The organism is Pararhodobacter sp. (genome assembly GCF_036802785.1).
Classification (GTDB): Bacteria; Pseudomonadota; Alphaproteobacteria; order Rhodobacterales; family Rhodobacteraceae; genus Pararhodobacter.
Window position 1 is genome coordinate 1 of the sequence record NZ_DAIRVN010000001.1, and the last position, 221,207, is coordinate 221,207.

Consider the following 221,207-nt stretch of genomic DNA (forward strand, 5'->3'; position numbering starts at 1 on the left):
AAGTGCCGCCCCCGCCCCCATCTCTGCAAGCGCCTGCCAGAGCTTGCGCCCGTCGCTGCCTTCGCCGCGCTCCAGTGTGCGGCGCAGGCTGTCCTGCAGCATCCGGTGTTCATTGCTCAGGTTGAAATCCATGGCCCTCTCAGAATCCAAGCTGCGACCGGGCGATGATCCCGCGTTGAATCTCGTTTGATCCGCCATAGATCGACAGTTTGCGGTTGTTGAGATACTGGCGCAGCCCTGCTGCGGCCTCGGGCGGGCCGGGGGGGTGCTGGTCATTCGCGCCCTCCACCGCTTCAGAAGGAAAGGCCAGTGCAAGAGGGCCAACCGCCCGGCGCATCAGATCGTTGATCGCCTGTCGCACCTGCGAGCCCTTCACCTTCAGGATCGAGCTTTGAATGCCCGGTGCCTGCCCTGCCGCCGCCGCGGAAAGCATCCGCAGGTTGGTCGTCGCAAGCGCCATGAGCGCAATTTCTGTCTGGGCGAGACGCAGCGCGAAGGCGGGGTTTTCCAGCAAGGGCCGCCGGTTGGCGACCTGTCCGGCCGCGATCCGGCGCACCGCTTCAAGCCCGGCCGTGGCAAACCCGACGCCGGTAATGTTGGTACGCTCATGCGTCAGAAGGTATTTGGCGCAGGTCCAGCCTTGGTTCTCTGCGCCCACAAGATTTTCGACAGGAACTTTCACATTGTCGAAAAACACCTCATTCACCTCGGACGAGCCGTCCAGCAGTACGATCGGACGCACGCTAACGCCGGGGCTTGTCATATCGATCAGCAGAAACGAGATGCCCGCCTGCGGCTTGGCGGCGGCAGGGTCGGTGCGCACAAGGCAGAAGATACGGTTTGCGTAATGGGCCAGCGTGGTCCAGGTCTTCTGGCCGTTGACGATATAGTGCTCGCCCTCGCGCCGGGCCGAGCAGCGCAACGATGCCAGATCCGACCCCGCGCCGGGCTCGGAATAGCCCTGGCACCACCAGTCGGTGCCATCAAGAATACGCGGCAGATAATGGCGTTGTTGCGCGGGCGTGCCGAACTTCTGCAGCACGGGGCCGAGCATGGTGATGCCGAAGGGCAGCACCCGCGGCGCATGGGCAAGGGCGCATTCCTCATCGAAAATGTGCCGCTCCAGCGCGCCCCATCCGGCGCCGCCAAAGGTGCGCGGCCAAGGGCCTGCAAGCCAGCCGCGTTCGTTCAGCAGCTGGTGCCAAAGCGCGTAGTCCTCGCGCGCAAGGGTGCGTCCCAGCCGCACCTTTTCGGTAAGGCGACGGGGCAGGGTGTGCAGAAAGGCGCGCAGCTCGTCACGGAAGGCGGCGTGGTCCGGGTTGAGCGTGCTGATCATACTCTGGCGTGCCCCTCAAATCTTGCCCACGCGGGCCGTTCCGCGTTCGCTTTGTGATAGCTGCGGTACGCGCTTTTGCCCGAAAGTAATTCCTATGCGGATAATAAGCAAGTGAATAAATAACGCGTCGCATGGTTGCGTGTCTGGCCAGACTCAGTCGTTGCAGGCTTTCGCCAGATTGATCCGTGTCCGGCGCAGCAGGTCCACCAACTGATCCAGTTCGGCGTCGCTGAACCCTTCGAAGGCGATGTCATTGAGATAGGTAAACCCCTCGATAAGCACCTGTTCCTTCGCAATTCCCGCTTCTGTCAGCCAGACCCGGTTCGAGCGGCGATCCTTGCTGTCAGGCTTGCGCACGACCCAGCCGTCCCGTTCCATACGGTCAAGCAATGTACTGACAGCCACCGTGCCGATGCCGAGAATTCGCGCCAGTTCCACCTGGCTCAGGCCCTGACGGCGCAGCAGCAGGTTCATCACCCGCACCTGTGCGGCGGTCAGGTTGTGCGGCGTCATCAGCTTGTCGAAGAATCTGTTGCGCAGCCGGGCGATGTGCTGGAAGTTCAGACCGATTCCATAATTCCTCTCGCGCCATGTGCGTTCGCCCTTCTCCTGCCCGGTCGCTGCGTCTGCGCTGTGATCTTCCACCAGTTGGCTCCTCTCGATTCCGTCATTCGCGGATCATACGCCGGTGAACAGATTGACACAACGCGCCCTTGGTGGCGTCCCCTCCCGAAGACACGCGCCGGGGATCTACTGATAACCCAGTTCGCGGGCGATAATCTGCATCATCACCTCATTGGCTCCACCGCCAATGGCGACGATGCGGCTGTCACGCAAGATCCGGGAGGCCCGCGATTCCCAGAGGTAACCGGCACCGCCCCAGAACTGCAGGCACTGATCCGGCACGAGGCGCACCAGTTTTCCTGCTTTCAGCTTGGCCTGCGCGGTGCGCAACCGGACATCCTCCCCGCGCACATAACCATCGACGCAGCTATGCACCAGCGATCGCAGGCAGGCGATCTCGGTTGCCAGATCGGCCAGCGTGTAATTGATCCACTGGTTGTCAAGCAGCGGCTTGCCGAAGGCGATGCGCTCGCGCAGGTAGTCAGCGGTATCGTCCAACAGTTCCTGCATCTGCACGACGGTGCGGCTTGCGCCGAACAGCCGTTCCTCGGTGAACTGCTGCATCTGGTAAATGAAGCCCATGCCCTCTTCGCCGATGCGATAGCTCTGGGGTACGCGCACGTCATCGAAAAACACCTGTGCCGTGTCGGAAGACCAGAAACCCAGTTTGCGCAGCTTGGTACTGCGGTCGATGCCCTTGGTGTCCATAGGCACGATAATCAGCGACTTGTTCTTGTGGGGCCCGTTTTCAGCGTCGGTATTGGCGAGCAGACAGATGAAGTCTGCGCGGTTGCCGTTCGTTGTCCACATTTTGCCGCCGTTGATGATGTAATCACTGCCATCCTTGCGCGCTGTGGTTTTGATGCTGGAGACATCCGAGCCGGCACCAACCTCGGACACCCCGAGCGAGGCAACCATGTCGCCTGCGATGGCGGGGGCAAGAAACTGGCGCCGCAGCGCATCGCTTCCGTGGCGTGCCAAAGCCGGCGTTGCCATGTCTGTCTGCACCCCCAGCGCACTGGCGATGCCGCCCGCATGGATATGGCCCAGTTCCTCGGCCCAGACGGCATTGTAGCTATAATCAAGGCCCGAACCGCCGTATTCCACAGGCTTGGTAATCCCGAGAAAACCTGCGTCGCCGGCCTTCTTGAACAATGCCGTGGGAAATTCTTCGCGGTCCTCCCATTCCGACACATAAGGGTTGATCTCGCGGTCAATGAACGCGCGGATAGAGGCGCGCAGAGCCGTGTGTTCGTCGGTTCTGTCCATCGGGTTTTCTCCATTGCCGGTCAATATTGGTTGCGCTTTCTGCTGCGCCCGCCGACATTTTCTCAGCCTGCCGACGGCGCAGGCCGTGTCGGGGCTGTCAGTAGGACTTGGGTAAGCCCAGAGCGCGCTCGGCCAGAAAGCATAAGGCGAGTTGCTGGCTGACAGGCGCGAGATAGGGAATCATCACTTCGCGGAACAACCGTTCGACATGGTATTCGCGCGCGTAACCCATGCCGCCATGCGTCGCCATCGACTGACGGCACATGTCTTGCGCAGCTTCGGCAGCAAGATATTTTGCCGCATTTGCCTCCACCCCGCAGGGCTGACCCGCATCATAGAGCGCCGCCGCCTTGCAGATCATCATCCGCGCCGCCTCAAGGTTCGCCCAACCCGCTGCGAGCGGGTGCTGGATGCTTTGATTCATGCCGATCGGCCGCCCGAATACCACACGATCGCGGGCGTATTGCGTCGCTCGGCGCAGTGCATCAAGGCCAAGACCCACAGCCTCTGCCGCGATTAGAATACGTTCAGGATTCAGGGAATGCAGCAGATAATCGAAGCCCTTACCTTCCTCACCCACCAGATCGTCGGCGGGAATCTCAAAATTGTCGATGAACAACTCGTTGGAGTCGATGGCTTTGCGGCCCATCTTGTCGATCTGACGCACGTCGATGGCCCTGCGGTCCATATCGGCGAAAAACAGGCTGAGACCGGCGGTGGGATTGGCCTCATCGCGTTCAGAGGTGCGGGCGATCAGCATGATCTTGTCAGCCACCTGCGCCGTCGAGGTCCAGATCTTGTGACCGTTGACGATATAGCGATCGCCGTTGCGCACCGCCCGGGTTGTGAGCCGTGTGGTGTCCAGGCCGGTGTTGGGTTCGGTCACGGCAAAGCACATTCTGGATTTTCCGGCGATGATTCCGGGCAGCCAACGCGCGGATTGTTCGGGTGTGCCAAACTTTATCAGCGATTTCGGGCCGAAGATGTTCATATGCACTGACGATGCCGCCGTCATGCCGCCGCACTTTGCAACCTCGGTCATCATCAGTGCCGCATCGAACACCCCCAGCCCGCTGCCGCCGAACTCTTCCGGCATGGTAATGCCAAGCCAGCCGCCTTCGGCGAGAGTCTCAACGAAGTCTAAGGGAAATTCGCCGCTACGGTCGCGCTCGGCCCAGTAGTCATCGTCGAAACCGGACATGGTCGCCTGCAAGGCAGCTATCAGGGTTTCGTGCTCTGTCGATAAGGTGAAACTCATCGCAACATTTCCTTGCCTTGGGCCGGAGGGTTGGCATACAAGCTAATAATTCGCTAGCAAACAGTAGTCAAACCAGAAATTTGTCCCGGATGTCTGATCCGCGCAGAACGGGCCAACCCGGCAGGGCAAGGAAGCAAACTGGAAGGATCGCGATGCCGAGGTTCCATTCAAGGCTTGAGAGCACGACGCCCGGGTTCGGGGCAAATCAGGCCGATATGTCGCGCCTGCTGGACGAGCTTTCGACGCTGCATCAGCGCGCAGCAACGCTGTCAGAGAAGCGGCGTTCCCGTTTTGAAGAGCGCGGGCAATTGTCGCCCCGCGCCCGGCTTGGCCATCTGCTGGACCCGGGCATGCCCTGGCTGGAAATCTACAGTTTGGCAAATTATCTGGTCCATGACGAAAACCCCGAAACCTCGGTGCCCGGCGCGTCGGCGATTGCCGGGATTGGCTATGTCAGCGGTGTACGGATGATGATTTTCGTCACCGACAGCGGCATCAACGCCGGTGCGTCGACACCCCGCACCGGGCAGAAAATGCGCAACTGTCTTGATCTGGCGTTGCGGCACAAACTGCCGTTCATTCATCTGGTGGAAAGCGCCGGGGCCAATCTGCGCACCTATGAAGTGGAAGGATGGGCGAATGGTGGCGGCATGTTCCGCAGGCTTGCCAACCTCTCGGCGGCGGGTATTCCGACCCTGGCTGTGCTGCATGGACCCTCAACGGCAGGCGGGGCGTATTATCCGGGGCTGAGCGACTATGTGATCGCGGTCAAAGGCCGCGGCGCGGCCTCGCTTGGCGGCGCGGCACTGGTCAAGGCGGCGACCGGCGAAGAGGCTGATCCGGAAGCGCTGGCAGGCGCGCAGATGCACGCGACCATCTCGGGGCTGGTGGAGTATCTCGCCGAAAATGACGCCGATGCAATCGCGATCGCCCGGTCGATCGTGGCGCGGCTGGACTGGAACCGCCGTTGCACTGCGCCGGTCCTGCCCGCCTACGCGCGACCCGTTCACGATCCGGCAGAACTGACGGGGATTGTGGCCGTGGATTACCGCAAACCCTATGATGTGCGCGAAGTCGTGGCGCGAATAACGGATGGGTCGGAATTTGACGATTTCAAACCCGGTTACGGCGCGTCTGTCGTCTGTCTGCAAGCGGCCATCATGGGGCATGCCTGTGCCATAATCGGCAATAACGGCCCTATCGATACGCAAGGAGCGGCCAAGGCGGCGCAGTTCATCCAGCTTTGCGATCAGTCCGATACGCCGCTGATCTTCCTGCACAATGTCACCGGCTATATGGTCGGAACCCGGCATGAACAGGCCGGCATGGTCAAGCATGGATCAAAGATGATCCAGGCTGTTGCCAATGTCACGGTGCCCAAGATTTCGATGTATATCGGGGCCAGTTTCGGTGCCGGAAACTACGGGATGGCGGGCTATGCCTATGAGCCGGATTTCCTGTTCTCCTGGCCGAATGCACGCTCGGGCGTGATGGGCGGCGAGCAGGCTGCAATCACCCTGGAGCAAGTGGCGCGTGCGTCTGCGGCGCGCAAGGGCGCCGGGGTTGACGAAGCGGCCTTGGCGGAACAACGCGCGGGCCTGATCGCGCATTTCGACCGGCAGTCAAATGCATTCTACACCTCCGGGCGGCTGCTTGACATGGGTGTCATCGACCCCCGCGACAGCCGCAGGGTGCTTGGCTTCTGCCTGCAGACATGCCGCGAAGCGCGCAACCGTATCTTGCGGCCCAACAGCTTTGGCGTGGCCCGGATGTGAAAGGCAAAGTGATGCAACATTTTGACACTGTTCTGATCGCCAACCGTGGCGAAATCGCCTGCCGGATCATTCGTTCCGCAAGAAAGCTGGGGTTGCGCACGGTCGCTGTCTATTCAGAAGCGGACCGGGGCGCATTGCACACCCGCCTTGCCGACGAAGCCGTCTTTATCGGGCCGGGACCTGCGGCGCAGTCCTATCTGCTGGCGAGCCGGATTATCGCGGCCGCGCAGCAAAGCGGCGCTCAGGCGGTCCATCCCGGCTATGGCTTCTTGTCTGAGAATGCCGGATTTGCCGAAAGCTGCGATGCGGCGGGTCTGATCTTTGTCGGGCCGAATGCGCAGGCAATCCGCCTGATGGGCGACAAGGCCGCCGCCAAACGCCGTATGATCGACGCTGGTGTGCCCTGTGTTCCGGGTTATCAGGAGGCGGACCAGTCCGACGCAACTTTGCTTGCTGCGGCGCAGAAGATCGGGTTTCCGCTGATGGTCAAGGCCACTGCTGGTGGCGGCGGGCGGGGAATGCGTCTGGTGCATGAATGCCGGTTTCTGGCAGAGGCACTTGGTAACGCACGAGCCGAGGCGCTCAGCGCTTTCGGCGACGGCGGGCTGATCCTTGAGAAGGCGGTGATTGCGCCGCGCCATGTGGAAATACAGATATTTGCGGACAGCCATGGCAACGTCATCCATCTGGCTGAGCGGGATTGTTCGGTGCAGCGCCGTCATCAGAAAGTGATCGAGGAAGCCCCGTGCCCGGTCATGACGCAGGAGCTGCGCGCGCGGATGGGCACAGCAGCGGTCGAAGCCGCGCGTTCGATCGGGTATTGCGGCGCAGGGACGGTTGAGTTCCTGCTGGATGCAGATCAGAAGTTCTATTTTCTTGAAATGAACACACGGCTTCAGGTCGAACATCCGGTGACCGAAATGGTTACCGGCCTTGATCTGGTTGCCATGCAGTTTCAGGTCGCAGCGGGGCAAAAACTGTCCGTGACGCAGGCGGATGTCGCGTTAAACGGCCATGCCATCGAAGCGCGGATCTATGCCGAGGATCCGGCCAATGATTTCCTGCCCGCCACTGGACGCATCGCGGCCTGGCATGTCCCGCAAACCGAGGGCATCCGTGTCGATTCAGGGGTGGTGGCGGGACAGGAGATATCGCCGTTCTACGATCCGATGGTTGCCAAGGTCATCGCATGGGGCCGCAACCGCGACGAGGCGCGCGTGTCGCTGATGTCTGCATTGCGCAAAACGCGCTTCTTCGGCCCAGCCTCCAATCTGCATTTCCTGATGGATATTCTGGGGCGACCGGCTTTTGCCGCTGGCAAAGCGACGACAGCCTTCATCGGTGAGGAATTTGGCGATACGGGTTTCGTTCGCGCGCAGGCCGGAACCGATCTGTTCGCGGTCGCCGCAATGATTGACTATCTTGCACAGCATCAGGCAGCGGCAGAGTTGGCCATAGCGGTTCCGTCGGAACTGGTGAACTGGGCGTTGACCGGCACGGTTGCCAGCACTGTGACGCTGTCTTCGGGCGAAGCGTGCCATCGTGTTGCCACCCAGGCAACCGGCGCGGCGGCTTATCGAGTCTCGCTGGCCGAAGCGATACACGAGGTTGAAGTGCTGGATCAGGGCAGTGATCTGATCCGCCTGCGTATTGACGGCAAGCAGAGCGAAATCCTGTTCGCCAGAACCGCGCATAACGCATGGCAGTTGAGCACTGGTCTCGCCACACACACCTTTGATCGGCATATCCCCGGACGGAAAGATGCCGATCCGTCCGGGCGCGACGGCCTGGTGCGTTCGCCCATGCATGGCGTGCTTGTCGAACTCTGCGTAGCGCCCGGTCAGGATGTGGTTGCAGGTACCCGCCTTGCCGTGGTCGAGGCGATGAAAATGCAGCACGATATTCGCGCTGCGGTGGCTGGGCAGGTGGGACGGATCGCCGCAACGGCCGGTGCGCAGGTTGCGGATGGCGCGCTTCTGGTTGAGATTATTGCGCTGGAGCCATCGGATGCCTGATCCTTTCCGGCGTCAGGAGAGCGCCTCATCCGGCGGCCCAAAAGCACCGGCCTTGGCCAAGGCGTCCAGACGGGCAGCATCATAGCCGTCAAGCGCCAGCAGCACGTCGCGTGTATGCGCGCCGATGGCAGGCGCGGCGACCGGCGCCACGGTCGGAGTTGATGAGAAGCGCAGCGGCAGGGCGATATTGGGAACTTTCCCGGCCGTGGGATGGTCGATGCGGGTGATCACACCAGTGGCACGCGTCACCTGCGAATGAAGCGATTCCGCGAGTGTCTGCAGGCGACCGGCAGGTACGTTTCCGGCGCGCAGGACCGGTTCCCAATGGGCCCAGGGATATCGGCTGAATTTCTCTTGCAGCGCGCGTTCGATCTCCTTGCGGCGCGCGAGACGCCGGGCCGGGTCCAGCAGGCCGGGGTCGTCTGCGATCTCTTGCAGGCCGACGGCGCGGGCGAGCCGCTGAAAGATCTTGGTGCTGGGCGAAGACAGAAAGAATGCCGTGTCACTAGCATGAAAAATGCCACCCGGTGCCGAGTCGATTGATGCATTGCCCAGTCGCCCCGGCTCGATGCCGCTGACCAGATACTGCATCGGCGCCCAGCCCAGCATCGACAGTGCAGTTTCATACAGCGAAATATCGACGCGCTGGCCCTTTCCGCTCACACTCCGGCTAAGCAGCGCAGCAAGGACCGCATTGGTGGCCATCATCCCGGTGGATATGTCCATAATAACGGGTTGCGTGCGCATGCCCGCGCCGTCGGCATCGCCGTTCAGCGACATGAAGCCGCTTTCAGCCTGCACGATCGGATCGAACCCCAGACGATCCGCGAACGGCCCTTCCTGGCCGTAGGCGGTGATGGCGCAATAGATCAGATCCGGCTGCTCGGCGCGAAGACTTTCATCCCCCAGGCCGAAACGCGCCATCACACCGGCCGAGAAGTTTTCGATCACGACATCGGCAGTGCGGATCAGGTCGCGTGCCACTGCCGCAGCCTGCGCGCATTTCAGGTCAAGGACGATGCCCTTCTTGTTGCGGTTGGCCCAGAGAAACGCCGCGCCCTGATTGTCCAGCTCTGGCCGTGCCGCGCCATACTTGCGAAAGCCTTCGCCGCCCGGCGCTTCGATCTTGATCACCTCGGCGCCCATGTCTGCCAGTGTCATGGAACAAAATGGCCCGGCAATAAAATGGGAGAAATCCACAACCCGCAGGCCGCTGAGCGGGCCTTCTGCGCCCGGGGGGCCGGAATGATCGGGAAGCAAGGAAACCGGGTTGATCATCACCGCCTCGACAAAAGTTCGCTTGCGAATTAAATATGACACTAATAGTCTGCATGCAACTTATTTTAGCAAGGAGCCCTTCCATGCCTTTGCAGCTTCTCCAATGTCAGACCCTCCTGCTGACGCAACGGGGCGGTCGGCTGGATGTCACGCTGAACCGCCCTGAGTCCCGGAACGCCATCAATACGCAAATGGCGGAAGAGTTTTCTGCGCTTCTGGACTGGTTGATGGAATGCGATGTTATTCGTCTTGTGGTGCTGCGCGGTGCGGGTGGCCACTTCTGTGCAGGCGGCGACATAAAAGAGCGCCACAGCATGAGTGAGTCGCTGCCCGGGGATGGCTCTGACCCGGTCAAGGCGCGCAACGAACGCGCGGGGCAGGGCTTCCTCAAGTTTCAGAACCTGCCCCAGACCACCATCGCCGCCGTCGAGGGGTCGGCCTTTGGCGGCGGGCTCGGGTATGCCTGCATGGCCGATATCACCATCGTGGCAAGGGGTGCCCGTCTGGGTATGCCGGAAACGCGGCTTGGCATTGCACCGGCCCAGATTGCGCCCTTTGTCGTCAAACGTGTCGGTCTTGCGCGTGCGCGCCAGCTTGCACTTACGGCCAGCCGGTTTGGCGGACAGGAAGCTTATGAGTACGGTATCGCCCAGTATCTCTGCGATGATGACGAACTGGAAAATACCGTCGAACAGGTCGCCGCGCAGGTAATGGCCTGCGCGCCCAGGGCCAATGCCGCCACCAAGGAGATACTGCTCGCGGTCGGCACCATGCCGGACGAGGAATTGCCCGGTTTCGCGGCGACACGCTTTGCCGCGCTCAGCCGTGGCCCCGAAGGTCGCGAGGGGCAGGCTGCATTCAGCGAGAAACGCGCTCCGAACTGGGCGCTCGCCACTGAAGGAGAGGCCTCATGACCGCGTCCCGCTCTGTGCGTATCGGCGGGGCCGCCGGTTACTGGGGTGACAGCACACAAGCCCCGCGCCAGTTGGTCGAGAACGGCAATGTCGACTATCTGGTCTTCGATTATCTGGCCGAAGTCACCATGTCGGTCCTTGTGCGTGCCAAGGCCGCCGACCCGACCAAGGGATATGCCGCCGATTTCGTGCATCTGGTGATGAAACCGTTGCTGCCTGACCTCAAGGCCAGAGGCATCAGAATTGTGGTCAATGCCGGCGGCGTCAACGTCACCGCCTGCGCCGAGGCACTGCGCAAGGTTGCTGCGGATCTGGGTATTCCGCTCAGGATCGGCACTGTCGAAGGTGACGATCTGCTCGGGCGCGTGGATGCGCTGCGCAGCCGCGACATCCGCGAGATGTTTTCCGGCGCGCCGCTGCCCCGGGAGCTGACCAGCGCCAATGCCTATCTCGGCGCTTTTCCCATTGCCGCCGCTCTTTCTGGCGGGGCCGAAGTGGTCATCACGGGCCGTTGCGTCGACAGCGCCCTGACGCTGGGGGTACTGATTCATGAATTTGGCTGGCAGCCAGAGGCCTTTGACCAGCTCGCCGCAGGTACGCTGGCGGGGCACATTCTGGAATGCGGCGCGCAGGCAACCGGCGGCAATTTCACCGACTGGCAGGATTCGGTATCCGGTTGGGATAACATGGGCTACCCCATTGCCGAGTGTTTTGACGACGGGCGCTTTGTCATTTCCAAACCCGAGGGTACCGGCGGGATTGTCTCGCGGCTATCAGTGGGCGAACAGATCCTGTACGAAACCGGCGATACCCGGGCCTATATCGTGCCCGATGTGATATGCGACTATTCGGAGGCCGTGCTGGAACAAAGCGCACCCGGTGAGGTCAGCATAACAGGGGTGAAAGGCCGCGCTCCGACCCACACTTTCAAGGTTTCTGCCACCTATCGCGACGGATACCGCGCCTCGGCGATGACGCTTGTCACTGGCTTTGACGCCGTCGCCAAGGTGCGCCATTACAGTGATGCGCTGCTCAGACGTGTCCGCCGCCTGCTGGCCGAACGCGGCATGGCAGATTTTGACCGCACGGCGGTCCATGTGATCGGCGCGGAAACGCTTTGGGGTGAAAACGCCAGCGCGCATGCTGCCGAAGCCCGCGAAGTGGTGGTGCAGATTGATGTGCGCCATCAGGAAAAGGCGGCGATTGAGCTGTTCTCGAAGGAAACCACCGGCGTTGCGCTGTCGATGACCACAGGCCGCTGTGGCGTGGGCGAGGCCGGGCGCCCCAAAGCAACACCCGTGGTGGCGCAATTTGCGTTTCTCCTCGACAAATCTGAAGTCGTGCCTGTGGTTTCGGTGGATGGTCTGTCCTTGGGTTTCGTTTCGCCGCATCAACCGCATGCACCGGCTCCGCCCCCTTCGGCGCCGCCAAAGGCAGCGGTCTGTGACCGCCCGCGCAGCACCCGCCGCCTGATTGATATTGCAGTTGCCCGCAGCGGCGATAAGGGCAATTCCGCCAACGTCGGACTCATGGCGCGCAAGCCGGAGTTTTACGAGGTCCTCTGCCGCGAAGTGACGCCACAGAAAGTGGCGGCGTGGTTTGGCCATGTCACCAAAGGCGAGGTTTCATGCTATGGCGCGCCCGGCATGGGGGCGGTGAACTTTGTGTTGCGTGAAACGCTGGACGGCGGCGGCACCTCGTCACTTCATCTCGACAAACTGGCCAAGACCTATGGCCAGCAACTGCTGGCCATGCCTGTCGAGGTTCCGACCGCGCTTCTGGACGAAAACATCTCTTAAGCCATCAGCCGGAATCAGCCCGCGATGCCGTTTCTTGCCGTGACTGGTCTGATTGTGCCGCTTGTCAGTGGGGCCATTTGAACCTGAAGGGTTTCTTTCCAAGGAACCGCCTCACCGCATCAGCATGGTAGTCGCTGGCAAAGCAGATTGCCTGGTTCTGCGCTTCAGCTTCAGCGATCTGGCGCAGATCCATGGCGAAACTCTGATCCAGCAGCATCTTGCTGACCCCGATTGCCGTGGGCGAGGCATTGCAGAATGCTTCGGCCATTTCCTGAGCGACATCCGCGATCCGGTCAGCAGGAACGATGCGATAGATAAGCCCCATCTCCAGCGCTTCCTCTGCCCGCACCTCACGCGCGGTAAAGATCAGATCCTTGGCGCGGGCAAGGCCGACAAGGCGCGGCAACGTATAGTGCAACCCGAGATCCGGCGCGAGGCCCAGCCGCCCGAAAGAGGCACAGAAGCGGGCCTCAGGGGTGGCCAGCACGAAATCGGCCAGCATTGCCCAGCCGAACCCGGCCCCATATGCCGGGCCGTCAACCGCCGCGATCACCGGCTTGTCGATCGACGCCAGCGCCTGAACCAGCGTTCCGGTCGCCCGCATCCGGTTGCGCCCCACCTCGACCGACCCGCCGATGCTGCCCATATCCCTGATGTCACCACCCGCGCAGAAACTGCCGCCCTTGCCGGTAACGATCAGCGCGCGGATGTCATTATCCGTGCTGATGCGCTTGATGACGGGGGGCAGTTCCTCGCGCATCTGCAGGCTGATCGCGTTTCGCGCCTCGGGGCGGTTGAATGCTAGTCTGGCAACCCCGTCATTCACATCAAACTCGATGGTTTCGAACGCGCTCATGTCAGCGATTCCTCTGATCATTGTGCATCCGCGTCTTGCGAAGGGCAGGGGCTTTGGCGGTTGCGAAACGGGTCTGCGGTCATTGCCGTGATTGCGGCTTCGTATTCGCGCGCCAGCGTGTCGCAAAGTTGTGCCACGCTGGGTATATCGCGGCACGCTGCCACGCCCTGCCCGGCGGACCAGATGTTTTTCCATGCCTTGGGCCGGTCTTCATGAGAGCGGTGACCGCCCTCCCATGGTGGCAGGGTGTCGGGGTCCAGCCCGGCTGCGGCAATCGACGGGCGCAGGAAATTGGCATTCACCCCCGAGATCGCCGAAGTATAGACGATGTCCGATGCGCAGGCGTCCACGATCATCGCCTTGTGGGCGTGAGGCGCGGCGGCCTCCTTCGTGGCGATGAAGCGCGTTCCTGCATAGGCAAGATCTGCCCCTGCCATCCGCGCGGCGGCGATCTGGGCGCCGGTGCTTATGGCGCCCGACATCAGGATGGTGCCGTCGAACACAGTGCGGATTTCTTGCATCAGCGCGAAGGGATGGAGCGTTCCGGCATGCCCTCCCGCTCCGGCGCTGACGGCGACGATGCCATCAACCCCGGCAGCCGCCGCCTTGACGGCGTGACGCAGGTTGATCACGTCATGAAATACCAGCCCGCCATAGGCCTGCACTGCTTGCACAATCTCGCTCACTGCGCCGAGTGATGTGATCACAAGGGGCACACGATGCGCAACAACGGCCGCAAGATCCTTGTCGAGGCGTGTGTTCGAGCGATGCACGATCAGATTGACGCCGAAAGGCGCGGCGCCGGTACAGGGCAGGAGCCGCTCCCCGATCTCGTCGAGCCAGTCCACGAATTGCGCCGTCGTGCGCCCGTTCAGCGAGGGGAACGTGCCGACAACACCCGCGCGACAGGTTTCCACGACCAGATCAGGCCCCGAGGCGATGAACATCGGCGCCGCGATGAGGGGCAGGCGCAGCTTGGCGAGGCGGGCAGGTATGGGCATCGCAGGTCTCCGGTCAGGGGCGGCGGGCGCCTCAGTTCATGGTATTGGGCAGGAAAAGCGACAGGATCGGAAACGCCAGAAGCAGCCCGAGCACCACAAGATCAATCGCCAGAAACCGCGCCACGCCCTTGAAGGTCTTGGTCGCATCCACGAGCCGGTCACTGACCGAGGCCACGACAAAGACATTCAGCCCCATTGGCGGTGTCACCAGCCCGATTTCCAGCAGCTTGACCACAATCACCCCGAACCAGATCAGATCCAGCCCGTAGCCTTCAACCAGCGGGATGACGAAGGGCAGCGTCAGCAGCATGGTGCCGATGGGATCAAGAAAGACGCCCATGATCAGATAAAGAAACGCGATTGCCAGAAGCACCTGCCACATCGACAGATTGGAGGCCTGGATGACCTCGACAAAGGCTGCCGTCACGCCGGTAAGCGAGACCAGCGAAACGAAGATCTTGGCGCCGACCGCGATGAAGAACAGCGCTGCGGATGTTTTTGCCGTCTGTACGAAGCTGTCCTTGATCGCCGCCCATCCCAGCCTGCGCGACAAGACCCCGAAACACAGCGCGAAGGCAAGGCTTACCGCCGCTGCCTCGGTTGCGGTGAAGATGCCGCCGTAGATGCCGCCGATGATGATCGACATCAGCATGACAGCGGGCCAGGCCATCAGCATCGCCCGCCATTTCTCGCCCCGCTCAAAGGTGATCTCTGCCCTGGGTGCGATAGCCGGGTTCACCCGCACCCAGATCATCACGGTGATGATGAACCCCGCAAGCGTCAGCAGACCGGGAATGACCCCGGCAAGGAACAGGCGGCTGACCGACTGCTCGGTGAACATTGCATAAAGCACGAAGAGGATGCTTGGCGGGATCAACGCACCGAGTGTGCCACCCATGGCCACCGTCGATCCGGCAAGCTGCGGGCTGTAGTTCCAGCGCATCATCTCAGGCACACAGATCCGCCCCATCGACGAGGCGCAGGCCATGCTGGACCCGGTGATGGCCGAAAACCCGCCGCAGCCGAAAAGCGAGGCGATGGCAAGCCCGCCCGGTACCCGTGCCAGCCATATCCGCACGGCGTTGTAGATATCGGTGGTGATCCGCGCGTGATAGGCAATGTGCCCCGCTGCGATGAACATCGGCACCATGCTGAGCGAGTAGGAATGCAAAAACTCGAAGGCATTCGACTGGATCAGCGACAGTGTCGAGTTGAGGCCCCGCTCCAGGTTGAAGCTGCGCCCGGGACGCCAGGCATAGACAAGGAAGACGCAGATCGCCGCGACACAACCAAGGGCAAAGCCGATGGGAACGCGAACGATCAGAAGCAACAGTACAACTGCAAATCCGATCGCGCCAATCGTGGTGGGGTCCATCACTCAATCCGTTGGTTCTGGCGCGTTGCGCGCAATCTTGCATAGGTGTCGAGGAACAGCAGATCCAGCAATCGCAAGGTGAACACCGCGTATCCGACAAAGAAGGCGAGCTTGCCCGGCCATTCGGGAAGGCGGAGGGAGCCGAAATAGAAGGCATTGGTCAGAAGCGCGTCCATCAGTGCCCGGTAACCGGCGTAGAACAGCACCGAAGCAATAAGCAAACCGACGACGCAGGCCAGCGCGTTCAGCAGGATGGCATGCCGGTTCTGGAAACGCCGGGTAAGGACATCGACGGTGATGAAACCGCGTTCAGCCGCAACCTTGCCAAGCGGCAGCACCAGCGCCGCGATCATCAGCTCGCCGACAATGACGGCTTCGTCATGCAGGCTCATGTTCAGAAGGTTGCGCATGACGACACCGGCAACAACGTAAAGCGCCATCCCGGCGACGGCCAGCGCCGAAAGCATCACCAGCAGATCTTCGATCAGGCCAAGGGCCTTGCCCCAAAGGCCGCGCGGTCGGTCAAGCGCGCTTTGTGGGCCGCCGTGTGAAGGGGGGTCGTTAACGACCCCCCCTCGGTCTTGCGGGTTCAGCGTTCCCATGGGTAGCCCAGTTCCTGACGCTCGGTGTCGTATTTCACCAGAAGCGCCCGGTAGGTGTCGAACATGGCCTGACCGTCATAGCCCAGAGCATTCATCTGCTCGACCCAGCTCTGATTGTGGACGTTCGCAGCCTCGGTAAGCAGCAGCAGATCTTCCTGGGGGAAGTCGTAAACAGTGACCTGCCGGCCGATTTCGCCGCTTTCGAGGCCTGCGCGAATGACGGCCATTTCTTCGATCTGGGAACGTGCGAAACGGTCGATCATCTCGCCGCCCGCAGCCAGAAGCGCTTGCTGATGCGCCTCGGACAGATCGTCGAATTCTTCCTTGTTCATGGCGATCCCGAACGAACCGATGCCGCCCCACTGTGCGATCGAAAAGTGATTGGCCACTTCATAGGTGTTATAGGCGGCGGCGGTGTAGAAATACCCGGTGGTGCAATCCACCAGTCCGGTATCGAGCGCCGAATACACATCCTGAAAGCCCATGTTCATCGTATTGGCGCCCAGATCATTGAGCACCAGGGCATAGACGCCGCTGGCGCGGATCCGCAAACCGGAGAAATCTGCAACAGATTCAATCTTGTGCGTGCCACGGCATTCGAAGTTGAGGCCGGTGGAGCTGAAGTTGCCCAGATAGACGAGGTTCTGATCGGCGAACATGCTGATCTGATCCTCATCGGTTGTCATCAGTTCGTACATGGCGCGCTGAACGACCCAGGGGTCGGAATACTGCGTTGGCAGGTCTCCGATGGAAAATCCGGCCAGGCGCGCCGGGTCGTAGGATCCGAGCACGGTGCCGAGATCGGCCACACCGTCACGCACGGCCTGCGGCGTTGCGGTCAGGCTCACCAGCGCGCCGCCCCAGTGAATGTTCACCGAAACTTCGCCATCGGTCAGGCGGTTGACGGTATCCGCAAAGTCCTGCAGCGCCACCGAGCGGGTGCCGCGGTTTGGCCCCCCCTCGGCATAGGTCAGCACAATCTGCGCCGGGGCCGAGGCAGCCACACTGCATCCGAGTGCCAGGCCTGCAAGGATCGATCCGATCTTGAATTTCATCTGTTCCTCCTCCGTTTTGTTGTGGGCCGGGCTCTCCTCTGCCCGGCGGGTCGTTGTTCATGCGTGCTCAGGCCAGTGCGCTTGTCTGTTGCAGCGCTTCGCGCCTGAGCCGCGCCTTGTCGATCTTGCCGACATTGGTCTGTGGCAGGGCTTCGTTGCAGAAGCTGTAGCTTCGTGCCAGCTTGTAGCCAGCCACCAGCCCGCGACAGAAGGCGGTGAGTTGTGCCGCATCGGTCTGCATCCCGGCCCTGAGGCGGATGACGGCATGTACCCGCTCGCCCCATCGCGCATCGGGCAGGCCGAACACTGCCACTTCAGACACCGCCGGATGCAGGGCGAGCGCGTTTTCCGTCTCGACAGGGTAGACATTCTCGCCGCCGGTCACGATCATTTCGACCGTGCGACCAGCAAGGTGGACGAAGCCCGTGTCATCCATCCAGGCAGCATCGCCTGTATGATACCAGCCACCCCGCAGCGCCTGCGCCGTAAGCTCAGGCTGATTCCAATAGCCGTTCATCACATTCGGGCCACGCACGATGATCTCGCCCGTCGCGCCACGCGCCACGTCGCACCCCGCTTCATCAACGATGCGCATATCGACATGGCGAACGGGGGTGCCGATGGTGCCAAGGGTCTTTGAGCCGGGATAGTGCTCCGCCGGCGGCAGGGCTGTTACTACGGGCGCACATTCGGTCATCCCGAAGGCCTGGCAGAAACTGATGCCTGGCAGCGCCTCCATCACCCGCGCCAAAAGGGCCTGCGGCATGACCGCCGCCCCGTAGCTCACCAGCCGCAGCGACGACAGGTCATGACGGCCGAAATCAGGGTGGTCGAGCAGCATCTGCAGCATTGTGGGAACCATCTGCACGGCGGCAATGCGGTGCGTCTCGATGGCCTGCAGGGCGAGGGCGGGTTCGAACCGGGGCACGATGACTGTCAGGTTCTGAAGCAGCGGCGCCGTGAATACCCGCGAGCCGGACCCCAGATGAAACATCGGCCCTGACAGAAGCTGCGCCTCGCGGTCACGGAAACCATAGATGGGGATCGCGCCCAGAGCGTTGGTGAACAGCGCTGTATGGCTCAGCATCACGCCTTTGGGGCGCCCGGTGGTGCCGCCGGTATAGAACAGCATCGCCACATCCTGGCCCGCCGAGCCGAGCATGCGGATATCCTCGCCACCCTCCGGGTCACAGTCCGGACCATGGCCAGATGCGTCAGCTATAGCGTCATGGCTTACGGCTGCGCCTTCGGGGGCCGGGCCATCGTCTGCGTGGATCAGGAAAGCGATGCCGGTCTCACGCTGCATCTGGCGTGCCAGTTCCCAATGGGCGGTGTCGGCAAAGAGGACCTTTGGGGCGCAATCGGCAAGCACGCCCGCCATCTCATGTGCTGCGTAGCGGATGTTCACTGGCACCGAAATCGCCCCGATCCGCGAGGGCACGTAGTAGCATTCAAAAAGCCGGTGTGAATTGAAACCAAGGAAAGCAACGCGATCACCGGGGCTTACGCCCAGTTCGACAAGCCCGCGTGCAAGGCGCCAGCAACGGTCCTCCAGCGCGCGCCAGGTCAAGCATGTTTTTCCTGAGCGAAGGGCAGGTGCGTCACCCGCCAGACGGGCCGCCCTTGTGATCATGTCACCAAGCCGGATCATGCTTCCACCACACCATCAGCAGCAACAATGCAAAGGCCGGTTCCGGCGCAGGGCCGTACCAAGGCTGGCGTCATCTCGGTTCCCCCCTTTGTTCCGCCGACCCCGCGCGCTTGCAGCGGAAAGTCGTTCGGCTACTAACTATACACTGCATAATCAGAATGCCCCTGTCAATCGCCTCGTCACCCCCCGGCACATTTCTTCCTGAAAAGCGGCCGGGAGCGGGGCAGAGGTGGGGTCTTGCAGCGCTGCGCTCAAGGCATCTGCGCGACCAGCAGAGGATGGTGTTGGAAAGGCATGCTGCCCCCCTGCCGCACAGGCAGTTTCAGGTCGTCAAAAGGCAAGGCCGTCTGGCGGTTTCCGTCATCGCCCTAGCCTTGGCCCGCATCAGCTCGCGGTGCCCGCACCCCCGGCATCATTCTCGCCCGAGATAATGACAGTGCCTGCTTCCTGGCGACCTTCCAGAAGCGCCTTCAGATCAGCAACTGTCCTGAGCAGGCATTCGCGGATCTGCGTCTCGCACAGGGAACGCGGCAGGATGTCGACGATCCCACCACAGGTAAGCGCGACGATCGGAGAGCCATCACTGGGCCGAAAGCCTGTGCCGACCGCGTTGATATAGCTGAACCAGGTTCCATAGGCGCCCACATAACCGTCGCGCCGATAGCATTCGAGCGAGGCTTCGACCAGCGCCCGGATGGCGGATTCCTGTTCCGGTTCGCGGTCGATCAGTTTCTTCAGCAAGGCGTCGCGCGGCTCGGATTGCATCTCGGCAATATAGGCAAGGCCCATGGCCGATTTCAGAATCGGTGTCCGCGAACCCACGTTCAGTTTCAGGCTGACGGGCCCCTCCCCGTGACAATTCGCAAGATACAGCATCTCAAATCCCTCGCGTGTGCCGAGGGCCACGGCAACGCCTGTCTCGTCGGCCAACCGTTGCAGAAGAGGGCGCGCCATATGCACGACCGGCATGGCGCTGAGGCTGGAATAGCCCAGCGATATGGTCGCTGAACCGATGGAATAACGCCCCAGCGCGCTGTCGTAATGCAGATAGTCCAGTTCTGACAGCGCTTGCGTCAGACGGGAAATTGTTGCCTTGGGCAGGCCAGTCCGTTCCATCAGTTCCTGATTCCCCAGCGTGCTGTCGCCGGGGCCAAACGCCCGCAGAATCGCAAGTCCCCGGATCAGTGACACCGCGTTATTGGTCTTTCCTCCTTCGGACGGCTCGTCCGGATTGATCTGGCGTTTGCGCATAAGCCATTGTCCTTTCTCGGTGTTTACCAAAGGGTAGACAGTAGTATCACTGAAAGTGGAATTAATTTCCACACTATTGACAGAACGAACCGCCGCTGGGATATGATACGCTGCAACGCATCAATCCGGCGCTGATCTATTGTTCGATATCCGGTTACGGGCAATCCGGTCCCGAGCGCGACCGGCCCGGGTATGATTTCATCATGCAGGCCGAGAGCGGGTTGATGGCGATAACCGGCCAGGTCGACGGGCCGCCGCAGCGTCTGGGTGTTGCCTTTACCGATGTCGTTGCCGGCATGGTCGCCACGCAATCCATTCTGGCCGCGCTTCATCAGCGCACCATCACAGGACAGGGGCAGCTGATTGATGTGGCGTTGCTCGATGCCGCGCTCAACCTGCTGATCAATGTGGGCACCGGCTATCTGAATGCCGGGGTCGTTCCTCAGCGGTATGGCAATGCCCATCCGACGGTCGTGCCGTACCAGATTTTCGAGACCTCGGATGACAGCTTTGCCCTGGCCATCGGAAATGACCGGATGTTCCGCGATTTTTGCCAGAAGGTGATCGAGGTGCCCGAAATGGCGGCGGATGCGCGTTTCTTGACTGCGCATGAGCGCGCGCTCAACCGCGACACGCTGTTGCCGATGATGGCGGCGCAACTGGCCCGGCGCCCCTGCCAGTATTGGCTGGATGCCTGTCTGGCTGCGGGCGTTCCGGCAGGCCGGGTGCAGTCTGTGGCCGAGGCGCTGAACAGTCCGACGGTAGCGGCGCGGGGTCTTGTCCAGCGGCTTCAGCACCCGGAGCTTGGCGAAGTTGCGCTGGTCGGGCCCGCGCATGGCCTCGCCGCACAACGACATCACACACCCAAAGCTCCGCCGATGCTGGGGGAGGATACCGACGCTGTACTGCGCGGCGTGCTGGCCTATGACGCCGCGCGCATTGCAGCACTGAGCGACGCCGGGGTGATCGCCTGCCGTGTGCCGGAGGCCCCGACTCCGCCCGGCGGCTGAGAACAACCTTGCAGACGCTGCTTTGGGGCGCCGTCCAGGCGCTGTCGGGCGGGTAAAGGCCGGAAATGGCGGAACGCCAAGCAAGAAAGGAACTGCGGGATGACAGGTGGGACAGAAAGGGCGTCCTTTCCGGCGGGCGGTGCCCAGTGGGAGGATATCAGCCAGCGCATGGCCGATTTTTCCGCGAAGGATATCGACTGGCGGGGCGGCCGTGCGCCGATGTTCGTTTTCAAGAACGACGCGACCACGCAGGAGATCGGTCTGAAAGCCTATACAATGTTCTTTGTCGAGAATGCTCTCGGTGGCGGGCGGGCCTTTCACGGCATCGGCCGGATGGAGCGCGAGGTGCTGGACTACGGGCTTGACCTGCTGAACGCCCCCGAGGGCGCGAAAGGGGTGTTTACCCCCGGTGGCAGCGAAAGCATCTTTCTGGCGGTGAAGGCGGCACGTGAGAGCCATCGCGCCCGCGCCGGTGCGCCACGCCACGGGCTGAACATGGTCATGCCTGACACCGCCCATGCCGCTTTTGACAAGGCAGCGCAGGTCATGGATCTGGAAATCCGTCGCGCGCCACTGACCGAAGACAAACGCGTAGATCCAGAGGCGCTGCGCGCTCTGATCGACGATCACACCATGCTGATCGTGGGCTCTGCGCCGTGCTATCCGCATGGCGTCATCGATCCGATCGATGCGCTGTCCGCCATCGCGCTGGAAAGCGGGGTCTGGCTGCATGTCGATGCCTGCGTCGGCGGCTGGATCCTGCCGTTCTATCAGATGAACGGTGCGCCCCTCCGCGCGTTCGACTTTGCCCTGCCCGGTGTGCGCTCAATCTCGGCGGATCTGCACAAGTTCGGCTTTTGCCCCAAGCCTGCCTCAACGGTGTTCTTTCGGGATGTTGCGGATCAGGAACGCTCGGTTTTCGTTGCAGATCAGTGGCCCGCGGGCGTTTTCCGCACCGCCACACTGGCGGGCACGCGCCCGGCCGGGGCGGTGGCCGCCGCCTGGGCGGTGCTCAACCATCTGGGCACCGAGGGCTATCGCAAGGCCGCTGCGCGCATGGCCGCGATGACCGACGCCTATATCGCCGACATCACCGCCATCGAGGGGATGGAGTTCTGGGCAAAGCCCGACATGACCCTCATCAACTTCGGCTCGCGCCGACATGACATGATGAATGTTGCAGCCGCGATGATGCAGAAAGACTGGCTGGTCAGCATGACCCGCCGGCCCGTCGGGATTCATCTGATGATGTCGCTGCTGCATGAAAGCGCGCGCGGGCAATACATTGCCGATCTGCGCGCCGCGATTGCGCAAAGCCGCTCCGATATGCCCACCCCACAGTCAGGCACCACCGGATACGCCTGAAAAATTCAACCTGCGTTTGCACTGACCCAACAGGAGGAAGAAAAACATGCCCGGACCATCAGACTTTTCACGGCGCGATCTTCTGAAGATCGGCGGCAATATCGGAATGGCAAGCTTCATTGTTGCGCCATTTGGGCTGGCAGGACCGGCGCGGGCGCAGTCCAGAACCGCGGTGCTGAGCCATTTCTCTTCGGCCAATCCTCAGAACTATGCGCGCGCTACAGGCTCCATGCAGGAGGCCTTCGGCGACATCGCGAATGTGGATTTCAGGGGGGTTTCGACCGGGCCGGAAATTCTGACCGCCATGGCCGCAGGGGCGATCGACATAGGCAACATGGGGTCCAGCCCGATGCTTGTAGGCATGGCAAACGGCTTGCCGATCACCATGGTCTATATTCACAAGATCATCCGCTCCAGCGAGGCACTGATCGTGCGCGAAGAGTCAGGTATTGAAAGCATTGCCGACCTGCGTGGTCGCCGTATCGCCTGTCCGTTCAATACGTCGGTCCATTTTGCGGTTCTGGCCACCCTGGCAAGTGCGGGCCTGTCCAATACCGATGTGGAGCTGGTGAACCTGCGGCCAGATGCGATTGTCGCGGCATGGTCGCAAGGTGCGATTGATGCCGCCTATATCTGGACCTCGGTTCTGATGGCGCTGGAGAATGACGGCGGCAGGATCATTTTCACCACCGGCGATCTGGTCAACGAGGGCGTGCTGCTGATCGACGGTCTGGTGGTGCGCGATCAGTTCAAAGAGGAAAACCCCGATCTTGTCCTGATCTATCTGCAAGAGATCGCCCGGATCAATGAATTGTATAAGTCCGATCCCCAGCACATGGTCGATACCATGACCGATTTCATGCAGATTGATCGCGCTCTGGTGCAGCGCTTTGTCGACGGCAAACACACCCTGACCCCGGCCGAACAGGCGTCTGAAGACTGGATGGGGCTGCCGGGCGCCACCGACACGGGCATTCTGCGGGCGCTGAACCGGCAGGCGGAATTCATGGTGGAGACCGGCCAGATGACCAGTGTGCCCGATCTGCGCCCCTATATCGATTCGACATTCATCGAGCAGATGATCTGACAGAACGCTGCCTTGCCCGGGACAGTGGCAAGGCGGCCAGAAACGGAGCAGTTGGCCGGATGACGATAGAACCTTACCAATGGGCCGTCAGATGCCCGGAAACAGAGGCGAAGCTGGCAATAAGGGGGCTGAGCAAGACCTTTGGCACGGGTGCCGAGGCTGTGCATGCGCTGGTGCCGCTCGATCTGATGGTTGCCGATGGCGATTTTCTGTGTGTCGTCGGTCCGTCTGGATGCGGCAAGACAACGCTGCTGAACCTTGTGGCCGGGTTCGAGACGCCGAGCACAGGCACGGTCCGGCTTGACGGAAAGGATATCTCGGGCCCCGGGGCCGAACGTGGCGTGGTTTTCCAGCAGGGTGCCCTGTTCAACTGGATGAACGTGCTGGAGAATGTGGCCTTCGGCCCCCGGGCCTGCGGCGAAAGCAAGGCGCTTGCGCATCGCAAGGCGCTTGCCACGCTGGACATGGTCGGGCTGAAGGACTTTGCCCTGAAATACCCCTATCAACTGTCCGGCGGCATGCAACAGCGCGTTGGCATCGCCCGCGCACTGACCAATGATCCGCAGGTTCTGCTGATGGATGAACCCTTTGCCGCGCTTGACCAGCAGACGCGCGAAACCCTTCTGGCCGAGATACGCCAACTGTGGCAGCGCACCGGAAAGACCATCCTGTGGATCACCCATTCGATCGAGGAGGCGCTGTTTCTGGCAACGCATATTGTTGTCATGTCGCCCCGGCCGGGCCGGGTGCGCGCGGCGTTTCGCAGCCGCTTCAACGAAAGCAAAGATCCGTTGATCACGGTGGCCCCCGATTTTGTCGAAGCCAAGCGCCAGATCATCCATCTTCTGGGCCAGGACGCCAACAAGGAGGAGGTGTAAATGAGCGACAGTTACGCCGCATCGGAAACCCAGACGCTGGATACCGCCCCGCCCCGTCGCAAGCGCCGACTGCATGATCGCTGGCTGACCCTGGCCACTTTCCTTGTGATTCTGGGCACCTGGGCGCTGGCGACCGGAATGGGCCCCTGGGATCCGGTGATCCGCCCCTTGTTTCTGCCTTCGCCGCAGCGTGTGGTCGAAACCTTCGTACAGTTGTGGAACAACGGCTTTCAGGGCCGGACGTTGATGCAGCATGTCGGCGTCAGCATGTACCGCTTTTCGGTGGCGTTCTTCTTCTGCATTGCGATCGGTGTTCCGCTGGGCCTTCTGATCGGCATGAACAACCGGGTGCGCGCAATTGTTGAGCCGCCCATCCAGGCCATCCGCCCGATTCCGAAGATTGCCTTGCTGCCGCTGTTCCTGATCTGGTTCGGCATTGGCGATCTGTCCAAGATCATCGTGATCGGCGCGCCGGTTTTTCCGATCATCGTGATCAGTTCGATGCAGGCTGTCCGCTCCGTCAGCACCAAAAAGATTCAGGCAGCGCAGTCTCTGGGGGCGAACCGCTGGACGGTGTTTGCGCGGATTGTCATGCCTGCCAGTCTGCCGGGCATCTTTACCGGAATCCGGGTGTCAATTTCCATCGCGGTCACGATGCTTGTCGCCGCAGAGCTGACCGCAACATCCGAGGGCATCGCCTGGATGGCGATGACAGCGGCAGAATACCTGGCAACCAACATCGTCATCGTCGCGGTGCTGATCATGGCCCTGATCGGCTTCACCCTGGATCGCGTTTTCTGGTTGATGGAAAGCCGCATCGTCCATTGGGCGGGAAAGGATTGAGCCGCGCGCTGAGCCTGCTGCACAAACCGGAAGAGAAGCCCGCCACCGCCAGCCCCTGACAGCAGGCAAGGTGCTGCGTGGCGAAGCTTTCCCCACAGCGTTGTGAGCGCGTTACGGCGCCTGACGCCAGACAACCGAGCCTTTGAACAGGGTAAGAAGCACACGGGTTTCGGAAATTTCCTGCGGCGGGCAGGTGAAGATGTCGCGGTCAAGGATTATGAGGTCAGCTGAAAAGCCGGGCCGCAGCATGCCCGTGAAATGGTCGCGCCAGCAGGCGCGGGCGGCGTGAACGGTGTAGCCCTGCACGCATTCCTCGATGCTCAGGGCCTCTTGCGGCACAAAGGGCGCCCTGGGGTGCTCAATCTGCCGGGCCTGCCGGGTGATCGCCGTTTCGATGATCTCGAACGGGTTCAGGCTGCTGACCGGCCAGTCCGAGGAAAGGCACCAGTCCGCCCCGGCATCCAGCATCCGGCGGAAGGCATAGACATCCGGCCAGCGCTGCCGCCCGATCATGTCGAGCGCGATATCGGGGATCACCGGGTCGAACCTTGCCCAGAGCGGTTGGATATTCGCCATGGCGAGGCCCTGAAGGCGGGCAACATCGGCGGGATCCACAAGCTGCAGATGGGCAAGCTGGTGGCGGGCTGGCCACGCGCCGTTGGCCGCGCGCGCAGCCTCCAGCCCGTCAAGGGCGCGGCGGGCGGCGGCATCGCCGATCACATGGCTGTGGAGGGCAAAACGGGCGGCATCGAGGGCGATGAAAAGGGCACGGGTCTGCGCGGCACTGAACATGCAGGGCGCGGTGCCGCCCGCCGCATCTGCATAGGCGCGCAGCCCCGCCGCCGTGCGGTTCTCAAAAACGCCGTCCATGAAGAACTTGGCCGAATGCAGATGAAAGCCGGGGCCGGGATGGGCCTTGCGCATTCCGCTCAGCCGGGCAACGGCGCTTTCAGGCGTGTCAGCCTGCGTTACCAGCGCCGCCCCGGCCACGCGCAGGCTCAGATTGCCCTCTGCCTCGGCGCGGGCATAGATGCGCGCCTCGCGCTCGGTGATCCGGGGGTCAAGCACGCCGGTGATCCCGTGTTCATTGGCTAGGGATTGCCCGGCGCGCAGCCCTTCCATCCAATGCTCATCGCTCAGTTCCGGCAGGCGGGCGGCGACAAGGGGAATGACCTCTTCGTGCAGCATCCCCGTCGCACGGCCCGACGCATCGCGCAGGATATGGCCGTTCGGCGGGTCGGGCATCTGCTGGATGCCTGCCATCTCCAGGGCCTTGCTGTTCACGCAGGCGTTGTGAAAGGATGAGTCATAGAGGATCACGGGCCGCCCGCTGACTGCCCGGTCCAGTAGCGGGGCGCTCAGGTTATGCGTTCCGAATATCCCGGCTTGCCAGCCCGCACCCAGCACGACCGGAAGATCAGGTCTGGCATTGGCATGGGCGCTTAGGCGGGCGAGCAACCCCTCGTCGTTGGTCTCGGTATAGAGAGGGGCCGACGTGGCAAGATCAAGCCCGCCGGACAGAAGATGGATATGCGCGTCCTGAAACCCCGGCAACACCAGTTGCCCGCCCGCGTCAATCACCTCAGCCGCGCCGGGGGCGGGGGCCGGGCCGTGGCCCAGGGCGTTGACCACGCCGTGGCGCATGCGCATCCAGTTCGCATGGGGGGCGGCGGGGTCCATGGTGCGGATGCGGGCATTGATCAGCAGCGTTTCAGTCAAGGTGCTGAGCCTCCAGTTCGGGCCAGTCGTTGGCGGGAATGACCCGGGCCGCTTCTGCGATGTCGCGGGTCCAGGCATAGAGGCAGAGCAGGGGCACCGCGCCCACCTTGATGGCATGCGGCCGTCCGGCAGGGTTCCAGACCGGCTGGTGCGCGGGTTTGATGACCAGCGGCCTGCCGGGCCCGAAGCGCCAGCCATGCGGGCCGGTCAGGGGCGCGTAAAGCTCGGGCGCGGGGTGGTGGTGATCGCGGTAAAACACCTGCGGTGCGATCAGGAAGAGGCCGATGTCGAAATCCACCTCCGGCAATCCCCCTTCCGCACCGATGAGCGAGGCAAAGGCATGGCCGCGGCGAAAAGCCCCGCCGATCAGGGCAGGGTCGTAGGCGTCATAGCTACACCAGCCCAGATGCGGCGCGGCTGCGGTGATGGCGCCTGCGAGTGCCGGATAGTAAGGTTTCAGCGCGGCAAGGGCTGCGGGCAGATGCGCCGCGACCACGGCATTGTGCATGGGCGCTGCGGCTTTCACCGTGCGATGGCGGCGTGCGGCGGCGAGGCCCGCGCGCACTTCGGCCACACCGGGGCCGGGCAGGGCGCGCAGATAGCCGCTGATTTCATCCAGCAGGATGCCCGGCCCGCTGCTCCCGTCCCCGGGCAGGTCTTGCGGAACGGGCAGGCCGCGCGCGGCAAATTCGGGCGCGGGCGGTCTGGAGTCGCTGGCGGCAGCGACGCGGTAGGCTTCAAGCTGAGCGTCGCTGATCTGCCCCTTGACATGACAGGCCATGGCCCGGGCGTAGCGCGCGCGCCCCGTGCCCGCGCTGCCGAGCGGCAGGCCCAGACGCCCGCTCATTTCCCGCCCCGATAGGCCAGCTGCGCATCCTTCGCGCGGCGCTTTTCGGCGCGGTGCAGGATGAACCCGGCCAGTGCCACGCCAATGCCCACCGTTACCACAATCAATGTGGCCAATGCGTTCACATCAGGGGTCACGCCCAGCTTGACCTTTGACCAGATCAGCAGGGGTAAGGTGGTGTTGCCCGGTCCGGTGGTGAACGAGGTGATCACCACGTCGTCCAGCGAGATCGTGAAAGCCAGCAGCCAGCCGGCCAGAATCGCGGGCGAGATCACCGGTAGGGTAATGTCGCGCAGCACCTGCCAGGGACGCGAGCCAAGATCCATGGCCGCTTCTTCGATCGCACGGTCGGCCGAGGACAGCCGCGCCTGAACCACGGTCGCCACGAAGACCATCGAGAAGGTGATATGCGCCAGTGTCACGGTCAGAAACCCACGCTGGCCCGGCCAGCCGATCCATTGCGCCATCAGGATGAACAGCATCAGCGTGGCGATGCCGGTGATCACTTCGGGCATCACCAGCGGGGCCGTCACCATCGCCGAAAACACGGTGCGCCCGCGAAAGCGCCGGAACCGGGCCAGCGCGATTCCCGCCATCGTGCCCAGGATCGTGGCCCCCGTGGCCGACACAAAGGCGATCTTCAGCGACAGGATCACCGCCTCCCAGACCTGACGGTTGGTCCAGAGCGACTGGTACCAGCGTATCGAGAACCCGCCCCAGACGGTTGCCAGCCGCGACCCGTTGAAACTGTAGACGATCATCGACAGGATCGGGATGTAGAAGAAGGCAAAGCCGAAGCACAGCATGGTGATCAGAAAGACGGGCCGGCGGTTCATTTCAGCGCCTCCTCCGGCGTAGTGCCATCGGCTTTGGCACTGTACCGGGTAAACAGGATGGTTGGCCCCACCATCAGCAGCAATAGCACCACCGCCACCGACGAGGCCATCGGCCAGTCGCGCGCGGCGCTGAACTCGTCCGAGATGACCCGCCCGATCATCGGCATGCGCGCATCGCCGACAAGCGTGGGAATGACCAGCTCACCGGCGGCGGGAATGAAAACCAGCAGGCCGCCTGCGATGATGCCGGGCACCGATTGTGGCAGTGTCACATCCCGGAACACCCGGAACGGGCGCGAGCCCAGATCCATCGCCGCCTCATCCAGCGCGCGGTCCAGCCGCTCAAGATTGGCGTAAAGCGGAAGGATCATGAAAGGCAGATAGGTATAGACCATCACGAGCACGACCGCGAAATTTGTGTGCATCATCGGCACATGGCTGACTGCCCAGCCTTCCGGGGTCATCACGTTCCACAGATCGGTCAGCAGTCCGTTGAACCACGAGTTGCGGCCCATCAGCCCCATCCAGGCATAGACCCGCAGCAGAAACGAGGTCCAGAATGGCAGGATCACCAGCATCAACAGGATGCCGCGCCAGCCAGAGCTGACACGCGTAAGCCCCAGCGCCATGGGATAGCCGATCAGCAGACAGAATCCGGTCGCCAGTGCCGCGTTGAGCAGCGATGTCAGAAAGCTGCGGATATACAGCGGATCCGTGAACAGCCGAGCATAGCCCTCCAGATTGATCACCGGATTGTCGCCGCCAAAGCCGAAGGGCGGCACACTGGGCGTGCGGGTGGCAAAGCTCATCGCCAGAACGATGGCGAAGGGCAGCAGAAACAGTACCAACAGCCACAGATACGGCACCCCGATGATCAGATCACGCCAGCCGCGCCGGTCGAACCACAGGGACAGGTGGTGCGCAAGGCGGGCCATCGTCAGTCCTTCAGCAGGATGGCGGCGTCAGGGTCGAACGAGACCCAGACGCTGTCGTCCCAGTCAGGCGTCTGGGCGCCGCGCCGGGCATTGACGGCATGCACGCTGATCAGCGCGCCTGAGGGCAGGTTGATGCGATAGAGGCTGTCCTTGCCGAAATAGGCCAGATCGCGCACCGTGCCGGGGATCACATTCGGCCCCTCGGGCCGTTCGCGGGTCAGGCGCAGCTTTTCGGGGCGCAACGCAAGGGTCAGCGCCTCGCCCGGGCGGGTGTCGAGAGGGCATGCCACCTGCACGGACCTTCCGAAGTCAGGCACGTCGAGGGTGAGAATGCCGTTGACGGAGCGGCCGGCGCGCCCGTCGAACTGGCTGATCGTGCCCAGGAACCCTGCAACATAGCGCGAGTTGGGGTTTTCATAGACCTCACCGGGGCGGCCCACCTGACGCACCGCGCCCTTGTCCATCACCGCCAGCCTGTCGGCCAGCGTCATTGCCTCTTCCTGATCATGGGTGACCACAACAAAGGTGACGCCGGTGCGCGCCTGAATCGACATCAGCTCGAACTGGGTCTGCTCGCGCAGCTTCTTGTCCAGCGCGGCGAGCGGTTCATCCAGCAGCAGCACCTTGGGCTGGCGCGCCAGCGCCCTCGCCAGCGCGATGCGCTGGCGTTGCCCGCCCGAGATCTGGTGCGGCTTTCGGTCTTCAAAGCCGGTCATCTGCACCAGATCCAGCATCTCGGCCACCCGCGCGCTGCGCTGCGCCCGGCTCATCCGCTCATGCTGCAGGCCATAGCCGACGTTTCGCGCCACGCTCATATGCGGAAACAGCGCGTAGGACTGGAACATCATATGCACGGGCCGGTTCCAGGGCGGCACTCCGGCCATGTCCAGCCCGTCGATGCGGATGCTGCCCGCGCTGGTGGATTCGAACCCGGCCAGCATCCGCAAAAGTGTGGTCTTGCCGCAGCCCGATGCCCCCAGCAACGCAAAGCATTCGCCCCGCGCGATGGTCAGCGATACATCCCGGACTGCGGGGAAACTGCCGAAATTCTTGGATACGCCGTCGATTTCGATGAACGCGTCCCCGGTCATTTCAGCCCGCCTTGATGGTAGACCAGATGCGGGTCAGCTCGCGTTCCTGCTCAGGGGTCTGCGGCTGCGTGGTGTACATCCGCGCCCGGGTTTCGGGATCGGGATAGATGGCCGGATCGGCGGCGATATCCGGGTCAAGGAACGGCATCGCGGCGGCGTTGGCATTCGCATAGCCGGTGTAATTGGTGCAATCGGCAATCACTTTGGGCCGCAGCATGTAATCGATGAACCGATAGGCATTGTCCGTATGGGGCGCGTCCGAAGGCATTGCCCAAAGGTCGAACCACGCAGGCGCCCCGGTGCGGGGAACAAAATAGGCCAGTTCAATGTCGATCCCGGCCTCGGCGGCGCGGGCGGCGGCAACGCCGTAATCCCCTGACCAGCTGTTGACCGCGCACATCTCGCCATTGGGAAGGGCGGTGAGGTAATTGGCGTTATCGAAGGTGGCAATGTATGGCCGGATCGGCGCGAAAGCCTCGGCCATGCGCTGGTATTCGGCGGGGCCTGCGGTGGAGGGGTCGATGCCCAGCCAGCTCATCACCATGAACCCGATGTCTGAAGGGCTGTCGAGGATCGACAAGCCGCAATCGGCCAGCGCGGCGGCATTGACCGGGTCAAAGATGGTCTCAAGCGCTTCCAGGTCTGCGTCGGGCAGGCGCTCCCGCACCATCGCAAGGTTGTAGGTGAACCCGACCGAGCCCCACATGTAGGGCACCCCATAGCGGTTGCCGGGGTCATAACCATCGACGATGCTCAGGATATCGGGGTCAAGATTGCCCCAGTTGGTCAGCCTGGCGCGGTCAATGGGCTGATAGACCCCGGCGCGGATGAACTCGGGCATCGACAGGCCCGCCATCAGCACCACGTCATAGCCGGTGGACCCGGCGAGCATCTTTGCCTGCATCTCTTCGGATGAGGCATAGAGGTCATAAATCACCCCGATCCCGGTCTCGCGTTCAAAATCCTCGATTGTGGTCTCGCCGATATAATCGGACCAGTTATAGACATTAACGCGCCCGGCCTGGGCCCAGGACGGGCGGACATAGGGTGTGGCAAGGACTGCACCCATCCCGAGAAGGGTATGGCGTCGGGTCAGTTTCATGGCATTCTCCCCGTTTGTTCTGTTGTGATTGATTTTACAGTCAGCTTATGCCCGCCCCTGAACCGGACAAGACATTTCTTCGTTTCGTGCCGCGATCTGATCCTCGGGCGGGGCCACCGCCAGCGACATCACCGGCAGGATGCGGCGCAGCCCGTCATGATGGCGCCGCAGCCCGTATTCCAGGTCGGACAGGTGGAAACCCTCAAAGGCGTCGGACATCATCGATTCGTTCGACCAGATCGAAAGCTGCTGATCCTCGACTGATGTGTCCCGGTCGATCCGATAGGCCAGATAGCGCGCAAGCCGTTGCTGCCGCGTCTCATGCGGCCAGCGATAGCTGCGACCGGAAAGGCGCGTCATACCCTCGGACAGCGGGATGTCGTGGTAGAACTGCACGCCCTCCGGCGTCATGGTGAAAACCGAGTTGGGGAAGAAGCCGTAATAGCTCCATGCTTTCTGAAGATGCCCGGGCAGGTCGGTCCGTTCGGGCGATATCCGGGTATAATTGCGCACCGACCAGAGCCGCCCGGGCGTATCGCCATACCACCCGATCGACATGGAAAGCCCGTTTTTCAGATACAGGTCACGGTAGGTACGCCCGTAAAGATCCTGCAGGCCGGGATGGGCAAGGGCAACGTGATACCCCTCGTTGTCGACATCCCGCACCGACTTCCAGTTGACGGGCAGGTCACTGGCCCGGTTGGGCACGCTGACCGGCACAAGATCCTGCACCCGGTAGCTGGCGAAATCGGCGTCAAAGGGGGCGAGCAGCGTGGCGATCCCCGGTTGTGGCCCGGGTGAGAAGCGGATGAAGAGGAAGCCGTGAAAGCTGTCCATCTCGATGGGTTTCAGCCCGAAATCCTCACGCTTCATCGCGCCGAAGGACCGGGGCTGTGCTGCACCGCGCAGGCTGCCGTCAAGGTTATAGACCCAGCCATGAAAGGGGCAGACAATGGCACCCCTGCAATTCCCCGTCTCGCCGTCCACCACCCGCGCGCCCCGGTGGCGGCACAGGTTATGGAACGCCCGTATCACCCCGTCCTGCCCGCGCATGATGACCGCGCGCTCGCCCAGCAGATCGAACGCCAGCCAGTCGCCGGGTTCGGGCAGGTCGCATTCATGCCCGACGATCTGCCAATGGGTCAGAAAGAGTTTCTCTCGCTCCAGCGCGAACAGTGCCGGTGAGTGATAGGTCCAGGCGGGAAGCCCGCCCCGGTCCCAGTTTTTGGGAACGTCGATTGTCGGATAGGGTAGTTTCGTCATGGCGCGCCCTCCATCTCGGCCTGAATCCATTGGTGGAAGCGGTGGATCTCGTATTCTTCGGGCATCAGCCTTGCGGCACTGAACGCGGGCGAGCGGATGCCGCGATGGTTCATCTCTGAGGCCTCACCATCCTGCGCCATCACGCGTTTCGCGAAAGTCGCCACCGTGGCGGCGTCAAACCCCGGCTGGGAAGCTGTTTCGGCGGGAAAATGCCATTCGGCGACAAGGGTGGTCCTTTCCGGATTGCTCGGCACAATCCGCACCGAGCGGACATGGTCCACATGCGCGACAACATAGGCCGAGGGCCAGAGGGTGACGAAACTGAAGCCTGCCTGCCGCTCGGCCCCGGTCAGGCCGGGGAAAACCGGCCCGCAGGGAGCGCCGTCTGCGGTCCAGCTTTCTGCGCCATGCCGCAGGGCAGGGGGCGCGGATTCTTCGGGAGTCCAGCCCGCTGCCTCGGGTGCGGTCATGATGCCACGACCATAGACCGGCACCAGCGCGCAAAGCTCAGGATGGATGCCGGGACAATGCAGGCATTCCGAATAGTTCTCCCAGAAGACCTTCCAGTTACAGGCGATTTCCACTTCCCAGCGATGGCCGGTGACAAGGCTGTCCATCGGCCAGTTGTCCAGGGTTCCAAGGTCCACATCGGCGTGAAGCGGGCCGGGGTTGGCCGACTGGTTCAGAAACACGAAACCGTTCCAGAGTTTCAGAGAGACGGGTTTCAGGCCGTGGGCGGATGTGTCGAAATCCGCGCTCGGCACGGCATGGCCCGTTGATACCAGCCGCCCGTCAGAAGCGGCGAAGGCGAAGGCGTGATAGGGGCAGCGGATCAGCCTGCTGACCGCTTCGTCCGGCGAGCGGCACAGTTCCGAGCCGCGATGCGGGCAGGAGTTGTGCCAGGCCGCAAGCTTGCCGCCGGCATCCCGCACCACGATCACCGGCGCCTCGCCCACCATGACCCGGCGCATCCGGCCAGCGGGGAAATCCGCCGCCCGACCGGCCATCACCCAGTGGCGGGCAAAGAGGGTGGTCATTTCCCGCGCGTACCAGCCCGGGTCCAGATAGGCGTCGCGCGGCAGCCCGCGCGGGCAATGATCAAGGCGCGGTGACAGCGGGTGGGGGCCGGGCTGTGCCATCAGAACCTTCCCGGCGGTGTGGCACGGCGGCGCTCGTGGGTGAAAAAGGGCCGCTCGACGACCCGCGCATGCATCATCAGCTTCTCGTAATGCAATTCCCGCAGGGCGTAGATTTCCGCCCACAAGCTCAGGGCATGGGCATGCTGCGTCCGGATCTGCGCCAGCGCGATGTTCTTCTTCAGCGCCGGTGACCAGCAGGCCCCGGTGACCACACCGACCTCGTGCTTTCTGTCCCGATACAGGATTGCCCCTTCAGCCGGGATGTTGCCGTCAATCTCCAGCCCGACGAAGGACCATCCGGTGCCTGTTGCCCGCTGACGCTGAAGCGCCGCCTTGCCGGTGAAGTGGCCCTTTTCCCAGTCGATCAGCCAACCCAGACCCATTTCCAGCGGCGTGCGCAGGCGGTCTTCGCGCAGGCAGATGTCGGCGGGCGTGAAATCCTGCCCGGTGATGATGAACCCCGCTTCAAGCCGGGCGATGTTCAGGGCATCTGATCCGATGGGGCGCAACCCGTGCAGCGTTCCGGCGTCGAACAGCAGATCCCAGAGCGGCAGTGCCTGACCGGGCGATGTCCACAACTCGTAGCCCAGATCCCCGGTGAACCCGGTGCGCGAAATCATGAGCTGCCCGCTGCCCAAGGAATAATCTGCCATGCGGAAGGGTTTCAGCCCGTCGATGGCAAAGCCCGCAAGCCGCAGGACTTCGGCTGAAGTCGGGCCTTGCAGTGACAGCGCGGCGATCTCTTCGGTCTCTTCGGTGATGGATACGTCAAAGCCGTGGGCGCTGTCGGACAACCAGTTCAGATGGCGCTCCTGACAGCACAGGCGATAGCGGTCGGCGGCCAGCCGGAACAGGGTGCCGTCATCCAGCAGATGGCCCGCGTCATTGACCCATGCGGTGTACTGCACGCCGCCCACCGACAGTTTCGCAACATTGCGCAGCGTCAGCCGGTTCAGGTAGTCGGCGGCCTCAGGCCCCTCGATCCGGTATTTGATCATCGGGCAAAGGTCATAGGCGGTCGCGGTGTTGCGGATGGCCGAATGCTCCATCGCGAGGTCTTCGTAGGTGAGCGCCGTTGCATAGCCCGCCCAGTTTCCCCAGGCCAAAAGCCGGTTTGCGGCCTCGGTCCTCGGGTGAAAGGGCGTCTTGAGAAGCGGGGTTTCGAAATGGGTCAGCGCGCTCATTGTCCCGCCTCCATAGCGAGGGCGGCATTCCAGCCCGCCGTACCTGAGACACCCCCGCCGGGATGACACCCGGCCGAAGCAAGCCAGAGGCCCGGCACCGGCCCCTTGTATTGTGCAATTCCGGGCAGCGGGCGCAGGAACAGCATCTGTTCGACACTCAGCTCACCGGCATGCCATTGCCCGCCGGGCAGGCCATAGATGGCCTCGATGTCGTAAGGCATCAGCAGCGTTGCACTGTCCACCAGTTGGCCGATTCCCGGCGCATGGGCCTCAAGCTGCGCAAGGCATGCCGCCAGCATCGCGGCGCGTGCACCATCTTTGTCTGCGGGGTTGTGGGGGGCGAACTGGGCGATGGCAGAGAGGTGGTGCAGGCCATCAGGCGTCGGTTCATATGCGCTGGGGATCATGATTTCCATCACCGGGCGTTCAGGCACCTGGCCATATTTCACCGGGTTGAAGGCCAGCTCCACGGCATGCTCTGACGGCGCGATGAGCAGGCGGTCTTTGATATCTGCGCCCCTGAAATCCGGCAGGCCGCGCAAGGCAAGGTGCAGCTTCGCCGCCCCGCCACGTGCTTTCAGCTGGCGCGCCCGCGTGGTCAGGCCGGCATCCAGATGGCGTGGCCCGACTAGGCTGAGGAGTGTGGTTGCGGGCGCGATGGCAGAGACGACGCGGTCTGCGCGGACTTCCTCGCCGCCTTCCAGCGCAACCCCGACAACCCGTTCCCCTTCGATCAGAATGCGCGCCACCCGCGCGTCACATTGCAGGCTTACGCCCCTCGCCGCCGCCGCGCGGGCCATCGCAGCCCCCAGCGCCGCCATGCCGCCTTTCGGCAGGCCAAGGGCGGCCTGAACACCCTCTGTCTGCCCGGACAGGCGGACAAGCCAGGGCAGCACCGAGTTCGGAGAGCGCGGGCCGAGCCAGCCGCCAAGCGTGGCATCAAAGGCATGTGCCCCTTTCAGCAACGGGTCAGAAAGCGCATCATCCAGCAGGTCATGCACATTCGTCAGAAGGATCCGGCCCAGTTCACGGAAGTCCTTCGCGCCCATCATCCTTGCCCTCAGCGCGATCATGGCAAGCTTGCCCATGGGGTTTCCGGTGCCCCGGGCAATGCGCGGCGGGGTCATCTGGTTGAGGGGCGCGAGCACGGCAGCGAACCGTAGCAGACGGGCGCGCAGCGTTTCCCATGCCAGGCGGTCTTCGGTGCTGATCCCGCCCGACAATCGCGCGCCCACCGCACCTTCCAGCCGCAGATGCTGCCCCTGAGCAGAAAGCGCGGTGGTTGCCAGAGAGGGGTTCAGCCATGTCAGCCCGTGCTGCGACAGACCCATCGCCTTTTCCACGCGCGGATCGAGGTTGTAGGACAGATGCGCCAGCCCCGCCCCTCCGCCGGGGTGCGACGCCGCTTCAAGCACCACGACCTTTGCGCCGCCCGAGGCCAGCCGGTATGCCGCCGCCAGACCGTTCGGCCCCCCGCCGATGATGATGGTGTCAGACGAGGGCATAGGCGTCGCTCATGTCTTTCGCGGGGGTCTTCATGTCGCGCAAGATCTCTGCCGCCGCATTGCGCCCCGGCGCCCCCATCACGCCGCCACCGGGATGCGTGGACGAACCACAGATCCACAGATCCCGGATCGGTGAGCGGTAGTTCGCATAGCCCGGAACGGGGCGGTTGAAGAACATCTGGTCAAAGGTCAGTTCGCCCTGAAAGATGTTGCCCTCGGTCAGTCCGACTTCGGCTTCCAATTCGCGCGGGGTGCGTACCTCGACATGCAGAATCAGGTTTCTGAACCCCGGCGCATGGGCCTCGATCTGGTCAAGGCAGGCATCGCGGAAGGCATCGCGGTCAGCATCCGTCCAGTCGCGGCCTTCAATCCTAGGGGGTGCATATTGCACGAAGCAGGACATGAAATGCTTGCCCGGCGGGGTCATCGACGGGTCGATGAGCGTGGGGATCATCATATCCTGAAACGGATCGCGGCTAAACTGCCCGGCTTTCCAGTCATCGTAGGCGGCTTCCATCCTTTCGATGGAATCTGTGAAATGCAGATCACCCCTGATGTTGGGCGCATCTTCGGGCAGGGCGGAGAACCGCGGCAGCCCGTCCAGCGCGATGTTCAGTTTGCCGGAGGAACCGCGCGTCTTGAAGCATTGTACCCGTTTGACGAAATCGCCGGGAAGCGCGCTTTCCTCGACATGTTTCAGGAAGGTCCGGCGCACATCCATGTTCGAGATGACGCGCGCGGCGCGGATTTCCGCGCCCCCCTCAAGAACCACTCCCTCGGCGCGGCCGTTCTTCACCAGTATCTGCTCAACCCCTGCGCCCGTGCGGATTTCGCCGCCCGATGCGTGCAGGCTCGCGCTCAGCGCCCGGGTAATGCCGCCCATCCCGCCCCGCGAGTAACCCCATGACCCCACATTGCCATCCACATCGCCCATCGCGTGATGGAGAAGCACATAGGCCGTGCCGGGCGACATGGGCCCCAGCGCTGTGCCGATGACCGAACCGACCGCCTGATAGGCCTTCACCGCCGGGTTTTCGAAATACCCGTCCAGAAAATCGGCGATGGACATGGTCCAGAACCGCAGCATCTCATAGATCTGCGTTTCTGACTGGCCGGTGATCTGGCGGCCCAGCCATGCGAGTTCTGACAGGTCGCGCGGCCGGAACGATGCAAGGTCGGGCGGGCGGCGCATCAGCATGGGACGGATCAGGCGGCAGTTGCGCAGGATGTCACGGGCGTAGCGGTCATAGGCCTCGGCGTCGCGCTTCGAATGGCGGGCAAATTCGCGCCGGTTCGCCTCGTGGTTCCGGAACATCCCCAGATATCCGCCGTCAGAGGTGAACAACGCCCCACCCTCATAGGGCAGTATCTGCAGCCCGTGCCTGGGGAGATCCAGATCGCGCATGATCTCGGGGCGGAACAGGCTGCTGACGTAAGAGCAGTTCGAATAGGTGAAGCCGGGGTAAAGTTCGCGGCTCACTGCCGCCCCGCCTACCCAGTCGTTCTTTTCGACCACCAGCACCTTCAGCCCGGCCCGGGCAAGATAGCAGGCGGTCACCAGCCCGTTATGCCCGGCCCCGATGATCAGCGCATCATAGCTCACTGTGCTTTTGCCTTGTTCCCGATATGCTCAAGCGTCAGATCGACCGCTGTCTCCACGGCTTTCAGCGTGTCGGTCAGGCAGGAGGGGTCCAGCCCGTGCGCCTCGCACATGAACCATGGCTCGCGGCTGTCGGGCTCCACGATGACGTTGAGATCGTGCAGGAAACGGGCCATCTGATCATAGAAAGAATAGTCGGACCGCTTCCAGTCGCGGTAATTGTCAGGGGGCGTTTCGGCAAAGAACAGGCCGAACATTGACGGATGCCCGGTGAACGAATGCACGATCCGGCGGGCGTCGAGGATTTGCGAGATCCCGGTCTTGAGCCGCTCGCCGTAGTTCGCAAGGGTTTCCAGCGCCGGTGTCTCGTCCAGAATGCACAGGCATTCCTCGGCAGCCGCAAGACTGACGGAATGCGCGGTAAAGGTGCCGCCATGGCTTGCCCCGCCATAGCGGAACATGCGCATCACCTCTTCGCGGCCCGCCACAATCGCGATCGGGTAACCATTGGCGACAGCCTTGGCAAAGGTGGTGATGTCAGGCTGCACATCCATGAGCCCCTGAATGCCGCTTTTGCCGACACGGAAGCCTGATTTCACCTCGTCGATGATGAGCATGACGCCGTATTTCGTGCATAATGCGCGTGCGAGCTGCACATAAGCGGTCTGCGCCATGATGGAGCAGCAATTGCCCTGAATCGGCTCGATGAGCATGGCGGCAAGCCTGTCGCCATGGCGTCTGAACATGTCCTCCAGCCGCTGAAAGTCATTCATCGGGGTGATATGCGCCAGTTGCCTGACTGTCGGCGGGACGCCTTTGCCATAAGGTACCAGTTCCGGATCGGTGTTTGATCTGAGGTCCCATCCGTCCATGTCGGACATCCACATGGCTGCATCGAAAAGGCCGTGATACCCTCCCTCCACCAGGAGATAGCTTTCGCGCCCGGTATAGGCGCGTGCCAGACGCAGGGCGGCCATGACCGCCTCGGTGCCGGAGTTGGAAAAGCGCACCAGCTCCGCCGCCGGGACCATGCTGGCGATGCGGTCGGCCACGATCAGTTCGCGCTCGGTGGAAAGGGCAAAGACGCCGCCCACCTCCATCCCCTTGCGCGCCGCGGCATCGACCCGGTCATCCGCATAGCCAAGGATCGCCGGGCCATAGCCCAGCCGGTAATCAACATAGGTGTTGCCGTCGATATCCCAGGTTCGCCCGCCCTTGCCGTGATGCACATAGATCGTCCGGTCCTCGCCCCAGTAGCGGAAGCTTGAAGCCACCCCGAGCGGCAGTCTTTTGACGGCACGCTGAAACTGGGCGTTCGATCGGGTGAGGGTCCGTGTGGGCAAGGAGGTCATGAAATCTCACAATGCTGCTACCGATGCCCCAGCCTGACATTCGACTGACTGGACTGTCAATCAAATCTTTGCGATTGTGTCCCCCATGATGCCCGCTAAACAAGGGGGGCCCAGACCGGACAGGCCCATGACCGATACCGCAACACCCTCATCCCCGCCGCCTTCGCCGCCTTCGCCGCCTCGCACGCAAAGCCGCGACGCAAGGCGCCTGCAGATGATCGAAGCCACGATCCAGTCGCTGGCAGAGCGCGGGTTTTCACGGATGACGGTTACGGATGTGGCCGCAAGGGCGGGAATCAGCCACGGGCTGGTGCTGTTCCATTTCCAGTCAAAAGAGAATCTTCTGGCAGAAACGCTTGATTTTCTGGCAGAGGAGTATCGCGTCAACTGGCAGGCCGCGCTGGAAAGCGCGGGCGGTGCGCCGGAAGAGAAGATCCTTGCAATGATCAGGGCTGACTTTGCCGAGGCTGTCTGCACCCCGGCCCGGCTGTCAGCCTGGTGCGCCTTCTGGGGTGAAAGTCAGAGCCGCCCGCTCTATCAGGCCCGGTGCGGCGCCAATGACGCGCTCTACAACGCCACGTTGGTTGAGCTTTGCACCGCGATGAACGGCCAGCACGGCTATACCCATTGCGCCGAGCAGACCGCCCGGCTGATCCGGATCATGATTGAAGGGGTGTGGCTGGATCTCATGACCCTTGAGGCACCCTACTCCGTCAGCGAAGCATTCGAGACGGTGATCGCCGGAACCCGCGCGCTGTATCCCCGGCATTTCTGAGCCTGCCCGCGAGGGGTCAGAGGCACTTTCCGCGCGCGGAAACCGGCCACAGGCATTCGACAACATCGCCCCGCATGCCAACATACCAGTCATGCAGGTTGCAGGTGGGGTCGCAATGGCCGGGCACCAGCCGAAGCCGGTCATTGACCGCCAGTGTCCCTTGAGGATCGGCGATCAACCCGTGCTCGTCGTTGCAGGCGGTGAAGCGCAGTCCGGGCTGACCATGGATTGCCGGCAGGCCGGAATCGGTCGACTGCGCCTTGAGACCGGCATCGCACACCGCGATACCGGGGCGTGCCTTGCTCATGATCGCGGTCAGGAGGAACAGCGCCGGTTCAAACGTCTGACCAAGTGGCACGCCGTTTTCGCCCTCGATCTGCGCATAGGACGCATCCATGAACGCGTAGGATCCGCACTGTAATTCGGTGAAAAGGCCCGATTCTGCCTCAAGGTAATAGGAGCCCGAACCCGCGCCGGAGACCTGTTCAGGGGGTAACCCTGCGCCCTTCAGCACCTTGATGGTCTCACGCACAATCTGTTCGACGGTGGCGAAGGCCAGTGCGCGCTCTGCCGCCGTGGGAAGATGCTGCAACGCGCCGTTATAGGCCTGCAACCCGGTAAACCGCAGCCCCGGCGCGGCGGAGATCGCGCGGGCGATGGCCAAGGCCTCAGCCGGGGTGGAGACGCCGCAACGCCCCGCCCCGCAATCCAGCTCGACATAGCAGTCAAGCCGGGTGCCGTGGCGCAGCGCTGCCGCCGACAGCCCGGCGACATTGGCCACATCGTCAACACAGACGGTCAGCGCCGCACCCAGAAGGGGCAGGCGGGCGAGGCGGTCAATCTTGAGCGGGTCGCGCACCTGATTGGAGAGCAGAATGTCGGTGATGCCGCCGCGTGCGAAGACCTCCGCCTCGCTGACCTTCTGGCAACAGACGCCGACCGCGCCGCCCAGATCCTGTTGCAGGCGTTGCACATCGACGGATTTGTGCATCTTGCCATGGCTGCGATGGCGCAGGCCCCGCGCGCGGGCGTAATCACCCAGCTTGCGGATGTTGCGTTCCAGTGCATCGAGGTCCAGCAGCAGACAGGGCGTGTGAACCTCGGCCTCATTCATGCCGGGCAGGGCGGGGATGTCATAACCCAGCTCAAATGCAGCGAGATCGACGGCCATCAGTAACCCCGCTCCAACATGACTTCGCCCTGCATCGGCTGGCCCTGCGCGTGGCGCGACAGGTTGGCCGCGATCGCAGGGGCAAGGGTTTCGACCTGCGTGATACAGGCGATATGCGGGGTCAGGATGATGCGCGGATCGCTCCAGAACGGGTGGCCCTGCGGCAGCGGCTCAGGGTCGGTGACATCCAGAACGGCGGCGCTGATCTGGCCAGCCTCCAGCGCCGCGCTCAGATCGCTCTGGTTCAGTTGCCGCCCGCGCCCGGTCTGCACCAGCGCGGCCCCGCGCGGCAGTTTTGCGAACAGGTCCGCGTTCAGAATGCCCTCTGTCTGCGGGGTCAGCGGCAGCAGGCATACAAGGATATCGGTGCGCGCAAGGAACGCATGCAGCCCACCCGCACCATGGAAGCATTCCACCCCGTCGATCGCATGCGGGCCGCGCGCCCATCCCGCCAGCGGAAAGCCGAAGGGCTTCAGCGCCGCCAGCGCGCCTTTGCCCAGCTCGCCCAGCCCCATCACACCGACGCGGCGTTCGGTGGCAGGGGGCGGGACCGAGGCCATTTTCCACACCTGCGCCTGTCGCTGGGCGATATAGGCGGGCAAGTCACGGTGCAGGCCCAGCACGGCCAGCGTGACATATTCCTGCATCATCGCCACCAGCCCCGGCGCCACCAGCCGCACCAGTCTGGCGCCATCGGGCAGGCGGATGCCGGTGAACTGATCAACACCCGCACCCACGGAAAACACGGTCTCAAGCGCGGTCATCTGCGCCATGTTCTCGGGGATCTTCCATGTCAGCAGATGGCGGATGGTGGCGGGGTCATACCCGTCATCCGCCAGCACCACCCTCTGCTCAGGCACCAGCCCGGCCAGCATGTCGCGCAGCTTTGTGCCGCGCGCGGTGTCGATATTCGCCAGAAGTGTCATGGTCGCTCACATGGGGTCGCTGCGCACGTCCAGCGCATCGCGCAGGCCGTCGCCGATGAAATTGAAACTGGTCACGGCAATGGTGATCGCAATGCCGGGAATGATCGCCAGCCATGGAGCCGAGGCCAGATATTGCTGCGCCCCGTTCAGCATGTTGCCCCAGCTGGGCAGCGGCGGCTGGATGCCGTAGCCAAGGAAGCTGACATAGGCCTCCAGCAGGATCGCGCGGGCAACCGTCAGCGTGGCGGCAACGATGATCGGTCCCATGGCATTGGGCAGAATCTCGCGGAACATGATATGCACGCCGCTCAGCCCCAGCATGCGCCCGGCCTGCACAAACTCGCGCTCACGCAGGCTGCGGACCTCGGCCTCGACGATGCGGGCAACCTCCATCCAGCTGGTCACGGCGATGATGATGGTGATCATCACCGGGCTGGGTTTCAGCAGCGCCGCCAGCGCCAGCAACAGAAAGATCGACGGAAACGACAGGAACGCATCCACCAGCCGCATCAGCGCCGCCCCGATCCAGCCGCCGCGATACCCGGCGATCACGCCGATAACCGTGCCGATCAGCGTTGACAGCACCATCGCGAAAAAGCCGACCAGCAACGAGATCCGCCCGGCCATCAGAAGCCGCGCCGCGATGTCGCGGCCCAGCGGGTCGGTGCCCAGATAGTAATCATCCGTCAGCGGCGGCGAGAAGCGCGCGCGCAGGTTGATATGCAGCGAATCATGCGGCAGCAGCCAGGGACCAAAGACGCAGGCCAGCGTCAGCGCCACGATCATCACCATGCCGATCATCGCCAGCTTGTGGTTTCTGAACCGTCGCACGGCGCGGCTTTGCCACCAGCGCGGAGGGGCTGCATTCTGGGCGATTGCGGTCATGGGATACTCCTGTCCGGAAGCGAGGTGACGGGCTCAGCCCAGACGAATGCGGGGGTCAACAACGGCGACGATGATATCGGCGATCAGATTGCCCGCCAGAACCAGAATGGCCGAGAACATCAGCAGCCCCATCACCACCGGATAGTCGCTGTATCCAAGACTATCGAGGAACAGCCGCCCCATGCCGGGCCAGGTGAAAACGGTCTCGGTAATCAGTGCGCCGCTCAGAAGGCTGGGAAGCTGCATCCCCGCCAGCGTGATCATCGGCAAAAGCGCGTTGCCCACCACATGTTTCATCAGCACACGGCGCTCCGTCACGCCTTTGGCGCGGGCGGTGTTGACGAAATCCTGATTGATCACATCCAGCGTGGCTGAGCGCATATAGCGGCTCCAGACCGCGATATTGACCAGTGCCAGCACGAAACTGGGAAGGATCAGATGGTGCAGGTAGTTCAGCACCGAGCGGTCACCGATCGTATACATATTGCCCGCAGGCACCCAGCCGAGCTGCAGCGCGAAGACATAGATGCCGACAAGGCCGAACCAGAAGGTAGGGATCGACAGCGCCACCATCGCGCCGATTGTCGCGGCATAATCGAACATCGAATAGCGATGCGTGGCACCGCGAATGCCGATCCAGGTGCCAAGGCCGATGGCGATCACGGTGGAAGAGCCCATCAGCAGCAGCGTGGCGAACAGATGCCGCCGGATCACGTCCAGCACCGGCGCACCATCGCGGAAGCTGTGGCCCCAGTCGCCTTGCAGCAGTTTCCACGCCCAGTCAAAATACTGCACCAGAATGGGCCGGTCGAGGCCCATCTGCGCCGCGATCCGGTCGATATCGGCCTGGGTCATCCCCGGGTCCAGCGCGAACTGGGAAAGCGGCCCGCCGGGGATAAGGTTCAGCACCGCGAAGCCGATGATCGAGACGATCACCAGCAACACGGCGCTTTGCCAGAGGCGGTTCAACAGGAATCCGAGCATGATGAGTGATGCCCCCGATGGGAAGAAATGTCAGTTGGCGGCGCAGTCAGGGCGCCGCCGCCCCGGGGTGCGGGGCGGCGGCTGTGCGGTCAGGTCCAGTACCAGCCGGCGGCATGCCAGCTTTCCGTGCGGGTGTTCCCGTTCGGCTCCACCCCTTCGATGCCATCCTTGCGGCCATGCACGTTCGCATCCGCGAACATCGGCAGGAAGGGCAGGTCATGGCGGACATGTTCCTGCACCTGCAGATAGATCTCGCGGCGCGCTTCGGGGTCAAAGGTCCGGCTGCCTTCTTCCAGCAGCGCATCCACGTCGGTGTTGACGTATTGCGCGTTGTTCGAGCCGCGCCCACCCTGTGCGATGATGGCGTTGGAATGGAAACGGTTGGTCACATCCGGGTCGGCAGCGATCAGGAAGTTGATACCGACGATCACCGAGTCGAACTGCGACATCTGCCAGAACTCACCCCAGATCACGGCGGCGGGCAGGTTCGAGATGGTCATCTCTACCCCGATTTCCGCGAAGGTCTGTTGCAGGAACTGCTGGGTCTGTTCGCGCAGGTGGTTGCCTGTGGTGGTCGAGTTGGTGAAGGCCAGCCGCACACCGTCTTTCGCGCGGATACCATCGGGGCCGGGCGCCCAGCCTGCGTCATCGAGAAGCTGGCGCGCGTGCTCAAGGTTGAACTCATGTGCAGGAAGGTCGTCGTGATAGTAATACGAGGCCTGCGGCATGTAGGTTTCGGTGGCACTGGGCAGACCATAGTAAAGCGCGTCGATGATCGATTCCTTGTCGATCGCCGCATAGAGCGCCTCACGCACCGCCAGTTCCTTGAACTGCGGGCGCTCCTGATTGAGATAGATTGTCTCAACCGAGGGCGCGGAAACCAGCGTTACCGTGCGGCCGGGCAGGGCGCTGGCCTCGGCATAGTTGTCCGGCGTGATGAATTGCCGCCCCACAAGGTCGATATCGCCGCTGCGGAACTGGGTATACATCACCGTCAGATCCGGGATGTATTTGAACACGAGCTGCTCGATATACGGGCCTTCGCCGAAATACCCGGCGTTGACCTCAAGCATGATAAGGTCACCCGCCACCCGCTCGCCGAACCGGAACGGCCCTGTGCCGATGGGGTTGTTGTTGAACGGCGCCGTGTTCGGGTCTGCCACCTCATCGAAAGCGTGTTTCGGCACGATCAGCGTTTCGCACAGGAAGGACAGATAAGGGGCAAAGGGCTCCTCCATCCGCCAGGTGATCTCGGTGGGAGAAACGACTGTGATGTCGCGCACAAGGGTGTGGCCCGCCGTCCGCCAGCTGCGGAAGTCGGGGTTCACGATCAGCTCAAGCGTGAACTTCACGTCCTCGGCGGTGAACGGCTCGCCATCATGCCAGGTCACATCATCGCGCAGGTTGATGCGCCATTCCAGCCCGTCTTCGGAGATGCCCCCGTTCGCCTGCGAAGGCACTTCGGCGGCAAGGTTCGGCACAATCTCGCCCGTGGGTGTCACGCGGAACAGCGCATCAAAGAGCGAGAAATGCACACCATCGTCAACTTCGATCTTGGGCATCAGCGGGTTGAGGATCGTGGGCTCCTGCGACAGGCCGACAATCACGCGGCCCGTGGGGGCGGCGGGCGGCGTCTGGGCATGGGCGGGCTTGCCCAGAAGGTTGGGCGCCATCATGCCAGCGGCCCCGGCCGCCGCCATCATCTTCAGCGCATTGCGGCGCGTCATGCCGGGCATCAGTCTTGTGTTCTTGGTCATTGGTGTATCCCCTGTGTAGACTTCTTGAATGTCTTGTCTTTTCAGTGCGTTGGTTCCACGCTCCGGGCATCTGCGCGCGCGCCGGGTATGGCCGCGACCAGTTCGCGCGTGTAGGCTGACTGCGGATTGAGGAAAATCTGCGAGGGCGGGCCGCTTTCCACGATCCGCCCGTATTGCATCACCGCGATCTCGTCGCATATCTGCGAGGCAACGCGCAGATCATGGGTGATGAAGATCATTGAGACGCCGGTGTCGCGCTGAATCTCATCCAGCAGCTTCAGGATCTGCGCCTGAATGGACACATCCAGCGCCGAAACCGCCTCATCGGCGACCAGAAGCCGGGGTTTGAACATCAGCGCGCGGGCAATGCCGACACGCTGGCGCTGGCCGCCGGAAAATTCGTGCGGGTAGCGGCCATAGGCGCGCTCATCGAGGCCCACCTGCCTGAGCAGCGCCCGCGCTTCTTCGCGGGCCTTGGCCGGGTTCATCCCATGTGCCACGGGGCCGACCGTCAGGATATGGCCGATGGTCGAGCGCGGGTTGAGCGAGGCGAACGGGTCCTGAAAGATCATCTGAACCTTGGGGCGCAGGCTGCGGAACGCCTTTTCGCCAAGCCCGGCAATATCGCTCCCCTCGAACAGGATCTGCCCGGCGTCGCTGTCCATCAGCTTGACCAGCAGCCGCCCGAGCGTGGATTTGCCGGAGCCGGACTCGCCCACCACACCCAGCGTCCGGCCGCGCGCCAGCTCGAACGAGACATCCTGCACCGCCCTGACCTCTCGCCGCTTCCCAAACAGCTTCGATCCGCTGGTATAGGTTTTCATCAGCGCCTGAACCGAAAGGATCGGCGCGCTTTCATCAGGCTGCGTCAGGTCGCGGTCCTTGCCGGTCAGTTGCGGCACGGCGGCGATCAGGCGTTTGGTATAGGGGTGGGTGGGTCTGTTCAGCACGGCGTCCGCGCTGCCCTGTTCAACCATATGGCCCTTTTCCATCACCACCACACTATCCGCGATCTCGGCCACCACGCCGAAATCATGGGTGATGAACATCACGCTCATCTGCTTGCGGCGCTGAATATCGCGGATCAGCCGCAGGATCTGCGCCTGCGTGGTCACATCCAGCGCGGTCGTCGGTTCATCGGCGATCAGGATCTTGGGCTCCAGCGCCAGTGCCATGGCAATCATCACCCGCTGGCGCTGACCCCCTGACAGGCGGAACGGATACTGGTGATACATCAGCGCAGGGTCCGGCAGGCCCACCTCGGTCAGCAGCTCAATCGCGCGGTCTCGGCGGCTGTCTGGCGTGCCGACGCCATGCGCCATCATGACCTCGGTCACCTGCGCGCCCACGGTCATCAACGGATTGAGCGCTGAAAGCGGGTCCTGAAAGATCATCGAGACCACCCGCCCGCGCATGCCGCGCAATGTTTCCTGCGGGGTGCTCACAAGATCGGTGCCGTCCAGCAGGATCGACCCGCCCGTGACGCGGATCGCCCGGGGCAGCAGCCCCATCACCGCATTGGCGGTCACCGATTTGCCCGAGCCGGACTCACCTATAATGCACAGGATCTGGCCTTCCAGCAGATCAAAGGAGATGTTCTCGACGGCATGCTTGCGCTCCATGCCGCCGGGCAGGCTGACCGTCAGGTTGCGTACCGAAAGCGCGGCCTTCGGCATGGACCCTGTGGCAATGTCTGACGGAACTGAGCCCACGTGTTTCCCCTTCGTCACATCCTGCGCTTCTGCTGAAAAGTAAGCATATAGTGAAATTCAGAGCAAGGGTTGTTACAGCAAAATGAGGGATGGTGTGGCTATGGATTGGCGAAAAATGCCTGTTTATTCAGCTATTGCAGCAGTTTAGGCTCTTCAGCATAATTTTCATGCGTTCACTGGAATGATTTTTATATTGTCTATATTGAAAATTTGCCTTGATTGATTCACTATCGTAGCGTGCTGCACACCAGCGAAGCGCATGCGCGGCGCGCCCAGAACCGGAGAGCCCATGAACGAGCAAGCGGACAAGGCGGCGGAGGCGGGTGAACACCTTCGCGTCGGTGCCACGCTGCGCAAACTGCGCAAGGAAAAGAAGATGTCTTTGCAAGACCTTGCAGCGGCTTCCGGGGTTTCCGTGGGGATGATCAGCCAGGTCGAACGCGATCTGGCGAACCCGTCGATGCGGGTCATTACAGCGCTGCGCCGGGCGCTCAACATCTCGATGCAGGAGATGTTCGGCGAATCGGATACAGGCGCGGCAGACAGCGCCCCAGACAGTGGCGGTGACCCGGCCTTTGTGCGGCGGCTTGAAAACCGGCCCGAGATCAATCTGGGCCAGCTGAAGAAAGAGCTGCTTACTTCAGGCGGGAGGCACAACCTGCAGATCATGATCCTCAGGTTCGAGCCCGGCGGCCAGTCGGGTGGGCGCGCACTAAGCTATCCTGCCGAAAAAGGCGGGCTGGTGATGCAGGGCGAGGTTGTGTTGCGCGTTGATGAGAAGGAGGCGGTGCTGCGGCAAGGCGACAGTTTTGCCTTTGACAGCGCGCTGCCGCACAGCATCCGCAACGACAGCGACGAACCCGCCGATGTTCTATGGGTTATCGGTGCCGTGCAGTTCGACCGTCATTTGTAGCCGCCACCCATCCTTATACCCCTCAACCAAGAAGCCAGAGCCATGCAACAGTCCCAGCTCGCAGACAAGAACACCCCCTTCTGGTGGGAGGAGGCGCCGGTAAAGCCGCTGCCCCGGCAGCCGCTGGCGAAAGCCGTGGATGTTGCCATCGTGGGCGCCGGTTATGCGGGGCTCGCGGCGGGGCTTACACTGGCGCGGGCCGGGCGCTCGGTCGCGGCTTTTGATGCGATGAACCCCGGCGAAGGGGCATCCACGCGCAACGGCGGCATCACCAGCGGCAATATCCGGGTTGATTACGCCACCCTGACGCGTCGCTTCGGTGCAGCCAAGGCCGATGCGATCGAGGCTGAAGGCAAGATCGCGCGCGAGTTTGTCTATGACATGATCGCGACCGAGCGGCTGGCGTGTGACTTCCAGCAGGTCGGCCGGTTCAATGGCGCTATCGGCTATGAGCAGTATGACAGCATGGCTCGCACGGCCGAGAAGCTGGCGAAAACGCTGGGAATTGAATCCTATGGCGTGCCCTATGCCGAACAGCAGAATTATATCGGCACCGATTTCTATCGCGGCGGCACGGTGCGGATGGATATTGGCGGGCTGCACCCTGCCAAATTTCATGCCGAGCTGTTGCGCGTGGCCCTTGCTGCCGGCGTCAGCGTCCATTCCGACACCGCCATCCGCTCGATTGAGCGGGACGCGGGCGGTTTCCGTGTCATCACCGCGGCTGGCACCCTGCGCGCGCGTCAGGTTCTGGTCTGCTCGAACGGGTACACCGATGGCTCAGACCCCTGGCTGCGCCGTCGCATCGTGCCGGTGCGCAGCCGGATCATCGCCACCGAAGAGCTTGCGCCCGGGGTCATGGCGCGGCTGATGCCCAGGCTGATGATGATGGGTGAGCACCGCCAGCTTGGCTTCTATTACCGCCCCTCGCCCGACGGGAAGCGGATATTGCTGGGCGGGCGTGACGGCACCAATTCGGGCGACGCCCCTGAGCCCACGCTGCATCTGCGTCGCGGGCTGATCAACCTGTTTCCGGAGCTGGAGAATGTGCGCCTGACCCACAGCTGGTTCGGCAACGTTGCGATGCACCGCGACATGCTGCCCCGCATTTTCGAGAAGAACGGCCTGACCTATGCCACCGGCTTTTGCGGCTCGGGCGTGGTCTGGGCGCCGTGGATTGGCAGCCGTGCGGCATACAAGCTGATGCAGGATGAGCAGAAGGGCGCCTCGGCCTTCGATTTTGCGCCCCCCGCCGCGATCCCGCTCTACCGGGGAAAGCCGTGGTTCATGCCGCTTGCGATGATCAAATTCCGGATGGAAGACCGGCTCGCATTCCGGCGCGCCACGCGCTGAGCGCTTGAGCGCGTTGCGTCAGGAGCGAACATCCAGCTGCTTTTCAAAGAACAGGTCGGGATAAGGGTCATCGTTGAAGCGCCCTATCTCGCACCAGCCGGTTTTGCGATACAGCGCAACCGCCTCACCCAGCGCGCTGTTCGTATCAAGGCGCAGCAGCGCCACGCCGGCCTGAGCGGCGATGTCTTCCACCCGGCGCATCAGCCGCCGCGACAGCCCCAGCCCGCGCGCGGCGGGCGAAACCCATAGCCGCTTGACCTCGGCATAGCCCTCGTCGGTGCCCTTCAACCCCACACATCCGACCGGCAGACCATCAGATACGGCAATCAGGAACGCGCCGCGCGGCGGTAGCATATCCTGCACCTGAGGGTCGCTTGAAAGAGAGACATCAAATCCGCGGTCAAACCGGGCCGCAAGTTCGGCGTAATAGGCACGCATGCAGGTCTGTGCACGCGGATCGCGGGGATCGGTCACCTCAAAGGCGATGCGGTCCTTTCCCAGTGCCGAAGCCACCAGATCCATCGCTGCCAGCAGTGCGTCCGGGGCGGTGTGCCTGCTCAGAACCTCGCGCGCCTTGGTGTCTGAAAGGGCCTCATAGGCGGTGTATTCCTGTTGACCTGCCGCCGTCAGGCTGACGCGGCGGCGCCTGCTGTCTTCAGTGCCGGGTTCGACCTCGATCAACCCTTCCGCCTCCAGCCCCCGCAGCAACCGGCTCATCAGGCCGGAATCCAGGCACAGATAGGCGCGGATCTCGCTGATTTCGCGCCGACCGCTGCCGATGGCATTGAGAACGCGCGCCGGGCCAAGCGGGCGGCCACGGCCAAGGAAAGAGGCATCGAGCAGGCCGATTTCAGTAGTGACAGCCCGCTGAAAGCGGCGGATGCGCGCGACAGAATCGGCCTTCATGATACACTCCACGATATACCTGACCTTAGTCAGCTATATCGCGCAAGGATGCAAGCCCAATGTTCAGCGGGGCCTTTTGGCCGGCGTGATATCAGTTCGGGCCGTAGGGTGACATGCAGACCCGGCGCGGGCCGTTGTAAGGTTGGTAGCTGTTGTCGGAGACGCGGTAAGAGCGCCAGCGATTGTGGCACCAGTCCACATGATTGCGGCTCAGGTACGAACCGGAATGGCCGTAGTGCTGCTGTTGCTGCTGGCCGGACTGCTGCATCTGGTTCACAATAACCCCGCCGACGATTGCGCCGACGATGGCCGAGCCCAGATCAGGGCCGCTGCTTTGCTGGCGCTGCCGCTGAGGGCGGTGTTGCTGTGGCCAGCGGCCACGGTTGTCATACCCCCGGCGATCCTGCCCGCGACGATCATTCCCGCGCCAGTTCGGCTGCGAGCGGTGCCGGTGCTGAACCTCTACCAGATTGTCGAGCGCGGAACTCTTCGCACCGGAACCGATCAGCGCAAGCGGTGTCGCCGATGCGGCACTCGCTGTCCCGACTGCGGCCGGGGACAGGGTCAGCATAGCAGCGCAAAGCGTTGAAATGAATATCTTCATGGTGTCCTCCTCGAAAAAACGCGCGCAAGGCAGTGCACCCAACGCAACAGATTAACGCACAACGGCGGGGATTCCGTCTGTCTGGCGGGTTAACAAGGCTGTGAACCCGGCACGCTCGGGCTGCGCCTGCGCGACAGATTGCCAGTGAATCCCTCATTCTGTGGTGCAAGGCGTGGCTTGACGGCCTGACCACAGCTGGTCCACGGTGCCTGCCTGCAGCGCCCCTGTCGGGCGGTGACTGAGCAGGCGGATAGTGACATGGAGCTTCTTGCGGTTTTGCTAGCCGGTGCAGCGCTTTGGGTCGCATCCGGCGCGCGGGCACGCGCGGCGCAGTTGGAGCGTGCGCTGGCGGCGCTGCGCGAAGAAATCGCCCAGACGCGGCCAGCGCCGGCCCATCCGCCGGGCACGGAAACAGGGCAGGTGCCTGATCCTGCCGTACTGCCGCGAGCGGCCCTTGCCGCAACCGAGCCTGAGGCGCGCAAACAAGACAATTTCGCCCCGCGCGAGGCTCCTGCGACAGGGTGGCCCCGGGCCGGACAAAGCCCCGGTGCGCTGGCCCGTCTGGGTCCGTGGTTGCGCGATCACTGGATCTATCCGACGGCGGGTGTGGCACTGGTGCTGTCCGGCGTGTTTCTGGTGCAATACGCGGTGGAAGCCGGGCTTCTGACGCCGCGCGCGCGGGTGGTGTTTGCCATCCTGATGGGTGCGGCGCTGATGGCAGGCGGGGAATGGCTGCGCCGCAAGCCACTGGCGGGCGTGGCTTTGCCCGCCACGCTGACCGGCGCCGGGATTGTCATTGTCATGGCCGCAGTGCTGGCCGCGCTGCATCTCTATGCGATGATCTCTCCGGCGATGGCGCTGATCACGTTGGCGTTGCTGTCGTTCGGGGCCATCGCTCTGGGCTGGTTGCATGGCCCCATGCTGCCCGCGCTGGGGCTGATCGCGGGGCCCGCGATGCCCTTTGTTCTTGGCGGCGGCGGCCCGCCGCCCGCGGCGCTGTTCGGCTATTTCGCATTGCTGGCCTTTGCGGGACTGGCGATTGATGCGCAGCGGCGCTGGGGCTGGGTTACATGGCTTGCGCTGGCCGGGCCACTGGCGGCGATGGTCCTCTGGCGGCTGGGAGGCGGGGATGCGATGGCTTTCGCAATGGCCCTGCTGGCCGTGGCGGGCGCGACGATGACGCTGCCCTTTGGCTATATCGCGCCGCTGGTTGACGGGCCGCCCGCCCTTGGCCGGGCGCGCCCGGTGGCGGGGGTGCGCGCCAGTTTCGTGGCATCCGCTGTGGCGGCGGTGGGCATTGCGTTGCTGGTTCCCGGCATGGCCGGGCTTGTTGCGCTGGCGGCGCTGGCGGGGTTGATCGCTCTGTGGTGCCTGCGCGCGCCCGCGCTGGCGGACCAGATGCTGTTGCCGGTTCTCGCCATGCCCCTGTGGATTGTCTGGCAAGGCTGGACGCAAGGGCCGGTCGTCCGGGCGCTCATGGCGCTCCGGTTGCCGGAATCGGCCATGCCCCTGCAGGCCAGTTTCGTTCTCGGCCTTGCCGCGCTCGCCGGGCTGGCGATGCTCTGGCGCGGTGAGAAGGAAGAACCGGGCCGCCATGCCCCATGGACACTGGCAGGGCTGCTTTTGCCCGGCGCGGCGATGGTGGCGCTGGAAACCATCTGGCAACCGGCCTTGGTGCTGGGCAATTACCCATGGGCACTGCATGCGATGGCCCTTGCCGCGCTGGCGACCATGCTGGCCCTGCGTTATGGCGCCCGCGACGCCGGGCAGGGCCCCCGTCTGGGTGCCGCTGCCGCTGCGGCCTTTGCGCTTCTCGCGCTGGGGATGATGCTGATTCTGGGGCAGGCGGCGCTGACGATGGCGCTTGCGGTGCTGATGGTCGCGGCGGCGGCGATGGACCGGCGCTTTGATATTCCGGCGCTGGGGGTGTTTCAGGTGCTGGCCATGCTGGCCCTGACCTGGCGGCTGGTGCTGGACCCGGGTCTGGACTGGCACCTTCAGGAAGCCTCGCTGCCCGAAGTTCTCGCCTCGGTGAGCGCCACGCTGGCCGGGCCGCTGCTGGCCCTCTGGCTGATCCGGTCGCTCAGCGATGCGCCCGCGCGCCGCTACACGCGCCTTGTGGTCGAGACCGGCGTCATGGGTGCCGCAGCAATCGCTGCCGGGGTGCTCATCGCCAGAATACTGCCGGATGAGATTGGCGTTCATGCGGGCCTTGGGCTTCAGGCAAGCGTTCTGATCGCGCTTGCATGGGTGCAGGTGCGGCGTGCGGCGCTGCCGGTATTGCCCCGGTTGCGCAGAGGGCTGGCGTGGCTTTTGGGCGCGGCGGCGGCACTGGCACTTGCGGCCGCCGTTCTGCCGCCGTTTTCGCCGGTATTCGGCGGGTGGTTTCTGGCCAGCCGCGTTGCGGGCTGGCCGGTGCTGAACGATCTGCTGCTTGCCTATCTTCTGCCCGCAGTGCTGCTGGTAATGCTGGCGGGCTGGCGCTGGTTGCGCCTGGCTGGCTGGGCCTTGGGCGCGGTCTGGGCCGCCAGCGCGATCCGGCATCTGTGGCAGGGCGCCGATCTGCGGATTGTGCGCGGGTTCGAGCAGGGCGAGCTTTACGCCTATACCTTTGCCCTGCTTGTTGCCGGGGCGGTGTTGCTGGCGCGCGCCCTGCAAAGCGCCCGGCCGGACCTGCGCAAGATCGGGCTGACCTTCATCGCGCTTGCCGCCGCCAAGGCCTTCCTTGTCGATGCGGCAGAACTGGACGGGCTTATGCGGGTCGGCGCGTTTCTGGGGCTTGGCTTGTCATTGGCGGGGCTTGCATGGCTCAACGGTTGGGCCGTGGCGCGTGAAACCGGCAACCGGCCTGTGGCGGAGGGGCCATAAGGCGCTCTGCAAGCAGCGGCCCCGCCGAGCGGCCCGGCCGAGGGGCCGCTTGGCACCATCTATCTGAAAACTGCCCTGCCGATCATTTTCGTGATGAGCATGAGCGGCTTCCTGTCTGTGGCCGATGCGCTTTTTCTGGTGCATTTTGTCGGCCCGGACGCGCTGGCCGCTGTGACGTTGATCTTTCCGGTCTTCATGCTGATTGTGGCGCTTTCCACGCTGGTTTCAAGCGGCATGTCCAGCCTGCTGGTCCACCAGCTTGGCGGCGACGACTTTGATCAGGCGCGCGGGGTCTTTGCCGGTGCGCATGGTCTGGCGCTCGTGCGGCGCTGGCCTACTGCCTGATCGTTCAGGAAGCGGGCGGACGTAACCCGCAAACTGTTCGCCGCGACCAGTGGTCCTTTCCATGCCACACGTTCCCGGTCTTTCATACCGCGCTTGCATTTGTTCTTCATATGTTCTATATTGAAGCACGAGCCAGCAAGGGAGTTCCCGGATGGAAGACACAACCTTTGCCCTGCCCGCAACAGCCCGGCAGGTCGCCTATGCCAAGTCGCTTGCACTGCGGAACCAGACCCTGCTGCCATGGGATGTCCAGCAGGACCGGTTGATCCTGAGTGCGTGGATCGAAAAGCAGGCCAGGCTTAAACCCCTGTTCGCATTGCACAATCTGCCGTCGTCCAAGCAGGTGGCCTTTGCCGAGCGCCTCGCCCGGATCAAACGCCGCGTGGTGCCGGACGAATGCTTTCGCGACAAGGGGTTGATGTCGGCGTGGATCGACAGGAACCGGTGAAGGAGGGGGCGCTGATTGAGCCGCCGCTTTTTCGGGGTGGGTCCCCTGAGTACAGTAAATCCGCCTCGCCATGAAAGAGACGGCACCTGATACCGGGCCCGCACGGCGGAGGCCGCACCCGGGCAAAGCCGCGCCAAGGTCGCACTGAAAGCGCCGGTTGCGGGTGGGATCGGATCACATTGCGCTGACAGCCTGATTTCCACCCGCGGCCCTGCTTGATCGGGCGGGATGCCCCCCTATCTGGCGGAGATGAGCAGTATCAGTTTTCATCGCCGCCTGAACGACATGCGCGACCGCGCCCTGCGCGATCCGTCCTATCGGCCCGTCTATGCCCATGCGCTGACCGTGGCGCATCTGGAACATCGGCTGATCGCATGCGATCACCCCGGCTGGGCGCGCATCGAGGCCGCGCTGACCTCTGTGCAGAGCGATAACACCGACACACTGGACACGATCCGGCGTGAGTTGGCGCGGCTGCGCCCCGCGCCCAAAACGCAAGCAGAATAGATGCGCATCAGATTGGCCGCCGCGATTTCGGTACAGGCCTCGGCGATATCCTGCGTTCTGACCTGCGGCGCGCGGGTCAGGCGAACCAGCCGTGCAGCGATTTTGCCTGCGGAAGGCCGTGCAGGCGTTGAAGCAGTGTTTCGGCTCCGGCATTCAGCACCGGGCCGGCAAGGGTGCGGAACTTCTGTGCGGATTGGGCGGGCGAGGGAAAACTCTCGGGCTCGCCTGACGGATCGGCGATGCGCAGGTGGTGGGTTTCGCCGCGCGCGGTGATCTGCAGCGTGGCGCCGAACGGGTGGCGCAGGCCCTCAAGGCTTTCATCGCGCGCCACATCGACACGGTCGCAAAGCGCATCGACCCCGGCCTGACCCAGAAGCGCGTAATCGTCCCAGCCAAACCGGCCTGTCATCAGGGCGACGGCGGCGGCGAAAGGCATCGAAAACTGGCCTTCCACGATTGAACGCGCGCGCCGCTTCTCGGACAGCGGCTCACCCACCAGCGTCATGCCGTTGCGGTGCAGGCCCACGCGCAGCGAGCCTACCTCATCGGCGTTCCAGCCATGCTGCGCACGCAGGGCCAGCAGGCCATCGACCGCCGCGTGGGTGTAGCGGCAGGCCGGGTAGGGTTTGACGCCGATGCGCATGGTTTCCCACACTGTGCCCAGCCCCGATACCGCGCGCTCGGGGTCTGCCCCGTCGCTGTAGCCCGCCAGAAACCCGTGCTTTCCCTCCAGCGCATCCGCGGCGGCGTGGAAGCCTTCGGCGGCCAGCGTGGCGGCCATCAGCCCCTTCATCGCGGCTTCGCCCACCTGATAGCGTTTGTTCCACGCGCCATTGACCAGAAACTGCAACGAGCCCGAGGCCTGACTTGCCGCCACCCCGAACGCCGCCGCCATGCCCGCCGCGTCCAGCCCCAGCAACTGCCCTGCCGCCGCTGCCGCACCAAAGTTTCCCGCCGTGGCCGTGGGGTGAAAGCCGCGGGCGTAATGGGCTGTCGGGTCCAGCGCCATGCCCAACCGGCAGCAGACCTCGAAGCCGGTCACCACGGCGGCCAGCAGTTCCTCGCCGGATGCGCCGGTAATCTCGGCGGCGGCAAGGGCTGCGGGCACTACCGGGGCGCTGGGGTGCAGCGAACTGTCGGCATGCGTGTCGTCGAAATCAAGCGAATGGCCCAGCGTGCCGTTCAGAAGCGCCGCCGCTGCGGGGCCATAACGGCGGTTGAGCCCGAAGACGGTGCAGGGCCCGCTCCCCTCCATTCCCAGCCGCGACAGCATCGCCAGAACCGAGGGGGTCGAGTCAGCCTCCTGCGCCGCGCGGACGCCGGAGCCCACCAGATCGCTGATGAGCGCCAGCGCGCGGGCCATGACCTCGGGCGGAATGTCTGCCGGGGTGGTTTCAGCGGCGAAGCGGGCAAGCTGTTGTGTGGCGCTCATCGTTCTCTCGTTTGTAGGTTCTGGCGCCATCCTTGTCGGTGGGCAGCCGGAATGAAAGCATATCAGTGTAGGCGGCGACATGGTGAAAAGGAATGGACCGCCACTTGATATCAGAGCGAAGTGTTATGGCACCCCCAAGAAAGCTGTTCTTTGAAGCCATGCCGGAGATCGAAAGCCAATGGCAGGCAGGTGCGCCGGGCATACCCTGCCGGTCAGACACTCACCCGCCAAGCTGAACCGAAAGCTGTTGTGAGGCTCCGGTAGGGCGAAACCGCAGCTTTCCGTTCACCGGGGTGAGCGCGACACCGTCAAGCGAGGCCGAGGTGATGCCATGCCCGCTCTCGCCGGGGTTGCTGATCGTGATCGACAGGGGTGTATCCCCGGTGCGGATAACCGCCTTGACCTCGGGCCATGCCTTTGGAAAGCAGGGGTTCAGAAGGATATCAGGCCCTTCGCGGGTCAGCCCCAGAAGCCCCTCGATACCGGCGCGGTACATCCATGCCGCCGATCCGGTATACCATGTCCAGCCACCGCGCCCGATATGCGGCGCGGTGGAATAGACATCGGCGGCCACCACATAGGGTTCGACCTTGTAGCACGCGGCATCCGCCGGGGTCAGCGCGTGGTTGACCGGGTTCAGCAGCGCAAACAGCGCGCCCGCCGCATCCCCGTTGCCCAGACGCGCATGGGCCAGAACCGACCACATCGCTGCATGGCTGTATTGCCCGCCGTTCTCACGCAGGCCCGGCGGGTAGCCCTTGATATAGCCGGGGTCTTGCGGGGCGGCGTCGAAGGGCGGGGTGAACAGCAGCGCAAGCCCGGTGTCGGGCCTTACAAGATGATCAGTCATCGCGGCCATGGCCGTGACCGCACGCTCCGGATCGGCGGCACCGGACAGGACAGCCCATGACTGCGCGATACTGTCGATCCGGCATTCCGGCGCGCTGGCGGTCCCCAGCAGGGTGCCATCATCATAGGTGCCGCGCCGGTACCAGTTGCCATCCCACCCGTCGCGCTCGATGGCCTGTTTCAGCGCCTCGGCGTGGTTTCGCCAGTGCGTGGCGCGGTCAGGATCGCGGGTATCGGCAAGCGGGGCCATGGCATCGATTGTGGCAAGCAAAAGCCAGCCCAGCCAGACCGAGGTGCCTTGTCCCCCTTCGCCCACGCGGTTCATCCCGTCGTTCCAGTCGCCGGTGCCGATCAGGGGCATGCCATTGGCCCCGGTCAGCGCGATCGCCTGATCAAGGCCACGGGCGCAATGCTCGAAAAGGCTTGCCGTGTCATCTGAGATGCCCGGCAGAAAGAAGTCGTCATGGGCGCCGGGCAGCAGGGAAGGGCCTTCCAGAAAGGGCACCTGTTCGTCCAGCACATCCGTATCGCCGGTTATCGTGACATACTGCGCGACAGCATAGCCCAGCCAGACCCTGTCATCGGAAATACGGGTGCGCACGCCCTGACCGGAATGCGGCAGCCACCAGTGCTGCACATCGCCCTCAGGGAACTGCCGGGAGGCTGCGCGCAGCAGATGCCCGCGCGTCATTGCGGGCCGCAGCGCGGTCAGCGCCATCCCGTCCTGCAACTGATCGCGGAAGCCATAGGCGCCGCTCGCCTGATAGAAACCAGCGCGCGCCCAGATGCGGCAGGCGACGGTCTGATACAGAAGCCAGCCGTTCAGCATGATGTCCATAGCCCGGTCCGGCGTCTGTACCTGAACGCTGCCCAGCAGGGCCTCCCAGTGCTTCTGCACCGTGGCAAGCGTCGCCTCAGGGTCAGCGCTGCGGTGCCGCTGGATGAGGGCGCGGGCGGCATCCTCCGATTCGGCCTGACCCAGCAGGAACAGCACCTCAACCGTTTCACCGGGTGCGAGCGTCAGGCGCCGTTGCAGCGCCGCGCAGGGGTCAAGCGCGGGGCCGGTGCGCCCCGAAAGCGGCGCCGCGCCAATGCCTGCCGGGGCGGCCATGTCGCCGCCGGGCCCCAGAACCTCGTCCCGGTCGGCGCTGTGGCTGGTGGTGGCGCTGCCCAGATCGGCAAAGGCAACACGGCCCGGAAACGCGGTTGAAAACGGGTTGCGGGCCAGAATGGCGCCGGTCTCTTCATCACGGCGGGTGATGATATGGCGCAGCGTGGCCCCGCGTGACGGCCCCAGCACCCATTCGGCATAGGCCGTCACCGACAGCCGCCGCACCGTGCCCGAGGTATTGTGCAGCACCAGTCGCGAAATGCGCAGCGGGTCCTCCATCGGCACAAACTGGGTCAGCGCTGCGTCAATTCCGTGGGCGCTGTGCTCAAACCGGCTGTAGCCGAAACCATGGCGTGCAACATACAGCCCGTTATCGCGCACCGGCAGCGCCGTCGCTGTCCAGAGCGCGCCGGTGTCCAGGTCATGCAGCCAGATCGCCTCACCCGCCGGGTCGGTGACCGGGTCGTTCGACCAGGGCGTAAGCTGGTTCTCGCGGCTGTTCTCAGCCCAGACATGGCCACTGCCAAGGGCCGAGACCTGAAAGCCGAACGCGGGATTGGCGATGACGTTGATCCATGGGGCGGGCGTGGTCGCGCCCTCCTTCAGCACGATGACATATTCGCGCCCGTTCGCCGCAAACCCGCCGGTGCCGTTGAAGAATTCCAGCTCAGAGGTATCGAAGTGCCCGGCTGTGGCGGGGGGTACGGGCCGTGACGGCGCCACCGGCCGGGGCGCGGGCGCAGGGATGTCTCCCAGCGCGTCAATCTGCTGACCGATGCTGCCCCGGCTCGCCAGCAGGACAACACTTGCCGCAGCCATCAGCATCGCCCGCGCCTCAGGCTGGATCAGATCGCTGCGCAGGACATGCACTTTGCCGCCCGGCGCGCCTTTGGGCACATCCGGTTGCGGGCGTGATCCGGTTGAGCGCACCGCCGCCTCGATCAGCGATTGCAGATCCTGAACATACGAGGCCGCGCGCTCATTCAGGATCACCACATCAAAGGCGAACTGGCGCATGCGCAGGTATTCATGCGCGGCCAGCACCTCCAGCAGGCGGGGCGCATCCTCGGCATCCTCGATACGGAACAGCAGGATCGGCAGGTCACCCGAAATCCCGTAGGGCCAGAGCGCCGATTGCGGCCCGGCACCGGCGCTGATGGTCGCAGCAGGCGCGCGCAGGCGGGTATCGGCGCGCGCCATCATCCCGCCCAGCCGCTGGAAATCGGCGGCATCGGCGCGGGTGATGCCAAGGTGGTGCAACTGGACCTGCGCCTGCGTCCAGGACAGGGTGACGGCCCGGCCAAAGGCAGAGGGGTCGCGGTGACGGTCCACCAGATCAAGCAGCCTGTCAGGATCATCCGCAACCATGGTCCAGAAGGTCACCCGCGCCATGCCGCCAGCAGGCACCACCACCGAGCGGCGGAGGGCAAAGACCGGGTCCAGCACCGTGCCGGTTGTCTGCGACAGCGGCGCACCCGTCATCGCGGCCTGCCGGATGCTGCCACCCTGCCCGATGAACCGGGCCCTGTCGGTCTCAAACTGGACCAGCGCGGCCTCGGCCCCTTCGACCACGGCGATATGCGCGGCCCAGACCTCGGGGTCGCCGGGCGAACGGCGGCGGCGTGTGGCGATGATCACCCCCAGTTCGGGCAGGTAATCCGTGACCACGAACAGCTTGGAAAAGGCCGGATGCGCGATATCCGCCGCCAGTGGCGCCAGAACCAGCTCCGCATAAGAGGTCAGGTCAATCTCCCGAGGCTGGCGGCCGGTGTTGGTCAGCGTCACGCGCCGCGCCTCGGCGTCATCCTCGGCGGAAACAACCACTTCGGTCAGGGTGGTCAGGGTCGGTGCCCGGTGGGTAAAAGCCGCCTGATGCTCGCTGAACACGGCCTCATGGCTGGCGGGATCGTTCCGGGTCGGCTGCAATGCCGTGGACCAGACCGCACCGGACACCCGGTCGCGCGCCGTGATGAACGCGCCATGCTGCGCGCTTGTCGGATCATCGCGCCAGCGGGTCACGGCAAGGCCACGCCAGCGGCTGAAGCCCGCGCCCGTGGGTGTCAGCATCACACCATAGGCGCCGTTTGAAAGCAGATGCGCGGTTGTCGCGCCGCTGGCGGGGGACAGGAACTGGCGCACCACGGGCGCCCGGTCAGGCTCAGACGCGGCAACCGGCACCTCTTCGGCGCGTGGCGGTGCATCGCTGGCGTCGCGGGGCACGCGTTCCTGCAGCAGCAGATCGACGGCCATGATCATCGGCTCGGTATGGAAACGGGTGCGCAGGCGGCCCGCCTGAACCGCATTGGCGATGGCGGTGACGGTCATGCCCTGATGATGCGCCATGAAGCTGCGCACGATGGCGAAATCTGCGCCCGCTGGTACGCGGGCGGTGGTGAAATCGACCGCCTCATAAAAGCCGAACCGCCCCTCGGCCCCCAGCGCGCGCAGGCGCGCGAAGTTGCGCAGTGCCTCAAGCGGGGCCACCATCGTGGCCAGCCCGGTTGCGTAGGGCGCGATCACCCGGTTCTCGCTCAGCCCGCGTTTCAGGCCAAGGCCGGGCACCCCAAAGTTGGAATACTGATAGGTCATCTCCAGATCACGGGCGTTATAGGCGGATTCCGATATGCCCCATGGAATGCCGATCGCCGCGCCATGGGTCTGCTGGCGCCCCACGATCCGGCGGTTGGTCTCGGCCAGCACCGAGCCTTGCGGCGCGCGCATCACCAGCGACGGCATAAGGTATTCAAACATGCTGCCGGACCATGAAATCAGGGCGGACCCGGCGCCCATCGGCGTGGCCGCCCGGCCAAGGCGGAACCAGTGGCGGGTGGGGATATCGCCCTTGGCGATGGCAAAGAGGCTTGCCAGCCGCGCTTCTGAGGCGAGCAGGTCATAGCAGCTGGGGTCAAGCCGGTTGGTGCTCACCGAAAAGCCGATGGACAGAAGCTTCTTGTCCGCGTCCAGCAGGAAGCCGAACTCCATCCCGTTGGCAAAGTCACGCGCCAGCCGCTCAACGGCGGCAAGGCGCGGGGCAAGGTTCAGATCGCTGTCAGCGGCATGGCCCGCAAGGCAGGCCTGCACAGCGTTGAACCAGAAGGCAGTTTCAGGGTCTGTTGCCCCTTCGGCGCAGGCTGCTGCGGTCTTGGCCAGTTGCAGCAGCCGGTCCAGCGGGGCTTTCTGTCCGGCCTCAGCCTCAAGCTCCCGCAGCAGGCGGGCAAGCGCGGGGTCTGCCGTTCCGGCACTCAGGGCACGGCTGGCCAGCAGCAGCGTATCCGAGAGGCCTGCGCGCCAGTCCTCTTCAGCGGCCGGGGCGCATTGCCACTGCGCGCAGGCCTGCGCCACGGCAATCAGATGCCCGGCCAGATTGCCGCTGTCCACTGTCGAGACATAGGCAGGCTCCAGCACCCGCAGGTCATCGGTGGCGTGCCAGTTGTAAAGATGGCCCCGGAACTGGGGCATGCGTTGCATCGTGGCCAGCGTCCGTTCCAGCCGGGCGGTGGCCTCAGCCCGCCCGATCCAGCCCATATCCTGCGCCGCCGTGGTGGCCAGAAGGTAAAGGCCGATATTGGTGGGGGAGGTGCGCCGCGCCACAACGGGCTGGGGGGTTTCCTGAAAATTGTCCGGGGGGAGGTCGTTGTCATCGCTGGTCACGAAGGTCTCGAAATACCGCCATGTGCTGCGCGCGATCAGCCGCAGTTCCCGCCGGTCCGCATCACTCAGGCGGGCAGCGCGGCGCGGCGGTACGGAGCGGCTGATGCTGGCGGCAACAACCGGGCTGAGGAGCCAGAGAAGCGCAAAAGGCATTGTCAGCGGCCAGATGCCCGGGTTCAGCACAGCGGCCCCGCCCGCGACGGCAAGACCAAGCGCCACGCCGGGCGCCATCTCAAGATATTGCGCCATGATGCCGGGGCGCTGGCGCTGCGTCATCCGGGCCGCCGTCATCCATTCCAGCAGCTTGCGGCGCGACCGCAGCAGCCGCCAGCCGGTGCGCAGAATGGCATCCGCCATCCGCAGCGCGGTATCGGGCAGAAAGGTGATATCGAGCGCGATCCGCGCCGCCGCGATCCGCGCATCACCGGCAAGGGCGGCCAGATGGCTATGGGCGGTAATCCCGGCGCGGCCCGGCAGAAGGGCGAAGGGCAGCGGAAGCAGGTAGGGCAGCGCCAGCATGGCCAACACAAGCGCAGTCCAGGCGGCGGCACCGGGGAAGGGCAGCAGCCATCCGAGCGCAAGCGCCAGCAGCGTCAGCGGTGCGGTGAGCGAGCGGCGCAGATTGTCGATGATCTTCCAGCGCCCGAGCGCCGGCATCGCCCCCTGATGCCCACCCGCCTGCCCCGGCCCCTGCCGGGTCAGCCAGGGCAGCAACTGCCAGTCGCCGCGCACCCAGCGATGCTGCCTGCGGGCGGCGATGTCATGACGGGCCGGGAAATCCTCGACCACCTCGATATCCGAGACCAGCGCCGCGCGTGCGAAATTGCCCTCGAACAGATCATGGCTGAGCATGGTATTGTCGGGCACCCGGCCCGCCAGCGCTGCGCTGAAGGCATCGACATCATAGATGCCCTTGCCGGTGAACGAGCCCTCGGCGAACAGGTCCTGATACACATCCGAGATCGCCGAGGCATAGGCATCAATCCCGCCGTGGCTGGCGTTGATCTGCTGATACAGCGAACCCTCGTTGCCGACCGGCAGGGCAGGGGTCACGCGCGGCTGCAAAATGCCATAGCCCTGCGTCACCCGCCCCTGCGCGGCGTCGAAATGCGGCCGGTTCAGCGGATGCGCGATTTTGCCCACCAGCCGCCGGACGGTATCGCGCAGAAGGCGCGTATCGGCATCCAGCGTGATCACGAAGCGCACATCCTGCGGCACGGTGCAGGGGGCCATGAAGCTGGTGTCCTGCGCGCCGCGCAGCAGGCGGTTCAGCTCGCTCAGTTTGCCGCGCTTGCGCTCCCACCCCATCCAGACGCCCATCGCGGGGTTCCACTGGCGGCGGCGATACAGAAACAGGAAGCGGTCGCCGTCCGGTGACGGATAGGCCGCATTCAGCCGGGCGATGGCGTGCCCGGCCCGGGCGACCAGCTCGGCATCCTGCGGGCGGGTTTCGGTGGCAGCATCGGGGCCGTCGGCCAGCAGGGCGTAATGCAGCGCACCCTCGGTGCTGGACAGGTGATGCACCTCCAGCCGCTCAATACAGGCATTCAGATCGGTGACGGTATCCAGCAGCACCGGCACCGCCACAAGGCAACGCATCTGCGGCGGAATGCCTTCGGCCAGCTCCAGCCCCGGCAGGCGCCGTGGCGGCACCATGCGGGTGACGATCAGGTTTACCAGCGCGCTGCCCGCCTCGAACGCCGGGGCAAGGCCCGCAAGGCAAAGCGCCGGAACAAGCCACCATGGCGCGCCTGCCAGCACCCCGGAAAGAAGCAGCGCCAGCCCCAGAACGGCGAGACAGGCCAGCACCGTGGCCGCCAGATACCCCGGCAAGCCCAGCCGTGCGAGGCGCCGCCGCAGCCGCTGGCTCAGCGGGGGCCGGTAGCCGATACGGGCCTCCAGCGCGCGCCGCCCCGGCCCGATCAACCCATGACCCGGATCGCGCGCAGCAGGGGTTTCGCCCGTTGCGGCGAATGCCAGCGCGGCCTCGGTCACCGCAACCTCGTTCATGCCGGAGCCACGGGCGAGCGTTTCAATCTCGGTGCGATACAGGTTGCGGGAGGCGAAATCCATCGCGGCGAAACCGGGTGCGGTTTCTGGTCCGGTTTCAGGCTCCGCCCGCAGCCGCGCATCAACCGGGCTGACGCTCTCAAAGAAATCAGGCCAGTCCATTTCCGAGATCAGGCGCATGCTGGTGACGATGTTACGCATGGTGACGTTCGAGGCGCCCTGCCGGTTCTGGGCGCGCTGCACCATCTCGTCCATGCTGACACCTTGCTGACGCAGGCGCTCCTCCAGCCATGCATGCAAAGGGGTCTCTGCCGTGTCGAACCCGCGCAGCCGCTGCGCAATCCGTGCGGCCTGAATTTCGGGAATCGGCGCACCGTCCAGCGCCTGCGTCGCATCGGCCAGCGCACGGATTGCCGCGTCGGCTGACACGGAGGCGCCGTTTTTCCCCCGATGGCTCAGCACCCGGTCGACCAGATCATCGGCGGCCTGCCGGCTGTCCTGTGCCGCCATGATCTGCTCGGCCAGACGGCGCATATTCTCGATCAGCACGATGCGCAGGGTGATCGCCACCGCCCACAGCTCGCCGATCGTCAGGGGGTCAACCGTCTGATAGGCGCGCACGAAGCGGGCAAGCACGGGGCCGTTCAGCAGGCTGTCGGTATGGGCAACATAGGCCCATGCAATGCCCAGCACACGCGGGTAGCCCGCAAAGGGGCCGGTGGCCAGCTTGGGCAACTGCCGGTAATATCCTGGCGGCAGGTCGCGCGCGATCTGCAGCAACTGGCGCTCGACCATATGATAATTGTCCAGCAACCAGTCGGTCGCCGGTGCAACGGTCCGGCCCGCCTGCAACGCGCGGGTAGAGGCGCGGTAGGCGCTCAGCAGAACCGCGGAGTTATCACGCACCCGCTCGCTCAGCGGCGCTACCCGCAGGGCACGGTGGGTGACGGGCTGGGCTTTGGCCAGCGAAATCGCGTGGTGTTCAAGGCGCTCGGTGCCGAACAGGTCGGCGCGGATCACCGCTTCATCGTGCCAGGGGTCAGCCGGGGGTGTGCGCCAGCCGCGCGGTAACCACGCCCGCTGCCCTGCACCGGGCCGGGTTTGCTGACCGCGCGGTCCGGTCGTCACAGGCTGGACGGCAAGCTACGGTCGTTTCCGGCATTTCCGTGCATCATCTTCGGCGGCACGATCCGGTCGCTTTCGCCCTTCGGGCGGCCCGTGGCCTTGGCCTGCTCGCTGCTGCGGGGGCCATCCTTTCCGCCATGGCGAAGGCGTTGGGTCATTGCGGCCCAGTTATCGGCAATCTGATCCCATTCCATGTGATGATCCTTTCTGGAGACGGCAGTGCGGGGGCTGTCGCGCGGCACGTGCTGAAGCAACCACCGCCGGTCCGGATTCGTTCCCGCGTGAATATCCGATCAGCCATTATCCGCCGCATTCAGCCCCGGCTGACCGCGCGCGGCGCGCTTGTCGCGGCGGAGCAGCAGAATGGGAAGGGCTGAACGGATGTCTGGCGTCATTGCGCGGGGGAACCGGCCAGAAAGAACCGGATCATCTGGACCGAGGCATCGGGGCCTTTGCCATCGGTATAGGAACCTGCCGCACGCCCGCCGGACCAGGCGTGGCCACCCGCCTCCACCATCCACAATTCCAGCAAAACCGTGCCATCCCGGCCAGCAAAATCGCTGCGGGTGTAGCTGCGCCCGCGCACCGACCGGCTGGTCACCTTTGTCGGTGCCGCTTCGCCGCCCAGCACACCTGCCACGATCATCGCTGCGTTGGACGGATGCACCGTGCTGTCGGAATCCCCATGAAACACGATCCGGCGCAGGGGTTTTGACGGCGCGGCGATGCCCGTTGCCGCACCTCCGGAGGCCCCGCCGCTGCGCATCGCCGACATTGCCGAGAGCACATCGCGCGCCGCGCCGCGCGCCAGCCCCGAATGAACCCCAGCCGCCGAAAACACATCCGGATAGACATCTGCCAGAATGGCGGCCATTGCCCCTCCGGCAGACAGACCGGCCACAAAGACCGCATCACGCTCAAGGCCAAGCTCCCTCGTCAGCTTCCGTGTCAGGGAGGCAAGAAGTGCAGGCTCTCCGGCGCCGCGTTTCTGATCGCCGGGCCGGAACCAGTTCCAGCACGCAGCCGCATTGTTCCCGCTGGTCTGCGCCGGATAGGCGATGGCAAGGCCATGTTTCTCGGCCAGCACATTCATATGGGTGCCGACGGCAAAGTCATCCGGGGTCTGGTTGCAGCCGTGCAGCATCAGGATCAGGCCTTTGGGCCGCTTGGGCTGGCTGGCGGGCAAATAGAGGCGGTAGCTGCGCGTTCCTGCGGTGGTGTGGTGCCTGCGGCTGAGATATTGCGCGCCGTCGGGGGTGCGGGGTGTGACCGTGCGCCCGGTTGTCCCGCCGCCTGACCCCGACCGCTGCGGCTGCGCTGCCCGCAACTGCTTGAGCACTGTCCCAAGCGTGCGGCCTGCCTTCGGTGCTTTCGTCCGGGCGGGCTTGGCTTTGAGCGGGGTGGCCTTGCGGGGCTTGGCCTTCTTTGGCTGAAGCGCGGCAAGCGGGGCGAGGGCGCTGTCCACCATGAGACCGGCCATTGTTTGCTGAAAAGACCGGGTCGCCTGCGTCATGCCGGCAGAGCGCATCATCCGGTTCGCACGGCGCATTGCCGCCGCAAAGCTACGTGTCATAAGGAGATTTCCTTTGAAGGGTCAACCGTGCTGACCGGGCGCACAGACGGGTCATGCTGCAGTGCAGCTAAGTCAAACGCGCCATCACCGCTTTGGTTTCCGGAAATCTGTGGGCTCAGGCCGTTGCCTTCAGGGCACCGCAGCCGCACACGCCGCAAAGCCCGGTGTCAGACGTTCTGCGCGTCGGCGGCAAGGGCAAGCCTGACCAGCGCCGGAAGCGACGAAGCCCCCGTCTTGCGCATGACTGAGGCGCGGTGGTTTTCAACCGTGCGCTGGTTGATCCCCAGATCGGCGGCGATGATCTTGTTGGGGGCACCCTCCAGCACCCGCACCAGAACCTCGCGCTCACGCGTGGTCAGGTCTTCGAACCGTCTTTGCGCCGCCTTGCGCGACTGGGCCTGTGTGTTTCCGTCTGCCCCGGTGTCGATGGCGTGGCGCACACTTGCCAGCAGATCGGCCGCGCTGGCCGGTTTTTCGATCAGGTCCGACGCCCCGGCCTTCAACGCGGCAACAGCCATGGCGGCATCACCATGGCCGGTCAGCATGACGGCGGGCAAGGGTGACAACTGGCTTCGCAACAGGGCAATCAAGGCGACGCCGTCCATGCCGGGCAGAAGGTTATCGACCAGAAGGCAGGCGGCGCCTGTGGGGCGCGGCGCTGCCAGAAACGCTTCGGCCGAACCATAGGTGACGGCCATCCAGCCTTCGGCCTCGAACAGGCGGCGCATGGCTTCGCGGATCATCAGGTCATCATCAATGATATGCACGCTTATCCCTGAAGGGTCAGAGCGGCGGGCGGTTCTGGCTTTTGCGGTGCGCGCCGTAAGCATGAGGTCTGATATCTGGGCCAGAAGCACCTCTGGCATCACCGGCTTGATCACCTGTCTGAACGAAGACCGCGCGATGCTTTTCAGCGTCGCCGAGGTGATGTCGCCGGTCAGGATGATGGTCGGCACCGTCTCGCCCAGAACATCCGGCAGATCCTGCGCCAGTGACAGGCCACTGGCACTTCCGTGAAGGTCGAAATCGGTCAGCAGCAGGTCGGGCTGCGCAACGTCACTGCTGGCCCATGCCAGCGCATCCTCGGCATCGGCGTGGGCAATGACCGTATGCCCCTCTTTGACCAGAACCTCGGCCAGCAGATCGCGCAGCGGTTCGTCGTCTTCGACCAGAAGGATCGTTCCGGTCTGGCGCACGGCAGCCGCTTCGGGTGCTGCGGGCGGGGCTTCGGGGGCAGCGTCGACAACCGGCAGCCTGATCATGAAGGCTGACCCCTTGCCGGGTGTCGAGCGCACCGAAACCGGATGGTCCATCAGCTGCCCCAGCCGCTGAACGATCGACAGGCCAAGCCCAAGGCCGTGCCCGGAGAGCGCCGGTGACTTGTCGATCTGATGATAGGCATCAAAGATCGTTTCCATTTCCGCCTCGGCCACGCCGATGCCGCTGTCACAGACCAGAATGGTCAGGAACTGCCCCCTGCGCCGGCATCCCATCAGAATACCGCCCTTCGGGGTGTATTTCAGGGCATTTGACAGCAGGTTGCGCAGCATCTGCTCCAGCAGCTGCGGATCGGTCCTTACCCAGGCCTTGCACGGCACGGACCGCAGTTTCAGGCCCTTGAGGCCGCATTGCGGACCGAATTCATCGGCAAGGCGCTGCATCAGCGGGGCGATGGCGACCGGCCGCATGTCCGGCCGGACAATGCCCGATTCAATCCTGTTCACATCCAGCATCGAATCCAGCATGGCCGTCATGGAACTCAGCGTCTGATTCAGCAGCATGACCAGCCGCGCCCCCTCGGTTGAGCGTTTGTGCCGTGCCAGCAGCTTGTGCAGCAGCGCCATGGATTGCAGGGGCTGGCGCAGATCGTGGCTGGCCGAGGCGAGGAAGCGCGATTTGGCCTTGGTCGCGCGCTCAGCTTCGCCCATCGCCGTCAGAAGGGCCGCGTTGGTGCGCTTGCGCCCGGTGATATCCACATAGGTGATCACCACGCCCTCCATCTGCCCCGCTTCGGTGCGGTAAGGCTGGATGCGGCGCAGGAACCACTTTCCGTCTGCCCCTTCGGTTTCCCGTTCGACGGCTTCGGACGTAGCGAGCACGGCGCGGGCATCTGTGGCAAACGCGTCATCCCCCGCCACGGCGGCAAGGTCTGCCAGAGGGCGGCCGACATCGGTGGGGATCACGCGGAAAATGGCGCGCGCGGCGGGGGTGAAGAAACGGATGTTCAGATCAAGGTCCAGAAACAGCGTCGCGACATTGGTGCTGTAGAGGACGTTCTGCAGGTCGTTGGCCGTGGTGCGGTGGCGCTCCAATGTGTCCTGCAACCGGGTATTGAGCGCGGTCAGTTCCTCGTTCAGCGCTTGCAGTTCTTCCTTCGAGTCCTTCAGTTCCTCGTTGGCGGACTGAAGCTCCTGGTTGACCGAAAGGGCTTTGGCGCCTCGCGTATTACCCGCCTCATGTTCCGACATGGCCATCTCCAACGGGGACTGAGTGCCGCAGGTGCAGCGATAGCAGGAATTTGCACAAGCGGATACCTCATTTGACCGCCCCCGGCATGGCCACGGCGATGTGCAACGCGGGTCTGAGTAGATTCCGGTGCTTTTTGGCGCACCCGGAAAAACGTATGGTCTGCCCTACTGAGAGAAGAGTTCCCTGAACGGCTGGATGGCAGGGTTGGGTTGCTATGCGCCAGGTGGTTTCCCTCCCGCTTGTTGCGTTGCGACGGAAAACAAACCCGGCTGTCCGGCCGCGTTCAGGAGTTGCTGTGCGCCGGGTTAGCGCCTTGTGCAATTGCATTGCAGCGCACCCCAGGAACGACGCCCGGAAGGGTATGCCCTACGCATCCGGCCTGGCAGGTCAGGCGAATGAGCCATCAATACAAGGAAAACGAACATGAACCAGATCATCTATATCGTCGGCGCGGTCGTTATCGTCATTGCCGTCCTCAGCTTTTTCGGGCTGCGCTGAGGCGCCTTCAGAGGCGGAACCCTGCCTCTGAGCCCTGGCATCCTGCGCGGGCTGCATGCGTTCTTCGCGCAGGTACTCTGATTACGCCGGCAGGCTTCGGCACAGATTTGGCGCAGCAGGCCGCAAGACAATCACGCCGCGTTCCGTCACGGAGCGTGCCACCGACGTTTTGCAGGAGCACGCCCATGACAATCGAAACTCTGGAAGACCTGTTTCTTCACACGCTGAAAGATGTGCTCTACGCCGAACGCAAGATCCTCAAGGCGCTTCCGAAAATGGAGCGCAGAGCAAGCGACAAGGCGCTGAGGTCGGCCCTTTCCGCGCATCGCGATGAAACCGAAGACCATGTTGTGCGCCTTGAGGAGGTTTTCGAAAGCCTCGGCAAGCCCGCGCGCGGTGCTAAATGCGATGCGATGGTCGGGCTGATCGACGAAGCCGAAGGGCTGATGGCCGATATCGACGACGCCGGAACGATGGATGCCGCCCTCATCTCGCTTGCGCAGGCGGTCGAGCATTATGAAATCGCCCGCTACGGTACATTGGTGGCCTGGGCGCGGCAACTTGGCCATCCCCGGGCGGCGGCGCTGCTGAAAACAACGCTGGATGAGGAATATGGTGCCGACAAGGCGCTGTCAAAACTCGCCGAGGAACGCCTGAACCCGGCCGCCTGAACGGCGCGCGGTCCGCCGATGCGATCGTTATTTGCCTGCCAAGTCACTCTGCCGGTCGTGCATCGGCGGCAGAGGGGCACTCAACTGAAGCGGGAAGCATTCCATGACCGAACAACATCCGTTCCACGTTCTGCTTCCGCAGCACAGCTTGTCCCTGCGCAGGCGTGCCCTGAAACTTACCGGCAACGAGCATCGGGCCGAAGATCTGGTGCAGGCCACACTGCTGAAGGCATGGGCCAGTCGTGAAAGTTTCAGTCCTGAAACCAATCTGGGTGCATGGTTGTTCACCATCCTGCGCAATACGTTCTTTTCCGACCTGCGCAAACACCGCCGCGAGGTGGAGGATATTGATGGCGCAAGCGCCGAGGCCTTGTTCGAGGAGGCCCGGCAGGACCATGCGCTGGCGCTCAAAGAGCTGATGGCGGCCATCGCGCAACTGCCCGACGCCCAGCGTGAGCCGCTGGTGCTGATGGGGGCCTATGGGTTTTCGCAGCTTGAAGCCGCCGATGCCTGCCACTGCACGGTCGGCACAATCAAAAGCCGGGTAAGCCGCGCCAGATCCATGCTCACCCGCATCATGGTGCAGGAAGAGATAGAGCCGCTTGCCCCGGCACCCCGCGTCCGGGTGATGCACCGGCCCTTCAGGCCGTTCCGGCAGGAGGTTGCTTCTGAAATGATGGCCGCGCGCGCCGGATAGCGTGGCGCTCAGGACCGGCTGCGCGGCGCCAGCCCTTCGGGTATCTCCGCCCGGCGCCAGCGGCCCGCCTCCAGCCCGTCCAGCGCCCATGGCCCCACGCTCTGGCGTATCAGCCGCAGCGTCGGATGGCCGATGGCGGCTGTCATCCGGCGCACCTGCCGGTTGCGCCCCTCATGGATGGTCAGCTCAAGCCACTGGTCCGGCACGCTGATCCGGAAGCGCACAGGCGGATCGCGCGGCCAGAGGGCCGGCGGGTCAATCCGCCGGGCCTGCGCCGGGCGCGTTGGCCCGTCGTTCAGAAGCACCCCGGCGCGCAGCCGCTCCAGCGCCGCATCCTCGGGCAGGCCTTCGACCTGCACCAGATAGGTCTTGGCAAGCCTGTGGCGCGGGTCCGCGATGCGCGCCTGAAGGCGGCCATCATCGGTCAGCACCATCAGTCCTTCGCTGTCCCGGTCAAGGCGACCGGCGGGGTAAACACCTGGAATATCAATGAAATCCGACAGGGTGGGGCGCGGCGATACCGTCCCGCGATCGGTGAACTGGGGCAACACGCCAAACGGCTTGTTGAACAGGATCACGGTGTTCGTCGGGTGCGCAAACGCCTTTGCCCTTGGTTTACGACCATCCCTCATGCGTTCAAAACCCCGATCTATCGCTCAGCCTCTGTTCTTATGCGCTTCTGGGCGCAGCGGCGAATCGGTATTGCCTGCCGCGAAAATTTTTCTTGAGTCTCGTCTTGATTTTGTCGAATGCTCCGCCAAGCGGCGATGGGCCGCGGTGCATGGTAAATGAGTATTGGTATGTCATCCAAAATGGTCGCCGAATTCATCGGCACGTTCACATTGGTTCTGTTCGGTTGCGGCGCTGCGGTTATCGCGGGTGCCGATGGGCTATCCGGTATCGGCCTTGCCGGGATCAGCTTTGCTTTCGGTCTGGCGCTGATCGGCATGGCTTATGGTATCGGCCCGGTTTCAGGCTGTCACATCAACCCTGCGGTGTCGCTGGGCGTCATGCTTTCGGGCCGGATGACCGCAGGCGACATGGTGATGTATTGGGTTGCGCAGGTCGCGGGCGCGATTGCTGCGGCGGCTATCCTGTTGCTGATCGCGTCCGGCACGGCATCCTATACCGGGGGTCTGGGTGCGAATGGCTGGGGGCCGGGCTATCTGGGCGAATATACCGCCGTTGCCGCTTTCACGTTCGAGGTGGTTGCGACCTTCGTGTTTGTGGTCGTGATTCTTGGCGCCACCGGCAAAGGTGCTTCGGTGCAACTGGCGGGTCTTGCAATCGGGCTGACACTGGTTGTCATCCACCTTGTCGGCATCAAGGTGACCGGCGTTTCCGTCAACCCTGCGCGCTCGATCGGCCCGGCGCTGTTTTCCGGCGGTACGGCCCTGACACAGTTGTGGCTGTTCATTCTTGCACCGGCAATGGGCGCAGCGCTGGCAGGCATTCTGTTCCGTTCCGGCATTCTGTTCCGGGCTGATGTCCCTGACGCGCTGCAGGCCTGAGACGATGCGGGCCTGAAATGATGAGGGCCTGACGAAAATCCGGCGCCACTCCGACAGCCGGGGTGGCGCCGAGGGGATTGACGCAAGGCCCCCCCGGGCCCCTGACACGCATCAGATGATTGACAAACGTCAGCTTCGTGATCACTGAAGATCATTTTCCCGCTACAGGTGATCATATGAACGAAGTTGACCGCCATCAAATCATCCTGGCCTCGTTGCAGGAACGCCAGTTCGTCACCGTGAACGACCTGTCCGATCTGGTGGAGGCATCCCCGGCCACGGTGCGGCGCGATATCGTCAAGCTTGATGAGAAGGGGCTGCTGCGCAAGGTTCACGGCGGCATTGCCCCGCTTGATACAGCGGTCGGCGGGATTGTGCGCGGCAAGCCCTACCGTGAGAACGAGGTTCTCAATGTCGTGCAGAAACAGGACATCGCCGAAGCCGGTGTCCAGCTTTGCAACAACGGCGACACGATCTTCATTCACGCAGGCTCAACCTGTTCGATCTTTTCGCAGCGCCTGACCGAGAAAAGCCTGCGGATCGTGACCAATTCCATCGCCGTGGCCGAACATATCTGGCGTAATGACCGCTGCCAGCTGCACCTGCTGGGCGGCGATCTGTACCGCGAACCAGCGATTCTGCACTCCCCGCAGCGCTGGCAGGAAGAGTTTTTTGTGGACAAATGCTTTCTGGGCACGCTGGGGCTGTGCCCCGAGGGCTTGCTGGAAAACAACCCTATGCTGGCCCGGGTCAGCAGCACCGTCGCTGACCGTTCAAGCGAGGTGATCGTGCTGGCCGACAGCTCAAAATTCGCGATGCGTCCGCAACTTCTGTCGCTGCCGATGGCGCGCGTGAGCACCCTGATCACCGATGACGGCATCTCTGAGCGTGACGCGCGGATGATCGAGGATGCCGGTGTGCGCCTGATTGTTGCACCGCCAAGCCGGTAGCGCCGCAGCATCGATTACTGCGCAATATTGCTCATGCGTGATTTTACCTGAGCACTTATAAAACATATTGACAATTTTATGTCATTAACGGCTAATGGCTGCGCATATAAGATCACAGCGCGGCAATCTTCCATCAGATCCGCGCGGTGAACGAAGCAGGGGAGGGCTTCGCTTCATGACATTGAACACCGCAGACCAAATGGGCAAGGGCACCGGCCGCAACGCGCTGGCGCTTCTTTCGCGCGTCAATTTTCTGGTGATGCCGCTGCTGCTCATCACCCTCGTGCTTTCGGTTGTCTCGCCGCAGTTCCTGTCGCCGATGAACATCGAGAACGTGACGCGGCTTGCGGCGATCTATGTGATCCTTGGCGTCGGTCAGACCTATGTGATGACGACCGGCAATATCGACCTTTCCATCGGCTCGATGACCGCGCTGGTGATGGCGATTGTGGGAACCTATGTGCTGTCCGGCGGGCCGCTGATCCTGGCTATTCTGTTCGCGCTGGTCCTCGGTGCCGTCTTCGGCGCGATCAACGGGATCATGGTGACGAAGCTGCGCATCCCCGCGCTGCTGGCGACACTGGGTGCGCTGGTCACCTATCGCGGCATCGTCAATGAATACATGTATGGCAGCTATCACGTCCGCTTTCCGGCAGAGCTGCGCTTTCTGGGGCAGGGCAAGATCATGGGCATTCCCACCCCTGTCATCATTGCCTTCGTTGTCGCGCTGGTCGGTTGGTACATGCTGAACCACATGCGCTTTGGCCGCCATGTCGTGGCTGTCGGCGCGAATGAAGAGGCCGCGCGCCGGGCAGGGATCAATGTGGACTGGGTCAAGATCCGGGTCTTCGCCCTGCAGGGCATGCTGGCCGGGCTTGCCGCCATTGTCTTCATGGGGCGTCTGAATTCGGCCCATCCCAACTTTGGCGTGGGGATGGAGTTGCACATCATCGCCGGCACGGTTCTGGGAGGAACGCTGCTGTTCGGCGGTTACGGCACCATCATCGGCACGGTGATCGGGATGGTTCTGATCGGGGTTCTGGAAAATGGCCTGCTTCTGGCCGGGGCCGGGTTCTTCTGGCAGCAGATTTTCCTGGGCGTCCTGATCGTGACTTCGGTGGCCGTGCAGATGCACTTCCATCGCAAGCGCAATCAACAGGGTTGACGCATAGACCCCGCGCCGCTTCAGGGCCGCGCGGGCAGGTTCCGGCAATCATTCGACCAAGGGAGGAGAAGACAATGCAACAAGGACTGAAAACACTTCTGATGGCGACGGCGGCCACGGCGCTCGCGGTCAGTTCTGCCGCTGCGCAGGACCGAACGACAATCGCGTTCGTGTCCTTCACGCAGGACATCACCGATCTTTACGGTCAGGTGCTCAGCGGTCTGCGCGGCGGGCTGGACGGGGCGGGGTTTGACTATTCCATGACCACGGCCGCGCCCCCCTCGCCGGATGATTTCGCGGGGATGGACCGTATTCTGGCCGATGTCGCCACCGTCGCACCCGATTTCGCGGTCATTGGCGGCGCGTCTTTCGAGCTGATCGAGGACCGCATCCGCCAGATCGAAGAAGGCGGAACGACGACAATCATCGTTGACGTGCTGCCCACCTCGCTGCCCGAGCCGCCGGATGTCAGCCCGCTGACATGGATCGCCGTGGATCACCGCGAAATGGGCCGCGTCGGGGGTGAATACATGGGCCAGCAGTTCTGCCAGGGCGACAAGGACCAGATCCGCACGGTTCTGTTCTGGGGCCCCGCAGCCTCGGAGATTTCGCAAAACCGCATCGGCGGCGCGGTAGACGCGCTTGAGCAGGAGTTGGAGGCCTGCGGCAAGTCGCTGGAGATCGCGCAGGAGGTGTTCGCCGATTTCAACCGCGAACGCTCGTTCAACCTGATGACCGGCATCGCTACGGCGCAACCGAACCTTGATCTGGTGATCGGCGCGAACAGCAACACCGCGCTGGGTGTCATGGATGCAATGGATTCGCTGGGCTTGCTGGGCGGGCAGACGCAGATTCTGGGCATGGGCGGCCAGCTGGACGAGCTGGCGGCAATCTGCCGGGGTGATATCGCCGCCGCTGGGTTCCGCGATGCCAACCGGATGGGCCGTGTCACCGCCGAAGCGATTATCGCCGCGGCTGCCGGTGACGCCGAAAGCGTGCCCGAAATTACCTCGGCCGATCTGCCGGTGCTCTATGATTGCGAAGGTGTCTTTGCCACGGTTCCCCGCGTGATGCTGGAGTTGGACGGCTTCCGCACGGCCATCCCGGCCAGCATGTGGGATGAATACGCCAACTGACCTGGTTTACAGGCCGGGCAGTTTCAGCCCGGCCTGTGCCAACCCAGCCTTCTGTTATCGGAGCGAGCCATGCATCCCGCGAATTCCGCCGCAGTTCTGGAACTGCGCAACGTCTCAAAAGCTTACGGCGCCATCAAGGCTGCTACCGGCGTGTCCTTTCAGGTCGGCCCCACGGAAACCGTCGCGCTGGTCGGTGACAACGGCGCGGGCAAGTCCACGCTGGTCAAGATGATCTCGGGCACGATCCAGCCCACCGACGGCACGCTGGTGATGGAGGGGGAAGCCGTTGCCTTCCGCTCCCCGGCCGACGCGCGCGCGCATGGGGTGGAGACCGTCTTTCAGGATCTGGCGCTGATCGACCAGCTTGATGCCGCCGGGAACCTGTTTCTGGGCCGTGAACTGACGCGAGGCGGCAAAATAGGCCAGTTTCTGGGCCTGCTGGATCTGCGTGAGATGTGGGCACGGACCGAGGCTGCGCTGAAGGATTCCAACCTCAAGGTGCCCAGCGTCAAGCGCCCTGTGCGCTCGATGTCCGGGGGTCAGCGGCAGGCGAATGCGATTGTGCGCACCGTCTACTGGGGCAAAAAGCTTTTGCTGCTGGACGAGCCGACCGCCGCGCTGGGTGTCGACGAATCCGAGCACACATTGCGCGCGATCGAGCGTATTCGGGAAAAGCAGCTGCCGATGATCGTGGTCAGCCACAACCTGCAGCATGTGTTCCGCATCTCTGACCGCATCCTTGTCATGCGGCAGGGCCGGCTGGCCGCACAGCTTGTCACCAGCGAGACCACGCCCGAAGAGGTGGTCGCTTATATAACGGGTGCCAAGGCAGCCTGACGCGCTACAGATGCCGGGAGAGACGATGCAACAGGCCGCCAAACCCTATGCCATCGGCATTGACTATGGGACCGAGTCTGGCCGCGCGGTTCTGGTCGATACCAGAAACGGCGATGAACTGGCCATGGCCGTGCATGTCTATGCGGATGGCGTGATCTCGCATGCCCTGCCGGGCTGTTCCGAGCGGCTTCCGCCGGACTGGGCGCTGCAAAACCCGCAGGATTACATCGAGGTGCTGCGCAACACCGTGCCCGCTGTCCTGCGCGAAGCCGGGGTGCCGGGCACGGCGGTCTGCGGCATTGGCATTGATTTCACCGCCTGCACCATGCTGCCCACGCTGGCTGACGGCACGCCCCTGTGCCAGCTTGAGACGCTGCGCGATCAGCCGCATGCCTGGGTGAAGCTGTGGAAGCATCACGCCGCCCAGCCGCAGGCAGACCGGATCAACGCCCTTGCCCGCGCGCGGGCCGAGCCGTGGCTGGCGCGCTATGGCGGCAAGATCAGCTCAGAGTGGTTCTTTGCCAAGGCGCTGCAAATCCTTGAGGAAGCGCCCGAAATCTACGCACAGGCCGACCGGCTGATCGAGGCGGCCGACTGGGTTGTCTGGCAACTGACCGGGCGCGAGACCCGCAATATCTGCACCGCAGGCTACAAGGCGATCTATCAGGACGGCAACTTTCCGTCCTCCGGGTTTCTGGGCGCGCTGCACCCCGGGCTTGCCGATATGGTCGATACCCGTATGTCGCGCGAGTTGCTGCCGCTGGGCGAATGCGCGGGCGGGCTTTGCGCGCGCGCCGCTGACTGGACAGGCCTGCCTGAGGGGACGCCGGTTGCCGTGGCCAATGTCGATGCCCATGTCACCGTGCCCGCGACGGGCGACACCTCGGCAGGCACCTTTGTCGCCATCATGGGCACCTCAACCTGCCATGTCCTGATCGGCGAGGCCATGCACGATGTTGAGGGCATGTGCGGTGTGGTGGACGGCGGGGTCGTGCGCGGCCTTCCGGGCTATGAGGCCGGGCAGAACGCTGTCGGCGATATCTTCGGCTGGTTCGTCAATGGCTTTGTGCCTGAACAGATCGCGCAGCAGGCCCGCGCGCAAGGGGTTGATCTGCATAGCTGGCTGGCCGCCGAGGCCGCGCGCCAGGTGCCCGGTGAACACGGGCTGCTGGTGCTGGACTGGATGAACGGCAACCGCAGTGTGCTGGTGGATGCCGACCTGAGCGGGGTCATTCTGGGCCTGACGCTGCACAGCACCGCCGTCGATGTCTATCGCGCGCTGCTTGAGGCCACCGCTTTTGGCACAAGGATGATCCTTGAAGGGTTTGAGCAGGCGGGCGTTCCGGTCCGTCGCTTTGTCGCCGCCGGGGGCCTGCCCGCCAGAAGCCCGCTTCTGATGCAACTGACCGCCGATATCTGCAACCGGGATATCCATGTGATCCGCAGCACGCAGGGCCCGGCAGTGGGTTCGGCCATTCACGGGGCCGTGGCGGCGGGGGTCTGGCCGGATGTGCCCACGGCTGCGCGCCATATGGGCGGGCTCTCAAAGCAGGTCTATCGCCCCGCACCCGATGCCGCGCGCGTCTATGACGAGATCTATGCAGATTACCGCCACCTGCATGATCTGCTGGGCCGCGCCGGGCCGACCGGCAGCGAGCGGCTGATCAAGCGCCTGCGCGGCCGCCGGAACACCACCCTTCTCGACCGCGACACCCTGCCACCGGAGGCGAGCGAATGAACATCATGGACCTGCGCGAGACGGTCTGCAAACTGCATGCCTATCTGCCGCGCAACGGCCTTGTCTCATGGACGACGGGCAATATCAGCGGGCGCGTTCCGGGCAGCCGTCAGATGATCATCAAGCCCAGCGGCATGGAATATGAGGCGCTGACGCCGCAATCCATGGTCGCTGTCGATATTGATAATCTGACAACGCAGGGCAGCCTCAAACCCTCGTCCGATACGGCAACGCATGCCTATATCTATCAGGAGATGCCGGAAATCGGCGGCATCGTGCACACCCACAGCCCCTATGCGACCGCCTGGTCAACCTCGGGCAATGACCTGCCCTGCATCCTGACGGCCATGGCAGATGAATTCGGCGGCCCGATCCCCTGCGCGGGTTTCGCCCCTATCGGCGGCCCCGAGATCGGGCATGAGGTGGTCAAGGCGCTGCGCAATCACCGCTCTCCGGCGGTTCTGCTGCGAAGCCATGGTGTCTTTGCCATCGGCCCCACGCCGCGTGACGCCGTGAAGGCCGCGATCATGTGCGAGGATACGGCGCGCACTGTTTTCCTGGCCCGCCAGCTTGGTGAGCCGCACACCATCAGCCCCGAAGATATCGACCGCCTGCACCACCGCTATGTAACCTGCTACGGGCAGTAACCGGCCCGCCTTCGCCCTCGCTTTCGGCCGTATGCTATGACATAAACCCGTCATCATGCGGCCAGCGGGCAGAGCTTCAGTGAAATCCGGTTCCGACACCCACGACCAGATCCGCGAAATCGCCTGGATGCATTACATCGCCGGGCTGACCCAGTCCGAGATCGCGCAGCGTCGTGGCCTGAGCAAGATGCGGGTGCACCGGCTGGTGCAGGCCGCGCATGAGATGGGTATCGTCAAATTCTTTGTCGACGCAACACCCGCTGACTGCGTCGCGCTTGAAACCGAACTGATCGCCGCTTACGGGCTGCGCAGTTGCACCGTTGTGCCGGATGCCGGGTTGCCTGCGACCATGGCCGGGGCGATGCCCGCCGTCGCCAGTGCCGGCGCCCGGTTCCTGCATGGGCGGCTGGAGAGCACCGAAAAGCTGGTCTTCGGCATCGGCGCAGGCCGCACCATGTCTGAGGTGGTGCGCGCGTTGCCGCGTATCCGGCGGCGCAAGGCTGAGTTCCTTTCTGTGACCGGCGATTTTGCCGCGCTCAGCGCTGCCAATCCCTTTGAGGTGATTCACCTGCTGATCGACAAGACCGGGGGCACCGGCTACGCCTTTACCGCGCCCCTGATCGTTGACACGCCGGAAGACCGCGCGCTGTTTCTGCGCCAGCGCAGCATCCAGACCTCCTTTCACCGCCTCAGATCAGCCGATCTTATCGTTCTGGGGCTTGGCCATATCGGGCCGGGTTCGTTCTTTCAGTCCTTTGACCTGCTGAGCGACGGTGAGCAGACTGAACTGGCGCGTGGTGGGGTGGTGGCTGATCTGGCGGGCAACCTGCTGGATGCCGACGGGCAGTTTGTGGACAGCGGGATCGCACAGCGCATGCTGGGGATGGACCGGGCCCTGCTACAGGACCGCGAGGTTGTGGCAATCTGCGCGGGGCTGGAGAAATGGCAGGCTGCGCGCGCGGCGCTCCGCTCCGGTCATCTGACCGGGCTGATCACCTCGCGCGGGCTGGCAGAGAAGGTTCTGAGCGTCGTCTGAGATGCGCGCCGAACTCAGCCGGCGGGCTTCAGTTTGGCCTGTTCCAGCGACCAGTATTCCATGTCGAACAGATCGCCCTCTGACAGCGGGGTAAAGCGGCCCAGGGCCTCGGCAGACAGAACCACCCGCGCGCCCTGCTCGGCAAGATCGGCGGCGATTCCGGCCTCTTTGGCCGTCTTGCCGATACCGACAAGGCCCAGCCCCCTGATCAGCGCCACGCGCGGCAGCGGGTCCAGCATTGTCTTGCCCTCGGTCGCACGGGCGGCGTTGCGATGGAAATAGGCCTCATACCAGTCAGCGAAGCCGCGCACCGCGCGCTGCCAGTCCTCAAGGCCGAACTTTTCGTCCCCCAGCACGGGCCGGGGTTTGATGCGGATAACGTGATCCGGCGTGACGGTGCCCCGCGTGCAAACCCCGGCCAGATCGGGCAGCGCAAGATACTGATCAATCGCCGCACTGTAGCGCAGATCAAGCGCAAGCCCGCCCGAAAAGACCGGCCATTCCGACAGCGCCGTGCGGAGCGCGTCAAGGGTGGCATGGCCTTCCCTCGCCGGGTCTTGCTGCTGCGCCGCTGGCGGCACAAGGGCTGCGCCGTGCTGCGCCAGATGCTCTTCGCATTGCGTCGTGTAGCGGATAATCGCCTCATAGGCGCTGCGGGCATCGGGGCCTTGCGAGAACAGGCCGTGGTTCACCAGAAACAAGCCCGCCGCCTCAGCGCCCCGCGCGGCAAACAGGCGGTTGGCCGCGACGGAAAGCTGAAAGCCCGGCATGACATAGGGAATCACGCACAGCTCAGACCCGAAGATATCAAGCGCGCGTTCGGCGGCGTCCGGCTGGTTTGCGATCGCCAGTGCGGCACAGGAATGGGTGTGATCAACGAATTTGCCGGGCAGGAAGGCATGCAGCAGCGCCTCGACCGAGGGGGTGGGGCCGGTGGGGTCCAGCATTTCGCGCCGCAGCAGCGCCACCATCTCTTCGTCCCGCATCGCCGTTTCCCCCGCCACCTGCAACAGCGGCGCCAGCCAGACGGCGGGCAGGCCGGGCTCTTCGATCGTGCCCAGATCCCAGCCGGAACCCTTCACATGCAATACATCGCGCAACCGGCCCCCGGCATCGGCGCGCTGCGTCTTGACCGATGTGTTGCCGCCGCCGTGCAGTACCAGCTCCGGCTCCTGCCCGATCAGGCGCGATGAATAGACCCGCAGCGCCAGATCGCGCTCAGCCCCGCACGCGCCGGTCGCCGCCAGCAGCCCGTCAACCTCGGCTTCATTCCACAAGGATTTCATGTTTGTGTCCCTTTCCGCTTCCTGTCAGATCCTTGCCCCTGCCGGGCGCCAGATCGGCTCCAGCGTGCCGCGCGCGCCCAGTCCGGCGGCGGCGCGTGTCACCTCATCCCACTGTCGCTCGATGCTGCGATAGCTTTCGCGCGCTGCCGGATCGGGCGACACCCGCCGCTCGATGGGGCTGGCCATGGCGCGCACCGCTTCATCCAGCGTCGGGAACAGACCCGCTCCGCTGGCGGCCAGCATCGCGCAGCCAAGCGCCGTGGTTTCCCGGGCGACGGGAATATCAACCTCTCGGCCCGTGACATCAGCAATGATCTGCGGCCAGAGCGTGCCCTGACTTGACCCGCCGGTGAATTGCACAACGTCATGGCGCACACCGGACAAGGCCTCCAGCCGCGTCAGATGCTGATGCGCCAGAAATGCGCCGCTTTCCATGACGCCCCGGGCAATCTGGCCAAGGGCCAGACCGGGCTGGTTCAGGTCAAAGCCCAGAAATCCAAGCGGCGGCTGGCACCAGTTGTCCGATTGCATCGGACAGGCGGTGGTGGCGATGACCCCGCCTGCAGGCGCTTCGCGCGCCAGGGATTCGATCAGATCGAACGCATTGAGGCTGGCGCCTGTCCGGTTCAGAACCGGCACCACGAACGCATCGCGCACCCAGCGCAGCGCAAAGCCGCTCAGAAACCCGATCCCCTCGACCATCCATTCGCCCGGCCGGGCATGGCACAGGGTCCGTGGGCCGCAGTCCGGGTCAATCAGCGGGCGGTCGGACAGATAGGTCATCTGCCAGAAGCTGCCGCCCACCAGTGTGGCATCGCCACTGCGCCGCCCCAGCCCCAGCAGCGCCAGTTGCGTATCAGCCCCGCCCGCAATTACCGGGGTGCCCGGCGCAAGGCCGCAGCGCGCGGCGGCGTCTGGCCGGACCGTTCCGATGGGCGTGCCCGGCTCCACCACCTGCGGCATCATCGCCGGGTCCAGCCCCACAGCGCCGATCAGCCGCCCGGACCAGTCACGCTTGCCCAGATCAAAAAGCGCGCTGGACGATCCTGCGGAGGGTTCGGTGAAATATTCCCCCGTCATCCGGGTTGCCAGCCAGTCGGAAATCATGCCCATCCGGCGGATGCGCGCGAACAGTTCAGGCCGGTTGTCTTGCAACCACAGCAGGCGGGCCGGGGCGGTGATGGAGACCCAGTCGCCGGCGATGCGGAAAATGTCATCGGCAAGGCCGCTTTCGACCAGCCTATCCGCCTCGGTCCGCGCGCGGGAATCGACATTGGGGCAGGCCCAGATCACCGCGTCCTTCTCGTCATACAGAACGATCCCCTCGCGCATCGAGGTGGTGGCGACAGCGGCGATCCGTTCCGCGCTGATCCCGGCCTCTGCAATCGCGCGCCCGATCACACGGTCGATCAGGGCGCCGTTGCCCTCAGTCGCAAAATCAAGCCCGCCGGGTGCATCCGCCGCTACCGGGTGCGTCCATTCTTCCTGTGCCGCGCCCACGACAGCGCCGCTCAGATCGTGGATGATCGCGCGGCCGCTGCCGGTTCCGGCGTCAATCGCCATGACAAGATCGCCAGACATGATACTTCCCCCCTTTTGATCCCTGAAAGCGCGCTCCCTCAACGCCCCTCACCAAGGGCGGAAATCAGGTGCACGGGTTGCGCACCGGCTCTCCCTTCAGGAAGCGGGCGAAATCTTCGGCCACCTGTGCGGCGGCGAATGTGGCCACCCGGCGCGAGGCCCCGGCAATATGCGGCGTCAGCGTGACATTCGGCAGCCGCAGAAGCGCGTCATTGGGCTGCGGCGGCTCCACGATATAGGTATCCAGCGCCGCGCCGCCCAACCGACCCTGCGAAAGTGCCTCGCACAGCGCATCCTGATCCACCAGTTCGCCGCGCGCGGTGTTGATCAGCACCGCTGTCGGCTTCATTGTCGCAATCCGCAGTGCCGAGATCATGCCCCGTGTCTCCGGCGTCAGGCGCGCATGAAGGCTGACCACGTCGCAGCGTTCCAGCAGCGCCTCCAGATCGACCTGTTCAACACCGTCCAGCGCGTCTGTCAGGCTCAGCGACACGAAGGGATCGCAGATCAGGATCTTGCAGCCAAAGGGCTTGAGAAGCCGCACCACCCGCTGCCCGATATGGCTGTAACCGATGATGCCGACGCAAAGATCCGCCAGCTCGTCGCCCGTGCGGTCATAGCGATAGAGATCGCCGCGCCAGATACCCGCAGCCATACCGGCATGGCCTACGGTAATCTTGCGCAGATTGGCGAGGATGGCGCCGATGGTGAATTCCGCCACCGACGACGCATTGCGCCCGGGCACATTGCTGACCACGATGCCACGCTCTTTCGCGGCTGCGGTATTGATGTTCACCGGCCCGCCGCGCGTAACGCCGATGAATTTCAGCCGGGGGGCGCTTTCCAGCAGCCCGCGTGTGACGGGCGCCAGATGCGTCACCAGCGCATCCGCCTGAGACACCAGCGCGGTGATCGCGTCGGGCGTGCCGCTGTATTCCTTGATCTCGTCTCCCGCCGGGCCGTCATGGCCAAAGAAGGGCACATCCGGCCAGTCCAGATCAAGCGGCAGGATATCCATGTCATCGGCAACCGCGTGCCGTACCGCATCGGCCAGAACCGCGCCGGTGATGAACTGATCTCCAATCGCTGCAACCGTCAGTTTTGCCATTCGCACCCCCGGGTGGATATAAATAACTCTACTGTTAATTATATCCACCCGGAACGTTTGTTGTCAACGTCCGAGGCTGGTTGTTCTGCCGTCCTGCACAGTCATGAGCCGGCCGGCGATGATGCCGCCAACGGCCCCCACCGCCCTTACAAAACAGTTTGTGTGCGGAGGCTGACGCGCTAAAGAAGGCGCAAGGTTCATCGAAGGGGGATCGCATGAGCAATGCCGGTAAACCCGCAGCCGCCGGTGAGCGGCCTGCGTTGCGCGGTGGCCGGTCAAGCGCATGCATGTTCAGGCGCGCGGATCTCGGATTTGCCGTCCCCACCCCCGCCACAGCATCTTTCAGGCATTGATGGCCGCGAAATCCGCGACGAACAACAGAAGGAGAAGGAATGAGCATGCAGGATTGGTCAGGCCATACAGCCATTGTCACCGGCGGGGCCTCAGGCCTTGGTGCTGCAACTGCCCGGCAACTGGCGGAAAGCGGGCTGAAAGTGGCGATTTTCGACCTGAACGAGGCAGCCGGGCAGGATCTGGCCGCGCAGATCGGCGGCGTTTTTGCACGGGTCGATGTGTCAGACCCCGCATCGGTCGCGCAGGGGCTGGACCTGGCGGAAAGCGCCCTTGGCGTGCCGCGCATTCTGGTGAACTGCGCGGGTATCGGCCCGGCCGCCAAGACGGTTTCGCGCGGGGTGGCGCATGATGCGGCGCTGTTCGAAAAGATCATCCGTATCAATCTGCTCGGCAGCTTCAACTGCGCCTCACAAGCCGCCGCGCGCATGGTCGCGGCTGAGCCTGTAAACGATGACGGCGCGCGGGGTGTGATCGTCAACACGGCCTCGGTGGCGGCGTTTGACGGGCAGATCGGGCAGGTGGCCTATGCTGCCTCCAAGGGCGGGATCGTCGGCATGACACTGCCCATGGCGCGCGATCTGGCCGATAAGGGCGTGCGGGTCTGCACCATTGCGCCGGGCCTGTTCCTGACGCCGCTGCTGCAGGGCCTGCCTGCGGAGGTGCAGCAAAGCCTTGGCATGCAGGTGCCCTTTCCCTCGCGGTTGGGCGACCCTGCGGAATATGCAGCGATGGTGGATCACATCACGCGCAATTCCATGCTGAACGGCGAAGTGATCCGCCTTGACGGCGCAATCCGCATGGCGCCGCGCTGAACTTATCGCGCAGAAGCAGGGGGGATGCTTTCAAACCTGCCATGCGCCATCAGAAAGGCATAACCGTCACGGATGTCGCGGGCCAGCAGGTCGGCGGCACCCTCGCCATCGCCCGCTTCCAGCCGTTTCACAATCTCGTCGTGGTAATCCAGCGCAAGGATACCGCGCAGGTCATTGTCGAACTGGCCACTGAACTGGCGCAGGAAGGGGCCGACCTGCAGCCACAGCGTTTCGATCAGGAACAGAAGCGAGGGGGAGCCGCAGGCGGCATAGATGCCGAACTTGAAATCATGGTTGTGCAGCAGATAGGCGTCAATATCCTGATCTTCGGCGGCGGCGGTCAGGGCGACGGCCACCTGCCGCAGCTTCACCAGCCGCGCCCGGTCCATCCCCGCCACGGCGCGCCGGGTTGCGGCCGGTTCGCAGACCAGCCGGGTCGTCATCAGGTCTGCAAACCGCTCGCGCGTCATCGCGGGCAGCACCATTGAGCCGTTGGGCAACTGATCCAGCGCGCGCAGGGCCTGCAGGCGCAGAAGGGCCGAGCGCACCGGCATGTCGCTCGTCCCCAGTTCCTGCGCCAGCTTGCGCGAAGTCAGTTTACGCCCCGGGACGATCTGGCCGGACATCAGCGCAAGGCGCAGCCGTTCATAGACCACTTCATGCAGCGGCTGGCTTTCAATCGCACCAAGGCCAATCGGGGGCTGTGCTTTCATGCGCGCATCGGGTGGCGGGAGGGCGGGTGCCTCATAGGGTGGTGCCATAAAGCTGCCATTCCAGATCGGTCACGGTGACTGCCAGTGCATCATGCTCGCCGCGCTTCACGGCGGCGAACATCCGGTGCAGCGGCGCACCAAGCAGCGCTTTCATCGCCGCTGACCCCTCGAATTGCTCAATCGCATCCAGCCAGCTTCCGGGCATCGGCGGATAGGCGGCATCGCCCTCTGGCCCTTCAGGCCCCGGCCCGGTGCCCGCCTCGATCCCGTCCAGCGCCGCGCCCAGCGTGATGGCCGCCACCAGATAGGCGTTGGCATCCACCCCGGCCACCCGATGCTCGAAATGGCGCGACTTTGCGCTGCCCGCCGGGATGCGCAGCGCCACATTGCGGTCCTCGGCCCCCCAGGTGTTGGACGCGGGTGAATAGACGGTGGCCGCAAACCGCCGCCAGCTGTTGAGCACCGGCGCCAGCACCAGCATCGAGGCCGCCATACTGGCCCGGATACCACCGATCGCGTTCAGCATCAGCGGCGACAGGGCGCCATCAGCGGTATCGCCAAAGACATTCGCTCCCGCCGCATCGGTCAGCGACAGATGCAGATGCATGCCTGAACCCGAGCTGTGCGAGAAGGGTTTCGACATGAAACACGCCTCCATCCCGAACCGCCGCGCCGTGGAGCGCAGCAGGCGTTTGGAGCGCAGGATATCATCCGCCGCCTGCGCAAGGTCGCGATAGCGCAGTGTCAGCTCAAACTGCCCGGCAGCATATTCCGAGATCAGGCTTTCCATCGGCAGACCCAGCGCCGCCGCGCCCTCATAGACGGCATCGAAAAACGGCGCCATCTCATCCAGCTCATCCACCGACATGCAGTTGGTGCTGATCAGCCGCCGTCCGGTCATGGGCGCGCGGGCGGGTTGGGGCCGCCCCTCGGCGTCGCGCTCCTTGTCGACCAGATAAAACTCCAGCTCCAGCGCGCCCATCGGCGTGAATCCCATCGCCTGCGCGCGGGCGATCTGCGCCTGCAGGGCATTGCGCGGGTCCAGCGGGCAGGGGGCACCATCGGCGCCCTCCATCTGCAACAGCACCACGCCGCGCCCAGTGGCTGTCTGAAAGCCCAGCGTATGCGGCACCGGCCAGCAGCGGCTGTCACCGCCGCCGTCCTCCATCAGCGCAATCGCGGCATCGACATCATGGCCGGACACATCCTGCGCGAACAGCGATGCGGGCATCCCGCGCCCTGAGGTGAACAGGCTTTCCAGCTCATGACGCCGGATGATCTTGCCCCGGCCCACGCCGTGCAGATCGCTGAGAACGATGTCGATGGCCTGCACATCGGGGTAAGCGGCCAGAAAGGCCGTGGCCTCGGACAGAGGGGCGCGGGGGAGGGAAGAAAAAGTTGTGGTCATTATTACCATGTCCGTCCGTGATCAGCCCGCGTCTGTAGCGACGGCATGAAGCGATGTATAGAACCCGCCGCTGGCGAGGCGTCTGTTACCCGGCGCTCATGCCGCCATCGACCGGGATCAGCGCCCCGGTCATGTACCCTGCCGCATCGGACGCCAGAAAGGCCGTCACGCGCGCCACATCCTCAGGCGTGCCAACCCGCCCCATCGGGATCGCCGCGCCATAGGCCGCAAGCGCCTCAGCGCGCGCCTTGCCGCTCAGCCCGGCGGCAAGCATCGGCGTGTCGGTATCGCCGGGGCAGACAGCGTTGACGCGGATGCCCTCGGCGGCGTGATCCAGCGCCATGCAGCGGGTTAGCTGCGCCACCGCCGCCTTGGAGACCGCATAGGCCAGCGCCCCCCGCGCGCCGGTGAGCGCCCAGTCAGACGCGATGTTGACGATGGCACCACCCTGCGCGCGCAATGCAGGCAGCGCCGCGCGCGACAGGCGGAAGACGGCACCAAGGTTGATGTCCATCATCTGGTCCCAGCTGGCATCCGTCGTGTCATCAGCGCGGCCGGGGGTGAGGATTCCGGCGTTGTTGACCAGCACATCCACCCGGCCAAAAGCCGCGAGCGCGGCCTGAATGATGGCCTCAGGCGCCGCGCGGTCAGACAGGTCAGCGGCAAGAAAGCGGGCGGAGGTGCCGTTGACGCTGAGCGCTTCGGCCAGCGCCGCGCCCTCATCCTGACGCCTCCCGACCAGCAGCAGGGCATGCCCTCGCGCCGCCAGCGCCCGCGCGATGGCCGCACCGATGCCAGAGGTCGCCCCGGTTACGATTGCGCAGCGTCCTGACGCGTAAAGCATCTGTCACCCCTCATTTCAATCGCATTTTAAAATTTGCGATCGCAAAAGTCAATGGCGCACAGGTTTCGGGCACAGACACGATTTATCCGTTTATTTAAGAACTAACTGTCGTTGCAAATACAATTTCCTTGCCTAAATATCTCTGAATATGTATATCATGATCGCAAAATAAACGAGGCCCGGGATGAACGAGAGGGACGGCGCGACACGGATTGCCATTCTGGGCGCGGGCCTGATCGGTGCGGCATGGGCGGCGCTGTTTCAGCACCACGGCGCCGATGTCCGCGTCTGGGATCCGGTCGCAGAAGCGCTGGGGGAAACGCCGGCGCGCATGGCCTCTCCGCTGGCGCAACTGGCTGAGGTTGCGCCGGATGCCGGGCCGCGCGGCACGCTGACATTATGCGGCAACCTGTCGGAGGCCGTCAGCGGCGCCATTCTGATTCAGGAAAACGCGCCCGAAAACATCCCGCTCAAACACGCGCTGTTCGCGCAGGTTGAGCCGTTGATGGGGCCGGATGCCGTGCTCGCCTCCTCCACCTCGGCGCTGACATGGTCAGAGCTGGCGCCCGGCCTGCAAGACCCCGCGCGCCTGATCACCGCCCATCCGTTCAACCCGCCGCATCTGGTGCCGTTGGTGGAAATCTATGGCACAGACCCCGCGCGCATTGCCCGGGCTGAGGCGATCTATCGCGCGGCGGGCCGGATGCCGGTGCGGCTGAAGAAGGATGCGACGGGGCATATCGCCAACCGCCTCGCCTCGGCCCTGTGGCGTGAGGCGGTGTTCATGGTGCAGGACGGTATTGCCGATGTTGAGGCGGTTGATGCGGCGCTGGTCAACGGGCCGGGGCTGCGCTGGTCGGTGCTGGGCGCGCATATGGCCTATCATCTGGGCGGCGGGACAGGGGGCATGGCGGGGTATCTGGCGCATCTTGGCCCCAGTCAGGAACGCCGCTGGGCCGCCCTTGGCAACCCCGCGCTGACCCCGGATGTGCAGGCCGCGTTGGTTGAGGGTGTCGCGCGCGAAGCGGCGGGCCGTGACATCGCAACGCTGGAAGCCGCGCGCGACAAGGCGCTGATTGCCGCACTGATCGCACGCAGAAAGGCCCCGCATGTCTGACAGAAAACCCCGCATCGCCCTGATCCATGCATTGGAGGAATCGGTCCTGCCGATCCGCGATGCCTTTGCCCGCCTCTGGCCCGAGGCCTATACTGCCGATCTGCTGGATGCCTCGCTTTCCGCCGATCTGGCGCGGGCTGGCGCGCTGGACGCGGCCATGACCAACCGCTTCCTCACGCTGGGCCGCTATGCCGCCAGCGGCACCGGCAGCCATGACACGCGGGCCATCCTGTTCACCTGCTCAGCCTTTGGCCCGGCCATTGAGGCGGTCAAGGCTGACCTGCCGATCCCGGTGATGCGCCCGAATGAGGCCGCGTTCACCGAGGCGCTGGAATTGGGCGAGCGCATCGCGCTGGTGGTGACCTTCGCACCTTCGCTGCCCGCCCTGACGCGCGAGTTGCAGGAGATGGCGCAGGCGCGGGGCAGGACCGTGCAGATTACCCCGGTTCTCGCCGAGGGCGCTCTCACCGCCCTGAAGGCGGGGGATGGCGCGGGGCATGATGCTGCGGTGCTGCGCGCCTGCAAGGGGCTGGGACCGCTCGATGCCATCGTGCTGGGCCAGTTCAGCCTTGCCCGCGCGGCGCGTGTCTTGCAGCCGCAGGCTGCTTGCCCCGTCGTGACCACGCCTGACAGTGCCGTGCGCGCTTTGCGCCGGCTGGTTCCGAACGCCTGAAAGGACCGTAGAATGAATGAACGTGCCAACCTGTCGCTTGCCCAGATGGACCAGATGAGCCTGTTTCACCCGGTCACCTCAATTGACGATCTGGAACAGAACGGCCCGCAGATCTATACCGCAGGTAGCGGGGTTGAACTGACGCGCGACAGCGGGCAGGTGCTGCTGGATATGGGCGCGGGGCTGTGGTGCGTGAATGTCGGCTATGGGCGCACCGAACTGGTGCAGGCCGGGGCCGATGCGATGCAGAAGCTCAGCTTTCAGCACTTCTTTGGCGGCGCATCGGCGGAACCGACCATCCGACTTGCCGACCGCCTGCTGGGCCTGTTCCGCGATACCGTGCCGGGGTCAGACATGGCGCGGGTGTTCTTTGGCAACTCCGGCTCAGATGCCAATGACACGGCGGTCAAGCTGGTGACCTATTACAACAACCTGCGCGGCAAACCGGCCAAGAAGAAGATCATCGCGCGCACCGGGGCCTATCATGGCCTGACCGTGGCTTCGGGCAGCCTGACCGGGATCGAGGGGTATCATAAAGCGTTCGATCTGCCGGTGAAGGGGGTGCTGCACACCTCCTGCCCGCACTACTTTGCCTTTTCCGAGCAGGGAGAATCCGAAGCCGCCTTTACCGACCGCCTGATCGCTGAGCTGGAAGCGATGATCGCCCGCGAAGGGGCCGACACCATCGCCGCCTTCATCGCCGAGCCGGTGATGGGCACCGGCGGCGTGTTGCTGCCGCCCGAGGGGTATTTCGCCCGTGTGCAGGAGGTGCTGGCGCGCCATGACATCCTGCTGATCGCCGATGAGGTGATTACAGGCTTTGGCCGCACCGGACAGTGGTTCGGCAGCGGCACCTATGGGCTGCGGCCTGATATCGTCTCGCTCGCCAAGGGGCTGACGAGCGCGTATTTCCCGATGTCGGCCTCGGTCATCTCGAACCGGATGTGGGACGTGTTCGCGGGCGCTTCGGGCAAGACGGGGGCGGTGATGCACGGCTTCACTTATTCCGGCCATCCGGTGGGCGCCGCAATCGCACTCGCCAATCTGGAGGTGATGGCGCGCGAGGGGATGGTGGAAAACGCCGCCCGGCTGGCGCCGGTGTTGCTGGACGCGCTGCGCGCCAGTGTCGCGGGCAACCCCCATGTCGGCGATGTGCGCGGGGTCGGGCTGATGGCGGGCGTGGAATTTGCGGGCTTTCCGGCGGGCAGCGCGCCGCACCGGGTTGTGGCGAAACACGCGATGGAGGAGGGCGTGCTGACCCGCGCCTTGCCCTATATGCCGGTCAACGCCTTCTCACCCCCGCTCTGTGTGACCGAGGCCGAGATCCTTGAGGCCGGGCGCCGCTATGCCCGCGCGCTCAAGGCCGCAACTCCGGCGCTGGACGCCTTGAGCGGCTGACCGCACCCGCATCCGCATCCGGGCGAAGCTTCCGCCACGCCGCTCGGCCGCTACGAAAAGGGTGGCCAAGGGGCGCGGCGGCGCGCTACACAAAACCCCGCATTCAAGGGGAAAGATCATGATGTCTGAACCATCGGCCGCGCCCTTCGCCGCACCGTCAGCACCCGTCTTCACACCGCCTTGCGGCCCCATTGAGGGCTGGATGGATGGCGCGGTCAAGCGGGCCACGGGCATCCCCTATGCGCGGGCGGGCCGCTTCCGCCAGCCGCAGCCCGTCCCCGACTGGCAGGAAACGCTGACGGCCACCCGGCCCGCACCCGCCTGCCCGCAACCTGACACCCCGTTTCTGAACCAGATGCTTAGCTCCACCTTTGACAACCTTTCGTTTGATGAGGACTGCCAGAATCTGTCCATCACCATGCCGGCCGATTGCACCGCCGACGAGGGGTTGCCGGTCATGGTCTGGGTTCATGGCGGCTCATACGTCAGCGGGGCGGGTGATCTGACGCAGTTCGACCCCGTCGCACTGGTGAGCGAGCAGCGGGTCATCGTGGTTGCGGTGACCTATCGTTTGGGTCTGCTGGGTTTTCTGGGCGATGGCCCCGACCGCCCCGCCAATCTCGGCCTGCTTGACCAGCTTGCCGCTTTTGCCTGGGTTCAGCGCAATATCGCGGCCTTCGGGGGCGACCCGCGCAGCGTCACCGCCTTTGGCCAGTCAGCGGGGGCCGATGCGCTGGTGCAGCTCATGGCCACGCCGGGCGCCGACAGGCTGTTCCGGCGGGTGATCGTGCAGAGCGCGCCGCTTGGCATCGGTCGCGGACGGGCGCGCATGAACGCCGCAATGATGGAGGCCGCGCGCGACATCACGGAAAGCACCCCCCTTGCGCAGGTGACCGAGACCCAGGCGTTGGTCGCGCAGGCGGGCGGATCGTTCGGGCTGAAAAGCTTCATGCCGTTCGGCCCGCAGCATGAACAGGCGCCGCTGCCCGGCGAAGAAGCGGCCGACGCCGCGCGACAGGCCGTCGCCCCGAAGATTGACCTGATGGTCGGCTATACGGCGGAAGAGGCGCGGTTTTTTGTGCCGGTCATCCCGAAGCTTGAACGGATGAGCAGGCTGCCGCTAATCGGCCCTCCCCTTCGCCGTGGGGTAGTCGCCCTGCTTACCCACATCATCTATGCGCGCGGCGCACGCCGGTTTGTGCAAAGCCACCGGCGGGCAGGCGGGCGCGGCTATCTCTACCGGCTGGACTGGTCGGCGCCTGACAGCGGTCACGGCGCCTGCCATGTCATCGACCTGCCCCTTCTGCTGGGCACGCGCGAAGCATGGGCGAACGCCGCCATCCTCGGGAACACCCCCTGGGAAGAGATCGAGGAAAAGGGGCAGAAGCTCCGGCAGCTCTGGGCCCGGTTCGCGCGCGGCGAGACGCTGGAAGAGCAGGGCACAGTCGAGGGCGTGCTGCGCTATACCACGCCCCAGGCCTGATTGTGCTGCACCGCCCCTGATCACGGCGCGGACCTTCGCTGTCGCGCGGGAAACGCCCCGGAAAATGCGTGTGCCGGGGCACCGTTCTGTCTGCCGCTTGCCCTGAAGGAGGAATACACCCGCCAGCGGGATCGCGCAACTTTGTCAGGACCATGCCCGCCTTCATGCGCAGCAGTGCCGACAGGTGCCGGGAACGACAGGAACCCGCAGTTCACTTTTCAATCCCTCCATAAAATGCTTTTCATAGCTACAAAGTACCGTTATGGTCGATCCTGACAAAGCCTCGCTCCGCACTGAGAAGGAGAGACCATGCGCAAGATCCCGGGACATGGACGAAAACTGACCTATTACGATTTCGGGGCGACGACGACCTATGCCGCCGCCAGCGATCCGCGCTGCGCCTGGTGTGCCTATGTGCCGGAATCCTACGATGAAGACGGCGATCAGAGCTATCCTCTGGTCGTGATCGTGCACGGCACAGAGCGCGGCATGCACTACTACCGCACTGCCTTCACCGACTTTGCCGAAGCGCATCAGGTGATCGTTCTCTGCCCGCTTTTCCCCGTCAATCTGGCATTTCCGGGTGATTTATCCTCATACAAAATCCTTCGGTATGAAGACATTCATTATGACCGGATCATGCTGGGCATGATTGACGAGGCGCAGGAGAAATGGCGCATCGCCGGGGACCGGGTTATGATGTACGGCTTTTCCGGCGGCGGGCATTTCACCCATCGCTTTCTCTATCTCTACCCTGAACGCCTGCTTGCCGCCGCCGTGGGCGCGCCCGGGATTGTGACGCTGCTGGATGACCGGCATGACTTCTGGGTCGGTACCCGCGATCTCAAGGAACGCTTCGGCCGCGCGGCTGATATGGAAGCGATTGCGCAGGTGCCGGTGCTGCTGATCGCCGGTGCCGATGACACCGACACCTGGGAAATCACCATAAAAAAGGATGACCCCTGGTGGATGGAAGGCGCCGATCTGGCGGGCGCCAACCGTGTGGCACGCATCACCGCGCTGACCGAAAGCCTGAAGCGCGCGGGCGTCAGTGCCGAGCTGACACTTGTTCCCGGCCAGCGCCACGATGACCGCGAACTGATCCCCTTGGTCAAGGAATTCTTCGCCCGACAACTGGACCGCAGCCAAACTGCGGCCGCCCCCCGCTCTGCAACCAACATGGAGACATGATGATGACTGCCCGCTTTCTGATGCTGGCCGCTGCCGCCGGTGCCCTGCTGCTCCCTGCTGCCGCCCAGGCCGAAACGCTGACAATCCGCCTGAATGCCGATATCCGCGGCACCGATGGCATTAACCGTGATGCCAATACCGATACGGTTCTGCATCACATCTTTGAAACGCTGGTCGCGTTTCAGGATGATCTGACCATCGGGCCGCTGCTGGCCCAAAGCTGGGACGTGTCCGAGGATAACCGCGTCTACCGCTTCACCCTGCGCGAAGGTGCCACATTCCATAACGGCGCGCCGGTCACGGCGGAAGATGTCGTCTGGAACTGGGACTACCGCATGGCCGACGGCAGCGAATGGTTCTGCCAGCCGTTTTTCAACGGCAGTCAGGGCCTTGAAGTGCAGGCAGTCCATGCCGAGGGCAGCGATACCGTGGTCTTTGAACTGGCCGCGCCCAATGCCCTCTTTCTGCCGCAACTGGCCAATGTGCAGTGCAACGGCTGGATCGCCAGCCCGGACAATGTCGGCGAGGATGGTGAATGGCTTGAGGGCGTGGCCATCGGCAGCGGCCCGTTCCAGATGGAAGAATGGGAGCGGGGACAGGCGATCACCCTCACGCGCTATGACGCGTATCAGCCGCTTTCTGAGCCGCGCTCCGGGCTGGCCGGGGACCGCAGCGCCGGAGTTGAGCGCCTGCGCTTCATGGTGGTGCCTGACACCTCCACCGCCGAAACCGCGCTTTATGCCGGTCAGATCGACATTCTGCCCGCGATGAACGCCGAACGGATGAGCGATGCCGAAGCGCGGGGCATGCAGATCGGATATGCGCCGGGGCTGGCCTTCACGCCCCTGCTGTTCCAGACCCGCGATCCGATGATGCAGGATGTGCGGCTGCGCCGCGCCATCGCCCATGCGATTGATTTCGAAGCGATTGCCGAGCTTCGCAGCCACGGACTGGCCACGTTCAACCCTTCGGGCGTGGCGGACGCCAGCGCCTATTTTGACGAAAGCTTCCGCGAATGGCCCGCCTATGACGTTGAGCGCGCGCAGGCCCTGCTGGCAGAGGCGGGCTATAACGGCGCGCCGATCCGCATCCAGACCAATTCGCGCTACAGCGGCATGTATGAAAACAGCGTGCTTGCTCAGGCGATGCTGCAGCAGGCCGGGATCAATGTTGAACTGGAAACGCTGGACTGGGCAACCCAGCTCGACAACTACCTTTCCGGCAATTTCCAGATGCAGTCCTTCGGCTATTCGGCGCGGCTGGACCCGGCGCAGCTTTACAGCATCCTGCTGGGCAACAAGGATAACCGGCCCACTATCCAGTGGGAAAACGACGAGGCCTATGCGCTGCTCCTTCAGACGATGTCCACCACCGACTTTTCTGAGCGTCAGTCGCTGTTCCGGCAGATCCACGCGCTGATGGTGGAGGATGTGCCGCTTCTGGGCGTGTATTATGAGCCCGAAACCGGCGCATGGCGCCCCGGGGTTGACGGGTTCGAAGTATGGCCGGGCGGGCTGCCCCGTGGCTGGGGCGTGTCAGTCCAGCGCTGACAATTGTCAGTGTGCAAGTTGGGGGGCCGCTGATGCGGCCCCCTTTTTCATGCCAGCAGCGCCGCAAGCCTTGCTGCCGTGCGCTCGAACGCGGCTTTTGCGCCTGCGGATACCCCGGCATGGCCCATGAAATTATGAACCATTTCCGCTTCGCAATGATAATCCGCCGTGCCGCCGCTTTCGCGGATCCGCGCGGCGAGGGCGGCGCCCATGTCGCGCAGGGGGTCATGCCCCGCCGTCACGATTGTCACGGGCGGCAGCGCGCCCAGCCCCGGCGCCAGCAGCGGCGAGGCGCGCGGGTCCAGCGCATCTTCCGGGCTGGTCAGATGCGCCTCGGTGAAAAGAACCATCAGCCGTGTGTCCAGAAAGAAGCCTTCGCCAAAGGCCTCAATCGAGGGGTATTCAGCACCCCCGGCACCGAAGGGGCGCATGTCGCTGACCGGGTACAGCGCCAGCACACCCCGGATCTGGCCTGGCAAGGCGAGCGCCGCCTGCAACGCCAGCCCACCCCCCGCACTGTCACCGGCAAGGCCCACGCGCTGCGGGTCCAGCCCCAGTTTCGCGGCATTCTCAACGGCCCAGCGGGCGGCGGCGGTGGCATCCTCCTGCGGGGCGGGGAAGCGATGCTCGGGCGCCAGCCGGTAATCGACGCTCAGCAGGCTGACCCCGCTTAAAGCCGTCAGATGGTGCGATTGCGCGTCATAGGCCTCCAGATCGCCTAGCATGAAGCCGCCGCCGTGAAAGTAGAGCGCCAGCGCCCCGCCCGGCTCGCCCCGATACAGCCGCGCGTTCAGCGGGCCTGCGGGTGTCGGCAGTTGCAGCTCCTCAACCGGGACGCGCCGGGCGGAGGTGATGCCACGCTCGCGGTAGCGCGTGCCATAGGCGACGCGGGCCTGCGCCAGCGGCAGGTCGGCAACGCTGGGGCCGGTGTATCCCTGTGCGGCAGAAAGCATTTCAGCGATCTGGGAATCAACTGTCTTGGGTGGAAAGGCCATTGTTGCGCCCCTGTTAATGTTTTATGATTAGTCATAATGCATACTTCTGGCGAGCGATCAACATGCCCGATGCCCCCGCCCTCTATGTTCCCCCGGCGTTTGCCGCGCCCGCCGCTACCCTGCGCCGCTGGATCGCCCGCAGGCCCTTCGCGCAACTGGTCACCGGCAGCGCACAAGGCCTGCAGGCGACGGCGACACCACTGGTCTTTGCCAGCGACGCGGCGGAAGAGCCGTTCTTGCTGGGCCATATCGCCGGGCGCAACCCGCAGGCGAAGGTGCTGGAGGGCCCGGCGCTGGCGCTGTTCCGGGGTCCGGATGCCTATGTCTCGCCGCGCTGGTATCCGGGCGGGACCGATCTGCCGACATGGAATTATGTCGCCGTTCAGGTCCACGGCATGCTTGAGCCGCTTGATAGCGAGGCCGGGCGCAGACAGGTTCTGGCGCGCACCATCTCGGTGATGGAGCGTGACCGCCCCACACCCTGGAGCCTTGATGAGGCGCAGCCCGAGCGGGTGACGGCGCTGCTACCGCATATCCGCGCCTTCCGGCTGCGGATCAACCGGATCGAGGGGATCGAAAAGCTGAGCCAGAACCGGCCTGAGCCCGCCCGGCTGGCCCTCATGGCGGCCTTGCAGGACACCGGCGCCACGGGTGCGGCAGAGGTGGCGGCGCTGATGGCGGAACGCCGCCCGCACGGCGGCTGATCAGCGCCCGGCGATCAGCCCCGCCATCCAGTCACGGACACAAGGGATCATCGCCGCCCCGTCATGGGCCGCGCCCGGCACCAGATCAAACCGGACAGCGCAACCAAGGTCGCGCAATGCCTGCGCCAGACGTGTGGCGCGCGCGATGCGGTTGGCATGGGCCTGCCATGCGCCCCCTTCCATCCACCAGCCATCGCCCGGCTCAAGCGTGATTTCCCATGTTTCGGTATCCTGCGCACCGACGCACAGATGGACCGCCACCTTGCTGATCGCGCTCAGATCAGGCGGATGGCCAAAGATCGTGGCAAAATTCCTGACCCCGGCCCACCAGTCAACCGTCGGGTCCGGCAGGGTGACGATACCGGGCGCGCCGATGGAGACCCCGGCAAGATGCTGCGGATGGGCCATCAGGAAGCGATGCGCGAAATGCCCGCCGCCTGAAAAGCCGTGCAGCAGAAAACCGCCCGCGCGCAGCGGATAGCGCGCGCCCACCTCTGCCACCATGTCCAGCAACAGCCGGTCATAGGCGATGCCGCCGCTGCGCAACAACTTGTAGCCAGACAGATCGCCCGGCCCCTCTATCCCCGCCGGGAAAAGCGGGGCCAGCATCAGCGCGCCATGCTCCTCGGCGAAACCGGCAAAGGCATCGCGGTAGGCCTCAGCGGTTCGCGCCGTGCCATGCACCGCCACCACCAGCCGGTAGCCGCCTTCAGGGGCGGTGCGCGGAACATACAGGCAGTATGAAAAGCGCGGGTCGGTCTGCAGGGCGAAATAGGGGGTGATGCCCAGATCATAATACCCCAGCGCGCCGGGAACCGCCCCTTCCTGGCCCGGATACCGGCTCATTGCGCGGCCTCCGGATCGCCAAAGCGGCGGTCGATCAGCATCGCGGCATCCAGCAGCGCGGCGGTATAGGGGTGTTGCGGCGCATCAAAGATCGCATCGCGCGCACCCAGTTCAACGATCTTGCCCGCCTCCATCACCGCAACCCGGTCGGCAACCTGCTCCACCGCGCCCAGATCATGCGATACGAAGAGGCAGGCAAAGCCAAACCGCTCCTGCAACGCGCGGATAAGCTTCAGAATCTGGGCCTGCACGGTCATATCAAGCGCCGAGACCGGCTCATCGGCCACGACAAAGGCCGGCTTGCGCACCAGCGCGCGGGCGATGGCGACGCGCTGGCGCTGCCCGCCCGAAAGCTGATGCGGCAGACGGTCCATGAAACCGGCATCCAGCCCCACGGCCTCCAGCATTTCGGCGGCGCGGTTACGGTGGGTGGCGGCATCAAGACCCCGCTCAAGGCGCAGCGGCTCGGCCACGATGGCGCCGACACGCTGGCGCGGATCGAGGGATGAATAGGGGTCCTGAAACACCATCTGTATCTGCTGGCGCAGGCCCGGTCCCGGCGCGTTCCAGTCCAGCGGGGCGTCGCGAAAGCGCATCTGCCCGGAGGCGGGCTGCACCAGTCCGACAAGCGCGCGCCCCAGCGTTGTCTTGCCTGAACCGGAGCCACCAACCAGCGCCAGCGTCTCGCCCTCATGGATGGTCAGGTCAACTCCGCGCACGGCATGGGTCGGCGCGGTGCGTGAGAACAGTTTCTGACGGCCGGGATAGGTGATGACCAGATCGCGCACCGAGATCAGCGGCGCCCCGGCCGCGCGGCGCGGGCCACCGGCCTTGCGCCGGGGCAAGGCATCGACCAGACGGCAGGTATAGGCATGTTGCGGCGCGCGCAGCACGGTGCTGGCCGCGCCGCTTTCGACCGCCGATCCGTCCTTCATCACCACCACATCGCGCATATAGCGTGCGACCATCCCCAGATCATGGCTGATCAGCAGCACGGCGGTGTTGTTCTCCTGCGTCAGCTCAATCATCAGATCCAGCACTTCGCGGCTGACCAGCGTATCCAGCGCGGTCGTCGGCTCATCGGCGATCAGCAGTGCCGGGCGGGGCAGCATGACAGAGGCCAGCATGATCCGCTGCCGCATCCCGCCCGAAAACTCATGCGGATAGGCCGAAAGGCAGGCGGCGGGGTTGGGAATGCGGATGCGCTCCAGCATGGCCAGTGAGCGGTCGCGGATTTCGGCGCGCGACAGCCGGGTATGCAGGCGCAGCGCCTCGGCCATCTGCTCACCCACCGTCATTGACGGGTTGAGAGAGACCATCGGCTCCTGAAACACCATGCCGATCCGGGCGCCACGGATACGCCGCAGCGCCGGTTCCGGCTTCTGGCACAAATCGGCGCCTTCAAAATGGATCTGGGTGCCTTTGGCGATGCGCAGCGGCGAGGGCAGCAGGTTCAGCAGCGAGCGCGCCACCATCGTCTTGCCCGATCCGCTTTCACCGACCAGCGCCAGCGTGCTGCCCTTGGCCAGCGTGAAGGACAGATCGCGCACCACACTTTTCCCGGTATTGCCGATCTCCACCGTAAGCGAGCGGACATCCAGTGTCAGCGCCGGGGACTGAGACTGAGCGCGGGGGTCCGGCTGGGTCAGAGTGGTCATGCAACGCCCTCCATCTTCGGGTCCAGCCAGTCGCGCACCGCGTCACCCAGCATGTTGACCCCCAGCAGCGTTATCGAAATGCACAGGCCGGGAAACAGGATCAGTTGCGGTGCCTGCGCGATATGCGGACGGGCGGTGTTGAGCATGTTACCCCAGCTTGGCGCGGGCGGCGGCACGCCAAGGCCCAGAAAGCTGAGCGCGCTTTCCGCCAGAATGACCCAGCCAAACATCATCGTGCCGACCACCAGAAGCGGCGCCAGACAATTGGGCAGAACGTGGCGCCGCATGGTAACCCATTCGGAATTGCCGATCACGCGGCTGGCCTCGATAAACTCGCGCTCGCGGATCGACAGGACAGAGCCCCGCACCACCCGCACCACAACCGGCGCATAGGCCAGCCCGAGGGCGACGATGATCCCGTTTCGGCTGGCGCCGAACACCGCCATGATCCCCAGCGCCAGAAGCAGGCCGGGGAAGGCCAGCATGGCATCGTTGAACACCATCAGAATCCGGTCGGTCCAGCCCCGGCGATACCCGGCGATCACCCCGATTGACGCGCCCAAAACCACCGCCACGAAAACGGTGATAAGCGCGATGGTTACCGATGTCCGCGCGCCCGCGATCAGCCGTGACAGCACATCGCGGCCAAATTCATCGGCACCCAGCAGGAAACCGGCCTGCGGAGGGGCCAGCCTTGCGCGCAGATTGATCTGCAACGGGTCCGCGGGTGAAATCCACGGGCCGAACACAGCGATCAGCAGCGCCGCCCCCACGATGATCAGCCCCAGAAGCATGTTCAGGCGCATGCGGCGCACGGCGGTAAAGGCCTGCGCGATCATGCTGTCACCCGCGGGTCAAGGAAGGGATAGACCAGATCGACCAGCAGATTGACGATCACATAGACAAAGGCAATCAGCAGCAGGCAACCCTGCACCACCGGATAATCGCGCGCATAGATCGAATCAATCAGCAGCCGCCCCAGCCCGGGAATGGTGAAAACCGTCTCGATCACCGCGATATTGGCCAGCAGCGAGGCAAGGATCAGGCCGATCAAGGTCCAGGTCGGCGCAAAGGCGTTGCGGAAGGCGTGGCGCCAGACCACCTGCCGCTCGCTCAGCCCCTTGGCGCGGGCATGGGTGATGTAGTCCAGCCGCGCCACGTCAATCGTGCTGGCGCGGGCCATGCGGGTGATGGCACCGAATTCGATCAGCACCATCGTTCCGATCGGCATGAGGGAATACAGGAACGCCCCCCAGAAATCCCGCTCGAACGAGACATAGCCGACGACCGGCAACCAGCCCAGCGAGAGGCCGAAGAACATGATGAACATCAGCCCCAGCCAGAAACTGGGCACCGACATCGACAGGGTGGCAGCGGCGACGATGCCAAGGTCGGTGGGCCGGTCCTGACGCCAGGCGGCCAGCATACCGGCGGGGACGGCGATCAGCGTCGCCAGAAACACCGCCACCAGAACGATGGTTGCCGATACCGTGAAACGGTCCAGCATCAGCGGCAGCACCGCCTGCCCGGTGGCGATGGAGCGGCCCAGATCGCCCTGCAACACGCCGCCGATCCAGAACAGGTACTGAAGCGGCAGCGGCCGGTCCAGCCCCATCGCCGTGCGCATCGCCTCCAATTGTCCCGGCTGGGCCATGTCCCCCAGCATCAGCGCGGCCGGATCACCGGGGATGTTGCGCATCAGGAAAAAGACCATAAGCGACACCACGGTCAGTGTGGGGATCGCCGTCAGCAGTCGGTACAGCAGGAAACGGACCATGCCTTGCTCCTATTCGGCGGCGCGCGCGGTGGGGAAATCGCACTCCGGCTCAAGCTGGTATTCGGTGAAATGCCGGTTGATCGCAGGCAGCGGGGCAATCTGCATCCGCCCCAGCGCGGGCTCCATGATGATCATCGCCACCGTGGCTGACAGGTTCCCGCCCTCTTTCTGAAGCGGCGGGCGGCACACCGCATAGGGCGTCGCGAAATCGTCGAACAGAGCGTCTTTCAGATCATCGGCGGTGACCTTGCCGCGCGCCTGCATCAGGCGCCGCCGCACCCGGCGATCACGGTAAAGGCTGTCGGGCACGCTGGGCAACCCCGTTTCGCGCAGCTTGCTCAGCGCCACCGCGCTTTGCCAGTGATTGGCATGCACGATCATGTCCTCATCCGAAAAGAGGGTGAAGGCCTCATCGGGCGCGCATTCGAAATTCACCGCCTCGCCGCCCGCATGGCTGAGCATCATGTTGTTGGAGCCTGATTTCGGCGTAGTGGCGACAACCTTAAGCGCCAGCGCGAAATGCTGCGCTTCCAGCGCGCGGCGGCGGATCAGCGGCAGCGGAATACCGACGGCCCTGTAATCGCGCTCGCATTCCAGATAGTTGGCGGTGATGGCAATACCTGCGGCGTTCATGCCGCTGCGCGCCAGCCCGCCCGCCTCGGTAAAGGTCAGCAGGTCAGGCCCGTTTTCGCGCCGAATATGCAGCACAACCGAGGTTTCGGCACATTCCGCCTTCCAGTCCCAGTTCTGGCCATGGATCACATGGCCCTCTGCCGTGCCTTCGGGCAGGATCACAGCGCCGGTGCAGCCGTCCGGCTCGTCATCGCGGTGGCCGGTCTCGCGGTGGGCGATCTGCAGAACCTCGGTCCGGGCGTTGAGCAAAACCACCTCATCCAGCGAGCAACCGGCCCCGCGCGCAATTCCTTCCATTTCCTCCACAAGGTCCGGTGCCCAGTCGCGCAGCGCGGGCAGGAACCCGTTGCAGACCTCGGCGATACGGTCCTTGCCGAAACCCATGCGCCCCATCTGTTCGGAATAGTGCTGAATGGACAGGGCCACACGTCCCCGCGCGGCTTCGCCATGGATTTCACCGCGTCGGAGGGGGGGGCCCGCAACTTCGATAAGGGGGAAGGGTGTTACGGGCATGGAAACCTCCGGTCTGATTCACGCCGACCTTAAATGCACTATACTTACATGAAAAGCATTATCTGCATTCTCAGGAGAATTTCTGGGATTGCCCAATTCCTCGTCACCGCTGCATAATATAGCCTCGAAATACATAGAAGAGGCGCCATGCCCGACGCTGTTCCAACTGACCGCAAGTCTGAGCCAAACCCGCTTCGTCTGGATCTGGCCCGCAAGGTGCTGCACCGGCTGCAGGCAGAGCGGGCGCAGACCGGCCTCCGGCTGTCGGTGCCGGAGCTGGCGAATGCCTTTGGTGTCTCGCGCACACCGATGTCAGGGGCGCTGGAAATTCTGGTCGAATCCGGGGTGCTGCGACCCGCCACGCCGCGCGGGCTGGAGGTTGCGCGCCCGCTTGAAGGGGTGGCGATAGACACGCTGCTGCCCGATTCACCGCTTGAGGCGCTGTATCAGCAGGTGATGCGCGACCGCGCGACCGGGGCCTTGCCGCAGGAAGTGTCCGAGGCCGAACTGATACCGCGCTACGGGGCCACGCGCGGCACGATACGCAAACTGCTGATGCGCTTTTCATCCGAAGGGCTGGCGCAGCGCCAGCCCGGCCACGGCTGGCGTTTCAGCGACAGTCTGGATGACGATACCGCCTACCGCGAAAGCTATGAGATCCGGTTGATCGTGGAATGCGGCGCGCTGGCCTCGCCGCATTTCAGGGCCGAACCTGAGCGCATCGCCGCCATCCGCCGGGCGCATGAAATGATCCTCAGCGGCACCACCAAAGCCAGCAATGGCGATGTCTGGTTCAGGATCAATGCCGATTTCCATGAGGGGCTGGCGTCGTTCTCGCGCAACCGTTTCGCGGTGGAGGTTGTCCGCCAGCAAAACCACCTGCGCCGCATGCAGGAGGCCGCCGCCTTTACCGACCTGCCGCAGGAGCGGGTGATCCAGTCCTGCCACGAGCATCTGGCGATCCTTGATGCGATCGAGGCAGGGGACCGTGACTGGGCCGGGGCACTGCTGCGCCGGCATCTCATGGCGGCGTCCGACTACCGCTGGCCGCTCTGAGACAGGCTCAGTCCGGGGTGGCTTCTGCCGCACCCGTGGGTGCCTGCCAGTCCATCCCGGTGAACCCTTCGCGCCAGGCGAAAATCACCAGGTGCTTGTCGATCACATAGCGCGCATCAATCACCTCGCGCGGGCCGGGCGCTGTCAGCGTGACGTGCAGGCCCGCAGGATCGGCGGTCAGGCTGACCGGCGATTCGCTGAGCTGAAACGCGCCGGAATGCTCATCAAAGGTGACTTCCAGCTTGTGCGCAAAATGCTTGCAAAGCTGTTGCAGAAAGCGCGAAGCGTTCTGCGTGGCGAAAAATCCGGTTGTCGTAAGCAAGGGCATTCCTTCGCATTAATCCCGATCATTTTGCATGGTTATAGGACAGTCGCGCGTCAGACAAGAGCGGTAGGCCCCCGGACATCAGGTGAAGACATCGGCGACATAGCGGCCGTGCACGCCCTCCATTTCATCTGCCCAACCCTGCGCCTGATCCTCAGGCGTGCCCGTGGCCTCCATCTACGCCTTGATCAGCGTTTCACGCACGGCGGGCGCCATATCAAGCCCGTCGCCGCAGACATAAACCGTCGCGATCTGTGCGCGGGCAGCCGGTTGCGCCAGTTCGACATAGCTGGCCAGAAGTTCACCGCAAGCAACCGGGTGCCCCACCGGCAACCCCGCACCGGACCGAGCGCTTTCGATCACCACCAGCGCGTCAGCGGCAAGCCCGAAACGGCGAAGTGCAAGGCCCACCTGCGACGCGGGATTGCGCGGCAGCACCGTCAGATAGTCCCCGGCGCGGTAGGTCATGCCCTCAGGCAGCGCCGCAGCGCGATATGGCGTTTTGAGGGCGCCCCGGGCGCCGAGATATCCATCAGCTCACGGTTCTCAACCACGGTGCCCGCCGCCAGATCATCCAGCCGCAAGGCGCTGGCGCTGGTGGTGTTCCTGTCCACGCGCATTTTGCCCTTCAGGCCCAGCCCTTCCGGCGCGATGGCTGCGGACCGCAAGACGGTACTTGCTGGTGGTATCATGTGGCTGGTGGTCAGCTGGCTGCAGTCCGGCGCTGACAACGCCCCGGACATGGCCGGGCGGATGGCACGGATTGCGGCGGATTTCGCTGACTGAAGACGCCGCCCAGGCACACCCCGCGCGCGTTTCCTGTCAGTGCGGCTGTTTCTCCGGCGCCCCGCCTATTGAGGGTGCTGCCCCTGTAATCAGCCTGACGTGCGGGAAAGGAAAGACAGGATACTGTTTGCCCGCCACGCCCATGCCGGCCTTTCAGGATCAAGAAGGCTGTTTTCGCTAAGCACCTCTTCCTCCACCGCGTTCAGCTCAGGCGGATCGAAGGGTACAAGGCTCCGCCCCGCGCCGCGAAGGCTTTCGACAGCCGCGATCAGAGACCCGTCCGCGCCATCCAGCGCCGCTTCCACTTTCCCGGTGCTGACGCCCAGATGCTCGGCCAGCAGGGCATTGCGAAGGCCGGTAATCTGCCCGCGCACCGCATCCGGCATGCCTTCAAGCACCTCGACCGCAAGGTCGCATTCGGTATCGAAGCCCAGCGAGCGATTGTTGAGGTTGGAAGAGCCGACACGCAGCAGGCCATCATCCATCACCAGAACCTTGGCATGCACATAGATCGGCGTGCCGTTCTGCGCGACCGGCGTGTAAAGCCGGAAGCGCCCGTGCACATCCGCTTTCCGGATCATCCGCAACAGCCGCACGCGAGATGCGCCCATGACCTTTTCCTCCAGCCAGCCATTGGCGGATTCCGGGTTCACAATCACGAACTCGGGGCCATCCGGCTCCTGCAAGCGGCGCGCCATGGCCTCGGCAATGGTGCTGGAGGCGAAATACTGGCTTTCGATGTAAAGCGAACGCTTCGCCCCGGCGATGGCGGCAAGATAGAGCGCTTCAATCTCAAAGACCGGCGGGTGCCCGCCATAGCCCGGCTGGGTGCGCGCGATCGCCACATCCACCCCGGTCATGGACGGCTCAAGCCTGTCGGGCCAGGGGTCGCTGCCAGAGGGTGGTGCTGCAAGCTCTTCGCCCGTCGCCCGTTTCCATCGGTCGCGCGCCAGATCCCCCAGCGCACGCGCGGCATCGCCATCGACAGCTGTGGTGGCGTCATGCCAGGGGCCGTAGCGTCGCTTTGATCCCGGCCTGATCCTGCGCGGATCCTCGTCCAGATGTTCATGGGTATCCCAGCGGTCGGCGGTCATGTCGATGCCACCGCAAAAGGCCAGCGCATCGTCGATCACGACAACCTTCTGGTGATGGGTGGCACTGACCGGGTGGGCATGGTCAAGCTTGAAGTGGATGCGCCGGCTGGTCATCCAGTCCAGAATCATCATCGGCGTTGCACCACGGCCAAGGGCCTGTATGACGCCAAGATCCCATTTCAGGATGTAGATTTTCAGATCCGGCCTGCGCTTGACCGCCCAGTTCAGGAACCGGCCAAGCCGGTTGGGCACCTCGCCGGAGCGGTCGGTGGGATCAAGCTTGATCCGTGTGTCAAAATCCCATCCGATCAGCATGACCGAATGACGGGCCTTGAGGATGGCCGCGCGGATGGTTGCGAAATAGTCGGCAGCATCGACAATGACCGCAAGGCGGTTCGCCCGCTCGATACGCCAGCATGTTTCGCCGGGCCGCAGGATCCGCGCAGCGCGTTCGCCCTCAACCATGCCGTGCCATCCCCCGCGCCGCGCGCCGCGAAAATCGCGGCGATCAGCCCCTTGTTTCGCCCGTCGCAGGTGCCGACGCAAGAAGGGAGTCCGGGGCGGGTGACCCGGACAGCCCTCGCCCCACTGTCAGCCCCGCTCTCAGGCGCCCAGATCGAACGGCTCCAGCAGATCGCGTGGCACGTTCTGAAAACAGACCGGCCGCAGGAACCGGCGGATCGACAGGGTGCCGACCGAGGTAGCGCCAAAGTTGGTTGAGGCCGGGTAGGGCCCGCCGTGAACCATGGTATCGCTGACCTCAACACCCGTGGGAAAGCCGTTGACCAGAAGGCGCCCGGCCTTGCGCTCAAGGATGCGCAGCAGACGGCTGGCATGGGGGCTGTCGTCGCGGTCCATATGCAGTGTCGCCGTCAACTGCCCGGCAAAGGCACTCGCAAGGGCCTCCATCTGCTCGGGCGCATCGACGCGCAGAACAAGGCCCAGCGGGCCGAAAACCTCTTCGCCCAGTTCATGGGTGCTCAGAAAGGTCTCGGCGCTGGCCTCAAACAGGCCCGGCAGGCACTGGCGGCCTTCCCCCTGACGGTTCAGCAGCGCCTGAACACCGGCGACCCTGCCAAGGCGCTCTCTGCCCTGCTCATAGGCGCTGGCAATGCCGCCGGTGAGCATGGTCTGCGCGCCGGTCTGCGCCAACGCATCGCGGGCGGCGGCAACAAAGGCATCGCCCTCCGGCCCCGTCATCACCACGGCAATCCCCGGGTTGGTGCAGAACTGCCCGGCCCCCATGGCAAGTGACGCCGCCCAGCCCTTGCCGATTTCCGCGCCGCGCGCACGGGCCGCATGCGCCAGAATGAACATCGGATTGACCGATCCAAGCTCACCGAAAAACGGGATCGGCTCTGGCCGCGCGGCACACAGATCGAACAGCGCGCGCCCCCCGCCAAGCGAGCCGGTGAAGCCCACCGCTTTGATCAGTGGATGCTGCACCAGTGCCTGCCCGACATCGCGCCGCCCGCCCTGAATCAGGGAAAACGCCCCAGCGGGCATGCCGCAGGCCACAATCGCGGCCTGCACCGCCTCGGCCACGATCTCGCCGGTGCCGGGATGGGCAGAATGGCCCTTGACCACCACAGGACAACCGGCAGCAAGCGCGGCAGCCGTATCGCCCCCGGCGGTGGAGAACGCGAGCGGGAAGTTCGAGGCACCGAACACCGCCACCGGGCCGATGGGGCGCTGCATCATGTTCAGCTCCGGCCGGGGGGCGGGCTGGCGGTCAGGCAGCGCAGGGTCATGGCGGCGGTCAAGGTAATCGCCCTTGCGGATATGTTCGGCGAACAGGCGCAGCTGCCCGGTGGTGCGGCCCCGCTCACCTTCAAGCCGGGCCTGCGGCAGGCCGGTCTCAGAGGTGCCGATGGCGGTGATCGCCGCCCCGCGCGCGTCGATCTCGTCGGCGATCCGGTCCAGAAAGGCGGCGCGCGCCACGCGGCTGGTACCGGCATAGGCCGCAAAGGCCGCTTCGGCGGCGTTGCAGGCGCGGTCAACCAGTTCAGGCGTGCCAACATGGAAGGTATGCGCTTCGCCATGCGCCGGTTCCGAGGAAAACACCGAGGGGCTGCCAACCCATTCCCCTGCGATCAGATGCTTGCCATGCGGGGTATAGGCGGCGCTGGAATCGTTCATGTGTTCAGTCCCTTTTCATGCGGTCGTCCGGCAGCCCTTGCGGCTTGCCGGGCAGATTCTGGGGGGGCAGGTCAGCCCAGCAAGCCCCGTCCGGCCAGACTGGCCATCAGGCGGCGGGTGCCAAAGGTCCATTCAGGGGCCTCGGTCGAAAGCTGCACGGTATTGGTCAGCTGGCCCAGCCCGGGCGCGGCAATGGTGACCACGTCGCCGGTTTTGTGCGTGAAGCCCTCGCCGGGGGTGTCGCGGTCTTCGGTCGGTGCGAACAGCGTGCCCAGGAACAGCATGAAGCCATCGGGGTACTGATGGTGCCGCCCGATGGTCTGGGCGACCAGTTCCTCAGGATCGCGGCTGATTTCCGACATCGAGGAGTGGCCGGTCATGTGGAACCCGTCGGTGCCGCTGACCGTCAGGGTCAGCTCCGCGCGGCGCACATCATCCAGCGTGAAGCTTTCATCGAACAGCCGGATCAGCGGGCCGATGGCGCAGGAGGCGTTGTTGTCCTTGGCCTTGCCCAGCAGCAGCGCCGAGCGCCCCTCGACATCGCGCAGGTTCACGTCATTGCCCAGTGTCGCGCCCATAATCCGCCCGCTGGAGGCAACCGCGAGCACAATTTCAGGCTCAGGGTTGTTCCAGCGTGAGACCGGGTGCAGCCCCACCGCCGCGCCCGTGCCGACAGCGGCCATGGCGGGGCATTTTGTGAAAACCTCGGCATCCGGCCCGATGCCCACCTCAAGATATTGCGACCAAAGCCCCTCGGCCTGAAGCGTGCGCTTGACCTCAGCCGCTTCAGGCGAACCAGCCCGCAGGTTGCGCAAGCTGTCGCCGATGGCCTGCGCGACGCGCGCGCGGATCGCCTCGGCGCGGGCCGGGTCACCGGCGGCTTTCTCTTCGATCACCCGCTCAACCATCGAGCGCGCGAAGGTCACGCCGCAGGCCTTGACCGGCTGAAGATCGCAGGGTGCGAGCAGATGCAGTTGCGCGGGGTCAACCGGGTTGGCGGCGATTGTATCCAGCGCACCAAGTACGGTGCCGGAGCAGGCGCGCACATGCTGCGCCGGGTCGGCAAGGTCCAGCACATGGCTGACGGTGGGCGCCTGCGGGCAGGTGATGTCCACCACCTGCCCGTCGCGCAGGGTTACCACGGCGGGCCCCTGCACCTGCGGTAGCCAGACGCGGCCCAGCCAGAGGCCTTCGGGCGTGTCGATTACTTGCATTGTCTGCTCCTTACCGGCGCTTGAACACGGGCGCGCGTTTTTGCGCAAACGCGGCACGGCCCTCAGCGGCATCTGCGGTGGCGAAACAGATCGCCTGCAAATCACGCTCATAGGCCACGGCCTTTTCAAGCGGCATGTTATAGGCGGCCTGAAGGTTCAGGCGCGCGGTTTCCGCCGCGATGGGCGCGCGGCTGGCGATGGTGGCGGCGATGGCATGCGCGCGCTCCAACAGCGCCCCGGGCGCGGTTACCTCGCTGACGAGGCCCCATTGCAGCGCCTTCGCGGCATCAACCGGATCGCCGGTCATCACCATCATGGCCGCGTTCGACGGGCCGATGGAATGGGCCAGCAATGCCGTCATCCCTCCGCCCCCGATCCAGCCCAGCTTGATCTCTGGCGCGGCGAGCAGCGCCTTGTCAGAGGCGATGCGGATATCGCAGGACAGCGCCATTTCCAGCCCGCCGCCCATCGCATAACCATTGATCGCCGCAACCGATGGCTTGAGCAGCGCACGCAGCGCATCGCAATATTCAGGCCGGTTGCGGAAATCCCACGGCGTGGCGTAGCGGTCCAGATCGGAGATGTCCGAGCCCGCGCAGAAAGCCTTGCCGGTGCCGGTCAGGATGACCGCGCGCGCCTCATCACTGGCGTTGATCCGGTGCACGGCATCCCACATCAGCTGCGCCATTTCCGGCGTCATCGCGTTCAGCTTTTCTGGGCGGTTGTAGGTGATCGTGGCGATGGCATTTTCTATGGTCAGCGTCAGCGGCGCGGTCATGACGGGCTCCTGTCATTGCGGCTTTCCTCAAACATCAGGCGGAGCTTTGCGGCAGTCTGGGCCGACGGGCTGCCCGCGTCAAACGCTGCGCGCAGCAGGGCCGAGGCCTGCGCCTGAAACGCGATATAGCCGTTGTGGCGGGGCCTGACGGTGGCGGCCTCCAGCGTCGCGGCGGTGTTCTGGTAGAAATTGCCCCAACCGGCATTGACCTGCGGGTCAGCCCATGCCGCACGCAGGCCCGGCTGGCCGTCATGCGCGGGGATGAAGCCGCGCTGCACGTCCTCGGACATAAGCCAGAGCAGATGGTCGATCAGCCCCTGATCCACCTTTGCGCGCCGTGAAATCGCAATGCCCGTGCCCCCCAGAATGGAGCCGGGCCGCCCGCCCGCGCGCGGCGCATCAAGGAAGGTGACGGGCCGTCCGGCGCGGGTGTAGTTCACATAACCATAGATCAGCGGGATCAGGTGGATATCGTCTGCGGTGCTCATATGCCCCAGCAGGCCGATGGGGTTGAGGGTTCTGGTATGCGCAGGCGTCCGCGCGGCAAGCGGGGCGAGGATTTCGATGGCATCCACCGCCGTGCTGTCTGATGGCCAGCCGCCGTCGCGCATATCCAGCAACGGATCCAGCGCCGCGCAGACCGACAGGAACGACAGCGCGGCATGCGGGCCTGCCAGCGACAGCGCGACATGGCCGCGCTGTGACAGCGCCTCCACCTCAGCCCATGTCACTGGCCGCCCCCCGGTCAGATCAGCGCGCAGCGCCATGACCTGCGTTGCGGCATCCAGCGGCAGCGCCCACTGGTGGCCTGCCATGCTGTAGCTGGCATGCGCCGGGCCGATGGCGCCCTGTGCGATCCGGTCCAGCGCGGCGGCGGGCAGGACGGTATCCAGCGGCAAAAGGCAGTCTGCCGCCAGCGCCTCACCCAGATGCGGATGGTCCAGCACCACAAGGTCATAGGCCGCGCAAAGATCGGCGATAGGGGCCGATTCAAACCCTTCCAGCGGCTGAACCTCCCAATCCACCGGGCCGGTAGCCGCCGCCAGCGCGTTGAAGCCGCGCGGATGGTCCCATGTCAGGCCGCGATACCTCATGCGTCCCCCCGGCCGATGGCACCTGCCTGCACCAGTGCCGCGATCTCATCCGCTGAGAAGCCACTGGCTTGCAGAATGTCGTCGGTATGCTGACCGGTCAGCGGTGCACCAAAGCGCAGCTCGGAAGGCGTGCGCGAAAAGCGGATGGGAAAACCCGGGGTTTTCACCCGGCCCTCGGTCGGATGGTCGTATTCGATAAAGGTGCCGTTGTGAGCGATCTGCGGATCGGCGACCAGATCGGCATAGCCATAGACCGGCCCGCACCAGACGCCCTCGGCCTCCAGCCGCGCAAGGCAATCGGCGGTTGCGAACCGCGCGATGGCGTCGCGGACCATGGCGAAGGTCTGATCGCGGTCCTCCCACCCGGCCTTCATCTCATCCAGCGTGGCCAGTTCAGGGGCTTCCAGCGCGCGCGCCAGGGCGGGAAAAGCGGGCATAGCCAGCGCGATGAAACCGTCGGTGGTGGCGAAGGTGCCATAGGGTGCGCGGATATAGACATGCGCATGCGGCTCTGCCGTGCGTTCCTGCGGCTTGTGGCCCACGGTGAAAACCGACAGCTCCTGCATCTGAAGGGTGGTGATGGCGTCCAGCATATTGACCTCCACCTTCTGCCCCTCGCCCGTGCGTTCGCGGTGCAGAAGCGCGGCCAGCGCGCCCTCAAACGCGGTATAGGCGGTGACGGCATCGACCAGATACTGGCCTGCGGCCTGCGGCGGCTCACCCTTGCGCCCGGTGGAAAGCATGGCGCCTGACATGGCCTGCAACAGCAGGTCCTGACCGGGGCGGCGGGCATGCGGCCCGTCTTCGCCATAGCCGGACATCGACACATAGATCAGCCGCGGGTTCAGTGCCGAAAGGGTCTCATAATCCACCCCCAGCCGCCCGGCGACACCGGGGCGGTAGTTCTGGATGAACACATCCGCCTGTTCGACCAGCCGCTGCATCACCGCGCGCCCGCCCTCTGACTTCAGGTCGATGGCCAGCGAGCGCTTGTTGCGGTTGAGCGACAGGAATGAGACATTGATTTTTTTGCCGGTGATGCCGCCTGCGGGCGCGTGACGCTGCCATTCGCCGGTGAGCGGCTCCACCTTGATGACATTGGCGCCCAGATCGCCCAGCCGCTGCGCCGCAAAGGGCCCGGCCATGGCGATCGAGCAGTCGAGAACGGTGTAGCCGTCAAGAATTCCCATGATAGTGCGTTCCGATATGTTGAAAGGGTGATCAGCTCATGTTCCAGCCGCCATCGACGGCAAGGCTCTGGCCGGTGATGAAACCCGCGCTCTCTGAGGTCAGGAAAAGGATTGCCGCGGCGATGTCATCGGGGCTGCCCCGGCGCTTGACCGCCTGATGATCCAGCACGAAGCGGGTGTAGGCGTCAGGGTCCGGGTGGATCTTCTCGGCATCGGTGGGAAAGGCGCCGGGCGCGATGGCGTTGCAGGTGATGCCCCATTTGCCGAACTCACGCGCCCAGGCACGGGTCAGGCCCAGCAGCGCGCCTTTTGACTGCACATAGGGCGCAAGATTCTCCCACCCGCCGGTGAGGGTGATGGAGGTGACATTGACGATCCGCCCCCAGCCCTGTGCGCGCATGCCAGGAAGCGCCGCGCGGGTGCAGATCAGCGCGGCCTCGACATTGACCTGATGGACAAGGCGGTGCTCTTCCATCGAATAATCCTCAAAGGGTTTTGAGGGGTAGATGGCCGCATTGTTGATCACAACATCCAGCGGCGCCTGCCGGGTGATTTCGGCAAGGCGGCTTTCAAGCGCCGCCTGATCGGTCAGGTCCATTTCCAGCAGATGCAGGCGCGCGGCGAGATCGGCGGGCGTGTCGGCGCGCAGGCTTTCGTTCTTGGAATGGTCGCGGTCCAGCGCAAAGACCTCGGCTCCCGCCGCCAGCAGCGCCAGCGTGGTCTGATGGCCCAGCCCCCCGGCGGCCCCGGTGTAAAGCACGCGCCTGCCAGTCAGCACCTCAGGCGCCTGCATCCGCATCGGTGTCTCGCTGTTCATGCACGCCCCCCGATCGGCAGGAAGTTGCCCGAGGGGGTGGGGTAATCCTGCACCGGCTGGGCGGCGATGGCGGTGATCATGGCCTCGGCGGCCGAAATGCTGTCGGCATCGGGCAGCACGGTGAAGGTGGTATCATAGCGGCGCTCTTCGCCGTGGCTCAGACGGATCAGCTCACCGCGTTCGCGCGCGCCGGCATTGCCCAGAACGTGGTTGGTGGCAGGCTCAATGCCGACGGCATATTGCCCGGCCTGAAGGTTCTGCCATTCATACATGCAGGGGAACTGGTCCTTGCGGGTGGTGACCATGAAGCCAAGGCCCAGCCGGTCATTGACCAGCGCCACGGGCACCAGCCCCCCGGCATCCGCCGCCATTTCATGCTGCCAGACCTGTTCATGAAAGCCCATCTGCGGCGCGGGCAGGGTGCGGTAGCCCACGCCCTGCTTGCGATACTCGGCCTCATGCGCGGCCCAGACCACATCACGGACCGGCGCAAGATAGCGCGCACCCTCCTCAACCACCGGATGGCCGATGTTGATGTGGTAGCACAGCATATGCGGGGTCTCGTAAAAGCCCCGGTTCACCACCCGGTCGGAAAGGCGGATCGCATCAGTACCCACCTCGGCCTCGATCCGGCGGTGCAGTTCCAGATGCTCGCCAAAAACCGTGCCCTGCGTCACCACCCCTTCGGCCCACAGAAAACAGCGGTCGCCTTCCCACCGCTCGCCATAGCCGGTCAGGCGGGCGGGGATGGTGCCCGCGCGGCCATGCAGCGAGTGGCTGGCCTTGGCGCGGGGGCCATAAATATATTCCGGCGTCGGCGCGTCATGCATGAACAGGATATGATCCAGCCCGCAGGTGATCATCAGGCCCGAGAAACTGCGCATCCAGCCCAGACCACCCTCACCCTCATACTCATGCAGGGCGGGGTGGCGGAAGCCTGCGGGCGAGTGCCAGCCGATGGCACGGCCCCCATGCTCGCAATCGGCGATATCCATCGCGCGATCAACGAGAACGGTAAACCGCAGGCCGGTCCCGGTGCGGAACTCCAGCAGGCGGATACCCCGCTCAAGCCCGTCGCCAAGCGTCATCAGGCGCACGCCTGCCGCATGGCCCAGCGATCCGCTGACGGCCTCGGCCTCGGCGCGGGTTAGGTTTTTGCCGTATAGCTTGACCATTGCAATTCCGTTCGCCACCGGCGGTTCCGGGGCGCCTTTGTCGTTGTCTGATGCTGGAAGGCAGGCCGGGCAAACCGGCCTGCCTGCGGGCGTTCAGCAGCCGTTCGCGCGCAGCTTGCCGTCGATGAACTTCTTGGCGCGCGGCACATCATCCTCGCTCAGATGCTCGATGATCATCGCAATATTGGGGTGCTTCTTTGCCAGACGCTGGAAATAGAGGTCATAGTTCAGCTCCCCCAGCCCCGGCGCCGGAAGCTCGATCTCGCCCACACCGCGGAAGGTGTGGCTTTCGGCGGCGCTGTCATCACCGATGTCAGAATGCTTTTCAGACTTGTCCTCGCCCGAGCGTTTGACATCCTTGGCATGCGCAATGCAGATCTTGTCGCTGAGCGCGTCAAAAACATGGTTCAGCACCTTGTCCATCTGGTCGATGTTATGCGCCTCGAAGTAGTTCGTCGGGTCCATCAGCAGGCCAAGGCCCGGATGATCAACCTCGGCGAACATCCGCAACGTCTCCTCGACCGAGCCGACGACGTTGTTCACATAGGTTTCCAGCAGGAAGACCGCGCCATGGTCATAGGCGTATTGCGACAGCTCGCGGATCACGTTGCGGCAATCTTCCCATCCCTCTTCGGTCTTGTTCTTGGGGTGATGCACCCAGTCCGAGGTGGTATCAAACGTGCCGGTTTCCGAGATCACATAGGGCGTACCCAGATACTGCGCATGCGCGATCAGCTCTTTCAGCCGCGCAAGGCGTTCCTTGCGGGTGGCCGCGTCCGGGTGGACGATGTTGGTATAGCCCGAGATCGCGCAGATCGGCAGGTTATGGTCGCGGAACGTGTCGCGGATGGTGCGGCACTTTTCCGGCGTCATCTGGCCGTCGCTGACGTCGATATCCTTGAAATGCAGGTCAAGCTGGACGGTGGTGAACCCGTGGCCCTGAATGACCTCGCAAGTCTTTTTCAGCCCATACGGGAAATAGCCGCTGAATATGCCGGTATGCATCATGATCGTTTCTCCTCCTCAGTCGTTTGACAGGTCAAGCCGGATGGTCCGGCCCTCGTTGATGGATTGGTAAGCGGCCTCGACAAGCGCCATGGTGCGCACATTGTCGGCGACGTTCAGAACCGGATCGGTGCCGGTGTCGATGGCGTGCTGAAGCTGCTCCATCACGCCGATGAAAGCGTGCGGGAACCACATGGTTTCCCATTGGGGCGACACCCATTTGCCGCCCGTCACGCCCTTGGCGTTGAAGCTCAGCGTCGAAGCTGCGCCCGTGGGCCAGCCGATGGTGCCCTTGGCCACGCCGCGCGTGCCCTCGACGCGCCAGGTGATGTGCTGGTCATCCTCATAGCCCTCTTCGCGCGGGCCGGACCACACGTCTTCGGTGCTCAGCGCCAGCAGGCCGGAAGGGAAGCGCAGGGTGGTCACGACGATACCGTCGGAATGCGCAAAGGTCGTGCGCGGGTCGGTGCGGGTGATGCTGGTCACCTCATCAGGGTCGCCGAACAGAAAGCGCAGCGCATCAAGGTGATGGACTGACATGTTCGACAGCGTCAGGCGGTCATAGCCTTCCAGAAACCCCTGCCAGTGCGGGATGGCGTGCATGTCGATCTGCGCGAAGACCGGCTCACCCAGATCGCCGCTGTCTAGGATCTGTTTCAGAACCTGCATCGACTGGTCGTAGCGCATGTTCTGATTGACGCTCAGCGGCTTGCCCGCCGCTTTCGCCTCATCACGCAGCGCGCGGGCCTCGGCCAGCGACAGCGCCAGCGGCTTTTGTGCCAGCACCGCTTTCACATGCGGCGCGGCCAGTGCCTTGCGGATCAGGGCGGGCTGCTGGTCTGGCGGATAGGCGATATCGACGATCTCGACATTGGGGTCATTGATCAGCGCCTCGGGCGTGTCATGCACCGTGGCGATATTCCAGCGCTCAGCAACCTTCTGCGCATTGGCTTTGGTGCGCGAGGCAATCGCCACCACCGGGAACCCAGCCTCGGCATAGGCGGCCAGATGGCAATCGGCCATGATCATGCCCGCGCCGATCGCGCCGATCTTATATTTGCGGACCCTGACCTGCGGGTCCGGCCTGAATGCGGTGTCTTTCATGCGGTTATCCTCCCTCCCTCAATGCGCCGCGATGGCGCTGCCCTGCGCATCAAAGAAATGCGCGCGGCCCTGATCGACCGACAGGGCGACAGTCTCGCCCGGCGAATATTTCGGCTGGCCGCGCAGGGTGGCCCTCAGCAGGGTTCCGTGCAGCGCGATGCTCAGCGTGGTATAGCCGCCCATCGGCTCCACCTCGGTGACACGCGCGGCATTGCCGGGGGTCACGCGCAGGTTTTCCGGTCGCACCCCCAGGCTTTGCGCACCCACCGGCGCGGCCTGCACCTGCATCTCGCCCGCCAGCCCCATCGGCACCACATTCATCGCGGGCGCGCCCAGCATCCCGGCCACATAGGTGGAATTGGGGTGGCGATAGATCTCTTCCGGGGTGCCGGTCTGGCGCACGCGGCCATGTTCCAGCACAGCCATGCCATCTGCGACCGACATCGCCTCTTCCTGATCATGGGTGACATAGACCAGCGTCTTGCCCATCTCCTGCTGGATGCGCCGCAGTTCCACCCGGGTGGATTCGCGCAGGCGGGCGTCAAGGGCGCTGATCGGATCGTCCATCAGATAGGCGACCGGGTCGCGCACCAGCGCGCGCGCAATCGCCACGCGCTGCCGCTCGCCACCGGAAAGCTGCGACGGGGGTTTGTGCAGGATATGGCCGATGTGCAATTTCCCGGTGACATCAGCCACCCGCGCGGCGATCTCGGCAGCCGGGCGGCGGCGTTCGACCAGCGGGAAGCGGATGTTCTCCAGCGCGCTCATATGCGGGAAGAGCGCGAGGTTCTGGAACACCATCGCCACATTGCGCGCGGCGGGGCTGACATGGGTGACCGGGCGCCCGTCAATCAGGATCTCGCCCTCATCGGGTTGCTCCAGCCCAAGTATCAGCTTGAGGATGGTGGATTTGCCCGAAAGCGGCGGACCGAACAGGCAGAAGAACGCGTTGTCGCGGATATCAAGCGTCAGGTTGTCCACGGCAAGCACATCGCCAAATCGCTTGCTGACCCCGCGAAAGGAAATCGAAGCCATCAGAGCGCCCTTTCCGTTTGAGCATCGAAAAGCCGGATCTCAGTTTGCGGCACCGAAAAGCGGAATGTCTCTCCCTGCGCAGGAACGGGCGTCTCGCTGTCCAGAACCGCCTTGGCAAGGTGATCGCCTGCGGCCAGATGCAGGATGATCCGTGCACCGATGCGTTCGATCATGCTGACCTGCATCGCCAGCGGGCCAGCGGCATCAGGCTGCACCAGTTCCGGGCGGAAGCCGAACCAGACTTCACCACCCTGCGCCACCGTCACCGGGCCGGAATGTCCGGCGGCGCCCAGATCAATCACCGTGCCCGTATCAGCGCCCGTGACGCGCCCGCGCAGCAGGTTCATCCCCGGCGCACCGATGAAGCGGGCGACAAAAGTATCGACGGGGTTGTTATACACCTCAAGCGGGGTGCCGACCTGTAGCAGCTTGCCATGGTCCATCACCGCAATCCGGTCAGCCATGGTCATCGCCTCAAGCTGGTCATGGGTGACATACACCATGGTCTGCCGGAACTGGCGCTGAAGCGATTTCAGCTCACCCCGCATGGTGGCGCGAAAAGCGGCATCGACATTCGAGAGCGGCTCATCGAGCAGGAAAATCGCAGGCTCCACCACCGCCGAGCGCCCGATGGCCAGCCGCTGAAGGATGTTCACCGACAGCCCCGCCGCCCTGCGATCCAGCATTGGCGTCAGTTGCAGCAACTCGGCGATATCGCCCACCCGCCGCGCCTGCTCTGACCGGGACACGCCCTGCGCCTTCAGCCCATAGGCAAGGTTTTCGCGCACGCTCATATGGGTGAAGATCGCGTAATTCTGAAAGACGAAACCCACGCCGCGCCGCGCCATCGGCACCCCGTTCATGCGCCGCCCGTCAAAGCGGATCTCGCCCGAGGTCGGCTCCAGCATCCCGGCGATCATGTTCATCGTGGTGGATTTGCCGCAGCCCGAAGGCCCCAGCAGCGCCACGAACTCCCCGTCACCGATGGTCAGGTTCATATCAGCCAGCGCAGTGAAATCACCAAAGTCGCGCCCAAGGTTTTGCATCACGATCTCGGTCATTGCGCTTTCCTCAGTTTGGCGATGGCCAGCGCCGAGACGACCGAGAGAACGATCAGGATTGCCAGCGCGATCGCCGCGACATAGCCCCAGATCAGCTCCTGCTGCGTGACCTTGTAGATATAGATCGAGATGGTTTCGGTCGCCACGCCCGGGCCGCCGCCGGTCATGATGTAGAAGTTGTCAAAAACCTTGAAATTCTCGATCATGCGGATCGCAATGGCGATGATGATGATGGTCTTCATCCGGGGCAGCACGATGGTAAAGAATCGCCGCCACCATGACGCGCCCAGCAGCACCGCTGCCATCTGCTGATCCTGCGGGACCGAGACCATACCCGCCAGCAGGATCAGGAACATCAGCGGCGTCCATTGCCAGATGTCCGACACGATGGCGGCAAAAAGCGCAAGCTTGGGGTCTGACAGCCAGGCGATGGTGACGGGCTGGCCGGTGACCATCGACAGAAGGTCATTCACCGGCCCGCCGGACTGGAAGAGCATGAAAAACATGTAACCCGCCACCGCCGGCACCACCATCATCGGCACGAGAATGGTCGAATAGAGGGTGCGACGGCCCACGAAATCATCGACAAACAGGATCGCCAGACCAAGGCCCAGCAGAAACTGCACCGGCACGCAGATCGCCATCACGATAACCGTGCGCCACATCGCCGACCAGAAGCGCGGGTCGCTGGCAAGGTCGGAATAGTTCAGCAGGCCGATCCACAGCTCATGCGCGCGATACCACGGAATGCCATCGAGCGGCGACCAGTCGGTCAGCGAGATATAGATCTGCATCAGGATCGGAAAGAGCGCGATGAAGATCACAAGGCATTGCGCGGGCAGGGTCAGGAAAAGGCCAAGGCGGCGCTCTTCGTTGCTGCCCCGGGCGGGCGCTTCAGGCGTGCTGAGCGGTTGATGGGTGGTCATGTCGGTCATTCCTTCAACGCTCCGAACGTCAGGCCACGCACAAGCTGCTTCTGGATCGCAATCCCCATGATCACCGGCGGAATGGCGGCGATCAGGCCAAGGGCGGCTTTCGCGCCATAAAGCTGGCCGGTCATGGATGAGGTCAGCGAGGCCATGTAAACCGGGATCGTCACCCAGTCGCGCGTGGTCAGCAGAAGGGCGATCAGGTAATCCGACCAGTTCAGAATGAAGACGAACAGCGCAGACGACGCCAGCGCGGGCCGCATCATCGGCAGAGTGATCTTGATGAACACCCGCCAGCGCGAGCAGCCCTCGACCAGTGCTGCATCCTCAATCTCGCGCGGCATATCATCGAAGAAGGTTTTCATCAGCCAGAAGCTGAACGGCATGGTGACGATGCCATAGATCAGCGCCAGCCCGTACCATGTGTCGATCAGCCCCAGAAACGCCCACATGATCATGACCGGGATCATCACCGCCATGGGCGGGAAGATACGCAACTGGATCAGCGCCAGCGGCAGGTTGCCGCCATAGCCAAAGCGCGACAAGCCATAGGCCGCAGCGGTGCCCGCGGTAACCGCGATCATGGTGCCGAAACTTGCCGCCAGCAACGAGGCCAGAATGGGCCGCCCGGCTGAGCGTTCCAGCGCGACAATCAGGTCAGAGCCGCTGTCTCCAAAGATGAAGCGGAAGTTGTCGAGCGTGGGGTTCACGGGCCACCATGTCAGGTTGGCCCCCGTTGCCTGCCATTCGGCGACGGGTTTGAACGCCATCGAGATCATCCAGATGGTAGGGATGAGCGAGAGCGCCAGAAAGGCGAAGATCGCCGCGTAGCGGAAGATCCGGAAGGTCAGGGAGCGTTGCATGGTGCGGAACTTTGCTTTCAGTCACGCGCGGGGGCAGCCGGAACAGGCGCCCCCGCGCAATGGCAGTCGTGATCAGACAGGATCGACCAGCGTGGGCCAGGCGGCCTTGTTGGCCTGTATCGCCTCGATCAGCTTCTCCTCACCCACCCGGCGGGCGATGCGGGCCCACTGGCGCTCGGTGTTTTCCATGGCCTGTTCGGGTGTCATGGAGCGGGTCAGCGCGGCCATCAGGTTCTCATCCAGCGCGTTATGGAAGGCGGTGGCACCGGGGTAGTTGATGGTCGGCACCGTGCGGCGCACGCTCTCAAGCACCATGTCCATGTGGTAATCATGGTAGGTCTCGCGCACCAGCGGATCGGCGAAATTGGCCAGCTGGAACGGATCGAAATAGCCGCCCGGGTTGGCCGTCATCCATGAATAGATGCGGCTGGAGCCCAGCCATTGCAGCAGCAGATACGCGGCCTCGGGGTGCTGCGATTGTGACGAGACACAGGCCGTCAGGTTCAGCCACAGCACCGTGCGCTGCACCAGCCCGTCGGCATGTTCACGCCCCGGCGGCAGGTGAGAGCCGACCTTGCCACTGATCTGCGAACCTTCGTTGCCGGGATTGTCCAGAAATTTCGGCAGGTTCGAGAAAGCGCAGGTCATTGCCGCACCCCCGCTGCCGAAATTGCCGTACTGCTCGGGCCAGCCCCATGAAATGGCATCGGGCGAGTGGTGCGACAGGCTGTCGACATATTCCTGCGTCGCCTGCCAGCCCGCTTCCGAATTGATCAGGGCGGTGCCGTCATCGGCGAACAGGAACTGGTTGGGCGAGGCCATCGACACAAAGCGCTGATACCAGTTGGTATAGCCCCAGCCCTGATTGCGCAGGTCGGTTGATCCGAAAAGCCCCTGATCAGGCCGGTGGAAGAACGCCGCAACCTCGTCATGCTCTTTCCAGGTGCGCGGCGGGCGCAGCGCGTAGCCGTATTGGTCTGAGAACGCCGCCTGTTCATCGGGATCGTTGAACAGATCGGTGCGGTGGTTCCAGATCTGGAAATCGCCATCCAGCGACACCCCGTAAACCGATCCGCGATATTCGTTGAGCAGCGACACACCCTGCGCGCCGTTCACATAGCCGCGCTCGGCATCGTCCCATTCCGGGCGATGCTCGGCCACGAAATCATCGAGCGCCAGAATGCCGCCGGTCTCGGCCAGATCGCCCAGACGGTTCCATTCGACGGCGTAAATATCGAAGCCGCCGCCGTTGGTGGAGACATCGCGCATGACGCGGGTGAATTCCTGACCGTTCGGCACGCCGACGATATCCAGAATGATCCCGGTCTCCTGCTCCCACAGCTCCTTGACCGAGGGCGCGCCCTCAGGGAAGGGCCGGGTGATCTGGCCGATGGAACCATCACTGAGGCCCAGCACGATCCGCGCCGGTGCCTGCCCTGCGGCCTTGAGCGCCTTGGCAGCCTCAATCGCGCGGCCCTCGGGCGTGTCGGGGCCGTACTGATAGCGCTCGGCGCCGGGAAAGCCGGTCGGACCGCCCATCATGCCTTCGGCGAGATCCGCGGAAGCACGGGCGCGCCCGGCACGCAGAACCAGCGGCGCGGAGAGCGCAACAAGCGCGGTCGTCTGAGCGGCGGACGACAGGAATTTCCGCCGCGAAAAGCGTGGCTGTTTGTTCATGATTTCCCTCCCAGGTCGCCCCCCTCCTCAGGGTGCGATATCCAATGAGGGCAGCATCGCAGCAGCTACATCACAGGCAAGCATCAACTACACTCATTTTCAATCATTTTCCCTTATTTCCGTCGGCATCCCTCAGAATAGCCGCGCGATGATGCCCGGCTGATGCAACTTAGGCTTGCTTTTCGTCACTTTTTGATGCGAAATGATGTAGTTGAGCAAATGAAAGGTCATCATGCGCGCCACCGTCTCTCAGATCGCCCGCGAAGCGGGTGTTTCCCCGGCCACCGTGGACCGGGTGCTGAATGAGCGTGATGGCGTGCGCCCCCGCACAAGGCAGTTGGTGCTGCTTGTTGCGCGCAAGCTTGGCTATTTCGGCCCGCCGGATCAGGGCCCCTCGGTCAAACCTGTGCGCCTTGATTATGTGCTGCCCGCCGGAACCAATTCGTTCATGCGCGCGCTGAAGGGTTTCCTGCTGGAAGAAAGCCGCGCGCGTGACGGCGTTACCGCCAATATCCACGAGATCGAAGGCTTTGACCCTGACCGCCTGTCAAGCCGCCTGACCGAGCTGCGCGGGCGCACGGATGCGGTGGGCGTGGTTGCCCTTGATCATCCGCAGGTGCGCGAGGCGATCAACAATCTGGCCAAATCCGGGGTGCGGGTGGGCACGCTGGTGTCGGATATTCCCGCCGTGGACAAGGTTGGCTATGTCGGCGTCGATAACCGCGCGGCGGGGCGCCTTGCCGGGCTCCTGCTGGGCCGTTTTCTGCCGCCGGGCCAGCACAAGGTCGCCGTTTTCATCGGCTCACCCGCCTATCGCGGCCATGAAGAGCGCGAGATGGGCTTCCGCTCCATCCTGTCGGGTGAATTTCCGGATATGCAGATCGCCGGCACCGCCGAAATCAGCGATGACCGCGACCGCGCCTATCTGGAAACGCTGCGCTTTCTCAAACGCGGCGATGTTTCGGCGATCTACAATATCGGCTCGGGCAATCAGGGTATCGCGCGGGCGCTGCGCGAAGCGAATGCGGGGCGCGATATTCTGTTCATCGGGCATGATCTGACCGACGCCACCCGCCTCATGCTGCTGGACCGGACGATGGACGCGGTGATTGATCAGAACCCAAGGGTGGAGGCGCGGGAAATTGTGCGCCTGCTGGTGTCATCGGTGCGGGGCGCGACAGAGCCGGAATATCTGCCAAGGCTTCAGGTTGTGTTCCGCGAAAACATTCCGGTGCAATAAGGCAACCAGCCGGGGGCTGCAAAATCATTTGCCGAAAAACCGCTTTTGCCCCACCATGCGCGTCAGTTCGCAAAAGGGGTGCCGGAGAAGCATGAACCTGACCCACCGCGAGGCAGACCTGATCTTTTCGATCATGCGGGAACTGACTGGGGAGTTCTCGCATGCCGAGGTGCGCAAGCGGGTCGGGCGCTGGCTGCTGGACCTGCTGGATGCCGATTACTTCGCCTCCTACCTGTGGAATGAGGCAAGCGGCGCCTTCGTTTCCGGCGTCTACATCAACATGACCGAGGCCAATCTGGCGGGGTATGAGGCCTATTACCAGTACCGCGACCCGATAACCCCCACCTTGCAGCGCCGCCGCATGGCCACCCCGGTCAGCGAGATCATGGCGCATGAACGCCTCAGGCGGACAGAGTTTTTCAATGATTTCCTGTATCGGGACGGCTTGTTTTACGGGCTGAATTACTTTGCCTATGACCGGGGCGAGAATATCGGCGATATGCGGATCTGGCGCGCGCGTGGCAAAGAGGATTTCTCGCGCCGGGATGCCGCGCTGGTGGATGCGATCGGCCCCAGTTTTGTCAATGCGCTGGTGCGCGCCAATCGTCTGTCCGAGGCCACGCCGGTGCAGCGCTTCGTGCAGTTCAGCCGCGACTGGGGCCTGACCGCGCGTGAGGGCGAGGTGGCCGATATGCTGGTCACCGGCCTGAGCGACGAGGATATCTGCACGGTCCTGTGCATTTCCAAGCCCACGCTGCGCAGCCATATCGGCGCGGTTTTCCGCAAGGTGGGTGTGCAGCGGCGCGGCCAGCTGGGGCATGTTCTGACCACGCGAAACCATCATTTCTGATGATAGGCAGCCCACCCCGTTCGCGGCACCCTTTGCCGAAAACGGGAGAGACTGCAGATGCCGCAAACCGCAACCGAAATACTGGCCGCGCTTGACGCAGGGCGCCTGAGCGCCCGTGACCATGCCGAGGCCGTGATAGAACAGGCCACGCGCCACGCCGGGCTTGGTGCGGTTCTGGCGTTCGCTCCTGAGGCATTGCGCGCGGATGCCGATGCCTCGGACGCGCGGCGCAAAGCGGGCAGGGCAGGGCGGCTGGACGGGCTGGCGCTTGCCATCAAGGACAATATCGACACCGCCGTGCTGGCCACAACCGGCGGCACCGGCGCGCTGCACGGCCCCGCCCCGTCCGATGCGCCGCCGCTGGCGCGCCTTCTGGCCAAAGGCGCGCTGGCCGCGATGAAAACCAATCTGCACGAGCTGGCCTTTGGCGTCACCTCGAACAACGCCGTCACGGGCGCGGTTCACAACCCCTGGCGACACGGGCATATCGCGGGCGGCTCATCGGGCGGCACGGCGGCGGCGCTGGCAGCGGGGATCGTCGCCGCTGGGCTGGGCACCGATACCGGGGGCTCGGTGCGTATTCCGGCGGCACTGTGCGGCATCGCCGGTTTCCGGCCCGGCACCGGGCGCTACCCGTCCGGCGGTGTGGTGCCGCTTTCCGCCACGCGCGACACAATCGGCCCCATGGCGCGCTGCGTCGCCGATCTGGCGCTGCTCGATGGGGTTATGGCCGGAGACACCAGCACCCTTGCGCCCCGCGACCCGGGCAGCCTGCGGCTGGGCGTGCCCCGCCGCATACTGTGGGAGGGGCTGGAACCCGGCGTTGCCCGGCAGTGCGAAGCGGCGCTGGAAACCCTTGCCCGCGCCGGTGTTACCCTGATCGAGGCGGACCCCGCCGATCTGTGGGAGGATGAAGCCGCGGCCTCGTTCCCCATCGTGCTTTACGAGTGCATGCGCGAGCTGCCCGGATACTGCGCCACGCGCGGTATCACCTTTGAGGCGCTCATGGCCTCCGTCGGATCGGCGGATGTCCGGGGGATACTGGAAAGCCAACGCGGCAAGGGGGCGATGCCCGTCACCGCATGGCGCGCCGCGCTGGACCGCCACCGCCCCACGATGCAACGCAACTGGATTGCATGGTTCACCGACCACCGGCTGGACGGCGCGATCTTTCCCACCACCGCGCTGACCGCCCGGCCCCTCGGCGAGGATGACACAGTCGCGCTGAACGGCGAGCGGCATCCCACCTTCGGGGCCTATATCCGCAACACCAGTCACGGCTCGCTGATCGGCGCCCCGGGCGTCAGCCTGCCGGTAGGGCTGGCCGATGGCCTGCCCGTGGGGATCGAGATTGATGGCCTGCCCGGCAAGGACCGCGCGCTTCTGAACATCGCTGCCGGGGTGGAGGCGCTGCTGCCGCCCCTGCCGCCCTGTCCGGTCTGATGCGGGCCATCACAACACATAATCAAAACCAAAGAAAACAGGGAGACTGACACAATGACCTTCAGAAACATCCTCGTGGCAACTTCGGTCCTGGCCCTTGCCATGGGCCTTCCTGCCGTGGCCGAGGTACGTATCGGCGTGCTGATCCCGGATTCGGGGCCCGGCGGCCTTTTCGGCCCCTCCAGCCGCAACGCCGCCCAACTGGCCGCCGAAGACATCAACGCCGCTGGCGGCATCAACGGCGAACCCGTCGCGCTGGTCTTTGCCGATGTCGGCGCACCCCCCGCGCAGGCCGTCCAGTCGGCGGTGCGCCTGTGGCGTGGCGAGGGGGTGCAGGGCTTTGTCGGCATGCATGACAGCGCTGTGCGCGCCGCGCTGACCGGCCAGTTCCGCGGGCAGGTGCTCTATGTCTATTCCGGTGTCTATGAGGGCGGCGAATGTGCCCCCGGCACATGGCTGACCGCTGAAACGCCGGCGCAGCAGCTTGCCCCGGTCATCCCCTATCTGGCCGAGGCCGAGGGCGTCAGCCAGTGGTATCTGATCGGCAATGACTACAACTGGCCGCGCGACACCAACGACGCCGCCCGCGCCATCATCGCTGCCAGCGGCGGCACGATTGTCGGCGAGGAATATGTGCCGCTGGGCACCGCCGATTATGACGCCTCATTGCAGCGTATCCGTGCCTCAGGGGCGGATGCGGTGCTGGTGACGCTGGTGGGCGGCGATTCAGTCGGTTTCAACATCGGTTTCGGCGCCTTCGGGCTGGATGAACAAGCGATCCGGCTGGGCACCCTGATCGAGGAAAACACGCTGGCCGGGATCGGCGCGGCAGGCGCGAGCCGGCTGTTCGCCTCGATGGGCTATTTCGCCGCTATCGAGACCGAGGCCGCGACGGCCTTCGCTGCGCGCTATCATGACAGCTTCGGCGCGGATGCTGCCGCGCTGAACGGCATGGGCCAGTCGGTTTATGACGGGCTGATGCTTCTGGCGGCGCTTGGCAATGCGGCGGGCTCGATGGAGGTTACAGCGATCGCGGCCGTGGCCGACGGCACCGGCTTCAGCTCGCCGCGCGGCGAAGCGATGCTGGACGGAAACCATGTGGCCCAGACCATCTATCTGGCCGATGGCACCGGCGGCAGCTACAGCGTGATCGCCAGTTTCGACTCTGTGCCGCATGGCGTGATCTGCGAATGACCGAAGCGGCCCTGCTGATCGGACTGAATGCCCTGTGGCAGATCGCGGCCCTGGCGCTTCTGGCGCTGGGGCTGGCGATTGTGTTCGGCCTGCTGCGTATTCTGAACATGGCGCATGGCGAGTTCGTGATGCTGGGCGCCTATGCCCACCTGCTGACGGCGCAGATGGGCCTTCCGCCCGCGATGGCGCTGCCGGTCTGTATCGGCTTTGTCGGCATCACCGCCCTGATCGCCGAGCGGCTGGTGGTGCGCCATCTCTATGACCGGATGTTTGACAGCCTGCTGGCCACATGGGCGCTGTCGATCCTGATGCGCGAGGCGGTGGAGCTGGTCTGGGGCCGCGCCTTCCGCAATGTGCCGCTGCCGGTCGGAGGGGTCACGCCGGTTGGGCCGGTCGGCTATCCGACCTATCGCTTGCTGGTGATTGCGCTGATCGCGGTGTTCTTTCTGGCGCTCTGGCTCTGGTACCGGCGCAGCCTGACGGGGGTGCGGCTGCGGGCGATGGTGTCGAACCCGGCGCTTGCGCGGGCCAGCGGCATCAACACCGCGCGGCTTTCCGCCGCCGCTTTCGTGACCGGCTGCCTGCTGGCAGGGCTGGCCGGGCTGATACTGGCGCCGGTTCTGGCAATCGAGCCGAACATGGGGCTTGACGCGCTGATCCGCTCGTTCTTTGCGCTGGTGGTCGGTGGGCTGGGCACGCTGGAGGGGCTGGGCATCGGCGTGGCGGTGGTCGGCGGGTTGCAGGCCGGGCTGAGCGCAGCGGTCAGCCAGACCGCAGGATATCTGGGCGTGCTGATCCTTGCGATCCTGTTTCTGTGGAGGCGACCGGATGGTCTTTATCGTCGTCGTTAGCGCCGCGCTGGCGGGTGCCTTGCTGCTGGTGCCGGTGCTGGGGGGCGACTATCTGGCGTGGCAGATCGGGCTTTACCTGCTTTATGGCGTGGCGGCGCAGGGTGTGGGGCTGGCATGGGGGCGCGGGGGCTTTCTGCCGCTAGGCAACGCGGTGTTCTTTGGCGTTGCGGCCTACGGCGCGGCCATGGCGCTGAATGCCACGGGCGGCGCGCTACTGCCCAATCTGCTGGCAATGCTGGTTATCGCGGCGGTGCTGGCGGCGCTCGCATGGGGGCTGGCGGCGCTGGTCTTTCAGGGTCGCACCGATTCAGGCCCGTTCTTCTCGCTGATCACGCTGGCACTGGTCCTGATCGTGGCGCAGCTGGCCGAGACGACCCCGGCCATCACCGGCGGGTTCAACGGCTATGCCGGGTATCCGCCGCTGGCCGGAATGAACCCGTTTGGCAACCTCTATTACGCCATCGTCGCGCTGGTGGTCATCGTCACCGCCGCGCTGATGGCGCTGGAGCAGCTGCCCGCCGGGCTGGTTCTGCGCGCGCTGGTCGCGCAGGAGGGGCGGTTGCAGGCGCTGGGGTTCGCCACCCACCGCGTGAAGGCATGGGCCTTTGCCGGGGCGGGTTTCATCACGGCGCTGGCAGGCGCGCTCTATGCCAGCCATCAGGGCATCGTCACGCCGCAGGCCACGGGCTTCGTGCTGTCGGCCGAACTGGTGATCTGGGCGGCAGTGGGCGGCCGGCTTCACCCTTTGGGGCCGCTGGTGGGTGCCGTGGCCATCGGCTTGCTGAGCGCCGAGCTGCGCGACATCTTTCCATGGTGGGAAGTGGTGGTGGCGCTGGTCTTTCTGGTTGTGGTGCTGCTGGCGCCGGGCGGCGTGGCGGGTCTGCTGGCGCAGGCGGCGCGGCGGCTGGGCTGGCAGCAGCAGGTGCCACAGCCCGCAGCCAGCGCCGCGCGCCCCTCACGCGCAGAAGCCGCCAGCGGTGCCTTGCGGCTGGAGGGGGTGGGGCTGAGCGCGGGCACGGTGCGGATACTGGACAACCTCACCGTGAACTGCCCGCAATCGGGCATTCTTTGTCTGATCGGGCCGAACGGGGCGGGCAAGACAACCATGCTCAAGGCCATCACGGGTGCCATGCCGGTGCAGTCAGGGCAGGTCCTGCTGGGCGCGCGGGCCATCACCAACGCGCCCCCGTCGGCGGCGCTGGATGCAGGGATCGGGCGAAAGATGCAGATACCGACGGTGTTCAACGGCCTCAGCGTTGCCGCGAACCTTCAGCTTGCGGTGCTGGCCGGGCGCGCGCGGGCGCTGGATTTCCTGCGCCCCGCCCCGCTTGGCTGGCAGTCGCCCGTGCTGGCGAAGCTGCTTGCGCATCCGGGTGTTCCGCTGACGGGACTGGCCGCGCAGGATGCCGGGGCCCTGCCGCAGGGTCACCGGCAGATGCTGGAACTGGCGCTGACCATTGCCGCCGCACCCCGCATTCTGCTGCTGGACGAGCCCACCGCCGGCATGTCGCCCGAAGAAACCGCCGTGATGGTGGACCTTATCCGCCAGTATCAGGCAACGACGGAGGCGTTTGTACTGGTGATCGAACATGACATGGCGCTGGTGGCAGCCCTTCAGGCACGGGTGCTGGTGCTGCATCAGGGCCGGGCGCTGGCCGAGGGGTCGCTCGCCGAAATCCGCGCCGATCCGCGCGTAGTGCAGGTCTATGCGGGGGGGTACAAATGATCCTGCAGGCTGAGGGGCTTTCGGGCGGCTATGGCGATACGCTGGTGCATCGAGGCCTGTCTTTCGAGCTGGCACCGGGGCAGGTGCTGGGCATTATCGGGCGCAATGGCACCGGCAAGACCACGCTGGCCCGGCTGATCAGCGGTGAGCTGCGCGCGGCTGAGGGGCAGATCCGGTTCAACGGGCGCGACGTGACCCGCCTTCCCGCGTGGGAGCGGGCCAGGGCCGGAATTGCGATGATGCCGCAGACGGATATGGTGTTTGACGCCCTGACCGTGGCCGAAAATCTGGCGCTTCTGGGGCCAGTCACGCTGGAGCCGCTGGCCACACGCTTTCCCCGGATCACCGGGCGGCCGGGGCAACTGGCCGGGTCGATGTCTGGCGGAGAGCGGAAGATTCTGGGGTTCATCCGCGCCATGCTCAGCCCGGCGCGGATGGTTGTGCTGGACGAACCGTCGGAAGGGGTTCAGGCCGAAAACATCACCCATATGCAGACCACTATCGCCGAGGCACGGGCGCGCGGCATCGCCTGTATTCTGCTGGAGCAGAATATCACCATGATCGAGGCACTGGCGGATAGCGTGATCGGGCTGGACAGTGCGGGCATCGTCTATCGCGCGGCGCGGCCGCAGATCAGCCGCGCGGCGATGCTTGACGCGATCAGCCTTTAGCGGGAACGGCGCCCGCCCAACCCTGAGCGCTCAGCCAGTCTTCCTGTGCAGGGCTTTCGATGGCATCGGGGTTGGCGTGGCGGATGCGGGTGATCGCCTGATCAACCGGCATCCCGGTCATTGCCAGCACAAGCGCGCTCATCGTGCCACTGCGCCCGGCACCGGCCAGACAGCAGAACGCAAGCTGCCCGCCCGCCTGCACCGCCCCGGCATGATGGTGCAGCAAGGCAGACCAGCGGCGCATGAAGCGCATTCCGGGCGGATGGTAATCAAGGATCGGCGCCGAGCGCAGGGTGATACCGCGCTGTGCGGTGGCCTTCCGCAGCCCGGCCTTTGTGCCCGGCGGTAGTTCGCGCGCCTCGACTAGGGCGAACAGATCCCGGCAGCCGCTGTGCACCAGACGGTCCAGAATTTCACGCCGGTCCTCTGGGTCTATCCAGCCGTCGCCGATGTGAGAAGTGCGCAAGCCCGGCCAGCCCAGCAAATGGAGCTGTCCCGCACCACAGGGAACGATGACATGCGCGTCAAGCTTTCGCGACAGAAAGGGCATCACCTTCATTCCCGTGTCGCATTGCCCCGCCGGAGCAGGACCTGTATACATGGCTTTCGGCTGAAAGATGCCACTCCTCCCGGCCCGGCGCAAGGCAGCACCATGATCAGAAACGCAGAATACTCAGGCGGGGCGGAAACCTCAAACCTTGACGCGATCGTCAATACGCTGCGGCTGCGCATCTGCATGTCCGACCCTGATGTCGAACAACTGCTGTATGAAAACAAGCTGGCCGCAGAATTCGGGGTCAGCCGCACGCCGATCCGGTATGCGTTGCAGCGCCTGTCGTATGAGCATCTGGTACAGACCCGTTCAGGGGTGGGCTCGGTGGTGGCGCCGCTGGACCCGAAAGCCGAGCGACGTGATTTCGAGGTGCTGCGCGGCATTCTTGAACTGGCAGGCGCGACATCGACGCGCGCGCTGGTTCCGCAGCTTGAATTCACGCTGCGCGGACTGGCAATGTCGCTTGAGGCCATCGCCCCGGAAGCCTTCAGTTTTGAGCGGCATTTTGAGCTGCGCGCGGCACTGATCCCGATGATCAATGCGCTGATCGAAGACCCCATCCTTGCCGAGGCCCACAGCGCCGCGCATTGGCGCATTCTGCGGCGCTCGCAGGGGTTCGACGCGGCCGCGCTGACACGCCAGCATGCCATCTTGTCAGATGCGCTGGCAAAAGCCCTGAGCGCCGACAGCGGGGCCGGAAAGCTGACGTCTTTGGCGGCGACGGCGACGCATCCGGCGGCGTGAATCTGAACACATGATTGCGTAAGTTTTATGCACAGGGTGCCGAAAGTAAGGCATCTCTGACGGTGCGGGCGCGCCCGGCCACTGTCATCCAAACTTCACTTTACTGATTTCCGCCCGGCGACTATGCACCTGTATACAGGCATACAGTTCCTCAGTGGAGATTCAACCGATGAAGCGCAGAACCCTTATGGCCGGTGTGGCCATCCTTGCCATCACCGCAGCCCTGCCCGCCGCCGCCGACTGGCGCGCCCAGTATCCGGCACTGACTGTCGGCGTTCCCCCCATCGAAAACGCCGAAGAAGGCGCCCGCCGCTGGGGGCCCTTCGCCGAATACCTGTCCGAGCAGCTGGGCGTGCCGGTCACGCTGCGGATGGCCAATGCCTATAGCGGCATCATTCAGGCCATGGACGCAAACGAAGCGGACATGGCGATGTTCGGCGCTGCCGCCTATGCATCCGCCTGGGATGTGCTTGAGGGCGACCTGACGCCATTGGCGCATGCCGTGTCGAACACCGGCGACCGGGGCTATTACGCGGTGGTTGTCGTTGCCAGCGACAGCGAAGCGGAATCGCTGGAAGATCTGGCAGGCCAGACGCTGGCCTTTGCCGACCCCAATTCCGCATCAGGCTATCTGGTGCCGAACTTCTACCTTGGCCAGATGGGCCTTCTGGAAGGCCATTTCGCCTCCACCGGGTTTTCGGGCAGCCATGAAAACGGCATCCTTGCCGTGGTGCGCAATACCTATGATGCGGCGGCCACCTGGCACTATGCTGCCGACAACGGCGCCGTCCAGCGGATGGTTGATCGCGGCGAGATTGAAGCGAACGCGGTCAAGGTGATCTGGGAAAGCCCGCTGATCCCGTCAGACGCATGGTCGGTGCGCGCTTCGATGCCCGCTGACCTGCAAGAAGCGCTGCTGGAGGCGCTGACCGAGTTTCATGAGCGTGACCCTGAGCGGCTGGAAGTGGTGAGCGTCGGTTCCTGGACGCATCTGGTGCCGGTGGCACATGAAGCCTTCGAGGACAGCATCGCCATGCGCGAAGAGATGCTGAGACAGCGCAGCAACTGAGCGGCGCAGCAACAGAAAGCCCGGGCAAGGTGACTTGCCCGGGCTTTTCCATGTCTGCGGGGCAGGGGCGGGGGGCTGTCCCGCCAGATAGCAGGGGCTCAGCCCTCGGGTGCCGGGGGCACGTCGCGCGTGGCGCGGCCAAGCGCCTTTTGCCGAAGCCGGCGCGACAGCCAGTCAATCACCGCGACCGTGGGCAGGATCATCAGGATGATGAAAGCCACATCGCTCCAGGCATTCACGCGGATGCGGTCGGTCAGGTAGAAGCCGATCCCCCCGGCGCCGACCACGCCCAGAATGGTGGCCGAGCGGGTGTTGGCCTCGAAGAAATACAGGCTGTTGGACAGAAACACCGGAAACACCTGCGGCCAGATCGCCAGCCGCGCGACATCTGCCTGGCTGCCGCCCGCCGCGCGCACCCCGTCGCCCGCGCGGCGATCGGCGTTTTCGACCCCTTCGGCGTAAAGCTTGGCAAGAACGCCGATATCGTTGAGCGCGATCGCCAGAATGCCCGCAAACGGGCCCAGACCCACCACCGACACAAAGATCAGCGCCCAGATCAGCACATCAACCCCGCGCACCACATCCAGCACCCGGCGCAGGCCAAAATGGATCACCCCGTTGCGCACCACATTACGCGCGCCCAGAAAGCCCAGCGGCACCGAAATGACGCTGGCGGCGATGGTGCCCAGAAAGGCAATAGCGACCGTTTCACCCAGCGCATACAGATAGTCCAGAAAGAAGCCCTTGCTGGTGGGCGGCCACATCTGTCCCGCGATAATCCCCAGATCGCTCAGTCCTGTAAAAAACACACCCGGCGACAGCCCCAGCGCCTGCGCAGCCGCCAGAAAGGCAACCAGAAACCCGAAGATAAGTGCGCGCCGCCGCCACAGGACAAGCGGCGCAAGGGTGATGGTGCCGGGGTATTGGCGGGCCAGCGCTTCCATGCGGCGGGCATCTGGTGGCGTCATCGCTTGAACTCCCCGCCGATGATGCGGTGGCGCATCCATTCGCTGGCAATATCGACCAGCGCCACGGTGATGATCAGCAGGAGCAGGATTGCGCTGATATCGCGGTAAATGAACTGGTTGATGACGAACATCAGCTCCTGCCCGATGCCGCCCGCACCCACAAAGCCGATGACCGAGGCCGAGCGCACATTGATCTCGAAACGCAGCAGCGTATAGCTGATGAACCCGGGCAGAATGCGCGGCACGATACCGTAGCGGATGACCTGCCCGCGCGCCGCCCCTGCGGCCACGAGGCCCTCAAGCGCGCGCTCTGACACTGTCTCGTTGATCTCGGAAAAGAGCTTGCCCAGCACCCCCATCGTATGCAGCGCAATCGCCAGTACGCCGGCCATCGCCCCCAGCCCGAAGGCAAAGACGAACAGCAGCGCAAAAACCAGCTCGGGCACGGTGCGCAGCACTTCAAGGCTGCGCCGCGCAAGGTGATAGACAAAACGGTTGGGTGCCAGATTGTCGGAGGCCGCGAAACACAGCGCAAAGGCCCCGGCCACACCCAGGGTTGTTGCGACGAAGGCAATCAGAACCGTATCAAGCAGCAGCCTTACCCATGTGGGAAAGTTCCACATCCAGCGCGCCAGATCCCCGCTCAGCGAGGCGAGCGAAAGCTGCGGCATGGTCCGCATGATGTAGCGGCCAAAGCGCGGCATCCCCTCGATGAACTTGTGCCATGAGACCTCGCCGATATGCCCGGCGAGAACCAGAGCCGCGCAGAGCACGACCAGCAACAACAGCGTCTGACGGCGCCGCGATGCGCGCAGACCGGCGCGGCGGGCCTCGATAATGCGGATGGCATCCTGCGCGGTGTTCATGGCCTACTCGTCATAGATCGCATGGATCGCCGCATCGTCGAGCGCGTCCACCGGCCCGTCAAACACCACCCGGCCACGGCGCACCCCCACGATGCGCGTGCAGTAGCGCCGTGCCAGATCGATGTGATGAAGGTTGCAGATCACCGGCAGGCCGTCTTCGGCGTTGATGCGTTGCAGCGCATCCATCACCGCCGTCGTGCTGCGCGGGTCCAGCGAGGCCACGGGCTCATCGGCCAGCATCAGGCGCGGTTGCTGCACCAGCGCGCGCGCAATGGCGACACGCTGCTGCTGCCCGCCCGACAGCTCATCCGCGCGTTTGAGGGCGTATTCGGCCATATCCAGCCGGTGCAGCGCCTCGATCGCCAGCGCCCGGTCTTCGGGGCGGAACTGCAATGTCCAGGTGCGCCAGCGCGGCGTCAGGGCAAGGCGGCCGACCAGCACATTGTCCAGCACGCTCAGCTGATCAATCAGCGCGAATTGCTGGAAGATCATCGCCGCCTGCCTGCGCCAGTCGCGCAGCGCGCGACCGCGTTTGCGCGTGACATCTGCGCCGTCGAACATGATTTTTCCGGCGCTGGGTTCCACCAGCCGGTTGATCAGCCGCAGCAGCGTTGATTTCCCGGCCCCTGAGCGCCCGATGACCCCGACAAATTCATTGGGCGCCACGCTCAGCGACACCGAATCCAGCGCCACTGCCTCACCAAAACGCCGTGTCAGCCCCTCGATCTTCAGCATCCGCGCACAAGCTCCTGCAGGAATTCACGCTGCTCTTCGGTTTCCGGGCCTGATCCTGCCGCTGCAACCCGTGCCCGGGCGGTGTGTTCATCCATGCCAAGGGCGCAAAGCACGGCAATCGCCGTCATCCCCGTGCGCCCGATTCCGGCAGCGCAATGGATCAGCAGGCTCTCACCCGCCTTCAGTCGCTGCGACGCGGCGTTGATCGTCGCACGGTAAGCGGGTACATCGCGGGGCAGGCCCAGATCAGGAACCGGATGGCTGATCAGCGCGGGGCTTACCGGTGCATCGGCGCAGAAGCGGGCGTAGTCCGGCGCCATGCGCTCCAGCTCATTGCGCTCTACCAGACAGAGAATACTGGAAACGGAATGCGCCGTCATCTGCGCCAGATCGGCCGGAAAATCGCCGCTGCGGCCGGGCATGGCCGACAGAAGCAACCCTCCCGGCGCGAAATCGCCCAGATCGACCGGGCGCAGGGGCTGGCCCGGAGCATCGGCAGAGGGGGGCCCGCCTGCAACGGCGTTCGGGGCATTGCCTTGTGTCGACATCGGTGTTCCGCATGCTTGCCGGGGATGGATACCTGTATACAAGCATGCGGGAACGATCAGCGCAAGGGTCAGATGGCCTCCGGGGCACCCTGAAACGGCAGTTTTTCTGACCTATGGTTGCGACCCTTCTCAGACCTGACTGTGGCTGCGCGCATCTTGTGCGGTGGCAAGAACGCAGAGCAGTTCAAACATGATGGAAACGCCCACCCAGGCCGTGCCTCCTGACGGATCAAACGGCGGCGAAACCTCAACCAGATCGGCGCCGACAAGGTTCAGCCCCTCCAGCGCCCGGACCATCTGTTGCGCCTGATAGGTTGTGAAACCGCCAATTTCCGGTGTGCCGGTGCCTGGGGCGAAGGCCGGGTCGATCCCGTCGATATCAAAGCTGATATAGGTTTTCCCGTCGCCCACGATCTCGCGCGCTTCAGTCATGACCGACGCCACACCGCGCTCAAAGAACTCGTCGATTTCCACGATACGAACGCCTTGCTCCAGCGCCCAGTCGAAATCTGACACCTCGTATTTCACGCCGCGGATACCGATCTGGATGGTGCGCTTCGGGTCAAGGAAACCCTGCTCAATCGCGCGCCGGAAGGGTGTGCCATGGGTATATTTGCTGTCACCGAAATAGACATCGTTCATATCGGTATGCGCATCAAAATGGATCATTCCCACCGGGCCATCCCGCCCCAGCGCGCGCAGGATCGGAAATGAGATCAGGTGATCGCCCCCCGCCGTCAGCGGCACAATCCCCTTGTCTGACATCCGGTTGAAGAAGCCGGTGATCATGTCGAGGCTTTGCATGATGTCCATCGGATTGACCGGCGCATCGCCCAGATCGGCGCAATTCACCAGCTTAAAGGGGTTCACGCCGCTGCGCGGATGGGTGGTGCGGATCATGGTGGAAAGGTCGCGCAGCTGCCGGGGACCGTGGCGCGGGCCGGGGCGGTTGGAGGTGCCGCCATCAAAGGGAACCCCCACAATACCGATATCCGCCTTGGCTGCCTGCGCGCTTTCAAGGTCAAGATGCGGCAGTCGCATGAATGTCGGCATCCCGGCAAATCGCGGGGTCTGCATGCCCGGAATCGGTTGGAACGCGCTGTCTTTCGGCTGCATCAGCCCTCTCCCTCGTTGTTGGTTGTGCTTGTCGTGGCACATTTGCCGGGCCGGATAAATACAGATCTGCGGGCAGTTGCGCCCCGGCGCGCCAATGTTCGACAGGCGGGCTGAGTTGCTGCATGTTTATTGCGCAGACGGCTTTGGCGGCGGGACTGCGTCGATCACGGCACCTTGCGGGAACTACCGGCGGCACTGGCGGGTTGCGTCTGTGCAGCAACAGCATACGAGCACCCGCATCATGCCCTCCCGCACGCCCCCGCCCCCGCGCGACCTTCCCGCGAACGAAGCCCTTCGCAGGCCCGAACCCCGTGTGATCGACCAGCGCCAGCAGCAGATTGATCCGGCGGGGCACCATCGCACCGATGTCAACGCGAATGCCACCGGGACGATGAAGCAACCCGGCGCGGGCGATCAGGACCCCGCGCAGAACCAGCCCGGCCAGCCCGGCAAGAAACCTGCGGCGCGCGAACCCGGCCCTTCCCGCAAGGGTTGACCACGCGCCGGACGAACCCCTTAAAATCTTAAAATTCGGAGCCTGACATGCTGATACGCAGACTGATGATTGCAGCACTGATAGCCTATACCGTGCTTGAAGCGCTCGCCCAACGCAGCCGCCGGTTGGCGCAGGAACGAGCCTCAGGCACGCCGGAGCCCGATGTGCGGCAGGCAGGGCGGCGCGCGATGAAAGATCCGCCCCGCGACTGGGACATGACGGATGAGCGCGCGGACGAATCATTTCCCGCAAGCGATCCGCCCGGCACTTACTGACCGACGCTGAAATAGGAGCCGCTTGGCCCGTTCATCGGCTACAGGCGGCCACCGGCCGTGCCGGTTCAGAAAGTGGCGTTCACGGCGGCGCGCGTCTCGCGCGTTGAAAGCTGCCGATCCAGCCGCGTGAAGATTTCGCGGGCGGCCACCTGCTGACCGAGGTTGAGCAGGGCATAGCCCTTCAGCAATTGCAGATCGCGCCGCATGACGCCGGTGAGCTCAGCATGAGCATCGAAAAAGCTGATTGCGCGGGCATATTCACGGCGCTCATAGGCGCGGACACCTCGCTGATCAAGGATCTGGCTTTCGATCTCGACACGCTGTTCGCGCGTCATCGGCGCGCTGGCCGAAATGCGCGCAACCTCTTCGGTCATGTTCATCCGCAGCATGGACAGAAGCATGCCATATTGGGCATCCCGGCGCATGGTCTGGTCGGTGCCGCGCGCCGCCGCCTCACGGAAGGCGGCGATCGCCTCCATGGTCCGCTCCGCATTATAGGCGCACCACCCCCGCTGATAGATCACGGAAATCTGGGTTGAGCCCGTTGAAAGCGCCAGGCATTCCGCCCATGCCCCGCGATCTGCGGCGGCTTGCACGGCTGACAACCCGCGCGCCGACGGCGCGGCGGAGGTTGCGGGGGCAGGCGACGTGGGGGCAGCCGGGGCCGCCGAGGAAGCCGCAGGGCGTTGCGGCGGCGGCTGGCTGCCGGTCGTCTGCGCGGATGGCGCAGTGCCGCCCACTGCACCCAGTGCGATCACCTGCTCGCCATTGCCCCAGCGCGCAGGGACCTGCCGACCAGCGCGCAACCTGTCCTCAACCTGACGGATGCGCGCTTCCGATGCCGGGGCCTGCGTTTGCGCGATGTCCGAAAATTCGGTCAGTTGCTCAAGGCTTGCCACCGCATCGGCTTTTTCCAGCGTGGCAATCAGAAGCTCCGGCGCGCTGCAGCTTTGCAGCACCGCGCGATAGACATTCAGCGCGGCGTTGGTGTCACCCAGAAGCAGATGCATGTCGCCCAGGCTCCAGGCGTTGTTGATCCGCTCGCAGGACAGAATGGCAGGGCTGCGCCGGGCAACCGCGATGGCAACTTCAGCCTGACTGGCGTTGACGGCGGTTGTGAAAGACTGCTGCGCCTCGGAGATAGTGAGCAGTTCCATCATCTCCGTGGGCGGGGTCCAGCCAGCGGAAGCGCTGCTGGTCTGTTCGATCAGGGCGCGCGCGCCGCTGAAATCCCCGGCCTCGATCAAGCGGTAGATCTGGTCGATGTTCTGAGGCGCCTGCGTTTCGAACAGGACCGAGGTGTCGGCGGGCGGGCTCCATTCCGGGAACTGAAGCTGCAGGCGCCGCAACTCAGAGCGCACGGCCTGCTGGTTACCTTCCTGCAGATAGTAGCGCAGCGCCTGCAAATCATCCTGACCCGGGGTCTGCGCGGCGACGGGCAGGGCCACAGCCTGCGCACAGACCAGCGCGAGTGCCACAAGAATTGAGGTGCGGTTCATGGACAAAGGCATGACGGAAATAACCTTGATTGGACCACGGATGCGCGGCGTTGCACGGTGGCTGGAAAACGGATCATGGATAAGGCGATACCCGGAGCACCTGCGGTTTTGCTGTGCCCTGACATCGGCGCGCCGCCCCTCACATCGGTGCCGCCAGAGGCGACAGAATGCGCTGCGACGCCCCCTGCCGCGCCCCGCGCGCAGAAGGGAAAGCGACATGGCGGGCGTCAGCCGGGGCAAGCGCATCATCCGCGGAACCGGGCACGCAGTTGCGCATGACCATGTCCAGCGCGGTGACGCGCGCGGGCAGCGCCCGGTCCTCCACGGTCAGGCGGCGCATGGCCAGCACGCAGGTTGTTCCGGCGCCGCTTGTCCATTCTGCCCATGCCAGCGCCCCCGCCGAATCATCGCGCCCGCGCATCACGCTCAGATCGTCTTCGGTGAAGGGCAGCGGCAGCCCATCGATCCCTGAAAGCGCCTCTTCCAGCCGCATGCCCGGCGGATTGGGCGTGGAGACGGTATGCAGATAGATGAAATTGTCGCCCGCAAGGCTGGTGCGGTTGGGCAGCGCCAGTTTCTGCTCGGTCCGGCCACGAACCTGCCGCTCCATGACAAGGATCAGGCCAGGCGGGCTGATCCAGGCATGATCACTGCTTCGGGTTACCCAGTCAGTGGGGGCCGCGCCCGTCAGACCGGGGACGAAGAACACCCCGTCCGAACATGCACTCAGTGCGAGCATGCTGCCCGCCAGCATGAACCCTGCAAACAGTCGGCGGGATACTGGCAGATTTAACACATTCTCAGACACAAAGCACCTCGGTTGAAGGATCGAATCGGGCAAGCATAGGAGACGTTTGTGTTTTTTTCATTGCTTTTGTTGGAAAAGCGGGGGTGCACAGCCGTCAGTTGATTGCATAAACCGCATAGTCTGGCGTTCCGTTCCACACCAGATCCCATGACGCGCCCGGGCGCACATTCTGAATCGCATTGGGTTCAAAACACACCAGACAATTCCCGCCCTCACCCGGTGCCCTGACCGAGGGGTAGATTAGCCCCCGCGAGCCCTCACGCCTGAGCCGCTCAGCAAGGCTCTGACCCTCAGGATACCCCACCGCCGGATCAGGGTTGAGCGCCACATGCGCAGGCTCATCCGTGATATCGTCGAAGACACCGATGAAATCGGCAAGAAGTTCCACATAGCGCGCGCTGTCATTGAAGGTGCCGGTGAACCCAAGCTCCCGCGTTCGGTGCCAGGCCACTTCCGCGACCGAAACCATGGTGCTCCAGGCGCAATACCACGCGCCGCGCTCATCGGTGTTGAACCGGTTGCCGCCCGCCCGGGTATAGGTGAAAGCCGCGTTGACATGCGTGTCGCCATAAATCCGCAGATCGCGGTGGCGCCGGTGCCATGCCAGTTCACGCGGGTCCAGATGCGGACTGCGGCCCCGTTCGGCAAGCAGCCGGGCGCTGGTCATCCCTTCGATTTCGGCAAGGATGTCCAGTTCATCATCGCTGTCCACCAAACCGCGCAGCGAGGGTGGTTTATGGTAGGTGGCGGGCAACAGACGAACCAGACCGCGATCCGAAATCTCGGTCTGCTTCATGCTCCGCCCCGGAGCGCATCCAGATAGTTCCGGATCGCAAGGATCTGCGGCAGGCCGCCGTCAATTGCCGTGTCGATGGGCCGGGCACCACTGAAAAGCGGGCCGGTATTGGGCCGGGTGAACCATGTTCGGGAAAGCGGGTCAGAGAAATACAGATCCAGCGATTTGTAGATGCCGATCACCGCACTGAGGCGCAGCAGCTGGTCCTTGGTGAGTTCACCGGAGAAACCCGGCTTCTTCGCCCGCTTCCAGGTGCTTTCAGACATATCGGCCAGCGCGGCGGCCTCTTTCTGGGAAAGAGACCAGAGTTCCACCACACGCGCATAGGCTTTCAACGCGACGGCGTTGAAAGCAGCGGGCTCCCGGGTTTTAACAGCAATCTGCATCTTGTTCTCCTGCGACCGTTATATAGTCCATATGAACTGACAGTAAAGATCATATGAACCAATCGAGCATCAGGGGACACTTTATTTGCCCCGCACCCGTTTAAGGGACGCGGCGGGCGATCCGCGCTGAACGCCGACGTTGCAGCCTGCGTGAAAGCGCGGCGACAACGGCTTTGCCCTAGCCGACCCCGGCGATTCGCTCTGCCGGAATCACGCCAGATCCGGGCAGCGCCTGCGCGCGCCCGGCCCGGCAGCACCCGGCGTTTTCGCCTCCGACCAGACACGCAAGGGCGCCGCGCGCCTTCCTCAGGGGGGTTGCGGCAGCCTGACAGGCATGGCTCCGGCCTCTGTCACACAACTGTCATGCAAACTTGGCAGAAGCGTCACATAGCGCCGCTATTCAGCAGGTGCAGCCCGGTTCTGTCCGGGCGCTGCCAACAAATGGAGTTCCCATGAAACGCACTGCAGCTCTGCTGTCGTTTGCCACGCTCGCGCTGGCGACCACAGCCAATGCGCAGGCGGTTGACCCCGCTCTGCCTACCTATACCGCCGCCTCGGGCGTCTCGGGCAACCTGGTGTCGATCGGCTCGGACACGCTGAACAACCTGATGACCTACTGGTCGGAAGGCTTCCGCTCGTTCTACCCGAACGTTGCGATCCAGATCCAGGGTGCCGGTTCAGGCACCGCCCCCCCCGCCATGGTCGAAGGCACCGCCCAGTTCGGTCCGATGTCGCGCCCGATGCGCGGTTCGGAAATCGAGCAGTTCGAAGCCCGCTACGGCTACCCCCCGCTGCCGATCCGTGGCGCCATCGACGCGCTGGGTGTCTTCGTGCACCGCGACAACCCGCTTGAGTGCCTGAGCCTGCAGGAAGTTGACGCGATCTTCTCGTCGACCCGCGCTGGCGGCGCCGACGCAGCCATCACCACCTGGGGCCAGGTTGGCCTGACCGGCGAATGGGCTGACCGTCCGATCGCCATGTATGGCCGCAACTCGGCTTCGGGCACCTATGGCTACTTCAAGGACGTGGCGCTGTTCGGCGGCGACTACAGCCCCGAAGTGCGCGAGCAGCCCGGCTCCTCGACCGTGATTCAGGGCGTTGCCGCTGACGTTGGTGGCATCGGCTACTCGGGCGTGGGCTACGGCACTGCTGACGTGCGTGCTGTCTCCATCCGCGGTGAAGACGGTGAGTGCTATGAGCCCTCCGGCATCAACGCCGCCTCGGGCGACTATGCCATCGCACGCTTCCTCTACATCTACGTCAACTACAATCCGAACGAAGCGCTGGAGCCGGTTCGCGCCGAGTTCATCCGCTACGTCTACAGCCAGGAAGGCCAGTCAGACGTTGTGCGCGCGGGCTTCTTCCCGCTGGTTTCGGCAATCGCCGATCAGGATCTGGCCGCCTTCGGCCTGAACTGATCCAGACATCCTGCGGGGGCCGGATTGTTCCGGCCCCCGCAGACGTTGTTGCCGACTTTTTCGCCCCCAATCGTGCGAGAGCATCATGACCGATACCGCCCAAGTTCCCGCAGGTGACAGCAACGAGGCGCGCACCGAGCGCCGCCGCGTGCGCAGCATGGACACCCGACGCAGCGTTATCTGGGGCGAGAGGATTGCAAGCAGCGTGATCACCGTCGGCGGGCTGATGGTGATTGTCGCGGTTCTGGGGATCATGGTGTTCCTTGTCCGCGTGGTCATGCCGCTCATGTCTTCAGGGCAGCTGCTGGGTCAGGTGGCCTACACCGCACCCGTCAACGGGCAGGTGATGTGGGTCAATGGCGACGAATTTCAGACACTGGGCATAAGCGTTGACGATGGGGGCGAAGCCCTTGTCTTTCACATTCCGACCGGCGCCGAGATTTCCCGGACCAATCTGGAATTCAGTGCACCCGCCACGGCGGTATCCGGCACCATCGGTCGTGACCGCGTGGCAATCGGCTTTGAAGACGGCACTGTCCGCTTTGCAGAGCTTCGGGTTCTTTCGACCGCGACAACGACAGAGCGGCTGCCCGGCGGACTGCAACCCTTGAACGCGCGTGATCAGACCTCGGGCGGGCAGGTGTTTACCCGGGTTCAGACCGGCGATTTCCGCACGTTGACGCCCGAAATCCTGATCGGCGAAGAGCAGCAGATATCCGAACTTCCCATCGTGGCCCTCGATTACCGCACCGGCGGCACGGTCGAACGCCCGACCATCTCGTTCGCCACGATCGACGCCGACAATGTGGTCCGTGTCAGCCGCTCGCGCATCCAGCGCAACATGATGACCGGCGAAGAGACGGTCAGAACCAGCACGGTGGATCTGCCTTCCCTGCCGCTGGCAGACGGCGTTTCGGCCACGCAGGTGCTGCTGTCCGGCTCTGCCGACAGGGCCATTGTGGCCACCACCGATGGCCGCCTGCACCGCTATGACCTGCGCAATATCGACGCGCCGGTGCTGGCCGAATCCCTGCGCGCCACCGCCGATGGGGTTGCCGTGACCGCGCTGTCCTTCCTTGGCGGCGAGTTGTCGCTGGTTGTCGGCGGCGCCGACGGCTCGCTGAACGTGTGGTTCCGCATCCAGCGCATCGGCGCGCGCGGCACCGACGGGTTTGAGCTGGTTCAGGCGCGCACCCACACCGCGATGCCCGCAGCGGTCGTCGATCTGAGCGAGGCACAACGCGACAAGTCTTTCGCCGCAACCGATGCGGATGGCAATGTCTGGCTGGTTCATTCGACCTCGGATCAGGTGCTGTTCGAATTCGAGCGATCAGGCGATGCCACCGCACACGCACAGGCAATGATGTTTCCGCGCGGCGATGGTATTCTGCTGATGTCAGAGACCGGCGCGGTTGAAGCCTGGCAGTTCCGAGCCCATCATGCCGAAGTGACGCTGCGGGTGCTCTTTGGCCGCATCTGGTATGAAGGGTACGGCGAACCTGAATTCATCTGGCAGTCCACCGCCGGGACCGACCTTGCTGAACCCAAGTATTCGCTGATCCCGCTGATCTTCGGCACCACCAAGGCCGCGTTCTACGCCATGCTGTTCGCAGCCCCCATCGCGCTGATGGCGGCGATCTATACCTCGGAATTCGTGGATCGGCGGGTGCGGGCAACCGTCAAGCCAATGATGGAGATGATGGAAAGCCTGCCCACCGTGGTTCTGGGCTTTGTCGCCGCGCTGGTTCTGGCGCCGCTGGTCGAGGAATGGATCGGAGCGGTGCTGCTGGGCATGTTCGCGCTGCCGACCGGGCTGATGCTGGGGGCGTTCCTGTGGCAGATGCTGCCGGTTCGGTTGGCGCTGAAATATGACGGCTTTCCCAAGTTCATCCTCATGGCGGTGATGATCATTGTCGCTGCGGGCGCGGCCTATGTCCTTGGCCCGCTGTTTGAACGGGTGCTGTTCTACGGCGATTTCAAGCGCTGGACGACGGGGCAGACCGGCACGGGCACACCCTTCATGTTCCTGATCCTGCTTCCGGTTTGCTATCTGGTGGTGGGCTGGCTGTTCCGCCGCACGCTGGGCCACCACTGGCGCGCGCTGGTCGGCGACCGTGACCGCGCTGTGGCGGGGCGGCTGGATATCCTGCGCTGGCTGGCCATGCTGGTTGCGGCAATGCTGCTGTCCTATGCGATTGCAGCCCTGCTGACGCTGGTGGGCTATGACCCGCGCGGCGGCTTCGTGGACAGCTATCAGCAAAGGAACGCGCTGGTTGTGGGTTTCGTGATGGCTTTCGCGGTGATCCCCAACATCTACACGCTGGCCGAAGACGCGCTCAACGCGGTGCCCAGCCATCTGCGCGCCGCGTCACTGGCCTGCGGGGCCACGCCCTGGCAGACGGCAATGTGGGTGGTTCTGCCCACCGCAGCCTCGGGCGTGTTCTCGGCGGTGATGATGGGGCTGGGGCGCGCGGTCGGCGAAACGATGATCGTGGTGATGGCGGCGGGCAACACACCGATCATGGAGTGGAACATCTTTTCAGGCCTGCGCACGCTCAGCGCGAACATCGCCATCGAACTGCCAGAGGCGGTGAAAGACGGCACCAACTACCGCGTGTTGTTCCTTGCGGCGCTGACGCTCTTCATCATGACCTTTGTCATCAACACCTTTGCCGAACTGATCCGGCAGCGCTTCCGCAAGCGCGCCTTCCAGCTCTGAACCAGGGACCGGACATATGACCGCTTCGAACGAACACGACATTCCTGCCTCGGGCGCTGGCGGGGCGGCGGCTGTCGCAGCCAAAGACGCCGTGCGCGGCCGCCGGGTGCGCCGCTTCTCCGCCGATCTTTCGGCGGTGGGCGAACCCGCGCTCTGGGGGTTTGGCGGTGCGCTGGCGCTGGGGATCATCCTGATCGCGGGGTTTCTGTTCCTGATTGCCTGGAACGGTTTCGGCACCTTCTGGCCGAAGCCCATCGCACAGGTGGAGCTGCGCGACGGCTCTGTCATCGCCGGGGTGGCCACGCGCGGCGGGCCTTACCGGGTGGGTGAAGACATTCTGGTGCAGCTGGATGACCAGCAGCGCGAGGAAATCACCGCAAGTAACGGCATCGCTGGTCGGACGCTCTACAAAACCGCCAATTATGACGTTTATGGCGATGACTTCCGCTGGGTATCCGATTTCGAGGTGACGCAGGTCACCACGCCTGCGGATTACTATTACTTCGAGCGTCAGGTCTGGGGTGTTTTCATCGGCCGCATTGCCGGGCTGGTGGTGAACGGGCAGGAGCAGGCGCTGGATACTTCGGTGCTTGCGCGCGAACACGGTGTCGCCCGGCAGCGCTTCGCCCAGATCCGGCGGCTTGAGCAATCGGAAATCGGTGGCGTCAACTACCGGATCGAGCGTGAGCGGCTGGCGCAGCGTCGCGCCCTTCAGCGGTTCGGCGAGGGCAGCCAGCAGGCGCGCGATGCCGTGGCGGCAAGCCAGGTACGCATTGACGCGCTTCAGGCCGAATTCGCGGCGCTTCAGGCGCAGGTCAACGAAATCCGCACCGTCGACCGGCAGACCCGCATTCAGATGGAAGAGGTCGGCGGGCGCGTTGTCGAAGTGGAGCTCAGCCAGATCGTGCGGCTGTTCCCCGCCAACCAGCTGAGCTTTGCCGACAAGGTCGGCATCTACTTCAGCCGCTGGTGGGAATTCATCTCGACCGAGCCGCGTGAGGCAAACACCCAGGGCGGCGTTCTGCCCGCCATCTTCGGCACCGTCGCCATGACCCTGCTGATGGTAATCATCGTCGCGCCCTTCGGTGTGATCACGGCGCTTTACCTGCGCGAATACGCCAAACAGGGCCGCATCACCTCGCTCGTGCGGATCTCGGTGAACAACCTCGCCGGGGTGCCGTCCATCGTCTATGGTGTGTTCGGTCTGGGCTTCTTCGCCTATACAATGGGCGGAACAATCGACCAGCTCTTCTATTCCGAGAACCTGCCGAACCCCACCTTCGGCAAGGGCGGCATCCTCTGGGCCTCGCTGACGCTGGCGCTGCTGACCGTGCCGGTGGTGATTGTGGCCACCGAAGAGGCCCTGTCAGCCGTGCCCCGCTCGATGCGCGAAGGCTCGCTGGCCTGCGGGGCCTCCAAATGGCAGACCATCCGCTATGTGGTGCTGCCCAAGGCCATGCCGGGCATCATGACCGGGATGATCCTGGCCATGGCGCGCGGCGCGGGCGAGGTGGCGCCCTTGATGCTGGTGGGTGTGGTCAAGCTGGCCCCGGCGCTGCCGATCGACGGCTTCTACCCCTTCGTCCACCTTGACCGCAGCTTCATGCACCTCGGCTTCCACATCTTTGATGTCGGCTTCCAGTCGCGCAACTCCGAGGCTGGCAAGCCCATGGTTTTCGTGACCACGCTGCTGCTGCTGTTCCTGATCGTCGCCATGAATGCCGGTGCGATCATCGTCCGCAACCGCCTGAAGCGTCGCTACGCTGGCGGCCAATTCTGAGGACCAGACCCATGAATGCCATCACCGAAACGGCCTATGAGCCGACTGCCTATCACCACCTCGTCAGCGATGAAGGTGCGGCACTGGACATCCGCAACTTCAATCTGTGGTATGGCGAGAAGCAGGCGCTTTTTGACAATACCCTGCCCATTCAGAAAGGGATGGTCACCGCGCTGATCGGCCCGTCGGGCTGCGGCAAGTCAACGCTGCTGCGCTGTCTGAACCGCATGAACGATCTGGTGGATGATCTGCGCATCGACGGCCAGATCATGGCCGGGGATTTCGACATCTACGGCAAGGGCGTCGATGTGATCGCGCTGCGCAAGCGGATGGGCATGGTGTTCCAGAAGCCAAACCCCTTTGCGATGTCGATCTATGACAACATCATCTATCCGCTGCGGGTTGATGGGGTCAGCAAGAAATCCATCCTCGATGAAACGGTTGAGCGCAGCCTGCGTTCCGCCGCGCTCTGGGATGAGGTGAAGGACCGGCTGCAGGATTCCGCTCTGGGCCTTTCGGGTGGTCAGCAACAGCGCCTGTGCATCGCGCGCGGCATCGCCTCTGACCCCGAAGTGCTGCTGATGGATGAGCCCTGCTCGGCGCTGGACCCGATCGCGACTGCCAAGATCGAAGACCTGATCACCCAGCTTTCGGGCACCTACACAATTGTGATCGTGACCCATTCGATGAGCCAGGCGCAGCGGGTCTCGCATAACACCGCCTTCATGTATCTGGGGCGGCTGATCGAATACGGCGCGACCGAGACCCTGTTCATCAACCCGCAGCGCGAGCGTACCAGTGACTATGTCACCGGCCGCTTTGGCTGATCCGGTTTCTGCAGGACACCACCGCCGGATATGCCGCACAGTGCACCGGCACTGACAACGGATCAGACCCGGGCCCTCAGGGCCTGGGTTTTTTGCTCAGCCCACCGGGGTGCCTGTGACCATATTGCAGGCAGTGAACAAAGCACGAAATTCCTTGCCGGCATTCTGCAAGCCTGCACCCGGCGGGGCGCGCTTGCCACACTGGCACATTCCGCTACATCAGTGAGAGCGAAGCGCGGCAAGCCTATGGTAAAGGGTGTGTCAGATTGTGCGAATCGTGCCGCCTGCCGGGGGTTTGCCGCAGTCTGGCACCGTAGTGTTAAGGCGGCAATAATGCTGACTTATATTGAATGAACAAGGATTCCTGCCATGCCGTTGCTTAATCTTATCGTAACGCTGATCGTTGTCGGTGTCCTGCTCTGGCTTGTGAACAATTACATTCCGATGGACAGGAAGATCAAATCCATCCTGAATATCGTCGTCGTCATCGCTGTCATCCTCTGGATTCTGAACGGCACGGGCGTTTTGGGGGGGTTGAGCACGGTCCGGGTTGGTGGCTGAGACGCGCGCATCTGCCAGCGTGACAACCGCCCTGACCGGGCCTGTCACGCTGGCAAACCTGCCGCAGAACCGGGCGATCCTTGAAGGGTCGGCCCGGACTGAGGTGATTGACCTGTCCGGCATCACCGCGCTTGATACGGCGGGAGCATGGCTGATTGCCTCGTTTCTGGCGGGGAACAAGGCCCAGGGCCGCAGCGTCACAATCACCGGCGCGAATGCCGCACAGACCCAGCTTCTGGAAACCGTGACCGAGGCGATGTCACTGGCGCGCAAGGAAAAAAAGCGCGCTGTGCATCACCGCGCGGGCGATACGCTGTCACAGGTCGGCGAAGGGGTGACCGGGTTCGCCCTTGGTATCGCAGGCAGTCTGGGCTTTCTGGGCCTGGTTATGGCCCGGCTGGGCCGCACTGTCGTGCAGCCCTGGCGCCTGCGGCTGACCGCGCTTGTCCACCATATGCAACACGCGGGGCTGAATGCCGTGCCGATTGTCGCGCTGATGGGGTTTCTGATCGGCATCGTGCTGGCGTTTCAGGGCGCATCGCAGCTCAGGCAATTCGGTGCCGAGGTCTTTGTCGTTGACCTGATCGCCATCTCGATTCTGCGTGAACTGGGCATCCTGCTGACCGCAATCATTGTTGCCGGGCGCTCAGCCTCGGCCTTCACTGCGGCCATCGGTTCGATGAAGATGCGTGAAGAAATCGACGCGATGCGCGTTCTTGGTCTTGATCCGATTGAACTTCTCGTGCTCCCGCGCGTTCTTTCACTGGTGATCCTTTTGCCGGTGCTGGGCTTTGTCGCCAGTATGGCGGGTCTCGTCGGTGGCGGGCTGATGGCTTGGGTGGAGCTTGGCATTTCGCCCGGCATGTTCCGCACTCAGCTTCTGAGCAATACCGATGTGTCCCACCTGCTGGTCGGCCTGTCCAAAGCGCCGTTTTTTGCGCTGATCATCGGGGTTGTGGGGTGCCATCAGGGTATGCAGGTCAAGGGCAATACGGAATCTCTGGGCAGCCGGACATCGCGCTCGGTTGTGGTGGCCATTTTCCTGGTGATTGTGGTGGATGCACTGTTTTCGATCTTCTTCGCGCTATGGGGGGTGTAATGGGCAACGAACCGATCATCACCGTACGCAACCTTGTCAACCGCTTTGGCAAGACGGTCGTCCATGACGGGCTGGACCTTGATGTGATGCGCGGCGAAGTGCTGGGCATCGTCGGCGGGTCAGGCACCGGGAAATCCGTGCTTCTGCGCACCATCGTCGGCCTGCAAAAGCCCAACGCGGGGCAGATCACGGTTCTGGGCACCGATATTCTCGCAGCCAAGGGGGAAAGCCGGAATTCTGTGGAAAACCGCTGGGGCGTGATGTTTCAGGATGGTGCGCTGTTCTCATCGCTCACGGTGCGCGAGAATATCGAGGCGCCGATGCGCGAAAGGCTTGGGATGGACGCAAAGACCCGCGTGGCGCTGGCCAATCTGCGCATTGCGATGGTGGGGTTGCCGCAGACCGCAGGCGACCTTTTCCCGTCCGAGCTTTCCGGCGGGATGCGCAAACGCGCCGGGCTGGCCCGCGCCCTGTCGCTGGACCCTGAGATCGTGTTTCTGGATGAACCCACAGCAGGACTGGACCCTATCGGCGCCTCAGACTTCGACGCGCTGATCGTCGCGCTGCAAAAGGCGCTGGGGCTGACAGTCTTCATGGTGACCCATGACCTGGATACGCTTCATGCCACCTGTGACCGGATCGCGGTTCTGGCTGAAAAGAAGGTGCTGGTCACCGGAACCATGGCCGACATGCTTGAAGTTGACCATCCTTGGGTTCATGCCTATTTCCACGGGCCACGCGCGCATGCCGCCCTTCAGGCACAGGGAGCCAACTGATGGAAACGCGCGCAAGTTACATCCTTGTCGGGGTTTTCACCCTTCTCAGTATTCTGGCAGGCCTTGGCTTCACGCTCTGGCTTGCCAAGGTTCAGCTTGACCGGACCTATTCGCAGTATGACATCCTCTTTGAGTCCGTGGCGGGGCTGGGGCAGGCCAGCGCCGTGCGCTATAACGGCGTCGATGTGGGGCAGGTACTGACCATCGCGCTGGATGATGAGAACCCGTCGCTGGTGCGGGTGCGTATCGAGATTGATGCAACCACCCCCGTTCGCACCGACACCACCGCGACCCTTTCGTCGCAGGGGGTGACCGGCGTTTCCTTTGTTGCGCTGGAGGGGGGCAGCGCCGAGTCCGCGCGCCTTGTCGCCGATCCGTCGGAAGATGTGCCGGTGATTACCTCGCGGCCTTCGCTTGTTCAGGGGCTGATGACCGACGCGCCGGACCTGCTGGCCGAAGCCATCTCGCTCATGCGCGATATCCGGGATTTCACCACCCCCGCGAACAGTGCCGCGATTGCTTCTATCCTGTCGAATGTGGAAAGCGCCACCTCGCGGATTGACACGATGGCGCAGCGCATCGATTCCATCGTCATCACGGCTGAGGCGACACTGCAGCGCGCCGAGACAGCGATGGCAGAGGCGCAGACCACCTTCGCGGGCGTCAACAACATTATCGAGTCCGATATCCCCGGAATCATGGCGCGGCTTGGCACCGCGATCGACGATCTGGGGCGCACGGCCTCGGGCCTGGAAGATTTCTCGCGCACCGGGCTGCCACAGTTCAGCGCCCTCGCCAGCGAGGCACGGGCGCTGGTGGTGAATATCGGCACATTGGCCAACCGGATCGGCAGCGATCCCGGCCGCTTTCTTCTGGGCAACCAGACACCTGATTACAGGAGATAACGCATATGAAACAAATCCGCGCCGCGATGCTTCCGCTGATGCTGCTGCTTCTGTCTGGTTGCAGCGCATTGAGCGCCCTTTCAGAGGCCAGCGCCCAGCTCGATGCCTATACGCTGTCGCCGGTGACCAGCGCCACGGCCCCGGCATCGGGTAGCCGCCATCTGGTGGTCGAACTGCCGACCTCGGCGGGTGCACTGTCAACCGACCGCATTCTGATCAAGCCCATTCCGTTTCAGGCGCAATACCTGCCGGATGGCCGCTGGTCGGAACCGGCGCCCGCGCTGGTGCAGACATTGCTGGTTTCCTCGTTCCAGAATCTGGGCGGTTTCAGGCTGGTTGGCCGGACGGGTGCGGGCCTGATGCCTGACTTCACCCTGATGACCGAACTGCAGGACTTTCACGCTCAGCCCGTGGACCCCGCAAACCCCAGAGCCGCACCAATGACCGTGCGCGTCAGCCTGATGATGACCCTGATCCGCGAAAACGACCGCCATATTATTGCCTCGCGCCGGTTCACGGCCTCGGCAATTGCCGCCTCGGACGACACCTTCGCCCTTGTCGCCGGGTTCGACAGCGCGATGCAGATGGTCCTGCAAGAGGCCGTGGGCTGGACCCGGGCACAGGCGCGGTGACGCATCATTCCAAAGGCTGAGATCGTTGCCCGCTGACGCCTGGAGGCCACGCATCCCGATGCGTGGCCATTTTGCTGCGCCACACATCAATGCTGCCCGGGATGCCTGAAGAACAGGCAATCAGCGCCGCGTGATAAGTCCAGTCAGAAACAAGCTGTAATGCCAATTCAGAATGACGCTTGATTTGCCTGACAACGCTCCAAATACTGCCCGCTATCAGACTTCGTCAATCGGGGAAGGAAACGGGCAATGGAGAAAACGGTTGTTTTCCGGGCGCGCAAGATCATTACCATGGATCACAACCGACCGCATGCCACGCATGTCATGGTGCGCGGTGGCCGGATCTTGGCGGTGGGTGATGCGGATATTGCGACGCTTTGGGGCGGCGCGCCGGTCGATGATCGCTACGCCGACAAGGTGCTGATGCCCGGCCTTATCGAGGCGCATGCCCATGTCAGCGCGGGCGGAATTTTCCGGTTCTCGTACTGCGGCCATTACGCCCGGCTGGACCCCGATGGCCGCAACTGGCCCGGCGCAACCACCGCCGATGCGATTGTGGAACGCCTGCGCGAAGTTGCCGTGCGCACCGAGAAGGGCAAGCCGGTCGTGGGTTTCGGCTTTGACCCCACCCGCATCAGCGCAACCATCGACCGCGATGTGCTTGACCGCGTATCGCAAGAGCATCCGGTGCTGCTGATCCATTCCAGCATGCATGTGCTTGTCACCAATACCGCCGGGCTGAAGGTGGTGGGGATGGAGCAGGGCTCGAATGTGCCGGGCGTGGTGAGCGACAGGAACGGGCGCGCCACCGGCGAGCTTCAGGAATTCGCCGCCATGGGCCCCTTGATGGCGCATGCCAATGTCACCTTCCGCGCGCTGGGGGATGAGGCCGGATTGCGCGCCTATGCCGATCTGTCGCGCCGGGTGGGGGTAACGACCGTCACCGACATGTATGCCGAGCTGGAGGATGAAGAGGTCACGCGCCAGCTGCGTATCACCGGCGAAGACAGCTTTCCGATCCGCTATGTGCCCGCCATGAATGCCATGCGCAAAGATCCGGTGCTGGAGGCCGAGCGCGCACTGGACCTGCGAGCCATGTCCACCGACAAGCTGCATCTGGGCCGGGCAAAGCTGTTCACCGACGGCTCCATTCAGGGCTGGACGGCCAAACTGAACGCGCCAGGCTACTACACCGGCACCGATCACGGCATCTGGAACATGCCGGTCGATGATTTCAGGAACGCGGTCAAGGTTTTGCACCGTGCCGGGGTCAAGATGCACATCCACACCAACGGCGATGCGGCGTCAGAGCTGGCCTGCGATGCGGTGGCCGGGGCGCTGCTGGGCGCGGGCAACGCCGATCTGCGCCATACGCTGGAGCATGTGCAACTCGCCGATCGCGCCCAGTTCGAGCGGATGCGCAAACTGGGCCTGACTGTCAATCTGTTCGGCAACCATCTCTATTACTTCGGCGATGCGCATTGGGAAAAGACCGTGGGGCCTGACCGCGCCGCACGGATGAATGCCTGTCGCGATGCGGCGGCGGTCTGGGGCGGCAATTTCGCCATTCATTCGGATGCTCCGGTCACACCCATGTCGCCGCTGTTCACCGCCTGGTGCGCGGTCAACCGCAAGACCGAAAGCGGGCGCGTGCTGGGCGATACGCAGCAGCTCAGCGTTGAACAGGCCATGTACTGCATCACCATGGGCGCGGCGCATGTGCTGAAGCTTGACCATGAAATCGGCTCGATCAGTTGCGGCAAGCGGGCGGATTTCTGTGTGCTTGAGGATGACCCGCTTGCCGCTGCGCCGGGCGCACTGAAGGATCTGCGCATTGCCGGAACCGTGCTTGGCGGGGTCCATTTCCCGCTGGACGGATAGGCCGGTGAGCGCCGGTTCGATGGCCTCGCTCGATGCGTCTGCCATTGGCGATGAAATCGGGCGCTGGGTCTCGGTTGAAAGCCCTTCGGCTGATGCCGAGGCGGTCAACCGCATGGTCGATCTGGCCGAAGACCGGCTGCGCGCCATGGGAGCCAGTATCGAGCGCCAGGTGGGGCAGCAGGGCTGCGGTGACATCCTGACCGGCCGGATTGCCGGGCAGTCAGAGGGGCCGGGCATTCTGATGCTGGGCCATCTGGACACCGTGCATCCGCTGGGCACGCTGCAAGGTGCCCTTCCGCTGCGGCGGGACGGAGACCGGCTCTATGGCCCAGGCGCCTATGACATGAAGGGCGGCAATGTGCTGGGCTTTGCCGCGCTGGCGCATCTGCACGCGCAGGGGCGGCGGCCCCGCCTGCCGGTGACGGTGATGATGATCCCTGATGAAGAGCTGGGCAGCCCCACCTCGCGCCCCGCAATCGAAGCCGAGGCGGCGCGCGCCGCCTGCGCGCTGGTGCTGGAGCCCTCGGGCGGGGGCGGTGCGCTGACGGTCGCGCGCCACGGCATGGTGCGTTATCATCTGCGCGTTGAAGGGGTATCGGCGCATGCCGGTGCCGAGCATGAAAAGGGCGTGAGCGCGATCCGTGAGATGGCGCATCAGGTGCTGGCCATCGAGGCGCTGAGCGATAACGCGCGCGATTTTACCGTCAATGTCGGTCTGATCCGTGGCGGAATTTATGAAAACCGGGTGCCCGATCTGTGCGAAGCGACGGTCTATGCCCGCGTGCCCGGCCCCGCCGAGGCTGATGAATTGCGCGCCGCGCTGGACGCGCTGAAACCGCATCACCCCAAGGCCCGCATCACGCTTACTCCGGGCCTCTACCGCCCGCCCTATGAAAAGACCCCGCAGATTCAGGCGCTGTATGAGCTGGCCTGCGCCTGCGCCGATGAACTGGGCATCGCGCTGAATGGCGCGCGGGTGGCCGGTGGCGGCTCGGACGGGAACTTTACCGCCGCTGCGGGCCTGCCCACGCTGGACGGGCTGGGCGTGATCGGCGGCGGGCCGCACACGCATGAAGAATACGCGCTGATCTCGTCACTGGCACCGCGCGCACGGCTGCTGGTGGCCCTGCTGGAAAGAATCGGCGCAAGCTGAACAAGAGATGCCCGGCAAACCGGGTGCAAGAAAACTGTACGACACAGAAACAGGGAGACGACCATGAAACTGACACGACGTATTCTGTTCGGTGCTGTGGCTTCGGTCATGGCGCTGGGGTTGGCGCCGGGCATGCCCTCCGCCGAGCCCCGCCAAGGGGGCGAACTGGTCATCATCTCGACCCAGGCGCCGCGCCACCTGAACCCGGCGGTACAATCGGGCATTGCGACCGGTCTGCCGGGTACGCAGATCTTTGCCTCGCTCCTGCGCTATGACGATGAATGGAACCCGCATCCCTATCTGGCCGAAAGCTGGGAATGGTCTGATGACGGGCTCAGCCTGACGGTCAATCTGGTTCAGAATGCCGTTTTCCATGACGGAGAGCCGATCACCTCGTCCGACGTGGCCTTCTCGATCATGACGATCAAGGCCAACCACCCGTTCCAGACCATGTTCGCCCCGGTCGAAGCGGTGGAAACCCCCGATGAACACACCGCCATCTTCCGCCTCAGCCAGCCGCATCCGGCATTGTTGCTGGCGCTGAGTTCGGCGCTGTCGCCGATCATCCCCGAGCATGTCTATGGCGACGGGCAGGATGTGGCCAACCACCCCGCCAATAACGAGCCCGTTGGCTCTGGTCCGTTCCGGCTGGTGGAGTTCCGGGCGGGTGAGCAGATCACGCTGGAGCGGTTCGATGATTTCTTCATCGAAGGGCGCCCCTATCTTGACCGCATTGTCATCCGCATTGTGCGCGACCCCTCCACACTGGTGCTGGCGATGGAAGCGGGCGAGGCCGACATGCTACCCTTCTTCACTGAAAGCCAGGGTATCCGCCGGCTGCAGGGCGTGTCAGGGCTGGAATACACCACCCGCGGCTATGAGGGGATCGGCGCGCTGAACTGGCTGGCCTTCAACACCCGCCGCGCGCCGCTTGACGATGTGCGCGTGCGTCAGGCGATCGCCTATGCCGTGGACCGTGATTTCATCATCAACGCCCTGCATCGCGGCACTTCTTCGCCGCAGCGAGGGCCGATCATCGAATCCTCGCCTTTCTTCAACCCCGATATCGAAGCCTATGATCTGGATGTCGACCGCGCCAATGCCCTGCTGGACGAGGCCGGGCATGCACCGGGCGCCAATGGCAACCGCTTCTCGCTGACCATCGACTACATTCCCGGCTCTGCCGAGCAGCAGCAGAACGTGGCCGAATACATCCGCTCGCAGCTTCGCCGCGTCGGGATTGATGTGGAAGTACGCGCCGCGCCTGACTTTCCCACCTGGGCCGGCCGGATTGCGGGCGGCGAATTCGACATGACCATGGATCTGGTATTCAACTGGGGCGATCCGGTGATCGGGGTGCACCGCACCTATCTGTCGTCGAACATCCGCCCGGTGATCTGGTCGAACACGCAGGGCTATGCCAACGAGCGTGTCGACGCGTTGCTGGCCGAAGCGGCGGTTGAAGCGGATACCGAGCGCCGCACGGCGCTTTATGCCGAGTTTCAGGAAATCATCGCCGAGGAAGTGCCGATCTACTTCCTCAACGTGCTGCCCTACCACACCTTCCATGATGACCGGCTGACCAATATCCCGGTCTCCATCTGGGGCACGATGCAGTCGATGGACGAGGTCTACTGGACCGAAGACCGCTAAGCTAAACGCAGCGCGCGCCGGGGCTGAACCCGGCGCGCACCACGCAAGCCAGCAGGGGCGATTCGACCATGGGCACGACCCGTTACATCTTCCGGCGACTGGGCTACGGGTTGATCCTCATGATCGGCGTCGTGGTGCTGAATTTCCTGCTGATCCATGCCGCACCGGGCGACCCGGCTGAGGTGATCGCGGGGGAAATGGGCGGCATCTCGGAAGAGATGATGGCCGATATCCGCGCCCGCTATGGGCTGGACAAGCCGCTGCCGGTGCAACTGGGCATCTATCTGGCCAATATCGCGCGGCTTGATCTGGGGATGTCCTATTACTTTGACCGCCCGGTGTCTGAGCTGATCGCGCAGCGGATCTGGCCGACCGTTCTTCTGGTGCTGACCGCACAGCTGATTGCCATCTTCGTTGGCGTGGTTATGGGCGTTCTGGCCTCGCGCAGGCCGCAGGGGCCGTTTTCAGGGTTTGTGTCGGTGTTTTCCACCGTCGGCTATGCCGCGCCGGTGTTCTGGACCGGACTGATGCTGATCATCCTCTTTTCGGTGATTGTGCCGGTTTTCCCGGTCGAAGGGATGAGCAGCGCGCGGTTCCGGGGTGGCGGTTTCGCCTATGCGCTCAATGTTGCGCATCATCTGGTGCTGCCTGCCACCACGCTGGCGATCATCTTTCTGGCGCAATATGCGCGCCTGTCGCGGGCCTCGATGATCGAGGTTCTGGGTGCGGACTATGTGCGCACCGCGCGCGCCAAGGGGCTGGGCGAAGGCCCGGTGATTTTCCGCCATGCGCTGCGCAACGCGGTGCTGCCGATCCTGACGGTGGCGGGCATCCAGTTCGGCAACCTGATTTCCGGCGCGCTTCTGGTGGAGACGGTTTTCAACTGGCCCGGCATGGGGCGGCTGGCGTTCGATTCCGTGCTCAGGCGCGATTATCCGACGTTGCTGGGGGTGCTGTTCTGCGCTTCAGGCGTGGTGGTGGTGGCCAATCTGCTGACCGATCTGAGCTATCGCCTTGCTGACCCCCGCATCCGCACCGGAGGACGCTGATATGGCGAAAACCCATACCACCCCCGAAGCCGTCAGCCCCCTGCGTGAGGCATGGGGCCAGTTCCTGAAAAACCGCCCGGCGGTGTTCGGGCTGGCGCTGTTGTCGCTGATTGTCGCGCTGGTGCTTTACGGCCATTTCCTGCATGACGCCGATCCCTATGATATCGTCTGGATGCCCCTGACCGCCCCGGGCGAAGAAAGCGGCATCTGGCTGGGCACCGACTTTCTGGGCCGCGACATGATGACCGGCCTGCTGAAGGGCGGCGGGCCGACGCTGGCGGTAGGGCTTTCGGCGGCGCTGATCACGGTGGTGATCGGCATCTTCACGGGCGCGCTGGCCGGGTATTTCGGCGGTTGGGTGGATGATCTGCTGATGCGGCTGACCGAGTTCTTTCAGGTGCTGCCCGCGCTTTTGTTCGCCATGGTGCTGGTGACGCTGTTCTCGCCCTCGCTCTGGACGGTGGCCTTTGCCATCGGCGTTGTCTCATGGCCGCAGACCGCGCGCCTGACCAGGGCCGAGTTTCTGCGCATCCGTGAGCTGGAATATGTCACCGCCGCGCGCTCGATCGGGGCGGGCAACGGACGGATCATTGCCCGCGTGATCCTGCCCAATGCGCTGCCGCCGCTGATCGTTTCGGCCACGCTGACCATCGGCGTGGCCATCCTTTTCGAGGCCGGTCTGTCATTCCTTGGCTTGGGTGACCCCAACACCATGTCCTGGGGGCTGATGATCGGGCAGAACCGCAATTACATCCTTGATGCCTGGTGGCCCGTCACCCTGCCGGGGCTGGCGATCTTTCTGACCGTCTTTGCCGTGTCACTGGTGGGTGACGGCCTCAACGATGCGTTCAACCCCAAGCTGAGGTCGCGCTGATGGCGGATACTGCCACGAACCAACCGCTGCTGAGTCTGCGTGACCTTCGGGTCGAATTTGACACCCGCCATGGCCGCGTCACCGCACTGGCCGGGATCAGCCTTGACGTGATGCCGGGTGAAACGCTGGGGATTGTCGGGGAATCCGGTTGCGGCAAGTCGATCACGGCGCTGGCCATGATGGGGCTGGTGCCCAATCCGCCGGGCCATGTGACGGGCGGCAGCATCCTGTTTCAGGGCGAAGACATCACCCGCGCCAGCGCCCGCCGGATGCGCAAGCTGCGCGGCGGGGATATCGCCATGATCTTTCAGGAGCCGATGACCAGCCTGAACCCGGTCTTTACCGTGGGCGACCAGATCGCCGAGGCGATTTTGCTGCATCAGGATGTCAGCCGCACGCAGGCCGAAAAGCAGGTGGTCGATCTGCTGGCGACCGTCGGCATTCCGGAACCGGCAAAACGGGCGAAATCCTTCCCGCATCAGCTTTCGGGCGGTATGCGCCAGCGGGTGATGATTGCGATGGCCATTTCCTGCCGCCCCAAGCTGCTGATCGCGGATGAGCCGACAACGGCGCTGGATGTGACCGTGCAGGCGCAGATCTTTGACCTGATGCGCGATATTCAACGCGAATTCGGGGTGGCCATCGTGCTGATCACCCATGACATGGGCGCGATCGCCGAAATGACCGACCGGGTGGCCGTGATGTACGCCGGGCGCATCATCGAGCAGGGCACATCTGATCAGATTCTGGATAATCCGATGCATCCCTATACCAGCGGGCTGATCAACTGTATTCCCGTTCTGGGGCGCGAGGCGGGCGGGGCAGAGCGGCTGCCACCGCTGGCTGAAATTCCGGGCATCGTGCCGCCGCTGCATCTGCTGGGCGAAGGTTGCGCCTTTGCCGAGCGGTGCCACAAGGCCGATGCCCACTGCCGCGCCCAACGCCCGGCACTGGAAGACAAGGGGCACCCGGTTGCCTGTCACCACGCAGGCAAGGAGCTTCCGGTATGAGCGCGCCGCTTCTCAGTGTCCGTGGCCTGACGGTCGATTTCCAGTTGGGCCGGAGCGGATTGTTCAGCCCGCCCTCAGTGCTGCGGGCGGTGCGCGGCGTCGATTTTGAGCTGTCGCCCGGGCGCACGCTGGGGCTGGTGGGTGAATCCGGCTCGGGCAAGACGACAACCGCGATGGCGGCGATCCGGCTGGCAGAGGCGTCTGGCGGGCAGGTATTTTTCGACGGCACCGACCTGATGACCCTGCCGCCCGCCCGGATGCGCAGCTATCGCCGCCATCTGCAGGTCATTTTCCAAGACCCCTATTCATCGCTCAACCCGCGCGAGCGCGTGGGTGCCATTGTGCGCGAACCGCTTGATCTGATGAATGTCGGTGACCCTGCCGGGCGCAATGACCGGGTGCGCGAGCTGTTCGCGCTTGTCGGGCTGCGGCCTGACCAGATGGCGCTTTTCCCGCATCAGTTCTCAGGCGGGCAGCGCCAGCGCATCTCCATCGCCCGCGCGCTGGCGACCAACCCGCGCCTGATTGTCTGTGATGAGCCGGTCTCGGCGCTGGATGTGGCGATCCAGGCGCAGATCCTGAACCTGCTGCGCCGCTTGCAGGATGAGTTCGGCCTTTCATACCTGTTCATCAGTCATGATCTGGGCGTGGTGCAGTTCATCTGCGACGATATCGCGGTAATGTATCTGGGCGAGATCGTCGAATATGCCGACCGGCCCACGCTGTTTTCCCGGCCCCGCCACCCCTATACGGCCGTCCTGCTGGAGGCTGCGCCATCGCTGGCGCGGCGCAAGTCGCGCGGCTATCAGCGGCAGGGCGCCGTCGCGGGTGACCCCCCTTCGCCACTGAACCTGCCCGCAGGCTGCGCCTTTGCCAGTCGCTGCCCAAAGGCGCAGGATCTGTGCCGCACTGAAAAGCCCCTGCTACAGGACACCGGCGCAGGAAAAGTTGCCTGTCACTTTCCTCTATAGGATACGCGAGCCGTTATAGGGTTCCCGGTACCCCCTTCACCCCGTGGCGGCGCGGCGAAAGGCGTCAATCGTGCGTCGCGTACCCTCTTCCAGCGAAAGGCTCTGCCAGTCACCCAGAAGCGCCTGAAGCGGGGCATTATCCATTTCTTCAGGCGCGGGCCGGAAGCTGGGCGCGGCGGTGATGCGCGCATCGGGGACAACCTTGCGGATCGCCGCGATCACCTCGTCGGTTGAGCGCGCATCAGTCGTCAGATCACTGACCACCGGCTGTTCGGGCTGCACGGCAAGGCACCGCATGAAAATATCGGTCACCTCGTCAATATGCTGAAAACACATGACGCTTGAGAAAGGGATCTCATAGGCCTCGCCCCGGGCGCCCGCGCGCATCGCTAGGGTGATCGCCGCCGTCTCGCCCGAATCCCGGCCCGGGCCGTAAACGACATTCGGCCGCAGCCCGACCGACACGATGCCGTAGTCAAGAAAATAGACCTTTGCGATATCCTCGCCGCAGCGCTTGTAAACGCCGTAAAGGTTGGTGGGGGATTGAAGGGTGCCGCGCGGCCTTGCTGCCAGCGAACTGGTGTAGACCAGCCGCGAGATACCCATTTGCCGCGCCAGCTCCATCACGTTGATCTGGCCGATCACATTGACCTCGGCCCCCAGAACCGGGTTCTTGCGGCATACCGGAATCACCAGCCCGGCCAGATGCGCGATGGCATCGACCGCATTGTCTTCGGCGATCCGCAGGAGGGCCGGCAGATCACGGATATCGGCTTGGGTATAGGTTACGCCTTCCAGCCTTTCGCCATGCTCAGGCAGGGTCAGGTCGGCAATAACGGGCCTGTGCCCCGCATCGCGTAGTCCCGCAGCCAGTGCCCGCCCCAGAAAGCCATTTCCCCCGGTGATCAGTGTTGTGATCGGCTGACTGCCCTCCGGCCTTTCAAGCGCTTGCATGACATCTCCCTCCCTGCATCCAACGGCTCTCATAATTCTGCTATACGGAACTATTTTGCGCAATGCACAATTAACCCACCGCGCCGGTTTGCACCGCGCGCGATGCCTCCCGCATCATCAGAAGTGGGCGTTAATGGGCAGGGTCGCTGGCGAAGGAGCTGCCGCTGAGCGTCGATATCTCGCGTGAGGCGTTCAGGAGCAGGGGAAGATGCTCTTTCAGCATGGTTTCCCGCGATACATTCGATGAATTGCAGCCAACGCTGATGGTGAAGATATCGCGGGTCAGCGGGTCCTGGATGGGAACGCCGATGGCGATATGGCGCGCATGCCATTCGCCGAAGGAAGACGCGTAGCCCTCGCGCGCCATTCGCTCAAGCGCGGCATCCAGCGCAGGGCGTTTCTCGCGCTCCCATGCGTCGCCGTGGAGCGTGGCGAGCATCTCATAGACCCCGGCGCGCTCACTGGCTGGCAGCGCAAAGAGATACGCCCGCCCCGGCGCCGATTCCGCCAGCGGTATGCGCGAACCGACATTGAGGTTCAGCACCACGGCGGTGGGTTTGCGGATCAGCTCGACAAACATCATGTCGCTGCCATCGCGCACGCTCAGCGCCGCAACACAATCACCCCGGCTCGCGATGGCTTCCAAATGGTTGCGCACCATTTCACCGAAACCCAGCCGCCCCAGCGCGGCATATCCCAGCGTCAGAACCTGATTGGAGACGGCATATTTGCCGTATTCCGGCAGGTAACGCAGGTAGCCAAGCTTGGTCAGCGTTCCCAGCAAGCGCGACACGGTGGTCTTGTGCAGCCCGGTCCTGTCCGCCAGCGCCTGCGTGCCCAGCACCCGGTCTTCCGCCCGGAACGCCCGCAAAATGGCCATGCCCCGCGCCAGCGAGCTGACGAAGGGCCGGTCATCATTGATCGCCGCCGCGCCGATATCATGGCGCGGGCGGCCCCGCCTGCGGGCGGGTTTTTCATCCGGTGTCTGGTCGTTGTCGCTGTTCACGTCACATTTGTTCCGCTCTGCCCATTGCTCTGAGTCGCATTTTTGCCCCTGTCAGTCCAGCGCCCCATAATCCGAGCAATCACGGTGGCTGGCGGCGGGGTCAACCTTGACATCAATCACCACCGGCCCGCCCATCTTGTGCGCCTCGCGCAGGGCATCGTCCATCTCGCCCTTGTCGGTGACGGTCAGCCCACGCGCGCCCATGCCCTGCGCAATCATCGCGTAATCATGATCGGCGAAATCGACGCCGATTGCCTGATTGCCCAGATTATCGCGCACCATGCCAAGGCCTGCATTATTCGCCACGATATACACCGCATCCAGCCCCCGCTCGGCGGCGGTGGCCACGGCATCCATGGTCATCATGAAACCGCCGTCACCGATCAGGCCCGTCACGCGCTTTTCGGGGCAGACGATCTTGGCGGCGGTGACAGCGGGCGGGCACCAGCCCATGCCGCCGATACCGCCGGGCGCCACCAGCTGATGCGGGTGGCGCAGGGGCAGGCGCGTGGTGGCCCAGATGCGGTTGGTCCCGGCGTCCAGCGTGAGCAGGTCATCGGCGGTCAGAAAGCCTGAGAGGCTGCGCATGATATCGGCATAATGCAGCGTGCCGGGGCGGGTGGCGTAGTCAGGCAGCACACCGTAATCATTGCCGTACCTGATCTGCGCGATCTTCTGTTTGCGCGCGGCGGACTGTGCCGGCTTGGCAGGGGTGGTGCGCAACAGATAGTCCAGCACATCGCCCGCATCCGCCGTGACCGCCTGATCAACAGGCAGCACCCAGCCCGCATGCAGCGGGTCGATATCGACCTGAATGATCGTCTGGTCACCCGGCCTGATCATCTGCGCGTCGCGGAAGCGGGTGTATTCAGGGCCAAGGCTGCAGCCCAGCACCAGAATGGTATCGGCGGCCTGCACCATCCGGTTCGCCGCCGCCGACCCCCAGGTGCCCATCATCCCCACCGCGATGTCGCAGCTTTCATCAATCACGCCCTTGCCGTGATAGCTGGAGGCCACGGCGATGCCGTCGCGCTGCGCGAGCTCCTGAAGCTTCTGGCCACTCCGGCTCATGTAAACACCGTTCCCGGCAATGATCACCGGGTTCACGGCTGCCTGCAACGCCTGCGCGATCTGGTCCAGCGCGGCGGTGTCCGGGCGCATGGGCGTGTGGCGCAAATAGCCTGCGGTGGGGTAGAGCGTGGCGCGGGGGTTGTCGGGCACCTCCTCCTTGATGATGTTGGTGCGCATCACCACGGCGGCAGGCCCCTGACGCGGGATGGCGGCGTGTTTGATGGCAAGCTGGGTGCCATAGATCGCCTCGGTGGGCGTGGTGGCCAGCGTGGCGTATTTGGTCATGGTTTTCAGCACGCCGAACGTGTCACCCGCGCCATAATCGCCGGTCATCGTCTGATAGACCCCATGCTGCGCGAAACCGTCATAGCAGGAGGTATCGGTCAGCACGACCATCGGTGAGGATGAGAAATACCCCTCCAGAATGCCGAATCCCGCCGTTGTCGCCGCCCATGGCCCCTGCACCATCAACAGCCCCGGCTGGCCGGTGATCTTGCCCGCCACCTGCGCCATGACCGAGGCCGATTGCTCGCTGCGCGCCAGCACCAGATCGAACTCATCCTTGCGGTCAAAGAAGGCCGGAAGTGACCATGTGATGCCCAGCCCGGGCAGGGTGAAGCCGCGCGTGATTCCGGCCTCGATAAAGGTGTTGATCACGCCCTCGTTGGTTTTCATGTCGTGCTCCGATAGGGGTATTGGTTGTTAAGGCTCAGGCCCGGCGGCGGCTGCGCAGCCAGCGCAGCAGGGGCCACAGAAGGACAAGCGCGGTGATGATGAACAGCACCAGCGCGATAGGCCGCTCAAGGAACGCCAGAAAGCTGCCCCGCGTCAGGATAAGCCCCTGACGCAGCGACAATTCCAGCATCGGGCCCAGAACAAGGCCGATGACGATTGGCGCTACCGGAAAGGCGAAATACCGCAGCAAAGCGCCCAGAACCCCGGCGCCAAAGGCGATCCAGACATCAAAGGTGCTGCCGCTGACGCCGTATGCGCCAAGGGTTGAGATGATCATGATCAGGCCGATCAGGATCGGCTCGGGCACGCGCAGGATACGGGTAAAGACCGAGGCCCCCAGCGCGCCGACCCCGAACATGACCACGTTCACCAGAATCAACGCCATGAACAGCGCATAGACGATATCCATATGGTTGACGAAAAGCTGCGGACCGGGCGCGATGCCCTGAATGACCAGCGCCCCCAGCATCACCGCCGTCACCGGATCACCGGGAATGCCCAGCGACAGCGTGGGCACCAGCGCGCTGCCGGTCACCGCGTTGTTGGCGCTTTCACAGGCGACAATGCCGTCGGGCTCACCCTTGCCGAAATTCTCCTGCCGTTTGGAAGTGCGCCGCGCCTCGGAATAGGCGATGAATGAGGCTGTGGCCGCCCCCGTCCCCGGCAGCGCCCCCACGAAAGAGCCGATCAGCGATCCGCGCACCAGCATGCCGATACGGCTGCGCCACGCGGACCATGGCGGCAGGCTGAAACCCACCTTCATCGTGGTGCGGTCCATCCCCGGTTCATCCAGCTTCAGGATGCGCAGGAACATCTCGGAAAACGCGAACAGGCCCACCACCACCGGGATCAGCCCGATACCGGCGGTCAGCATGAAACTGTCGAAGGTAAAGCGTAGCGTGCCGGTCACCGGGTCAGAGCCGATGGTGGCAATCAACACCCCCAGTGCGCCGCCCATCAGCCCCTTGGCCAAGGCACCCGCCGACACCCCCGCGATGCAGGTCAGCGCGAACAGCCCCAGCGCGAAATACTCAATGGGCGTGAACATCAGCGAGAACCGCGCCAGTGCCGGGCCGACGATGATCAGCACAGTGACCGAGAACAGCCCGCCAATCATCGACGACATGGTAATCCAGCCGATGGCAAGACTGGCCTCGCCGCGCATCGCCATTGGAAACCCCTCCAGCGCCGTAGCCGCCGATTGCGGGGTGCCGGGTGTGTTGAGGATCGTCGCGGTGATGGAGCCGCCATAGACCGATCCGCAGTAAACCCCCAGCATCAGCGCAATCGCGGGCACCTGTGGCAGGCCGAAGGTGAACGGCAGCACCATCGTCAGCCCGATGACCGAACCCAGCCCGGGCAGCACCCCCACCACCACACCAAAGGCGGTGCCCAGCACGATGCAAAGCAGGGTCAGCGGCGTTGCAACCTGCGTTGCCGCCTGAATCAGAAGGTCCATGCCAGAGATCCTTTGAAAAGCGCCATCATGACAACCAGCGGGCGGTTGGCAGGATGATCAGAAACGCGCGCTCAAACAGCAGCCAGACCACCACCGCATAGACCACCGCGATCAGGACCAGCAGCCACAGGTCCCGCCGCCCCAGCAGCAAGGGAATGGCAACCGCATAGACGATGCTGGCGGCCACGAAACCGATGCGTTCCAGCGCGGCGATATAGAGCGCGGTCAGGGCGATGACGGCCCCCAGCCTGAGCATCGGCGCCGCCTCTGGCAGGCGGCGGGCAGAGCGCAGCAGACCGAACACAAGAAACGGCAGCAGGACAGCCATGATCCCCAGCACCAGACGCGGAAAGAAATACGGGCCCCTGCCATGCGTGGCGCGGGCAAAGGCGCTGACCTCGGCAAAGCTTGCCCAGAAGAAACTGGCGACCAGCACCAGAAACCCGGCCAGCAACGCCGCCTCAAGCCAGAGCGCGCCCTTGCTGCCCCGCGCGACGGGGGGTGGATCGGGAATGTCCTGCATACCCTTCATCCTTCAAGATTTGGGGGTCTGGCCCGTGCCGCAGGCAGGGCCAGACCTTGCCGTCATTCCGAAATCAGGCCAGCGGCCTCAAGCAGGGTGCGGTTTGTGGCGTAGGTTTCACGCACAAAGGCCTCAAACTCGGCAGCGCCCATATAGGCGGGGGGCTGGCCAAGCGCCTCCATCCGGCCCTGAAACTCGTCAGACCGGATGCCCGCATCGCAGGCCGTTTCCAGCCGCTCAAGCGTTTCAGCCGGTGTATTGGCGGGGGTAACCAGCCCGCCCCAGATCGGGAAATCCAGATCATAGCCCTGCTCAGCCGCCGTCATAAGATCAGGCTGTTCATCCAGCCGCGTACGCTGCAGCAGCGCCAGCGATTTCAGTTGCTCGGCATTGGTCGAATAGAACGAGACATGCGGGATGAACAGATCGGCGCTGCCGTCCAGCAGCGCGCGCAGCGCCGGGCCGTCGCCGTTGACCGGCAGATAGGTCATCTCGATATCGGCGGCAGCGGCAAGGCCCAGACCTGCGACATGCGGGATAGAGCCGATGGCCTGAACCGCAAAATTCAGATCACCCGGATTGGCGCGCGCATACTCGACAAGGTCTTCAAGCGTCTCAAACGGCGAATCGGCGCGCACAGCGATTACGGTGGGCGCGGAATAGGCCAGACAGACATAGCTGAAACTGTCGATGTCATAGGGCAGACGGTTCATATGCGGCTGGGTCGTCAGCGGGCCAACCGGGGCCATGGCAACCGTGGTGCCATCAGGGCGCGCGCGCGCCGCCTCGGCCACGCCGATGGTGCCGCCCGCGCCCTCTGCGTTGCGGACGATCACATCGACACCAAGGCTTTCAGCCATGCCCTGCTGCATGGCACGGGTGGTGATATCGGTGCCGCCCCCCGCCGCGAAGGGCACAACAATGGTGACAGGCCGGGTCTGTGCCCCGGCGCCCTGCGTATTCACCGCCAGCGCTACGGCAACAAGTGCCACCCCGCGCAATGCGCCTTTTCTCATGATTCGCGTCATATTCGCCTCCCTACTGCAATGACAGCGCCACGGGCGTTCCTCCTCGCCCTCAGAGAATAATTGCACAGAGCAAAATTATATTCCATTATTAATTTTATCTTCGGTCGCATCAGGGAGGAATTCGGTGTGAGACGGATGGAGGGACGCAAGGCGCTGGTCAGCGCGGCGGCAGACGGGCTGGGTGCGGCTGTGGCGGCGCGGCTGGCAGAGGAGGGGGCGACGGTTACGGTGCTGGACCGCAGCCTCGATGCCATCGAGGCCGCGCGCCAGCGCCCTGAGATGGCGGGCATCCGGTTCGAGCAGGTCGATCTGACCGACACCGGCGAGACCCATGCCCTGATGACCCGCCTTGTTGCGCAAACCGGCGGGTTTGACATTCTGGTCAACAACGCGGGCGGGTCACTGCATACGCCCGCGAAATTTCTTGAGGAAACCGACGAAGACTGGGACCGGGTGCTGGCGCTGAACGTGATCAGCGCCGTGCGCCTCACCCGCGCTGTTCTTCCGGCCATGGTTGAACGCGGCTGGGGCCGGGTGATCAACATGGGCTCCAAGGCGGGGCGCTATGGCTCGCTTTTCACCGGGGCGAATTATGTGGCGTCGAAAGGGGCGATCCAGTCGATGACCCTGCAACTGGCGCAGGAGTTCGGGCCCCACGGCATCACCGTGAACGCCGTCTGCCCCGGCGCCATCCTCACGCCCCGGGTGGAAGGGCTTCTGGCCGAGCGCATGAGCGCCAGCGAAAGGGCGGCGGTCATTGCCGCGATTCCGGTGCGCAGAAACGGCAAGGTAGCTGATGTGGCAGCGGCGGTTGCCTATTTTGCCTCGGACGAGGCCGGGTTTGTGACCGGGCAGTTGCTGGATGTGAACGGCGGGCAGGGCATGGCATCGTGACAGCCGCGCTTGCCCGCCGCTGAGAATGCGTCGTCAGCCGGGTTGTTTGGTCGTACGCAGATAGGGCAACACACGCTCAAAACTGCCGAAACGCTGCGTGGCGTCTTCGTCTGACACGGCGGCGGTAACGATCACATCCTCGCCCTGCTTCCAGTTCGCGGGCGTTGCCACCTGATGCTTCGCGGTCAGCTGAATGGAATCCAGCGCGCGCAGAATCTCGTCGAAATTGCGCCCGGTGGTCATCGGATAGGTCAGGCTGAGCTTGATGCGCTTGTCCGGGCCGATGATGAACACCGTGCGCACCGTGGCGTTATCGGCGGGTGTGCGGCCCTCGGACGTGCCCTCGATGGAGGCGGGCAGCATGTCATAGAGCTTGGCCACCGTCAGATCAGTATCGCCGATCATCGGATAGCCGACACTCTGGCCGGTGGCGACCTGAATGTCAGTTTTCCATTTGTGATGGCTTTCCACCGGGTCAACCGAAATGCCGATGATCTTGGCGTTGCGCTTGGCAAAATCGGGGGCAAGCCCGGCCATCAGGCCCAGTTCGGTGGTGCAGACCGGCGTGAAGTCTTTCGGATGGCTGAACAGAACGGCATATCCGTCGCCGATCCAGTCATGAAAACGGATCGGGCCTTCGGTGGTGTCGGCCTCAAAATCGGGGGCGATGTCATTAATGCGCAGGGCCATAAATGCCTCCTGTCAGGTTTTGCGGGTTTCAAGGAACGCCTTCACCACAAGCGCGATGACAGCGATCAGCGTCAACGTGGACGCGGCAGCAAAAGCGCCCACGGCATTGAGATCATTAAACAGCAGCTCGACATGCAGGGGAAGGGTGTTGGTCTGACCGCGGATATTGCCGGACACGACCGAGACGCCGCCGAACTCACCCACAGCCCGCGCCGTGCACAGAACCGCACCATAGAGTAGCGCCCATTTGATGTTGGGCAATGTCACCCGGCGGAAAACCTGCCAGCCGCTGGCACCCAGCGTCACGGCGGCCTGTTCCTGCTCAGTCCCCTGCGCCTGCATCAACGGCAGCACCTCGCGCGCGACGAAGGGCGCGGTGACGAACATGGTCACCAGCACAATGCCGGGCAGTGCGAACAGCACCTGAAGGTCATGCGCCTGCAACCACGGCCCCAGCAGGCCCTGACGGCCATAGAGCAGCAGATAGCAGATCCCCGCGATGATCGGTGAGATGGAGAAGGGGATTTCGATGATCGTCACCAGTATGCCGCGCCCCGGAAAGCGGTGCTTGGCCACGGCCCATGCCGCCGATACGCCGAAAGCCACGTTCAGCGGCACCACGATCAGCGCGGTGAGCGTGGTCAGCCAGATGGCATGCAGGGTCTGAGGATGCATGATATTGGCGGCGTAAACGGCCCAGCCGCTGGAAAAGGCGCGCACAAAGATGAACACCAGCGGGGCCACAACCACAAACAGCGTCAGCGCCACGGCAAGCCCGATCAGCGCGCGCTCGGTGGTGCGGCTCTGACCCGGCAGATGGGTGAGGGTTGCGGTGCTCATCGGTTCGCCTCGCGGTAGCGCGACGCCCAGAACTGCAACAGGTTCGACACCAGCAGCAGAACCAGCGCAAAGGCCAGAAGCACCAGCGCAATGGCGGCGGCGCCGTTGTAATCATATTCCTCCAGCCGAATGAAGGCCAGAAGTGCGGCGATTTCGGTGCGGAACGGCAGGTTGCCGGCGATGAAGACAACCGCCCCGAACTCTCCCAGCGAGCGGGCGAAGGCGGTGGTGCAGCCTGCCAGCCAGGCAGGAAAGATGGCCGGGAAAACGACGCGGGTGAAGATGGTCCAGGGCCGCGCGCCCAGCGTGATCGCGGCCTGCTCCAGCGCCGGGTCCATGTCTTCCAGCACCGGCTGAACGGTGCGCACCACGAACGGGATCGAGGTAAAGGCCATGGCCAGCGCGATGCCCCAGATGGTGTAAACCACCTGAAAGCCCATCGCCTCCAATGCCGGGCCGAACCAGCCGTTGGCTGAGAAAAGCGCGGTCAGCGACAGGCCCGCCACCGCCGTGGGCAGGGCAAAGGGCACATCCATCAGCGCATCAAGAATGCGCTTGCCCGGAAACTCATACCGCACCAGAACCCATGCCATCAGCAAGCCGTAGACCGCGTTGAAGAGGGTGGCGATGAACGCCGCCGTCAGGGTGATCTGGAATGCCGCCACCGCGCGCGGGCTGGAGACGATCTGCCAGAACCGCGCGGGCCCCATCTCGGCCCCCTTCAGGATCAGGGCCAGAACCGGGATCAGCACGATCAGTGTCAGATACAGCAGTGTCGTGCCAAGGCTCAGCGTGAACCCCGGCAGGACGCGTTTGGCGCGGATCGGCGCGGTTTGTGCTGTGGCGGCAATCATGGCGTCACTGGTTCACAAACACATTGTCCAGCCGCGCGCCTTCAGCGAAATGATTCTCCTGAATGGCATCCCAGCCGCCAAAGACCTCATCCACCGTCACCAGCCGGACTTCGGGCAGGCTGTCGGCAAATTCGGCGGCGATATCGTCGTTTGCAACGCGGTAGTAGTTCTGGGCGACGATGCGCTGTGCCTCAGGGGTATAAAGCCATTCCAGATAGGCAGTGGCCAGCTCGGTATTGCCGTTGCGCTCGGTCACGCCAGAGACGACAGCCACCGGGAAGGCCGCGAACAGGCTGACAGAGGGCGTCACCCGCTCCAGCCCCTGATCGGCATAAGCCGCTGCGATCCCGCCGGTTTCGGCCTCAAACGTCACCAGCACATCGCCGATATTGCGCTCGGCAAAGGTCTGCGTGGCGCCGCGCCCGCCGGTGTCAAACACCGGGACATTATCGAAAATCGACTTCACAAAGGCCTCGGCGGCATCCTCGTCGCCGTTGTTCTGCTCCAGCCCATAGGCAAAGGCCGCCAGATAGGTGTAGCGCGCGTTGCCGCTGGTGCGCGGGTTGGGGAAGATCACCTGCACATCGTCGCGCGCCAGATCATCCCAGTCCTGAATGTTCTGCGGGTTGCCTTCGCGCACCAGAAAGGCGGGCAGCGAATACCAGGGCGAGGCGCCGTTGGGCAGGGCATCGCGCCAGTCCTCGGGCAGCAGACCGCCCTGCGCCAGAACGTCGATATCGGTTTCCTGATTGAAGGTCACCACATCGGCGGCCAGCCCCTCAAGGATCGCGCGTGCCTGACGGGATGAGCCGCCATGGCTCTGATCGACGGTGACAGTGCGGCCCGTGGTTTCCTGCCAATGGGCGGCAAACTCGGGGTTCAGCGCCTCGAACAGCTCGCGCGCAATGTCGTAGCTGGTGTTCAGAAGGCTGTCCTGTGCCACGGCGGGGGTGGCGGCGAGGGCGATTGCCACGGTTGCTGCGCGAAGGGTTGGGAAGGTCATCGGGTTTTCTCCCTTGAGGGTGTGAAAGGAATGGGCTGGCCTGCGGCAGCTGCCGCGCGCCGCTCGGCCGGAAAGAGGGTTCCGGCCTCGATTTTCAGGCGGACCGGGGCATCGGGCACCAGCGCTTCGGCCTGCACGGCGCGGCGCGGCACATCGGCCTCCGCCTCGCCCAGTTCGGAATGGCGCAGCAGAAGGCGCAGATGCGCACCGTTGGACGCGCGCGCGGCGATACGCCAGGGCGCGGCGCTGTCGGGCACCGGCAGGATATCCTCAGGCCGCGCGAAAAGCTGCGCCGTGCCATCCGCCAGCGCACGGCGTGGCAGGGCGGTCAGGTCCAGCCCCGGCCCTTCGGCGCGCCCGGCATGGATGGAGACCGGCAGTTCCACGGTTGCGCCCATGAAGCGGGCAACGAAGGGCGTGGCGGGGTGGTCATGGATGGCATCGGCGCTGCCAATCTGCTCGATCCGCCCGGCGCCCATTACCACCACACGGTCCGCCAGCTCAAATGCCTCTTCCTGATCATGCGTCACGAAGATGGTGGTGGAGCCCGTCGCCTCATGCACGCCGCGCAGCCAGCGGCGAAGATCGCGGCGGATCGCGGCATCGAGCGCGCCAAAGGGCTCATCCAGCAGCAGCACCTTCGGCTCGATCGCCAGTGCGCGCCCCAGCGCCACCCGCTGGCGTTGCCCGCCGGAAAGCTGGGAGGGGTAGCGGTCTGCCAGATCGGTGATCTGCAGGAAATGCACCATCTCATCGACCTTGGCGGCGATCACCGCCTTGCCGGGACGCTCGGCGCGCGGGCGCACGCTCAGGCCAAAGGCGATGTTGTCGCGGACTGTCATATGCGGGAAAAGCGCGTAATGCTGGAACACAAAGCCGATGCGCCGCGCCTGCGCGGCCAGTTGCAGCCAGTCCTGCCCCTCAACCGCAAGCCGCCCGGCATCGGGCCACTCCAGACCGGCCATGATTTTCAGAAGCGTTGTCTTGCCGGAACCTGACGGCCCCAGCAGCGCAACAAGCTCGCCTTTGTGCACGTCAAGCTCGATCCCGCGCAGAACATCCGTCTGCCCGAACCGTTTGGTCATTCCAGAAATCGTGATCGACATGCCTGATCTTCTCCGTCCAGAGTGCTGACCTAGAAAGGTGGCTTCGGCCCTGCAAGGGCGTCGGGGACAGGGTGGTCAAAGGGGCTGCGGTAGAAATTCCGCAGCAGGGGCGCAGGGGGCAACAGGCACTCACGGCATGTCCCGCCGCCGGATTGGTCGGTTCGGAAACCGGCGTTTTGCAAGGAAACTGTTCTTTTTCCCGGTCTCGCCCACCAGAAAGCGGCTTTACCGCGACGACTGGACCGCCGAAGGCTGAGAGATGAATGACCCCTTGGGGGCGAAGGCGATGAACAAAATGCCGGCACAGGCGATCAGCAGAATGGCCAGCGCAAGGGGTGAGTTGCGCCGCTCACTGGCGATGATCCGGGCCGCCTGCTTGCGCGGTGCGCCGGTGAAAAGAGGCTTCCCTGCACTGGTGTCAGGTCCGGTGCCACCCTGTGTCTTCTCGGTGCCGGGTATGAGCATGGAATGCGTCATGTCGGTTTCCTGTGGTATGTCGCCAAACTCTAGCATCTTTATCGTGTAAGTTTCAGGCGCTTTTTTGTGGATACTTTAGATCCCTGCTGGTTCGCTTTCAGGTCTGTGATGCCCCCCGGCTTCCTCTGTACAATCACGACAGAAGTTATCGTGAAAATCAACAAAATAATCACGGCAAATCCGGTCGTGAAAGCGCTGACCCGTTGCCTGCGCAAAAATCCGCGCGCCAGCGCCCGGTTTTTCAGCACGCCCGCCCTGCCCCCGCACCGGGTGCAGGCACCACCGCCGAATTCACCGCCCCGTCACCAAAACTTCACGGCACTGTCAAACACACCGGCGATAGAAGCCCTGCAGTAAAGACAGGTGCCCTATGCTGGACGTTCAGAACGTGACACGGGTTTTTGGCCAGAAGCGGGCCGTCGATGCGGTCAGCTTCACGCTGCATGAGCCGGGCTTCATCGGCATCATCGGCCGCTCCGGGGCGGGAAAATCGACCTTCCTGCGCATTCTGAACCGGCTGACCGACGCCACCGCAGGGCAGATCCTGTTTCAGGGCGATGATATCCTGTCCTTCCAGGGCCGTGCCGCGCGCAGCTGGCAAAGCCGCTGCGCGATGATCTTCCAGCAGTTCAACCTTGTTCCCCGGCTGGATGTTGTGTCGAATGTGCTGCATGGGCAGCTGAACCGGCAATCGACGCTGGCAACCATGTTCAACCTCTGGCCACGCGCCGATATCCTGCGCGCCATTGATATTCTTGAGCGTCTGGGCATCGCCGAGCAGGCCACCAAACGGGCCGAGGCGCTTTCGGGCGGGCAGCAGCAGCGCGTTGCCATTGCCCGCGCCCTGATGCAGGACCCGGCCATTATTCTGGCCGATGAACCCATCGCCAGCCTTGATCCGATGAATGCGCAGATCGTCATGGACACGCTCAAGCGCATCAATGTCGAAGACGGACGCATGGTCATCGCCAACCTGCACACGCTTGATACCGCGCGGCGCTACTGCGACCGGGTGATCGGCATGCGCGACGGCCGCATTGTCTTTGACGGCACGCCCGATGAACTGACGACTGATGCCGCGCGCGAGATTTACGGTGCGGATGACAGCTTCAACGAAGATGCCACCTCGACCGCGATCAAGCCTGCGCATGACAGCGCCGCCGCGGTCCGCATCGCAGCCCAGTAACCCTTTCCCCGCCCCGCCCTCCGGCGGGGCTTTTCTTCGCAACGGAGCACCCGAATGAAGAAACTTGCCGCTGCCCTTCTTCTGTCCACCGCGCTTGTCGGCGCCGCTTCGGCGCAGGAAATCACCGAGTTCCGCATCGGCCTTCTGGGCGGCGAGAACGCGCAGGACCGTCTGGCCTCGAACGAATGCTTCCGCGCCTATACCGAAGAGGCACTGGGGGTTCCCACACGCCTGTTCACGCCCGCCGACTATAACGGCGTCATTCAGGGCCTGATCGGCGGCACGCTGGATCTGGCATGGCTGGGCGCCTCGGCCTATGCCGCCGTCTGGCTGAATGACCCCGAAGCCGTTGACCCGGTTCTGGTAAAAACCAACCTCGACGGCAGCTACATGTATTATTCGATCGGTTTTGCCCGCACCGACAGCGGCATCACCTCGCTCGATGACATGGAAGGGCGCAGCTTCACCTTTGCTGACCCGAACTCCACCTCTGGCTACCTGATCCCGCTGATCGAGATTCCGCAGGCGGGCTATTCGATGACCGAAGGCGAATACTTCAGCCGCATCGGTTTCTCGGGCGGGCATGAGCAGTCGATCATCGCGGTGGTGAACGGCGATTCTGACGCCGGTGTCGTCTGGGCCGATGGTCAGGGCGAATGGGAAGACGGCTACAACTCGGGCGCGCTGCGTCGCGCGACCGACTCGGGCATCGTTGACATGAATGACATCGTGGAAATCTGGCGTTCGCGTCCGATCCCCGAAGGCCCAATTGTGCTGCGCAGCGCCCTGCCGCAGGATGTCAAGGATACCATGATCGAACTGATGGCCAACCTGCATGACACCGACGCTGACTGCGCCTATGGTGTTGCCGCTGGCGAAACCGCCGGTTTCACCCCTATCGGCCATGAGGCCTATGAAACCATCATCGAAGTGCGCCGTTCGCAAATGAACTGACGCTTGCGTGACAGGGCCGGGTGCCGCCACTGGCGTGCCCCGGCCCTTTTTTATGGGGTTTCCATGGCCACTGTCATTCCCGGCCCGCTGCGGCTGAGCGATATCCGCGAAGATTATCTGCTGCTGACCCGCCGCCGGCGGATGTATAGCGGCATCATCCTGCTCGTCTTTGCGGCGCTCTTCATCTCAGGATTCCGTGTCGCCGAAATGCGCAACGCGGGCAGCTTTGCTGAGGGTTTCTCGCGCGTTCTGGATTTCCCGCGCGAGCTGGTGGTGGAGGCGTGGAGCAAGGCGGGCAACCTTCCCGACCATGCCGCGCAGGCCTTTCCCGCGCTGATCGAAACCCTCAACATCGCCATGGTCTCTACGCTGCTGGGCTGCATTCTGGGCACGTTTCTGGCACTTGGCGGCACACGCGGGCTGGCCCGCTGGCCCCGGCTGGTTCCCGTTGCGCGCCGCGTGTCAGATCTGTGCCGCGCGGTGCCAGAGATTGTTATCGCGCTGGTGCTGATCTTCGTGATGGGCGGCGGGCCGGTGCCTGCCATGATCGCCATCGCCATTCATACCGCGGGGGCACAGGGCAAGCTTTTCTCCGAGGTGAACGAGAACGTGGACCTGAAGCCGCTGGAAGGCCTTGCCTCGGTCGGTGCCAACTGGTGGCAGCGCACATGGCTGGGCGTCTTTCCGCAGGTCATGCCGAATTACCTGAGCTATTCGCTGCTGCGCCTTGAAATCAACATCCGCGCCTCGGCGATTCTGGGTTTCGTGGGTGCGGGCGGCATCGGGTATGAGCTGCGCAACGCCATGACATTCGGGCAGGGCAAATTCGATCAGGCGGCGGCCATCTTCCTGCTGCTGTTTGCCACGATCGTGCTGGTCGATCAGATATCCAGCGTGCTGCGCAATGGCCTCACGCAGGGAAAGGGCGCCCGATGACCGCTGTCGATACCAGTTTCGCTGCGGGCGATATCCGCACGCAGGCGCAGCGCCTGATCAAGCGCAAACGCACCATCGCGCTGGCCGCACCGGCGCTTGTGGTGCTTTACCTGATCTATATCTTCTTCGCCTTTGATGTGCCGGGGCTGATGCAGCGCGCGCGGATGGACAATGCCGCAATCCTTCTGTCCGATGCCGTCAGCTATAAAACCCATGTCACCCGCGACAACCGCAACGGCGCGCTGTCCGTCTCGGTCGAGGGCAGCCGCCGCGCGGTGTTTCCCGCTGACCGGCAGCCGGACTGGGTGGCCCGTGATGGGGAGCGCACCACCATCACCCTGCCTGGGGGCCATGTCGTCACGTATGACGGCCCGCTTGTCAGCTATGACCTGCCGGGCTACGGGCTGATCCGCGTCACCGTTGCCGACCCGATTGTGCTGGAACTGCCGCAACCCGGCCCGGTGCCCGGTTTCATCAATGCCTCCGATGCCCGCGTGGTCATCACCACCGACGCCGGGCGGGTGACAGTGACCCGCTCGCGCACCGAAACCTTCCGCTATTTCTGGGGGTGGGAGCTGTTCTTCTTTGATCTGCAAAGCCCCTTCGCCGGTTTCAGCCCCGGGCAGGTGCTGGCGGCCGCTTTTTCGGCAGACCGGCTGGACCTCGCGCTGCCCAACTGGCACGCCATCGTGCGCGATGTGTGGAACAACGGCATCTGGCGGCATGGCGAGGTGTTCTGGGCCATCCTGGAAACCGCGCTCATGGCCTTTCTGGGCACCTTCGGCGCGGCGATGATCGCCCTGCCGCTGGCCTTCATGGCCGCGCAGAATTTCACCCCGTCGCAGACAGTGCGCTTTGGGGTGCGCCGGGTGTTTGACTTCGTGCGCGGGGTGGATGCGCTGATCTTCACCATCATCCTCAGCCGCGCCTTTGGGCCGGGGCCGATGACCGGGGCGCTGGCGATCCTGATCACTGATTCGGGCAGTTTCGGCAAACTGTTCTCGGAAGCGCTTGAGAATACCGACCAGAAGCAGATCGAAGGCGTGCAATCGACCGGCGCCAATGCGCTGCAACGCTACCGCTTTGGCGTGATCCCGCAGGTGATGCCGGTGCTGATCAGTCAGGTGCTGTATTTTCTTGAATCCAACACCCGTTCCGCCACCATCATCGGCGCGATTGTCGGCGGCGGGATCGGCCTGCTGCTGACACAGGCAATTCAGACCACCAACGACTGGGAAAAAGTCACCTATTACATGATCCTGATCGTGCTATTGGTCATCGCCATGGACAGCCTGTCAGGATGGCTGCGCCGACGGCTGATCAAGGGCGACGGCAGCGGCAGCTAAGGGCGGAAACCGGGCGCGGCATGACACATATTCTGATCACCGGCGGCAACCGGGGTCTGGGCCGGTCGATGGTTCAGGCCGCCCTTGGGCTCGGCTGGAAGGTCACCGCCACCACCCGCGGCGCGCCGGTTCCCGGGGGCGCGGAGGTGCGCGTGGTGGACATGACCGACCTTGCCGCCGTCGCGCGGCTGGGGGACGGGCTGGCCCCTGTCGATATCCTGATTAATAACGCCGGTATCATCGGCCCCGCGCGGCAATCGACGCTGGACATGGATTTCACCGGCTTCGCGCAGACACTGGCCGTCAACACGCTGGCGCCGCTTGCCGTGGCGCAGGCCGTGCTGCCCGCCCTTGCACCGGGCGCGCGGGTTCTGTCGGTCTCATCGCAGATGGCATGGATGGGCTATGCGAAATCAGACCGGATCGCCTATCGCGCCTCGAAAGCGGCGCTTAACAAGGTGATGCAGGGCCTTGCCACCGATCTGCTTGCCCGGGACATCGCCGTCGCGCTGGTCGATCCGGGCTGGGTGCGCACCGATATGGGCGGCGTTGAGGCCGATCTGGAGCCTGACGCGGTCGCGCAGGGCATTGTGCAGCTCGCCGCCCGCCTGACGCTGGCCGATACCGGCCGGTTCTTCCGCCATGATGGCACCAAACGTGAGTTCTGACATGCCCCGCCTTTCCCCTGACACCCCGCTGATCCACCCTGAATGCTCGGTTACGAACAGCACTTTCGGTGCCTATTGCGAGGTCGGTCGCGGCAGCCGGGTGCACAACAGCACCTTTGGCGACTACGCCTATTGCGACCGCTACGCCGATATCGCCAATTGCAACGTCGGCAAGTTCGCCAATATCGCCGCCTTTACCCGCATCGGCCCCACCGACCATCCGATGCACGCCGCCGCCCAGCATCATTTCCTCTATCGCTCCGCCAGTTACTGGGACGATGCCAGTGATGACGTGGAATTCTTCAAGGCCCGCGCGGCGCGGCGCTGCACGCTGGGGCATGATTGCTGGCTGGGCCACGGCGCGATCATCAAGCCTGAGGTCACGCTGGGGATCGGCGCGGTTGTGGCCTCAGGCGCGGTGGTGACGCGCGATATTCCTCCGTTCATGATTGTCGCCGGGGTGCCCGCAAAGCCCGTCCGAGCCCGCTTTTCAGACGCCGTGATTGAGCGGCTTCTTGTGCTGGCATGGTGGGACTGGCCCCATGACCGCCTGCGCGGGGCGCTTGAGGATTTTCGCAGCCTTCCCGCCGAAGCCTTCCTTGAAAAGCACGGGGGCTGAGAAAGACGCGGGCTCAATCCGGGGTCACGGTCAATGTTACCCGTTCGCCCGCGAAGTGGGTGATGCCATATTCCACCGGCACACCGGCACTGTCGCGGTTGAGCGAAACCGAGCGGATGACCGCGCCACCCGGGCGCATCTGCAGATGCCCGGCCAGAAGCGTATCGGCAGCCACCGCGTTCAGGCGGGTCCAGGCGCGGGTGTATTCGGGCACGCCGCAAGCCTCCAGCGCCTGCGAAACGCCCATCCCCTCGGTAAAGGCGGCTTGCAGGCCCGGCAGGCGCGCCAGCGGAAAGGCCGAGCGGAAATGGCTGATCGGCACCCCGTCCGAGCGGGTGATCCCCTCAATCCGCAACACCGGAGCCTCGGCGGGCAGGTCCAGTGCCTCGGCCTCAGGGGCTGAGGCCGGGAAGGTCTGCACCATCAGAATCGTGCGCCCGCCAACCCGCCCGCTGGCGGCGATGGCGGTGGTGAAACGGGTATGGCGGGTCAGCGGGTATTCCATCGGCGGCGCCAGCACAAAGACGCCCGCGCCCCGGCGGGCATGCACTTGCCCGGCCTCAGCCAGCGCGGCCAGCGCCCGGCGCACCGTATGGCGGTTGACCCCGAAGCGGCGCGCCAGCTCTGCCTCGGTCGGCAGGCGGGTGCCGGTGGGCAGGGTAGCGATCTCGTCGCGCAGGGTATCGGCAATCTGACGCCAGCGCGAAAATTCCGGTTCTGTCATGAAAATTTCACTCGCCCTGCCGACCACATCATGCTAACAGATGTCTAGTTGTATAGATATATAGACAAATCTGGAAGTTGTCCATGCCTGAATCCGCCACGCCGCAGGCTCTCGACCGCGCCGCCGCCATGGGCCTCATGGCCCGCGCCCCGGCCGATGCGCTGGAAACGCTGTTTCCTGACCTGCCGCCCCATGTACTGCTACGCGGGCCGGAGATTGGTACGGTCATGGTGCGCGGCCGGCAAGGCGGCACCGGCGCGCCCTTCAATCTGGGGGAAATGACCGTGTCCCGGTGCAGTGTCCGGCTGGAGAGCGGCGCGGTCGGCCATGCCCATGTGCAGGGCCGTGACCGCAACCACGCCCGCCGCGCCGCGGTGCTGGATGCGCTGTTGCAGACTGCTCAGGCCCCATCGCTGGCTGAGGCGGTGCTTGCCCCGCTGGCCCGCGCCGAGAACGCCCGGCGCGAAACCCGCGCAGCCAAGGCTGCGGCGACCAAGGTCGAGTTCTTCACCCTCGTGCGCGGAGAAGATCAATGACAAGCCCCCTGCCCGGCACCGTCTTTGAAGGCGGCTTCACCGACGCGCCGCTTGACGCAGCAACCGCCTTCCGTGCCGTTCTGGAAGCCCTGTCGCGCCCCGGCACCCTTGCCACACTCACCGGCGCCACCCCACCCGCGCCGCTGTCGCAGGCCGCCGGGGTGCTGGCGCTGACGCTGTTTGACGCGACCACCCCGGTGCATCTGGCGGGCGGGCATGACACCCCTGCCCTGCGCGACTGGCTGGTGTTCCACACCGGCGCGCCGCTGGTCGGCGCCGAACAGGCCGCCTTTGCCGTCGGCAGCTGGGACGCCCTGCAACCCGTCACCCGTTTCGCGCCTGGCACGCCGGATTACCCTGACCGCGCGGCAACGCTGATCATCGAGATGCCCGAACTGGCCGCCCAGGGCGCGCTGCTGCGCGGCCCCGGCATCAAGGAGACCGCGCGCCTGTCCCTGCCCGATATCGCCGCGTTTCAGACCAACCACGCACGCTACCCGCTGGGTTTTGACACCTTCCTGACATGCGGCGACCGGGTGGCAGGGTTGCCACGCTCAACGCAAGTGGAGGCAGACTGATGTATGTTGCCGTCAAGGGTGGCGAGCAGGCCATCGACAATGCCCATGCCTTTCTCGCCGAAGAGCGGCGCGGCGACCCTTCGGTGGCTGAGCTGGGCATTGACCAGATCCGCGAGCAGCTTGCGCTGGCGGTCAACCGGGTGATGGCCGAAGGCTCGCTCTATGACCCTGATCTGGCCGCGCTGGCGATCAAACAGGCGCGCGGTGATCTGATCGAGGCGATTTTCCTGATCCGCGCCTATCGCACCACCCTGCCCCGCCTGGGCAATGCGCGCCCCATCGACACCGGCGCGATGACCGCAATCCGCCGGGTCTCAGCCACCTACAAGGACCTGCCCGGCGGTCAGGTGCTGGGGCCGACATTCGACTATACCCACCGCCTGATTGACTTCGCGCTGGTCGCCGGGGGTGAGGCGCCGCAGGCAACCATGGCCACGCCGGGCGGCGCGATGCCGCGTGTCAGCGGCCTGCTGGACAGCGAGGGCCTCGTCGAAGCCGAACCCGCCAGCGATACCGAGCCCCCCGATCTGACCCGCACACCGCTGGAGCTGCCCGCCAACCGCGCCTTGCGCCTTCAGGCACTTGCACGCGGTGATGAGGGGTTCATCCTGTCGCTCGCCTATTCCAGCCAGCGCGGCTTCGGGCGCACCCATCCTTTCGTGGGCGAATTGCGCATTGGCGAAGTGATGGTGGAGCTGGATATTCCCGAGCTGGGTTTCAGCGTCGCCATCGGCGCGGTGACGGTCACGGAATGCGAGACGGTCAACCAGTTCAACGGCTCCAAGACCCAGCCGCCGCAGTTCACACGCGGCTACGGGCTGGTCTTCGGCCAGTCCGAGCGCAAGGCAATCTCGATGTCGCTGGTGGACCGCGCGCTGCGCTGGGAAGAGCTGGGCGAGGAAAACAGCGGCGCGCCGGTGCAGGATGCCGAATTCGTGCTGATGCATGCGGACAACATTCAGGCGACCGGCTTTCTGGAGCACATCAAACTGCCCCATTACGTCGATTTCCAGTCAGAGCTGGAGCTGGTGCGCCGCATGCGCGCCGGGGCAACCGCTCAGCAGGAGGCAGCGCAATGAAGGCCGTGGTTTTCGATATCGGCAATGTTCTGGTCCGGTGGGAGCCGCACCGCGCCTTCACGCCCGATCTGGGCAGCCATGATGCCGCCGAGGCCTTCATGGCGCGCACCGGGTTCATGGCCCGCAACCTGCGCGCTGATGCGGGCGAAAGCTTTGCCGATCTGGCCACAGAGATCAGCGATCCTGACGACCGCGCGCTCTTTGCCCGCTATGTCGGGCGCTACCGCGACACCGTGCCCGAAGCGATCGAGGGAAGCTGGGCGCTGATGGAACGCCTGCGCGGGCGTGGCTTGCAGATCCATGCCATCACCAACTGGTCGGCCGAGACATGGCCGCATGGCGTGGCCGTGCATCCCCGGCTGGAAACGGCCTTCGGGGTGACCGTGATCTCAGGTCACGAGCGGGTGCTCAAGCCGGACCCGCGCATCTTCGCGCTTCTGTGCGAACGCACCGGCCTTGATGCCGCTGACTGCCTGTTCATCGACGACAGCCCTAAGAATATCGCGGGCGCGCGCGCTTTCGGCATGCAGGCGGAGCATTTCACCACAGCCGGGGCGCTGGAGGCGGCACTGGCCGCGAGGGGGCTTTTGTGAACGACTACAATTTCGCCTATCTGGACGAACAAACCAAACGCATGATCCGCCGCGCGATCCTCAAAGGGGTGGCGGTGCCCGGGTATCAGGTGCCGTTTGCCAGCCGCGAGATGCCGATGCCCTATGGCTGGGGCACCGGCGGCGTGCAGGTGACGGCGGCCTGCCTGATGCCCTCGGACCGGCTGAAGGTGATTGATCAGGGCGCAGATGATACCACGAATGCCGTGTCGATCCGGCGGTTCTTTCAGCGCACGGCGGATGTGGCGGTGACCAGCCACACGATTGAGGCTACGGTCATCCAGACCCGGCACCGCATCCCCGAAGCGCCGCTGCAGGAGGGGCAGATACTGGTCTATCAGGTGCCGATCCCCGAACCCCTGCGCTTTCTGGAGCCGCGCGAGACCGAAACCCGGCGCATGCACGCGCTGGAGGATTACGGGCTGATGCATGTGAAGCTTTATGAGGATATCGCACGAAACGGCACGATCGCCACCGCATATGCCTATCCGGTCATGGTTGCCGGGCGCTATGTGATGGACCCCTCGCCGATCCCCAAATTCGACAACCCCAAACTGTCAGACTGCCCGGCGCTGCAACTGTTCGGGGCGGGGCGTGAGCAGCGCATCTATGCGGTGCCGCCCTATACATCCGTGGTCAGCCTCGATTTTGAGGATTACCCGTTCGAGGCCTCGAAAGCGCCGCATGCCTGCGATCTGTGCGGGGATGACAGCAGCTATCTGGATGAGGTGATCACCGATGACCGGGGCGGGCGGATGTTTGTCTGTTCCGACACCGACCATTGCGACTGCCGTCAGGCGGCGGGCCATCGCGGGCGGCTTTCGGTGCCGGAGGTTTGCGCATGAACGGCTGGCTATGGGCGCTGAAAGGGCTTTCTTCCCCGCTTGAGGTAACGTGATGAGCATGCACCCCCCCCTCCTCTCGGTCCGTGGCATTACCCGGTCCTATGGCGCGCGGATCGGCTGCGCCGATGTCTCGTTCGATCTGTGGCCGGGCGAGGTGATGGGCATCGTGGGTGAGTCCGGCTCGGGAAAATCCACCCTTCTGGCCTGTCTCGCCGGGCATCTTGCGCCCGATTCCGGCTCGCTGGTGTTCGACACCCGCACCGATGGCCCCCGCGATGTTCTGGCCATGTCCGAGCCGGAGCGGCGGATGCTGGGGCGCACCGACTGGGCCTTTGTCCACCAGAACCCGCGCGACGGGCTGCGCATGGGCGTCAGCGCCGGGGGTAATGTGGGCGAGCGGCTGATGGCCGTGGGCGCGCGCCATTACGGCCAGATCCGCCAGCAGGCAACGGACTGGCTGGAACGCGTGGAAATCCATGCCGACCGTATCGACGACCGCCCGCGCCAGTTCTCGGGCGGCATGCAGCAGCGCCTGCAGATCGCCCGCAACCTTGTCACCGCGCCGCGCCTTGTGTTCATGGATGAACCCACCGGCGGCCTTGATGTCAGCGTTCAGGCGCGGCTTCTGGACCTGATGCGCGGGCTGGTGCGGCAGATGGGGCTGAGCGCGGTGATCGTCACGCATGATCTGGCGGTGGTCCGGCTGCTGGCCGACCGCATCATGGTGATGAAGGACGGGCGGGTGATTGAAGAGGGGCTGACCGATCAGGTGCTGGACGACCCGCAGCATGCCTACACACAGTTGCTGGTCAGTTCCGTGCTTCAGGTCTGAGGAGGGCGCCCCTGGGACACCGGGTTGCGTATTTTTGGCAAGATGAGGGGACCGGCGATGATCGTGGTCGAAAATGTATCAAAGAATTTCACCCTGCATAATCAGGGCGGGATTGTTCTGCCGGTGATGTCAGGGGCCTCACTTCGGGTTGCGCCCGGCGAATGTGTCGGGCTGGCGGGGGCTTCGGGGGCGGGGAAATCCACCCTGATGCGGATGATCTGGGGCAACTACCGCACCGACAGCGGCCGCATCCTGATCAATGGCACCGATATCGCCGCCGCCGAACCGCGCCAGATCATCGCGCTGCGCCGCACGACACTGGGCCATGTCAGCCAGTTTCTGCGCGTGGTTCCCAGGGTGCCCGCGCTGGATGTGGTGGCCGAACCGCTGCTGAGCCAGGGCTTCGCCCCGGAGGAGGCGCGTGCGCGGGCCGCCGCGATTCTGGCGCGGCTGAACATTCCGGAACGGCTGTGGTCGCTGTCGCCGACCACCTTCTCGGGCGGTGAGCAGCAGCGCGTCAACATCGCGCGCGGCTTTGTCCATCACTGGCCCGCGCTGCTGCTGGATGAACCCACCGCCAGCCTTGACGCGGGCAACCGTGAGGTTGTGCTGACGCTGATCGAGGAAGCCAAGGCGCGCGGCGCGGCGATTGTCGGGATATTCCACGACGAAGACGCGCGCGGCCGGATCTGTGACCGGCTGGTGGATGTGACGCGTTTCGCGGTGGCGGCGTGAGCGGGCGGGTCCTTGCCGTTGTCGGCCCCTCGGGGGCGGGCAAGGACACGCTGCTGGCAGGGGTCTGCGGGCCGGGCGGGCCGCACTGGGTGCGCCGGGTCATCACGCGCGCGGCCACCCCCGGCGGCGAGCCTTTTGAGGGGGTGGATGAGGCGACATTCCTTCGCCGCCAGGCCGCGGGCGAATTTGTGCTGCACTGGCGGGCGCATGGGCTGGCCTATGGCCTGCCGCATGCCGAATTCGCCCCGCTGGCCGAGGGGCGCGATGTGATCTTCAACGGCTCACGCGCGATTCTGCGGCAGGCCGCGCGGCAGTTTCCCGGCCTGCGCGTGATCCTTGTCACCGCCCCGCCCGAGGTGCTGGCCAACCGGCTGGCGGCGCGCGGGCGCGAAACGGCTGCCGGGATCGCCGAACGTCTGGCACGCGAAGCCCCCCTGCCCGAGGGATTGCCGGTGATCACGATCATCAATGACGCAACACCCGAGGCCGGGATCGCGCGCCTGCGCGCAGCCCTTCAGGCGAGTGAAACGCGGTGACGCAGATGAAAGACCCCTGCATCATCCTCACCGAACACGGCAACGGAGCTGAGCAGGTAGGGCTGCGGCACCACGCCCGCGAAATGCGCGCGCGCCAGCGGAAGCAGCACCTCGGCCTGCGCCGGGGCGAGGCGTTCCGACAGCGTCATATGGAAGTTGAAGGCGTCCAGCACATAGGGATAGCCCCAGGCATCCAGCAGCGCGCGCTTGTGCGTGTCAAGCGCGTCCGGGTTGCGGCGCGCGCGCTCCTGCGCCGTCAGGGGCGCGCGGAAGCGGTCCAGCCCGGTGACGATCTGAGCCGCGAAGCTGTTGAGCGCGCGGGTGTCGCCCTTTGGCACCAGCGCCAGAAACCCGCCGAAAAGCACCAGTTCAAGCCGTTCGATCAAAACCGGGCGCAGCGTGGCGACCAGATCCTGCACGCCTTGAACGAGCGATGCTTCGGTTTCACCCTCAGCCAGCCGGAACGGCGCCTTGAGGGTTGCATGAAACCCGTAGCGCCGGGCATTTGCCGTCAGGGCGGGCAGATCAGCATGGGGCTGGGCGGGACAGGCGCCTGTCGCCGCATCACGCCCCAGCCACTCTGCCGCCGCATCGGCAAAGGCACCGGGCAGCGGCGCATGATAGAGTGCAAATCGATTCATGAGTATTCTCTAACACTGATTCCGTCACTGTAATGTGACATTGCCATGATCATGAAAAGCCCGCGAACAGATCGAAGAAGACAGGAAACGCCATGACCGGATCGACCATTCTTGCCAATGCCACGCTGCTCCTGCCCGATGGCACGATCCGTGGATCGTTGCAGATCGAGGATGGGCGGATCACGCGGATCGATCCCGGCACCGGCATCCCCCCCGGCGCGGTGGATTGCGACGGCGATCTGGTCATGCCCGGCCTGATCGAGCTGCACACCGACAACCTTGAGCGCCACATCCAGCCGCGACCCAAGGTCAACTGGCCCCATGCCCCGGCCATCATCGCCCATGACGCCGAGCTGGCGAGCGTGGGCATCACCACCGTGTTCGACGCGCTGCGGGTGGGTTCGGTCATCTCGAACGGAGCATCCAATTATGGCGAATATGCCCGCCAGCTGGCCAATGAAATTCTGGATCTGCGCGCGCGCGGTGCGCTGCGGATCAGCCATTTCCTGCATCTGCGCGCCGAGGTCTGCTCAGAAACGCTGATTGATGAGCTCGACAAATTCGGCCCCGGCGACAATGCGGGGATCGTCAGCCTGATGGACCATACTCCGGGCCAGCGCCAGTTCACCGATATCAGCCAGCTGCGCAAATACGTGATCGGCAAGCACGGGCTGAACGAGGATGAGTTCATCAACCATATCACGCAGCTGCAGGAGCTGTCTGCCCGCCTTGGCAAGAAGCATGAGGCGGCGGTGGTCGAAGCGGCGGGCCGGTTTGGGGCGGTTCTGGCCAGCCATGACGATACGACCGAAGCACAGGTTGCGGTCAGCGCCGCGCATGGTGTCCATTTCGCCGAGTTCCCCACAACGCGCGAGGCGGCCGAGGCCAGTCTGACGCGCGGCATCAAGGTGATGATGGGTGCGCCGAACCTCATTCGCGGGGGTTCCCATTCCGGGAATGTTGCGGCGCGCGAACTGGCCGAGCTGGGGCTGCTGGATATTCTCTCGTCAGATTATGTGCCCTCGTCGCTGCTGACCGGGGCGATGATGCTGGGTGATCTGTGGGGCGATCTGCCGCGTGGTATCGCCACCGTGACATCGGCCCCCGCCGCCGCGGTCGGCTTCACCGACCGTGGCACGCTGGCGGAGGGGATGCGCGGCGATGTGCTGCGGGTGCATCGCGCGTCGGATATCGTCACCCTGCGCGGCACCTGGGTCTGCGGGCGGCGCGCGGCCTGAGGCGGCGCTTCAGCGCCCCTCGCCTTCCTCATCGGGCATGAGGCTGCGGCCCGGCGGTGCGGCGGCAATTACATCGCGCCGGGGCTCGGCGTCAGACAGAACCGGCAGGCGGCGGTGGGCGAGAAAGCTCAGGGCTGACAGCAGGCCAAGTGCCGGGATGAACAGCGCCATCGCCAGCAGTGCATCGCCCAGGAACGCAGCCGCCAGCCCGACAGCCAGCCCTGCCCCCATCTGCAGGAAGCCCTGCAACGCCGAGGCGCTGCCTGCGATCTTCGGAAACGGCACCAGCGCCGCCATCGACATGGCCGGCATCACAAAGGCAATCCCCGCCGCATAGACCGCCGTGGGCAGCATCACACCCAGATAATCAGGCGCAGCCCAGAGCAGCCGGAGCGCGCCCAGACTGCCCAGAACGATCATGACAACCCCAACGGCGGCCAGCCGGTTGGCGCTGACCCGGCTCATCAGCACGCGCATCGCCAGCGCACCGCCCATGAAACTGCCGGATTGCAGCAGCATCCCCAGACCGTATTCAACCGGGCTGAGCCCCACCCTTTCCATCAGGATGAAGGGCAGAATCGTCGCCTGCGCATAAAGCGCGCCGATCGCGCCGACCACAACGCCGCTGGCCAGCATGAAGTGCGGATTCATCGCCAGTGTGCAGTAGTTGCGCCACAGGACCAGCGGTGCCAGCAGCGAGGGGTTGCGCGCCACCGTCTCGCGCATCGTCAGCCAGACGATGACCAGCACCGCCAGCGCATAGATCACCATCAGCACAAAAATCCAGCGCCAGTTTCCGAACTCAAGCAGCAGGCCGCCCAGCGTGGGCGAGATGACGGGCGCCACGGCCAGAATGATGCCGACCATGTTCATGATCCGCGCCGCCTGCTGGCCGCGGAACAGATCGCGGATCAGCGCGCGTGAGGTGGTGATGCCAACCGCCGCACCGATCCCCTGCAACAGGCGTCCCACTAGCAGGGCCTCGATACTGCTTGCCAGCATCGAGGCCAGACTGCCCGCAAGGAACAGGAGCATGAAGCCCAGCACCACCGGCTTGCGCCCCAGCGCATCCGACAGCGGCCCGGCCACAAGCTGGGCAAGGGCGAAGCCGCCGAAGAACACCGCCAGCGTCATCTGCACCATGCCCTCGGTGGTGCCCATCTCAATGACGATGCTGGGCATCGACGGGGTGTAGAGCGCCATTGCCACCGGGCCCGTGGCAACCATAAGCGCACCCAGCAGGCCGACACGGCGCTCGCTCATAAGGGGGGACAGGGTGGTCATGGGCGCGCTCCGGCTTTTCCTTGCGCCTGCAGGTTCTTGCGGGCCTGCCGGGCCATGGCGAGGAAGGCTTCCCACGCCGGTTCATCAATATCGCCCCGCGCCACCGTGCGCATTTCGCGCCCGATAGCGCGGATGCGCGGCACCAGTGCCTCTGCCTGCGGGGTCAGCGCGACGATGCGCGCGCGCCCGTCTTCGGGGTCTGGGCAGCGCGCGACCAGCCCCGCCCCCTCCAGCCGGGCCAGAACGCCGGTCAGGGTCATCCTTGCCACCACCAGCCGCTCGGCCAGATGATGCTGGCGCAGCGGCCCGGCAAGGGCGAGGGTGATCAGGATGCGCCCCTCAACCGGGGTGATGCCCAGCCCCGAACCGGCGATGCGGCGCTCGAACTCGGTGCGCAGCAGGCGGGACAGGTCATGCATCAGAAAAGCCGGGGAATCGGCAGGGTCCGAAGGGATGTCAGCGGAAATCCGGGCGGGGGTGTTCGGCGGCGGGGTCATGCGAATCTTTGTATCATAGTCATACTATATTTTTGAGATAGGTGCGGCACCATCCCATGTCAACCCGCGCCGCCTGACCTCCTTCTTCCGTCAAACGAAATTAGGTTTCGCAATTGTTGACGCTTCCGCAGCGTTCGTCTAATCCCGCATGAGCGGCAACCGCGGGGAGGGGGCGGCATGTGGATAGACCGGATTGCATCGGGGCATGACCGGGAGCGCTGCGCCATCATCGACCATGACGGCGCGCGCCTCAGCTTCGGGGCACTGGAAGCGGCGGTCCAGCAGGCAACGGACATGCTGCACGGACACGGTGTCAGGCCGGGAGACCGGGTGCTGGTGGTGGCGGAGAACTGCGCCCTGTTCGTTACCCTTTTGCTGGCCACAACGCGGCTGCGCGCCTGGTGTGTCCCCTTGAATGCCCGGGTCAGCGCCGATGAACTGGCGCAGATCACCGCGCATGCCACCCCACGCGCCTGCGCTTTTACCACGCATGCCTCTGACGCGGCCAAAGCCCATGCCGATGCAATCGGCGCCACCTGTCGCGGGCAGATCGCAGGCTGGCCGCTGGTAATGACCACCTACCCCGGGGCAGTGGCCGAGCCGGAGGACCAGACACCGCAAACTCAGGTGGCGGTCATGCTCTATACCTCGGGCACCACCGGGCAGCCCAAGGGCGTGATGCTGACCCATGCCAACCTCGATTTCAACGCGATGATGGCGGCGCGGATGCGCGCCATGGTGCCGGAGGACGAGATACTGGTGGTGCTGCCGGGCACCCATGTGATGGCCCTGTCCACCGCCATTCTGGCAGCCCTGCGGGCGGGTGCCACCATGCGGCTTTTGCCGCGTTTCTCGCCGCAGGCGGTGCTGGATGCGCTTGCCGGAGGCGCCAGCATCATGCCCGCCGTGCCCGCCATGTATGACCAGCTTCTGCGCCACCTCGATACGACCGGCACGGCCCTGACCGCCCCCCGCCTGCGGCTGATCGGCACCGGCGGCGCACCGCTTGATCCGGGATGGAAAGCGCGGATCGAGGCGCGGTTCGGGCTGATCCTGAACAATGGCTACGGCTTGACCGAGGCCGGGCCGGGCATCTCCTCTACCTCGCTGGGCCCGGCGCGCAGCGACAGCTCGGTCGGCCATGTCTATCCTGACTGCACCATCCGCATCGACAATCCCGCGGCCGACGGGGTGGGCGAGTTGCTGGTGCGCGGGCCGAATGTGATGAAGGGCTATTATCGCAACCCTGAGGCCACCGCACAGGCCATCAGTGCCGAAGGCTTCCTGCGGACCGGCGATCTGGCGCGACAGGACGGGGACGGCGCACTGCATATCGTGGGCCGCAACAAGGAACTGATCATCCGTTCCGGCTTCAACATCTACCCGCCCGAGGTGGAGGCCGCACTTTCCGGCTGCCCGGGCGTGCTTCAGGTGGCGGTGACGGGGCGGCCGGTACCCGGCAACGAAGAGGTTATCGCTTTCGCCATCACCGATGGCAGCGTGACGCCCGAGGCGCTGCGCGACTGGGCGCGTGCGCGGCTGGCGGGTTACAAGGTTCCCCGGCATGTGCTGATCGTCGCAGACTTGCCGATGACCGCCGCCGGAAAGGTGCGCAAGCACGAACTGCTGGCCCGGCACGGCGATACGCTTCCTGCCGCGTGACCGGCCCACGGGTGCAAGGGGGGCCCTGCCCCCCTCTTGGCCTTGCGGCCAATTCACCCCCCGGCGTATTTTTGGCAAGATGAAGGGGCAGCCGTGGAGTCAGGCCCGGCCGTCAGTCGATATAGCGGAAGGTGCCCGAGGCGCGGGCCAGATCCAGCCCGGTATCATCCCGCACCACGCCTTCGGAAAAGAAAACCTTGCGCCCCCCGCCGACCCGCCGCCCCTCGGCGATCAGCATCGCGCCCCTGGGCACGGCAAGGTAGCTGACATTCAGGTTCAGCGTCACCGCCCGGCGCGAGGGTGCACCCTCTGCCACGAAGCAACCCGCCGACCCCAGCGCCGCATCGAGCAGCAGCGCATGCACCCCGCCATGCGGAATCCCCACCAGATTGAGCAGATCATCGCGCATTTCGAGCGCGAAACGTGCGTAACCCAGTGTCATTTCCAGTTTGCGGAAGCCGATCAGCTGCTGAAACGGATAATGCGGCAGCAGGCCTTGACCGGCCTCTGTGGGCATGGCGCGATCAGACATTGTCTTCGGGCCGCAAGGCAAGGCTTTGCGCCGCACGCAAAAGGCGGGGGGCATAGGTTTCCATCAACTGCTCCTGCGGATTGAGAAAGGCGAAACCGCCGACATTGACGGCATGAACACTGCCGCCCTGCACCGGCACCACGGGGGCGGCAATGCCATTGATTTCCTGCCGCCATTCGCCAAACGACGTGCAGTACCCATAGGCCGCGAAATCTGCTCTGGCGCGCTCCAGACCCAGCGCAAGCCGCGCGCGGGCAGCCGGATCGTCTGCAAGGCGGCAGGCTTCATCCAGCAGGCTGTCCTGTGCGGCAGCGGGCAGGCCCATCAGCAGCGCCCGCCCGATCGAGGAATGAAACAGCGGCACCTGCGCGCCCAGATGGAAGGTCATCGCCACTGACTGCGGAGCGCGATGCGTCACCAGATAGACCATCGACAGCCCGTACCGTTCCCCCAGCGCGGCGGCGACATTGGGGTTGTCACCCTCGCACAGCGCGGCCAGTTCGATCTGGGCACGCTCGCGCAGCGGCATGGCGGCCAGCGCGCCGTACCCCAGCGTCATCACCCCGCCGCCCAGCCGGTAGTCACCGCCCGGCGCGTCCTGCACCAGGTAGCCCAGCTTGCACAGCGTATAGGTCAGGCGGGTGACGGTGGGCTTGGGCAGGCCGGTGCGGGCGGCAAAGGTCTGGTTGGTGAGATAGACCTCGTTGCGGCGGAAACAGCGCAGCAGGCTGAGCCCGCGCGCCAATGCGGTGACGAACTTGGGGTCGCTTTCATCGCCGTCACCCTCGGGCAGCGCGGGGTCAGCCATGGAGACGCTCGGGCGGTGAGGGGCGGAAGGGCTGGAGGCAAGTCAGAGGGCAGCTCCTTGCTGTGGTTTCGGAACGACGTTTCGCTTGCCAGAATACCCAGCGCGCCACCCTACTGCAACCGCCCTTCGCCAGCAGAGCCGCGCGGGTGGATGGTGATGTTCTCGCGCCCCACCCAGCCGCCGCAATGATCGCAGGCGAACCGACCGCGCACCAGAGCGCCGCATTCATGCACCAGCATCTCGGGCGGGGGTTGGCCCGCGTTGCACCACCTGTCCCCCCATGCGCTGATACTGACCAGAAGCGGGTAGAACGGCTCGGCACGCGGCAGGGTGGAATAGACCAGTCGCCGCCCCTCCTGCCGTTCATGGACCAGCCCCAGCAGGCGCAGCTTCTCAAGCCGCCCGCGCACGACCGAGGCACCGAGCGCCAGATCCTGCGCCAGAGCCTGAATATGTGCCGGGCCCTGAAACAGCCGCCACAGAATTTCGTTGCACGGAATATCGCCCACCAGCGAGGCCGCCACCAGCCCTTCGCCATCGCCTGCCGCAGTAATTGCAGCATCATTGCGCCGTGACAGCCGCGCGCGAGGCTCCGGGTCGAACTGCGGCGGATCGGTGGGTACAACTGTCACGCTGGCGCTGTTGATGACGCCCTTGCAATGCGTGCAGCGAAAGGTGGCGGACAGCACCTTGCCGCAAGTGGTATGGACCATGTCGAAGGGCAGCACGTCTCCATCGCCCGGATTGGCCTGATGCCACAGCCAGACCGAATACATCGCCTCCTGCAGGTCAAAGGCCTTGGCGGTGGGCGCGTATTCAAGCGTGGCATGGCCGGGGCTGACGGGGCGGCGATACATCATCGCCTCGCGGCACAGATGCGTCAGTCGCAGCGACAGGGTCTGCCGTGGGATGTTCAGCGCCCGCTGAAAGGCGCTGAAACGGCGGGTGCCGTTGAACGCCTCTTTCAGGATCAGCATGGTCCATGGATCGCCCAGCACATTGAGCGCGCGCCTGAGCGCGGTGGCGGGGGCCTGACTGGGCGATAGGTCCTTAGGGGGCACGGCGCATTCCTTTGCCCTGGCACAATGCATGCGGTGCGGCAGAAATCAACCGCCGCACCTTGCTGTGCCGTGCCTTCCTGTCACGCAGGCCAGATCTGCTTGCCGTCAATCCAGGTGGTGTGAAACCCGATGCTGATGCGCCGCGGGATCTTTACCTTGGCGATGGGTTTGGTGATGTCTTCGGCGTCAAAGATCAGGCAGGCCGAGGACCAGTCATTGCTGTCCGTGACAAACATCACCGGATAGGCCTTGCCCTCGCCCGTGGCCGGGTCGGCGCTGGCCGAGGGCGCGACCGGCGCCTCCGAGCCATAGACCCCTTCGCCATAGTCGTAGCGCTGGGTGCTGCCGGTCTGCAGATCGTAGCGCAGCAGCCCGTTGAAGGTCTGACAGCGCCCCTCAAGCGAGCCTTCCTGCGCAACCGGGATGATCTGGTTGAACGAATAGCGCGATTTGCGGCCCATGTAATTGGTGTTGACGGTGGGAAACTCGGTGTTCGCATCATCCAGCATCCCCTCGCTGACAGCACCCGTGCGCGTGTTGAATGACCAGCGATACATGACATGGCTGCGGCGGCGGTAGGCCATCATCGAGGCCAGATGCTGATCGCGCGCATCCTTCACCGGCATCGGGTCTTCCTGACGGCAGCCCAGCATATGCACCCACTCGCCCTCTTCCCAGGCGTTCGAGATATGCAGGATATAGCAGGGTTCGCATTCAAACCATTGCACCTTGTCCGAGCGCCCGAAGCGATCAATCAGGCCAAAGCGCGCGGGCTGGTCGCGGTGAAAGTCCATCACCCGGCGGCCGTGTTTTTTCAGGATATCCACGTCATGATAGAACGGCAGGTCATGCAGGATGGCGTAATTCTCGGTCAGGCCCATGTCATGGGGTGAACGCGGGCCTTGCAGGTCAATCTCAATATCGAACTTCAGCGCACCATCGGCACCGGCCATGCCATAGCTCATATACGGCGGTTCGTCCTGATAGTTGAAGAAGAACAGATCGCCGGTCCAGGGGTCGGTCTTGGAATGGGCAGAAACTGAATGGTGCAGCTTGCCGCCCAGCGTTTCGCGGCCCGTGGTTTCCAGCGTCAGCGGGTCAACCTTGTAGGGGTCACCGGCCATGTACCACAGTGACAGAAGACTGCCGTTGTGAAAGATCACATCGGTGTTGGAGACATCCTTGATCGGCGAGCCGGGCAGGCGGAAATCATAGGGCCCGGCCAGCCCCGGCCAGATGGCCTTGCCGGCCTTGTCTTCGACAAGGAACGCCCCGTTGCGCAGCCATTTCTGCTTGAACCACGCCTTGCCGCCGCGAAAGTAGATCGCCCGCAGCATCGCATCGCCGTCATAGTAGTGATACTTGCTGTTCACCGGCTCGAACCGCTGCGACGGCCCGTTCATCACATAGGCGCCGCACAGATCGGCGGGGATTTCGCCCTCAACCTCCAGATCCTCGGCCTCATATTCCACATTCGTGGGGGCGAAGGCGCCGTGCAGATAGGGGTGGTCATAGCGCCAGATCCAGTCCGGAGCATCGGGCGGGGGTGTACCGTCGGGCGCGAACTGACGGACATTCGCGGCGGTAACGGCAAGCGGCGTGTCATGGGACATCGAATGGCCTCCGGCGGAATCAATATTTATCTAGACCATTTATCCGGGCTATGGGCGGCCTCTGTCAAGAAATTATTCGTATTGAGACCGAAATCCGCCGTCGATGCCTTTGGCCAGACGGAAAACCCCGCGAAATCAAGGAAATCCGGCGGCTCGTCATTCCGCCAGACAAAACTTGGTTTTGAAAAGCACAATTTCGCTTGATGGAGTAGAGATTTTGGTCTAGCAGTATTCTTAACGAGGGAGGAGCCATGCATACGATCGCCTGCATACCCGGCCTGCTGTGCACGGGCGCCATTTTTGATGGCCTTGCGGCCGCCCTGCCCGCCGACACCCCCCTTCAGATCAACGAGCTGTCTGATTCGGATGCGTTCAACACCCTCGCCGCCCGGATCGCCGAAGAAATCCCGCCCGCCTGCGTGCTGATCGGCATGTCGATGGGCAGCTATCTGGCGCTCATGGTGCAGCGCCTGCGGCCTGAGGCGGTGAAGGGGCTGGTTCTGATTGGCACCAATGCCCGCGCCGACACGCCCGAGGCTGCGGAAAACCGGAAGAAAACCGTCAACCGCGCCCGCAAACACGGCATGCAGGTGCTGGCCGAGGGGCTGAGCGATCTGATGCTGGGGACGGCGCAGCGTGACAACCCGGCCCTGCGCGGCAAGATCGCTGACATGGCCATCGCAACCGGGATCGAGGTTTTCGCCCGCCATCAGAGCGCGCTTGCCAGCCGCCCGGACCAAAGCGACGCGCTTGGCGCCATCCACTGCCCCGTGCTGGTCATCACCGGCAGCGAGGATGTCATAACCTCGCCTGCCGCAGGCGCGGAACTGGCGCGCATGGTGCCGCAGGGGGCGCAGGTTATCCTTGAGGGCGTTGGCCATCTGCCGCTTCTGGAGGCGCCGCAACAGGTGGCCGCGCTTGTCGCCCGCTTCCTCACCGATCTGCCCACAAGCGAAAGCCTGCCCGAATGACCACCGCTGCCCGTTTGACCACCACCGAACGCCTGCGCCAGTTGCGCCTGCCGGCCTTTGCCGCGCCGATGTTTCTGGTCTCGTCACCCGAACTGGTGATCGCAAGCTGCCGCGCCGGGATCGTCGGCAGTTTTCCCGCGCCGAACCTGCGCACCAGTGCCGAGCTGGGTGGCTGGATGCGTCAGATCAACGAGGCACTGGCCGCACCCGCAGACACGAACTGGCCCACCGCCCCTTGGGCGCTGAACCTTGTCACCCATTCCACCAGCCCGCGCCTGCCCGCCGATCTTGAGCAGGTCGCCGAACACCGCCCGCCCATCGTCATCACCGCGCTTGGCAGCCCGAAGCCCGTCATTCCCACGGTTCATGGCTATGGCGGGCTGGTCTTTGCCGATGTCATCTCGGAAGATCTGGCGCGCAAGGCGGTTGACGCAGGCGCGGACGGGTTGGTGCTGGTCTGCTCCGGCGCTGGGGGCCATACGGGGGAGCTGAGCCCGCTGGTGTTTGTTGAGCGGGTGCGGCGCTTCTTTGATGGCCACATTGCGCTGGCCGGGGCCATCAATACCGGCGAGGCCGTTCTGGCCGCGCAGGTTCTGGGGGCGGATTATGCCTATGTCGGCACCGCCTTCATTCCGGCTTTCGAGAGCCTTGCCAGCGATGAATACCGCCAGATGCTGATCGACTGCACCCCGCGCGACCTGATGGTGACGCGCGCCTTTACCGGGGCGCGGGCCAGCATGCTGGTGCCCTCGATGCTGCGCATGGGGCTTGACCCGGAGGCGATTGAATTCAAGGTTGCGAAGCTCAACTTCACCGGGCGGCAGAACGAAACCGTGAAGCCCTGGACAGGGGTATGGGGTGCCGGGCAGGGGCTGGGCCGCATCGAGCGGGTGGAGCCCGCCGCCGATATCATCGAGCGTCTGGCGCGCGAATATGAGGGCGCGCGCCGCCGCACAGCGGGGCTTTGCGCATGATCCCCTTTCCCTCCGATCAGGCCAGCCGGTTCCGCGAGGAAGGGTATTGGGGCGATCTGTCGCTGCCGCAGATGTTCGCGGATACCTGCGCCCGGGTGCCTGACCGGCTGGGCCTGATTGACGCGCCCAACCGGAGCGAGTTGTATGAGGGGCCGCCCCTTCGCCTGACCTATGCGCAGATGGCGCGGGAGGTGTCGCGCTATGCCGCCATCCTGCGGGCGCGGGGGCTGGGCAAGGGATCACTCATCGCCACGCAACTGCCCAATATCGCCGAGATGATCCTGATTTATCTGGCGATTGCCCGGATCGGTGCGGTGCTCAGCCCGGTTTCCATGGCCTACCGCGCAGCGGAGTTGCGCGGGCTGGCGCAGGTGGCTGATTTTGACGCCTATCTGTCGATCGGAACCCTGCGCGGCCAGCCCTTTTATGCCGAGCGCCTGGACGCCCTTCCCGCGCACTGCCTGCGGCTGGGGCTGGGCAGCGGCCTGCCCGAGGGCGTCATCCGTATTGATACGCTGACGCCCGCAGCCAGTGCTGCGCCGGTGGATGTGTCGGCAGACGCGCTCTTCGCGGTTTTCTGGACATCGGGCACCGAGGGCGTGCCAAAGGCTGTGCCCAAGACACATAACAACTTGATGGCCAGCTCGCTGGGGGCATGGCGCATCCTGGGCCTGCCGGACGGCGCGAATATCCTTGCGCCGTTCCCCTTTGTGAACGCGGCGGCCATCGGCGGGCTGATGATGTGCTGGATGCGCACGGCGGGCGCGCTGTTCCTGCATCACCCGTTCGATATCGGCACATTCCTGCGTCAGCTTATCGACGAGGATATCGCCTATACGATGGTGGCGCCCACCCTGCTGATCTATCTGCGCGACAAGGCAGGTGACCCGGAACTGCAACCCGCGCTGCACCGGCTGCGCGCCATCGGCACCGGCTCTGCCCCGCCGGACCCTGAGGTTTTCGCCTTCTTTCAGGACAGTTTCGGGGTTCCCGTGCTCAACTTCTTCGGCTCGAACGAGGGCGCGCAGCTCTGCTCAGGGCCAGAGCGCGTGCCCGATCCGCGCCGCCGTGCGCGGTTTTTCCCGCGTGACGGTGATGAGCACTGGGCCGGGGGCGCCGGCCTGCGCACCGCCAATGGCGGCACGTTCAAACTGGTTGATCCGGCCTCGGGCAAGGTGGTCAGCGAGGCGGGCGAAATGGGCGAAATGTATATCCGTGGCCCGGCGCTGCTGCCCGGCTATTACGCGCGCACGGGCTATGACCGCGCAAAGTTTGACAGCGACGGGTTCTTTGCCACAGCCGATCTGTTCCAGATTTCTGACTGTGGGGAGTTTATCCGCTTCCACGCCCGCGCGCGTGAACTGATCGTGCGCGGCGGCATGAAAATATCGCCGGTAGAGCTGGATGGCTTTCTGGCCCCCCTGCCCGGCGTGCGCGAGCTTGCAGTGGCCCCCTGCCCTGACCCGAAGATGGGCGAGAAGGTCTGCCTGTTTGCCGTGCTGGAACCGGGCGCGCGGCTGACTCTGACCGATGTTCAGGCTTTCTGCGATACGCATGGTCTGGCCAAGTTCAAATGGCCTGAACGGCTTATCCTGTGCGACGCTCTGCCCCGCACCCCGCTTGCCAAACTGGACCGCAAGGCGCTGGCCCGGCGGCTGGCCGATGAGACCGCCCCAACGCGCGCTGCCCTTGCACACGGAGCCGAACATGCCTGAACCTGTCTACATCCTTGGCGGCGCCCAGACCGATTTTGCCCGCAACTGGCACCGCGAAGAGCTGGGCATTGACGCCATGATGGCCGAAGCGCTGGAGGCGGGGCTTCAGGCCGCAAAGCTGGAGCACCGCGACATTCAGAGCGTCCATGTCGGCAATTTCACGGCAGAGCTGTTTTGCGGGCAGGGGCAACTGGGCGGCATCGTGGCCTCGTTGCACCCTGATCTCTCGGGCGTGCCCACGTCAAGGCATGAGGCCGCCTGTGCCTCTGGCTCCATGGCCGTGCTTGCGGCGAGCGCCGATATCGAAGCCGGGCGCTATGATCTGGTCTGTGCGCTGGGTGTGGAATACATGCGCAACGTGCCGGGCCAGCGCGCCGCCGAATATCTGGGCGCCGCCGCATGGGCGGGGCGCGAATGGCAGGATGCCACCTATCTGTGGCCCGCCGCGTTCAATGACCTGATCACCGCCTATTCCGAGAAATACGGGCAGGTCGATTATGCCCATCTGGGAGAGATCGCGCGCATCAACTATGAAAACGGTCGCCGCAACCCCTATGCCCAAAGCCGGAAATGGCAGTTCAACGAACGTTCGTTCACCGAGGATGACGAGGCGAACCCGGTGATCGAGGGCCGTGTGCGGCGCAATGATTGCGGGCAGGTCACCGACGGCGCGGCGGTGGTGTTTCTGGCCTCGCGCCGGTTCGCGGAGGCCTATGTGAAGGAACGCGGCCTGAAGCTGTCCGACCTTGCGCAGATCGAGGGCTGGGGCCACCGCACCGCGCCGATGATGCTGCGCGAAAAGCTGGAAGAGAGCCGCAACTCACGCTTCGTGCTGCCGCAGGTGCACCAGACGATCCGCGAGGCCTTTGCGCGCGCCGGTATCGACAGCCCTTTCCAGCTGGACGCCATTGAAACGCATGACTGTTTCGCCATGACCGAATACGCCGCGATCGACAGCTTCGGCCTGACGCACCCCGGAGAAAGCTGGAAAGCGGTTGAGGACGGCACCATTACAGCGGGCGGGCGGTTGCCGGTCAACCCTTCGGGCGGGCTGATCGGACTGGGGCATCCGGTGGGTGCGACCGGGGTGCGGATGATGCTGGACGGATACCGCCAGGTCACCGGCAAGGCCGAGGCCTGTCAGGTCGAAGGCGCGCGCCGCGTCGGGCTGCTCAACATCGGCGGCTCTACCACCACCATTGCCAGCTTCGTCGTGGGGCGGGCGGCATAACCCGCGCCCGGGGAGGGGCGCGGGATTGTGATCAGAGCTGTCAGGCACTTGAAAATCAGGGAGGAAACCATGCTGAAACACACCTTCACCGGCCTTGTTGCCGCTCTTGCCTTTGGAATATCTGCCGGGGCCGCGCAAGCGCGCGAACTGGCCTTTGCGGTGTTCATTCCCGCAGCGTCACCTACCGTTCAGGCGATTTATGAGCCCTGGGTGGAGTGGTTCAACGAGGAGGCCGCCGCAGACGGTGTCTCCATCCGCCTGTATGCGGGTGGCACCCTGGGCCGCAACCCGTTGGCACAGGCCGAGATGGTGCGCGACGGGGTGGCTGATATCACCCTGACCGTGCCCTCCTACACGCCGGGCGTTTACCCTGATTACGATATCTTTGAGCTGCCGGGCTTTGCCAATGACACGCGCGAAGGCTCGTTGGCCGCGCAGGAAATGCAGCGCGAGGGGCTGCTGCGCGGCTATGAGGACTTCCATGTCGTCGCCATGTATTCCTCTGGCAGCTACATGATCCATTCGCGCAACCCCGTCGCCTCGTTCGACGATATCGCGGGGCAGCGACTGCGCGTTGCGGGCCAGATCCAGACCGCCGTTGTCGAAGCGCTTGGCGGCGTGCCGCAAAACCTGGGCGCGGGTGAGATGGCCGAAAACATCGACCGCGGGCTGATCGACGGGGCGATGACCGATGCCTCTGTCGCACGCACCTTCCGGGTGACGGATGTCACGCAACATCACTATGACGCCAATCTGGGTGTGCTGGTCTTTGCCATCGTGATGAACCGCGCCACCTATGAGGGGCTGCCCGAGCGTGTCAAAGACCTGCTTGCACAAAGCGGTGATTTCATCGTGGCGCGCCAGATCGAAAGCTATGGGCCGGCGATTGAACGCAACCTTGCGGAATGGGAAGCAGACAGCGCGCGCACCCTCACCTACCCCAGTGACGATGACCGCGCCCGCATCGCGGCTGCCGTGCAGCCGGTGATCGACCAGGTCGCCGGTGCGGCCTCGCCCGGCCTGATTGAGGCGTATATGGCCAAGCTCGACGATATCCGCAGCCGCTGAGCCTGCGGGGGTCGGAGCCTTCCGGCCCCCCTGCCCCGCCACCCACAGCCCGGACTTCAAGGAGCGCAGCACAGTGGCACGCGTTGAACATTACATGCTTCTCGTTACCCGGGCAGCGGCCGTGCTGGGAGTTTTCTTCCTGCTGATGGTCGCCCTGCTGTCGGTCGCCGATATCATCGTGCGTGAAATTCAGGGCCGTCCGATCAGGGGCGCAAATGACATTGCGCGGCTTCTGACCATCATCGTCATTGCCGCCTGTTTCCCCGCCGGGCTGCTGGAGCGCCGACAGATCAAGGTCTCGCTGCTGGGCAGTCTTCTGCCGCCGCTGGCCAACCGCGCGCTTGAGGTGATGGGCGCGCTTCTGACCCTCCTGATGTTCGCCTTCATCGCGTATTACGTCACGCTCTATGCCCAGCGGGTCACCGCCAGCGCCGAATACACGATGGTGCTGAACGCCCCCATTGCGCCCTGGTGGTGGGCGGCCAGCGCCTGCTTCTGGGCCTGCATCCCGGCGCAGCTTTTCGTCATTGTCGCCGAAGCCCTTGGCCAGCCGCCCAGCCAGATCGAGGAATGATTCATGGAACCCTATGTCATCGGGCTGCTCGGCATGGTGCTGATGCTGGCCATGATTTTTCTGCATGTGCCCATCGGCGTGGCGATGGGGCTGGCGGGGGTGCTGACCTTTGGCCTGATCCGGGGCAGTTTCGGCCCGGCACTGACCCTCTTTGGCACCGAAACCGTGGGCAAGGTGGCCTCGATGGAGCTGGCGGTGGTGCCACTGTTCCTGTTGATGGGGGCGTTTGCCACGGTTGGCGGGTTATCCTCTGACCTCTATCGCATCGCCTATGCGCTGGTGGGGCATATGCGCGGCGGACTGGCGCTGGCTACAATCGGAGGTTGTGCTGGCTTTGGTGCGGTCTGCGGCTCCTCCATCGCGACGGCAACCACGATGACCCGCGTGGCCATGCCGGAGATGAACAAGCGCAACTATTCCGAGCGCCTGTCAACCGGCTCCATCGCCGCGGGCGGGACGCTGGGTATGCTGATCCCACCGTCAATCATTCTGGTGCTCTACGGCGTGCTGACCGAGCAATTCGTGAAAACCCTGTTCGTGGCGGCGCTGATCCCCGGGCTGATGGCGGTAGCGCTTTACGTCCTCACCATCTGGCTTCTGGTGCGCCGCAACCCCGAACTGGGGCCGCCGGGCGAAGAGCTGCCCTGGGCCGAAGTGGGCCGCGCGCTGGCCAATGGCTGGGCGGCGATCGTGCTGATGATCACGGTCACGGGCGGCATCTATGCCGGCATCTTCTCGGTCAATGAATCGGCGGCGGTGGGTGCGGTGATGGCCTTTGCGATCGCGCTCCTGCGCGGACGGCTGACGCTGAAAACCTTCTGGCTGGCGCTGCGCGATACGGCGGCCACCACCTCGATGATCTATCTGATGATTATCGGCGCCTCGATCTTCACCTATGCCGTGACGCTGTCAGGCCTGCCGGAGATCATCGTCAACGGCATCCGTGATACCGGCCTTCCGGGTATCTGGGTCGTGGTGCTTCTGATGCTGATGTACATCGTGCTGGGGTCGATCTTTGACACCATCTCGTCCATGGTCATCACCATTCCCTTCGTCTTCCCACTGATCGTCGGTTACGGGTTTGACCCCATCTGGTGGGGCATCCTGACCGTTATGGTGATCGAGATCGGTATGGTGACACCGCCCGTGGGGATGAATGTCTTCGTCATGAAGGCGATGCTGCCCAAGACAACCCTGCGGACGATCTATGCGGGCGTGATGCCGTTTCTGGCGGCTGATCTGGTGCGGCTGGCGCTGGTGATCGCCTTTCCCGCGCTGACGCTGGTGCTGGTGGATTTCTTCGCCCTGCCCCGCTGATACGCAGCCGCCCTCGCAGGCATTTCGTCAGCCCGGCGGCTGATCCGGATTGCCTGACGCCAGCGCCAGCGTCACGGCGGTGACGGCCACGATATCGGCCACGCTCGCCCCGCGGCTGAGATCGCTTATGGGCCGGGCGAATCCCTGCAGGATCGGCCCCAGCGCCTGCGCCCCGGCCAGTTCCTGCATCAGCTTGTAGGCGATATTGCCCGCGTCCAGTGACGGGAAGATCAGCACATTCGCATGCCCGCCCCTTTCACAGCCCTTGCGCGCGGCGATCAATGGGTTGAGCGCGGCATCACCCTGCACCGGACCCTGAACCGAAAGCCCCTCAGCGCGCAAAACCCCGGTCGCCGCGCGCACCAGATCAACCGAAGGCCCGGCGCCGGACGCGCCGGTGGAGAAGGACAGCAGCGCCAGCTCCGCGCGCCCGGTCAGGCTGAGCGCCGAACGGGCCGAGGCGCGCGCGATATCCGCCAGTTGCGCGGCATCCGGGGCAACGATCAGGCCACAATCGGCAAAGATCAGCTCACGGCCATCGGGCATGAGCATCACAAAAAAGCTTGAGGGGGTGGTGACACCGGGCGCCATGCCCACGGTCAGTTGCGCCGCCTCAATCACCCGCCGCGTGGGTGCCACGGCGCCTGCGACCATCACATCGGCCTCACCCGCCGCAACCATGGCAGCCGCGCGGATCAGGGGCTTTTCCAGCATCCTGAGCGCAAGCGCCGGTTTCAGCCCGGGGCGGGCGCGCAGCAGATGTCCGACATAGTTTTCGGCGGGACCGGCAGCACTGAGGGGAACGGGTTCGGCCAGCCCCTCACGGTGCAGGCGCGCTGCGGCTTCGGCTACGCGGGGATCATCCATCTCAGGCAGGACAACCCGCGCCCCGCGCCCGCGCGCCAGATCAAACGCACGCTCCAGAAGCGCCATGATGCCCCCATCCCTTTGGTTTCGCGCAATCTTGCCGATATGCCTGCAAGGGTCAATAGCGGCGGATCAGACCGCCCTGCCCCAGCCAATACGCGCCCACACTCGCTCATAAAGGAAGTAGGTTGCAAAGCCGGTTCCGGCATTGATCAGCGCGATGCCGCCGCCCGTAGCAAACGACCCGGTCAACGCCCATCCGACAGCGAGCATGACTGCCAGCCCCAGAAGCTGCCAGATCAGCGCTTTGGTCAGGGTGCGGCTGCGGGTTTCCATCTGTCCTCCGTCGGGTTGGGGACAAGGTGTAGCGCGCGCGCTGATTGTTGTGTATTCAGTGAGTGCGCAACTTTTCTGAACCAATGTTTTGTGAAAGCATCGTCTATGATAAAATACGACAAACGCGACCGCGCCAGCCTTTTCCGCAAGCGGCTGGCTCTGGCGATGGATGACGCCGGGGTGAACCAGTCTGTGCTCGCCCGTCAGGTGGGGGTGGATCGTTCAACCGTTTCGCAATTGCTGGCGCCGGGGCTTACCCGGCTGCCGAATGCGCAGGTGGTCGGGGAATGCGCGGTGGCGCTGGGGGTCAGCGCGGATTGGCTGCTGGGCCTCTCTGATCGCCCGGAACGCGCCGCCGATCTGCTGGCCGCGACCATGTCCATCACCGAGGCACCGCGCGCGCTGGTGGATGAACAGATCCTTGCCTGGCACCGGGAGGCGGCAGGTTACAAGATCAGGCATGTCCCGGCCACCCTGCCCGACATGTTCAAGATCCGCGCGATGCTGGAATGGGAATATGCTGACGCCCTGCAACGGACCACCGAACAGGCAATCGGCGCGTCCGAGGACTGGCTGCGCTGGATCAGGGAATCCGCCGGGGATTATGAGATGGCGATTGCCCGGCATGAGGTGGAAAGCTTTGCGCGGGGTGAGGGCTATTATAAGGGCTTACCTGTTGCAATACGGATGGCGCAGTTGGAGCATCTTGCCACGTTGAGCGAGCAGCTGTACCCGCGCCTGCGCATCTATCTGTTCGATGCCCGCCGGGTTTTCTCATCACCCGTGACCATCTTTGGCCCGCTGATTGCCACGCTTTATCTGGGTCGGCACTATCTGGCGTTCCGCGACCGGACACGGATTGCCGCCTTTACCGAGCATTTCGACTGGCTGGTGCGCGAGGCCGAGATCACCGCCCGCGCCCTGCCCGCTTTTCTGGACGGGCTGCGCGCGGAGATTGGCTGAGGCACTGCCCGCCTGAGAATTGTCCGCGGACAATTCTGCTGTTTCGTCTGTCCATGACTATGCCATAGCGGTACGACCGCCGCCTTCTCGCTGGATCGCAAGGCGCCGCACAAGGCGGAATGGGTCAAACCCTTCGCTGTTCCGCCCGCTGGTGAGAGAACGGAAATAGGCACCGGCGCGGCGGATGCGGTCATGAAACTGAACCATCGCCCAGATCGTCACAGCCGCCCGCATCGGGCCGATATTTGACTGGGCAGCGTGGTAATTCGCAGCATCAATGCCGATCATCGGTGCGAGTACCCGGGCATGGGCGATCACATCGTCAACCGATCTGACTTCTCTAAGCGAGAACTCGGCTGCCTCCGGGCAGGCGCTCACCAGTTGGGCGACCGTAAGTGCTTCTTCTTTCTTTTCAGTATTTTCTTTTATTGACCTCTGATGGTGCCGGACATTCTGGCCGTCGCTGGCGGACATTTCATTCGTTTGAGCCACTTGCGAAACGGTCTCGGCGGCTTGGGGCAGGGGGGGTGCGTCTGCGGGCGCTTCGGCCTGAACGGTATCGAGGCGGGCCAGCAAGGCTTCGCATTCCGTGAGAGAAAGCTTGCGCCGCAGTAATGTGGCGATCGCCAGCGCGCGGGGCGAGTCGGGATCAGCGGTCAGCATCTGATGGGCGGCGGCCCGCAGCTTGCAGCGCAGATAGGCGAGTTTCTCCTGCTCCTGGGCGGCGGCTGCTGCGAGCTGTGCCAGTTCCTGCAGCCGGGCAAAGAGCGGCGTGAGATCAAAGCCGAAGCGCAGGGCCTGCCCGTCCTGCGGGTTGCGCCGTGTGTAGCGCTTGCGGTTGGGGCTGTCGTGGCGCGCCAGCAACCCGCATTCAAGCAACTGAACCGCATGGCGCCGCAATGTCCGGTCCGAGATGCCGTTGCGGCGGAAAGCCAGCGTGGCGTTCGAGGCAAAGACGGTGTGGTGATTGCGTTTTGGCGCGAGGCACGACAGCATCGCCTCCAGCGTGGCGACGACCGGCGGCTTCAGGCCCAGCCTTGGCGCGGCCTTGCGCAGAAGGTCGATGACGATGTGACGTTCGGGCGGGGTGTTGTCCGCGGACAAAGAAACACCCTCCCGCTGCCCGAAGGGCGCGGAGGCTTGAATGAATGCCATGCTTTTCTCACGGCAACCTGATGGGGAAATGCCCCTTCACCACGCCTTTTCGAAAAAAAGACGCGTTTCACCGGCCAACCGAATCGGTTGGTGTTGACTGGAAGGGAGAAGCTGGTAAATCTGTAAGTGCTAAGAACAGACTGGGCTCTCCGGGGGTGACCTTGGGGGGCTCTTTCTTTTTCTGGCTGCTTTTCGTGCTCCTGTGTTCTGGGTTGGTTGTGGTCAGTCGGCCTTGTGCGCCGCGCGCCACGCATCATAGAGGCGCGACAGCTCTGCCCCGGCATTATCGCGCATCCAGCTGGCAAACTCCGGCGTGTCGGATTTCGACAGTTTCAGCGTCAGGGCGCGGGCGGTTTCACGGATCTCGGCCAGCGGTGTGCCGTCGGCATGCGTGACCGAGAGGGCAGGGGGGGCGGCCGGTGCTGCCTCGCGCAGACGGGCCGCCACCGCATCAGCAACACGCGCGAAACGGTCGTCCGAGGGCATGGAGGCGGCAAATTCCAGCGACGCGGCAAGCGCCGCAAGGTCGATGTCATGCGCGCGCGCGGTATCCGCAAGCTCCTCCCACCGGCGGCGCCCGATGCCATGGGCCGGGCCGATGCGCTGCACCACCGATGGCGGAATGGTCCGCGCAACCTTGTTCATGCGCGAGAGCATCGGCTTGTCAACGGCCAGCGCATCCATGATCACCGGCGGCTCATAACCCCCCTCAGTCAGTTCATGGGCAAAGAGCGCTTTCTCGATGAAGCTGGGATCAAGCCGCTGAGAGTTTTCCTGCCCCTGCGCCAGCACCGCTTCCTGATCAGAAAGCGCCCGCACCAGTGCCTTGGCGGGCTGGCCCAGAAGGCGCAAAGCATGAAGCCGCCTGCGCCCGTATACCACGCGGTAATGCCCCGGCCTCTCGGGCAGGGGTCGCACCATGATCGGCACCTGCTGGCCATGCGCGCGGATGCTTTCGGCCAGCGCGGCCACATCGGCATCTGAGATCGACAGCCGGTCTTTCGGCCCGCCATCATCGATCAGATCGGGCGCGATTTCCCGCACAGCATTGCTGGACAGATCCTTGAGCGTCGATTTCACACCACTCATCGCCCCGGTATTGGGAAAGCGCGGCTTCTCTGCCGGGGCAGCGCTGTCAGAGGGCGGGGGAGGGGGCTGGAAAAGATTTCGGCGTGCCATCAGTCAACCTCGCGGCCCCAGGCCTGTTGAATGGTCTTCTCGAACTCGTCCGCCACCCCGTTCACGCTTTCAAGAATGCGGTCGAGGGTTTTGCGCACAACCTGCGAAGGGTCGAGCTCATAGATGGTTTGCTGGGTCATCCCCGCGTCCGAGATGGCGGTGGACTTCAGCATCGGCGTGTTGAGCACCTGATCCAGCAGGATCGAGCGCAGGAACCCGGCCATCTGCGATTGGGGCACATCGGTCGGCTCATAGCGGGCGATCAGGAATTTCAGGAAATTCCAGTCGATAGGGCCGGTGACCTCTTCCAGTGTGCGGACAGTTTCTCCAGCCATTTCAAGGAATTGCGCCATTGACGCCACATCAAGCATGCTGGGCACCACGGTGATCAGCAGCCCCGATGAGGCCAGCAGCGCGGTCATGGTGGTAAAGCCAAGCTGCGGCGGGCAGTCGATGATCACCAGGTCATAATCGCCTTCGACCTCATCCAGCGCGATGGCGAGGCGCTGGGTGAAGGGCGGATCGATCTTGTGCTGAAGGGCATAGGCGGTCTCGGTCTCGTATTCCGAGAGCATGAGGCCGGCGGGTGCCAGATCCAGATTGTGGAAATAGGTCTTGCGCACCACGGCGCTCAGCGGCAGCGGGTCGTCATAGCGCAGGGCATCGTAGATGGTGCCGCTTTCCGCGAATTCGATCTCTGGCCGGTAGCCGAACATCGTGGTCAGGCTTGCCTGCGGGTCCATGTCGATCGCCAGAACGCGGTAGCCGCGCAGGGCATACCGCTGGGCCAGATGGATCGCCGTTGTGGTCTTGCTGGACCCGCCCTTGAAATTCACGATCGAGATGACCTGAAGCGCATCACCCTCGCGCCGGCCGGGGCGATAGGCCTCGCCGTTGCGCCCGGTGCGGGCCATGACCTGGCGGATCTGGTCGATCTCCTCGGCGGAATAGAGGCGGCGCCCGCGCGAGTCGGTCTCGACCTCGGGGAAGTCCCCTTCCTGATGCCGGGTGCGCAGGTTTGACATGCTGATGCCGGTCATCTCCGACACTTCGGAGGGCTGGAACTTGCGCAGCGTTTTCCGGCTATCCGGCTGGAAGCTGTTGCGCATATGATTGTTCAGCGCTTCGGACAGCCTTGCGGCATTCGCCGCAATGGATGCGGCAATCGAGCCTGAGACGGGTGTATCGCTTGTCGAATTCATGCTGCCCTCATGGCCTCTTGGTGGGCCATCTGTGTTTCGTCGCCAGAATGCGCGATTTTCGCGGTCTTGCGACAACAGAACAAATGACACGCAACTTCACGTCAGGCAATACTTTTTTGACACAATCAACTCTGGGGGCAGAAGCCAGGCGAGGAGCTTTCAGCCGCAACACATCATTAACAAGCTGAAAATTAAGCATTTATGTCAACCGGAGGGCCAAATGCCCGCCAGATGTAGTGCCCGTCTGCCTCAGGTCCGCTATCGCTGGGCAAAGCACAGGCTGGACGAATCGATGCTGCCATCGATTCTGCCGGTAAATCCCGTGGGATCAGAGCAATCCCAGTTTCTGCGCGCGCTCAAGCAGCATTTTCACCGAAGAAGGCTGCCAGGTGCTCCGCCCGCGCGGTGTGCGCTCGCGCATGGCTTCCAGCCGGTCGCAGATCGCCTGCAGCGTGATATCGGGATCGGCGCCCTTGATGGCGGCAACCAGCGCGGGAAGCCGGTCATCCGTGTCACTGCGCGGGGCGCGCGGCAGCACAGTGTCCGGCAGGAAGCCGTTGGCGACATAGGCTTTGACGGCGCGCAGCAGCCGGGATTGTGACCAGCGCCGGTCAGGGGGAAGCGGGGCATTGATCAGGCGCAGCACATCCTCCCACGGCATATCCGGCCGCAGACGGCGGACATGGGGCACCCATTCCGCCGCAGTGGCATTGAGGCGGTCCAGATAGCCGTCCTGCCGCGCCAGCCGCACCTTGCGCAACGCCGCCGGGTCACGCGCCCGCAACCCCGGATTGCCACCAATGCGGCCCTTGGTCCGTGCACTGACCAGCCCCGCTTTGGTGCGCTCGCGGATCAGGGCGCGTTCAAATTCCGCGGCAGCGCCCAGAACCTGCAAGGTGAACTTGCCCTGCGGGCTGGCGGTGTCGATCGGGTCTTGCAGCGAGCGGAAGAAGGCGCCTTTCGCCTCCAGCCGCTCTATCACTTCAAGCAGATGCGAGAGCGAGCGCGCCAGCCGGTCGATGCGCACCACCACCAGCGTATCGCCTTTGCGCACCCGCTCCAGCACCCGCGCCAGCACCGGCCGCGCGCGATTGCCGCCCGAGGCATGCTCTTCATGAATCTCCCCGCAACCCGCAGCCTGCAAGGCTTCGGACTGGGGCAGGGGGGTCTGATCGTCGGTAGAAACACGCGCGTAGCCGATGAGGGGCATGAAAAGGGCCGTTTTGCGATTTAGGGCGGAGTTAATAAACGACCGTTTGTAAACGGATGCAAGGGCAAGCGATAGCATTGCGTCGGTCGAATTCCCTTTGTTTCCGGCGCTGAGCGCGCTCAGCAAGTGAACGGCCGGGCGCGCGCAGCGTTTGAGTTAGGGGGTTAAGCAGTACGGAGCTATAACCTTCATGTAGTGAACATAATCGCTATATTATGATGATATGCCGAAATATAATCCATTATTTATAGGACGAATTCTGAATCGCGCCACCCTGTCGCTTTTGACCGGGAAGCCCGGATATCGCCGCTTCCCGCAGTGGCTGCGAAGATGACAGAGCAAGACTTTGGATCGCTGACAGGACCTGCCTGCGCGTTCTTTCTGGCGCTTCATACTCCGAGTGCAGCGCGTTCGGCGGGACTGAAGCCCCAGTCGGCCAGGGCGGAGGCTGCGCCTGCACCGGGAAGGGGGGGCGGCCCGGGCAGTTGTGGAGCGGCATCGCGGAAGCGGGGTGCGGGGTTCGGCTGCATCAGGCCGCCCGCCTCGGTGAACACGTCTCTGGCCAGGTTGTGCGGATGGCGCGGGGCTTCGTCGAGGTCCAGCACCGGGGCAAAGCACACATCGGTTCCCTCAAGCAGCGCGCACCATTCGGCGCGGCTGCGGGTGGCGATGATCGCTGCCAGTTCGGCGCGCAGGGTAGGCCATTCGGTGCGATCCTCGCGGCGGGTGCGCCAGTCTTCGGGCAGCCCGAGCAGGTCGCGCAGCAGGTCGAAGAACTGCGGCTCCAGCGGCGCAAGCGTGATCCATCCGCCATCGGCGCAGCGGTACACGCCATATTGCGGCGCGGCACCGTCAAGCCGGTTCGCCCCGCGCGCGTTTTCCCAGCGGCCGCGCGCGCGCTGACCATAAATGAAGCCCATCAGCGCGGCTGTCCCGTCGCAGATGGCCGCATCGACCACATCGCCGCGTCCGGTGACACGCGCGCGCAGAAGGCCGCAGGCAATGCCGAAGGCCAGCATCATGCCGCCGCCACCGAAATCCCCCAGAAGGTTGAGCGGCGGCACCGGGTCGCGCCCGGACTCGCCCATCGACCACAGCGCGCCAGAGAGGGCAATGTAGTTCAGGTCATGCCCGGCGGCCTGCGACAGCGGCCCCTGCTGGCCCCAGCCGGTCATGCGGCCATAGACCAGCGCGGGGTTGAGGGCATGGCAGGGTTCGGGCCCAAGGCCAAGCCGCTCCATCACGCCGGGACGGAACCCTTCGATCAGCGCATCGGCGCGGGCCACAAGCCGCAGCGCAACCGCGCGCCCCGCCTCCGTCTTCAGGTCCAGCACGACCGAGCGCCGCCCGCGCGAGACCACATCGGCGCCGGCGGTAGGGTCGGCGGGTCCGGGGCGGTCGATGCGCAGGATGTCGGCGCCCATGTCGGCCAGCATCATCCCCGCGAACGGGCCGGGCCCGATACCCGCAAACTCAACTATGCGTATTCCGTGAAGTGGCCCCATGTGTTTTCCCTTCCTGCCGGGCAATTTCGGATGAGACGGGCGGCGCGTGCCGTTCAGCCGGAAATCTCGGCCTGTCCGTTGTTCAGCACCACCAGATCACGCTCCAGAACCCGCGCGCGGAAGGAAACAACGGGGCCATCCCGCCACAGTTCGGTGCGGATTGTCTCGCCAGGGTAGACCGGACTTGAGAACCGAAGACGCAGCGACCCAAGCCGGCGCGGGTCATTGCCGCAGGCGGCGCGCAGGATCGCGTGACCCGCCACCCCAAGCGTGCAGAGCCCGTGCAGGATCGGTGCATGAAAGCCCGCGCTGGCGGCGACATCTGGGCTGGCATGCAGCGGGTTCGGATCGCCCGACAGGCGGTAGATCAGCGCGGCACTGGGCAGGGTCGGCAGGTCAACCACCTGATCGGCCTCGCGTATGGGCAGTGGATGGGGGGGCGGCGCCGCGTCCATTGTGCCACCACGGCCACCATCGCCTCGCGCAAAGCTGGTCGAGGTGAGGGTGGCTAGCTTTTCGCCCGTCGCCGCATCGGTGATGGTGCGCTCTGTGAAGATCAGCGCGCCCTTGCCCGCCCCCTTGTCCAGAACCCCCAGCACACGGGTGCGGCCAATGACCGTTGCGGCGGGCGGAAGCGGTTGGTGCAGCACCAGCCCCTGTTCGCCGTGCAGCACCTTCGCCCAGTCCACCCCGGTGCGCGGGTCGCGAAGCCAGAAACCGGGGCTTGCCAGCACCACGGCCATGGAGGGCACGGCCAGAAGGGCGGGCTCTTCGAAAACGAAGGGCAGGTCGGCGCGGTCCAGTGGATCAAGCCCGAAGCCCACGCCGAGCGCATAGAGGATTGAATCGCGGGTGGTGTAGCTTTGCGTCACATCCGCGAAATCCCAGTTCAGAACGGCCTCAAGATCAAGTGCCATCAGTACGGATCCCAGCAGAACACATCGGCAGAGCGTTCCAGCGGGGTGAGGGCCGGACCGAAGGCAGGCAGCGCATGATCGAGGATCGCTTCAGCTGTCCAGCCGTCACTCCGGCCAAGGCCGCGCGCCGGCCGGCTCTGGCTGAACAGGAACACCTCGTCACTGCGCACCGCAAAGACCTGACCCGTCACATGCTGCGCGCGGTCCGATGACAGCGCGGCCACAAGGGGCGCGACCTTGGCGGGGGTCATCCGCTTCATGCGCTCCACCCGGATCCGTTCGGCATCTGTCGTGGTGGGAATGGTGCCGATCAGCCGGCTCCAGGCGAAGGGGGCGATGGCGTTCGAAGTGACGTTGTAGCGTGCCATATCCAGCGCGATCGATCGTGACAGCCCCACAATCCCCAGCTTGGCGGCCGCATAATTGGCCTGTCCGAAGTTGCCAATCAGCCCCGAGGTCGAGGTCATGTGAATCATCCGGCCGGACTGCTGTTCGCGAAAATGGGTCGCAGCGGCGCGGGCCACGTTGAACGAGCCCTTCAGATGGACCGAAACCACCAGGTCCCAGTCTTCTTCGGTCATCTTGTGAAAGATCGAATCGCGCAGGATACCCGCGTTGTTCACCACGATGTCGATGCGGCCAAAGGTGTCCACCGCCTGATTGATCATGCCCTGCGCGGCCTTCATGTTGGCGACGCTGTCGGAATTTGCCGCTGCCTCGCCACCGGCCGCTCGGATTGCGGCGATCACCTCGTTGGCGGGTGCATCATCCTGCCCTTCGCCGCCGCCCGATCCGCCCAGATCGTTCACGACGACCTTTGCGCCCTGCTGCGCCAGCAGCAGCGCGATTTCGCGCCCCACCCCGCGCCCGGCGCCCGTGACCAGCGCGACCTTGCCGTCCAGAAGTTTGCTCTCGGCCATCTCTTGTCCCTCAGTTGTTTTTGACCCGGTTTCGTCTTGTCGGAAATTAATACACTTGCGGATGATCCACAAGTGTATTAATTTTTGAATCGAGCAGGCGCACCCGTCGCGCCGACATTTATGTGGAGAATGACCGGCCATGTTTCAGCGCACCTTGTTCGATTCAAGCCATGAAACATTCCGCCAGTCAGCGCGCCGCTTTGTCGAAGCCGAGATCGCCCCCTATCATGACCAGTGGGAACGCGATGGGCAGGTCAGCCGCGAAGCCTGGCAAAAAGCCGGAGAGGCCGGGTTTCTGTGTGCGGCGCTGCCCGAGGCCTATGGCGGTGCGGGGGCTGATTTCGTCTATTCCGCGATCATTCTGGAAGAGCTGTGCCGGGCGAATGCGATGGGGCCGGGCTTTACGCTGCATTCCGATATCGTCGCGCCCTATATCCTGCACTACGGCACAGAAGAGCAGAGGCGCCGCTGGCTGCCCGACATGGCCGCGGGCCGCAAGATCGGCGCCATCGCCATGACCGAACCTTCAGGCGGTTCGGATGTGCAGAGCATCAAGACCCATGCCGTGCGCGATGGCGACGAGTGGGTGCTTAGCGGTCAGAAGGTTTTCATCACCAACGGCCTTTTGTGCGATCTGGTGATTGTTGCCTGCAAGACCGATCCGTCACAGGCTGCCAGGGGGATGAGCCTGCTGGTTGTCGAGGCGGGGATGGAGGGCTTTCGCAAGGGCCGCAAGCTTGAAAAGATCGGCTGGAAAGCGCAGGACACGGCCGAGCTGTTCTTTGACGAGGTGCGGGTACCAGTCGCAAACATGATCGGCGCCGAGGGGCGCGGTTTCGTCCAGTTGATGGAGCAGTTGCCGCAGGAGCGGTTGATTCAGGCGATCCGTTGCTGCGCGACCATGGAGGCCGCGCTCGAATGGACGCTGGCCTATGTCACGGACCGCAAGGCATTCGGCCGCAACCTGTCCGATTTCCAGAACACCCGTTTCAAGCTGGCCGAAGCGCGTGCCGAGGTTCAGATGATGCGCGTCTTCACCGACCATTGCATCGACATGCATATGCGCCATGAACTGGATTCGACCGACGCTGCAATGGCCAAGATGCTGGCCTCCGAAATGCAGAGCAGGGTGCTGGACGCGCTGCTTCAGATGTTCGGCGGTTATGGCTACATGTGGGAATATCCGATCGCGCGTGCCTGGGCTGACAGCCGCATGGCGCGGATTGCCGGCGGCACCGGCGAAATCATGCGCGAGATCATCGGGCGTTCCATGACGGGCCGGAAATGAGCCGCGCGCAACTCGGGAAGGGGGGCGCATGACCCTTGCAACGCCCCGCGTCAGCACCGGCTTCAACCGGCATATGGGAATAGAGCTGACCGAATGGTCCGCCGAGGGCGCGGTGGGGCACATGCTGTTGCACCCCGAGATGCTCAACAGCAATGACATGGTGCATGGCGGCGTCTTCATGACACTGCTGGATTTTGGTTGCGGCATCGCCGGGTGCTATGTGCCACCCGGCACGCCGCCCAGGCGCTGTGTCACGCTCAGCCTGACCACGAACTTTCTGGCATCGGCACGTGAAGGGGAACTGACCGTCCGGGCAAGGCGCACGGGCGGCGGCAAGAGGGTGTTCTTTGCCGAAGCCGGAGTGAGCGACGCGGCGGGCCGGGTGCTTGCCACGGCGACAGGTGCCTTTCGCTATATCGCGTCCCAGGACCGGGGCGACACCAGTCAACCGCCCACTGACAGGGCGTCAACGGAGGACATGCAATGACGACGGGACTGATCGCGCATGGCGCCTGGCTGCCGCGCGCCCGCCTGCAGCGCGCCGAGATCGCCCATGCCCACGCCTGGGTTGCGCCGGGGCTGAAGGGGCTGGCAAAGGGTGAGCGGACCATGGCCAACTGGGACGAAGACGCGGTGACCATGGCCGTCGAGGCGGTGCGAGACGCGCTGGGGGGGCTTGACCCGGCAGGGCTTGGCGGAGTCTGGATGGCATCGACCAGCTTTCCGTTCCTTGACCGGCAGAATGTCGGGATCGTGGCCGATGCGCTGGCGCTGCCCCGGGAAATCATCACGCTTGATCTGGCATCTTCGCAGCGCTCGGGCACGGCGGCTTTGGCGGTGGCGCTGCGGTCGGCGGGCGGGTTTGACAAACCGCTGGTTGTCGTCGCTGCCGAGCGCAGCAGGGCCAAGGCCGCAAGCACCCAGGAAATGACCCGCGGTGACGGGGCGGCGGCGTTTGTCGTCGGGCAGGGCGAAGGGGTCGTTGCGCGCCTGCTTGGCCAGCGCAGTGACGCAGTGGATTTCGTCGATCACTTTCGCGGCGAGGGCGCTCAGTTCGATTATAGCTGGGAAGAGCGCTGGGTGCGCGACGAAGGCTATCTGAAGATCGTGCCTGAAACCCTGCGCGGACTGTTCGCGCAGACCGGCGCAGACCCCGCAAGCATCGGGCATTTCGTGTTTCCCGTGGCCGCGCGGCGGGTGGCCGGGCAGATCGCCAAAGCTGTGGGTATCCCTGAGGGGGCGGTGGTAGACAACCTTCAGGCCACGGTGGGTGAGACGGGCTGCGCGCACCCGCTTCTGATGCTCGCCGGGGTGCTGGAGCGCGCGCGGCCGGGTGAAAGGATTCTGGTCGCCGGTTTCGGGCAGGGATGCGATGCGCTTCTGTTCGAGGTGACAGAAGCGATCGACCGCCTGCCGCCCCGCGCCGGGCTTTCCGGCGCGCTGGCGGGGCGGCGCGAGGAACGGCGCTATGCGCGCTACCTTGCGTTCAATGACCTGCTCAAGATGGAATACGGCATCCGTTCCGAAGTGGACAAACAGACCGGGCTTTCGACACTCTATCGCAACAAGGCAATGTCGCAGGCGCTGATCGGCGGGCGGTGCATCGCCTGCGGCACGCCGCAGTTTCCGGCGAGCCGCATCTGCGTGAACCCCAATTGCGGCGCCGTCGACAGCCAGGAGCCGCACCGCTTTGCCGACACGCCCGCGACAATCAACTCGTTCACCGCCGACCGGCTGACCTATACCCCTGACCCGCCCCAGTATTTCGGCATGGTCCAGTTTGCGGGCGGCGGGCGGATGATGGCGGATTTCACCGATATCGACCCCGATGCCGACCTGCAGGTCGGCCAGCCGATGAAGATGGTGTTCCGCGTCAAGGACTATGACCCAAGGCGCGGCTTTCGCCGCTATTTCTGGAAGGCAACCCCGGTGCAAAGCGTTGCAGCGCAGGCGGAAGGAGACTGACATGGCTTCAGGCATCAAGGACAAGGTCGCCATCCTTGGCATGGGTTGTTCGCGCTTCGGCGAGCGCTGGAATGACAATGCCGAAGACCTGATGGTAGAGGCCTTTGTTGAGGCCATCGCCGATGCGGGGATCGACAAAAGCCGGATCGAGGCCGCCTGGCTGGGCACCGGCATCGAAGAGCAGCATGTGGGCAAGTCGGCGGTGCCGCTTTCAACCGGCCTGCGGCTGCCCAACATTCCGGTGACGCGGGTTGAAAACTATTGCGCGTCGGGCACCGAGGCGTTCCGCGGCGCGGTCTATGCGGTGGCCTCGGGGGCCTGCGATGTGGCGCTGGCACTGGGCGTCGAGAAGCTCAAGGATACTGGCTACGGCGGCTTGCCGCAGCGCAACCGGGGTTCAGTCAACGATCTGTTCTGGGCCAATGCCTCGGCGCCGGGGTCGTTTGCGCAACTTGCCACCGCCTATCGGGCCAAGCACGGGGTCTCGGCCATCGATCTCAAGCGGGCTATCGCGCATGTTTCGGTGAAAAGCCATGCCAACGGGGCGAAGAACCCCAAGGCCCATCTGCGCAACATCATCACCGAAGAGACGGTGATGAACGCCCCCATCATTGCCGAGCCGCTGGGGCTGTATGACTGCTGCGGCGTGTCAGACGGTGCGGCCTGCGCGATCGTCACCACGCCTGAGATTGCGAGGGCACTGGGCAAGGCTGACATCCTCTCGGTCAAGGCGTTGCAACTTGCGGTGTCCAATGGATTTGAAGCGCAATACAACGGATGGGACGGCAGCCATTTTGTCACCACCCGTGTAGCTGCACAGCGTGCTTACAAGGAGGCGGGTATTACCCGCCCGCGCGACCAGCTCAGTCTGATCGAGGTGCATGACTGTTTTTCGGTAACCGAACTTGTGACCATGGAAGATCTGTTCATCTCGGCCGAGGGACAGGCCGTGACGGATGTGATGGATGGCTTCTATGATGCCGATGGAACAATGCCCTGCCAGATCGACGGCGGCCTGAAGTGCTTCGGCCATCCGATCGGCGCCTCGGGGTTGCGGATGATCTATGAGATGTATCTGCAGCTTCTGGGCCGGGCGGGAGAGCGCCAGCGCGCTAAGGAACCCTCGCTGTGCCTGACCCACAATCTGGGCGGCTTTCCGCATCAGAATGTCTGCGCGCTGTCGATCATCGGCCGGCTTGGTGTTTGATATGGAAAGGAAAACTGACATGAGCGATCTGTTGATCGGGCGCGAGGGGGATGTGCTGACGCTCACCTTCAACCGTCCTGAGCGCCTCAACGCGCTGTCAAACCCGATGCGCGAGGGGCTGTTGCAGGCCCTGCGCGATGAGCTTGTCACCCCCTCGGCGCGGGCGGTGGTGCTGGTGGGGGCGGGGCGCGGCTTTTGTTCGGGGGCAGATCTGGACCCGACGACGATACTTGCCCGGCGCGGCAAGGTCGCGGGTCAGATGATGGCGGGCATCAATCCGATCATCCGGCTGCTGCGGGAAATACCGCTGCCGGTGGTCGCCGCAGTGAACGGTCCGGCGGCGGGCGTCGGCTTTTCACTGGCACTTGCCGCCGATCTGATTGTGGCCGGGCGCTGTGCCCGTTTTTCGCTCACCTTCTCGCGGATTGGTGCTTCGCCCGACGGGGGCGCGCTCTATGCGCTCTCGCGTCGGATTGGTGAGGCGCGCACGATGCAGCTGGCGCTGTCCGCCACCTCATTGACCGGCGATGAAGCCCATGCACTGGGCCTTGTAAGCGAACTTGCCGATGAGGGCGCGGCGCTGTCTGCCGCGATGGCGCTGGCCCACAAGCTGGCCGCCGGGCCCACCGTTTCGTTTTCGATGATCAAGCGGCAGATCCTTGCTGCCGCGGGCTCATCACTGGATGATGCCTTGCGGCTGGAGACCATGTGCCAGGACACGGCCTTCAACTCGGCCGATTTCGAAGAGGGGGTGCGCGCCTTCAATGAAAAGCGCAAGCCCGTTTTCCGAGGGAAATGATGATGGTGCACAGCGTGGTCTCGGGCGCGCGGCAGGTTCCCGGCGCGGCGGTCCTGGATGACGCGCGCAGGCTAGCCACGCGGTTGCGGGCGGCGGATGTGGGGCAGGGCGACCGCGTCGTGCTTCTGATGCGCAATGACATCACCTTTGTGACCGGCACGCTTGCGGCCACGGCCCTTGGCGCGGTGGCGGTGCCAGTCAACTGGCATTTCACTGCGCGCGAGGTCGCCTATGTGATCGACGATTGCGATGCGAAGGCGCTGATTATTCATGCCGACCTTCTGCACCGCCTTGGCCCGCAGTTTCCCCCGGGCCTGCTGGACCGGCGCCTTGTGATCGCTGTCGATGTGCCCGAGGACATTGCCGCCGCCTGCCACATCCCCCCTGAGGACTGCCGCCCGCCCGCCGGTTCAGAGACGCTGTCTGAGGTCATTGCCTCCTGTTCCCCCTGGGACGGCGAAACGCCCCCGCCCTCAATGGCGATGCTCTATACGTCGGGGACGACTGGCAACCCCAAGGGCGTGCTGCGCCTTGGCCCTTCAACCCCGAACCGGCAGGGCTACAACGGCATTTTCGATGCCGGAGCGCGCGTGCTGTTGCCAACGCCGCTCTATCATTCGGCCCCCAACCGTTTTGCGGTGATGACCTTTCACGAGAAGGGTACGCTGGTGCTGATGCCGCGCTTTGATCCTGAAGAAACGCTGCGGCTGATCGAGCGCCACCACATCACCACCATGTTCATAGTGCCGACGATGTTTGTGCGCCTTCTCAAGCTGCCGGAGGCGGTGAGGGTGCGTCATGATCTGTCGTCGCTGCGTCATGTCGTTTGTGCCGGGGCACCCTGTCCGCCCGAGGTCAAGCGCGCGATTCTCGACTGGTGGGGCCCGTGCATCTACGAGTTCTACGGCAGCACCGAGACCGGCGCGATGACCTGGGCCACGCCTGCGGATGCCCGCGAGCGGCCCGGCACCGTAGGCCGCGCCTTGCCCTCGGCGCGACTGATGATCCTTGATGACGCCGGAAACCCCTGCCCGCCGGGCGTTCCGGGCGAGATTTACGGGCATCTTTCGACGATGGCCGAGTTTACCTACCATAAATGCCCCGAAGGCCGCGCGGCGATCGAACGCAACGGGCTCATCACTTCGGGTGACGTGGGTTACCTTGATGCGGACGGCTACCTGTTTCTGTCGGATCGCAAGCGCGACATGATTATCGTCGGGGGCGTCAATATTTACCCCGCGCAGATCGAGGCAGTGATCCTTGAGTGCCCCGACGTGCTTGACGTAGCGGTATTCGGCGTCCCTGACGAGGATCTGGGCGAGATCGTCTGCGCGGTCATCGCACCCGAACCGGGGCGGGCGCTGACCGAGGCGGCACTTCGCGATTTCCTTGCCGGAAAGCTGGCAAAATACATGCAGCCGCGCCGGATCGTCCTCGACCCGGATATGCCGCGCGATGCCTCGGGCAAGGTCTACAAGCGCAAACTGCGCGAGAAATACTGGACGGGCGCGGGCCGCAGCATCTGACCGGCGGCAAGTGCGGGGCGCGGCAATCCCGCGCCCGCCCTGGCCTCAGCTTGCACGCCCGAGCATTGTAAAGCGGTCAAGGTGGTGATCTGCATCGCCGAACCGTGCATCGGCCGCGAGAAGCCGGCGTGCAAGCACCCCCAGCCCGTATTCCTGCGTCAACCCGATGCCGCCATGCATCTGAATCGCCTCTTCGGCCACCAGTCGGGCGGTTTCGCCCACTGTGACCTTGGCGGCACTCACATGGCGCTCGCGCAGCATCGGTTGTGCATCAAGGTGATCCGCCAGATTGGCCACCGCCGAGCGCGCGCCCTCGGCGTCGATCACCAGGTCCGCCAGACGGTGCGCCAGCGCCTGAAAGGTGCCGATCGGTTGGCCGAATTGCCGGCGGGTGCGCAGATGTTCCGTTGTCATGTCCAGCACGCGGGTGATGGTGCCGACCGCATCGGCACAGACGGCCAGCACTGCCGCGGCAAGGGGCCTGTCCAGAAGGTCATGCCCGCCCAGCCGCTGCCCCGGCACCTCGTCAAGCGCGATGTCGGCGCCGCGCCCGCCATCCATAAGGCTGTAGCCCCGGCGCGACAGCCCCGGCGCATCTCCCGCCACAAGATAGAGCCCCGCCACCCCGTCATCATCGGCGGCAGTCACGATCAGCCAGTCGGCATCTTCACCGCCAACCACAGGCGATTTTTCCCCACGCAGCAGCCAGCCGTCGCCCTGCTTGCAGGCGCGGGTGTTGGTGATGGGGTCATAGCGCGCGCCCGGTTCGATATCGGCAAGCGCCGCGTGGGCGCGGCCCGCCACCAGCGCGGCGACGAGCGCTTCGTGACCTCCGGCAGCCACGAGCACGCCCGCACCCAGAAGAACCGAGTCAATCATCGGCACCACCGCCCCGGCCCGCCCGATTTCCTCGGCAACAAGGGCGATATCGGCGCCGGTGCCCCCCATGCCGCC

At 64.3% G+C, this 221,207-nt stretch carries 204 protein-coding genes; 96 read left to right on the top strand and 108 right to left on the bottom strand.

The features are described from left to right. Positions 1–139 precede the first annotated feature (139 nt). From V7Q53_RS00005 to V7Q53_RS00020, 4 genes are all read right to left on the bottom strand, one after another. The gene (locus V7Q53_RS00005; RefSeq protein ID WP_333826298.1) at positions 140–1,336 is read right to left on the bottom strand and encodes an acyl-CoA dehydrogenase family protein; all 1,197 of its coding nucleotides are present in this window, start codon (positions 1,334–1,336) and stop codon (positions 140–142) included. A gap of 153 nt (positions 1,337–1,489) precedes the next feature. After that, positions 1,490–1,981, bottom strand: coding sequence for a MarR family winged helix-turn-helix transcriptional regulator (locus tag V7Q53_RS00010; protein WP_333826299.1), 492 nt, complete (start codon positions 1,979–1,981; stop codon positions 1,490–1,492). 105 nt (positions 1,982–2,086) lie between these two features. Further along, the gene (locus V7Q53_RS00015) at positions 2,087–3,229 is read right to left on the bottom strand and encodes an acyl-CoA dehydrogenase family protein (protein WP_333826300.1); all 1,143 of its coding nucleotides are present in this window, start codon (positions 3,227–3,229) and stop codon (positions 2,087–2,089) included. A 97-nt stretch (positions 3,230–3,326) separates the two neighbouring features. Further along, entirely contained in the window at positions 3,327–4,487 is a 1,161-nt protein-coding gene (locus V7Q53_RS00020; protein WP_333826301.1) for an acyl-CoA dehydrogenase family protein, read from the bottom strand. A 152-nt stretch (positions 4,488–4,639) separates the two neighbouring features. On the opposite strand from V7Q53_RS00020, the gene V7Q53_RS00025 reads away from it, so the two are divergent. Then, entirely contained in the window at positions 4,640–6,262 is a 1,623-nt protein-coding gene (locus V7Q53_RS00025; RefSeq protein ID WP_333826302.1) for an acyl-CoA carboxylase subunit beta, read from the top strand. An 11-nt stretch (positions 6,263–6,273) separates the two neighbouring features. Beyond that, positions 6,274–8,277 (top strand): acetyl-CoA carboxylase biotin carboxylase subunit, encoded by a 2,004-nt coding sequence (locus V7Q53_RS00030; protein WP_333826303.1) that lies wholly within the window; start codon positions 6,274–6,276, stop codon positions 8,275–8,277. 12 nt (positions 8,278–8,289) lie between these two features. Here the strand turns inward: V7Q53_RS00030 and V7Q53_RS00035 are convergent, their stop codons facing one another. Then, positions 8,290–9,555, bottom strand: a complete 1,266-nt coding sequence (locus tag V7Q53_RS00035) for a CaiB/BaiF CoA transferase family protein (protein ID WP_333826304.1) — start codon at positions 9,553–9,555, stop codon at positions 8,290–8,292. A gap of 83 nt (positions 9,556–9,638) precedes the next feature. Here V7Q53_RS00035 and V7Q53_RS00040 point away from each other — a divergent pair, with 83 nt between their 5' ends. After that, positions 9,639–10,469: an enoyl-CoA hydratase/isomerase family protein gene (locus tag V7Q53_RS00040; RefSeq protein WP_333826305.1), complete on the top strand. Its 831-nt coding sequence runs from the start codon at positions 9,639–9,641 to the stop codon at positions 10,467–10,469. Next, positions 10,466–12,268, top strand: coding sequence for an acyclic terpene utilization AtuA family protein (locus tag V7Q53_RS00045; RefSeq protein WP_333826306.1), 1,803 nt, complete (start codon positions 10,466–10,468; stop codon positions 12,266–12,268). Before V7Q53_RS00040 ends, V7Q53_RS00045 begins: the two co-directional genes overlap by 4 nt. 64 nt (positions 12,269–12,332) lie before the next feature. Here V7Q53_RS00045 and V7Q53_RS00050 read toward each other — a convergent pair whose 3' ends face one another. From V7Q53_RS00050 to V7Q53_RS00080, 7 genes are all read right to left on the bottom strand, one after another. Further along, the gene (locus V7Q53_RS00050) at positions 12,333–13,124 is read right to left on the bottom strand and encodes an enoyl-CoA hydratase/isomerase family protein (RefSeq protein WP_333826307.1); all 792 of its coding nucleotides are present in this window, start codon (positions 13,122–13,124) and stop codon (positions 12,333–12,335) included. A 17-nt stretch (positions 13,125–13,141) separates the two neighbouring features. Beyond that, positions 13,142–14,125 carry an NAD(P)H-dependent flavin oxidoreductase gene (locus V7Q53_RS00055; protein WP_333826308.1) on the bottom strand — a complete coding sequence of 328 codons (984 nt, stop codon included), beginning with the start codon at positions 14,123–14,125 and terminating at the stop codon, positions 13,142–13,144. A 31-nt stretch (positions 14,126–14,156) separates the two neighbouring features. Continuing rightward, entirely contained in the window at positions 14,157–15,500 is a 1,344-nt protein-coding gene (locus tag V7Q53_RS00060) for a TRAP transporter large permease (protein WP_333826309.1), read from the bottom strand. Beyond that, positions 15,500–16,102 carry a TRAP transporter small permease gene (locus tag V7Q53_RS00065; RefSeq protein WP_333826310.1) on the bottom strand — a complete coding sequence of 201 codons (603 nt, stop codon included), beginning with the start codon at positions 16,100–16,102 and terminating at the stop codon, positions 15,500–15,502. Before V7Q53_RS00065 ends, V7Q53_RS00060 begins: the two co-directional genes overlap by 1 nt. Continuing rightward, entirely contained in the window at positions 16,090–17,157 is a 1,068-nt protein-coding gene (locus tag V7Q53_RS00070; RefSeq protein ID WP_333826311.1) for a C4-dicarboxylate TRAP transporter substrate-binding protein, read from the bottom strand. Before V7Q53_RS00070 ends, V7Q53_RS00065 begins: the two co-directional genes overlap by 13 nt. Before the next feature lie 67 nt (positions 17,158–17,224). Further along, complete coding sequence (locus V7Q53_RS00075; RefSeq protein ID WP_333826312.1) at positions 17,225–18,808, bottom strand: AMP-binding protein; 1,584 nt, start codon at positions 18,806–18,808, stop codon at positions 17,225–17,227. A 384-nt stretch (positions 18,809–19,192) separates the two neighbouring features. Next, complete coding sequence (locus V7Q53_RS00080) at positions 19,193–20,059, bottom strand: IclR family transcriptional regulator (protein ID WP_333826313.1); 867 nt, start codon at positions 20,057–20,059, stop codon at positions 19,193–19,195. 95 nt (positions 20,060–20,154) lie between these two features. Between V7Q53_RS00080 and V7Q53_RS00085 the strand changes: the two genes are divergently transcribed. The 5 genes from V7Q53_RS00085 to V7Q53_RS00105 all read left to right on the top strand — a co-directional run bounded on the left by V7Q53_RS00085 (position 20,155) and on the right by V7Q53_RS00105 (position 25,242). After that, positions 20,155–21,069: a CaiB/BaiF CoA transferase family protein gene (locus V7Q53_RS00085; RefSeq protein ID WP_333826499.1), complete on the top strand. Its 915-nt coding sequence runs from the start codon at positions 20,155–20,157 to the stop codon at positions 21,067–21,069. Positions 21,070–21,168: 99 nt separating this feature from the next. Continuing rightward, entirely contained in the window at positions 21,169–22,434 is a 1,266-nt protein-coding gene (locus tag V7Q53_RS00090; protein WP_333826314.1) for an aminotransferase class V-fold PLP-dependent enzyme, read from the top strand. 46 nt (positions 22,435–22,480) lie between these two features. Further along, positions 22,481–23,521, top strand: a complete 1,041-nt coding sequence (locus V7Q53_RS00095) for a taurine ABC transporter substrate-binding protein (RefSeq protein ID WP_333826315.1) — start codon at positions 22,481–22,483, stop codon at positions 23,519–23,521. A gap of 59 nt (positions 23,522–23,580) precedes the next feature. Next, positions 23,581–24,399, top strand: coding sequence for an ABC transporter ATP-binding protein (locus tag V7Q53_RS00100; RefSeq protein WP_333826316.1), 819 nt, complete (start codon positions 23,581–23,583; stop codon positions 24,397–24,399). After that, on the top strand, positions 24,400–25,242 hold the full coding sequence (locus V7Q53_RS00105) for an ABC transporter permease (protein WP_333826317.1): 843 nt from the start codon (positions 24,400–24,402) through the stop codon (positions 25,240–25,242). 111 nt (positions 25,243–25,353) lie between these two features. On the opposite strand, the gene V7Q53_RS00110 is transcribed toward V7Q53_RS00105, so the two are convergent. From V7Q53_RS00110 to V7Q53_RS00165, 12 genes are read right to left on the bottom strand one after another with little or no spacing between them, the layout of a single operon-like run. Further along, positions 25,354–26,961, bottom strand: coding sequence for an amidohydrolase (locus V7Q53_RS00110; RefSeq protein ID WP_333826318.1), 1,608 nt, complete (start codon positions 26,959–26,961; stop codon positions 25,354–25,356). Next, on the bottom strand, positions 26,954–27,808 hold the full coding sequence (locus V7Q53_RS00115) for a dimethylsulfonioproprionate lyase family protein (protein WP_333826319.1): 855 nt from the start codon (positions 27,806–27,808) through the stop codon (positions 26,954–26,956). The genes V7Q53_RS00110 and V7Q53_RS00115 overlap by 8 nt, the downstream gene beginning before the upstream one ends. Next, a complete protein-coding gene (locus tag V7Q53_RS00120) occupies positions 27,805–28,644 on the bottom strand; it encodes an ABC transporter permease subunit (RefSeq protein WP_333826320.1) in 840 nt (279 codons plus the stop codon). Before V7Q53_RS00120 ends, V7Q53_RS00115 begins: the two co-directional genes overlap by 4 nt. Next, complete coding sequence (locus tag V7Q53_RS00125; protein ID WP_333826321.1) at positions 28,641–29,579, bottom strand: ABC transporter permease; 939 nt, start codon at positions 29,577–29,579, stop codon at positions 28,641–28,643. The genes V7Q53_RS00120 and V7Q53_RS00125 overlap by 4 nt, the downstream gene beginning before the upstream one ends. Positions 29,580–29,581: 2 nt before the next feature. After that, the gene (locus V7Q53_RS00130; protein ID WP_333826322.1) at positions 29,582–30,670 is read right to left on the bottom strand and encodes an ABC transporter ATP-binding protein; all 1,089 of its coding nucleotides are present in this window, start codon (positions 30,668–30,670) and stop codon (positions 29,582–29,584) included. Position 30,671: 1 nt separating this feature from the next. After that, the gene (locus tag V7Q53_RS00135) at positions 30,672–31,772 is read right to left on the bottom strand and encodes a polyamine ABC transporter substrate-binding protein (protein ID WP_333826323.1); all 1,101 of its coding nucleotides are present in this window, start codon (positions 31,770–31,772) and stop codon (positions 30,672–30,674) included. A gap of 45 nt (positions 31,773–31,817) precedes the next feature. Beyond that, entirely contained in the window at positions 31,818–33,035 is a 1,218-nt protein-coding gene (locus V7Q53_RS00140; protein WP_333826324.1) for an aromatic ring-hydroxylating oxygenase subunit alpha, read from the bottom strand. Further along, positions 33,032–34,174 carry an aromatic ring-hydroxylating oxygenase subunit alpha gene (locus V7Q53_RS00145; protein ID WP_333826325.1) on the bottom strand — a complete coding sequence of 381 codons (1,143 nt, stop codon included), beginning with the start codon at positions 34,172–34,174 and terminating at the stop codon, positions 33,032–33,034. The genes V7Q53_RS00140 and V7Q53_RS00145 overlap by 4 nt, the downstream gene beginning before the upstream one ends. After that, complete coding sequence (locus V7Q53_RS00150; RefSeq protein WP_333826326.1) at positions 34,174–35,358, bottom strand: aminomethyltransferase family protein; 1,185 nt, start codon at positions 35,356–35,358, stop codon at positions 34,174–34,176. The genes V7Q53_RS00145 and V7Q53_RS00150 overlap by 1 nt, the downstream gene beginning before the upstream one ends. Then, complete coding sequence (locus V7Q53_RS00155; RefSeq protein WP_333826327.1) at positions 35,355–36,863, bottom strand: phytoene desaturase family protein; 1,509 nt, start codon at positions 36,861–36,863, stop codon at positions 35,355–35,357. The genes V7Q53_RS00150 and V7Q53_RS00155 overlap by 4 nt, the downstream gene beginning before the upstream one ends. Next, positions 36,850–38,466, bottom strand: coding sequence for a phytoene desaturase family protein (locus tag V7Q53_RS00160; RefSeq protein WP_333826328.1), 1,617 nt, complete (start codon positions 38,464–38,466; stop codon positions 36,850–36,852). Before V7Q53_RS00160 ends, V7Q53_RS00155 begins: the two co-directional genes overlap by 14 nt. Beyond that, positions 38,463–39,815, bottom strand: a complete 1,353-nt coding sequence (locus V7Q53_RS00165) for an aspartate aminotransferase family protein (RefSeq protein ID WP_333826329.1) — start codon at positions 39,813–39,815, stop codon at positions 38,463–38,465. The genes V7Q53_RS00160 and V7Q53_RS00165 overlap by 4 nt, the downstream gene beginning before the upstream one ends. A gap of 214 nt (positions 39,816–40,029) precedes the next feature. On the opposite strand from V7Q53_RS00165, the gene V7Q53_RS00170 reads away from it, so the two are divergent. Next, positions 40,030–40,590 carry a TetR family transcriptional regulator gene (locus V7Q53_RS00170; protein ID WP_333826330.1) on the top strand — a complete coding sequence of 187 codons (561 nt, stop codon included), beginning with the start codon at positions 40,030–40,032 and terminating at the stop codon, positions 40,588–40,590. Between the two features lie 16 nt (positions 40,591–40,606). On the opposite strand, the gene V7Q53_RS00175 is transcribed toward V7Q53_RS00170, so the two are convergent. The 6 genes from V7Q53_RS00175 to V7Q53_RS00200 form a co-directional block, all read right to left on the bottom strand. Next, on the bottom strand, positions 40,607–41,761 hold the full coding sequence (locus V7Q53_RS00175) for a DSD1 family PLP-dependent enzyme (protein ID WP_333826331.1): 1,155 nt from the start codon (positions 41,759–41,761) through the stop codon (positions 40,607–40,609). After that, positions 41,761–42,687 carry a 2-hydroxyacid dehydrogenase gene (locus V7Q53_RS00180; RefSeq protein ID WP_333826332.1) on the bottom strand — a complete coding sequence of 309 codons (927 nt, stop codon included), beginning with the start codon at positions 42,685–42,687 and terminating at the stop codon, positions 41,761–41,763. Before V7Q53_RS00180 ends, V7Q53_RS00175 begins: the two co-directional genes overlap by 1 nt. A 6-nt stretch (positions 42,688–42,693) precedes the next feature. Further along, positions 42,694–43,572, bottom strand: coding sequence for an ABC transporter permease (locus tag V7Q53_RS00185; protein WP_333826333.1), 879 nt, complete (start codon positions 43,570–43,572; stop codon positions 42,694–42,696). Positions 43,573–43,605: 33 nt separating this feature from the next. Next, on the bottom strand, positions 43,606–44,556 hold the full coding sequence (locus V7Q53_RS00190; RefSeq protein ID WP_333826334.1) for an ABC transporter permease: 951 nt from the start codon (positions 44,554–44,556) through the stop codon (positions 43,606–43,608). Positions 44,557–44,645: 89 nt separating this feature from the next. Then, entirely contained in the window at positions 44,646–46,313 is a 1,668-nt protein-coding gene (locus V7Q53_RS00195) for a peptide ABC transporter substrate-binding protein (protein WP_333826335.1), read from the bottom strand. A gap of 41 nt (positions 46,314–46,354) precedes the next feature. After that, a complete protein-coding gene (locus V7Q53_RS00200; protein ID WP_333826336.1) occupies positions 46,355–47,989 on the bottom strand; it encodes an ABC transporter ATP-binding protein in 1,635 nt (544 codons plus the stop codon). Between the two features lie 325 nt (positions 47,990–48,314). On the opposite strand from V7Q53_RS00200, the gene V7Q53_RS00205 reads away from it, so the two are divergent. Together V7Q53_RS00205 and V7Q53_RS00210 are read left to right on the top strand one after the other, a co-directional pair. Beyond that, positions 48,315–48,938, top strand: a complete 624-nt coding sequence (locus V7Q53_RS00205) for a cupin domain-containing protein (protein ID WP_333826337.1) — start codon at positions 48,315–48,317, stop codon at positions 48,936–48,938. A gap of 42 nt (positions 48,939–48,980) precedes the next feature. Continuing rightward, positions 48,981–50,291: an NAD(P)/FAD-dependent oxidoreductase gene (locus V7Q53_RS00210; RefSeq protein ID WP_333826338.1), complete on the top strand. Its 1,311-nt coding sequence runs from the start codon at positions 48,981–48,983 to the stop codon at positions 50,289–50,291. Positions 50,292–50,309: 18 nt separating this feature from the next. Here the strand turns inward: V7Q53_RS00210 and V7Q53_RS00215 are convergent, their stop codons facing one another. After that, on the bottom strand, positions 50,310–51,197 hold the full coding sequence (locus V7Q53_RS00215) for a bifunctional helix-turn-helix transcriptional regulator/GNAT family N-acetyltransferase (RefSeq protein WP_333826339.1): 888 nt from the start codon (positions 51,195–51,197) through the stop codon (positions 50,310–50,312). Between the two features lie 91 nt (positions 51,198–51,288). Beyond that, positions 51,289–51,801, bottom strand: a complete 513-nt coding sequence (locus V7Q53_RS00220) for a BA14K family protein (RefSeq protein ID WP_333826340.1) — start codon at positions 51,799–51,801, stop codon at positions 51,289–51,291. A 258-nt stretch (positions 51,802–52,059) separates the two neighbouring features. Between V7Q53_RS00220 and V7Q53_RS00225 the strand changes: the two genes are divergently transcribed. The 4 genes from V7Q53_RS00225 to V7Q53_RS00240 all read left to right on the top strand — a co-directional run bounded on the left by V7Q53_RS00225 (position 52,060) and on the right by V7Q53_RS00240 (position 55,969). Then, entirely contained in the window at positions 52,060–54,669 is a 2,610-nt protein-coding gene (locus V7Q53_RS00225) for a DUF2339 domain-containing protein (protein ID WP_333826341.1), read from the top strand. Between the two features lie 90 nt (positions 54,670–54,759). Then, entirely contained in the window at positions 54,760–55,014 is a 255-nt protein-coding gene (locus V7Q53_RS00230; protein WP_333826342.1) for an MATE family efflux transporter, read from the top strand. 151 nt (positions 55,015–55,165) lie between these two features. Beyond that, positions 55,166–55,462 (top strand): hypothetical protein, encoded by a 297-nt coding sequence (locus tag V7Q53_RS00235; RefSeq protein WP_333826343.1) that lies wholly within the window; start codon positions 55,166–55,168, stop codon positions 55,460–55,462. 249 nt (positions 55,463–55,711) lie between these two features. Further along, entirely contained in the window at positions 55,712–55,969 is a 258-nt protein-coding gene (locus V7Q53_RS00240) for a hypothetical protein (RefSeq protein WP_333826344.1), read from the top strand. A 76-nt stretch (positions 55,970–56,045) separates the two neighbouring features. Here the strand turns inward: V7Q53_RS00240 and V7Q53_RS00245 are convergent, their stop codons facing one another. From V7Q53_RS00245 to V7Q53_RS00265, 5 genes are all read right to left on the bottom strand, one after another. Further along, positions 56,046–57,401, bottom strand: a complete 1,356-nt coding sequence (locus V7Q53_RS00245) for an MmgE/PrpD family protein (RefSeq protein ID WP_333826345.1) — start codon at positions 57,399–57,401, stop codon at positions 56,046–56,048. Positions 57,402–57,621: 220 nt separating this feature from the next. After that, positions 57,622–66,042, bottom strand: coding sequence for a GH36-type glycosyl hydrolase domain-containing protein (locus V7Q53_RS00250; protein WP_333826346.1), 8,421 nt, complete (start codon positions 66,040–66,042; stop codon positions 57,622–57,624). Between the two features lie 104 nt (positions 66,043–66,146). Next, positions 66,147–66,341: a hypothetical protein gene (locus tag V7Q53_RS00255; protein ID WP_333826347.1), complete on the bottom strand. Its 195-nt coding sequence runs from the start codon at positions 66,339–66,341 to the stop codon at positions 66,147–66,149. Between the two features lie 197 nt (positions 66,342–66,538). Continuing rightward, a complete protein-coding gene (locus V7Q53_RS00260; protein WP_333826348.1) occupies positions 66,539–67,720 on the bottom strand; it encodes an extracellular catalytic domain type 1 short-chain-length polyhydroxyalkanoate depolymerase in 1,182 nt (393 codons plus the stop codon). A 167-nt stretch (positions 67,721–67,887) separates the two neighbouring features. Beyond that, a complete protein-coding gene (locus V7Q53_RS00265; protein WP_333826349.1) occupies positions 67,888–70,188 on the bottom strand; it encodes a response regulator in 2,301 nt (766 codons plus the stop codon). A 684-nt stretch (positions 70,189–70,872) separates the two neighbouring features. Between V7Q53_RS00265 and V7Q53_RS00270 the strand changes: the two genes are divergently transcribed. Together V7Q53_RS00270 and V7Q53_RS00275 are read left to right on the top strand one after the other, a co-directional pair. Beyond that, positions 70,873–71,358, top strand: coding sequence for a YciE/YciF ferroxidase family protein (locus V7Q53_RS00270; RefSeq protein ID WP_333826350.1), 486 nt, complete (start codon positions 70,873–70,875; stop codon positions 71,356–71,358). A 103-nt stretch (positions 71,359–71,461) separates the two neighbouring features. After that, complete coding sequence (locus tag V7Q53_RS00275) at positions 71,462–72,055, top strand: sigma-70 family RNA polymerase sigma factor (protein ID WP_333826351.1); 594 nt, start codon at positions 71,462–71,464, stop codon at positions 72,053–72,055. A gap of 8 nt (positions 72,056–72,063) precedes the next feature. Here the strand turns inward: V7Q53_RS00275 and V7Q53_RS00280 are convergent, their stop codons facing one another. Continuing rightward, a complete protein-coding gene (locus V7Q53_RS00280) occupies positions 72,064–72,633 on the bottom strand; it encodes a pseudouridine synthase (RefSeq protein ID WP_442954400.1) in 570 nt (189 codons plus the stop codon). Positions 72,634–72,855: 222 nt separating this feature from the next. On the opposite strand from V7Q53_RS00280, the gene V7Q53_RS00285 reads away from it, so the two are divergent. The 8 genes from V7Q53_RS00285 (at position 72,856) to V7Q53_RS00320 (ending at position 81,075) form a co-directional block, all read left to right on the top strand. Next, positions 72,856–73,566, top strand: a complete 711-nt coding sequence (locus V7Q53_RS00285) for an aquaporin (protein ID WP_333826353.1) — start codon at positions 72,856–72,858, stop codon at positions 73,564–73,566. Between the two features lie 176 nt (positions 73,567–73,742). Further along, positions 73,743–74,516, top strand: coding sequence for a DeoR/GlpR family DNA-binding transcription regulator (locus V7Q53_RS00290; protein WP_333826354.1), 774 nt, complete (start codon positions 73,743–73,745; stop codon positions 74,514–74,516). A gap of 175 nt (positions 74,517–74,691) precedes the next feature. Then, positions 74,692–75,681, top strand: coding sequence for an ABC transporter permease (locus V7Q53_RS00295; RefSeq protein ID WP_333826355.1), 990 nt, complete (start codon positions 74,692–74,694; stop codon positions 75,679–75,681). Between the two features lie 74 nt (positions 75,682–75,755). After that, positions 75,756–76,817, top strand: a complete 1,062-nt coding sequence (locus tag V7Q53_RS00300) for a sugar ABC transporter substrate-binding protein (RefSeq protein WP_333826356.1) — start codon at positions 75,756–75,758, stop codon at positions 76,815–76,817. A gap of 69 nt (positions 76,818–76,886) precedes the next feature. After that, positions 76,887–77,654, top strand: coding sequence for an ATP-binding cassette domain-containing protein (locus V7Q53_RS00305; RefSeq protein WP_333826357.1), 768 nt, complete (start codon positions 76,887–76,889; stop codon positions 77,652–77,654). Positions 77,655–77,679: 25 nt separating this feature from the next. Then, positions 77,680–79,392 carry a ribulokinase gene (gene araB, locus V7Q53_RS00310; RefSeq protein ID WP_333826358.1) on the top strand — a complete coding sequence of 571 codons (1,713 nt, stop codon included), beginning with the start codon at positions 77,680–77,682 and terminating at the stop codon, positions 79,390–79,392. Further along, on the top strand, positions 79,389–80,039 hold the full coding sequence (locus tag V7Q53_RS00315) for an L-ribulose-5-phosphate 4-epimerase (protein ID WP_333826359.1): 651 nt from the start codon (positions 79,389–79,391) through the stop codon (positions 80,037–80,039). The genes araB and V7Q53_RS00315 overlap by 4 nt, the downstream gene beginning before the upstream one ends. 79 nt (positions 80,040–80,118) lie before the next feature. After that, positions 80,119–81,075, top strand: coding sequence for a sugar-binding transcriptional regulator (locus tag V7Q53_RS00320; protein WP_333826360.1), 957 nt, complete (start codon positions 80,119–80,121; stop codon positions 81,073–81,075). 14 nt (positions 81,076–81,089) lie between these two features. On the opposite strand, the gene V7Q53_RS00325 is transcribed toward V7Q53_RS00320, so the two are convergent. The 3 genes from V7Q53_RS00325 to V7Q53_RS00335 form a co-directional block, all read right to left on the bottom strand. After that, positions 81,090–82,361 carry a class II aldolase/adducin family protein gene (locus V7Q53_RS00325; RefSeq protein ID WP_333826361.1) on the bottom strand — a complete coding sequence of 424 codons (1,272 nt, stop codon included), beginning with the start codon at positions 82,359–82,361 and terminating at the stop codon, positions 81,090–81,092. Between the two features lie 24 nt (positions 82,362–82,385). Next, on the bottom strand, positions 82,386–83,942 hold the full coding sequence (locus V7Q53_RS00330) for an FGGY family carbohydrate kinase (protein ID WP_333826362.1): 1,557 nt from the start codon (positions 83,940–83,942) through the stop codon (positions 82,386–82,388). Between the two features lie 64 nt (positions 83,943–84,006). Next, positions 84,007–85,050 carry a 2-hydroxyacid dehydrogenase gene (locus V7Q53_RS00335; protein ID WP_333826363.1) on the bottom strand — a complete coding sequence of 348 codons (1,044 nt, stop codon included), beginning with the start codon at positions 85,048–85,050 and terminating at the stop codon, positions 84,007–84,009. Positions 85,051–85,448: 398 nt separating this feature from the next. On the opposite strand from V7Q53_RS00335, the gene V7Q53_RS00340 reads away from it, so the two are divergent. Continuing rightward, positions 85,449–86,216: an SDR family NAD(P)-dependent oxidoreductase gene (locus V7Q53_RS00340; RefSeq protein WP_333826500.1), complete on the top strand. Its 768-nt coding sequence runs from the start codon at positions 85,449–85,451 to the stop codon at positions 86,214–86,216. A 2-nt stretch (positions 86,217–86,218) separates the two neighbouring features. Here V7Q53_RS00340 and V7Q53_RS00345 read toward each other — a convergent pair whose 3' ends face one another. The 3 genes from V7Q53_RS00345 to V7Q53_RS00355 form a co-directional block, all read right to left on the bottom strand. Next, positions 86,219–86,929, bottom strand: a complete 711-nt coding sequence (locus V7Q53_RS00345; RefSeq protein ID WP_333826364.1) for a GntR family transcriptional regulator — start codon at positions 86,927–86,929, stop codon at positions 86,219–86,221. A gap of 31 nt (positions 86,930–86,960) precedes the next feature. Continuing rightward, positions 86,961–88,337, bottom strand: coding sequence for a glutamine synthetase family protein (locus V7Q53_RS00350; protein ID WP_333826365.1), 1,377 nt, complete (start codon positions 88,335–88,337; stop codon positions 86,961–86,963). Positions 88,338–88,422: 85 nt separating this feature from the next. Then, positions 88,423–89,181, bottom strand: coding sequence for an SDR family NAD(P)-dependent oxidoreductase (locus V7Q53_RS00355; protein WP_333826366.1), 759 nt, complete (start codon positions 89,179–89,181; stop codon positions 88,423–88,425). A gap of 184 nt (positions 89,182–89,365) precedes the next feature. Here V7Q53_RS00355 and V7Q53_RS00360 point away from each other — a divergent pair, with 184 nt between their 5' ends. The 6 genes from V7Q53_RS00360 (at position 89,366) to V7Q53_RS00385 (ending at position 96,593) form a co-directional block, all read left to right on the top strand. Next, positions 89,366–90,298: a 3-hydroxyacyl-CoA dehydrogenase NAD-binding domain-containing protein gene (locus V7Q53_RS00360; protein WP_333826367.1), complete on the top strand. Its 933-nt coding sequence runs from the start codon at positions 89,366–89,368 to the stop codon at positions 90,296–90,298. Further along, positions 90,291–90,971 (top strand): aspartate/glutamate racemase family protein, encoded by a 681-nt coding sequence (locus V7Q53_RS00365; RefSeq protein WP_333826368.1) that lies wholly within the window; start codon positions 90,291–90,293, stop codon positions 90,969–90,971. Before V7Q53_RS00360 ends, V7Q53_RS00365 begins: the two co-directional genes overlap by 8 nt. Before the next feature lie 12 nt (positions 90,972–90,983). Continuing rightward, on the top strand, positions 90,984–92,369 hold the full coding sequence (locus V7Q53_RS00370) for an aminotransferase (protein WP_333826369.1): 1,386 nt from the start codon (positions 90,984–90,986) through the stop codon (positions 92,367–92,369). 118 nt (positions 92,370–92,487) lie between these two features. Beyond that, positions 92,488–93,852 carry a carboxylesterase family protein gene (locus tag V7Q53_RS00375; protein ID WP_333826370.1) on the top strand — a complete coding sequence of 455 codons (1,365 nt, stop codon included), beginning with the start codon at positions 92,488–92,490 and terminating at the stop codon, positions 93,850–93,852. A gap of 309 nt (positions 93,853–94,161) precedes the next feature. Beyond that, entirely contained in the window at positions 94,162–95,043 is an 882-nt protein-coding gene (locus V7Q53_RS00380) for an alpha/beta hydrolase (protein WP_333826371.1), read from the top strand. A gap of 2 nt (positions 95,044–95,045) precedes the next feature. Beyond that, positions 95,046–96,593, top strand: coding sequence for an ABC transporter substrate-binding protein (locus V7Q53_RS00385; RefSeq protein WP_333826372.1), 1,548 nt, complete (start codon positions 95,046–95,048; stop codon positions 96,591–96,593). 47 nt (positions 96,594–96,640) lie between these two features. Here V7Q53_RS00385 and V7Q53_RS00390 read toward each other — a convergent pair whose 3' ends face one another. Further along, positions 96,641–97,588, bottom strand: coding sequence for an alpha/beta hydrolase (locus tag V7Q53_RS00390; protein WP_333826373.1), 948 nt, complete (start codon positions 97,586–97,588; stop codon positions 96,641–96,643). Positions 97,589–97,650: 62 nt separating this feature from the next. Between V7Q53_RS00390 and V7Q53_RS00395 the strand changes: the two genes are divergently transcribed. Beyond that, positions 97,651–98,292, top strand: coding sequence for an FMN-binding negative transcriptional regulator (locus V7Q53_RS00395; RefSeq protein ID WP_333826374.1), 642 nt, complete (start codon positions 97,651–97,653; stop codon positions 98,290–98,292). Here the strand turns inward: V7Q53_RS00395 and V7Q53_RS00400 are convergent, their stop codons facing one another. Genes V7Q53_RS00400 through V7Q53_RS00420 form a run of 5 tightly spaced genes read right to left on the bottom strand, consistent with a single transcriptional unit; the run spans position 98,293 to position 103,719 of the window. Beyond that, complete coding sequence (locus tag V7Q53_RS00400; RefSeq protein WP_333826375.1) at positions 98,293–99,138, bottom strand: alpha/beta hydrolase; 846 nt, start codon at positions 99,136–99,138, stop codon at positions 98,293–98,295. Next, positions 99,135–100,796 (bottom strand): ABC transporter ATP-binding protein, encoded by a 1,662-nt coding sequence (locus V7Q53_RS00405; protein ID WP_333826376.1) that lies wholly within the window; start codon positions 100,794–100,796, stop codon positions 99,135–99,137. The genes V7Q53_RS00400 and V7Q53_RS00405 overlap by 4 nt, the downstream gene beginning before the upstream one ends. Next, positions 100,793–101,635, bottom strand: coding sequence for an ABC transporter permease (locus V7Q53_RS00410; protein ID WP_333826377.1), 843 nt, complete (start codon positions 101,633–101,635; stop codon positions 100,793–100,795). Before V7Q53_RS00410 ends, V7Q53_RS00405 begins: the two co-directional genes overlap by 4 nt. Next, positions 101,632–102,573, bottom strand: coding sequence for an ABC transporter permease (locus tag V7Q53_RS00415; RefSeq protein WP_333826378.1), 942 nt, complete (start codon positions 102,571–102,573; stop codon positions 101,632–101,634). Before V7Q53_RS00415 ends, V7Q53_RS00410 begins: the two co-directional genes overlap by 4 nt. A gap of 9 nt (positions 102,574–102,582) precedes the next feature. Beyond that, on the bottom strand, positions 102,583–103,719 hold the full coding sequence (locus V7Q53_RS00420) for a C45 family peptidase (protein ID WP_333826379.1): 1,137 nt from the start codon (positions 103,717–103,719) through the stop codon (positions 102,583–102,585). 147 nt (positions 103,720–103,866) lie between these two features. On the opposite strand from V7Q53_RS00420, the gene V7Q53_RS00425 reads away from it, so the two are divergent. Then, positions 103,867–104,775, top strand: coding sequence for a GntR family transcriptional regulator (locus tag V7Q53_RS00425; protein WP_333826380.1), 909 nt, complete (start codon positions 103,867–103,869; stop codon positions 104,773–104,775). A gap of 7 nt (positions 104,776–104,782) precedes the next feature. Here V7Q53_RS00425 and V7Q53_RS00430 read toward each other — a convergent pair whose 3' ends face one another. The 3 genes from V7Q53_RS00430 to V7Q53_RS00440 all read right to left on the bottom strand — a co-directional run bounded on the left by V7Q53_RS00430 (position 104,783) and on the right by V7Q53_RS00440 (position 105,720). Beyond that, complete coding sequence (locus V7Q53_RS00430; RefSeq protein WP_333826381.1) at positions 104,783–105,097, bottom strand: DUF2218 domain-containing protein; 315 nt, start codon at positions 105,095–105,097, stop codon at positions 104,783–104,785. A gap of 180 nt (positions 105,098–105,277) precedes the next feature. Next, positions 105,278–105,568 carry a hypothetical protein gene (locus tag V7Q53_RS00435; RefSeq protein WP_333826382.1) on the bottom strand — a complete coding sequence of 97 codons (291 nt, stop codon included), beginning with the start codon at positions 105,566–105,568 and terminating at the stop codon, positions 105,278–105,280. Further along, positions 105,565–105,720, bottom strand: coding sequence for a hypothetical protein (locus tag V7Q53_RS00440; protein WP_333826383.1), 156 nt, complete (start codon positions 105,718–105,720; stop codon positions 105,565–105,567). Before V7Q53_RS00440 ends, V7Q53_RS00435 begins: the two co-directional genes overlap by 4 nt. A 31-nt stretch (positions 105,721–105,751) precedes the next feature. Between V7Q53_RS00440 and V7Q53_RS00445 the strand changes: the two genes are divergently transcribed. Further along, a complete protein-coding gene (locus V7Q53_RS00445; RefSeq protein WP_333826384.1) occupies positions 105,752–105,886 on the top strand; it encodes a hypothetical protein in 135 nt (44 codons plus the stop codon). An 89-nt stretch (positions 105,887–105,975) separates the two neighbouring features. Here V7Q53_RS00445 and V7Q53_RS00450 read toward each other — a convergent pair whose 3' ends face one another. The 15 genes from V7Q53_RS00450 to V7Q53_RS00520 all read right to left on the bottom strand — a co-directional run bounded on the left by V7Q53_RS00450 (position 105,976) and on the right by V7Q53_RS00520 (position 123,061). After that, positions 105,976–107,445, bottom strand: coding sequence for a phospholipase D-like domain-containing protein (locus V7Q53_RS00450; protein ID WP_333826385.1), 1,470 nt, complete (start codon positions 107,443–107,445; stop codon positions 105,976–105,978). Between the two features lie 138 nt (positions 107,446–107,583). Continuing rightward, complete coding sequence (locus tag V7Q53_RS00455) at positions 107,584–109,119, bottom strand: aldehyde dehydrogenase (NADP(+)) (RefSeq protein ID WP_333826386.1); 1,536 nt, start codon at positions 109,117–109,119, stop codon at positions 107,584–107,586. A gap of 71 nt (positions 109,120–109,190) precedes the next feature. Then, positions 109,191–110,333 carry a fumarylacetoacetate hydrolase family protein gene (locus tag V7Q53_RS00460; RefSeq protein WP_333826387.1) on the bottom strand — a complete coding sequence of 381 codons (1,143 nt, stop codon included), beginning with the start codon at positions 110,331–110,333 and terminating at the stop codon, positions 109,191–109,193. Positions 110,334–110,343: 10 nt separating this feature from the next. Beyond that, the gene (locus V7Q53_RS00465; protein WP_333826388.1) at positions 110,344–111,111 is read right to left on the bottom strand and encodes an enoyl-CoA hydratase/isomerase family protein; all 768 of its coding nucleotides are present in this window, start codon (positions 111,109–111,111) and stop codon (positions 110,344–110,346) included. Further along, positions 111,108–112,205: a carbohydrate ABC transporter substrate-binding protein gene (locus V7Q53_RS00470; RefSeq protein ID WP_333826389.1), complete on the bottom strand. Its 1,098-nt coding sequence runs from the start codon at positions 112,203–112,205 to the stop codon at positions 111,108–111,110. The genes V7Q53_RS00465 and V7Q53_RS00470 overlap by 4 nt, the downstream gene beginning before the upstream one ends. Then, a complete protein-coding gene (locus V7Q53_RS00475; RefSeq protein WP_333826390.1) occupies positions 112,202–113,395 on the bottom strand; it encodes a CaiB/BaiF CoA transferase family protein in 1,194 nt (397 codons plus the stop codon). Before V7Q53_RS00475 ends, V7Q53_RS00470 begins: the two co-directional genes overlap by 4 nt. A 31-nt stretch (positions 113,396–113,426) precedes the next feature. Continuing rightward, positions 113,427–114,212, bottom strand: coding sequence for an SDR family NAD(P)-dependent oxidoreductase (locus V7Q53_RS00480; protein ID WP_333826391.1), 786 nt, complete (start codon positions 114,210–114,212; stop codon positions 113,427–113,429). Further along, a complete protein-coding gene (locus V7Q53_RS00485; RefSeq protein ID WP_333826392.1) occupies positions 114,209–115,387 on the bottom strand; it encodes an aldose 1-epimerase family protein in 1,179 nt (392 codons plus the stop codon). The genes V7Q53_RS00480 and V7Q53_RS00485 overlap by 4 nt, the downstream gene beginning before the upstream one ends. A 93-nt stretch (positions 115,388–115,480) precedes the next feature. Next, complete coding sequence (locus V7Q53_RS00490) at positions 115,481–116,395, bottom strand: sugar phosphate isomerase/epimerase family protein (protein ID WP_333826393.1); 915 nt, start codon at positions 116,393–116,395, stop codon at positions 115,481–115,483. A 15-nt stretch (positions 116,396–116,410) separates the two neighbouring features. Next, entirely contained in the window at positions 116,411–117,496 is a 1,086-nt protein-coding gene (locus V7Q53_RS00495) for a Gfo/Idh/MocA family protein (RefSeq protein ID WP_333826394.1), read from the bottom strand. Between the two features lie 18 nt (positions 117,497–117,514). After that, entirely contained in the window at positions 117,515–118,531 is a 1,017-nt protein-coding gene (locus V7Q53_RS00500; RefSeq protein ID WP_333826395.1) for an ABC transporter ATP-binding protein, read from the bottom strand. After that, the gene (locus V7Q53_RS00505; RefSeq protein ID WP_333826396.1) at positions 118,531–119,592 is read right to left on the bottom strand and encodes an ABC transporter ATP-binding protein; all 1,062 of its coding nucleotides are present in this window, start codon (positions 119,590–119,592) and stop codon (positions 118,531–118,533) included. The genes V7Q53_RS00500 and V7Q53_RS00505 overlap by 1 nt, the downstream gene beginning before the upstream one ends. Next, positions 119,589–120,518, bottom strand: a complete 930-nt coding sequence (locus V7Q53_RS00510; RefSeq protein WP_333826397.1) for a carbohydrate ABC transporter permease — start codon at positions 120,516–120,518, stop codon at positions 119,589–119,591. The genes V7Q53_RS00505 and V7Q53_RS00510 overlap by 4 nt, the downstream gene beginning before the upstream one ends. A 5-nt stretch (positions 120,519–120,523) precedes the next feature. After that, positions 120,524–121,384, bottom strand: coding sequence for a carbohydrate ABC transporter permease (locus tag V7Q53_RS00515; RefSeq protein ID WP_333826398.1), 861 nt, complete (start codon positions 121,382–121,384; stop codon positions 120,524–120,526). A 72-nt stretch (positions 121,385–121,456) separates the two neighbouring features. Then, positions 121,457–123,061: an extracellular solute-binding protein gene (locus V7Q53_RS00520; protein WP_333826399.1), complete on the bottom strand. Its 1,605-nt coding sequence runs from the start codon at positions 123,059–123,061 to the stop codon at positions 121,457–121,459. Between the two features lie 232 nt (positions 123,062–123,293). On the opposite strand from V7Q53_RS00520, the gene V7Q53_RS00525 reads away from it, so the two are divergent. From V7Q53_RS00525 to V7Q53_RS00555, 7 genes are all read left to right on the top strand, one after another. Further along, positions 123,294–124,301: a LacI family DNA-binding transcriptional regulator gene (locus tag V7Q53_RS00525; RefSeq protein WP_333826400.1), complete on the top strand. Its 1,008-nt coding sequence runs from the start codon at positions 123,294–123,296 to the stop codon at positions 124,299–124,301. Positions 124,302–124,392: 91 nt separating this feature from the next. Next, on the top strand, positions 124,393–125,151 hold the full coding sequence (locus V7Q53_RS00530) for a helix-turn-helix transcriptional regulator (protein ID WP_333826401.1): 759 nt from the start codon (positions 124,393–124,395) through the stop codon (positions 125,149–125,151). A gap of 57 nt (positions 125,152–125,208) precedes the next feature. After that, complete coding sequence (gene iaaH / locus V7Q53_RS00535; protein WP_333826402.1) at positions 125,209–126,594, top strand: indoleacetamide hydrolase; 1,386 nt, start codon at positions 125,209–125,211, stop codon at positions 126,592–126,594. A 54-nt stretch (positions 126,595–126,648) separates the two neighbouring features. After that, positions 126,649–127,788, top strand: coding sequence for a substrate-binding domain-containing protein (locus V7Q53_RS00540; protein WP_333826403.1), 1,140 nt, complete (start codon positions 126,649–126,651; stop codon positions 127,786–127,788). Continuing rightward, positions 127,785–128,639 carry a branched-chain amino acid ABC transporter permease gene (locus V7Q53_RS00545; protein WP_333826404.1) on the top strand — a complete coding sequence of 285 codons (855 nt, stop codon included), beginning with the start codon at positions 127,785–127,787 and terminating at the stop codon, positions 128,637–128,639. Before V7Q53_RS00540 ends, V7Q53_RS00545 begins: the two co-directional genes overlap by 4 nt. Beyond that, a complete protein-coding gene (locus tag V7Q53_RS00550; RefSeq protein WP_333826405.1) occupies positions 128,617–130,365 on the top strand; it encodes a branched-chain amino acid ABC transporter ATP-binding protein/permease in 1,749 nt (582 codons plus the stop codon). The genes V7Q53_RS00545 and V7Q53_RS00550 overlap by 23 nt, the downstream gene beginning before the upstream one ends. Then, positions 130,362–131,036, top strand: coding sequence for an ATP-binding cassette domain-containing protein (locus tag V7Q53_RS00555; RefSeq protein WP_333826406.1), 675 nt, complete (start codon positions 130,362–130,364; stop codon positions 131,034–131,036). Before V7Q53_RS00550 ends, V7Q53_RS00555 begins: the two co-directional genes overlap by 4 nt. Here V7Q53_RS00555 and V7Q53_RS00560 read toward each other — a convergent pair. Then, positions 131,026–131,595, bottom strand: a complete 570-nt coding sequence (locus tag V7Q53_RS00560; protein ID WP_333826407.1) for a protein-tyrosine phosphatase family protein — start codon at positions 131,593–131,595, stop codon at positions 131,026–131,028. The genes V7Q53_RS00555 and V7Q53_RS00560 overlap by 11 nt on opposite strands. A gap of 93 nt (positions 131,596–131,688) precedes the next feature. On the opposite strand from V7Q53_RS00560, the gene V7Q53_RS00565 reads away from it, so the two are divergent. Continuing rightward, on the top strand, positions 131,689–132,333 hold the full coding sequence (locus V7Q53_RS00565; RefSeq protein ID WP_333826408.1) for a GntR family transcriptional regulator: 645 nt from the start codon (positions 131,689–131,691) through the stop codon (positions 132,331–132,333). A gap of 169 nt (positions 132,334–132,502) precedes the next feature. After that, the gene (phnD, locus tag V7Q53_RS00570; protein ID WP_333826409.1) at positions 132,503–133,402 is read left to right on the top strand and encodes a phosphate/phosphite/phosphonate ABC transporter substrate-binding protein; all 900 of its coding nucleotides are present in this window, start codon (positions 132,503–132,505) and stop codon (positions 133,400–133,402) included. A 98-nt stretch (positions 133,403–133,500) separates the two neighbouring features. Here phnD (V7Q53_RS00570) and phnE (V7Q53_RS00575) read toward each other — a convergent pair whose 3' ends face one another. From phnE (V7Q53_RS00575) to speB, 5 genes are all read right to left on the bottom strand, one after another. After that, positions 133,501–134,370, bottom strand: a complete 870-nt coding sequence (gene phnE / locus V7Q53_RS00575; RefSeq protein ID WP_333826410.1) for a phosphonate ABC transporter, permease protein PhnE — start codon at positions 134,368–134,370, stop codon at positions 133,501–133,503. Then, positions 134,367–135,236: a phosphonate ABC transporter, permease protein PhnE gene (gene phnE / locus V7Q53_RS00580; protein WP_333826411.1), complete on the bottom strand. Its 870-nt coding sequence runs from the start codon at positions 135,234–135,236 to the stop codon at positions 134,367–134,369. The genes phnE (V7Q53_RS00575) and phnE (V7Q53_RS00580) overlap by 4 nt, the downstream gene beginning before the upstream one ends. 3 nt (positions 135,237–135,239) lie before the next feature. Then, the gene (gene phnC / locus V7Q53_RS00585) at positions 135,240–135,971 is read right to left on the bottom strand and encodes a phosphonate ABC transporter ATP-binding protein (RefSeq protein WP_333826412.1); all 732 of its coding nucleotides are present in this window, start codon (positions 135,969–135,971) and stop codon (positions 135,240–135,242) included. Then, the gene (locus tag V7Q53_RS00590; protein WP_333826413.1) at positions 135,965–136,519 is read right to left on the bottom strand and encodes a tyrosine-protein phosphatase; all 555 of its coding nucleotides are present in this window, start codon (positions 136,517–136,519) and stop codon (positions 135,965–135,967) included. Before V7Q53_RS00590 ends, phnC (V7Q53_RS00585) begins: the two co-directional genes overlap by 7 nt. Positions 136,520–136,648: 129 nt before the next feature. After that, the gene (gene speB, locus V7Q53_RS00595) at positions 136,649–137,635 is read right to left on the bottom strand and encodes an agmatinase (protein WP_333826414.1); all 987 of its coding nucleotides are present in this window, start codon (positions 137,633–137,635) and stop codon (positions 136,649–136,651) included. Positions 137,636–137,876: 241 nt separating this feature from the next. On the opposite strand from speB, the gene V7Q53_RS00600 reads away from it, so the two are divergent. Together V7Q53_RS00600 and V7Q53_RS00605 are read left to right on the top strand one after the other, a co-directional pair. Next, positions 137,877–138,131, top strand: coding sequence for a hypothetical protein (locus V7Q53_RS00600; RefSeq protein ID WP_333826415.1), 255 nt, complete (start codon positions 137,877–137,879; stop codon positions 138,129–138,131). A gap of 47 nt (positions 138,132–138,178) precedes the next feature. Beyond that, positions 138,179–138,406: a hypothetical protein gene (locus V7Q53_RS00605; protein WP_333826416.1), complete on the top strand. Its 228-nt coding sequence runs from the start codon at positions 138,179–138,181 to the stop codon at positions 138,404–138,406. A 65-nt stretch (positions 138,407–138,471) separates the two neighbouring features. On the opposite strand, the gene V7Q53_RS00610 is transcribed toward V7Q53_RS00605, so the two are convergent. The 4 genes from V7Q53_RS00610 to V7Q53_RS00625 form a co-directional block, all read right to left on the bottom strand. Continuing rightward, positions 138,472–139,905 carry a hypothetical protein gene (locus V7Q53_RS00610; RefSeq protein ID WP_333826417.1) on the bottom strand — a complete coding sequence of 478 codons (1,434 nt, stop codon included), beginning with the start codon at positions 139,903–139,905 and terminating at the stop codon, positions 138,472–138,474. 139 nt (positions 139,906–140,044) lie between these two features. Further along, positions 140,045–140,644: a hypothetical protein gene (locus tag V7Q53_RS00615; RefSeq protein ID WP_333826418.1), complete on the bottom strand. Its 600-nt coding sequence runs from the start codon at positions 140,642–140,644 to the stop codon at positions 140,045–140,047. Positions 140,645–140,807: 163 nt separating this feature from the next. Continuing rightward, positions 140,808–141,509: an RES family NAD+ phosphorylase gene (locus V7Q53_RS00620; RefSeq protein ID WP_333826419.1), complete on the bottom strand. Its 702-nt coding sequence runs from the start codon at positions 141,507–141,509 to the stop codon at positions 140,808–140,810. After that, positions 141,506–141,895, bottom strand: coding sequence for an MbcA/ParS/Xre antitoxin family protein (locus V7Q53_RS00625; protein ID WP_333826420.1), 390 nt, complete (start codon positions 141,893–141,895; stop codon positions 141,506–141,508). The genes V7Q53_RS00620 and V7Q53_RS00625 overlap by 4 nt, the downstream gene beginning before the upstream one ends. 452 nt (positions 141,896–142,347) lie before the next feature. Between V7Q53_RS00625 and V7Q53_RS00630 the strand changes: the two genes are divergently transcribed. The 16 genes from V7Q53_RS00630 to V7Q53_RS00705 all read left to right on the top strand — a co-directional run bounded on the left by V7Q53_RS00630 (position 142,348) and on the right by V7Q53_RS00705 (position 161,203). After that, complete coding sequence (locus V7Q53_RS00630; RefSeq protein ID WP_333826421.1) at positions 142,348–143,313, top strand: PstS family phosphate ABC transporter substrate-binding protein; 966 nt, start codon at positions 142,348–142,350, stop codon at positions 143,311–143,313. 85 nt (positions 143,314–143,398) lie between these two features. Further along, positions 143,399–146,032 (top strand): hypothetical protein, encoded by a 2,634-nt coding sequence (locus V7Q53_RS00635; protein WP_333826422.1) that lies wholly within the window; start codon positions 143,399–143,401, stop codon positions 146,030–146,032. Positions 146,033–146,048: 16 nt separating this feature from the next. Continuing rightward, entirely contained in the window at positions 146,049–147,812 is a 1,764-nt protein-coding gene (gene pstA, locus V7Q53_RS00640; RefSeq protein ID WP_333826423.1) for a phosphate ABC transporter permease PstA, read from the top strand. 11 nt (positions 147,813–147,823) lie between these two features. Continuing rightward, positions 147,824–148,639: a phosphate ABC transporter ATP-binding protein PstB gene (pstB, locus tag V7Q53_RS00645; protein ID WP_333826424.1), complete on the top strand. Its 816-nt coding sequence runs from the start codon at positions 147,824–147,826 to the stop codon at positions 148,637–148,639. A 369-nt stretch (positions 148,640–149,008) separates the two neighbouring features. Next, positions 149,009–149,200, top strand: coding sequence for a Thivi_2564 family membrane protein (locus V7Q53_RS00650; protein ID WP_333826425.1), 192 nt, complete (start codon positions 149,009–149,011; stop codon positions 149,198–149,200). 19 nt (positions 149,201–149,219) lie between these two features. Then, positions 149,220–150,299: an ABC transporter permease gene (locus V7Q53_RS00655; RefSeq protein ID WP_333826426.1), complete on the top strand. Its 1,080-nt coding sequence runs from the start codon at positions 149,220–149,222 to the stop codon at positions 150,297–150,299. After that, on the top strand, positions 150,299–151,075 hold the full coding sequence (locus V7Q53_RS00660; RefSeq protein WP_333826427.1) for an ABC transporter ATP-binding protein: 777 nt from the start codon (positions 150,299–150,301) through the stop codon (positions 151,073–151,075). Before V7Q53_RS00655 ends, V7Q53_RS00660 begins: the two co-directional genes overlap by 1 nt. Then, positions 151,075–151,980, top strand: coding sequence for an MlaD family protein (locus V7Q53_RS00665; protein ID WP_333826428.1), 906 nt, complete (start codon positions 151,075–151,077; stop codon positions 151,978–151,980). The genes V7Q53_RS00660 and V7Q53_RS00665 overlap by 1 nt, the downstream gene beginning before the upstream one ends. 5 nt (positions 151,981–151,985) lie before the next feature. Beyond that, a complete protein-coding gene (locus V7Q53_RS00670; protein WP_333826429.1) occupies positions 151,986–152,612 on the top strand; it encodes an ABC-type transport auxiliary lipoprotein family protein in 627 nt (208 codons plus the stop codon). Positions 152,613–152,861: 249 nt separating this feature from the next. Further along, positions 152,862–154,493 carry an amidohydrolase gene (locus V7Q53_RS00675; RefSeq protein WP_333826430.1) on the top strand — a complete coding sequence of 544 codons (1,632 nt, stop codon included), beginning with the start codon at positions 152,862–152,864 and terminating at the stop codon, positions 154,491–154,493. A 4-nt stretch (positions 154,494–154,497) separates the two neighbouring features. After that, positions 154,498–155,646, top strand: coding sequence for a M20 family metallopeptidase (locus tag V7Q53_RS00680; protein WP_333826431.1), 1,149 nt, complete (start codon positions 154,498–154,500; stop codon positions 155,644–155,646). Between the two features lie 63 nt (positions 155,647–155,709). Further along, positions 155,710–157,299: an ABC transporter substrate-binding protein gene (locus V7Q53_RS00685; RefSeq protein ID WP_333826432.1), complete on the top strand. Its 1,590-nt coding sequence runs from the start codon at positions 155,710–155,712 to the stop codon at positions 157,297–157,299. Between the two features lie 68 nt (positions 157,300–157,367). Then, positions 157,368–158,348 carry an ABC transporter permease gene (locus tag V7Q53_RS00690; RefSeq protein WP_333826433.1) on the top strand — a complete coding sequence of 327 codons (981 nt, stop codon included), beginning with the start codon at positions 157,368–157,370 and terminating at the stop codon, positions 158,346–158,348. 1 nt (position 158,349) lies between these two features. Then, positions 158,350–159,222, top strand: coding sequence for an ABC transporter permease (locus V7Q53_RS00695; RefSeq protein WP_333826434.1), 873 nt, complete (start codon positions 158,350–158,352; stop codon positions 159,220–159,222). Further along, positions 159,222–160,232, top strand: coding sequence for an ABC transporter ATP-binding protein (locus V7Q53_RS00700; RefSeq protein WP_333826435.1), 1,011 nt, complete (start codon positions 159,222–159,224; stop codon positions 160,230–160,232). The genes V7Q53_RS00695 and V7Q53_RS00700 overlap by 1 nt, the downstream gene beginning before the upstream one ends. Further along, on the top strand, positions 160,229–161,203 hold the full coding sequence (locus V7Q53_RS00705; protein ID WP_333826436.1) for an ABC transporter ATP-binding protein: 975 nt from the start codon (positions 160,229–160,231) through the stop codon (positions 161,201–161,203). The genes V7Q53_RS00700 and V7Q53_RS00705 overlap by 4 nt, the downstream gene beginning before the upstream one ends. A 36-nt stretch (positions 161,204–161,239) precedes the next feature. On the opposite strand, the gene V7Q53_RS00710 is transcribed toward V7Q53_RS00705, so the two are convergent. From V7Q53_RS00710 to V7Q53_RS00735, 6 genes are all read right to left on the bottom strand, one after another. Continuing rightward, on the bottom strand, positions 161,240–162,157 hold the full coding sequence (locus V7Q53_RS00710) for an NAD-dependent epimerase/dehydratase family protein (protein ID WP_333826437.1): 918 nt from the start codon (positions 162,155–162,157) through the stop codon (positions 161,240–161,242). 130 nt (positions 162,158–162,287) lie between these two features. Next, the gene (locus V7Q53_RS00715; RefSeq protein ID WP_333826438.1) at positions 162,288–163,163 is read right to left on the bottom strand and encodes an IclR family transcriptional regulator; all 876 of its coding nucleotides are present in this window, start codon (positions 163,161–163,163) and stop codon (positions 162,288–162,290) included. A gap of 51 nt (positions 163,164–163,214) precedes the next feature. Then, positions 163,215–164,909 carry a thiamine pyrophosphate-binding protein gene (locus tag V7Q53_RS00720; protein ID WP_333826439.1) on the bottom strand — a complete coding sequence of 565 codons (1,695 nt, stop codon included), beginning with the start codon at positions 164,907–164,909 and terminating at the stop codon, positions 163,215–163,217. Positions 164,910–164,943: 34 nt separating this feature from the next. Further along, positions 164,944–166,428 carry a tripartite tricarboxylate transporter permease gene (locus tag V7Q53_RS00725; protein WP_333826440.1) on the bottom strand — a complete coding sequence of 495 codons (1,485 nt, stop codon included), beginning with the start codon at positions 166,426–166,428 and terminating at the stop codon, positions 164,944–164,946. A gap of 25 nt (positions 166,429–166,453) precedes the next feature. Then, a complete protein-coding gene (locus V7Q53_RS00730) occupies positions 166,454–166,951 on the bottom strand; it encodes a tripartite tricarboxylate transporter TctB family protein (RefSeq protein WP_333826441.1) in 498 nt (165 codons plus the stop codon). Positions 166,952–167,013: 62 nt separating this feature from the next. After that, complete coding sequence (locus V7Q53_RS00735; protein WP_333826442.1) at positions 167,014–167,979, bottom strand: Bug family tripartite tricarboxylate transporter substrate binding protein; 966 nt, start codon at positions 167,977–167,979, stop codon at positions 167,014–167,016. A 135-nt stretch (positions 167,980–168,114) separates the two neighbouring features. Between V7Q53_RS00735 and V7Q53_RS00740 the strand changes: the two genes are divergently transcribed. Then, the gene (locus V7Q53_RS00740) at positions 168,115–168,873 is read left to right on the top strand and encodes an SDR family NAD(P)-dependent oxidoreductase (protein ID WP_333826443.1); all 759 of its coding nucleotides are present in this window, start codon (positions 168,115–168,117) and stop codon (positions 168,871–168,873) included. 33 nt (positions 168,874–168,906) lie between these two features. Here V7Q53_RS00740 and V7Q53_RS00745 read toward each other — a convergent pair whose 3' ends face one another. The 6 genes from V7Q53_RS00745 to V7Q53_RS00770 form a co-directional block, all read right to left on the bottom strand. Next, positions 168,907–169,563, bottom strand: a complete 657-nt coding sequence (locus V7Q53_RS00745; protein ID WP_333826444.1) for a peroxiredoxin — start codon at positions 169,561–169,563, stop codon at positions 168,907–168,909. A 12-nt stretch (positions 169,564–169,575) separates the two neighbouring features. Further along, complete coding sequence (gene cysW, locus V7Q53_RS00750; RefSeq protein ID WP_333826445.1) at positions 169,576–170,403, bottom strand: sulfate ABC transporter permease subunit CysW; 828 nt, start codon at positions 170,401–170,403, stop codon at positions 169,576–169,578. Then, entirely contained in the window at positions 170,400–171,257 is an 858-nt protein-coding gene (cysT, locus tag V7Q53_RS00755) for a sulfate ABC transporter permease subunit CysT (RefSeq protein WP_333826446.1), read from the bottom strand. Before cysT ends, cysW begins: the two co-directional genes overlap by 4 nt. Before the next feature lie 4 nt (positions 171,258–171,261). Continuing rightward, positions 171,262–172,260, bottom strand: coding sequence for a sulfate ABC transporter substrate-binding protein (locus V7Q53_RS00760; protein ID WP_333826447.1), 999 nt, complete (start codon positions 172,258–172,260; stop codon positions 171,262–171,264). Further along, a complete protein-coding gene (locus V7Q53_RS00765) occupies positions 172,257–173,366 on the bottom strand; it encodes a sulfate/molybdate ABC transporter ATP-binding protein (RefSeq protein ID WP_333826448.1) in 1,110 nt (369 codons plus the stop codon). The genes V7Q53_RS00760 and V7Q53_RS00765 overlap by 4 nt, the downstream gene beginning before the upstream one ends. A gap of 225 nt (positions 173,367–173,591) precedes the next feature. Continuing rightward, positions 173,592–173,843 (bottom strand): hypothetical protein, encoded by a 252-nt coding sequence (locus tag V7Q53_RS00770; RefSeq protein ID WP_333826449.1) that lies wholly within the window; start codon positions 173,841–173,843, stop codon positions 173,592–173,594. Positions 173,844–173,993: 150 nt separating this feature from the next. Between V7Q53_RS00770 and V7Q53_RS00775 the strand changes: the two genes are divergently transcribed. The 7 genes from V7Q53_RS00775 to V7Q53_RS00805 all read left to right on the top strand — a co-directional run bounded on the left by V7Q53_RS00775 (position 173,994) and on the right by V7Q53_RS00805 (position 179,552). Further along, complete coding sequence (locus V7Q53_RS00775; RefSeq protein WP_333826450.1) at positions 173,994–174,200, top strand: hypothetical protein; 207 nt, start codon at positions 173,994–173,996, stop codon at positions 174,198–174,200. A 13-nt stretch (positions 174,201–174,213) separates the two neighbouring features. After that, entirely contained in the window at positions 174,214–175,029 is an 816-nt protein-coding gene (gene phnC, locus V7Q53_RS00780) for a phosphonate ABC transporter ATP-binding protein (protein ID WP_333826451.1), read from the top strand. Positions 175,030–175,083: 54 nt separating this feature from the next. After that, complete coding sequence (gene phnD / locus V7Q53_RS00785) at positions 175,084–175,983, top strand: phosphonate ABC transporter substrate-binding protein (protein WP_333826452.1); 900 nt, start codon at positions 175,084–175,086, stop codon at positions 175,981–175,983. 63 nt (positions 175,984–176,046) lie between these two features. After that, entirely contained in the window at positions 176,047–176,919 is an 873-nt protein-coding gene (gene phnE / locus V7Q53_RS00790; RefSeq protein WP_333826453.1) for a phosphonate ABC transporter, permease protein PhnE, read from the top strand. Further along, the gene (gene phnE, locus V7Q53_RS00795; RefSeq protein ID WP_333826454.1) at positions 176,916–178,265 is read left to right on the top strand and encodes a phosphonate ABC transporter, permease protein PhnE; all 1,350 of its coding nucleotides are present in this window, start codon (positions 176,916–176,918) and stop codon (positions 178,263–178,265) included. Before phnE (V7Q53_RS00790) ends, phnE (V7Q53_RS00795) begins: the two co-directional genes overlap by 4 nt. 20 nt (positions 178,266–178,285) lie before the next feature. After that, a complete protein-coding gene (locus V7Q53_RS00800; protein ID WP_333826455.1) occupies positions 178,286–178,933 on the top strand; it encodes an SDR family NAD(P)-dependent oxidoreductase in 648 nt (215 codons plus the stop codon). 1 nt (position 178,934) lies between these two features. Beyond that, entirely contained in the window at positions 178,935–179,552 is a 618-nt protein-coding gene (locus tag V7Q53_RS00805; RefSeq protein ID WP_333826456.1) for a chloramphenicol acetyltransferase, read from the top strand. 13 nt (positions 179,553–179,565) lie between these two features. Here V7Q53_RS00805 and phnF read toward each other — a convergent pair whose 3' ends face one another. Beyond that, complete coding sequence (gene phnF / locus V7Q53_RS00810; RefSeq protein ID WP_333826457.1) at positions 179,566–180,276, bottom strand: phosphonate metabolism transcriptional regulator PhnF; 711 nt, start codon at positions 180,274–180,276, stop codon at positions 179,566–179,568. An 83-nt stretch (positions 180,277–180,359) separates the two neighbouring features. Here phnF and phnG point away from each other — a divergent pair, with 83 nt between their 5' ends. From phnG to phnN, 8 genes are read left to right on the top strand one after another with little or no spacing between them, the layout of a single operon-like run. Further along, positions 180,360–180,812 (top strand): phosphonate C-P lyase system protein PhnG, encoded by a 453-nt coding sequence (gene phnG, locus V7Q53_RS00815; protein WP_333826458.1) that lies wholly within the window; start codon positions 180,360–180,362, stop codon positions 180,810–180,812. After that, positions 180,809–181,390 carry a phosphonate C-P lyase system protein PhnH gene (gene phnH / locus V7Q53_RS00820; protein WP_333826459.1) on the top strand — a complete coding sequence of 194 codons (582 nt, stop codon included), beginning with the start codon at positions 180,809–180,811 and terminating at the stop codon, positions 181,388–181,390. Before phnG ends, phnH begins: the two co-directional genes overlap by 4 nt. Then, a complete protein-coding gene (locus tag V7Q53_RS00825) occupies positions 181,390–182,469 on the top strand; it encodes a carbon-phosphorus lyase complex subunit PhnI (RefSeq protein WP_333826460.1) in 1,080 nt (359 codons plus the stop codon). The genes phnH and V7Q53_RS00825 overlap by 1 nt, the downstream gene beginning before the upstream one ends. After that, entirely contained in the window at positions 182,466–183,062 is a 597-nt protein-coding gene (locus V7Q53_RS00830; protein WP_333826461.1) for an HAD family hydrolase, read from the top strand. Before V7Q53_RS00825 ends, V7Q53_RS00830 begins: the two co-directional genes overlap by 4 nt. Beyond that, positions 183,059–183,925, top strand: a complete 867-nt coding sequence (locus V7Q53_RS00835) for an alpha-D-ribose 1-methylphosphonate 5-phosphate C-P-lyase PhnJ (RefSeq protein ID WP_333826462.1) — start codon at positions 183,059–183,061, stop codon at positions 183,923–183,925. Before V7Q53_RS00830 ends, V7Q53_RS00835 begins: the two co-directional genes overlap by 4 nt. Before the next feature lie 58 nt (positions 183,926–183,983). After that, the gene (gene phnK / locus V7Q53_RS00840; RefSeq protein WP_333826501.1) at positions 183,984–184,757 is read left to right on the top strand and encodes a phosphonate C-P lyase system protein PhnK; all 774 of its coding nucleotides are present in this window, start codon (positions 183,984–183,986) and stop codon (positions 184,755–184,757) included. A gap of 57 nt (positions 184,758–184,814) precedes the next feature. After that, positions 184,815–185,492: a phosphonate C-P lyase system protein PhnL gene (gene phnL, locus V7Q53_RS00845; RefSeq protein WP_333826463.1), complete on the top strand. Its 678-nt coding sequence runs from the start codon at positions 184,815–184,817 to the stop codon at positions 185,490–185,492. Then, complete coding sequence (gene phnN / locus V7Q53_RS00850; protein ID WP_333826464.1) at positions 185,489–186,028, top strand: phosphonate metabolism protein/1,5-bisphosphokinase (PRPP-forming) PhnN; 540 nt, start codon at positions 185,489–185,491, stop codon at positions 186,026–186,028. The genes phnL and phnN overlap by 4 nt, the downstream gene beginning before the upstream one ends. On the opposite strand, the gene V7Q53_RS00855 is transcribed toward phnN, so the two are convergent. Then, positions 186,007–186,669, bottom strand: coding sequence for a DUF1045 domain-containing protein (locus V7Q53_RS00855; RefSeq protein WP_333826465.1), 663 nt, complete (start codon positions 186,667–186,669; stop codon positions 186,007–186,009). The two genes, phnN and V7Q53_RS00855, sit on opposite strands and share 22 nt — an antisense overlap. A gap of 92 nt (positions 186,670–186,761) precedes the next feature. Between V7Q53_RS00855 and V7Q53_RS00860 the strand changes: the two genes are divergently transcribed. Continuing rightward, positions 186,762–187,907 (top strand): alpha-D-ribose 1-methylphosphonate 5-triphosphate diphosphatase, encoded by a 1,146-nt coding sequence (locus V7Q53_RS00860; protein WP_333826466.1) that lies wholly within the window; start codon positions 186,762–186,764, stop codon positions 187,905–187,907. A gap of 9 nt (positions 187,908–187,916) precedes the next feature. Here the strand turns inward: V7Q53_RS00860 and V7Q53_RS00865 are convergent, their stop codons facing one another. Together V7Q53_RS00865 and V7Q53_RS00870 are read right to left on the bottom strand one after the other, a co-directional pair. Then, positions 187,917–189,191, bottom strand: coding sequence for a multidrug effflux MFS transporter (locus tag V7Q53_RS00865; RefSeq protein WP_333826467.1), 1,275 nt, complete (start codon positions 189,189–189,191; stop codon positions 187,917–187,919). Beyond that, entirely contained in the window at positions 189,188–189,688 is a 501-nt protein-coding gene (locus V7Q53_RS00870) for a MarR family winged helix-turn-helix transcriptional regulator (protein WP_333826468.1), read from the bottom strand. The genes V7Q53_RS00865 and V7Q53_RS00870 overlap by 4 nt, the downstream gene beginning before the upstream one ends. 177 nt (positions 189,689–189,865) lie before the next feature. On the opposite strand from V7Q53_RS00870, the gene V7Q53_RS00875 reads away from it, so the two are divergent. Next, positions 189,866–191,350: a class I adenylate-forming enzyme family protein gene (locus V7Q53_RS00875; protein WP_333826469.1), complete on the top strand. Its 1,485-nt coding sequence runs from the start codon at positions 189,866–189,868 to the stop codon at positions 191,348–191,350. A gap of 112 nt (positions 191,351–191,462) precedes the next feature. Here the strand turns inward: V7Q53_RS00875 and V7Q53_RS00880 are convergent, their stop codons facing one another. The 4 genes from V7Q53_RS00880 to V7Q53_RS00895 form a co-directional block, all read right to left on the bottom strand. Further along, positions 191,463–191,867 (bottom strand): PaaI family thioesterase, encoded by a 405-nt coding sequence (locus V7Q53_RS00880; RefSeq protein WP_333826470.1) that lies wholly within the window; start codon positions 191,865–191,867, stop codon positions 191,463–191,465. 7 nt (positions 191,868–191,874) lie between these two features. Beyond that, positions 191,875–192,690 carry an IclR family transcriptional regulator gene (locus V7Q53_RS00885; protein ID WP_333826471.1) on the bottom strand — a complete coding sequence of 272 codons (816 nt, stop codon included), beginning with the start codon at positions 192,688–192,690 and terminating at the stop codon, positions 191,875–191,877. A gap of 110 nt (positions 192,691–192,800) precedes the next feature. Then, entirely contained in the window at positions 192,801–193,751 is a 951-nt protein-coding gene (locus V7Q53_RS00890; RefSeq protein ID WP_333826472.1) for a winged helix-turn-helix transcriptional regulator, read from the bottom strand. 80 nt (positions 193,752–193,831) lie between these two features. After that, the gene (locus V7Q53_RS00895) at positions 193,832–195,364 is read right to left on the bottom strand and encodes a carotenoid oxygenase family protein (protein WP_333826473.1); all 1,533 of its coding nucleotides are present in this window, start codon (positions 195,362–195,364) and stop codon (positions 193,832–193,834) included. 3 nt (positions 195,365–195,367) lie between these two features. Here V7Q53_RS00895 and V7Q53_RS00900 point away from each other — a divergent pair, with 3 nt between their 5' ends. From V7Q53_RS00900 to V7Q53_RS00935, 8 genes are all read left to right on the top strand, one after another. Further along, the gene (locus tag V7Q53_RS00900; protein WP_333826474.1) at positions 195,368–195,568 is read left to right on the top strand and encodes a hypothetical protein; all 201 of its coding nucleotides are present in this window, start codon (positions 195,368–195,370) and stop codon (positions 195,566–195,568) included. Between the two features lie 47 nt (positions 195,569–195,615). Beyond that, a complete protein-coding gene (locus V7Q53_RS00905) occupies positions 195,616–196,335 on the top strand; it encodes an alpha/beta fold hydrolase (RefSeq protein ID WP_333826475.1) in 720 nt (239 codons plus the stop codon). Continuing rightward, complete coding sequence (locus V7Q53_RS00910; RefSeq protein ID WP_333826476.1) at positions 196,332–197,309, top strand: NAD(P)H-dependent flavin oxidoreductase; 978 nt, start codon at positions 196,332–196,334, stop codon at positions 197,307–197,309. The genes V7Q53_RS00905 and V7Q53_RS00910 overlap by 4 nt, the downstream gene beginning before the upstream one ends. Then, entirely contained in the window at positions 197,306–199,024 is a 1,719-nt protein-coding gene (locus V7Q53_RS00915) for a class I adenylate-forming enzyme family protein (protein ID WP_333826477.1), read from the top strand. Before V7Q53_RS00910 ends, V7Q53_RS00915 begins: the two co-directional genes overlap by 4 nt. Beyond that, positions 199,017–200,255, top strand: a complete 1,239-nt coding sequence (locus tag V7Q53_RS00920) for an acetyl-CoA acetyltransferase (RefSeq protein WP_333826478.1) — start codon at positions 199,017–199,019, stop codon at positions 200,253–200,255. Before V7Q53_RS00915 ends, V7Q53_RS00920 begins: the two co-directional genes overlap by 8 nt. 69 nt (positions 200,256–200,324) lie before the next feature. After that, positions 200,325–201,323: a TRAP transporter substrate-binding protein gene (locus tag V7Q53_RS00925; protein ID WP_333826479.1), complete on the top strand. Its 999-nt coding sequence runs from the start codon at positions 200,325–200,327 to the stop codon at positions 201,321–201,323. Between the two features lie 73 nt (positions 201,324–201,396). After that, entirely contained in the window at positions 201,397–201,897 is a 501-nt protein-coding gene (locus V7Q53_RS00930; RefSeq protein WP_333826480.1) for a TRAP transporter small permease, read from the top strand. A gap of 3 nt (positions 201,898–201,900) precedes the next feature. Continuing rightward, entirely contained in the window at positions 201,901–203,214 is a 1,314-nt protein-coding gene (locus V7Q53_RS00935; protein WP_333826481.1) for a TRAP transporter large permease, read from the top strand. Between the two features lie 27 nt (positions 203,215–203,241). Here the strand turns inward: V7Q53_RS00935 and V7Q53_RS00940 are convergent, their stop codons facing one another. Both V7Q53_RS00940 and V7Q53_RS00945 read right to left on the bottom strand, forming a co-directional pair. Further along, positions 203,242–204,147, bottom strand: a complete 906-nt coding sequence (locus V7Q53_RS00940; protein ID WP_333826482.1) for a phosphate acyltransferase — start codon at positions 204,145–204,147, stop codon at positions 203,242–203,244. Between the two features lie 66 nt (positions 204,148–204,213). Next, positions 204,214–204,417, bottom strand: coding sequence for a DUF2061 domain-containing protein (locus tag V7Q53_RS00945; RefSeq protein ID WP_333826483.1), 204 nt, complete (start codon positions 204,415–204,417; stop codon positions 204,214–204,216). 105 nt (positions 204,418–204,522) lie between these two features. On the opposite strand from V7Q53_RS00945, the gene V7Q53_RS00950 reads away from it, so the two are divergent. Next, on the top strand, positions 204,523–205,380 hold the full coding sequence (locus V7Q53_RS00950; RefSeq protein ID WP_333826484.1) for a helix-turn-helix domain-containing protein: 858 nt from the start codon (positions 204,523–204,525) through the stop codon (positions 205,378–205,380). A gap of 57 nt (positions 205,381–205,437) precedes the next feature. Here the strand turns inward: V7Q53_RS00950 and repC are convergent, their stop codons facing one another. The 7 genes from repC to V7Q53_RS00985 form a co-directional block, all read right to left on the bottom strand. Further along, positions 205,438–206,484 carry a plasmid replication protein RepC gene (repC, locus tag V7Q53_RS00955; RefSeq protein ID WP_333826485.1) on the bottom strand — a complete coding sequence of 349 codons (1,047 nt, stop codon included), beginning with the start codon at positions 206,482–206,484 and terminating at the stop codon, positions 205,438–205,440. 273 nt (positions 206,485–206,757) lie between these two features. After that, positions 206,758–207,714 carry a plasmid partitioning protein RepB gene (gene repB, locus V7Q53_RS00960; RefSeq protein WP_333826486.1) on the bottom strand — a complete coding sequence of 319 codons (957 nt, stop codon included), beginning with the start codon at positions 207,712–207,714 and terminating at the stop codon, positions 206,758–206,760. Continuing rightward, a complete protein-coding gene (gene repA / locus V7Q53_RS00965) occupies positions 207,714–208,916 on the bottom strand; it encodes a plasmid partitioning protein RepA (RefSeq protein ID WP_333826487.1) in 1,203 nt (400 codons plus the stop codon). Before repA ends, repB begins: the two co-directional genes overlap by 1 nt. A gap of 328 nt (positions 208,917–209,244) precedes the next feature. Then, the gene (locus V7Q53_RS00970; RefSeq protein WP_333826488.1) at positions 209,245–210,126 is read right to left on the bottom strand and encodes a recombinase family protein; all 882 of its coding nucleotides are present in this window, start codon (positions 210,124–210,126) and stop codon (positions 209,245–209,247) included. Between the two features lie 389 nt (positions 210,127–210,515). Beyond that, positions 210,516–211,631: a CaiB/BaiF CoA transferase family protein gene (locus V7Q53_RS00975; protein WP_333826489.1), complete on the bottom strand. Its 1,116-nt coding sequence runs from the start codon at positions 211,629–211,631 to the stop codon at positions 210,516–210,518. 53 nt (positions 211,632–211,684) lie between these two features. Beyond that, positions 211,685–212,548: a MaoC/PaaZ C-terminal domain-containing protein gene (locus V7Q53_RS00980; RefSeq protein WP_333826490.1), complete on the bottom strand. Its 864-nt coding sequence runs from the start codon at positions 212,546–212,548 to the stop codon at positions 211,685–211,687. Continuing rightward, positions 212,548–213,468, bottom strand: a complete 921-nt coding sequence (locus tag V7Q53_RS00985; protein ID WP_333826491.1) for an SDR family NAD(P)-dependent oxidoreductase — start codon at positions 213,466–213,468, stop codon at positions 212,548–212,550. The genes V7Q53_RS00980 and V7Q53_RS00985 overlap by 1 nt, the downstream gene beginning before the upstream one ends. A 139-nt stretch (positions 213,469–213,607) precedes the next feature. Between V7Q53_RS00985 and V7Q53_RS00990 the strand changes: the two genes are divergently transcribed. From V7Q53_RS00990 to V7Q53_RS01015, 6 genes are read left to right on the top strand one after another with little or no spacing between them, the layout of a single operon-like run. Further along, complete coding sequence (locus V7Q53_RS00990) at positions 213,608–214,756, top strand: acyl-CoA dehydrogenase family protein (RefSeq protein WP_333826492.1); 1,149 nt, start codon at positions 213,608–213,610, stop codon at positions 214,754–214,756. 28 nt (positions 214,757–214,784) lie between these two features. After that, positions 214,785–215,243: a PaaI family thioesterase gene (locus V7Q53_RS00995; protein ID WP_333826493.1), complete on the top strand. Its 459-nt coding sequence runs from the start codon at positions 214,785–214,787 to the stop codon at positions 215,241–215,243. Continuing rightward, the gene (locus V7Q53_RS01000; protein WP_333826494.1) at positions 215,240–216,721 is read left to right on the top strand and encodes a hydroxymethylglutaryl-CoA synthase family protein; all 1,482 of its coding nucleotides are present in this window, start codon (positions 215,240–215,242) and stop codon (positions 216,719–216,721) included. The genes V7Q53_RS00995 and V7Q53_RS01000 overlap by 4 nt, the downstream gene beginning before the upstream one ends. A gap of 1 nt (position 216,722) precedes the next feature. Next, positions 216,723–217,928: an acetyl-CoA acetyltransferase gene (locus V7Q53_RS01005; RefSeq protein ID WP_333826495.1), complete on the top strand. Its 1,206-nt coding sequence runs from the start codon at positions 216,723–216,725 to the stop codon at positions 217,926–217,928. A 19-nt stretch (positions 217,929–217,947) separates the two neighbouring features. Continuing rightward, a complete protein-coding gene (locus V7Q53_RS01010; RefSeq protein WP_333826496.1) occupies positions 217,948–218,727 on the top strand; it encodes an enoyl-CoA hydratase/isomerase family protein in 780 nt (259 codons plus the stop codon). Then, positions 218,727–220,253 (top strand): AMP-binding protein, encoded by a 1,527-nt coding sequence (locus tag V7Q53_RS01015; protein WP_333826497.1) that lies wholly within the window; start codon positions 218,727–218,729, stop codon positions 220,251–220,253. Before V7Q53_RS01010 ends, V7Q53_RS01015 begins: the two co-directional genes overlap by 1 nt. A 45-nt stretch (positions 220,254–220,298) precedes the next feature. On the opposite strand, the gene V7Q53_RS01020 is transcribed toward V7Q53_RS01015, so the two are convergent. Continuing rightward, a partial coding sequence (locus tag V7Q53_RS01020; RefSeq protein ID WP_333826498.1) for an acyl-CoA dehydrogenase family protein occupies positions 220,299–221,207 on the bottom strand: 909 nt, incomplete at its 5' end.

What these genes read in the sequence shown, in the direction of transcription:
- V7Q53_RS00475 (WP_333826390.1), bottom strand. Translation starts at nt 113,395, where the DNA reads ATGGGAATTCTTGACGGCTACACCGTTCTCGACTGCTCGATCGCCATG.
- V7Q53_RS00515 (WP_333826398.1), bottom strand. Translation starts at nt 121,384, where the DNA reads ATGCAACGCTCCCTGACCTTCCGGATCTTCCGCTACGCGGCGATCTTC.
- V7Q53_RS00130 (WP_333826322.1), bottom strand. Translation starts at nt 30,670, where the DNA reads ATGACCGGGGACGCGTTCATCGAAATCGACGGCGTATCCAAGAATTTC.
- V7Q53_RS00345 (WP_333826364.1), bottom strand. Translation starts at nt 86,929, where the DNA reads ATGAAAGCACAGCCCCCGATTGGCCTTGGTGCGATTGAAAGCCAGCCG.
- V7Q53_RS01005 (WP_333826495.1), top strand. Translation starts at nt 216,723, where the DNA reads ATGGCTTCAGGCATCAAGGACAAGGTCGCCATCCTTGGCATGGGTTGT.
- V7Q53_RS00105 (WP_333826317.1), top strand. Translation starts at nt 24,400, where the DNA reads ATGAGCGACAGTTACGCCGCATCGGAAACCCAGACGCTGGATACCGCC.
- V7Q53_RS00025 (WP_333826302.1), top strand. Translation starts at nt 4,640, where the DNA reads ATGCCGAGGTTCCATTCAAGGCTTGAGAGCACGACGCCCGGGTTCGGG.
- V7Q53_RS00255 (WP_333826347.1), bottom strand. Translation starts at nt 66,341, where the DNA reads ATGGAATGGGATCAGATTGCCGATAACTGGGCCGCAATGACCCAACGC.
- repA (WP_333826487.1), bottom strand. Translation starts at nt 208,916, where the DNA reads ATGAATTCGACAAGCGATACACCCGTCTCAGGCTCGATTGCCGCATCC.
- V7Q53_RS00435 (WP_333826382.1), bottom strand. Translation starts at nt 105,568, where the DNA reads ATGACCTACCGCGCCGGGGACTATCTGACGGTGCTGCCGCGCAATCCC.
- V7Q53_RS00725 (WP_333826440.1), bottom strand. Translation starts at nt 166,428, where the DNA reads ATGGACCTTCTGATTCAGGCGGCAACGCAGGTTGCAACGCCGCTGACC.
- V7Q53_RS00895 (WP_333826473.1), bottom strand. Translation starts at nt 195,364, where the DNA reads ATGTCCCATGACACGCCGCTTGCCGTTACCGCCGCGAATGTCCGTCAG.
- V7Q53_RS00830 (WP_333826461.1), top strand. Translation starts at nt 182,466, where the DNA reads ATGAAGGCCGTGGTTTTCGATATCGGCAATGTTCTGGTCCGGTGGGAG.
- V7Q53_RS00100 (WP_333826316.1), top strand. Translation starts at nt 23,581, where the DNA reads ATGACGATAGAACCTTACCAATGGGCCGTCAGATGCCCGGAAACAGAG.
- V7Q53_RS00170 (WP_333826330.1), top strand. Translation starts at nt 40,030, where the DNA reads ATGATCGAAGCCACGATCCAGTCGCTGGCAGAGCGCGGGTTTTCACGG.
- V7Q53_RS00555 (WP_333826406.1), top strand. Translation starts at nt 130,362, where the DNA reads ATGATCCTGCAGGCTGAGGGGCTTTCGGGCGGCTATGGCGATACGCTG.
- V7Q53_RS00080 (WP_333826313.1), bottom strand. Translation starts at nt 20,059, where the DNA reads ATGCGCAAACGCCAGATCAATCCGGACGAGCCGTCCGAAGGAGGAAAG.
- V7Q53_RS00875 (WP_333826469.1), top strand. Translation starts at nt 189,866, where the DNA reads ATGTGGATAGACCGGATTGCATCGGGGCATGACCGGGAGCGCTGCGCC.
- V7Q53_RS00505 (WP_333826396.1), bottom strand. Translation starts at nt 119,592, where the DNA reads ATGACCGAGATCGTGATGCAAAACCTTGGGCGCGACTTTGGTGATTTC.
- V7Q53_RS00760 (WP_333826447.1), bottom strand. Translation starts at nt 172,260, where the DNA reads ATGACCTTCCCAACCCTTCGCGCAGCAACCGTGGCAATCGCCCTCGCC.
- V7Q53_RS00480 (WP_333826391.1), bottom strand. Translation starts at nt 114,212, where the DNA reads ATGAACAGCGAGACACCGATGCGGATGCAGGCGCCTGAGGTGCTGACT.
- phnF (WP_333826457.1), bottom strand. Translation starts at nt 180,276, where the DNA reads ATGACAGAACCGGAATTTTCGCGCTGGCGTCAGATTGCCGATACCCTG.
- V7Q53_RS00175 (WP_333826331.1), bottom strand. Translation starts at nt 41,761, where the DNA reads ATGGCCGTCGATCTCGCTGCATTTGAGCTGGGTTATGACATCCCCGCC.
- iaaH (WP_333826402.1), top strand. Translation starts at nt 125,209, where the DNA reads ATGCCGCAAACCGCAACCGAAATACTGGCCGCGCTTGACGCAGGGCGC.
- V7Q53_RS00245 (WP_333826345.1), bottom strand. Translation starts at nt 57,401, where the DNA reads ATGAGCGCCACACAACAGCTTGCCCGCTTCGCCGCTGAAACCACCCCG.
- V7Q53_RS00650 (WP_333826425.1), top strand. Translation starts at nt 149,009, where the DNA reads ATGCCGTTGCTTAATCTTATCGTAACGCTGATCGTTGTCGGTGTCCTG.
- V7Q53_RS00020 (WP_333826301.1), bottom strand. Translation starts at nt 4,487, where the DNA reads ATGAGTTTCACCTTATCGACAGAGCACGAAACCCTGATAGCTGCCTTG.
- V7Q53_RS00210 (WP_333826338.1), top strand. Translation starts at nt 48,981, where the DNA reads ATGCAACAGTCCCAGCTCGCAGACAAGAACACCCCCTTCTGGTGGGAG.
- V7Q53_RS00825 (WP_333826460.1), top strand. Translation starts at nt 181,390, where the DNA reads ATGTATGTTGCCGTCAAGGGTGGCGAGCAGGCCATCGACAATGCCCAT.
- V7Q53_RS00855 (WP_333826465.1), bottom strand. Translation starts at nt 186,669, where the DNA reads ATGAATCGATTTGCACTCTATCATGCGCCGCTGCCCGGTGCCTTTGCC.
- V7Q53_RS00390 (WP_333826373.1), bottom strand. Translation starts at nt 97,588, where the DNA reads ATGGCCTTTCCACCCAAGACAGTTGATTCCCAGATCGCTGAAATGCTT.
- V7Q53_RS00945 (WP_333826483.1), bottom strand. Translation starts at nt 204,417, where the DNA reads ATGGAAACCCGCAGCCGCACCCTGACCAAAGCGCTGATCTGGCAGCTT.
- V7Q53_RS00090 (WP_333826314.1), top strand. Translation starts at nt 21,169, where the DNA reads ATGACAGGTGGGACAGAAAGGGCGTCCTTTCCGGCGGGCGGTGCCCAG.
- V7Q53_RS00925 (WP_333826479.1), top strand. Translation starts at nt 200,325, where the DNA reads ATGCTGAAACACACCTTCACCGGCCTTGTTGCCGCTCTTGCCTTTGGA.
- V7Q53_RS00525 (WP_333826400.1), top strand. Translation starts at nt 123,294, where the DNA reads ATGCGCGCCACCGTCTCTCAGATCGCCCGCGAAGCGGGTGTTTCCCCG.
- V7Q53_RS00510 (WP_333826397.1), bottom strand. Translation starts at nt 120,518, where the DNA reads ATGACCACCCATCAACCGCTCAGCACGCCTGAAGCGCCCGCCCGGGGC.
- V7Q53_RS00710 (WP_333826437.1), bottom strand. Translation starts at nt 162,157, where the DNA reads ATGCAAGCGCTTGAAAGGCCGGAGGGCAGTCAGCCGATCACAACACTG.
- V7Q53_RS00065 (WP_333826310.1), bottom strand. Translation starts at nt 16,102, where the DNA reads ATGGGAACGCTGAACCCGCAAGACCGAGGGGGGGTCGTTAACGACCCC.
- V7Q53_RS00545 (WP_333826404.1), top strand. Translation starts at nt 127,785, where the DNA reads ATGACCGAAGCGGCCCTGCTGATCGGACTGAATGCCCTGTGGCAGATC.
- V7Q53_RS00600 (WP_333826415.1), top strand. Translation starts at nt 137,877, where the DNA reads ATGCCCTCCCGCACGCCCCCGCCCCCGCGCGACCTTCCCGCGAACGAA.
- V7Q53_RS00520 (WP_333826399.1), bottom strand. Translation starts at nt 123,061, where the DNA reads ATGAACAAACAGCCACGCTTTTCGCGGCGGAAATTCCTGTCGTCCGCC.
- V7Q53_RS00675 (WP_333826430.1), top strand. Translation starts at nt 152,862, where the DNA reads ATGGAGAAAACGGTTGTTTTCCGGGCGCGCAAGATCATTACCATGGAT.
- phnK (WP_333826501.1), top strand. Translation starts at nt 183,984, where the DNA reads ATGCACCCCCCCCTCCTCTCGGTCCGTGGCATTACCCGGTCCTATGGC.
- V7Q53_RS00730 (WP_333826441.1), bottom strand. Translation starts at nt 166,951, where the DNA reads ATGCAGGACATTCCCGATCCACCCCCCGTCGCGCGGGGCAGCAAGGGC.
- V7Q53_RS00630 (WP_333826421.1), top strand. Translation starts at nt 142,348, where the DNA reads ATGAAACGCACTGCAGCTCTGCTGTCGTTTGCCACGCTCGCGCTGGCG.
- V7Q53_RS00355 (WP_333826366.1), bottom strand. Translation starts at nt 89,181, where the DNA reads ATGCTTTACGCGTCAGGACGCTGCGCAATCGTAACCGGGGCGACCTCT.
- V7Q53_RS00740 (WP_333826443.1), top strand. Translation starts at nt 168,115, where the DNA reads ATGGAGGGACGCAAGGCGCTGGTCAGCGCGGCGGCAGACGGGCTGGGT.
- V7Q53_RS00615 (WP_333826418.1), bottom strand. Translation starts at nt 140,644, where the DNA reads ATGCTCGCACTGAGTGCATGTTCGGACGGGGTGTTCTTCGTCCCCGGT.
- V7Q53_RS00745 (WP_333826444.1), bottom strand. Translation starts at nt 169,563, where the DNA reads ATGGCCCTGCGCATTAATGACATCGCCCCCGATTTTGAGGCCGACACC.
- V7Q53_RS00375 (WP_333826370.1), top strand. Translation starts at nt 92,488, where the DNA reads ATGATGTCTGAACCATCGGCCGCGCCCTTCGCCGCACCGTCAGCACCC.
- V7Q53_RS00625 (WP_333826420.1), bottom strand. Translation starts at nt 141,895, where the DNA reads ATGCAGATTGCTGTTAAAACCCGGGAGCCCGCTGCTTTCAACGCCGTC.
- V7Q53_RS00370 (WP_333826369.1), top strand. Translation starts at nt 90,984, where the DNA reads ATGAATGAACGTGCCAACCTGTCGCTTGCCCAGATGGACCAGATGAGC.
- V7Q53_RS00670 (WP_333826429.1), top strand. Translation starts at nt 151,986, where the DNA reads ATGAAACAAATCCGCGCCGCGATGCTTCCGCTGATGCTGCTGCTTCTG.
- V7Q53_RS00885 (WP_333826471.1), bottom strand. Translation starts at nt 192,690, where the DNA reads ATGGCTGACCCCGCGCTGCCCGAGGGTGACGGCGATGAAAGCGACCCC.
- V7Q53_RS00440 (WP_333826383.1), bottom strand. Translation starts at nt 105,720, where the DNA reads ATGCGCGTGGACAGGAACACCACCAGCGCCAGCGCCTTGCGGCTGGAT.
- V7Q53_RS00500 (WP_333826395.1), bottom strand. Translation starts at nt 118,531, where the DNA reads ATGGCTTCGATTTCCTTTCGCGGGGTCAGCAAGCGATTTGGCGATGTG.
- V7Q53_RS00470 (WP_333826389.1), bottom strand. Translation starts at nt 112,205, where the DNA reads ATGAGGTATCGCGGCCTGACATGGGACCATCCGCGCGGCTTCAACGCG.
- V7Q53_RS00550 (WP_333826405.1), top strand. Translation starts at nt 128,617, where the DNA reads ATGGTCTTTATCGTCGTCGTTAGCGCCGCGCTGGCGGGTGCCTTGCTG.
- V7Q53_RS00665 (WP_333826428.1), top strand. Translation starts at nt 151,075, where the DNA reads ATGGAAACGCGCGCAAGTTACATCCTTGTCGGGGTTTTCACCCTTCTC.
- V7Q53_RS00325 (WP_333826361.1), bottom strand. Translation starts at nt 82,361, where the DNA reads ATGAAATCCTTGTGGAATGAAGCCGAGGTTGACGGGCTGCTGGCGGCG.
- V7Q53_RS00395 (WP_333826374.1), top strand. Translation starts at nt 97,651, where the DNA reads ATGCCCGATGCCCCCGCCCTCTATGTTCCCCCGGCGTTTGCCGCGCCC.
- V7Q53_RS00800 (WP_333826455.1), top strand. Translation starts at nt 178,286, where the DNA reads ATGACACATATTCTGATCACCGGCGGCAACCGGGGTCTGGGCCGGTCG.
- V7Q53_RS00910 (WP_333826476.1), top strand. Translation starts at nt 196,332, where the DNA reads ATGACCACCGCTGCCCGTTTGACCACCACCGAACGCCTGCGCCAGTTG.
- V7Q53_RS00695 (WP_333826434.1), top strand. Translation starts at nt 158,350, where the DNA reads ATGGCGAAAACCCATACCACCCCCGAAGCCGTCAGCCCCCTGCGTGAG.
- V7Q53_RS00135 (WP_333826323.1), bottom strand. Translation starts at nt 31,772, where the DNA reads ATGAAACTGACCCGACGCCATACCCTTCTCGGGATGGGTGCAGTCCTT.
- V7Q53_RS00165 (WP_333826329.1), bottom strand. Translation starts at nt 39,815, where the DNA reads ATGACCTCCTTGCCCACACGGACCCTCACCCGATCGAACGCCCAGTTT.
- phnE (WP_333826410.1), bottom strand. Translation starts at nt 134,370, where the DNA reads ATGACGCCACCAGATGCCCGCCGCATGGAAGCGCTGGCCCGCCAATAC.
- phnE (WP_333826454.1), top strand. Translation starts at nt 176,916, where the DNA reads ATGACCGCTGTCGATACCAGTTTCGCTGCGGGCGATATCCGCACGCAG.
- V7Q53_RS00200 (WP_333826336.1), bottom strand. Translation starts at nt 47,989, where the DNA reads ATGCCGAAGGCCGCGCTTTCGGTACGCAACCTGACGGTCAGCCTGCCC.
- phnE (WP_333826411.1), bottom strand. Translation starts at nt 135,236, where the DNA reads ATGAACACCGCGCAGGATGCCATCCGCATTATCGAGGCCCGCCGCGCC.
- V7Q53_RS00040 (WP_333826305.1), top strand. Translation starts at nt 9,639, where the DNA reads ATGCCTTTGCAGCTTCTCCAATGTCAGACCCTCCTGCTGACGCAACGG.
- V7Q53_RS00990 (WP_333826492.1), top strand. Translation starts at nt 213,608, where the DNA reads ATGTTTCAGCGCACCTTGTTCGATTCAAGCCATGAAACATTCCGCCAG.
- phnC (WP_333826451.1), top strand. Translation starts at nt 174,214, where the DNA reads ATGCTGGACGTTCAGAACGTGACACGGGTTTTTGGCCAGAAGCGGGCC.
- V7Q53_RS00275 (WP_333826351.1), top strand. Translation starts at nt 71,462, where the DNA reads ATGACCGAACAACATCCGTTCCACGTTCTGCTTCCGCAGCACAGCTTG.
- V7Q53_RS00120 (WP_333826320.1), bottom strand. Translation starts at nt 28,644, where the DNA reads ATGAACCGCCGGCCCGTCTTTCTGATCACCATGCTGTGCTTCGGCTTT.
- V7Q53_RS00565 (WP_333826408.1), top strand. Translation starts at nt 131,689, where the DNA reads ATGATCAGAAACGCAGAATACTCAGGCGGGGCGGAAACCTCAAACCTT.
- cysW (WP_333826445.1), bottom strand. Translation starts at nt 170,403, where the DNA reads ATGAGCACCGCAACCCTCACCCATCTGCCGGGTCAGAGCCGCACCACC.
- V7Q53_RS00920 (WP_333826478.1), top strand. Translation starts at nt 199,017, where the DNA reads ATGCCTGAACCTGTCTACATCCTTGGCGGCGCCCAGACCGATTTTGCC.
- V7Q53_RS00035 (WP_333826304.1), bottom strand. Translation starts at nt 9,555, where the DNA reads ATGATCAACCCGGTTTCCTTGCTTCCCGATCATTCCGGCCCCCCGGGC.
- V7Q53_RS00290 (WP_333826354.1), top strand. Translation starts at nt 73,743, where the DNA reads ATGAACGAAGTTGACCGCCATCAAATCATCCTGGCCTCGTTGCAGGAA.
- V7Q53_RS00870 (WP_333826468.1), bottom strand. Translation starts at nt 189,688, where the DNA reads ATGACCCCGCCGCCGAACACCCCCGCCCGGATTTCCGCTGACATCCCT.
- V7Q53_RS00195 (WP_333826335.1), bottom strand. Translation starts at nt 46,313, where the DNA reads ATGACCAAGAACACAAGACTGATGCCCGGCATGACGCGCCGCAATGCG.
- V7Q53_RS00185 (WP_333826333.1), bottom strand. Translation starts at nt 43,572, where the DNA reads ATGACCGCAATCGCCCAGAATGCAGCCCCTCCGCGCTGGTGGCAAAGC.
- V7Q53_RS00445 (WP_333826384.1), top strand. Translation starts at nt 105,752, where the DNA reads ATGGCTGCGGACCGCAAGACGGTACTTGCTGGTGGTATCATGTGGCTG.
- V7Q53_RS00305 (WP_333826357.1), top strand. Translation starts at nt 76,887, where the DNA reads ATGCATCCCGCGAATTCCGCCGCAGTTCTGGAACTGCGCAACGTCTCA.
- V7Q53_RS00975 (WP_333826489.1), bottom strand. Translation starts at nt 211,631, where the DNA reads ATGGGGCCACTTCACGGAATACGCATAGTTGAGTTTGCGGGTATCGGG.
- V7Q53_RS00190 (WP_333826334.1), bottom strand. Translation starts at nt 44,556, where the DNA reads ATGCTCGGATTCCTGTTGAACCGCCTCTGGCAAAGCGCCGTGTTGCTG.
- V7Q53_RS00015 (WP_333826300.1), bottom strand. Translation starts at nt 3,229, where the DNA reads ATGGACAGAACCGACGAACACACGGCTCTGCGCGCCTCTATCCGCGCG.
- V7Q53_RS00115 (WP_333826319.1), bottom strand. Translation starts at nt 27,808, where the DNA reads ATGAGCGGGCGTCTGGGCCTGCCGCTCGGCAGCGCGGGCACGGGGCGC.
- V7Q53_RS00180 (WP_333826332.1), bottom strand. Translation starts at nt 42,687, where the DNA reads ATGACACTTCTGGCGAATATCGACACCGCGCGCGGCACAAAGCTGCGC.
- V7Q53_RS00970 (WP_333826488.1), bottom strand. Translation starts at nt 210,126, where the DNA reads ATGCCCCTCATCGGCTACGCGCGTGTTTCTACCGACGATCAGACCCCC.
- cysT (WP_333826446.1), bottom strand. Translation starts at nt 171,257, where the DNA reads ATGATTGCCGCCACAGCACAAACCGCGCCGATCCGCGCCAAACGCGTC.
- V7Q53_RS00935 (WP_333826481.1), top strand. Translation starts at nt 201,901, where the DNA reads ATGGAACCCTATGTCATCGGGCTGCTCGGCATGGTGCTGATGCTGGCC.
- V7Q53_RS00950 (WP_333826484.1), top strand. Translation starts at nt 204,523, where the DNA reads ATGATAAAATACGACAAACGCGACCGCGCCAGCCTTTTCCGCAAGCGG.
- V7Q53_RS00865 (WP_333826467.1), bottom strand. Translation starts at nt 189,191, where the DNA reads ATGACCACCCTGTCCCCCCTTATGAGCGAGCGCCGTGTCGGCCTGCTG.
- phnC (WP_333826412.1), bottom strand. Translation starts at nt 135,971, where the DNA reads ATGCTGAAGATCGAGGGGCTGACACGGCGTTTTGGTGAGGCAGTGGCG.
- V7Q53_RS00530 (WP_333826401.1), top strand. Translation starts at nt 124,393, where the DNA reads ATGAACCTGACCCACCGCGAGGCAGACCTGATCTTTTCGATCATGCGG.
- V7Q53_RS00805 (WP_333826456.1), top strand. Translation starts at nt 178,935, where the DNA reads ATGCCCCGCCTTTCCCCTGACACCCCGCTGATCCACCCTGAATGCTCG.
- V7Q53_RS00455 (WP_333826386.1), bottom strand. Translation starts at nt 109,119, where the DNA reads ATGAACGATTCCAGCGCCGCCTATACCCCGCATGGCAAGCATCTGATC.
- phnL (WP_333826463.1), top strand. Translation starts at nt 184,815, where the DNA reads ATGATCGTGGTCGAAAATGTATCAAAGAATTTCACCCTGCATAATCAG.
- V7Q53_RS00860 (WP_333826466.1), top strand. Translation starts at nt 186,762, where the DNA reads ATGACCGGATCGACCATTCTTGCCAATGCCACGCTGCTCCTGCCCGAT.
- V7Q53_RS00690 (WP_333826433.1), top strand. Translation starts at nt 157,368, where the DNA reads ATGGGCACGACCCGTTACATCTTCCGGCGACTGGGCTACGGGTTGATC.
- V7Q53_RS00340 (WP_333826500.1), top strand. Translation starts at nt 85,449, where the DNA reads ATGCAGGATTGGTCAGGCCATACAGCCATTGTCACCGGCGGGGCCTCA.
- V7Q53_RS00270 (WP_333826350.1), top strand. Translation starts at nt 70,873, where the DNA reads ATGACAATCGAAACTCTGGAAGACCTGTTTCTTCACACGCTGAAAGAT.
- V7Q53_RS00495 (WP_333826394.1), bottom strand. Translation starts at nt 117,496, where the DNA reads ATGAAAGACACCGCATTCAGGCCGGACCCGCAGGTCAGGGTCCGCAAA.
- V7Q53_RS00915 (WP_333826477.1), top strand. Translation starts at nt 197,306, where the DNA reads ATGATCCCCTTTCCCTCCGATCAGGCCAGCCGGTTCCGCGAGGAAGGG.
- phnE (WP_333826453.1), top strand. Translation starts at nt 176,047, where the DNA reads ATGGCCACTGTCATTCCCGGCCCGCTGCGGCTGAGCGATATCCGCGAA.
- V7Q53_RS00995 (WP_333826493.1), top strand. Translation starts at nt 214,785, where the DNA reads ATGACCCTTGCAACGCCCCGCGTCAGCACCGGCTTCAACCGGCATATG.
- V7Q53_RS00125 (WP_333826321.1), bottom strand. Translation starts at nt 29,579, where the DNA reads ATGGCCCGCCTTGCGCACCACCTGTCCCTGTGGTTCGACCGGCGCGGC.
- V7Q53_RS00540 (WP_333826403.1), top strand. Translation starts at nt 126,649, where the DNA reads ATGACCTTCAGAAACATCCTCGTGGCAACTTCGGTCCTGGCCCTTGCC.
- V7Q53_RS00285 (WP_333826353.1), top strand. Translation starts at nt 72,856, where the DNA reads ATGTCATCCAAAATGGTCGCCGAATTCATCGGCACGTTCACATTGGTT.
- V7Q53_RS00770 (WP_333826449.1), bottom strand. Translation starts at nt 173,843, where the DNA reads ATGACGCATTCCATGCTCATACCCGGCACCGAGAAGACACAGGGTGGC.
- V7Q53_RS01000 (WP_333826494.1), top strand. Translation starts at nt 215,240, where the DNA reads ATGACGACGGGACTGATCGCGCATGGCGCCTGGCTGCCGCGCGCCCGC.
- araB (WP_333826358.1), top strand. Translation starts at nt 77,680, where the DNA reads ATGCAACAGGCCGCCAAACCCTATGCCATCGGCATTGACTATGGGACC.
- V7Q53_RS00705 (WP_333826436.1), top strand. Translation starts at nt 160,229, where the DNA reads ATGAGCGCGCCGCTTCTCAGTGTCCGTGGCCTGACGGTCGATTTCCAG.
- V7Q53_RS00330 (WP_333826362.1), bottom strand. Translation starts at nt 83,942, where the DNA reads ATGTCTGGCGATCTTGTCATGGCGATTGACGCCGGAACCGGCAGCGGC.
- V7Q53_RS00215 (WP_333826339.1), bottom strand. Translation starts at nt 51,197, where the DNA reads ATGAAGGCCGATTCTGTCGCGCGCATCCGCCGCTTTCAGCGGGCTGTC.
- V7Q53_RS00235 (WP_333826343.1), top strand. Translation starts at nt 55,166, where the DNA reads ATGGAAGACACAACCTTTGCCCTGCCCGCAACAGCCCGGCAGGTCGCC.
- V7Q53_RS00720 (WP_333826439.1), bottom strand. Translation starts at nt 164,909, where the DNA reads ATGAAAACCAACGAGGGCGTGATCAACACCTTTATCGAGGCCGGAATC.
- speB (WP_333826414.1), bottom strand. Translation starts at nt 137,635, where the DNA reads ATGCAGCCGAAAGACAGCGCGTTCCAACCGATTCCGGGCATGCAGACC.
- V7Q53_RS00685 (WP_333826432.1), top strand. Translation starts at nt 155,710, where the DNA reads ATGAAACTGACACGACGTATTCTGTTCGGTGCTGTGGCTTCGGTCATG.
- V7Q53_RS00940 (WP_333826482.1), bottom strand. Translation starts at nt 204,147, where the DNA reads ATGGCGCTTCTGGAGCGTGCGTTTGATCTGGCGCGCGGGCGCGGGGCG.
- phnD (WP_333826409.1), top strand. Translation starts at nt 132,503, where the DNA reads ATGAAGCGCAGAACCCTTATGGCCGGTGTGGCCATCCTTGCCATCACC.
- repB (WP_333826486.1), bottom strand. Translation starts at nt 207,714, where the DNA reads ATGGCACGCCGAAATCTTTTCCAGCCCCCTCCCCCGCCCTCTGACAGC.
- V7Q53_RS00765 (WP_333826448.1), bottom strand. Translation starts at nt 173,366, where the DNA reads ATGTCGATCACGATTTCTGGAATGACCAAACGGTTCGGGCAGACGGAT.
- V7Q53_RS00485 (WP_333826392.1), bottom strand. Translation starts at nt 115,387, where the DNA reads ATGGTCAAGCTATACGGCAAAAACCTAACCCGCGCCGAGGCCGAGGCC.
- V7Q53_RS00225 (WP_333826341.1), top strand. Translation starts at nt 52,060, where the DNA reads ATGGAGCTTCTTGCGGTTTTGCTAGCCGGTGCAGCGCTTTGGGTCGCA.
- V7Q53_RS00905 (WP_333826475.1), top strand. Translation starts at nt 195,616, where the DNA reads ATGCATACGATCGCCTGCATACCCGGCCTGCTGTGCACGGGCGCCATT.
- V7Q53_RS00450 (WP_333826385.1), bottom strand. Translation starts at nt 107,445, where the DNA reads ATGGTTGAGGGCGAACGCGCTGCGCGGATCCTGCGGCCCGGCGAAACA.
- V7Q53_RS00980 (WP_333826490.1), bottom strand. Translation starts at nt 212,548, where the DNA reads ATGGCACTTGATCTTGAGGCCGTTCTGAACTGGGATTTCGCGGATGTG.
- V7Q53_RS00300 (WP_333826356.1), top strand. Translation starts at nt 75,756, where the DNA reads ATGCAACAAGGACTGAAAACACTTCTGATGGCGACGGCGGCCACGGCG.
- V7Q53_RS01010 (WP_333826496.1), top strand. Translation starts at nt 217,948, where the DNA reads ATGAGCGATCTGTTGATCGGGCGCGAGGGGGATGTGCTGACGCTCACC.
- V7Q53_RS00295 (WP_333826355.1), top strand. Translation starts at nt 74,692, where the DNA reads ATGACATTGAACACCGCAGACCAAATGGGCAAGGGCACCGGCCGCAAC.
- V7Q53_RS00365 (WP_333826368.1), top strand. Translation starts at nt 90,291, where the DNA reads ATGTCTGACAGAAAACCCCGCATCGCCCTGATCCATGCATTGGAGGAA.
- V7Q53_RS00240 (WP_333826344.1), top strand. Translation starts at nt 55,712, where the DNA reads ATGAGCAGTATCAGTTTTCATCGCCGCCTGAACGACATGCGCGACCGC.
- V7Q53_RS00150 (WP_333826326.1), bottom strand. Translation starts at nt 35,358, where the DNA reads ATGAGCGCGCTGACCCATTTCGAAACCCCGCTTCTCAAGACGCCCTTT.
- V7Q53_RS00335 (WP_333826363.1), bottom strand. Translation starts at nt 85,050, where the DNA reads ATGGCAAAACTGACGGTTGCAGCGATTGGAGATCAGTTCATCACCGGC.
- V7Q53_RS00220 (WP_333826340.1), bottom strand. Translation starts at nt 51,801, where the DNA reads ATGAAGATATTCATTTCAACGCTTTGCGCTGCTATGCTGACCCTGTCC.
- V7Q53_RS01015 (WP_333826497.1), top strand. Translation starts at nt 218,727, where the DNA reads ATGATGGTGCACAGCGTGGTCTCGGGCGCGCGGCAGGTTCCCGGCGCG.
- phnH (WP_333826459.1), top strand. Translation starts at nt 180,809, where the DNA reads ATGACAAGCCCCCTGCCCGGCACCGTCTTTGAAGGCGGCTTCACCGAC.
- V7Q53_RS00315 (WP_333826359.1), top strand. Translation starts at nt 79,389, where the DNA reads ATGAACATCATGGACCTGCGCGAGACGGTCTGCAAACTGCATGCCTAT.
- V7Q53_RS00070 (WP_333826311.1), bottom strand. Translation starts at nt 17,157, where the DNA reads ATGAAATTCAAGATCGGATCGATCCTTGCAGGCCTGGCACTCGGATGC.
- pstB (WP_333826424.1), top strand. Translation starts at nt 147,824, where the DNA reads ATGAATGCCATCACCGAAACGGCCTATGAGCCGACTGCCTATCACCAC.
- V7Q53_RS00985 (WP_333826491.1), bottom strand. Translation starts at nt 213,468, where the DNA reads ATGGCCGAGAGCAAACTTCTGGACGGCAAGGTCGCGCTGGTCACGGGC.
- V7Q53_RS00880 (WP_333826470.1), bottom strand. Translation starts at nt 191,867, where the DNA reads ATGCCCACAGAGGCCGGTCAAGGCCTGCTGCCGCATTATCCGTTTCAG.
- V7Q53_RS00735 (WP_333826442.1), bottom strand. Translation starts at nt 167,979, where the DNA reads ATGACGCGAATCATGAGAAAAGGCGCATTGCGCGGGGTGGCACTTGTT.
- V7Q53_RS00050 (WP_333826307.1), bottom strand. Translation starts at nt 13,124, where the DNA reads ATGAGCGCGTTCGAAACCATCGAGTTTGATGTGAATGACGGGGTTGCC.
- V7Q53_RS00405 (WP_333826376.1), bottom strand. Translation starts at nt 100,796, where the DNA reads ATGACCACTCTGACCCAGCCGGACCCCCGCGCTCAGTCTCAGTCCCCG.
- pstA (WP_333826423.1), top strand. Translation starts at nt 146,049, where the DNA reads ATGACCGCTTCGAACGAACACGACATTCCTGCCTCGGGCGCTGGCGGG.
- V7Q53_RS00055 (WP_333826308.1), bottom strand. Translation starts at nt 14,125, where the DNA reads ATGCCCATACCTGCCCGCCTCGCCAAGCTGCGCCTGCCCCTCATCGCG.
- V7Q53_RS00460 (WP_333826387.1), bottom strand. Translation starts at nt 110,333, where the DNA reads ATGCAAGTAATCGACACGCCCGAAGGCCTCTGGCTGGGCCGCGTCTGG.
- V7Q53_RS00380 (WP_333826371.1), top strand. Translation starts at nt 94,162, where the DNA reads ATGCGCAAGATCCCGGGACATGGACGAAAACTGACCTATTACGATTTC.
- V7Q53_RS00075 (WP_333826312.1), bottom strand. Translation starts at nt 18,808, where the DNA reads ATGATCCGGCTTGGTGACATGATCACAAGGGCGGCCCGTCTGGCGGGT.
- V7Q53_RS00425 (WP_333826380.1), top strand. Translation starts at nt 103,867, where the DNA reads ATGCCCGACGCTGTTCCAACTGACCGCAAGTCTGAGCCAAACCCGCTT.
- V7Q53_RS00415 (WP_333826378.1), bottom strand. Translation starts at nt 102,573, where the DNA reads ATGGTCCGTTTCCTGCTGTACCGACTGCTGACGGCGATCCCCACACTG.
- V7Q53_RS00400 (WP_333826375.1), bottom strand. Translation starts at nt 99,138, where the DNA reads ATGAGCCGGTATCCGGGCCAGGAAGGGGCGGTTCCCGGCGCGCTGGGG.
- V7Q53_RS00465 (WP_333826388.1), bottom strand. Translation starts at nt 111,111, where the DNA reads ATGACCGCGCCGCTGACGCTGACCATAGAAAATGCCATCGCCACGATC.
- V7Q53_RS00095 (WP_333826315.1), top strand. Translation starts at nt 22,481, where the DNA reads ATGCCCGGACCATCAGACTTTTCACGGCGCGATCTTCTGAAGATCGGC.
- phnD (WP_333826452.1), top strand. Translation starts at nt 175,084, where the DNA reads ATGAAGAAACTTGCCGCTGCCCTTCTTCTGTCCACCGCGCTTGTCGGC.
- V7Q53_RS00590 (WP_333826413.1), bottom strand. Translation starts at nt 136,519, where the DNA reads ATGTCGACACAAGGCAATGCCCCGAACGCCGTTGCAGGCGGGCCCCCC.
- V7Q53_RS00260 (WP_333826348.1), bottom strand. Translation starts at nt 67,720, where the DNA reads ATGACACGTAGCTTTGCGGCGGCAATGCGCCGTGCGAACCGGATGATG.
- V7Q53_RS00350 (WP_333826365.1), bottom strand. Translation starts at nt 88,337, where the DNA reads ATGACCACAACTTTTTCTTCCCTCCCCCGCGCCCCTCTGTCCGAGGCC.
- V7Q53_RS00420 (WP_333826379.1), bottom strand. Translation starts at nt 103,719, where the DNA reads ATGCCCGTAACACCCTTCCCCCTTATCGAAGTTGCGGGCCCCCCCCTC.
- V7Q53_RS00045 (WP_333826306.1), top strand. Translation starts at nt 10,466, where the DNA reads ATGACCGCGTCCCGCTCTGTGCGTATCGGCGGGGCCGCCGGTTACTGG.
- V7Q53_RS00140 (WP_333826324.1), bottom strand. Translation starts at nt 33,035, where the DNA reads ATGACGAAACTACCCTATCCGACAATCGACGTTCCCAAAAACTGGGAC.
- V7Q53_RS00700 (WP_333826435.1), top strand. Translation starts at nt 159,222, where the DNA reads ATGGCGGATACTGCCACGAACCAACCGCTGCTGAGTCTGCGTGACCTT.
- V7Q53_RS00660 (WP_333826427.1), top strand. Translation starts at nt 150,299, where the DNA reads ATGGGCAACGAACCGATCATCACCGTACGCAACCTTGTCAACCGCTTT.
- V7Q53_RS00605 (WP_333826416.1), top strand. Translation starts at nt 138,179, where the DNA reads ATGCTGATACGCAGACTGATGATTGCAGCACTGATAGCCTATACCGTG.
- V7Q53_RS00145 (WP_333826325.1), bottom strand. Translation starts at nt 34,174, where the DNA reads ATGGCACAGCCCGGCCCCCACCCGCTGTCACCGCGCCTTGATCATTGC.
- V7Q53_RS00410 (WP_333826377.1), bottom strand. Translation starts at nt 101,635, where the DNA reads ATGATCGCGCAGGCCTTTACCGCCGTGCGCCGCATGCGCCTGAACATG.
- phnG (WP_333826458.1), top strand. Translation starts at nt 180,360, where the DNA reads ATGCCTGAATCCGCCACGCCGCAGGCTCTCGACCGCGCCGCCGCCATG.
- V7Q53_RS00005 (WP_333826298.1), bottom strand. Translation starts at nt 1,336, where the DNA reads ATGATCAGCACGCTCAACCCGGACCACGCCGCCTTCCGTGACGAGCTG.
- V7Q53_RS00490 (WP_333826393.1), bottom strand. Translation starts at nt 116,395, where the DNA reads ATGATGCATACCGGCATATTCAGCGGCTATTTCCCGTATGGGCTGAAA.
- V7Q53_RS00610 (WP_333826417.1), bottom strand. Translation starts at nt 139,905, where the DNA reads ATGAACCGCACCTCAATTCTTGTGGCACTCGCGCTGGTCTGTGCGCAG.
- V7Q53_RS00900 (WP_333826474.1), top strand. Translation starts at nt 195,368, where the DNA reads ATGGCCTCCGGCGGAATCAATATTTATCTAGACCATTTATCCGGGCTA.
- V7Q53_RS00205 (WP_333826337.1), top strand. Translation starts at nt 48,315, where the DNA reads ATGAACGAGCAAGCGGACAAGGCGGCGGAGGCGGGTGAACACCTTCGC.
- V7Q53_RS00030 (WP_333826303.1), top strand. Translation starts at nt 6,274, where the DNA reads ATGCAACATTTTGACACTGTTCTGATCGCCAACCGTGGCGAAATCGCC.
- V7Q53_RS00155 (WP_333826327.1), bottom strand. Translation starts at nt 36,863, where the DNA reads ATGCCCTCGTCTGACACCATCATCATCGGCGGGGGGCCGAACGGTCTG.
- V7Q53_RS00620 (WP_333826419.1), bottom strand. Translation starts at nt 141,509, where the DNA reads ATGAAGCAGACCGAGATTTCGGATCGCGGTCTGGTTCGTCTGTTGCCC.
- V7Q53_RS00560 (WP_333826407.1), bottom strand. Translation starts at nt 131,595, where the DNA reads ATGAAGGTGATGCCCTTTCTGTCGCGAAAGCTTGACGCGCATGTCATC.
- V7Q53_RS00060 (WP_333826309.1), bottom strand. Translation starts at nt 15,500, where the DNA reads ATGGACCCCACCACGATTGGCGCGATCGGATTTGCAGTTGTACTGTTG.
- V7Q53_RS00635 (WP_333826422.1), top strand. Translation starts at nt 143,399, where the DNA reads ATGACCGATACCGCCCAAGTTCCCGCAGGTGACAGCAACGAGGCGCGC.
- V7Q53_RS00385 (WP_333826372.1), top strand. Translation starts at nt 95,046, where the DNA reads ATGACTGCCCGCTTTCTGATGCTGGCCGCTGCCGCCGGTGCCCTGCTG.
- V7Q53_RS00265 (WP_333826349.1), bottom strand. Translation starts at nt 70,188, where the DNA reads ATGTCGGAACATGAGGCGGGTAATACGCGAGGCGCCAAAGCCCTTTCG.
- V7Q53_RS00360 (WP_333826367.1), top strand. Translation starts at nt 89,366, where the DNA reads ATGAACGAGAGGGACGGCGCGACACGGATTGCCATTCTGGGCGCGGGC.